At 64.2% G+C, this 227,745-nt stretch carries 213 protein-coding genes, 1 tRNA gene and 4 pseudogenes (1 of these 218 running past the window's edge); 80 read left to right on the top strand and 138 right to left on the bottom strand.

Translation table 11 applies throughout. The features are described 5' to 3' along the window. Positions 1-305: 305 nt before the first annotated feature. The 12 genes and pseudogenes from AB7M16_RS35825 to AB7M16_RS35770 form a co-directional block, all read right to left on the bottom strand. Positions 306-671 (bottom strand): Zn-ribbon domain-containing OB-fold protein, encoded by a 366-nt coding sequence (locus AB7M16_RS35825; RefSeq protein WP_453946851.1) that lies wholly within the window; start codon positions 669-671, stop codon positions 306-308. Continuing rightward, positions 668-1,806: pseudogene (locus AB7M16_RS35820) on the bottom strand (thiolase family protein). The gene AB7M16_RS35825 and the pseudogene AB7M16_RS35820 overlap by 4 nt, the downstream one beginning before the upstream one ends. 11 nt (positions 1,807-1,817) lie before the next feature. After that, positions 1,818-3,017, bottom strand: a complete 1,200-nt coding sequence (locus AB7M16_RS35815) for a CaiB/BaiF CoA transferase family protein (protein ID WP_453946850.1) — start codon at positions 3,015-3,017, stop codon at positions 1,818-1,820. Positions 3,018-3,140: 123 nt separating this feature from the next. Then, positions 3,141-3,347, bottom strand: coding sequence for a hypothetical protein (locus AB7M16_RS35810; RefSeq protein ID WP_018645722.1), 207 nt, complete (start codon positions 3,345-3,347; stop codon positions 3,141-3,143). 124 nt (positions 3,348-3,471) lie between these two features. Next, on the bottom strand, positions 3,472-4,641 hold the full coding sequence (locus AB7M16_RS35805) for an acetyl-CoA acetyltransferase (protein ID WP_172786327.1): 1,170 nt from the start codon (positions 4,639-4,641) through the stop codon (positions 3,472-3,474). A 60-nt stretch (positions 4,642-4,701) separates the two neighbouring features. Then, positions 4,702-5,352, bottom strand: coding sequence for a bifunctional 4-hydroxy-2-oxoglutarate aldolase/2-dehydro-3-deoxy-phosphogluconate aldolase (gene eda / locus AB7M16_RS35800; RefSeq protein WP_453946849.1), 651 nt, complete (start codon positions 5,350-5,352; stop codon positions 4,702-4,704). 25 nt (positions 5,353-5,377) lie between these two features. Beyond that, positions 5,378-6,346: a sugar kinase gene (locus AB7M16_RS35795; RefSeq protein ID WP_453947314.1), complete on the bottom strand. Its 969-nt coding sequence runs from the start codon at positions 6,344-6,346 to the stop codon at positions 5,378-5,380. Positions 6,347-6,370: 24 nt separating this feature from the next. Next, entirely contained in the window at positions 6,371-7,357 is a 987-nt protein-coding gene (gene denD, locus AB7M16_RS35790) for a D-erythronate dehydrogenase (protein ID WP_172786325.1), read from the bottom strand. Positions 7,358-7,432: 75 nt separating this feature from the next. Continuing rightward, a complete protein-coding gene (locus AB7M16_RS35785; RefSeq protein WP_453946848.1) occupies positions 7,433-8,359 on the bottom strand; it encodes a carbohydrate ABC transporter permease in 927 nt (308 codons plus the stop codon). Then, entirely contained in the window at positions 8,352-9,269 is a 918-nt protein-coding gene (locus tag AB7M16_RS35780; protein WP_453947313.1) for a carbohydrate ABC transporter permease, read from the bottom strand. Before AB7M16_RS35780 ends, AB7M16_RS35785 begins: the two co-directional genes overlap by 8 nt. A 100-nt stretch (positions 9,270-9,369) precedes the next feature. Continuing rightward, complete coding sequence (locus AB7M16_RS35775) at positions 9,370-10,689, bottom strand: ABC transporter substrate-binding protein (protein ID WP_453946847.1); 1,320 nt, start codon at positions 10,687-10,689, stop codon at positions 9,370-9,372. Between the two features lie 53 nt (positions 10,690-10,742). Continuing rightward, positions 10,743-11,810, bottom strand: coding sequence for an ABC transporter ATP-binding protein (locus AB7M16_RS35770; RefSeq protein ID WP_145658713.1), 1,068 nt, complete (start codon positions 11,808-11,810; stop codon positions 10,743-10,745). Positions 11,811-12,011: 201 nt separating this feature from the next. On the opposite strand from AB7M16_RS35770, the gene gntR reads away from it, so the two are divergent. From gntR to AB7M16_RS35730, 8 genes are all read left to right on the top strand, one after another. Then, positions 12,012-13,112 (top strand): HTH-type transcriptional regulator GntR, encoded by a 1,101-nt coding sequence (gene gntR, locus AB7M16_RS35765; RefSeq protein WP_453946846.1) that lies wholly within the window; start codon positions 12,012-12,014, stop codon positions 13,110-13,112. 123 nt (positions 13,113-13,235) lie between these two features. Further along, complete coding sequence (locus AB7M16_RS35760; RefSeq protein ID WP_453946845.1) at positions 13,236-15,065, top strand: IlvD/Edd family dehydratase; 1,830 nt, start codon at positions 13,236-13,238, stop codon at positions 15,063-15,065. A 136-nt stretch (positions 15,066-15,201) separates the two neighbouring features. After that, positions 15,202-15,933, top strand: a complete 732-nt coding sequence (locus AB7M16_RS35755; protein WP_453946844.1) for an SDR family oxidoreductase — start codon at positions 15,202-15,204, stop codon at positions 15,931-15,933. Between the two features lie 17 nt (positions 15,934-15,950). Then, on the top strand, positions 15,951-16,697 hold the full coding sequence (locus AB7M16_RS35750) for an SDR family NAD(P)-dependent oxidoreductase (protein ID WP_453946843.1): 747 nt from the start codon (positions 15,951-15,953) through the stop codon (positions 16,695-16,697). A 7-nt stretch (positions 16,698-16,704) separates the two neighbouring features. Beyond that, on the top strand, positions 16,705-17,097 hold the full coding sequence (locus AB7M16_RS35745; protein ID WP_212257441.1) for a GFA family protein: 393 nt from the start codon (positions 16,705-16,707) through the stop codon (positions 17,095-17,097). 213 nt (positions 17,098-17,310) lie between these two features. Then, positions 17,311-19,338, top strand: coding sequence for a hypothetical protein (locus AB7M16_RS35740; RefSeq protein WP_453946842.1), 2,028 nt, complete (start codon positions 17,311-17,313; stop codon positions 19,336-19,338). A 133-nt stretch (positions 19,339-19,471) separates the two neighbouring features. Beyond that, the gene (locus AB7M16_RS35735; protein ID WP_212257439.1) at positions 19,472-20,146 is read left to right on the top strand and encodes a site-2 protease family protein; all 675 of its coding nucleotides are present in this window, start codon (positions 19,472-19,474) and stop codon (positions 20,144-20,146) included. Positions 20,147-20,208: 62 nt separating this feature from the next. Further along, positions 20,209-20,631 (top strand): hypothetical protein, encoded by a 423-nt coding sequence (locus tag AB7M16_RS35730; RefSeq protein WP_172786508.1) that lies wholly within the window; start codon positions 20,209-20,211, stop codon positions 20,629-20,631. On the opposite strand, the gene AB7M16_RS35725 is transcribed toward AB7M16_RS35730, so the two are convergent. From AB7M16_RS35725 to AB7M16_RS35700, 6 genes are all read right to left on the bottom strand, one after another. Further along, positions 20,619-21,431 carry an energy transducer TonB family protein gene (locus tag AB7M16_RS35725; RefSeq protein ID WP_172786314.1) on the bottom strand — a complete coding sequence of 271 codons (813 nt, stop codon included), beginning with the start codon at positions 21,429-21,431 and terminating at the stop codon, positions 20,619-20,621. The two genes, AB7M16_RS35730 and AB7M16_RS35725, sit on opposite strands and share 13 nt — an antisense overlap. A 9-nt stretch (positions 21,432-21,440) precedes the next feature. Next, on the bottom strand, positions 21,441-21,896 hold the full coding sequence (gene exbD, locus AB7M16_RS35720) for a TonB system transport protein ExbD (protein ID WP_260383316.1): 456 nt from the start codon (positions 21,894-21,896) through the stop codon (positions 21,441-21,443). Between the two features lie 3 nt (positions 21,897-21,899). Then, complete coding sequence (exbB, locus tag AB7M16_RS35715) at positions 21,900-22,853, bottom strand: tonB-system energizer ExbB (protein ID WP_453946841.1); 954 nt, start codon at positions 22,851-22,853, stop codon at positions 21,900-21,902. After that, on the bottom strand, positions 22,850-23,539 hold the full coding sequence (locus AB7M16_RS35710; protein WP_453946840.1) for a Fe2+-dependent dioxygenase: 690 nt from the start codon (positions 23,537-23,539) through the stop codon (positions 22,850-22,852). Before AB7M16_RS35710 ends, exbB begins: the two co-directional genes overlap by 4 nt. Positions 23,540-23,541: 2 nt before the next feature. Next, positions 23,542-25,938: a TonB-dependent receptor gene (locus AB7M16_RS35705; protein ID WP_453947312.1), complete on the bottom strand. Its 2,397-nt coding sequence runs from the start codon at positions 25,936-25,938 to the stop codon at positions 23,542-23,544. A 204-nt stretch (positions 25,939-26,142) separates the two neighbouring features. Further along, complete coding sequence (locus AB7M16_RS35700) at positions 26,143-26,382, bottom strand: hypothetical protein (protein WP_128916226.1); 240 nt, start codon at positions 26,380-26,382, stop codon at positions 26,143-26,145. Between the two features lie 373 nt (positions 26,383-26,755). Here AB7M16_RS35700 and AB7M16_RS35695 point away from each other — a divergent pair, with 373 nt between their 5' ends. From AB7M16_RS35695 to AB7M16_RS35685, 3 genes are read left to right on the top strand one after another with little or no spacing between them, the layout of a single operon-like run. Further along, a complete protein-coding gene (locus AB7M16_RS35695) occupies positions 26,756-27,937 on the top strand; it encodes an efflux RND transporter periplasmic adaptor subunit (RefSeq protein ID WP_212257435.1) in 1,182 nt (393 codons plus the stop codon). After that, complete coding sequence (locus tag AB7M16_RS35690) at positions 27,934-31,077, top strand: multidrug efflux RND transporter permease subunit (protein WP_453946839.1); 3,144 nt, start codon at positions 27,934-27,936, stop codon at positions 31,075-31,077. The genes AB7M16_RS35695 and AB7M16_RS35690 overlap by 4 nt, the downstream gene beginning before the upstream one ends. Positions 31,078-31,137: 60 nt before the next feature. Continuing rightward, positions 31,138-31,704, top strand: coding sequence for an invasion associated locus B family protein (locus AB7M16_RS35685; protein ID WP_453946838.1), 567 nt, complete (start codon positions 31,138-31,140; stop codon positions 31,702-31,704). A 10-nt stretch (positions 31,705-31,714) separates the two neighbouring features. Here the strand turns inward: AB7M16_RS35685 and AB7M16_RS35680 are convergent, their stop codons facing one another. From AB7M16_RS35680 to AB7M16_RS35645, 8 genes are all read right to left on the bottom strand, one after another. Further along, positions 31,715-32,077, bottom strand: coding sequence for a DUF1428 domain-containing protein (locus AB7M16_RS35680; RefSeq protein WP_172786307.1), 363 nt, complete (start codon positions 32,075-32,077; stop codon positions 31,715-31,717). 149 nt (positions 32,078-32,226) lie between these two features. Then, a tRNA-Gln gene (locus AB7M16_RS35675) sits at positions 32,227-32,300 on the bottom strand. 151 nt (positions 32,301-32,451) lie between these two features. After that, positions 32,452-33,354 carry a ribonuclease Z gene (gene rnz / locus AB7M16_RS35670; RefSeq protein WP_453946837.1) on the bottom strand — a complete coding sequence of 301 codons (903 nt, stop codon included), beginning with the start codon at positions 33,352-33,354 and terminating at the stop codon, positions 32,452-32,454. A 52-nt stretch (positions 33,355-33,406) separates the two neighbouring features. Next, positions 33,407-34,390 carry an antibiotic biosynthesis monooxygenase gene (locus AB7M16_RS35665; RefSeq protein WP_453946836.1) on the bottom strand — a complete coding sequence of 328 codons (984 nt, stop codon included), beginning with the start codon at positions 34,388-34,390 and terminating at the stop codon, positions 33,407-33,409. Between the two features lie 11 nt (positions 34,391-34,401). Continuing rightward, positions 34,402-35,799 carry a guanine deaminase gene (guaD, locus tag AB7M16_RS35660; RefSeq protein ID WP_453946834.1) on the bottom strand — a complete coding sequence of 466 codons (1,398 nt, stop codon included), beginning with the start codon at positions 35,797-35,799 and terminating at the stop codon, positions 34,402-34,404. Positions 35,800-35,814: 15 nt separating this feature from the next. Continuing rightward, on the bottom strand, positions 35,815-37,032 hold the full coding sequence (locus tag AB7M16_RS35655) for a multidrug effflux MFS transporter (protein WP_453946833.1): 1,218 nt from the start codon (positions 37,030-37,032) through the stop codon (positions 35,815-35,817). A gap of 117 nt (positions 37,033-37,149) precedes the next feature. Beyond that, complete coding sequence (locus AB7M16_RS35650; protein WP_453946831.1) at positions 37,150-37,326, bottom strand: hypothetical protein; 177 nt, start codon at positions 37,324-37,326, stop codon at positions 37,150-37,152. A gap of 168 nt (positions 37,327-37,494) precedes the next feature. Next, positions 37,495-38,100 (bottom strand): TetR/AcrR family transcriptional regulator, encoded by a 606-nt coding sequence (locus AB7M16_RS35645; protein ID WP_453946830.1) that lies wholly within the window; start codon positions 38,098-38,100, stop codon positions 37,495-37,497. A gap of 199 nt (positions 38,101-38,299) precedes the next feature. Here AB7M16_RS35645 and AB7M16_RS35640 point away from each other — a divergent pair, with 199 nt between their 5' ends. Together AB7M16_RS35640 and AB7M16_RS35635 are read left to right on the top strand one after the other, a co-directional pair. Further along, a complete protein-coding gene (locus AB7M16_RS35640) occupies positions 38,300-39,544 on the top strand; it encodes an efflux RND transporter periplasmic adaptor subunit (RefSeq protein ID WP_453946829.1) in 1,245 nt (414 codons plus the stop codon). A gap of 120 nt (positions 39,545-39,664) precedes the next feature. Continuing rightward, positions 39,665-42,853 carry an efflux RND transporter permease subunit gene (locus AB7M16_RS35635; protein WP_453946828.1) on the top strand — a complete coding sequence of 1,063 codons (3,189 nt, stop codon included), beginning with the start codon at positions 39,665-39,667 and terminating at the stop codon, positions 42,851-42,853. 50 nt (positions 42,854-42,903) lie between these two features. On the opposite strand, the gene AB7M16_RS35630 is transcribed toward AB7M16_RS35635, so the two are convergent. The 7 genes from AB7M16_RS35630 to AB7M16_RS35600 all read right to left on the bottom strand — a co-directional run bounded on the left by AB7M16_RS35630 (position 42,904) and on the right by AB7M16_RS35600 (position 48,699). After that, on the bottom strand, positions 42,904-43,416 hold the full coding sequence (locus tag AB7M16_RS35630; RefSeq protein WP_453946827.1) for a hypothetical protein: 513 nt from the start codon (positions 43,414-43,416) through the stop codon (positions 42,904-42,906). Positions 43,417-43,502: 86 nt separating this feature from the next. Continuing rightward, positions 43,503-43,949: a MaoC family dehydratase gene (locus AB7M16_RS35625; RefSeq protein ID WP_212257407.1), complete on the bottom strand. Its 447-nt coding sequence runs from the start codon at positions 43,947-43,949 to the stop codon at positions 43,503-43,505. A 389-nt stretch (positions 43,950-44,338) separates the two neighbouring features. Continuing rightward, positions 44,339-44,761, bottom strand: a complete 423-nt coding sequence (locus tag AB7M16_RS35620; protein ID WP_172786283.1) for a hypothetical protein — start codon at positions 44,759-44,761, stop codon at positions 44,339-44,341. A 12-nt stretch (positions 44,762-44,773) separates the two neighbouring features. Next, on the bottom strand, positions 44,774-44,995 hold the full coding sequence (locus AB7M16_RS35615; protein WP_007592399.1) for a hypothetical protein: 222 nt from the start codon (positions 44,993-44,995) through the stop codon (positions 44,774-44,776). Positions 44,996-45,108: 113 nt separating this feature from the next. Beyond that, entirely contained in the window at positions 45,109-45,924 is an 816-nt protein-coding gene (locus AB7M16_RS35610) for a lytic murein transglycosylase (RefSeq protein ID WP_172786282.1), read from the bottom strand. 121 nt (positions 45,925-46,045) lie between these two features. Beyond that, positions 46,046-46,849 carry a shikimate dehydrogenase family protein gene (locus AB7M16_RS35605; protein WP_453946826.1) on the bottom strand — a complete coding sequence of 268 codons (804 nt, stop codon included), beginning with the start codon at positions 46,847-46,849 and terminating at the stop codon, positions 46,046-46,048. Positions 46,850-46,854: 5 nt separating this feature from the next. Then, the gene (locus AB7M16_RS35600; RefSeq protein WP_453946825.1) at positions 46,855-48,699 is read right to left on the bottom strand and encodes a flavin-containing monooxygenase; all 1,845 of its coding nucleotides are present in this window, start codon (positions 48,697-48,699) and stop codon (positions 46,855-46,857) included. 176 nt (positions 48,700-48,875) lie between these two features. On the opposite strand from AB7M16_RS35600, the gene AB7M16_RS35595 reads away from it, so the two are divergent. Beyond that, complete coding sequence (locus AB7M16_RS35595; RefSeq protein ID WP_453946824.1) at positions 48,876-50,501, top strand: long-chain fatty acid--CoA ligase; 1,626 nt, start codon at positions 48,876-48,878, stop codon at positions 50,499-50,501. A 23-nt stretch (positions 50,502-50,524) separates the two neighbouring features. Here the strand turns inward: AB7M16_RS35595 and AB7M16_RS35590 are convergent, their stop codons facing one another. From AB7M16_RS35590 to AB7M16_RS35570, 5 genes are all read right to left on the bottom strand, one after another. Next, positions 50,525-51,433: an amino acid ABC transporter substrate-binding protein gene (locus AB7M16_RS35590; protein WP_453946823.1), complete on the bottom strand. Its 909-nt coding sequence runs from the start codon at positions 51,431-51,433 to the stop codon at positions 50,525-50,527. 134 nt (positions 51,434-51,567) lie between these two features. After that, the gene (locus AB7M16_RS35585; RefSeq protein ID WP_453946822.1) at positions 51,568-53,001 is read right to left on the bottom strand and encodes an amidohydrolase family protein; all 1,434 of its coding nucleotides are present in this window, start codon (positions 52,999-53,001) and stop codon (positions 51,568-51,570) included. A 16-nt stretch (positions 53,002-53,017) separates the two neighbouring features. Beyond that, the gene (locus AB7M16_RS35580) at positions 53,018-54,043 is read right to left on the bottom strand and encodes an ABC transporter substrate-binding protein (RefSeq protein ID WP_212257400.1); all 1,026 of its coding nucleotides are present in this window, start codon (positions 54,041-54,043) and stop codon (positions 53,018-53,020) included. Positions 54,044-54,082: 39 nt separating this feature from the next. After that, positions 54,083-54,859: an ABC transporter permease gene (locus tag AB7M16_RS35575; protein ID WP_036001283.1), complete on the bottom strand. Its 777-nt coding sequence runs from the start codon at positions 54,857-54,859 to the stop codon at positions 54,083-54,085. Beyond that, a complete protein-coding gene (locus AB7M16_RS35570; protein WP_453946821.1) occupies positions 54,859-55,722 on the bottom strand; it encodes an ABC transporter ATP-binding protein in 864 nt (287 codons plus the stop codon). The genes AB7M16_RS35575 and AB7M16_RS35570 overlap by 1 nt, the downstream gene beginning before the upstream one ends. Positions 55,723-55,910: 188 nt before the next feature. Here AB7M16_RS35570 and AB7M16_RS35565 point away from each other — a divergent pair, with 188 nt between their 5' ends. After that, positions 55,911-56,669 carry a GntR family transcriptional regulator gene (locus AB7M16_RS35565; protein WP_172786273.1) on the top strand — a complete coding sequence of 253 codons (759 nt, stop codon included), beginning with the start codon at positions 55,911-55,913 and terminating at the stop codon, positions 56,667-56,669. Here the strand turns inward: AB7M16_RS35565 and AB7M16_RS35560 are convergent. Then, positions 56,666-57,082: a nuclear transport factor 2 family protein gene (locus AB7M16_RS35560; protein WP_453946820.1), complete on the bottom strand. Its 417-nt coding sequence runs from the start codon at positions 57,080-57,082 to the stop codon at positions 56,666-56,668. The genes AB7M16_RS35565 and AB7M16_RS35560 overlap by 4 nt on opposite strands. 148 nt (positions 57,083-57,230) lie before the next feature. Here AB7M16_RS35560 and AB7M16_RS35555 point away from each other — a divergent pair, with 148 nt between their 5' ends. Next, on the top strand, positions 57,231-58,472 hold the full coding sequence (locus AB7M16_RS35555; protein WP_453946819.1) for an amidohydrolase family protein: 1,242 nt from the start codon (positions 57,231-57,233) through the stop codon (positions 58,470-58,472). A gap of 380 nt (positions 58,473-58,852) precedes the next feature. Beyond that, positions 58,853-59,176, top strand: a complete 324-nt coding sequence (locus AB7M16_RS35550; protein ID WP_453946818.1) for a hypothetical protein — start codon at positions 58,853-58,855, stop codon at positions 59,174-59,176. Here AB7M16_RS35550 and AB7M16_RS35545 read toward each other — a convergent pair whose 3' ends face one another. The 6 genes from AB7M16_RS35545 to AB7M16_RS35520 form a co-directional block, all read right to left on the bottom strand. Continuing rightward, positions 59,177-60,100, bottom strand: coding sequence for a DUF1932 domain-containing protein (locus AB7M16_RS35545; protein WP_453946817.1), 924 nt, complete (start codon positions 60,098-60,100; stop codon positions 59,177-59,179). Then, positions 60,100-60,969: a hypothetical protein gene (locus AB7M16_RS35540; RefSeq protein WP_453946816.1), complete on the bottom strand. Its 870-nt coding sequence runs from the start codon at positions 60,967-60,969 to the stop codon at positions 60,100-60,102. Before AB7M16_RS35540 ends, AB7M16_RS35545 begins: the two co-directional genes overlap by 1 nt. A gap of 24 nt (positions 60,970-60,993) precedes the next feature. Further along, positions 60,994-61,677: a 4-carboxy-4-hydroxy-2-oxoadipate aldolase/oxaloacetate decarboxylase gene (locus AB7M16_RS35535; RefSeq protein ID WP_212257394.1), complete on the bottom strand. Its 684-nt coding sequence runs from the start codon at positions 61,675-61,677 to the stop codon at positions 60,994-60,996. Next, positions 61,674-62,387, bottom strand: coding sequence for a PIG-L deacetylase family protein (locus AB7M16_RS35530; RefSeq protein WP_025035640.1), 714 nt, complete (start codon positions 62,385-62,387; stop codon positions 61,674-61,676). Before AB7M16_RS35530 ends, AB7M16_RS35535 begins: the two co-directional genes overlap by 4 nt. A 73-nt stretch (positions 62,388-62,460) precedes the next feature. Beyond that, on the bottom strand, positions 62,461-63,345 hold the full coding sequence (locus tag AB7M16_RS35525; RefSeq protein ID WP_453946815.1) for an amidohydrolase family protein: 885 nt from the start codon (positions 63,343-63,345) through the stop codon (positions 62,461-62,463). A 31-nt stretch (positions 63,346-63,376) separates the two neighbouring features. Continuing rightward, entirely contained in the window at positions 63,377-64,087 is a 711-nt protein-coding gene (locus AB7M16_RS35520; protein WP_212257391.1) for a TetR/AcrR family transcriptional regulator, read from the bottom strand. Positions 64,088-64,200: 113 nt separating this feature from the next. Here AB7M16_RS35520 and AB7M16_RS35515 point away from each other — a divergent pair, with 113 nt between their 5' ends. Beyond that, on the top strand, positions 64,201-65,178 hold the full coding sequence (locus tag AB7M16_RS35515; protein WP_453946814.1) for a tripartite tricarboxylate transporter substrate binding protein: 978 nt from the start codon (positions 64,201-64,203) through the stop codon (positions 65,176-65,178). A 34-nt stretch (positions 65,179-65,212) separates the two neighbouring features. On the opposite strand, the gene AB7M16_RS35510 is transcribed toward AB7M16_RS35515, so the two are convergent. Continuing rightward, positions 65,213-66,355 carry a mechanosensitive ion channel family protein gene (locus AB7M16_RS35510; RefSeq protein ID WP_453946813.1) on the bottom strand — a complete coding sequence of 381 codons (1,143 nt, stop codon included), beginning with the start codon at positions 66,353-66,355 and terminating at the stop codon, positions 65,213-65,215. Between the two features lie 126 nt (positions 66,356-66,481). On the opposite strand from AB7M16_RS35510, the gene AB7M16_RS35505 reads away from it, so the two are divergent. Beyond that, positions 66,482-67,732: a DUF763 domain-containing protein gene (locus AB7M16_RS35505; protein ID WP_453946811.1), complete on the top strand. Its 1,251-nt coding sequence runs from the start codon at positions 66,482-66,484 to the stop codon at positions 67,730-67,732. Positions 67,733-67,768: 36 nt separating this feature from the next. Here the strand turns inward: AB7M16_RS35505 and AB7M16_RS35500 are convergent, their stop codons facing one another. From AB7M16_RS35500 to AB7M16_RS35470, 7 genes are all read right to left on the bottom strand, one after another. Next, positions 67,769-68,011: a hypothetical protein gene (locus AB7M16_RS35500; protein ID WP_172786261.1), complete on the bottom strand. Its 243-nt coding sequence runs from the start codon at positions 68,009-68,011 to the stop codon at positions 67,769-67,771. A 45-nt stretch (positions 68,012-68,056) separates the two neighbouring features. Further along, the gene (locus AB7M16_RS35495; protein WP_453946810.1) at positions 68,057-68,320 is read right to left on the bottom strand and encodes a hypothetical protein; all 264 of its coding nucleotides are present in this window, start codon (positions 68,318-68,320) and stop codon (positions 68,057-68,059) included. A 15-nt stretch (positions 68,321-68,335) separates the two neighbouring features. Next, positions 68,336-68,536, bottom strand: coding sequence for a hypothetical protein (locus AB7M16_RS35490; RefSeq protein ID WP_124158690.1), 201 nt, complete (start codon positions 68,534-68,536; stop codon positions 68,336-68,338). Positions 68,537-68,546: 10 nt separating this feature from the next. Further along, positions 68,547-68,732 (bottom strand): hypothetical protein, encoded by a 186-nt coding sequence (locus AB7M16_RS35485; RefSeq protein ID WP_453947311.1) that lies wholly within the window; start codon positions 68,730-68,732, stop codon positions 68,547-68,549. Positions 68,733-68,879: 147 nt separating this feature from the next. Further along, entirely contained in the window at positions 68,880-70,151 is a 1,272-nt protein-coding gene (locus AB7M16_RS35480) for a cytochrome P450 (protein WP_453946809.1), read from the bottom strand. A gap of 97 nt (positions 70,152-70,248) precedes the next feature. Then, the gene (locus AB7M16_RS35475; RefSeq protein ID WP_172786257.1) at positions 70,249-70,572 is read right to left on the bottom strand and encodes a hypothetical protein; all 324 of its coding nucleotides are present in this window, start codon (positions 70,570-70,572) and stop codon (positions 70,249-70,251) included. Positions 70,573-70,763: 191 nt separating this feature from the next. After that, positions 70,764-71,537, bottom strand: a complete 774-nt coding sequence (locus AB7M16_RS35470) for a ferredoxin--NADP reductase (protein ID WP_260383286.1) — start codon at positions 71,535-71,537, stop codon at positions 70,764-70,766. 157 nt (positions 71,538-71,694) lie between these two features. Between AB7M16_RS35470 and AB7M16_RS35465 the strand changes: the two genes are divergently transcribed. Together AB7M16_RS35465 and AB7M16_RS35460 are read left to right on the top strand one after the other, a co-directional pair. After that, the gene (locus AB7M16_RS35465) at positions 71,695-72,891 is read left to right on the top strand and encodes an amidohydrolase family protein (RefSeq protein WP_172786255.1); all 1,197 of its coding nucleotides are present in this window, start codon (positions 71,695-71,697) and stop codon (positions 72,889-72,891) included. A gap of 270 nt (positions 72,892-73,161) precedes the next feature. Continuing rightward, entirely contained in the window at positions 73,162-73,716 is a 555-nt protein-coding gene (locus AB7M16_RS35460; protein ID WP_453946808.1) for a hypothetical protein, read from the top strand. 4 nt (positions 73,717-73,720) lie between these two features. Here the strand turns inward: AB7M16_RS35460 and AB7M16_RS35455 are convergent, their stop codons facing one another. From AB7M16_RS35455 to AB7M16_RS35415, 9 genes are all read right to left on the bottom strand, one after another. After that, complete coding sequence (locus AB7M16_RS35455; protein ID WP_453947310.1) at positions 73,721-74,110, bottom strand: hypothetical protein; 390 nt, start codon at positions 74,108-74,110, stop codon at positions 73,721-73,723. A gap of 161 nt (positions 74,111-74,271) precedes the next feature. Beyond that, complete coding sequence (locus AB7M16_RS35450) at positions 74,272-74,727, bottom strand: MarR family winged helix-turn-helix transcriptional regulator (RefSeq protein ID WP_172786253.1); 456 nt, start codon at positions 74,725-74,727, stop codon at positions 74,272-74,274. A 14-nt stretch (positions 74,728-74,741) separates the two neighbouring features. Further along, entirely contained in the window at positions 74,742-75,446 is a 705-nt protein-coding gene (locus tag AB7M16_RS35445) for an ABC transporter ATP-binding protein (protein WP_212257383.1), read from the bottom strand. Then, positions 75,443-76,234 (bottom strand): ABC transporter ATP-binding protein, encoded by a 792-nt coding sequence (locus AB7M16_RS35440; RefSeq protein ID WP_453946806.1) that lies wholly within the window; start codon positions 76,232-76,234, stop codon positions 75,443-75,445. Before AB7M16_RS35440 ends, AB7M16_RS35445 begins: the two co-directional genes overlap by 4 nt. Next, the gene (locus AB7M16_RS35435) at positions 76,231-78,120 is read right to left on the bottom strand and encodes an ABC transporter permease (protein ID WP_453946805.1); all 1,890 of its coding nucleotides are present in this window, start codon (positions 78,118-78,120) and stop codon (positions 76,231-76,233) included. Before AB7M16_RS35435 ends, AB7M16_RS35440 begins: the two co-directional genes overlap by 4 nt. 175 nt (positions 78,121-78,295) lie before the next feature. Next, the gene (locus tag AB7M16_RS35430; protein WP_453946804.1) at positions 78,296-79,498 is read right to left on the bottom strand and encodes an ABC transporter substrate-binding protein; all 1,203 of its coding nucleotides are present in this window, start codon (positions 79,496-79,498) and stop codon (positions 78,296-78,298) included. Positions 79,499-79,530: 32 nt separating this feature from the next. After that, positions 79,531-80,115, bottom strand: a complete 585-nt coding sequence (locus tag AB7M16_RS35425; protein WP_025035619.1) for an amino acid synthesis family protein — start codon at positions 80,113-80,115, stop codon at positions 79,531-79,533. A gap of 27 nt (positions 80,116-80,142) precedes the next feature. Further along, positions 80,143-81,039: a UPF0280 family protein gene (locus AB7M16_RS35420; RefSeq protein WP_453946802.1), complete on the bottom strand. Its 897-nt coding sequence runs from the start codon at positions 81,037-81,039 to the stop codon at positions 80,143-80,145. Beyond that, positions 81,036-82,493: a 6-hydroxynicotinate reductase gene (locus tag AB7M16_RS35415; protein ID WP_453947309.1), complete on the bottom strand. Its 1,458-nt coding sequence runs from the start codon at positions 82,491-82,493 to the stop codon at positions 81,036-81,038. The genes AB7M16_RS35420 and AB7M16_RS35415 overlap by 4 nt, the downstream gene beginning before the upstream one ends. A gap of 277 nt (positions 82,494-82,770) precedes the next feature. On the opposite strand from AB7M16_RS35415, the gene AB7M16_RS35410 reads away from it, so the two are divergent. Next, entirely contained in the window at positions 82,771-83,253 is a 483-nt protein-coding gene (locus AB7M16_RS35410) for a (2Fe-2S)-binding protein (RefSeq protein ID WP_453946801.1), read from the top strand. Then, entirely contained in the window at positions 83,253-86,780 is a 3,528-nt protein-coding gene (locus tag AB7M16_RS35405) for a molybdopterin cofactor-binding domain-containing protein (protein WP_453946799.1), read from the top strand. The genes AB7M16_RS35410 and AB7M16_RS35405 overlap by 1 nt, the downstream gene beginning before the upstream one ends. Here the strand turns inward: AB7M16_RS35405 and AB7M16_RS35400 are convergent. Both AB7M16_RS35400 and AB7M16_RS35395 read right to left on the bottom strand, forming a co-directional pair. Further along, on the bottom strand, positions 86,777-87,745 hold the full coding sequence (locus tag AB7M16_RS35400) for a catechol 2,3-dioxygenase (RefSeq protein WP_439363369.1): 969 nt from the start codon (positions 87,743-87,745) through the stop codon (positions 86,777-86,779). The genes AB7M16_RS35405 and AB7M16_RS35400 overlap by 4 nt on opposite strands. Positions 87,746-88,111: 366 nt before the next feature. Beyond that, positions 88,112-88,336, bottom strand: coding sequence for a hypothetical protein (locus AB7M16_RS35395; RefSeq protein WP_246708868.1), 225 nt, complete (start codon positions 88,334-88,336; stop codon positions 88,112-88,114). On the opposite strand from AB7M16_RS35395, the gene AB7M16_RS35390 reads away from it, so the two are divergent. From AB7M16_RS35390 to AB7M16_RS35380, 3 genes are all read left to right on the top strand, one after another. Beyond that, positions 88,329-89,921 carry an ATP-binding protein gene (locus AB7M16_RS35390; protein ID WP_246708867.1) on the top strand — a complete coding sequence of 531 codons (1,593 nt, stop codon included), beginning with the start codon at positions 88,329-88,331 and terminating at the stop codon, positions 89,919-89,921. The two genes, AB7M16_RS35395 and AB7M16_RS35390, sit on opposite strands and share 8 nt — an antisense overlap. Before the next feature lie 215 nt (positions 89,922-90,136). Continuing rightward, entirely contained in the window at positions 90,137-90,718 is a 582-nt protein-coding gene (locus AB7M16_RS35385; RefSeq protein ID WP_212257377.1) for a peroxidase-related enzyme, read from the top strand. Positions 90,719-90,728: 10 nt separating this feature from the next. Then, on the top strand, positions 90,729-91,223 hold the full coding sequence (locus tag AB7M16_RS35380; protein WP_212257376.1) for an MgtC/SapB family protein: 495 nt from the start codon (positions 90,729-90,731) through the stop codon (positions 91,221-91,223). Positions 91,224-91,246: 23 nt separating this feature from the next. Here AB7M16_RS35380 and AB7M16_RS35375 read toward each other — a convergent pair whose 3' ends face one another. From AB7M16_RS35375 to AB7M16_RS35350, 6 genes are all read right to left on the bottom strand, one after another. Continuing rightward, positions 91,247-91,471, bottom strand: a complete 225-nt coding sequence (locus AB7M16_RS35375) for a hypothetical protein (protein ID WP_172786238.1) — start codon at positions 91,469-91,471, stop codon at positions 91,247-91,249. A 4-nt stretch (positions 91,472-91,475) separates the two neighbouring features. Next, the gene (locus AB7M16_RS35370) at positions 91,476-92,618 is read right to left on the bottom strand and encodes a PepSY-associated TM helix domain-containing protein (RefSeq protein WP_453946798.1); all 1,143 of its coding nucleotides are present in this window, start codon (positions 92,616-92,618) and stop codon (positions 91,476-91,478) included. Positions 92,619-92,626: 8 nt separating this feature from the next. Continuing rightward, positions 92,627-94,594: a TonB-dependent siderophore receptor gene (locus tag AB7M16_RS35365; RefSeq protein ID WP_453946796.1), complete on the bottom strand. Its 1,968-nt coding sequence runs from the start codon at positions 94,592-94,594 to the stop codon at positions 92,627-92,629. A gap of 548 nt (positions 94,595-95,142) precedes the next feature. Beyond that, on the bottom strand, positions 95,143-97,695 hold the full coding sequence (locus AB7M16_RS35360; RefSeq protein WP_453946795.1) for a cation-translocating P-type ATPase: 2,553 nt from the start codon (positions 97,693-97,695) through the stop codon (positions 95,143-95,145). After that, entirely contained in the window at positions 97,692-97,859 is a 168-nt protein-coding gene (locus tag AB7M16_RS35355) for a hypothetical protein (protein ID WP_167361653.1), read from the bottom strand. Before AB7M16_RS35355 ends, AB7M16_RS35360 begins: the two co-directional genes overlap by 4 nt. 217 nt (positions 97,860-98,076) lie before the next feature. Then, positions 98,077-98,220 (bottom strand): hypothetical protein, encoded by a 144-nt coding sequence (locus AB7M16_RS35350; protein ID WP_453946794.1) that lies wholly within the window; start codon positions 98,218-98,220, stop codon positions 98,077-98,079. A 263-nt stretch (positions 98,221-98,483) separates the two neighbouring features. Here AB7M16_RS35350 and AB7M16_RS35345 point away from each other — a divergent pair, with 263 nt between their 5' ends. Continuing rightward, on the top strand, positions 98,484-98,639 hold the full coding sequence (locus AB7M16_RS35345) for a hypothetical protein (RefSeq protein ID WP_439363375.1): 156 nt from the start codon (positions 98,484-98,486) through the stop codon (positions 98,637-98,639). 10 nt (positions 98,640-98,649) lie between these two features. On the opposite strand, the gene AB7M16_RS35340 is transcribed toward AB7M16_RS35345, so the two are convergent. Then, on the bottom strand, positions 98,650-99,279 hold the full coding sequence (locus AB7M16_RS35340; protein ID WP_172788112.1) for a ParB-like protein: 630 nt from the start codon (positions 99,277-99,279) through the stop codon (positions 98,650-98,652). Positions 99,280-99,597: 318 nt separating this feature from the next. Between AB7M16_RS35340 and AB7M16_RS35335 the strand changes: the two genes are divergently transcribed. From AB7M16_RS35335 to AB7M16_RS35310, 6 genes are all read left to right on the top strand, one after another. Beyond that, a complete protein-coding gene (locus AB7M16_RS35335) occupies positions 99,598-99,939 on the top strand; it encodes a hypothetical protein (RefSeq protein ID WP_172788111.1) in 342 nt (113 codons plus the stop codon). Between the two features lie 234 nt (positions 99,940-100,173). After that, a complete protein-coding gene (locus AB7M16_RS35330; protein WP_007592476.1) occupies positions 100,174-100,461 on the top strand; it encodes an acyl carrier protein in 288 nt (95 codons plus the stop codon). A 10-nt stretch (positions 100,462-100,471) separates the two neighbouring features. Continuing rightward, positions 100,472-100,942 (top strand): 3-hydroxyacyl-ACP dehydratase FabZ family protein, encoded by a 471-nt coding sequence (locus tag AB7M16_RS35325; RefSeq protein WP_172788110.1) that lies wholly within the window; start codon positions 100,472-100,474, stop codon positions 100,940-100,942. Further along, positions 100,939-102,141 (top strand): beta-ketoacyl-ACP synthase, encoded by a 1,203-nt coding sequence (locus AB7M16_RS35320; protein ID WP_453946793.1) that lies wholly within the window; start codon positions 100,939-100,941, stop codon positions 102,139-102,141. Before AB7M16_RS35325 ends, AB7M16_RS35320 begins: the two co-directional genes overlap by 4 nt. 21 nt (positions 102,142-102,162) lie before the next feature. Next, a complete protein-coding gene (locus AB7M16_RS35315) occupies positions 102,163-103,440 on the top strand; it encodes a beta-ketoacyl-ACP synthase (RefSeq protein ID WP_260383268.1) in 1,278 nt (425 codons plus the stop codon). 8 nt (positions 103,441-103,448) lie between these two features. Beyond that, positions 103,449-104,381, top strand: a complete 933-nt coding sequence (locus AB7M16_RS35310; protein ID WP_212257370.1) for a lipid A biosynthesis lauroyl acyltransferase — start codon at positions 103,449-103,451, stop codon at positions 104,379-104,381. A 9-nt stretch (positions 104,382-104,390) separates the two neighbouring features. Here the strand turns inward: AB7M16_RS35310 and AB7M16_RS35305 are convergent, their stop codons facing one another. The 9 genes from AB7M16_RS35305 to AB7M16_RS35265 all read right to left on the bottom strand — a co-directional run bounded on the left by AB7M16_RS35305 (position 104,391) and on the right by AB7M16_RS35265 (position 113,742). Next, a complete protein-coding gene (locus tag AB7M16_RS35305) occupies positions 104,391-104,747 on the bottom strand; it encodes a DUF5615 family PIN-like protein (RefSeq protein WP_453946792.1) in 357 nt (118 codons plus the stop codon). A gap of 1 nt (position 104,748) precedes the next feature. Then, a complete protein-coding gene (locus AB7M16_RS35300; protein WP_172788106.1) occupies positions 104,749-104,979 on the bottom strand; it encodes a DUF433 domain-containing protein in 231 nt (76 codons plus the stop codon). 80 nt (positions 104,980-105,059) lie between these two features. Continuing rightward, positions 105,060-106,166, bottom strand: a complete 1,107-nt coding sequence (locus AB7M16_RS35295) for a polyamine ABC transporter substrate-binding protein (RefSeq protein ID WP_453946791.1) — start codon at positions 106,164-106,166, stop codon at positions 105,060-105,062. A 6-nt stretch (positions 106,167-106,172) separates the two neighbouring features. Continuing rightward, positions 106,173-107,354 (bottom strand): aminotransferase, encoded by a 1,182-nt coding sequence (locus AB7M16_RS35290; protein ID WP_453946790.1) that lies wholly within the window; start codon positions 107,352-107,354, stop codon positions 106,173-106,175. Positions 107,355-107,361: 7 nt separating this feature from the next. Further along, a complete protein-coding gene (locus AB7M16_RS35285) occupies positions 107,362-107,688 on the bottom strand; it encodes a rhodanese-like domain-containing protein (RefSeq protein ID WP_197946948.1) in 327 nt (108 codons plus the stop codon). A 287-nt stretch (positions 107,689-107,975) separates the two neighbouring features. Continuing rightward, entirely contained in the window at positions 107,976-109,904 is a 1,929-nt protein-coding gene (locus tag AB7M16_RS35280) for a potassium transporter Kup (RefSeq protein WP_172788102.1), read from the bottom strand. 140 nt (positions 109,905-110,044) lie between these two features. Next, on the bottom strand, positions 110,045-111,943 hold the full coding sequence (locus AB7M16_RS35275; RefSeq protein WP_172788101.1) for a potassium transporter Kup: 1,899 nt from the start codon (positions 111,941-111,943) through the stop codon (positions 110,045-110,047). A gap of 172 nt (positions 111,944-112,115) precedes the next feature. Further along, positions 112,116-112,946, bottom strand: a complete 831-nt coding sequence (locus AB7M16_RS35270; RefSeq protein ID WP_212257364.1) for an OmpA/MotB family protein — start codon at positions 112,944-112,946, stop codon at positions 112,116-112,118. Between the two features lie 22 nt (positions 112,947-112,968). Then, positions 112,969-113,742, bottom strand: a complete 774-nt coding sequence (locus AB7M16_RS35265) for a motility protein A (protein WP_172788099.1) — start codon at positions 113,740-113,742, stop codon at positions 112,969-112,971. 292 nt (positions 113,743-114,034) lie between these two features. Here AB7M16_RS35265 and AB7M16_RS35260 point away from each other — a divergent pair, with 292 nt between their 5' ends. Further along, entirely contained in the window at positions 114,035-114,328 is a 294-nt protein-coding gene (locus tag AB7M16_RS35260; protein ID WP_172788098.1) for a hypothetical protein, read from the top strand. Positions 114,329-114,344: 16 nt separating this feature from the next. Here the strand turns inward: AB7M16_RS35260 and AB7M16_RS35255 are convergent, their stop codons facing one another. The 4 genes from AB7M16_RS35255 to AB7M16_RS35240 form a co-directional block, all read right to left on the bottom strand. Next, entirely contained in the window at positions 114,345-115,064 is a 720-nt protein-coding gene (locus AB7M16_RS35255) for an RraA family protein (RefSeq protein WP_212257363.1), read from the bottom strand. A 213-nt stretch (positions 115,065-115,277) separates the two neighbouring features. Beyond that, entirely contained in the window at positions 115,278-116,156 is an 879-nt protein-coding gene (locus tag AB7M16_RS35250; RefSeq protein WP_453946787.1) for a CDP-alcohol phosphatidyltransferase family protein, read from the bottom strand. An 86-nt stretch (positions 116,157-116,242) separates the two neighbouring features. Further along, positions 116,243-116,965: a phosphatidylserine decarboxylase gene (locus tag AB7M16_RS35245; protein ID WP_257187591.1), complete on the bottom strand. Its 723-nt coding sequence runs from the start codon at positions 116,963-116,965 to the stop codon at positions 116,243-116,245. Between the two features lie 54 nt (positions 116,966-117,019). After that, entirely contained in the window at positions 117,020-118,978 is a 1,959-nt protein-coding gene (locus AB7M16_RS35240; protein ID WP_453946786.1) for an ABCB family ABC transporter ATP-binding protein/permease, read from the bottom strand. 201 nt (positions 118,979-119,179) lie between these two features. On the opposite strand from AB7M16_RS35240, the gene AB7M16_RS35235 reads away from it, so the two are divergent. Beyond that, a complete protein-coding gene (locus AB7M16_RS35235; protein WP_172788093.1) occupies positions 119,180-119,785 on the top strand; it encodes an LOG family protein in 606 nt (201 codons plus the stop codon). 3 nt (positions 119,786-119,788) lie between these two features. Here AB7M16_RS35235 and AB7M16_RS35230 read toward each other — a convergent pair whose 3' ends face one another. The 4 genes from AB7M16_RS35230 to cysS form a co-directional block, all read right to left on the bottom strand. Beyond that, positions 119,789-120,166, bottom strand: coding sequence for a VOC family protein (locus AB7M16_RS35230; protein ID WP_172788092.1), 378 nt, complete (start codon positions 120,164-120,166; stop codon positions 119,789-119,791). Between the two features lie 161 nt (positions 120,167-120,327). Further along, positions 120,328-121,926, bottom strand: coding sequence for a citramalate synthase (gene cimA, locus AB7M16_RS35225; RefSeq protein WP_172788091.1), 1,599 nt, complete (start codon positions 121,924-121,926; stop codon positions 120,328-120,330). Further along, positions 121,923-122,414: a GNAT family N-acetyltransferase gene (locus tag AB7M16_RS35220; RefSeq protein ID WP_260383262.1), complete on the bottom strand. Its 492-nt coding sequence runs from the start codon at positions 122,412-122,414 to the stop codon at positions 121,923-121,925. Before AB7M16_RS35220 ends, cimA begins: the two co-directional genes overlap by 4 nt. A 115-nt stretch (positions 122,415-122,529) precedes the next feature. Continuing rightward, positions 122,530-123,912 (bottom strand): cysteine--tRNA ligase, encoded by a 1,383-nt coding sequence (gene cysS, locus AB7M16_RS35215; protein WP_453946784.1) that lies wholly within the window; start codon positions 123,910-123,912, stop codon positions 122,530-122,532. A gap of 290 nt (positions 123,913-124,202) precedes the next feature. Here cysS and AB7M16_RS35210 point away from each other — a divergent pair, with 290 nt between their 5' ends. Both AB7M16_RS35210 and AB7M16_RS35205 read left to right on the top strand, forming a co-directional pair. After that, positions 124,203-124,496 (top strand): hypothetical protein, encoded by a 294-nt coding sequence (locus AB7M16_RS35210; RefSeq protein ID WP_172788088.1) that lies wholly within the window; start codon positions 124,203-124,205, stop codon positions 124,494-124,496. 154 nt (positions 124,497-124,650) lie between these two features. Then, positions 124,651-125,826 carry a DUF2865 domain-containing protein gene (locus AB7M16_RS35205; RefSeq protein WP_453946783.1) on the top strand — a complete coding sequence of 392 codons (1,176 nt, stop codon included), beginning with the start codon at positions 124,651-124,653 and terminating at the stop codon, positions 125,824-125,826. Between the two features lie 52 nt (positions 125,827-125,878). On the opposite strand, the gene AB7M16_RS35200 is transcribed toward AB7M16_RS35205, so the two are convergent. Continuing rightward, a complete protein-coding gene (locus AB7M16_RS35200; protein ID WP_439363390.1) occupies positions 125,879-126,784 on the bottom strand; it encodes a DUF2189 domain-containing protein in 906 nt (301 codons plus the stop codon). Between the two features lie 527 nt (positions 126,785-127,311). Here AB7M16_RS35200 and AB7M16_RS35195 point away from each other — a divergent pair. The 5 genes from AB7M16_RS35195 to AB7M16_RS35175 all read left to right on the top strand — a co-directional run bounded on the left by AB7M16_RS35195 (position 127,312) and on the right by AB7M16_RS35175 (position 131,840). Continuing rightward, positions 127,312-128,145: a cytochrome c oxidase subunit II gene (locus AB7M16_RS35195; RefSeq protein ID WP_172788085.1), complete on the top strand. Its 834-nt coding sequence runs from the start codon at positions 127,312-127,314 to the stop codon at positions 128,143-128,145. A 76-nt stretch (positions 128,146-128,221) separates the two neighbouring features. Next, complete coding sequence (locus AB7M16_RS35190; protein WP_453946782.1) at positions 128,222-130,000, top strand: cbb3-type cytochrome c oxidase subunit I; 1,779 nt, start codon at positions 128,222-128,224, stop codon at positions 129,998-130,000. After that, positions 129,997-130,701, top strand: coding sequence for a cytochrome c oxidase subunit 3 (locus AB7M16_RS35185; protein WP_453946781.1), 705 nt, complete (start codon positions 129,997-129,999; stop codon positions 130,699-130,701). Before AB7M16_RS35190 ends, AB7M16_RS35185 begins: the two co-directional genes overlap by 4 nt. A gap of 14 nt (positions 130,702-130,715) precedes the next feature. Next, positions 130,716-131,438: a heme-copper oxidase subunit III family protein gene (locus tag AB7M16_RS35180; protein WP_172788082.1), complete on the top strand. Its 723-nt coding sequence runs from the start codon at positions 130,716-130,718 to the stop codon at positions 131,436-131,438. A gap of 9 nt (positions 131,439-131,447) precedes the next feature. After that, entirely contained in the window at positions 131,448-131,840 is a 393-nt protein-coding gene (locus AB7M16_RS35175) for a cytochrome C oxidase subunit IV family protein (RefSeq protein ID WP_453946779.1), read from the top strand. A gap of 25 nt (positions 131,841-131,865) precedes the next feature. Here AB7M16_RS35175 and AB7M16_RS35170 read toward each other — a convergent pair whose 3' ends face one another. Genes AB7M16_RS35170 through AB7M16_RS35160 form a run of 3 tightly spaced genes read right to left on the bottom strand, consistent with a single transcriptional unit; the run spans position 131,866 to position 135,392 of the window. Next, the gene (locus AB7M16_RS35170) at positions 131,866-133,623 is read right to left on the bottom strand and encodes an NAD+ synthase (protein ID WP_453946778.1); all 1,758 of its coding nucleotides are present in this window, start codon (positions 133,621-133,623) and stop codon (positions 131,866-131,868) included. 22 nt (positions 133,624-133,645) lie between these two features. Continuing rightward, complete coding sequence (locus tag AB7M16_RS35165) at positions 133,646-133,999, bottom strand: diacylglycerol kinase (RefSeq protein WP_027571653.1); 354 nt, start codon at positions 133,997-133,999, stop codon at positions 133,646-133,648. A 4-nt stretch (positions 134,000-134,003) separates the two neighbouring features. Further along, the gene (locus AB7M16_RS35160; RefSeq protein WP_453946776.1) at positions 134,004-135,392 is read right to left on the bottom strand and encodes a class II 3-deoxy-7-phosphoheptulonate synthase; all 1,389 of its coding nucleotides are present in this window, start codon (positions 135,390-135,392) and stop codon (positions 134,004-134,006) included. Positions 135,393-135,572: 180 nt separating this feature from the next. Here AB7M16_RS35160 and AB7M16_RS35155 point away from each other — a divergent pair, with 180 nt between their 5' ends. Then, positions 135,573-136,469: an alpha/beta hydrolase family protein gene (locus AB7M16_RS35155; protein ID WP_453946775.1), complete on the top strand. Its 897-nt coding sequence runs from the start codon at positions 135,573-135,575 to the stop codon at positions 136,467-136,469. 179 nt (positions 136,470-136,648) lie between these two features. Here AB7M16_RS35155 and AB7M16_RS35150 read toward each other — a convergent pair whose 3' ends face one another. The 5 genes from AB7M16_RS35150 to AB7M16_RS35130 form a co-directional block, all read right to left on the bottom strand. After that, complete coding sequence (locus AB7M16_RS35150) at positions 136,649-136,912, bottom strand: hypothetical protein (protein ID WP_453946774.1); 264 nt, start codon at positions 136,910-136,912, stop codon at positions 136,649-136,651. Positions 136,913-137,114: 202 nt separating this feature from the next. Then, the gene (locus tag AB7M16_RS35145) at positions 137,115-137,690 is read right to left on the bottom strand and encodes a TIGR00645 family protein (protein ID WP_172788076.1); all 576 of its coding nucleotides are present in this window, start codon (positions 137,688-137,690) and stop codon (positions 137,115-137,117) included. A gap of 32 nt (positions 137,691-137,722) precedes the next feature. Then, the gene (locus tag AB7M16_RS35140; RefSeq protein ID WP_212257351.1) at positions 137,723-138,361 is read right to left on the bottom strand and encodes a TerC family protein; all 639 of its coding nucleotides are present in this window, start codon (positions 138,359-138,361) and stop codon (positions 137,723-137,725) included. Beyond that, on the bottom strand, positions 138,358-138,720 hold the full coding sequence (locus AB7M16_RS35135) for a hypothetical protein (protein ID WP_172788074.1): 363 nt from the start codon (positions 138,718-138,720) through the stop codon (positions 138,358-138,360). The genes AB7M16_RS35140 and AB7M16_RS35135 overlap by 4 nt, the downstream gene beginning before the upstream one ends. 2 nt (positions 138,721-138,722) lie before the next feature. Next, a complete protein-coding gene (locus tag AB7M16_RS35130; RefSeq protein WP_453946773.1) occupies positions 138,723-139,190 on the bottom strand; it encodes a TerB family tellurite resistance protein in 468 nt (155 codons plus the stop codon). A gap of 363 nt (positions 139,191-139,553) precedes the next feature. Here AB7M16_RS35130 and AB7M16_RS35125 point away from each other — a divergent pair, with 363 nt between their 5' ends. The 4 genes from AB7M16_RS35125 (at position 139,554) to AB7M16_RS35110 (ending at position 143,355) form a co-directional block, all read left to right on the top strand. Beyond that, complete coding sequence (locus AB7M16_RS35125; RefSeq protein ID WP_453946772.1) at positions 139,554-140,381, top strand: class II glutamine amidotransferase; 828 nt, start codon at positions 139,554-139,556, stop codon at positions 140,379-140,381. 19 nt (positions 140,382-140,400) lie between these two features. Continuing rightward, a complete protein-coding gene (locus AB7M16_RS35120) occupies positions 140,401-141,630 on the top strand; it encodes a carboxylate-amine ligase (RefSeq protein WP_260383251.1) in 1,230 nt (409 codons plus the stop codon). A gap of 62 nt (positions 141,631-141,692) precedes the next feature. After that, complete coding sequence (locus AB7M16_RS35115) at positions 141,693-141,878, top strand: hypothetical protein (protein ID WP_453946771.1); 186 nt, start codon at positions 141,693-141,695, stop codon at positions 141,876-141,878. 337 nt (positions 141,879-142,215) lie between these two features. Then, a complete protein-coding gene (locus AB7M16_RS35110; protein WP_453946770.1) occupies positions 142,216-143,355 on the top strand; it encodes a hypothetical protein in 1,140 nt (379 codons plus the stop codon). 2 nt (positions 143,356-143,357) lie between these two features. On the opposite strand, the gene gor is transcribed toward AB7M16_RS35110, so the two are convergent. The 3 genes from gor to rpiA are packed head-to-tail and all read right to left on the bottom strand — an operon-like array spanning position 143,358 to position 146,051. Continuing rightward, positions 143,358-144,746, bottom strand: coding sequence for a glutathione-disulfide reductase (gor, locus tag AB7M16_RS35105; RefSeq protein WP_212257345.1), 1,389 nt, complete (start codon positions 144,744-144,746; stop codon positions 143,358-143,360). Between the two features lie 46 nt (positions 144,747-144,792). Then, positions 144,793-145,335 carry a DUF2059 domain-containing protein gene (locus tag AB7M16_RS35100; RefSeq protein WP_172788067.1) on the bottom strand — a complete coding sequence of 181 codons (543 nt, stop codon included), beginning with the start codon at positions 145,333-145,335 and terminating at the stop codon, positions 144,793-144,795. Beyond that, entirely contained in the window at positions 145,332-146,051 is a 720-nt protein-coding gene (gene rpiA, locus AB7M16_RS35095; RefSeq protein ID WP_172788066.1) for a ribose-5-phosphate isomerase RpiA, read from the bottom strand. The genes AB7M16_RS35100 and rpiA overlap by 4 nt, the downstream gene beginning before the upstream one ends. Before the next feature lie 169 nt (positions 146,052-146,220). Between rpiA and AB7M16_RS35090 the strand changes: the two genes are divergently transcribed. Beyond that, positions 146,221-146,910 (top strand): HAD family hydrolase, encoded by a 690-nt coding sequence (locus tag AB7M16_RS35090; RefSeq protein ID WP_453946769.1) that lies wholly within the window; start codon positions 146,221-146,223, stop codon positions 146,908-146,910. Between the two features lie 32 nt (positions 146,911-146,942). Here AB7M16_RS35090 and AB7M16_RS35085 read toward each other — a convergent pair whose 3' ends face one another. Continuing rightward, a complete protein-coding gene (locus AB7M16_RS35085; RefSeq protein WP_453946767.1) occupies positions 146,943-147,176 on the bottom strand; it encodes a hypothetical protein in 234 nt (77 codons plus the stop codon). Between the two features lie 162 nt (positions 147,177-147,338). Between AB7M16_RS35085 and moaA the strand changes: the two genes are divergently transcribed. From moaA to AB7M16_RS35065, 4 genes are all read left to right on the top strand, one after another. Further along, a complete protein-coding gene (gene moaA, locus AB7M16_RS35080) occupies positions 147,339-148,373 on the top strand; it encodes a GTP 3',8-cyclase MoaA (protein ID WP_172788063.1) in 1,035 nt (344 codons plus the stop codon). Between the two features lie 296 nt (positions 148,374-148,669). Next, complete coding sequence (locus tag AB7M16_RS35075) at positions 148,670-149,209, top strand: TRAP transporter small permease subunit (protein ID WP_453946766.1); 540 nt, start codon at positions 148,670-148,672, stop codon at positions 149,207-149,209. Further along, the gene (locus AB7M16_RS35070) at positions 149,206-150,807 is read left to right on the top strand and encodes a TRAP transporter large permease (protein ID WP_172788061.1); all 1,602 of its coding nucleotides are present in this window, start codon (positions 149,206-149,208) and stop codon (positions 150,805-150,807) included. Before AB7M16_RS35075 ends, AB7M16_RS35070 begins: the two co-directional genes overlap by 4 nt. A gap of 118 nt (positions 150,808-150,925) precedes the next feature. Beyond that, the gene (locus AB7M16_RS35065; RefSeq protein ID WP_453946765.1) at positions 150,926-152,215 is read left to right on the top strand and encodes a M20/M25/M40 family metallo-hydrolase; all 1,290 of its coding nucleotides are present in this window, start codon (positions 150,926-150,928) and stop codon (positions 152,213-152,215) included. Between the two features lie 134 nt (positions 152,216-152,349). Here AB7M16_RS35065 and AB7M16_RS35060 read toward each other — a convergent pair whose 3' ends face one another. The 3 genes from AB7M16_RS35060 to AB7M16_RS35050 form a co-directional block, all read right to left on the bottom strand. After that, positions 152,350-153,741 (bottom strand): ATP-binding protein, encoded by a 1,392-nt coding sequence (locus AB7M16_RS35060; RefSeq protein ID WP_453947308.1) that lies wholly within the window; start codon positions 153,739-153,741, stop codon positions 152,350-152,352. A gap of 31 nt (positions 153,742-153,772) precedes the next feature. After that, a complete protein-coding gene (locus AB7M16_RS35055) occupies positions 153,773-154,447 on the bottom strand; it encodes a response regulator (RefSeq protein ID WP_172788058.1) in 675 nt (224 codons plus the stop codon). 178 nt (positions 154,448-154,625) lie between these two features. Then, positions 154,626-155,189 (bottom strand): MarR family winged helix-turn-helix transcriptional regulator, encoded by a 564-nt coding sequence (locus AB7M16_RS35050; protein ID WP_453946763.1) that lies wholly within the window; start codon positions 155,187-155,189, stop codon positions 154,626-154,628. 438 nt (positions 155,190-155,627) lie between these two features. On the opposite strand from AB7M16_RS35050, the gene AB7M16_RS35045 reads away from it, so the two are divergent. Beyond that, positions 155,628-155,864, top strand: a complete 237-nt coding sequence (locus AB7M16_RS35045; RefSeq protein WP_172788056.1) for a hypothetical protein — start codon at positions 155,628-155,630, stop codon at positions 155,862-155,864. A 437-nt stretch (positions 155,865-156,301) separates the two neighbouring features. On the opposite strand, the gene AB7M16_RS35040 is transcribed toward AB7M16_RS35045, so the two are convergent. From AB7M16_RS35040 to AB7M16_RS35025, 4 genes are all read right to left on the bottom strand, one after another. Beyond that, positions 156,302-157,390, bottom strand: a complete 1,089-nt coding sequence (locus tag AB7M16_RS35040) for a TRAP transporter substrate-binding protein (protein ID WP_172788055.1) — start codon at positions 157,388-157,390, stop codon at positions 156,302-156,304. A 165-nt stretch (positions 157,391-157,555) separates the two neighbouring features. After that, positions 157,556-158,644, bottom strand: coding sequence for a TRAP transporter substrate-binding protein (locus AB7M16_RS35035; protein ID WP_172788054.1), 1,089 nt, complete (start codon positions 158,642-158,644; stop codon positions 157,556-157,558). 204 nt (positions 158,645-158,848) lie between these two features. Then, entirely contained in the window at positions 158,849-159,985 is a 1,137-nt protein-coding gene (locus tag AB7M16_RS35030) for an Mrp/NBP35 family ATP-binding protein (protein WP_172788053.1), read from the bottom strand. A 53-nt stretch (positions 159,986-160,038) separates the two neighbouring features. Further along, on the bottom strand, positions 160,039-160,476 hold the full coding sequence (locus tag AB7M16_RS35025) for a VOC family protein (RefSeq protein WP_260383242.1): 438 nt from the start codon (positions 160,474-160,476) through the stop codon (positions 160,039-160,041). Positions 160,477-160,658: 182 nt separating this feature from the next. Here AB7M16_RS35025 and AB7M16_RS35020 point away from each other — a divergent pair, with 182 nt between their 5' ends. The 5 genes from AB7M16_RS35020 to AB7M16_RS35000 all read left to right on the top strand — a co-directional run bounded on the left by AB7M16_RS35020 (position 160,659) and on the right by AB7M16_RS35000 (position 165,396). Beyond that, a complete protein-coding gene (locus tag AB7M16_RS35020; RefSeq protein WP_453946762.1) occupies positions 160,659-161,531 on the top strand; it encodes an NAD(P)-dependent oxidoreductase in 873 nt (290 codons plus the stop codon). Positions 161,532-161,553: 22 nt separating this feature from the next. Beyond that, positions 161,554-162,831 carry a sodium:proton antiporter NhaD gene (gene nhaD, locus AB7M16_RS35015; RefSeq protein ID WP_453946761.1) on the top strand — a complete coding sequence of 426 codons (1,278 nt, stop codon included), beginning with the start codon at positions 161,554-161,556 and terminating at the stop codon, positions 162,829-162,831. Positions 162,832-162,969: 138 nt separating this feature from the next. Beyond that, entirely contained in the window at positions 162,970-164,565 is a 1,596-nt protein-coding gene (locus tag AB7M16_RS35010) for a sensor histidine kinase (protein ID WP_453946760.1), read from the top strand. 44 nt (positions 164,566-164,609) lie between these two features. Beyond that, complete coding sequence (locus AB7M16_RS35005) at positions 164,610-164,813, top strand: DUF1289 domain-containing protein (protein ID WP_172788048.1); 204 nt, start codon at positions 164,610-164,612, stop codon at positions 164,811-164,813. A gap of 28 nt (positions 164,814-164,841) precedes the next feature. Continuing rightward, a complete protein-coding gene (locus tag AB7M16_RS35000; RefSeq protein ID WP_439363429.1) occupies positions 164,842-165,396 on the top strand; it encodes a TIGR02281 family clan AA aspartic protease in 555 nt (184 codons plus the stop codon). A 5-nt stretch (positions 165,397-165,401) separates the two neighbouring features. Here the strand turns inward: AB7M16_RS35000 and dusA are convergent, their stop codons facing one another. The 3 genes and pseudogenes from dusA to AB7M16_RS34985 form a co-directional block, all read right to left on the bottom strand. Beyond that, positions 165,402-166,394 (bottom strand): tRNA dihydrouridine(20/20a) synthase DusA, encoded by a 993-nt coding sequence (gene dusA / locus AB7M16_RS34995; RefSeq protein WP_453946759.1) that lies wholly within the window; start codon positions 166,392-166,394, stop codon positions 165,402-165,404. Positions 166,395-166,955: 561 nt separating this feature from the next. Continuing rightward, positions 166,956-168,006 (bottom strand): annotated as a pseudogene (locus tag AB7M16_RS34990) (branched-chain amino acid ABC transporter permease). Between the two features lie 57 nt (positions 168,007-168,063). Beyond that, positions 168,064-168,597, bottom strand: a pseudogene (locus AB7M16_RS34985) (branched-chain amino acid ABC transporter permease); the annotation flags it as partial. 450 nt (positions 168,598-169,047) lie between these two features. Between AB7M16_RS34985 and AB7M16_RS34980 the strand changes: the two are divergent. Further along, on the top strand, positions 169,048-169,227 hold the full coding sequence (locus AB7M16_RS34980) for a hypothetical protein (RefSeq protein ID WP_453946758.1): 180 nt from the start codon (positions 169,048-169,050) through the stop codon (positions 169,225-169,227). Further along, positions 169,227-169,361 carry an ANTAR domain-containing protein gene (locus AB7M16_RS34975; RefSeq protein ID WP_453947307.1) on the top strand — a complete coding sequence of 45 codons (135 nt, stop codon included), beginning with the start codon at positions 169,227-169,229 and terminating at the stop codon, positions 169,359-169,361. The genes AB7M16_RS34980 and AB7M16_RS34975 overlap by 1 nt, the downstream gene beginning before the upstream one ends. 543 nt (positions 169,362-169,904) lie before the next feature. Here AB7M16_RS34975 and AB7M16_RS34970 read toward each other — a convergent pair. From AB7M16_RS34970 to AB7M16_RS34950, 5 genes and pseudogenes are all read right to left on the bottom strand, one after another. Further along, complete coding sequence (locus tag AB7M16_RS34970; RefSeq protein WP_453946757.1) at positions 169,905-171,134, bottom strand: Gfo/Idh/MocA family protein; 1,230 nt, start codon at positions 171,132-171,134, stop codon at positions 169,905-169,907. 35 nt (positions 171,135-171,169) lie between these two features. Then, a complete protein-coding gene (locus AB7M16_RS34965) occupies positions 171,170-172,780 on the bottom strand; it encodes an ABC transporter ATP-binding protein (protein ID WP_453947306.1) in 1,611 nt (536 codons plus the stop codon). Positions 172,781-172,824: 44 nt separating this feature from the next. Further along, a pseudogene (gene ggt, locus AB7M16_RS34960) lies at positions 172,825-174,395 on the bottom strand (gamma-glutamyltransferase). A gap of 20 nt (positions 174,396-174,415) precedes the next feature. Then, on the bottom strand, positions 174,416-175,198 hold the full coding sequence (gene nagB, locus AB7M16_RS34955) for a glucosamine-6-phosphate deaminase (RefSeq protein WP_453946756.1): 783 nt from the start codon (positions 175,196-175,198) through the stop codon (positions 174,416-174,418). Further along, positions 175,195-176,403, bottom strand: a complete 1,209-nt coding sequence (locus AB7M16_RS34950; RefSeq protein ID WP_453946755.1) for an ROK family protein — start codon at positions 176,401-176,403, stop codon at positions 175,195-175,197. The genes nagB and AB7M16_RS34950 overlap by 4 nt, the downstream gene beginning before the upstream one ends. A 210-nt stretch (positions 176,404-176,613) precedes the next feature. Here AB7M16_RS34950 and AB7M16_RS34945 point away from each other — a divergent pair, with 210 nt between their 5' ends. The 10 genes from AB7M16_RS34945 (at position 176,614) to AB7M16_RS34900 (ending at position 193,085) form a co-directional block, all read left to right on the top strand. Next, positions 176,614-178,125, top strand: coding sequence for an ABC transporter substrate-binding protein (locus AB7M16_RS34945; protein ID WP_453946754.1), 1,512 nt, complete (start codon positions 176,614-176,616; stop codon positions 178,123-178,125). Between the two features lie 48 nt (positions 178,126-178,173). Continuing rightward, positions 178,174-179,115 (top strand): ABC transporter permease, encoded by a 942-nt coding sequence (locus AB7M16_RS34940; RefSeq protein ID WP_260383224.1) that lies wholly within the window; start codon positions 178,174-178,176, stop codon positions 179,113-179,115. After that, positions 179,112-179,981, top strand: a complete 870-nt coding sequence (locus tag AB7M16_RS34935) for an ABC transporter permease (RefSeq protein ID WP_453946753.1) — start codon at positions 179,112-179,114, stop codon at positions 179,979-179,981. The genes AB7M16_RS34940 and AB7M16_RS34935 overlap by 4 nt, the downstream gene beginning before the upstream one ends. A gap of 1,213 nt (positions 179,982-181,194) precedes the next feature. Beyond that, entirely contained in the window at positions 181,195-181,875 is a 681-nt protein-coding gene (locus AB7M16_RS34930; RefSeq protein WP_453946752.1) for an AfsR/SARP family transcriptional regulator, read from the top strand. A 230-nt stretch (positions 181,876-182,105) separates the two neighbouring features. Beyond that, positions 182,106-184,496 carry a hypothetical protein gene (locus tag AB7M16_RS34925; RefSeq protein WP_453946751.1) on the top strand — a complete coding sequence of 797 codons (2,391 nt, stop codon included), beginning with the start codon at positions 182,106-182,108 and terminating at the stop codon, positions 184,494-184,496. Beyond that, positions 184,493-185,752 (top strand): hypothetical protein, encoded by a 1,260-nt coding sequence (locus AB7M16_RS34920; protein WP_453946750.1) that lies wholly within the window; start codon positions 184,493-184,495, stop codon positions 185,750-185,752. The genes AB7M16_RS34925 and AB7M16_RS34920 overlap by 4 nt, the downstream gene beginning before the upstream one ends. A gap of 19 nt (positions 185,753-185,771) precedes the next feature. Continuing rightward, complete coding sequence (locus AB7M16_RS34915; protein ID WP_172788023.1) at positions 185,772-186,212, top strand: hypothetical protein; 441 nt, start codon at positions 185,772-185,774, stop codon at positions 186,210-186,212. 2 nt (positions 186,213-186,214) lie between these two features. Beyond that, entirely contained in the window at positions 186,215-187,381 is a 1,167-nt protein-coding gene (locus AB7M16_RS34910) for a hypothetical protein (RefSeq protein ID WP_453946749.1), read from the top strand. A gap of 21 nt (positions 187,382-187,402) precedes the next feature. Further along, complete coding sequence (locus AB7M16_RS34905) at positions 187,403-192,187, top strand: peptidoglycan-binding protein (protein WP_453946748.1); 4,785 nt, start codon at positions 187,403-187,405, stop codon at positions 192,185-192,187. 151 nt (positions 192,188-192,338) lie between these two features. After that, complete coding sequence (locus AB7M16_RS34900; RefSeq protein ID WP_212256408.1) at positions 192,339-193,085, top strand: poly-gamma-glutamate hydrolase family protein; 747 nt, start codon at positions 192,339-192,341, stop codon at positions 193,083-193,085. Positions 193,086-193,193: 108 nt separating this feature from the next. On the opposite strand, the gene AB7M16_RS34895 is transcribed toward AB7M16_RS34900, so the two are convergent. The 20 genes from AB7M16_RS34895 to AB7M16_RS34800 all read right to left on the bottom strand — a co-directional run bounded on the left by AB7M16_RS34895 (position 193,194) and on the right by AB7M16_RS34800 (position 214,678). After that, positions 193,194-193,505 (bottom strand): MBL fold metallo-hydrolase, encoded by a 312-nt coding sequence (locus tag AB7M16_RS34895; protein WP_246571007.1) that lies wholly within the window; start codon positions 193,503-193,505, stop codon positions 193,194-193,196. 68 nt (positions 193,506-193,573) lie between these two features. Then, positions 193,574-193,963 carry an NUDIX hydrolase gene (locus AB7M16_RS34890; RefSeq protein WP_172788020.1) on the bottom strand — a complete coding sequence of 130 codons (390 nt, stop codon included), beginning with the start codon at positions 193,961-193,963 and terminating at the stop codon, positions 193,574-193,576. A 65-nt stretch (positions 193,964-194,028) separates the two neighbouring features. Beyond that, a complete protein-coding gene (locus AB7M16_RS34885; protein ID WP_172788019.1) occupies positions 194,029-195,048 on the bottom strand; it encodes a zinc-dependent alcohol dehydrogenase in 1,020 nt (339 codons plus the stop codon). Between the two features lie 152 nt (positions 195,049-195,200). Next, positions 195,201-196,148: a sugar-binding transcriptional regulator gene (locus AB7M16_RS34880; protein WP_453946747.1), complete on the bottom strand. Its 948-nt coding sequence runs from the start codon at positions 196,146-196,148 to the stop codon at positions 195,201-195,203. 97 nt (positions 196,149-196,245) lie between these two features. Beyond that, the gene (locus AB7M16_RS34875) at positions 196,246-197,691 is read right to left on the bottom strand and encodes an alkaline phosphatase D family protein (protein WP_453946746.1); all 1,446 of its coding nucleotides are present in this window, start codon (positions 197,689-197,691) and stop codon (positions 196,246-196,248) included. 80 nt (positions 197,692-197,771) lie between these two features. Beyond that, entirely contained in the window at positions 197,772-198,533 is a 762-nt protein-coding gene (locus AB7M16_RS34870; protein WP_453946745.1) for a glycerophosphodiester phosphodiesterase family protein, read from the bottom strand. A 9-nt stretch (positions 198,534-198,542) separates the two neighbouring features. Then, entirely contained in the window at positions 198,543-199,463 is a 921-nt protein-coding gene (locus AB7M16_RS34865) for an ABC transporter permease subunit (protein WP_453946744.1), read from the bottom strand. Between the two features lie 4 nt (positions 199,464-199,467). Further along, positions 199,468-200,391, bottom strand: coding sequence for an ABC transporter permease subunit (locus tag AB7M16_RS34860; RefSeq protein WP_453946743.1), 924 nt, complete (start codon positions 200,389-200,391; stop codon positions 199,468-199,470). A gap of 111 nt (positions 200,392-200,502) precedes the next feature. After that, positions 200,503-201,834, bottom strand: a complete 1,332-nt coding sequence (locus tag AB7M16_RS34855; RefSeq protein ID WP_453946742.1) for an extracellular solute-binding protein — start codon at positions 201,832-201,834, stop codon at positions 200,503-200,505. A 195-nt stretch (positions 201,835-202,029) separates the two neighbouring features. Next, positions 202,030-203,655 (bottom strand): FGGY-family carbohydrate kinase, encoded by a 1,626-nt coding sequence (locus tag AB7M16_RS34850; RefSeq protein ID WP_212256418.1) that lies wholly within the window; start codon positions 203,653-203,655, stop codon positions 202,030-202,032. Between the two features lie 21 nt (positions 203,656-203,676). After that, a complete protein-coding gene (locus tag AB7M16_RS34845) occupies positions 203,677-204,405 on the bottom strand; it encodes an SDR family oxidoreductase (RefSeq protein ID WP_172789467.1) in 729 nt (242 codons plus the stop codon). Between the two features lie 25 nt (positions 204,406-204,430). Beyond that, entirely contained in the window at positions 204,431-205,687 is a 1,257-nt protein-coding gene (locus AB7M16_RS34840; RefSeq protein WP_212256423.1) for a sugar ABC transporter permease, read from the bottom strand. Then, a complete protein-coding gene (locus tag AB7M16_RS34835; RefSeq protein WP_172789465.1) occupies positions 205,684-206,508 on the bottom strand; it encodes an ATP-binding cassette domain-containing protein in 825 nt (274 codons plus the stop codon). Before AB7M16_RS34835 ends, AB7M16_RS34840 begins: the two co-directional genes overlap by 4 nt. Positions 206,509-206,568: 60 nt before the next feature. After that, the gene (locus tag AB7M16_RS34830; RefSeq protein ID WP_172789464.1) at positions 206,569-207,639 is read right to left on the bottom strand and encodes an ABC transporter substrate-binding protein; all 1,071 of its coding nucleotides are present in this window, start codon (positions 207,637-207,639) and stop codon (positions 206,569-206,571) included. Positions 207,640-207,853: 214 nt separating this feature from the next. Beyond that, complete coding sequence (locus tag AB7M16_RS34825) at positions 207,854-208,738, bottom strand: helix-turn-helix domain-containing protein (RefSeq protein WP_172789463.1); 885 nt, start codon at positions 208,736-208,738, stop codon at positions 207,854-207,856. A gap of 1,297 nt (positions 208,739-210,035) precedes the next feature. Further along, complete coding sequence (locus AB7M16_RS34820; RefSeq protein ID WP_453946741.1) at positions 210,036-210,707, bottom strand: ABC transporter ATP-binding protein; 672 nt, start codon at positions 210,705-210,707, stop codon at positions 210,036-210,038. After that, positions 210,704-211,447 (bottom strand): ABC transporter ATP-binding protein, encoded by a 744-nt coding sequence (locus AB7M16_RS34815; RefSeq protein ID WP_453946739.1) that lies wholly within the window; start codon positions 211,445-211,447, stop codon positions 210,704-210,706. The genes AB7M16_RS34820 and AB7M16_RS34815 overlap by 4 nt, the downstream gene beginning before the upstream one ends. Beyond that, positions 211,447-212,403 (bottom strand): branched-chain amino acid ABC transporter permease, encoded by a 957-nt coding sequence (locus tag AB7M16_RS34810; protein WP_453946737.1) that lies wholly within the window; start codon positions 212,401-212,403, stop codon positions 211,447-211,449. The genes AB7M16_RS34815 and AB7M16_RS34810 overlap by 1 nt, the downstream gene beginning before the upstream one ends. Then, positions 212,403-213,302 (bottom strand): branched-chain amino acid ABC transporter permease, encoded by a 900-nt coding sequence (locus AB7M16_RS34805; protein WP_453946735.1) that lies wholly within the window; start codon positions 213,300-213,302, stop codon positions 212,403-212,405. Before AB7M16_RS34805 ends, AB7M16_RS34810 begins: the two co-directional genes overlap by 1 nt. A gap of 71 nt (positions 213,303-213,373) precedes the next feature. Further along, positions 213,374-214,678, bottom strand: a complete 1,305-nt coding sequence (locus AB7M16_RS34800; protein ID WP_453946733.1) for an ABC transporter substrate-binding protein — start codon at positions 214,676-214,678, stop codon at positions 213,374-213,376. 753 nt (positions 214,679-215,431) lie between these two features. Between AB7M16_RS34800 and AB7M16_RS34795 the strand changes: the two genes are divergently transcribed. From AB7M16_RS34795 to AB7M16_RS34750, 10 genes are all read left to right on the top strand, one after another. Continuing rightward, on the top strand, positions 215,432-216,310 hold the full coding sequence (locus tag AB7M16_RS34795; protein WP_172789458.1) for an N-acyl homoserine lactonase family protein: 879 nt from the start codon (positions 215,432-215,434) through the stop codon (positions 216,308-216,310). Further along, a complete protein-coding gene (locus AB7M16_RS34790) occupies positions 216,307-217,347 on the top strand; it encodes an ABC transporter ATP-binding protein (RefSeq protein ID WP_172789457.1) in 1,041 nt (346 codons plus the stop codon). Before AB7M16_RS34795 ends, AB7M16_RS34790 begins: the two co-directional genes overlap by 4 nt. 29 nt (positions 217,348-217,376) lie before the next feature. Then, positions 217,377-218,045: an ABC transporter permease gene (locus tag AB7M16_RS34785; RefSeq protein ID WP_172789456.1), complete on the top strand. Its 669-nt coding sequence runs from the start codon at positions 217,377-217,379 to the stop codon at positions 218,043-218,045. A gap of 4 nt (positions 218,046-218,049) precedes the next feature. Continuing rightward, positions 218,050-219,585: a GldG family protein gene (locus AB7M16_RS34780; protein ID WP_453946731.1), complete on the top strand. Its 1,536-nt coding sequence runs from the start codon at positions 218,050-218,052 to the stop codon at positions 219,583-219,585. Continuing rightward, positions 219,582-220,124 (top strand): hypothetical protein, encoded by a 543-nt coding sequence (locus AB7M16_RS34775; protein WP_172789454.1) that lies wholly within the window; start codon positions 219,582-219,584, stop codon positions 220,122-220,124. Before AB7M16_RS34780 ends, AB7M16_RS34775 begins: the two co-directional genes overlap by 4 nt. After that, the gene (locus AB7M16_RS34770) at positions 220,121-221,227 is read left to right on the top strand and encodes a HupE/UreJ family protein (protein ID WP_453946729.1); all 1,107 of its coding nucleotides are present in this window, start codon (positions 220,121-220,123) and stop codon (positions 221,225-221,227) included. Before AB7M16_RS34775 ends, AB7M16_RS34770 begins: the two co-directional genes overlap by 4 nt. A gap of 198 nt (positions 221,228-221,425) precedes the next feature. Further along, a complete protein-coding gene (gene hisN / locus AB7M16_RS34765; RefSeq protein ID WP_172789452.1) occupies positions 221,426-222,226 on the top strand; it encodes a histidinol-phosphatase in 801 nt (266 codons plus the stop codon). Between the two features lie 45 nt (positions 222,227-222,271). Further along, a complete protein-coding gene (locus AB7M16_RS34760) occupies positions 222,272-222,721 on the top strand; it encodes an N-acetyltransferase family protein (RefSeq protein WP_453946728.1) in 450 nt (149 codons plus the stop codon). A gap of 551 nt (positions 222,722-223,272) precedes the next feature. After that, on the top strand, positions 223,273-223,581 hold the full coding sequence (locus tag AB7M16_RS34755) for a hypothetical protein (RefSeq protein ID WP_453946727.1): 309 nt from the start codon (positions 223,273-223,275) through the stop codon (positions 223,579-223,581). Positions 223,582-223,728: 147 nt separating this feature from the next. Continuing rightward, on the top strand, positions 223,729-224,421 hold the full coding sequence (locus AB7M16_RS34750) for an MgtC/SapB family protein (RefSeq protein WP_453946726.1): 693 nt from the start codon (positions 223,729-223,731) through the stop codon (positions 224,419-224,421). 1,474 nt (positions 224,422-225,895) lie between these two features. Here the strand turns inward: AB7M16_RS34750 and AB7M16_RS34745 are convergent. Together AB7M16_RS34745 and AB7M16_RS34740 are read right to left on the bottom strand one after the other, a co-directional pair. After that, the gene (locus tag AB7M16_RS34745; protein WP_453946725.1) at positions 225,896-226,759 is read right to left on the bottom strand and encodes an alpha/beta fold hydrolase; all 864 of its coding nucleotides are present in this window, start codon (positions 226,757-226,759) and stop codon (positions 225,896-225,898) included. Between the two features lie 9 nt (positions 226,760-226,768). Next, positions 226,769-227,745: the final stretch of an alpha/beta hydrolase gene (locus AB7M16_RS34740; RefSeq protein ID WP_453946724.1), read on the bottom strand. 1,531 nt of this gene lie beyond the right edge of the window; 977 of the gene's 2,508 nt are visible here — the last part of the coding sequence; the start codon falls outside the window, past its right edge — the gene reads right to left on this strand; its stop codon occupies positions 226,769-226,771.

Below are 227,745 nucleotides of genomic sequence, written 5' to 3'. Positions count from 1 at the left end.
ATACTCGCAAGGGGTGTTCCGAGTAAAAACAATTGGCCGTCGTGTGCGCTAACCGCGCCACGATGAGTCACGCCCAGGTCTAGGGAGAAAACGGCATGAAGGAAGCCACCAAGGGGGCGGCCTCGGGAGCGCTCGCGCATATGCTGGCGGTGACGGCGATGCTCGTCATCGCCAGCATCTTGTTCTACGGGCGTTAGTTCGAGTTTTAAGCGTTTTCGTCATTCCGGGGTGGCCCTCGCACAGGCCAAGCCCAGAATACCCGTTCCAGGCTCGGTCCTATGACCGCCCCCGAATGACGGATCCCACTATTTGGCCTTGTCCTTGGCAAAGTACGGCACGAGCTTTCCGGCGAACGGCTTAAAGCTCGCGACAACCGAATCGCCGATGGCGATTCCGTTGTCACCATGCGCCATCATGCGAAAACCCTCGGCGCAATCGACCAGCACAATGTTGTAGGGCACATGCGCGCGCGTCTCGGGCGTGGCGGCGCGGCAGACCAGCGAGGTCGCGTACACCCTGCCCTTGCCGCTGGCGCGCGCCTCGCGCGGGTCCGATTCGCCACAAGCCGCGCAGAAGGCGCGGTAGTAATACTGTACATGCCCGCATGAGCTACAGGTCTGGTAGGTGATGGCCTCTTCGCCCGTGGTCCAGTCCGCCACACGATCGCTCATCGCACCCGCTCCAGGAACATGCTCACGTGAGACGACAGCACGCCGCCGTCGCCATGCAGCAGCGCGATCGAGGCATCGCGCACCTGGCGGGTCGCCGCCCGCCCCGTCATCTGCAAATGCGCCTCGACCAGGTGCGCCATGGCGCCGCCGACGCCGCAATGGCCGTAACTGAGCAGGCCGCCATGGGTATTCAGCGGCATCGCGCCGTCGCGGCCGAAATGGCCGGCGCGCACACGCGCGCCGCCGCCTCGCCGCGGCCGGCGAGCCCGAGGTCTTCCAGTAGCATCGCGAGCGTAATCGTAAAGCTGTCGTAGATCGCGGCATAGCGCACGTCGGAAATCGCCAGACCCGTGGCCTGCTTCGCGCGGGCGATGGATATCTCGGCGCCGAGCTCGCTGAGGGCGGGCGCTGCCGTGACATGCTGATGCGTGTGGGCCTGGGCGCAGCCGCGGATGCGCACGCCCGCTTCCCCGGTCCGCTCTCGGCTGACGACGAAGGCCGCGCCGCCGTCGGAGACCGGGCAGCAATCGAGCAGCTTGAGCGGCAGCGCCACCGGTTTCGAGGCCATGACGTCGGCGACCGTGATGGGATCGTGGAATTGCGCGCCGGGATGGCTGCAGGCGTGCCCGCGCATCAGCACCGCGAACACCCCGAGGTCTTCTTCGGTCACGCCGTATTCGTGCATGTAGCGCGTGGCGACCAGGCCGTAATAGGCCGGGATGGTCGGTCCCAGCGGCACCTCGTAGTCGGCATGACCAACCTGCGCCAGCGCCTGGATCGAGGCATCGCGGCTCTGCCCGGTGAGCCGGTTCTCGCCGGCGACGACGAGCACGTGTTTTGCGACGCCTGCTTCCACGAGATGATGGGCGAGCATTGTCATGGCGAGGCCGGTGGCGCCACCGACCTGCACGGCGTGGGCGTAGGACGGGCGGATGCCAAAATGCTCGGCGAAGACGGTGGCGAGCATGATGTGCGGGGAGACGGTGGAATAGCCGCAGAGGATGCCGTCGATGTCGGTACGCTTGAGGCCGGCATCGTCGAGCGCGGCTTGCGCCGCTTGGCTCATCAGGTCGAGCGAGGACGAGCCTTCGTGCTTGCCGAAAGGCGTGAGGCCGACGCCGGTGATGAAGCTCATGATGCCCCTCCCTATTCGGGCGCCGTGCGCGTGACGCCATCGCGGACCATCGCCGCGATCTCGTCGGCGGAGTAGCCGATCTCACGAAGAATCTCCGCGCCGTGCTCGTTGAGCCGTGGCGCCAGCCGCACCGGCTCGGCCTCGGTCTCCGACCAGGTCGCCGTCACCTTCATGCTGCGGATCGGACCTTCGGTCGGATGGCTCACCACCGGGAAAAAGCCGGTCGCCTCCAGATGCGGATCGTGCAGGATCGACGCGAGATCGTGCATCGGCATCACAGGCACGTCGGCCTTCGTCAGCAGATCGATCCACTCCGCCGTGGTACGCGTCTCGAAGATGCGGGCGAGCTCGGCATAGACGATGTCGATATTGGCGGCGCGGCCGGCAAAGGTTGCAAATTTGGGATCGGCGCGCAGGTCGTCGCGTCCCGTGGCCTTGAAAAAATTCTCCCATTGCTTGTCGTTGTAGACGATGACGCTGAGATAGCCGTCAGAGGTCTTGTACGGCCTGCGGTCGCGCGAGAGATGGCGGGCATAGCCGCCCTTGTCGAGCGGCGGCTCATAGGTCAGCCCGCCCATGTGATCGCCCATGACGAAGCCGGCCATGGTCTCGAACATCGGAATGTCGACGCGCTGGCCGCGGCCGGTGCGGTCGCGGTGCACGAGGCTGGCGCAGATCGCGCCGACCGCGGTGATGCCAACGATGCGGTCCACGAGCGCGTTCGGCACATAGCGCGGCACGCCGTCCCCGGTCTGCGCCATCAGCGCCGGCAACGCGGTGGCGCCCTGGATCAGGTCGTCGTAAGCGGGTTTTGCAGCATAAGGGCCGTCCTGGCCGAAGCCGAACACGCCGGCATAGACCAGGCGCGGGTTGACGGCGGAGACGACGTCGTAGCCGAGCTGCAGCCGCGCCATGGCCTGGGGGCGGACGTTGTAGACCAAGACGTCGGCGTCCTTCAGAAGCCGCAGCACGGCTTCGCGCCCCGCAGGCTTCTTCAGATCGAGGCAGATCGAGCGCTTGCTGCGGTTGGTGTTGAGGAACACCGGACCCATGCCGGCGTGACGCATCGGTCCGATCAGACGGGTGACGTCGCCGTCCAGCGACTCCACCTTGATGACGTCGGCACCGTAGTCCCCGAGCATCTGGGTCGCATAGGGCCCCATCAGCACGGTGGTCATGTCGATGACCTTGATGCCCTTCAGCGGCCCCATCGTTCGCTCCCGATTACGCGGGGCTCACATGCCCGGCGATTTCGGTCCAGCTAAGGACAGTGGCGCCGCGCGCGCAAGGGCGGCCGGCGTATGGCGGCATGCACCGCGCGGCAATATCGGCTGCTATTTCTTCTGGCGGGATTCCCGGATCTTCAGGAGCCGCTCGAGCTCGTCGTTCTGCTGGTTGATGCGGTCGGCGATGCGCGACTCGTTCTGCTCGCCGGAAGCGGCAGCGGCCTGCTCGATGAGCTGGCGGATATTGTCCTCGAGGATCGCGATACGATCGTTGAGTGCTTCGAGGGAGAGAGAGTCTTCGTAGGCATTGCTCATGATGCGCGTCTCGTCTTTCAATCAGGAGCCGTAGGGTGGGCAAAGCGCAGCGTGCCCACCATGATCTAGCGCAAGGAAAAAGGTGGGCATGGCGCTTTCGCGCCCTTGCCCACCCTACGAGAGCCTACTTGAGCGGCTCGAGCACCGAAACATAGTTGGCGACGGCCGCCCCGCCCATGTTGAAGATGCCGCCGAGCTTGGCGTTCTTGAGCTGCATGCCCTCGGGCGCCTGCCCTGCGAGCTGCATCGCGGTCATCACATGCATGGAGACGCCGGTGGCACCGATCGGATGGCCCTTGGCCTTCAGGCCGCCGGACGGATTGACCGGCAGCTTGCCGTCCTTCAGCGTCCAGCCTTCCTTGATGGCACGGGCACCCTGCCCCTTCGGCGTCAGGCCCATGGCTTCGTACTCGATCAGCTCGGCAACCGTGAAGCAGTCATGGGTCTCGACGAAGGAGAGATCGGACAGCGTGACACCGGCCTTCTCCAGCGCGCGCTGCCAGGCGACCGTGCAGCCCTCGAACTGCAGGATGTCGCGCTTGGACATCGGCAGGAAGTCCTGGGCGTGCGCAGTGGCGCGGAAGCCGATCGACTTGGTCATGCCCTTGGCCGTCTCGGCATCGGCCAGCACCAGAGCGGCGGCACCGTCGGAGACCAGCGAGCAGTCGGTGCGCTTCAGGGGGCCGGCGACGTAAGGGTTCTTCTCGCTCTCGGCGCGGCAGAAGTCGAAGCCAAAGTCCTTGCGCATCTGGGCGAAGGGATTGGCGACGCCGTTCTTGTGGTTCTTGGCCGCGATCAGCGCCAGCGCATCGGACTGGTCGCCGTATTTCTGGAAATAGGAGCTGGCGATCTTGCCGAACACGCCGGCGAAGCCGCCGACCGTGTCGCCGTCTTCGGGCAGGTAGGACGCCTTGAGCAGGTTCTTGCCGATCTCCGGGCCCGGCGTGCGCGTCATCTGCTCGACGCCGACGACCAACACGATCTTGGCAGCCCCTGCGGCAATCGCGCGCAGGCCCTGGTGCACGGCGGCAGATCCCGTGGCGCAAGCGTTCTCGACGCGGGTCGCCGGCTTGAAGCGCAGCTTGGGGTCGGCCTGCAGCACCAGCGACGCCGTGAAATCCTGGGGCGAGAAGCCGGCGTTGAAGTGGCCGAGCACGATCTCGTCGACGTCGGAGGCCGAAATGCCGGCATCGGCGAGCGCCTCATTGGCGACGCGGGTGACGAGGCTTTCGACGGTTTCAGTGTCGAACTTGCCGAACGGCGTATGCGCCCATCCGACGATGCTGGCGGTCATGGTCGTCTCTCCCTGCAGGTCTTGTCCTGAGCTAAGTCTTAGCCCAGGGATGACAAGACTTCACGCGGCTTTCAGCGCCTTGAGGGTCCGCTCGCAGATGGCAGTTATGCCGGCCCAGTTCCCGGCCCGGATCTCCCCTGTCGGGCACAGCCAGGACCCGCCGACCGCAACGACATTGGGTTCGGCCAGCCAGGTCGCGGCATTGGCCTCGCCCACCCCGCCGGTCGGGCAGAACCGCACGTTCGGGAACGGGCCGGCCAGGGCGCGCAGGCCCTTGATGCCGCCGGCCTGCTCCGCCGGGAAGAACTTTGCGACGTCGAAACCGTACGACAGCGCCAGCATCAGCTCGGAAGCCGTGGCGATGCCCGGCGCGAACGGCAAGGAGCTGTCGGTCGCGGCCTTGAGCAGATCGGGGGTCAGGCCCGGACTGATGCCGAACGCGACGCCAAGCTTCTCGACCCGGCTGAAGTCGGCCGGATTGAGAATGGTGCCGATGCCGACGACCGCCTCAGGGACCTCGTTCATCACCGCGCGCGCCGCCTCGATCGCAACGGGCGTGCGCAGGGTCACCTCCAGCGTGCGGACACCGCCGGCAACCAGCGCGCGCGCCAGCGGCACGGCGTCCTGGATGCGCTCGATGGTGAGGACGGGAATGACTGTCGCAGCCTTGAACAGCGCGACGAGATGGTTCTGTTGGGCAGCCGTGGTCATAGCTCTCGACTCATTTGGTCGCTGTTTACTTGCTGGCCTGGCGGGAGGCCGCCGGCCGGTGCCGCTTCTTCGGCGGCATGGCATAGCCCGGAATGATGGCGCCGGGATAGCAGATCACGAGGCTGGCGAGGCGATGTCCGGCCTCGGCCGCCTCGACCGGCTCGGCGCCGGCGAGCCGGGCCGCGATATAGGCGGCGGCGAAGCTGTCGCCGGCGGCGGTGGTATCGACCACGGGCTTGGTCATCGGCTCGGCGCGGACCTCGCTGGCGCCGCCGGGGTAGCGCAACAGGCTCACCGGCTCGGGCAGACGGAACACCAGCTCCGGGGTCGGGATGCGCGCCATCAGCTGGTCCTGACTTTCTCCGGGGTGCAGCGCGAGCAGGTCCTCGGTCGAGGTCAGCACGATGTCGGCGGCCGCGAAGGCGGTCGCAAACACCTCCCGCGCGATATCGCGGTCCGGCCAGCCGCGCGCGCGGAAATTGGTGTCGAACACGAAGCGGGTGCCGAGCAGGCGCGCGCGCTTGATCGCGCCGAACAGCCGATCGCGCCCCGCCGCGTCGTAGATCGAGAGCGTGATGGCGGAGAGATAGACGATGTCGTAGCTCATCAGCGAGTTGAGCAACTCGTCCGTCTCCGGCAAGCCCATCAGCTGGCGCGCGGCCGCACTGTCGCGCCAGTGGAAGAACTGGCGCTCGCCCCTGCCATCCGTCTGGATCATATAGAGGCCGGGCAGCTTGCCCGCGAGCCGCACGACACGCCTCGTGCCGACGCCTTCCGCATTCCAGGCCGCGACCATCTCATCGCTCAGGGCATCGTCGCCAAGCGCGGTGAGATAGTCGACCTTGACGTCCAGCCGGGCCAGATACACGGCCGTGTTGAGGGTGTCGCCGCCGAAGCCGCGTGAGTAGAGACCACCGCCCTGCCCGGCAGACGCGCCGCCCTGGGCCTGCCGGAGCTCGACCATGCATTCACCGATGCAAGCAACGCTCGCCATCATCAGGACCCGCTCAGTCGGAGGTCAGGCGACGAAATTGCCGCCGAGCTCGTCTTCGATGTGAATGCGGATGATATCGTCGAACGTCTTCTCGGCGGTGGTGAAGCCGAGCTCGCGCGACCGCCTGGCGTCGAAATTGCGCGGCCAGCCGCCGACGATGCCGACGATGAAGGGATCGGGCTCGCGCTTGATGCGCGCGGCGACTTTCTCGCCCGCGACCCGCTTCAAGGCGGCGATCTGCTCGCCGACCGTCGCCGACAGGCCGGGCATGGTCAGGTTGCGGCGCGGGCCGACGGTGGCGAGATCCATTGTGCCGGCGTGAAGCAGGAAGCCAACGGCCGAGCGCGGCGTGGCGTGCCAGTGGCGGACGTCCTCGGATACGGGAAGGACCGCTTCCTTGCCGGCCAGCGGCTCACGCAGGATGTTGGAGAAGAAGCCCGAGGCCGCCTTGTTGGGCAGGCCCGGCCGGATGCAGATGGTCGGCAGGCGGATGCCGATGCCGTCGAGGAAGCCGCGGCGGGAATAGTCGGCGAGCAGCAACTCTCCGATCGCCTTCTGGGTGCCGTAGCTGAGCAGCGGGGTATGGAAGAACTCATCGCCGATCGCATCGGGAAACGGCGCGCCGAACACCGCGATCGAGGACGTGAACACCACGCGCGGCTTGTAGCCGCCGCCCGCTAGGCGGATCGCATCGAGCAGCATCCGCGTGCCGTCGAGATTGATGCGATAGCCCTTGTCGAAGTCGAGCTCGGCCTCGCCGGAGACGATCGCGGCAAGATGGAAGATCACGTCGGGGCGGCCTGCGATCAGCTTCTCGGCGGCGCCCGGGACGGCGAAATCGCCCGACACGGTCTCGACCGGGAAACCGGCCTTCTCCGGCTTCTTCGGCTCGACCACGTCGTGCATGGTCAATTTCGTGATGTCGCTCTTGCCGAGCCGACCGTCGCGCAGCAGCCGTTCACAGAGTTTGCGGCCGACCATGCCGGCGGCGCCGAGAACCAGAATGTGCAAGAGCTCAACTCCTTCTTATTGGCCGGAGCGCGCCGCTCTTGAAACCCATTGGCGCGCCCCCGGCAAGCCCCGCGATCATTCCTTCACGGCGCCGGTCATCGCCGACACATAATGCTCCACGAAGAAGGCGTAAAGGATCACGAGCGGCAGCGAGCCGGCCAGCGCGCCCGCCATCAGCGAGCCCCAGCGGTAGATGTCACCGTCCACGAACTCGTTGACGATCGCGACCGGCACGGTCTTGTTGCTGGTCGATTGCAGGAACGTCAGGGCGTAGATGAACTCGTTCCAGCACAGCGTGAAGCAGAAGATGAAGGCCGAGATCAGGCCGGGAATTGCGAGCGGCAGCACGATCTTGATCAGGATCTGCCAGCGGCTCGCGCCGTCGATCAGCGCGCATTCCTCGAGCTCGAACGGGATGGTCTTGAAATAGCCCATCAACAGCCAGGTCGAGAACGGGATCAGGATGGTCGGATAGGTCAGGATCAGCGCCAGCGGCGAGTCGAACAGGCCGTACTGGAAAACGACCGTGGCGAGCGGAATGAACAGGATCGACGGCGGCACCAGATAGGCGAGGAAGATCAGCCCGCCGACCAGATTGGCCCCCTTGTAACGCAAGCGCACGATGGCGTAGGCCGCGAGCACGGATGCGATGATCGACAGGATCGTGGCGCAAACCGCGACGTACATCGTGTTCCAGAGCCAGTGCGGATAATAGCTCTCGAACAGCAGCTTGTAGAAATGCTTGAACGTCGGGCTCCAGGTCCAGAACGGGTTGTACTTGTCGAGATCGAGCAGCTGCTCGTCGGGCTTCACCGAGGTCAACGCCATCCAGTAGAACGGGAACAGCAGGACGACGACGATGATCGTGAGCGGCAGATACAGCGTCACCAGCCTGCGCGGCACCGACTGCAGATAGCTCATGCCCTCGCTGTGATCGGCCGTGGGCCCCGAGCCCGACAGCACGCTCTTGAGATCGATGGATCTGGTGGGCAGGTCAGTCATTGCTCTCTCCCTGCTGCCACTTGCGACGCTGCAGGCCGAACCACGAGACCATGATCGCGGCAAGCAGGAACGGGATCATCGCGCTGGAGATCGCGGCGCCCTCGCCGAGCTGCCCGGCGATGATCGCGCGCTGATATGACAGGGTCGCCATCAGGTGGGTGGCGTTGACCGGCCCGCCCCGCGTCATCGCCCAGATCAGCTGGAAGTCGGTGAAGGTGAAGAGCACGGAGAAGGTCATCACGACGGCGATGATCGGCGTCAGCAGCGGATAGGTGATGTAGCGGAAATTCTGCCAGCGCGTGGCGCCGTCGAGCGTTGCGGCTTCATAGAGCGACGGCGACACCGTCTGCAGGCCCGCGAGCAGCGTGATCGCCACGAAGGGCACGCCGCGCCAGATATTAGCGAAGATCACGCAAATGCGTGCCCAGGTCGTGTCGCCGAGGAAGTTGATGTTCTGGTTGATCAGGCCGAGATGCTTCAGCGACCAGGAAATGATGGAGAATTGCGAGTCGAAGATCCACCAGAACGCCAGCGCCGAGAGCACCGTCGGCACGATGAACGGAATCAGCACCATCGCGCGCAGCATCGCCTTGAACGGCATGTTCTCGTTCAGCAGCAGCGCGAGGTAGAGGCCGATCGCGAATTTGAGGGCGCTGGCGACGAAGGTGTAGAGCAGCGTGTTGAACACCGACAGCCAGAAGATGGAATCGTCCCACAACCATTCATAGTTCTCGGTGGCGACGAAGTGCCCGACCCTGCCGATACGCGTGTCGGTGAAGGACAGCCAGATGCCGAGCCCGAGCGGATAGGCCAGGAAGAAGATCAGGAAGGCCATGGCCGGCACCATGAACCAGAAGCCGAGCCAGTTGCGATTGTGTTTGAGCTGGACCCAGGCGCTGTCCTCGCTCATCTGAGGCTTGGCCCGGGGAATTGCGACATCAGCCATGCCCGATATCCCTGATCGAAATGTTGATGAGCGGGCGGCCCAAGAGCCGCCCGCCCCGTGACCGTCAGCGATAGATGCGCTTCAGCTGGCGCTCGGCTTCCGCCATCGCGCCCTTCGTATCCTTGGCGCCGGTGCAGTAATTGGCGAACATGTCGACGACGATGAAATCGGCGATCGCGGTCGCCGCCTTCTCACCGACGGTGCCGATGCCCGACGCCGGCAGCGTGCGCTTGGAGGCCTGCGAGTACACGGCGTTCTTGGGATCGGCCGTCCAGACCGGCGCGTTCTCATAGGCGTTCAAGGTCTGCTGCAGATAGCCTTGCGCGCCATCCAGCCACTTCTCGTAGTTCTCCTTCTCCAGCATGAAGGCGACGAAGGCCTTCGCCGCGTTCGGATATTTGGTGAAGTTGAAGGCGAGGATCGGCAGCGTAAGCTGCAGCTCGGTCGGCTTGCCGACCGGTCCGACCGGGTGCAGCGCGTGATAGGTATCTTCCGCCAGTTCCTTCTTGGTAGGATCGGTCTTGGCGGCAACATAGATCGAAATGCCGTTGAGGGTGCAATAGAGTTCTCCGGCCAGGTACGCCTTATTATTGGATGAGTCGTTCCAGGAAGGCGTGCCTGGGATGAAAGTCTCGTAAAGCGCTTTGCAATACTCTAGCGCCTTTGCGGTCTCGGGCGAATTGATGCTGACCTGATCCTTCTCATTGACAGTCCACGCATTGTGGCCCCAGAGGATCCAGTGCAGCCAGCCGTTGGCATCGCCGCTCGCATGTCCGAGGGCAAAGCCGGCCGGCGTGTTGTTCGCCTTGAGCGCTTTGCACATCTCCAGGAAGCTTGGGAAATCTTTCGGGAACTCCTTGAAGCCCGCTTTGTCCGTCGCCGACTTCCGGTAGGTCATATAGCCGCCGTTGGTCGCGACAGGGATGCCCAGCCAGTCTTCGCCAAGCTTGCAGGTCTTTGCTGCAGCGTCCGTCCAGCCGCCATATTTCTTGCCGAGATAGTCGGCGACATCGTTCATTTTCAGGACTTTGGTCGGGAACAGCTGCGGCAATGTGTGCAGGCCCCAGGCGACGTCGAGGCCGGAGCCCGTGTTGGCTGCAACGGATGCCTTCGGCTGCACGTCCTCGAAGGACTCGCTGAATACGTTCATCTCGGTGCCGGTCGCGGCCTTGAATGCCGCCACCATCGCGTTGAACGCGTCGTCCTCCGCCGGCACGAAGCGCTTCCAGCGCATCACGGTCAGCTTGGCGCCGGGCTCGGCCTTCCAGGGCGCGCTCTGCGCCCAGGCCCTGGCGAAGTCGAACAGTGCCGGCCCCGTCAGCATGCCGGTTGCGGCCAGAGCGGTGCCGCCTTGGAGCAGAGACCGGCGGGTAAAGTCTTGCATGTTGTCCTCCCTGTGATGCTTTTTTGTTGTCTTATGCCTTGTCGTCTGATGCGCTAGGCGTTCATGCGCTTGCCCGTCGCATCGTCGAACAGATGGACCAGCGACGGATCGGGCTTCAGCCGCACCTTGTCGCCCGGATTGAACTGGTGACGCTCGCGGAAGACCGCGACGACCTGCTCGCCGCCGACCTTGGCGAACACCTGCGTTTCCGAGCCGGTTGGCTCGACGACGATGATCTCGGCTTCGGCACCGTCATCGGCGATGGTGAAGTGCTCCGGCCGCACGCCGTAGACCGCAGGACGGCCGTCGGAGCCGGCCGGCGCGCTCTTGAGCGGGAGCTTGACGCCGTTCGGCCCTTCGAAGGTCGCAACGCCGTTGACGCGCACATGGCCTTTCAGGAAGTTCATCGCGGGCGAGCCGATGAAGCCGGCGACGAACTGGTTGTCGGGCTTATCGTAGAGCTCGAGCGGGGTGCCCATCTGCTCGACGATGCCGTCGTGCATGACGACGATCTTGTCGGCCATGGTCATGGCCTCGATCTGGTCGTGGGTGACATAGACGGTCGTCGTCTTCAGGCGCTGATGCAGCTCCTTGATTTCGGTGCGCATGGCGACGCGCAGCTTGGCGTCCAGGTTCGACAACGGCTCGTCGAACAGGAAGACCTGCGGATCGCGCACGATGGCGCGGCCCATGGCGACGCGCTGGCGCTGGCCGCCGGAGAGCTGGCGCGGGTAGCGGTCGAGCAGCGGCGACAGTGCGAGGATCTCGGCGGCGCGCTTGACGCGCTTGTTGATCTCGTCCGAGCCGGCATTCCGCAGCTTGAGCGAGAAGCCCATGTTGTCGGCGACCGTCATGTGCGGATAGAGCGCGTAGTTCTGGAAGACCATCGCAATGTCCCGCTCCTTGGGCTGGACATTGTTGACGACGCGGTCGCCGATCGAGATCGTGCCGGAGGTGATGTTCTCGAGGCCTGCGAGCATGCGCAGAAGCGTCGACTTGCCGCAGCCGGAGGGGCCGACCAGGACGACGAACTGACCGTCCTCGATCGGGATCGTGACGCCGTGCAGGACTTCAAAATTGCCGAACGATTTCCGCACGTCGCGGATTTGCACAGACGACATCTAGCTCCCTCCTCGAAAGTCCACGGCGCCTCTCGCGCCGCGACCGTCTTGTTTTTCGGACTTCACCGAACGAAGCCCGAGCTTAGCGGGCGACATTGTCGGTAGTTTGTGCGGTTTTGGCAATTTGTCTTTGGTTAGTCGTTGCTGGTAGCGCTGTCAACGTTCCTTTGTTTGCGGGACTGACTGTGTTAAGAGCAGCAAATGGGTCGAAAACGCACCAAGTCAGGCAAAATCCGGCTGGCCGAAGTGGCCGAGCTCGCCGGCGTCAGCCCGATTACCGCGTCGCGCTTTTTCCGCAATCCGGAGGCCCTGTCGGTCGCCAAGCGGACACGGGTCGAGAGCGCCGCCAAGGAGCTCGGCTATGTGCCCAATCTTGCCGCACGCGCCCTCGCCTCGCAACGCACCGAGGTCATCGGTGTCTTGATCCCATCGCTCACCAATAACGTGTTCTCGGACGTGCTGCGCGGCATCTACGACTCCTCCGAAGGCAGCCGCTACTCGATCCAATTGTCCAACACGCGCTACAGCATTCTCCAGGAAGAGAAGTTGCTGCGTCTGTTCCTGGCGCAGAAGCCGGCCGGGCTGATCGTCACCGGCATCGATCAGACGACGGAGTCCCGCGCGATGCTTCAAGCCGCGGACTGCCCGATCGTGCAGATCATGGAGATCGGCCCGAACCCCGTCGACATGATGATCGGCTTTTCACACTATGATGCGGCCCGCGCGGCGATCGCCCACCTGTTCGAGCAAGGTCACCGCAAGGTCGGCTTCGTCGGCGCGCGGATGGATCCCAGGGTGCAGCGGCGGCTGGACGGATATGTCTCGGCCATGAAGGACGCCGGATTGTTCGACCAGCGCCTGGTGGTCACGACGGCGACACCGACCTCGGTGACGCTCGGCGGCGCCCTGTTCACCGATCTGCTGGCGCGCGAGCCCGACATCGACGCGGTGTTCTGCGCCAACGACGACCTCGCGCTCGGCGTGCTGTTCGAATGCCGGCGCCGGGAGATCGCAGTGCCGGGGCAGATCGCCATCGTCGGCTTCAACGACCTCGAATTCATGGCCTCCGCCGTCCCCACCCTCACCAGCGTCCGCACCAATCGCTACGAGATGGGGAAGACGGCCGCCACCATGCTGATCAACGCGATCGAGGGCCGGCGCCCGGAGCAGCCGGTGCTCGATCTCGGCTTCAAGGTGATCGAGCGGCAAAGCTCGTCGGCCCGGCGTTCGGACAGCAGGCCACCCGTACCAGGCGGGGCTGCGGCGAACATAATGGTAGCGTTACCAAGCAGCCACGACTAGTATCGGAATCGTGAGGAAACGACCCGCCAGCGGGAAGGCAGATTCATCGCGCGCGCCGTTGGGCACCGCACATGCGGCCACCATGAGACGGACGCCAGTGCGTTTGCAGTGCAGGAGAAACCAATGACAAAGAAGCCAACCAACGGGCACGCCGCCGGCAGTAACGGTACCCGCCGCCATCTTCGCTCGCAGGAATGGTTCAACAACCCGCACAATCCGGGCATGACCGCGCTCTATATGGAGCGCTATTTGAACTTCGGCCTCACCCGCGCCGAGCTGCAATCCGGCAAGCCGATCATCGGCATCGCCCAGACCGGCAACGACCTGTCTCCCTGCAACCGCCATCATCTCGAGCTCGCGCACCGCGTTCGCGAAGGCATCCGCGAGGCCGGCGGCATTGCGATGGAATTCCCCACCCATCCGATCCAGGAGACCGGCAAGCGCCCGACTGCGGCGCTCGACCGCAACCTCGCTTATCTCGGCCTGGTCGAGATCCTCTACGGCTATCCACTCGACGGCGTGGTGCTGACCACCGGCTGCGACAAGACCACGCCGGCCTGCATGATGGCGGCGGCGACGGTCAACCTGCCCGCGATCGTGCTGTCGGGCGGCCCGATGCTGAACGGCTGGCACAATGGCGAGCGGACCGGCTCCGGCACCATCGTCTGGAAATCGCGCGAGCGGCTCGCCGCCGGCGAGATCGACTATGAAGAATTCATGGAGATCGTGGCCTCCTCGGCGCCTTCGGTCGGCCATTGCAACACCATGGGCACGGCCTCGACCATGAACGGGCTTGCCGAAGCGCTCGGCTTCTCGCTGCCGGGCTGCGCGGCGATCCCGGCCCCCTATCGCGAGCGCGGCCAGATCGCCTACGAGACCGGAAAACGCATCGTCGAGATGGTCTGGGAGGACCTGAAGCCCTCGGACATCCTGACCCGCAAGGCGTTCGAGAATTGCATCGTGATCAATTCGGCGATCGGCGGCTCGACCAACGCGCCGATCCACATCAACGCCCTCGCCCGCCATATCGGCGTCGAGCTGTCGATCGACGACTGGCAGAAGTTCGGCCACGACGTGCCGCTCCTGGTCAACATGCAGCCGGCCGGCTTCTATCTCGGCGAGGAATTCCACCGCGCCGGCGGCGTGCCTGCCGTGGTGCGCGAACTGATGAAGCACAAGCGCATCCATGAGGACGCGATCACTGTCAACGGCCGCGGCATCGGCGAGAACTGCAAGAACGCGCCCTTACCCGACAACGACGTGATCTGGGCTTACGACAAGCCGCTGGTGAAGGACGCCGGCTTCCTGGTGCTGAAGGGCAATCTGTTCGATTCCGCGATCATGAAGACCAGCGTGATCTCCAAGGAATTCCGCGACCGCTACCTCAGCAATCCGAAGGACCTCAATGCTTTCGAGGGCCGCGCCATCGTGTTCGAGGGCCCGGAAGATTACCACGAGCGGATCGACGATCCCTCGCTCGACATCGACGAGCGCTGCGTGCTGTTCATCCGCGGCACCGGCCCGATCGGCTACCCCGGTGGCGCCGAGGTCGTGAACATGCAGCCGCCGGCGGCGCTGATCAAACGCGGCATCCTGTCCCTGCCCTGCATCGGCGATGGCCGCCAGTCCGGCACCTCGGGCTCGCCCTCGATCCTCAACGCCTCGCCGGAAGCCGCCGCCAATGGCGGGCTTGCCGTCCTCAAGACCGGCGACAAGGTGCGCATCGACCTCAACAAGGGCAGCGCCAACATCCTGATCTCGGATGAGGAGCTGAAGAAGCGCCACGCCGAGCTCAAGGCCAGCGGCGGCTTCAAGCATCCGCCGAACCAGACGCCGTGGCAGGAGATCTACCGCAACACCGTCGGCCAGCAATCGACCGGCGCCTGCATGGAGCTCGCCACGCGCTACCAGAATGTCGCCGGCACGTTCGGTGTGGCGCGGGACAATCACTGACCAAGATCGTCATTCCGGGATGCGCCGCTAGGCGCAGGCCCGGAATCCATACTCCCGATCGTGGTTATGGTTTCCGGGCTCGCGGCTGCGCCGCGCCCCGGAATGACGGCGGAAACATCAAAGGAGAACAAGAAAAATGGCAGACCGCCTCAAAGGAAAGCGCGCCGTCGTCACGGCTGCCGCGGCAGGTATCGGGCGCGCTTGCGCCATCGCATTCGCGCGTGAAGGCGCAACCGTCGTCGCCACCGACATCAACGAGGCCGGCATCGCTGGCTTGACCAAGGAAGGCATCGCCGAGGTCGCCAAGCTCGACGTCCGCAACACCGCCGACGTCAACGCCTTTGCCAAGCGCATCGGCAAGATCGACATCCTGCTCAACGCCGCCGGCTTCGTGCATCACGGCACCATCCTGGACTGCTCGGAGGAGGATTTCGATTTCTCGTTCGACCTCAACGTCAAGTCGATGCACCGGACCATCAAGGCCTTCCTGCCCGACATGATCGCGGGCGGCGGCGGCAGCATCGTCAACATCTCGTCCTGCGCGGCCTTGCGGCCGCCGGCGAACCGCTACGTCTACAGCTCGTCGAAGGCGGCAGTGTCGCTGCTGTCCCGCGCGGTCGCGCTCGACTTCATCACCAAGGGCATCCGTTGCAACTCGATCTGCCCCGGCACCGTCGAGACGCCCTCGATGCTCGACCGCGCCGCCGCGCAAGGACCCCAGGGCAAGGAGATGTTCATCTCCCGCCAGAAGATGGGCCGGCTCGGCACCGCCGAGGAGATCGCGGCGATGGCGGTCTATCTCGGCAGCGACGAGAGCGCCTTCACCACCGGCGTCGACCTCGTCGTCGACGGCGGCTACATGCTCTGACGCCAGAGGCCTCCGGCATGAACAAGATCGATCTCAACGGCCGCATCGCCATCGTCACCGGCGGTGCGCAGGGCTTTGGCCGCGCCATTGCCGAGCGCTTCGTCGCCTCCGGCGCCAAAGTCGCGATCTGGGACTTCGACGCCGCGCTGGCGGAGAAGACCGCAAAGGAGATCGGCGGCGAGACAAAAGTCTTCAAGGTCGACGTCACCGACACGGTCGCCGTCGAGCAGGCACGCGATGCGACGCTCAAGGCCTTCGGCAAGATCGACATCCTCGTCAACAATGCCGGCATCGCCGGGGTCAATAAGCCGGTCTGGGAGACCGACCTCGATGAATGGCGCAAGGTGCTGCGCATCAACCTCGACGGCCCCTTCATCGTCAGTAAGGCGATCGTGCCCGAAATGCTCAAGCAGAAATACGGGCGGATCGTGAACATCGCCTCGATCGCCGGCAAGGAAGGCAATCCGAACGCCGCGCATTATTCGGCCTCCAAGGCCGGCCTGATCGCGCTGACGAAGTCGCTCGGAAAGGAGCTCGCCGCCCACGACATCCTCGTCAACGCGGTGACACCGGCCGCGGCGAAGACCGCGATCTTCGACCAGATGACGCAGCAGCATATCGACTTCATGCTGTCGAAGATCCCGAAGGCACGCTTCGTCCTCGTTGAAGAACTCGCCGCGATGGTGGCCTGGCTCGCATCCGAGGATTGCGCCTTCTCGACCGGCGCTGTGTTCGACATCTCGGGCGGGCGCGCAACCTATTGAGGACATCATGATCCGGGAAGGTGGATGCCTGTGCGGCGCGGTGCGGTTCAAGGCGGAGGGCGAGCCGCTCAACGTCCGCATCTGCCATTGCCGCATCTGCCAGAAGGCGATGGGATCGCCCTACTTCGCGCGCGCGCAGTTCGACCAGCGTGCGCTCAGCGTCGAGGGCGAGACCGCACGCTACGCCTCGTCCGCAAACATCGACCGCGTGTTCTGCAAGCAGTGCGGCACGCGGCTGTTTGCCTGGCGCCGCAACGGCACGCTGGCGGGCGTGGCGCTGGCCACTTTCGACGATCGCAATGCCTTCGCCCCGACCGAGCACATCTGGGTCAGCGAGAAGCTCGCCTGGGTGAAGCTCGACGACGGCTTGACTCAATACGAGACGACGATTCCGGCGTGACGTCAGGCGCTCGGGGCCGAACCTGCAGACCCCCTCGTCATCGCAATCTCTATCCTGCCAATGCCTCAGCTACTCCGAGAAGCGCCGGCGGCTAGGACAGCTCTGTTGCGTCGTCGCGTGACGCCTCGATCCAGGGATGACCGGTTTTCCGTCTTGCGCGGCTAGCCAGCAGATTTCGTTTGCCTTACGTTCCTTCCGGATAGCCTGCGGGGAATGCTGTTGCGTCTCATTAAGCCGATAACAGAATCAGAACTTGGACTTTGGCGGTTTCAGAGTTTGGCGATGTGGGGGGCATGCATCGGCGCTGTTGCGGCCGGTATCGTTGCCTATCTCATCTTGAACGCCACCAAGTTGCGCCTGGGCGTAAATCTCGCGCAGGACTTTCCCGTCATCGAGGCACATGTCACGGGCGATGCGGCAATCAAGCGTGCCGAGAAGATCTTCTATCTGCTGTTCTACGTGTTCGGCGCTGTCTTGGCCTTCGCGGCGCTCAGGCTCCGGAGACCGTTCGAAGGGCGGTCGCTCGTTCTGTTTTACATTTCGATGCTGACGATGGTCCTGTCCCTGGAGACATTCCTCCGGGACGCGTTCCAGCAAGAACTTCACATTGTGGCGTTGACCGTCGCGGTCCTCGCGATCTTCGTACCCTTCGTGAAGCAAATCCGGCCCCACAGAAGCATCGAGGGTGCGCCAGAACTCAGGCCGATCACCTTTTTTGAATTTGGGCGGATCGACGCTGCGCTGATCGCGGCACTGCTGGCCCTGACACTGCCCTTGAGCGTACAACGTTTGGCCGGCCAGGCTGCAACCAATCCTCACGCGGTATCGTTCCTCGTCGGACCGGCCCTCTATCAATTTAGCGATGGCATGGTGCCGGGCCGGGACTTCCTGTCCTTCTATGGATACGGACCGTCCCATTTGTTCGGAATGCTCCTGCCCCCCGACCCGAACGTTCTATATTTGCGTTACGTCGGTTTCGTTGCCACCTGCATCGCAATCTATCACCTGTCGGCGTATTGGGTGCTGCGCGACTTCTTCCAGAGCAAGGCGCTGCCCTTCGTGCTGACGGCCGTATTTCTTGCAATCTGCCAGTTCGGCGAGGCCGAAGGATTCTCCGGACCATCCGCTCTCGCAATCAGGTACATGTTCGTGTTCATCGCCACGGGCATCCTCGCGCACCTCATGGTCCAGCCTTCGGGTTGGTCGTTGGCGGCGCTATCCGCCGTCTGCGCGATCTCGATATTCTGGAACACCGAGACCGGGATCTATACCTGGGTCGTGGGGTGCGCGGTGTTGTCGGCGCGGATCCTCGAAAGACGCTGGCCCTGGGAGGTCGCGGCATTCACCGGGCTGTCTGCCGTAATGTTGCTCGCGTTGTTCGGCGCGGCCTACGGTCCCGCCGTTCTCACGATGGACTTCCTGCGCGTCCTGCTTGCGCCGATCGCCCTGCACAGCGTCTCGAACTGGGTCGGCGTGCCGATGAACTGGGAGCCCGGCTTCGGGACATTCTATCAGTTGATCTTTCCGGCGATGGCTATCGGCACGGCTATCAGCGTTGCCGCAACGTGGGCAGGATCTCGCTCGATCGAACGGGCCTATCTTCTCGTCCTCTCGATCGTTGCGCTGGTCTTCATGGCCAAATGGATGAATCGGTCGCTTGACGCGGTGTGGCAGCAAAACGCCTTCGCCTTTCTTGCCATTGGCGCGTGGTGGTGCCGGGCGGCATTCCGCGCGGTCCTCGGCCGCCAGACGTCGCAAGCCATCCCTGCCGTTTCGCTGGCGGCAACGGCCCTGCTCTCGTTCGCCGTGCTCTTCAATGCGAGGGATCGTCAACAGAACGTGACGATCGGGCTGCCGTCCTATCTGCAGTATCCGAGCATCGCCAGCCTGAAGTTGGGACGCGGAGCGGGAAAGGTCAACTTGCACCTCGATCGCAGCGACATCGACTTGATCAACAAGGCCGTGCCGCCCCACGGTCGCCTGTTGTTGCTGTCGGACCGTGATTGGCTCGTTCTCGCAACCGCCGGCAGAGCGCCCAAGAGCTACTTTCTTCCGTTCCGGGATACGTTCAGCCCCGAACATGTCACTCGCAGCTTTGCCGGGTCCGATCACTTCATTTTGGAGCGCGGCGCAACATACGAGTATGACTGGCTCAAGACGATAACGGAGCAAATCCTATCGTCAGAGTTTGAACGCACCGAAGAATCAGCCAGCTTCATTCTCTACCGCAGGAAGACGTGAACGGGGCATCGAGGCATTGCCCGACCACCGTTTGCGCCTTTCTTCTGCTCCGCAACTCGCGTCCGGCGCTCTTGGCAGATCATCGCCGGCGCACTATTTCGGCTAAGAACAAGACTGACGGAGCGGACGCGCTTTGAACATTTATGACCTCTCCGTCTGGGTGCTGCCCCTGGTGTTCGCCATCACCTTCCACGAGGCTGCGCACGCCTTCGTCGCGGACCGGCTCGGGGACAACACGGCCTCGCAGCTCGGCCGCGTCAGCTTCAACCCGCTGAGGCATATCGACCCGTTCGGCACCCTGATCCTGCCTGCGATGCTGCTGTTCGCGCATTCGCCGTTCCTGTTCGGCTATGCCAAGCCGGTACCGGTGAACTTCCGCAAGCTGAACAACCCCAGGCTCGACATGGTCTGGGTGGCGTTGGCCGGGCCCGTCACAAACATCCTGCTGGCGCTCGCCGCGGCCGTCGCCTTCCATGCCCTGCCCCTGGTGCCCGCAAGCTCGGCAAAGTGGGTTGCCGACAATCTCAAGAATGCGCTCATCATCAACGCTATCCTGGCGGTCTTCAACATGATGCCGATCCCGCCGCTCGACGGCGGCCGCGTTGCAGTCGGCCTGCTGCCGCGGGCCCTCGCCTTGCCGTTGGCCCGGCTCGAGCCGTTCGGTATGCTGATCCTGATCGGGCTCTTGATCCTGCTGCCGCTCGCGGGCTCGCAGTTCGGTCTAAATCTTGATGTTATTTCAGCAATACTGGGAACGTTGACCGGTTATGTGATTAAGGCTGTTCTCTTCCTGACCGGCAACGCGTAGTTGAACCTGAGATCCGAACCCATGCCGAAGGGCCAGAGGCCGACTTGGTCAAAGCTGCCGATATGCTGATCGCGCGACGCGCCGACACCCGCGCCCGCGCCGATTTCGCCACCTGGAAGATGATGGCCAAGCTCAACGGGGCGTCCGCGCTGCCTCCGGAGGCCCAGGAGTTCCTGGCGAGCTATCAAAACCTGCTGGCGCAGATGAGCGAGGGCGAAGCGACCGAGGCCACCATCGGTGCGATCTACAAGGCCTATTACGTCGAGATGGGCGGCGCTGGAACGCCGCCCGACGTCCGTCCCCGCCAGGCCAAGCCGGCAGCGGACAATGTTACCGCCTTCCGGCGCCCGGCGCCGAAGCCGAAGAGCGCTGGCTTCTTCGCGGCAGGCGCGGCCAGCGGAGCCCAGAAACGCCCCCTCCCCGTGGCGCTGATCTTCGCATGCCTGGTCGTGGTCTATGTCGGGATCCGGCTCTACTGGCGCTGAGCCGTCTTTTTCTTCTTCGCATCCGGCGGCGTGAAAATGATGTCCACGGTCCGTTCGAACCGGTCGTCGGTCAGTCCGGCAGGCGGCTGCGGGATCGGATCGGACTTGCGGACAATTGACAGCGCCGCAGCATCGTAGGCTGCATCTCCCGACGATTCCGCGACTTCGACCGACAGCACGTTGCCTTTTCGGTTGATCGCAAAGCTCACCTTGACCTTCTGGTTATTGGGCTGCTTGCCCTCCGGATTGACCTTGTGAGCCGCGAGATGCGCGCTGATCTTGCGGTTCCAGTCGGCCGTGATCTTCAGGATGTCCTTGCCGAGCCCCAGGACCGGTGCCAGGGCCTTCTCGGCTTCGCGCGCGTCCTCGTCGAGCGTCTGCCGCGCACTTGCTACCGACTTCGGCGATGCCTCGGCCGCGGGCGTTTCGACCGCCTGAATCTTGGGATCGTCTTCCGTTGGCTTCTTCGTGTTGTTCTCGGTCACGACGCGATCAGGATCCTCGACCTCCTGCGACTGGTCCTTCGGAAGCTCCGTCTCCTTGGTCTCGGCCTTCTGCTCGGGAAGCGCCTGCTGTTCCTGCATCGCTTCGCTGTCAGGCCCAGGCGGCAGATCGGTATCGGGCACCTTGGGCGAAGCCATCTCGACCGCGAACTCCGCACCGGCCGCACCAAGGCCATCGCCGTCGTCGTCGGCGCGCAAATGCGCCAGCGCGAGCGCAGCACCACCGAGATGGAGCGCGAGCGCGGCGACCGCCGCCACGATCCAGAGCTTTCGGGATGGTCTCGGTTCGTCCGACATGGCTGGCCCTTAAGGCTGAGCGGCGCCTGCCGCAGGCGCCCCCGGCGCGCCTTCCAGCGCGACCAGCTTCACCCGCGTATAGCCGCCCGAGCGCAACAGCTCCATCACACCCATCAACTCGCCATATGGCACCGAGCGATCGGCGCGCAGGAAAACATACTTGTCCTTGCTCATGTCGGAAAGGCCGTCGAGGGTCCCGATCAACTCGGCACGGTGAACAGCGTTCTCTCCGATCGCGAGCGTCAGGTCGGGCTTGATGCTGAGATAGGTCGGCTTGTCCGGCTTCTTCTGCGGCGTCGCACTCGACGTCGGCAGATCGATCGGCAGGTCGACGGTGGACAGCGGCGCGGCGACCATGAAGATGATCAGCAGCACCAGGATGACGTCGATGAACGGCGTGACGTTGATGTCATGCGTTTCCGAGAAATCGTCGTCGTCGTCGTTGTCTGCGAGCGAAACGGCCATGGTCTACTCCGCCGCGCGCGAATGCACGCTGCCGTGGCTGCGGTCGAGATCGCGCGAGAGCAGCCGCCCTGCCGCGCCCGAGGCGCGGCTGACGAGCTCGAGATAGCCCTTCGTCACGCGCGAGAAGTGGTTGTAGATGATGACGGCGGGAATGGCGGCCACGAGGCCGATCGCGGTGGCGAGCAGCGCCTCGGCGATACCGGGCGCGACCACGGCAAGGTTCGTGGTCTGCGACTTCGAAATGCCGATGAAGCTGTTCATGATGCCCCAGACCGTGCCGAACAGGCCGACGAAGGGCGAGGTCGAGCCGATCGTGGCGAGCACGCCCATGCCGATCCGGATGCGCCGCTGCTCCGCCCGCACGATCTCGGCAAAGCTGGAGGCGGCGCGCTCCTTGATGCCGGTATCGCTGGACAGGCCGGCCGACATCCGCGCCTCGCGCAGCGCCGCCGCCAAGAACGACGGCAGGATGCCCTCCTTGGTGCCGAGCGCCATCTGCGCTTCAGCGAGCGAGCGCGCCTCCGCGATCTTCTTTAACGCCGAACGCAGCTTGCCGGAGGCGACCGACAGCTCGATCGACTTGGCGATGAAGACGGTCCAGGTCATCAGCGAGGCGAAGGCGAGCCCGATCATCACCGCCTTCACGATGACGTCCGCCGACATGAACATCACCCAGGGCGACAATTCCTTCATGGCCGGCGCGATGGCCGCCGCCTCGGGCTTCGCACTCGCGGGATTGGCGGCCACGGGGGCGGCGCCGGCAACGGTGGGAGCCGTCGAGGCCGCAGGCGCAGCCGGCGCGGCTGCCGGCGGAACGGTTCCGGCCGTGGACGGCGGAGCCGCCGATTGGGCCGTTGCCGGCGGGCTTTGTGTCTGGGCAGAAACGGGGGACGCGAACCAGGCGGCCGCCAGCATCAAGGCTGCGACAAGGCTTGCTTGGAAGGACATGGTCTTCATACTTCGGCCCAGTAGCGAATGAGGTTGTGATAGATACCCGTCAATTTGACCGTTTCGGGATCGTCACGCCCGAGCCGTTCCACCAGCGCCTGTATCGCGGTGTCGAGGTCAAAGATCATGCTCCGGGCTTGATCGTCCCGTATCATGCTCTGAAGCCAGAAGAAAGACGCAACCCGCGTTCCCCTGGTCACCGGCGTGACGAGGTGGAGGCTGGTCGAGGGATAGAGCACGCAGTCCCCGGCTGGCAACTTGACTTCATGGGAGCCGTAGGTGTCCTCGATCACAAGTTCGCCACCGTCGTAATCCTCCGGCTCGGCGAGGAACAGCGTGACCGACAGGTCCGTGCGGATGCGAAGGCCGGTCAGGCGGTCGCCGCGGATCGCATTGTCGACGTGCAGGCCGAAATGGTGGCCGCTGTCGGCCGCATAGCGGTTGAACAGCGGCGGGAAGATCTGCAGCGGGATCGCCGCCGCTATGAAGCGCGGGTTGGACGTCAGCGCCGAGATGATGCGGTTGCCGAGTTTTCGCGCGACCTCGCCGTCCGGTGGCAGCTGTTCGTTGCGCTTGACCATCGCCGATTGCGCGCCGGCGGTGGAGCGGCCGTCCTCCCATTCGCTGGCGTCCATGACGCGGCGGAAATCCGCCACATCATCCTTGCTGAGAACGCCAGGCAAGCACGTCAACATGATCAGAACTTCGCTGTGGTCACGACGTAGAACGCCCGTCCCGGCGCGACCGCAACGAACGGCACGTTGCTGCGATAGAACGAGTCGTAATAGAGCTTGTTCGTCAGGTTCTGCGCGTAGAACTTCATGCTCCAGTTCTGGTCGATCTTCTTCTCGACGAACGCGTCGAAACGCCAATAGCTCGGCAGCTCGTTGGTGTTGGCCGCGAACGTGCCGCCATAGACCTTGGAGCGATACACTGCCTGGCCGCCAAGCTCCCAACCGTCGTCGAACTTGTACTTGGTGAGCATGCTGAACGACTGGTGCGCGATGTTGGCGAGTTGCAGCCCGAGATTCGAAGCAACGCCGCTCTGGGTGACCTTCGACTGCATCAGCACCAGGCCGCCGAAGATGCTCCAGCGGTCGGTGATCTTGCCTTCCGCTTCGATGTCGATGCCTTGGATCCTGTAGGCTGCACCCGATGTGAGCAGGTTGTTGACGGTCTCGCGCGCGTTGTCCTTGGTGGTCTGGAACAGCGCACCGGTCACCAGCAGGTGGCGATCCGCAAGCTCCCATTTGGTGCCGACCTCGATCGCCTTGTTGCGCTCGGGCCCGAGCAACAAGGTCGAGTTGGGAGGAACACCGCCGTAGTCGGTGCCGGTCGCGTCCAGCTCCGACCCGAACGGATTGGCCGAAGTCGCATAGGCTGCATAGACGCTGCCGATCGACATCGGCTTGTAGACCACACCGACATTGTAGTTCACCAGATCGGCGTTCTGCTTCACATAGCTCGAATTGTTGGATGCGCTCTGGCTGTAGCCGTCGTAGCGCACACCGCCGTTGACGATGATCGTGTCCTGCCAGTTCGCGGTGTCCATAACATACACGCTGCTGGTGTTGACGCCGTAGCGGGTCGGATTGCCGACGAGTGACGGAATGCCGAAGGGAATGTTGGTGTATTGCGGGGAGTAGAGATTGACACCCGTCACCGCGCCCGTGCTGGTGAAGGGCGAACCGGCCAGTTCGGACGCGAGACCGGCATAACGATCGATCGAGATGTTCTCGTTCGAATATTCGACGCCGAACACCGCCGTGTGCTTGACCCCGCCGCTGTCGAGCTTGAACGTGGCCTCGTTCTGGTTGGCCCATACGTCGACGTTCTGGTAACGGCTCTGCGCGCTCGCCGTCGTGGTCCAGAGCAGCGGGTTGGGGCTGGTCGTGTTCGGGTTCTGCGGCAGCGTGCCGATGTAGTTGAGCAGCGAGTGCTCGCCGCGCACCTTGCTGGTCAGGGTGATCGCCTCGTTGACCTTGTACTCGATGGTGCCGGTGCCGAAATCCTGCCGCGCGGTCTGGAAGTCGCGGTTGAGGAAGCCGTACCAATTGCCGCGCGGAATGCCCGCCGACGTCACCGGCACGTTGCCCTGCTTGTAATAGGGCACGCCGAAATCGGGATAGCCGCTGAGGTCGGTATGGACGTAGTTCGTCGTGATCTTGATGTCGTTGGTCGGGGTGTACTTGGTCGAGATGAAGCTGCCCCAGCGATTGTCGGTCACGTAGTTGCGCCCGGCGACGTTGGCGTCCTGGAACAGGCCGCCGGCGCGCACCGAGAAGGTGGGATCAATGACCTGGTTGACGTCGAGCGTGACGCGCTTGGTCATGTCGGTGCCAAACTCGCTGTCGATGCGCTTGAAGTTGACGTCGCCGGCCTGCTTGGTGACGATGTTGATGGCGCCGCCGGCAGTGCCGCGGCCGGCATAGGAGGATGCCGGTCCGCGCAGAATCTCGATCTGCTCGGTGAAGAAGTTCTCGCGGATGGAAACGGCGGGATCGCGGATGCCGTCGATGAAGACGTCGTTGCGCGCGTCGAAGCCGCGGATGAAGAAACGATCGCCGAACGCGTTGCCGCCCTCGCCCGTGCCGAGCGTCACGCCTGCGGTCGAGCGCCCGATCTCCTTCAGCGTCGTGGCGTTCTTGTCCTCGAGCACCTCCTTGCTGAGCACGGTAATGGTCTTCGGCGTGTTCAGCATCTTCTCGGGAAACTTGCCCGAAGCCTGGACGTGATCGACCTTGTACGGCGCAGCCGGATCCGCGTACGGATTGCTGTCGGGAGCGCCGGACGGCGTGGCGGGCGCCGCCTGCTGCACCGGCTGGCGCTGCGCGGCACGGCGAAGCGCGTTGCGGGCACGGACCTGCTCGGGCGAAGGCTTCGAGGCCGTCGGACGCGGACGCTCGACCGGAGCATCGACCGTCACCGGCGGCAGGTTCGACTGCTGCGCCTGCGCGCCGCTCGACACCGACGCCACCGCGATCAAGCTCGCGACCGCTGAAACTTTCTTGCCGGAAACGCCCGCGGACCTCTCATCCATCGGATCGAACGCTACGACCGAACGCAACGACTTCGGTGCGACCACCTGCCCCATTACCAAACGCCCCATCTTCCTGTTCGCTCATTCACTTCGAACGAGCGATGGGCTGTTGGTATCGGCCGCAAAATAGCGGGTCAATGCGAGCCGTTCGCGAGAACCTTTGAATTGGTCCAGATCAAAACGATTCTAAACTGTAGTTTGAAATCGTTCTAAGACGAGACTGGACTCGTTCTAAACAGCGGCGATCGCGCATCGCTCTCAGTCGCTGCTCGGCGGCTTCATCAGCGAGAACAATTCATCGACAGTCTTCTGCGCAACGGCGCGCACGCGATCGGTGCTGTCCATGCCGGCGATGTTGACGCCGCTGACGACGGCTTTGATCTCGTCGCGAAAGTCGGTGAGGAAGCGCAAGGGATCGCGCTGTTCGTTGGCGACACGGGCGATCAATCCCGTGATCAGAATCTGGCACGCGATCAGCTTGCCGTTCAGCTCGTCCATGCTTCGCTCCGTTGATACGGCGCCGATATGGACGATGCCGAAATCCCTGACAACCGAAACGGCCACGACGCAACTTAGAACCGTTCTTGCGGTTGATCCGAACCACGGCCCGGCGCGAAGCCGATCGGCCCTGAGCACACCGCTGCGCGTGCTGCGCAAGAATGGCAGGCCGAGCGGTCGCGGCGGGAAAATGCAGCCCTGCACACCGGTGCGCCAGCGAGCTGCCTACACGGTGCAAAGCTTTCCAATTGTTTAGGATTCTCAACTGATAGTGCTGTTTACACTGGAAGTTGGCGTGTATTATACGTCATATGGAACCGTACGATTGCCCCGATATTCGTAGCCGAGGGCATGCGAGCCGATACGAGACGACATGAAAAAGTCCCGGCCGATCCTTTGGCTTCTGATCATCGCGGCCGTGGCCTCCGCGGGCTATTATAGTTGGCAGAAATTCGGCTCGTCCGAGGCTGGAAAAGTCCAGACCGCACAAACCGCTCAAAAAGGCCCGCCTCGCCCCTCCGCCGTCCCCGTCAGCGTTGCACCGGTCCAGAAGACCGACTTTCCGGTCTATTTGACCGGGCTCGGCACGGTTCAGGGCTTCAACACGGTCCAGGTCCGAACCCGCGTGGATGGCCAGATCGACAAGCTCGAATTCAGGGAAGGCCAGATCGTCAAGCAGGGCGATCTCCTGGTCTCGATCGATCCCCGCCCCTATCAGGCCACGCTTGACCAAGCCAAGGCCAAGAAGGCGCAGGACGAGGCCAGTCTCGCCAACGCCAATCTCGAGCTCCAGCGCGCCACGAAGCTCGGCGAATTTGCCACCGCCCAGCGCGTCGACACCCAGCGCACCACCGTGGCTCAGCTCACCGCGCAGATCGCCGCCGATGATGCCGCGATCTCCAACGCCCAGACCCAGCTCGATTACACCCAGATCAAGGCACCGATCACCGGCGTTGCGGGCCTGCGTCAGGTCGACATCGGCAACATCGTCAACGCCTCCTCGCAGACCGCCATCGTCACGATCTCGCAGGTCGAGCCGATCGCGGTGATCTTCACCGCGCCGGAAGACCAGCTCCCCTATATCAGCGAGGGCCAGAAGGCCGGCGCGCTCAAGGTGATCGCCCTCACCACCGACGGCAAGAAGACGCTGGCCGAGGGCAAGCTCGCTGTGATCAACAACCAGGTCGACACGAGCAGCGGCACGATCCGGCTCAAGGCGGTGTTCGACAACAAGGAAAACACGCTGTGGCCGGGCCAATCGGTCTCGACGCGGCTCCTGGTGCGAACGCTGAAGGATGCGACCGTCGTTCCGGATGACGCGGTCCAGCACTCCACCAACGGGCTCTACGCCTACACGGTCAATCAGGACAACAAGGCCGAGGTGCACAAGGTCAAGGTCAGCTATGGCATCGACGGGCGTTCGGTCATCGAGGAAGGCTTGAGCCCCGGCCAACAGGTGATCGTCGGCGGTCAGTTCAAGGTCCAGCCCGGAAGCCTGGTGTCGACTGCGGTGGCAAGCTCGGATCCGGCCCAGAACAAGGTACGACAGCAATGACCGAGGGCGGGATTTCGGCACCGTTCATCCGATATCCCATCGGCACCTCGCTGCTGATGGCCGGCATTCTCTTCGTCGGCCTGGTCGCCTATCCCCTGCTTCCGGTCGCGCCGCTGCCGCAGGTGGACTTTCCGACCATCCAGATCACCGCCAACCTGCCCGGCGGCAGCCCTGAGACGATGGCTTCGTCCGTGGCACAGCCGCTCGAGCGGCAATTCGCCCAGATCCCGGGCATCGCGCAGATGACCTCGACGAGCTATCTGGGCACGGCGTCGATCACCATCCAGTTCGACCTCAACCGCAACATCGACGGCGCAGCCAACGACGTACAGGGCGCCATCAACGCCGCCAGCGGCCAGTTGCCGAAAAACCTGCCATCGCCCCCGACCTACCGCAAGGTCAACCCCGCCGACGCGCCGATCCTGCTGCTGTCGGCGACATCGGAGACGCTGCCGCTGACGACCGTCAGCGACTCGGTCGACGCCCAGCTCGCCCAGCAGATCAGCCAGCTCTCAGGGGTCGCCCAGGTCTTCATCGGCGGCCAGCAGAAACCTTCCATCCGCATCCAGGTCGATCCCGCAAAGCTGGTCGCCAAGGGCCTGTCGATGGAGGACATCCGCAGCCAGATCGCGATCACCACGGTCGACAGCCCCAAGGGCAATATCGACGGCGAGAAGCGCGCCTATACGATCTACGCCAACGACCAGCTCACGCACGCGAAGGACTGGAACGACGTCATCATCGCCTATCGCAACGGCGCTCCGCTGCGGATTCGCGACATCGGCCAGGCGGTCAGCGCCGCCGAAGACGCCAAGCAGGCGGCCTGGGCGAACGGCAAGCGCGGCGTGTTCCTGGTGATCTTCAAGCAGCCGGGCGCCAACGTCATCGAGACCGTGGACCGGATCAAGGCGACCCTGCCCCGCCTCGTGGCGGCGATCCCGCCCGCGATCAAGATCGAGCTCATCAGCGACCGAACCACCACCATCCGCGCCGCGGTCGAGGACGTCCAGTTCACGCTGCTGCTGACCATCGCCCTCGTGGTCATGGTCATCTTCATCTTCCTGCGAAGCTTCTGGGCGACGGTCATACCGACGGTCACTGTGCCATTGGCGCTGCTGGGTGCCTGCGCCTTGATGTGGGTGGCCGGCTATTCGCTCGACAATCTGTCGCTGATGGCGCTCACCATCGCGGTCGGCTTCGTCGTCGACGACGCCATCGTGATGCTCGAGAACATCACGCGCTACATCGAGGAAGGCGACTCGCCGATGGAGGCCGCCTTCAAAGGCTCCAAGGAAATCGGCTTCACCATCGTCTCCATCAGCATCTCGCTGGTCGCGGTGCTGATCCCCCTGCTCTTGATGGGCGGCATCATCGGGCGCCTGTTCCGCGAATTCGCCGTTGTGCTGGCGATGACGATCTTCGTCTCGATGTTCGTGTCGCTGACGCTGACGCCGATGATGGCCTCGCGCTTCCTGCGCGCCCATGGCGAGGTCACCCACGGCAAGCTCTATCAGTGGAGCGAGCGCGCCTTCGACGGCATGCTGCGCGGCTACGAATACGTGCTCGACCACGCCCTGGCCTGGCGGCGCACCACGCTCGCGATTTTCTTCGTCACGCTCGGCCTGTCGGTCTACCTGTTCGTGCTGATCCCCAAGGGCTTCTTCCCGCAGCAGGACGTCGGCCTGATCACGGCCACGTCTGAAGCCTCGCAGGACATTTCGTTCAAGGAGATGCAGCGCCGCCAGGTCGAGCTCGGCAAGATCGTGATAGACGACCCCGACGTCGCAACGATCGCCATGAACATCGGCGGCAGCGGCCGTGCCGGCAACAACGGCAACATGTTCATCACGCTCAAGCCGCGCAACGAGCGGGAGGCGTCCGCTCAGCAGATCATCGCGCGGCTGCGTCCGAAGCTCGAGAAAGTGCCGGGCGCGCGCCTCTATATGCAGGCGGCCCAGGACGTCCGGCTCGGTGGCCGGCCGACGCGCACGCAGTTCGAGTTCACCCTGCAGGACGCAGATCTCGCCGAGCTCAACGAATGGGCGCCGAAGATCCTCGCCAAGATGCAGACGCTGCCGGAGTTGCGCGACGTCGCGACCGACCAGCAGACGCAGGGCACGACGGTCCAGCTCAAGATCAACCGCGACACCGCGGCCCGCTACGGCATCCAACCCCAGCTGATCGACGACACGCTGTATGATGCCTTCGGACAGCGGCAGGTCACGCAATATTTCACGCAGCTCAACACCTACAAGGTGATCCTGGAAGTCCTGCCGGAGATGCAAGGCGATCTCGAGACGCTGAACAAATTGTATCTGAGATCGCCGCTGACCGGCGACCAGGTGCCGCTGTCGACCTTCGCCAGCTGGACCACTGATCCGGTCCGCCCGCTCTCGATCAGCCATCAAGGCCAGTTCCCGTCGATCACGATCAGCTTCAATCTCGCGCAAGGCGTCGCGCTCGGCCAGGCCACCGAGGCCGTGCAGCGGGCGATGGCCGAGCTCGGCGCACCGGCGACGCTGAATTCGAGCTTCCAGGGCACCGCGCAGGCCTTCCAGCAGTCGCTCGGCACAGTGCCGCTTCTGATCCTCGCAGCCCTTGTCGTGGTCTATCTGATCCTCGGCATTCTCTACGAGAGCTACATCCATCCGATCACGATCCTGTCGACGCTGCCGTCGGCCGGCGTCGGCGCGCTCGCGATCCTGATGGCGGCCGGCTTCGACTTCAGCCTGATCGCGTTGATCGGCATCATCCTCCTGATCGGCATCGTGAAGAAGAACGGCATCATGATGGTCGACTTCGCGATTGCCGCCGAGCGCGACGAGCACAAGACGCCGGAGGAATCGATCCGCCAGGCCGCGCTGCTGCGCTTCCGCCCGATCATGATGACGACGATGGCGGCCCTGCTCGGCGGCGTGCCCCTCATGCTCGGCCACGGCACCGGCGCCGAAATCCGGCAGCCGCTCGGCTACGCCATGGTCGGCGGCCTGATCGTCAGCCAGGCACTGACGCTGTTCACCACGCCGGTCGTCTATCTCTATCTCGACAAGCTCAACAACTGGTTCTCGACCTGGGGCAGTTCGGGCGACGAAGGCCAGGAGACGCCCGAGCACGGTAGCGTCAAGGAAGCCGCCGAGTAAGCTTGCGCCACGCCTGCCGCGACGCTACAGCGAGACCCCACCTCGCAAATGCGGTTTTCCATGCCTACGCAATCCAGACTTGTCGCCCTCGCCGCTGCCGTCCTGTTGTCCGCAGGCGTCGCACATGCCCAGCAGGGCGCCAAGAAGAACGCCGCGCCCGCCCCGGCCGCGCAGCCCGCGCCCGCCCCGACGCAGGCGCAGGCTGACGGGTCTTCCGGACAGCCCGGTTGGATCGTCCGCTGCACCAGCGCAAGTCGTGACGCGGCGCTCGAATGCGCGATGGAGCAGAACGCGGTGCTGACCAAGACCGGCCAGACCGTCGTCCTGATCAACATCCGCATTGCGCCCGACACCCGCACGCCGATCGCGCTATTGCAATTGCCGCTCGGCCTCAACCTTCCCGTCGGGGCCAAGCTCCAGGTCGACGAAGGCAAGATGTTCGACCTCCAGATCCAGACCTGCGAGAACCGCGGCTGCTACGCCTCGACGCCGATGGCACCGGACCTGCTCGCCGCCTTTCGCTCGGGCAAGCAGCTGAAGGTCTCGTTCCAGAACATGGCCAAGGAGACGATCGCGATCCCGATGCCGCTCGGCGATTTCGCGGCCGCTTACGACAAGATCAAGTAGCGGGCTCTCCTCACGTCGCGATGTCGCCCGCCCGCAGCAGCGTCGTGAAGCCGCCATAGATCATGCGCTTGCCGTCAAAGGGCATGCCTTCCATTTTCAGCCGCGGATCCGCCATCACCTTCTTGTTGACGGCATCGCGGCTCTCCCGGTCCCGATAAACGATCCAGGCGAACACCACGATCTCGTCTTCCTTCGCCATCACCGCGCGCGGAAACGAGGTGAGCTCGCCATAGGGAACGTCGTCACCGATACATTCGACATAGTCGAGCGCGCCGTGCTCCATCCAGATCGCGCAGGCGGTCGTCGCCAGCGCCTTGTAGGCCTCGATGTTGTCCTTCGGCACGGCGAGAATGAAACCATCGACATAGGGCATTTTGCGGATCTCCTTGGGTTGTCCAGCCCAAGGACGATGGAGCGTGCCGCGATCCGACTTGGACATGCGAATGTCAGGTGAGGCAAACCGCCGCGTGAATGTCTACGCCGGAGCGCTTCGGAATCATGTCCTCGAAAACCGCCCGGAGCTGGCTGGGGAACCTGGATTCGAACCAAGACAAACAGAGTCAGAGTCTGTTGTGCTACCGTTACACCATTCCCCAACGGAATAGCCGAACAAATTCAAAGGCTTGCCTGACTTGCTCGACTGTGGCCGGAAGCGCAGCGCGCAAATCACGGCTCAGGCGTGGCAGCGTTCTACCCGCTCGCATCTGGGCTGGCAAGCGCTGCATGATCGAGCCAAGGCCAGCTTGATCAGACGACGATGCGATCGAAATCTGCGGCGATCCGGGTATTCGGGAAGATTCCTGCCGCCTCGGCGAGAATCGCCGCGTCCTCATAGCGTCCTGACATATGCGTCAGCACGAGCTGTCCGACCTTGTTCGTGGCGGCAAAGGAGGCCGCTTCTGCCGCGGTGAGATGGCCGTAATTCCGCGCGGTCGGCGCGTCGCGATCGAGGAACGTGGCCTCGATCACCAGCGTGTCGGCGCCGGCCACGTATTGCGACAGCCCCTCGGTGGTCTCGGTGTCGCCGATCACGACGAGCTTGCTGCCGCCGCTCGGCGGACCGAGGACCTCTTCCGGATCGATGGTTCGGTTGGCAAGCACGATTGGTCGGCCCGCGGCCAACTCGCCGCGCAAGGGACCGTCGGGGACACCGAGCGCGATGAGGCGATCAGGCCGAAGATGACGACGGGCGGGGCTTTGGAAGACGAAGCCAAAGCTGTCGGTGTCGCGGTGGCGGACCGGGAAGCAATCGATGGTGAATTCACCGGCGTCGATGACGTGTCCCTCGGTCAGCGCCGCGTAATCGACGGCGATCGGCGCCCTGCCCGCGCCCCACAGGCCGGCGAGCATGCGGGCGACGAGGTCGAGCGTGCCTTCGCCGCCGTGAATGGTCATTGCCTCGGACGTCTGCCGCAAGCCGAGCGTCGAGAACAGTCCGGGGATGCCGAGCACGTGGTCGAGATGCGCGTGGGTGAGCAGGATGCGGTCGAGCCGCCGGAAGCCGGCGCCGCTGCGCAGCAGCTGGCGCTGCGTGCCCTCGCCGCAATCGACCAGGACGCGCTTGCCTGCGGCTTCCACGAGAAGCGCCGGATGGTTGCGCTCCGCCGAGGGAACGCTGGCCGATGTCCCGAGAAACGTCAGGGCGAACATGGTCGTCGATATCCAGCGACCGTCCTTCTCCGCGATAAGACGGTTGACGGTCTCACCGTCCCCAATGCCACGCGAGCAGCAGCGCGTACAAGCCCATCGAGGCGGCATAGAGCACGGCGAGCAGCGCGTAGCCGGCGATCTGGCGACTGATCGCCGCCTTCGGCGTCACCCACCAGTCGAGCGCCCTGAAGGCGGCGGGCACCAGCCACCAGCCGAGCAGTTGCGTGCTGACGAGATTGCCGACGAAGAGCGACAGCCAGACCGGCACGCCGTGGCTGTCGATCAGCGGATGGCTGATGAAATAGCCCCAGAGATAGACCACGGGATAAAGCACCAGCAGGACGATGAGGTTGCTCTTCCAGATGAAGGTCGGACTTTGGTCGGGCGACTGGGTCTGGCCGGGTGGAAACCAGAAATTGAAGCCGTAGCTCGCCCGCTTCACGCTCATGCCGGCGCTGAAGCGCTCGCCCTCCTTGAGCAAGGCCTTCCGCACCGGTGAGTCGAGCCAGGCGTTGAGATTCGCATCGCTGTCGAACGACAGGATGATGATCCAATCGTCGTGCAAGCCCGCAATGGGCCGCTCGACCTTGTGGCGCAGAAAGCCCTTGAACTTCGCTTCCGCGGCCTCAACGCGCTGCTGCCATTCGAGGAACGCGTCTTCCGATCCGTCCGGTACCTTGAAGGAGATGACTCCTGACACCGCGGTGTCGCGCTGGACGCCGGTGTCGGGCAGGATATGGACATCCTCCGGGCCGACGAAGAAGCGGCGCACCTCCTCGATCAACCGCGCATGCACATCACTCTGCAGCCATGAACGCGCCGCGGCCGGGCTCGCGAAGCGCAGGATCGTCACCCAATCCGCATAGGCCGGGGGCTGCGGCGGCACCACCTCCTGGCCGAGGAAGCCGGGCCAATCCTTGAGCTGCTCGCCCACCTTGCCGTTCCACCGTGCGAACGCGGCAAAGCCGTCGTCGGCGATGCGGCGCTGGATGACGAGGGCGACCGGCTGGCCGGCTGTTTCAGGAGATGCGCTCATCGGCGGCCGTCTCAGCTCTTCTTGTAGAGACGCTTGCCCATCACCCAGGTCTCGTCGACGCAGCGATCGTCGCCGACCATCATGACGGCGAACAGCATGCTCGCGGCCTCATCCATCGAGCGCGGGCCGGCGCCGTCGGCGATCAGCGATTGATGCCACGCTTGCGCGACCTGCCCGCCGTTCGGATCGAGCGCGACGAAATCGGCCTCCTTGCCGGGCTCGAAATTGCCGAGCTTGTCGTCGATGTAGAGGCCTTCGGCGCCGCCGAGCGTGATCGACCAGAAGCCGCGATAGGGCGAGAGCTTGTTGCGCTCGGCTTCCGCGAGGTCCTTGCGTGCGGGATCGATGCTGCCGTCAAGCAGCGTGTTGTTGCACATGCCGACCTTGTAGGCGTCATCTAGCACGGAGATCATCGAGAAGCGGTTGCCGCCGCCGACGTCGGTGCCGAACGACATCTTGACGCGATGCTCGGGATCGGTGGCGCGGCCGAGGCGGAACAAGCCGCTGCCGAGGAACAGGTTCGAGCACGGGCAGAACACCACCGCCGCGCCCTTCTTCGACATGCGGCGGAACTCGTTATTGGAGAGATAGACGCCGTGGCCGCCGGAGAATTTCGGCCCCACCAGGTCGAACTTCTCGTAGACGCCGAGATAGTCCTGGCAATCGGGATGCTCGACCAGCACGCCGCTGCATTCGGCCGGGTTTTCGGAGATGTGGGTGTTAACCCAGCAATCCGGATGCTCGTGCTTGAGGCGCTGGCACGCCTTGAGCAACTCCGGCGAGGCGCCGAAGGCGAAGCGCGGCGTGATGGCGTAGAGGTTGCGGCCCTTGTTGTGATACTGCGCGATCAGCCGCTTGCTGTCGCGGTAGAAATTCTCGGGGGTATCGATGAAATCGGCCGGCGCGTTGCGATCGATGCCGGTGAGGCCCGCGATGACGCGCATGTTGCGCCGGCTCGCTTCCTCGAACAATTCCTCAGTCGACACTGGCGAGGAGCTCGTGAAGGCCTGGCAGGTGGTGGTGCCGGAGGCGAGCAGCGCATCGAGGAAACGCTTTACGCCCTCGCGCGCGTAGTCGCGATCCCGGTATTTGAGCTCTTCCGGGTAGACCCATTTCTGCAGCCACGGCAAGAGCTGCTCGCCATACGCCCCTAACACGCGCGTCTGCGGCAGATGAATGTGGCCGTCGATGAAGCCGGGGACGATGATGCGGTCCTTGATGTGGGTGATCTCGACGCCCGGATGGGCGGCGGCGATCTTGTCATAGGAGCCGAAGGCCTTGATCACGCCGTCCCCGACGACCATGAGGCCGTCCTGGTGAAAGCGTGCGGAGGCCTGCTCGTTGCCGACATGCTTCCAGGGATCGTCGACGAAGTCGAAGAACGTGCCGCGAATACCGACAGTGGTCATGATCGAGTTCCTTCCTTAAGGCTGTGTGGCCTGCCGCGCCGACGGCAGCGAGATCGCTAGCAGCGTACCGGCGACGGCGCAGAGGCCGAGATAGAGCCATCCGATCGGCGTCTGCGTCGCTTCGGGCAACACCGCCGTGATCGCCATGGCGCCGCTGACGGCGAGATAGCAGAGCGCGCTGATCAGGCCGCCGATCAGGCCGTGGTCGCGCTCGAACAGGCCGAGCGCCATGCCGTACATCATCGGGCACAGCACACCGCAGCCGCCGAGCACCAGCGCGCCGCCGATCGTGATCGACAGGAAATCGAGACCGAGGGTCATGCCTGTTGCGGTCAGGGCCGCGGCGCCGGCGAGGAACAGCGCGAAGGCGCCGAAGCCCAGCATGCGCGCCGGCATGAAGCGCGCGAAATGCGCGCAACCGAGTTCGCCGGCGAGATTGACCCCGCCAAGGCCGAGTGCGACGAGGCCGTAGATGGCCGCCGAATAGCCAAGACCAGTCTGGTAGAAGAACGGCGCTACCACGCCGAACGCCAGCTGCGCGCTGGCTGCGGCAGCAAAGACCAGCACGAAAGCGAGGAAGCCCGGCCGCACCAGCGCATCGCGCAAGATGCCGGCGGTGCGGCGCGGATCGAACGGCGCGCGCCGCTCGGCCGGCAATGTTTCAGGCAGAAGGAATACGACGATCGTGGCAACGATCGCCGCGGCGAGGGCAATGACGACGAAGACACCGCGCCACGAGGTCAGCTCGACGATGAAGCCACCGGCGGCCGGCGCCAGCACCGGCGCAAGGCCCCAGGCTGCGCCAAGCAGGCCGGAGATCGCGGTGAGCTCGCGGCCGCGGAAACAATCAGCGGCGACCGCATAGGCGACAACGAGACAAGTGCAGCCGCCGATGCCTTGCAGGAAGCGCAAGCCCAGCAGCAGCGAGGCGCTGGTGGCGAGCGCACAGGCGATGCTCATCGCAATCAGCACCGACAGGCCCGCGAGCAGCACGTTGCGGCGGCCGATTGTGTCCGAGGCAATACCGACCGGCACCAGCGCCAGAGACATACCGAGCATGTAAGCGGTAACGGTGTTCTGCATCGAGGCGGGATCGGCGGCGAGATCCACCACCATCTGCGGCAGGCCTGGCGTATAGGCATCGAGCGGAATCTGGCTGAACGGCACGACACACAACAGGATCGGCACGATCCCACTCCTGGCGCGACCGGCGTCCGAAGCAAGTGCAGTCATGGCTTACGCCCCCTCGATGCCCGCGGGTCCCATCTTTTCGTGCGCGCAATGAGAGGCGACGATGCAGGTTGCGGATATTGACGCGCGGGAAGCTGACACAACTGTGTGTAGAAACTCTTAGGAGCTTTCGTGTCGATCCGTTTCGGCGATGATGCCCTGGCCGTCACTCAAAACAAAAATGCGAAAACAACCCCATGCAAAGTAGAAATCGTTGAGGATTTCGCCTCGTGCGGTCGAGCCAAGCGGGCGCTTGATGCGTCGGGCAAAACAGCGGCACGATTGCATGACCGCCATCGCGTGTGGCTCACACCAAAGGCCGTTAACCGATCGGAAGGCATGACTGCTTGTGCGCGAGCCGTGCGCGCGCCTCGTCCTTCGAGACGGCGCTTGCGCGCCTCCTCTGGATGAGGCGAAGCGGCATCAGCCTTGTACCGCTGCAATCAGGCCTGGTCGCACCCTGGTCTAAGTTCGATCGACCGACTGCGCCTCGACGGCCTGCACGGCCACGCTCGCGACCTGCCGCAGCGCTTCGCGATCGGCACCCGAGGACGCCATCACGCCCATGCCGACCGACACCGCCGAGACATAGCGCGCGAGCGCAGCCGGATCGGCGCTTTCCTTGAGATCGCCCTCGGCCCTGGCGCGGACGAAACGGTCGCGAAGCTGGTCTTCGTTCTGGGCGCGGCGCGCGGCGAGCTCGAAGGGGACGTTCTCGGAGCCGGTACCGCAGGCAATGCCGCCTTGCACCAGCAGGCAGCCGGGCGGATTGGCGGGATCGGTCTGCCTGTCGGCAATGCCCATCAACATGCGCTCGGCCACGGCTCGGGCGGTGGGGGCTGCCACCACCTCGTCCATCCAGATGTTGCGCAGCCTGGTGTAGCGGTCGAGCGCGGCCTTCAGCAGCCCTTCCTTGTTGCCGAAGCAGGCGTAGAGACTGGGCGGATTGATGCCCATGGCCTCGGTGAGCTGGGCAATGGTCGTGCCCTCATAGCCATGGCGCCAAAACACTTCCATCGCCTGGTCCAACGCCATTTCGGCGTCGAATTCCCGGGGGCGTCCCATGCCCATGTGCCTGTCTCCTCGGATCAGCGTTTGTCCTCAGCCTAACGCGGGATCCTATCTATTTGTTCTAGCTTTTCTTTTTCTTGTGTCTTCCAATCGTCGCGGTATCGGCGTACAATTTTCTTAGTGAATGGTACATAAGTATCTTGCACTGCGGTATCCAGCTCCACATCTGTAGTGAACACTACATATTTGGAGCGCGCAAATGCCCCCCTCCCAAAATACCTCCCGCACCGGCCGTTTCCGCCGCCTTCTGGGCGGCGTCGCCATCGTGGGCGCCCTCGCCGCGGCCGGCTCGGTCGTGACCGGCCGCTATTTTCATGCGGCGCAAGCCACCGCACCGGCGGCCGCAGCTGAACAGGCTGTTTCCGTCACGGTGGCGATGATCGAGCCGCGACAGACCGTGCTGTGGGACGATTTCTCCGGCCGGCTCGAGGCGATCAACCGCGTCGAGCTCCGCCCGCGCGTCGCGGGCGCGATCCTGTCGGCGAACTTCACCGAAGGCGCGCTGGTGAAGGCCGGTGACGTGCTGTTCAAGATTGATCCAGCCCCCTATACGGCCGAGGTCGACAAGGCGGCCGCCCAGCTCGAGGCCACCAAAGCGCGCGTCGTCTTCACCCAGAGCGAGCTCGAGCGCGGCGCGCAGCTCGTCGGCAACGCCGTGGTCACCCGGCGCGACTACGACCAGCGCGACAACGCCAATCGCGAAGCGATCGCCAACGTCAAGGCGGCCGAGGCGACTCTGCAGACCGCAAAGCTCAATCTCGATTACACCGAAGTGCGCGCCCCCGTGGATGGCCGCGTCGGGAAGATCGAGGTCACCGTCGGCAATCTCGTCGCCGCCGGCACCGCCTCGCCGGTGCTGACCTCGCTGGTCTCGGTCAATCCGATCTACGCCTCGTTCGATGCGGACGAAGAGGTGGTGCTGCGCGCCCTGAACTCGATCGCAGATAGCACCGGCAGCCGCGGCAAGCTCGATCAGATCCCGGTCGAGATGACGACGTCGGGCGGCTTGTCCGCAAAGGGCCACATCCAGCTCATCGACAACCAGGTCAACGGCCAGAGCGGCACCATCCGTGTCCGCGCTGTATTCCGCAACGACGACGGACACCTCATTCCCGGCCAGTTCGCGCGCGTGCGCATGGGCCAGCCCAAGCAGCAGGCACTGGTGATGATCGACGAGCGCGCCATCGGCACCGACCAGGACAAGAAGTTCGTGATGGCGGTCGGCGACGACAGCCGCGCCGTCTACCGGCCGGTCACCCTCGGCGGTGCCGTCGATGGACTTCGCATCGTCACCTCGGGCCTGAAGTCCGGCGACCGCATCGTCGTCAACGGTTTGCAACGCGTGCGTCCGGGCGCCCTCCTCAAGACGGAGGTGGCAGCGATGGGCGCGCGGGGGCCGCAGCAGGCGTCAAACCACAGCAACCAGGACGTGGTGCAGCGCTAGTTAGTTCATCCCGGGGCGGGCGAAGCCCGAACTCGGGATCTCGCAGTTACGAAACTCCGATTACTTCACTTCTGGATTCCGGGTTCGCGCGCGCCCCGGAATGACGGAGGGGGCAAGGCCATGAATCTCTCAAAGTTCTTCATCGACCGTCCGATTTTCGCCGGCGTGCTGTCGGTCCTGATCTTCCTCGCGGGGCTGATCTCGCTGTTCGCGATGCCGATCTCGGAATATCCGGACGTGGTGCCGCCCTCCGTCGTGGTGCGCGCGACCTATCCCGGCGCCAACCCCAAGGTGATCGCGGAGACGGTGGCGACCCCGATCGAGGAGCAGATCAACGGCGTCGAAAACATGCTCTACATGTCGAGCCAGGCGACCACCGACGGCGCGATGACGCTGACGGTGACGTTCCGGCTCGGCACCGATCCCGACAAAGCGACGCAGCTGGTGCAGAACCGGGTGCAGCAGGCCGAGCCGCGCCTGCCCAACGTGGTGCGCCAGCTCGGCATCATCACCAAGAAGTCGTCGCCCGACCTCACCATGGTTGTGCATCTGTTGTCGCCGAACGGCCGCTACGACATGACGTACTTGCGCAATTACGCGGTGCTCAACGTCAAGGACCGGCTGGCGCGGATCGACGGCGTCGGCGACGTCCAGCTCTATGGCGCCGGCGACTATTCGATGCGGGTCTGGGTCGATCCGCAGAAGGCCGCCGAGCATGGGCTCACCGCGAGCGACATCGTGCGGGCGATCCAGGCGCAGAACGTCGAGGCCGCCGCCGGCGTGGTCGGCTCCTCCCCGAACGTCAAGGGCATCGATCTCCAGCTCTCGGTCAATGCGGAAGGCCGGCTCGCTAACGAGGAGCAGTTCGGCGACATCGTGGTCAAGACCGGTACGCGCGGCGAGGTCGTGCGGTTGCGCGACGTCGCGCGCATCGAGCTTGGCGCTTCCGAATACGGACTGCGCTCGCTGCTCGACAACAAGCAGGCGGTGGCGATCCCGATCTTCCAGGCGCCCGGCTCCAACGCGCTGCAGATTTCCGACAACGTCCGCGCCACCATGGCGGAGATCAAGAAGAACATGCCGGAGGGCGTGTCCTACCAGATCGTCTACGATCCCACCCAATTCGTCCGCTCCTCGATCGAGGCCGTGATCCACACGCTCTTGGAGGCGATCGCGCTGGTGGTGCTGGTGGTGATCCTGTTCCTGCAGACCTGGCGGGCCTCGATCATTCCGCTGCTGGCCGTGCCGGTGTCGATCGTGGGCACGTTCGCGGTGATGCACGTGTTCGGCTTCTCCATCAACGCGCTCAGCCTGTTCGGTCTCGTGCTCGCCATCGGTATCGTCGTCGACGACGCCATCGTCGTGGTCGAGAATGTCGAGCGCAACATCGAGGCGGGGCTGTCGCCGCGGGATGCCACCTATCAGGCGATGCGCGAGGTCTCGGGCCCGATCATCGCGATCGCGCTGGTGCTGATCGCGGTGTTCGTGCCGCTCGCCTTCATCTCCGGTCTCACCGGGCAGTTCTACAAGCAGTTCGCGCTGACGATCGCGATCTCGACCGTGATCTCCGCCATCAACTCGCTGACGCTGTCACCGGCCTTGTCGGCGCTGCTGCTCAAGGGCCACAACGAGCCGAAGGACCGGCTGACGCTGATCATGGAAAAGAGCCTCGGCTGGTTCTTCCGCGGCTTCAACAAGGCCTTCACGCGTTCCTCGGACAATTACAGCGGCACCGTCGGCAAGGTGATCTCGGGCAAGGCCGCGGTGATGGGCCTCTATGTGGTGCTGGTCGGGCTGACGGCGTTTCTGTTCCAGCAGGTGCCGAGCGGCTTCGTGCCGGGCCAGGACAAGCAGTACCTCGTCGGCTTCGCCCGCCTGCCCGATGGCGCCACGCTCGACCGCAGCGAGGAGGTGATCCGCAAGATGAGCGACATCGCACTGACCCAGCCCGGTGTCGAGAGCTCGGTGGCCTTCCCGGGCCTGTCGATCTCCGGCTTCACCAACTCCTCCAACGCCGGCATCGTGTTCTCGACGCTGAAGCCGTTCGACGAGCGCAAGGATGCGGCCCTGAGCGGGAATGCGATTGCGGCCGAGCTGAACAAGAAATATGCCGGGATCCAGGAAGCCTTCATCGCCATGTTCCCGCCGCCGCCCGTCAACGGCCTCGGCACCATCGGCGGCTTCAAGCTGCAGATCGAGGACCGCGCCGGTCTTGGCTATGACGCCCTGAACGAGGCGACCAACGCCTTCATGGCTGCGATGCAGAAGGCGCCGGAGATCGCCGGCGTGTTCTCAAGCTTCCAGGTCAACGTGCCCCAGCTGTTCGCCGACATCGACCGCACCAAGGCGCTTCAGCTGGGCGTACCCGTGACGGAGGTGTTCAACACGCTGCAGATCTACCTCGGCTCCTACTACGTCAACGACTTCAACAAGTTCGGCCGCACCTATTCCGTCCGCTTGCAGGCCGACGCGCCGTTCCGCGCCCGCGCCGACGACATCCGGCAATTGAAGGTGCGCTCGTCGTCCGGCGACATGGTGCCATTGTCGGCGCTGCTCAAGATCCGCCAGAGCGCGGGACCGGAGCGCGCGATCCGCTACAACGGCTTCCTGTCGTCCGACATCAACGCGGCGGCCGCGCCCGGCTTCTCGTCGGGACAGGCACAGGAGGCGGCGACGCGGATCGCCGCGGAAGTGCTGCCGCCGGGCTTTGCCTTCGAATGGACCGACCTGACCTATCAGGAGTTCATCGCCGGCAATTCGGGCATCTGGGTGTTTCCGCTGGCGATCCTGCTGGTGTTCCTGGTGCTGGCCGCGCTCTATGAGAGCCTGACCCTGCCGCTGTCGATCATCATGATCGTGCCGATGGGCTTGCTCGCCGCGATGTTCGGCGTCTGGATCTCAAAGGGCGACAACAACGTCTTCACCCAGATCGGCCTCATCGTGCTGGTCGGCCTCTCCGCCAAGAACGCGATCCTGATCGTCGAATTCGCGCGCGAACTCGAATTCGCCGGGCGCGCGCCGATCCGGGCCGCGATCGAAGCCAGTCGCTTGCGGCTGCGCCCGATCCTGATGACCTCGATGGCGTTCATCATGGGCGTGCTGCCGCTGGTGCTCTCGACCGGCGCCGGCTCGGAGATGCGGCGCGCGATGGGCGTTGCCGTGTTCTCCGGGATGATCGGCGTCACCGTGTTCGGCCTGTTCCTGACGCCGGTGTTCTATGTGCTGCTCCGAACCGTCACGGGCATGAAGCCGCTGATCCATCACGGCAGCGACATCGGCGCGGCGCCGGTCCACGGGCCTGCCGAGTGAACAGTGTCCCGCCGCGGCACGCCCCCGGCGGGACCAACAAGGTCGATCGATTATTTCCGGTTCTCCTCGCAGAATTTCAGCGCCGCCAGCGCCTCGCCAATTCGCGGGATCTGCATCTCGATGCTGTCATCGTCGTCGTCCTCGAAATCCAGCGTGAGGCGCTTGGCCTTCGCGAGGCGATCCATGATCGACTGATCGTATGCGAAGATGCCGCGCACCGTGGTCTTGTCCATGACCTCCCACTTGGCCTTCTTCATGATGTCGGCATCGTCAGTGCCGACATCGGCCCGGAGGATCTCGCCGACCTTGTCCCATTCCCAACCGTCGTAGATCATCACGATCACGATCGCCTGCTCGGAATAGGTGATCACGATGACGTAGTCGCGATTCTCGTCATCCTTGTCCTTGTAGCCGCGGCTGGCATTGCAGTGGGTGTCCTGCGTGCGCTTCTCGATGGTCCAGTCGCCGACCTTGGATTGTTGCGCAAGCGCAGCGCTTGGGCCCAACACGGCTGCGCTCAAGGCGCAAGCGAGAATTCCGGCGGCGAGAAGAGATCGTTTCATGTCGGCCTCCAGCGCGTTCCCCGCGCCGAGATGACCACCTCGGCCGGCGGCTCGCAAGAGGGCGAGGCGAATGGCCGGCGGCCGTCCTATCCCGGCCGCGGCACGATCGCGATCGGAGTGAAGGTGTAAACCTCCTCGCCGTTCTGGTTGAACATGGTCCATTTCACCAACGCGATCCCCTGCGGCTTCGATTTCGACGGCGTCAGGCTCATGACCTCGCCGACCAGATGCAGACGGTCGTTGGGCCGCACCGGCATGGTCCAGCGCAGGCCGTCCACACCGGCGCCGATCAGCGGATGCGGGCCGAACGGACGGGTCTGGATCGCAAGGTTCATGGCGATCGCGGCGGTGTGCCATCCCGAGGCTGCAAGCCCCTTGAACAGGGTCTGCTTCGCCGCCTCGTGGTCGAGATGCATTGGCTGCGGATCGAACTCGGCAGCGAAGCGCTTGATGTCGGCCTCGGTGACCACGACTTCCGGGGATTTGAACCGCATTCCGATGGTCAGATCGTCGAACCACTCGACCTGCGCCATGATTTTGCCTCGCAATATGATGCGCCGCTCCCGAAGAGACGGCTCAAAATCGCCTGAGCCATGAGGGATATAGCGGGCCCGCAGCGCACAAACCAGCGCAAGGTTCCTCGCGAAACCCCTTTCCCGATGCGACGAAACACGCCTGAAACAGATGGCCGGTTAAGTAGTTGTCAAAATAAATACAGGGAAGGCCACCATGCAGTTCATCCTCGACCTGATCTACGAATATTCGTGCTGTCAGAACCTCGTTGCCCAGCCGCTACGGGAGGACGAGCGATGATCGAGCTGATCTCGGCCCTGCTCGCACTGTGCAGCATCGGCGTCTTCGCGGCGCATGCGCTCGACGCCTACCGCACCACGCATTCCTGAAAGTTGCCCCCTTCCCGACGCTAGAAAGGCCGTCGGTAGAAGTGCTCGGAATGCGTCGCCGGCGGAAACCGGTTGGCGAGCGCAAGCGCCCCCTTCTCGTCCGTCTCGAGCGCGATCTTCTGCGCCAGCATCACGTCGCCCGGCACCAGGAAGCCTGACGGGACGAAGCACCACCCCATCGTCGCACGCCCGTCACTGTCGACCTCGTGGACGTTCGCGGCTGTGCCGTAGTGAATGCGATAGATCCTGCCGGTGTCGCAACCGACGACGTCGAAATACCGGTATTGCTCGAATTGCGCGCGCTGCGCCGGCGACAGCCATTCGGCCAGAAGCCGGCGGCCGCGGGCATCCGGCGTATTCTCGCCGAAGAAGCGGCGATAGAGTTCACGCAGCGCATGCAGACGCGCACGCGCTGGCGCGCGGAGCCAAACTGCCGCGATCATGAGCAGCTCAGATCAACCGCCGACCAGGCGGGGATAGAACAGCGTTTCCTGCGCGGTCGGATCGAATGATCGGATCCGGGTCACTTCGCCGGGTCCGGTTCGAAGCGCGGCGGTGAAGCCGGCTCCGGTGAGCTCCCGAAAGCGCCGTTCGGCTCGCGCCAGCGCTTCGGCATTGCCAGGATCAAACTCGTGGCGCGTATCGCCAGTCTGGTCCATCACGATCTGGGTAGCCATGTTGAGTCTCCTCATGCCCAGCCCTGAACTTGATCAAAGCAAACCTCGTGCCGTCGGTTCCAGAAGGCAACAACTTTCTCGCACCGTCGCATCACACGTCGCTGAGCCAGAGCTCAGCGCGAGGCCGCAGCACCCCCGCCCTCGTCGATCTGCCGGCCCATCAGCGCGATCGCCTTCTGATAGACGCCCGCAGCATTCCAGGCCTCGATCGCGGCGAAATTGGGCTCGCCCGGCTGGTATCCGGCTCCCGCGCGCCAACCATGGCCTTTGAGGAAATTCGCCGTCGAGTTCAGCGCATTGGCCGCAACTTCGAGATTGCCCGTGCCGTAGGCCAGAATGTTCTTGGGCATGAACTGGGTCTGGCCGACCTCGCCATGCATGGAGCCGCGGGTCGATCCCGACAGCGTACCACGGTCGATCAGCTTCAGGGCGGCATAGAGCTGGTCGGTGAAGAATTCGGGACGGCGGCAATCATATGCGAGGGTCGCGATCGACGACAGCATGTTCTGGTTGCCGCGCTGGCTGCCGAAGCCGGTCTCCATGCCCCAGATCGCGATCAGCGGCCCGGGCGGCACGCCATAGCGCTGCTGGATCGAGGCGAACAAGGCGGCCTGTGACTGCTTGAGCTGCCGGCCCTTGGCGACGATGGTGGTGGCACCCCGCTTGGCCAGGAACTGGTCGAGCGTCAGCGAGAAGCTGCGCTGGCCGCGGTCAGCCGCGATGGTGGCGCTGGCATAGTTCGTCTGCATCAGCGCCGACAGCGCGGTGGGACCGATGCCCTTGCCCTGCGCCTCCGCGCTGAACTCGCGCTTCCAGGCCTCGAAGCCGGCCGGCGAGCTGCCGCATTGCGCGGCCTCGGCCACAGGCAGCGAGAGAAGCAGCGCGGTCGCGCCAATCACCGCGGTTGCGACTGTCCTGCCCTTCATCATTACGTGTCCTCTCCGGATGGCGCGACCGGCTCGCGCGAGATCGCATGATCCTACGTCAGTTGCACTCGCTCAAGTCCCGGATGCTACAATCAATACAAGCAAAGCCCTTGACACCGGCGCCTTACGTCCCCTCCGCGCCCAGCAGAAAATCCACCATGATGCTCTGGTGCTGCTGGTACATATCGGTGCCGGTCCCGGTGACGCAGCCGATCCTGCGGGCCGCTGCGATAAAGGGCGATACTTCGGGCTTGGTGATGACGCAGCCGCAATAGGTCGACGGTACGAGCCGCGCCACATCGACCGGCAGCGGGTCGCCATCCTTCATACCGGCGGGCGTGGCATTGGCGACGAAGTCGAAGCCGGCCGGATCCTCCGAGCCGACCCGGACCGGTGCCTTGCCTAGTCCGTTGAGCTGGCCGACCAGTACGTCGCGCCGCTCAGGCAGACTGTCGTGGATCGCAAGCTCGCGAACGCCGGCCTCGAGCAGTTCGAGTGCGATCGCCGAGCCCGCCCCGCCCGCACCGACAAGCAGCGCCCGCATGCCCTTCGGATCGATGCCATTCGCCCGCGCCGCACCGACGAAGCCGAGGCCGTCCACCATGTCGCCGTGCCAACCCCCGTCGGGACGCCGCCGCATCAGATTCACGGTCCGCAGGAAATGCGCGCGTGCCGTCGCGCTCGCACAGGCCTGGTGGCAGGCAAATTTATGCGGGATGGTCACGACGATGCCGTCGAGGTTCTTCAGCCGCCCGGCCACCGAGAGAAAGTCAGGCAGATCCCCTGACGTCACCTGGACAGGCACGAGCAGACCGTCGTGCCCGCGCGCGGCAAAGGCGGCCGATACGCCCGCCGGCGAGCGCACCTGCGCGATGGGATCGCCGACGATGACGTAGAGTCGCGTGGCACCTGTGGGGGCCGGGATCATGCCGCTCAAGCCTGGGCCGGCGCGGCGGTCCCATAGCTCAATTCCAGACCTTCCAGATTGCCCTCCTTGCGCCATTTCTCGAGCAGCCGCAGGAATGCCACCGGCCCGCGCCAATATTGGCTGTTTCTCGCCGCGATCGGATCGAACACGCCTTCGTTGTTGTAGTAGCCCGGCGTACATTCGGCGAGATAGGTCTGGCGGCCGAGCGCGGCCTTGACGACCTCCTCGACCCAGGCGTTCTCGGCGGCATGCGTCGGCTCCAGGGCGCGTGCCTTGCGCTCGCGCGCCTCCTTGACGACATAGGCGATGTGCTGCGACTGCTCGTCGATGATGTGCGGAAAGTTGGCGCTCTGTCCCGCCTGAACGGTGACGATCAGGAAGCAGTTCGGAAAGCCGCGGCTGTAGAAGCCGTGCAGCGTCTTGACGCCGTCCTGCCAGCGCTCGGACAGGCTCATGCCGTCGCGGCCGTAGACCTCGAAGCCCATGCGGCGCGCGTAATCGGTGCCGACCTCGAAGCCGCTGGCATAGATCAGGCAGTCGAGCTCGTAGGCCTTGCCATTGGCGACGACGGCGTTCTCGGTGATGCGTTCGACGCCCTTCCCCCCGGTATCGACCAGATGCACGTTGGGACGGTTGAACGTATCGAGATATTCGTCGTGGAAGCAGGGGCGCTTGCAGAACGCCTTGTACCAGGGCTTGAGCGCTGCCGCGGTCGCCCCATCCTTGACCACCGTGTCGACGCGCGCGCGGATCTCCTCCATCTTGCGGTAGTCGGCCTGCTCGATCACCTTCAGCGCCTCCTCCAGCGAGGTCACCGGCTGGGGTTGCCGGCGTGGCGCCAGCAGGATCTCGCCGAGCAGGCCAGTCCAGCCGTCCTGCACCAGATCCTGCTCGAACGGCTCGCCTGAAATCACGGCCGTGAAATTGTCCATGCGCTCGCGCTGCCAGCCTGGCTTGAGGCTCTGCGCCCAGTCCGGCTCCGTCGGACGATCGTCGCGAACGCCGATCGCGGACGGCGTGCGCTGGAATACATAGAGCTCCTTGGCCGAACAACCGAGATGCGGCACGCATTGCACGGCGGTGGCGCCGGTGCCGATGATGCCGACGCGCTTGTCGGCAAGGCCGGTCAGGCCACCGTCCGCATTGCCGCCGGTGTAGCCGTAGTCCCAGCGACTGGTATGAAAGCTGTGACCTCTGAACGTTTCGATTCCAGGAATGCCCGGCAGCTTCGGACGGCTGAGCGGTCCGCCGGCGAGGATGACGAAGCGCGCGGCGATCCGGTCGCCGCGATCGGTTTCGACCAGCCAACGCGCTTCCTGCTCCTGCCATGTCATCCGCGAGATCACGGTCTGAAACAGCGCGCGCTCGTCCAGCCCGAAATGACGGCCGATGCGGCGCGAATGCTCGTAGATCTCCGGCGCCCGGGCATATTTGCGCACCGGCATGTAGCCGGTCTCTTCCAGCAGCGGCAGATAGATATAGCTCTCGGTATCGCAGGCGGCGCCGGGATAACGATTCCAGTACCAGGTGCCGCCGAAGTCGGCGGCCTTTTCCACGATACGAAAATCCGCGATGCCGGCCTCGCGCAATCGCGCGCCACACAGCAGGCCGCCGAACCCACCGCCGACGATGAGCACTTCGGTCGCTTCACTGATCGCTGCGCGCGCAAAGCCGGGATCGGCCCAGGGATGGTCGAGATAACGGCCGAACTCGCCTGTCGCCTCGACATATTGCGCCTTGCCCTCGGCGCGCAGACGGCGGTCGCGCTCGTCGCGATAACGGGCACGGAGGGCGGAAATATCAACCGTAGATGCGCCGGCTGCATCGGTCTTGTGTCTTTCCGCTGACATTCGATTCCTCCCGCGCATGCTGCTTCGCCGGCAGCTCACCGCACGTTAGCGCCGAAAAAGCGCGGCATGCAATCACGCTGATTGTTTTTTACGTGAACGCCGCGTGACGTTCCGCTAACCTCAAGCGCAAATCACAAGCCTACGCCATGCAACGACGTGGCAATCCGGAGGGAAACATGCAGGGATTGATGATGGACATGCCGCTGCTGATCAGCGGCCTGATCCAATATGCGGCCGACTATCATGGCGAAGCCGAGATCGTCGCACGCGAAATCGAGGGCGACATTCATCGCTACACCTATGCCGAGGCCCATCCGCGCATCAGGCGCATGGCGCTGGCGCTGAAGCGGCTCGGCATGAGGCAAGGCGACCGCGTCGGAACGCTGGCCTGGAACACGCACCGGCATTTCGAGATGTTCTATGCGGCGCCAGGCATGGGCTACGTGCTGCACACCGTTAATCCCAGGCTGTTTCCCGAGCAGCTCGTCTACATCATCAACCACGCCGAGGACCGCCTGCTCTTCATCGACCGCGCCACGCTGCCGTTCGTGGAGGCGATCGCGCCGCAGCTGAAGACGGTCGAGGCCTATGTCGTGATGTCCTCGCGCGAGCGAATGCCCGAGACGAAGCTTACGAATGTGCATTGCTACGAAGAGCTTCTTGAGAAGGAGACCGATGCCGGCTTCGCCTGGCCGGAGTTCGACGAGAAATCCGCCTCGACGATCTGCTACACTTCGGGCACGACGGGCAATCCAAAGGGCGTGATCTATTCGCACCGCGCCGCGATCCTGCAGACCATGACCTGCTGCAATTTCGACTTCCTGTCGGGACATGTCGAAGGCGTGCGCGAGGTGATGATGCCGATGGCGCCGCTGTTTCACGGCAATGGCTGGAACATGCCGTTCAGCGCGCCCTATACAGGATCGAAGCTCGTGCTGCCCGGTCGCAACTACGAGCCGGACAAGCTCTACGAATTGCTGGAAGGCGAGAAGGTGACGCTGTCGGCGGGCGTGCCGAGCTTCTGGCTGATCCTGCTCGATTGGCTCGGGCGGACCGGCAACAGATTCTCGACCTTACGGGCGACGTTGTCGTCGGGCTCGGCCCCGCCGCGCGCGATGGTCGAGAAGCTCAAGCGCGAGTACAATGTCGATTACATCCAGGCCTGGGGCATGACCGAGGCGCTGGGCTGCTCGATGCCGGGGCTGCGGCCAGGCTCGGAGCATCTCAGCGAGACGGAGAAATTCGACCGCCGTCAGGTCTCCGGCCGCGCCTGCTTCGGCACGCATTTGCGCATCGTCGACGACGCCGGCATCGAGCTGCCGCGCGACGGCAAGACCGTCGGGCATCTGCGCGCCCGCGGCCCCTGGGTCGCCTCCGGCTACATGAAGCTGGACGAGGGCCTCGACCGCGACGGCTGGCTGATCACCGGCGACATGGCCGTGATCGACCCACAAGGCCACGTCACGCTGACCGACCGTTCCAAGGACGTGATCAAGTCCGGCGGCGAGTGGATCTCCTCGATCCAGCTCGAGGACATCGCCCTGTCCCACCCCGATGTGCTGCAAGCGGCCGTCGTCGCGATCAGCCACGAGAAATGGCAGGAGCGCCCCCTGCTTCTCGTCGTCCGCAAGAAGGGAGCGACGGTCGACGGCAAGACGCTGCTCGAGCACATGCGTCCGAAGCTCGCGAGCTGGTGGCTGCCGGACGCCGTCGAATTCCTAGACGAATTCCCGATGACCGGCACCGGCAAGGTGCTGAAATCGGCGCTGCGCGAGCGCTTCAGGGAGTACCGCGTCGCCTAACGCCCGTCAGCGCCCAGCCCGCCTCAGTTCACAACGTAGACATCAGGGTCGGCGCTCGAGCTCGGCTTCTTGAAGGCGTTGCGCAAGGCTGATGACATCGGGACGTTGTAGTTGAGGCCGTTCGGCGGCGTCGGCGATTGCAGCCACTTCTTGTAGAGAACCTCGATATCGGGGCTGGCATAAAGCTCCGCGGTGGCGCGATCGGCAAGTGCCTTGAACGGCGCATCCTCCCGCCGCAGCATGATGCCGTAAGGCTCGGGCTTGGAGAACGCCTCCTCGCTGATCATGTAGGCTTGCGGCTCCTTCGACCGCGCGATCGCGACCGCGAGCTGGACGTCGTCGAGCGCATAGGCCTGGGCGCGGTCGGTCTCCAGCAGCAGGAAGGCCTCGGCCTGGTCCTTGGCAGGCATGATGTTGATGCCGAGATTGCGCTCGGTGTTGACCTTGGCGAGCTGCGTCAGGTTGACAGATCCCGCCACGGCCGTGACCGCCTTGCCCTTGAGATCGTCGATGGTCTTGACGTTCGCCGCCTTCCTGGCCGCGAACCGCGTCGCGCTGAGGAAATGCGTGTTGGTGAAGGCGACCTGCTTCTGGCGGTCGGCATTGTTGGTGGTCGCCGAGCAATGCAGGTCGAGCGTGCCGTTGACCATCAACGGAATCCGGTTCGAGGACGTCACCGCGATAGTTTCGACCGAAATGTCGGGCATGCCGAGTTGCTTCTTCACGGCATCAACGATCCCAAGGCAGATGTCCATGGCAAAGCCGACCGGCTTCTGGTTGCCGTCGAGATAGCTGAACGGGACCGAGGCCTCCTGATAGCCCAGCGTGATCTTCTTGGTCTCCTTCACCTTCTGAAGCGTGCCCGTGAGGTCTTCGGCTGAAGCTGCGCCCGCAAGACATGTCAGGGCCAGGAGAACGGTCGGTAAGCGCATCAGGGGCTCCTCGAAGGGAATTGGCGTCGAGCTATCGAGGAGCTGATAGCCTACAGATCAGTCGAGCGCCAGACGCGGCTGCGTCTACCAGCTATCGCTGTTTGATATACATTCCGTCGCGGCCCATCGGCGCGTCACTCGCAGGTCAGCTGCTGCTCGAACCAGCCGCTCAGCCGATCCGACAGGGACGGCCACATCCGCCGGAAGCTGTCGAGCTTGCCGACATTGGCGCGGTACATCGCCCGCAATTCCTGCTCGACGGCTGGCAGGTCGACGCCGGCGCAGATCCCGTCCCGCACGATCGTCTTGCCGGCGACGACGACCTCCTTCACCAGTGATGCATTTCCACGCGCAAACAGCAGCGCCATGGGATCGACCGGCATAATCTGGTCTCGATCGAGCCGATCGAGATCGATCACGACGTAGTCGGCCGGATTGCCGGCGGCGAGCTCCCCACTTCCAGGCGCGCCGGTTGCGCGGCGGCCGTTGCGGACGGCGAGCGAAAACATCTCGGCCGGTGTCCACGTCGCCTTGAAGCCGACGCCGCCATGAACCATCTGCACCAGCCGCATCTCGCGCAAGATGTCGTCATCCTCGTCCAGCGCCAGGCCGTCGACGCCGACGGTGATGGCGCAGCCGCATCTGTGCGCGGCGGCGATCGGAGCGAGGCCCGAGCGCAGATGCATGTTCGAGCTGAAATTGGTGACGATGCGCGCGCCGGAGGCCGCGATCATCTCGAGCTCTTCGGGACGGGCGTGAATGCAATGCGCCAGCGTCAGCCGCTCCGAGAGAAAGCCGACGTCGCGCAGCCAGCGCACCATGTCCGGAAAGTGCCGGTCGGCCCAGGCGCGCTGGTACATTGTTTCCAGCAGATGCATGTGAATGCGGCGGCCGGTCCGCGCGGAGTTCTCCGCCACCGCCTCCAGCAGCGGCTTCGAGCACCATTGCACGCCGGCGGGCCCAAGCTGCACGTCGACCATCGGCCCGGCGATGGCTGCGGCAATCGCATCGGTCAGCTCGATATAGGCCTTCGGCGACATCGGCGCGCGAACGAAGAGATCCTCGATGGTCTTGCGATCGTTCCCGGGAAGCCCTGAGAGCACCGGCTCGGCATCACCGTAGACAATGGGGTTCTGGTCGCGCACCGCCAATGCAAACGCGATGCGGATGCCGACGTCGGATGCGGCTTTCGCAACGGCCTTGGCTTCGTCCACCAGCGGCATCGTCCCGCTCGGGCGCGTGTAGTGGACCATCATCGCCGCGCAGCCTGCCTTGGCGGAGCGGGCCAGCGCAGAGACGGCGGTCAGATAGGGATCAACGGGCGCGCCCAGCGCGGTGCGCAGAATCCAGCTTTCCAGGGGCATGCCGACCGCGCCAAAGGACGAGGCGGTGGCGCGGGCATGATCATGGGCGTTGACGAAGGCGGGGATGACGAAGGAGCGCGGCCCCGGCCCCGCGCCTTCCGAGATATCGGTGATCACACCGCCATCGTGCCGCAGCACGACGTTGTCGCTGACGCCACGGTCAGGGCCACCGAACAGGCTGGTTGCCGAGATCTCCGTGGCCATCGCTGTCCCTCCAAGTTCAGTTGGCAGTATACACCAGCTCCCGCTCCGCGCGCGGCGGCAGGAACTCGCGCGAGAACACCTCCGCCGGCGTCGGGGCACGGGCGAGCTGATAGCCCTCGACCACGATGCCGATGGCGCGGGTCATGCGGTCGTCCTTGATGTCGCCGATGCCGATCTCCTTCATCTCCGCCGAGACGATCAGCTTCTCAAAGGAATACTGCAGCCGGCGCTTCTCCACCTCGGCGTTGATGAGGTTGTCGTAGTTCAGCGCCGCCTTCATGCCGGCATTCTGGTCCTTGGCAACCGCAATCGCACCCTTGTTGATGGCGCGCACCAGGCCCGCGACGGCCTTCGGGTTCGAGGCGATCAGCTTGCGGGAGACCATCACGCCGTTCGAATAGAGATCGAGACCATACTCGCCGAACGAGAACCATTTGAAGTCCTTGTCCGGATCCTGGCGATTGAGCACCAGGTTGAAATAGCTGGTGATGTTGAAGACCAGGGCCGCATCGATGTCGCCCTTGATCAGCATCGGCTCCTGCAGGTTCGGCGCCATGTTGGAGATCTTGATCTTCTCGCCGTCGAGCCCGTTCTTGCGGGTGAACACCGGCAACAGGCGCGTCGTCGGCGTGCCCTGCGCACCGCCGAGCGTATGGCCTTCAAAATCCTTGATTGTGTTGATGCCGCTGGTCTTCTTGGCGACGATCGCGAATGGCGGCTGATTCCACATCATGTAGACCATGACGGGCGCCTCCTGCGGCTTGGTCGAGGCGTTCTGGATGATGGCGTTGACGTCACCGAATCCGGCGTCGTACGCACCGGACATCACGCGCGTGACGGTGGCGCCGGAGCCCTCGCCCTGGTCGATGACGACGTTGAGGCCTTCCTCTTTGAAGAAGCCGTTGTCCTTGGCATAGAAGAAGGCGGCATCGCTACCCTGGGTTTTCCAGCCCAACGTGAACTTGATCGTGGTGTCCTGCGCCGTGGCGGCGCCGGCTGACAGCGCCAATCCCAGCAGCGCGGCGGTGACTTTCCTCAACATCGAGACCTCCTCAGCTTCGTTGCGTGACGGTTTAGGAAATCAGGTGGCGATCACGTCGTTCTTGCGGGTGGCCCAGCCGGTGACCTGCCCTTCGATCAGCGAGAACACGACGTAGAGTGCGACGCCGAGGCCGGCGAGCACGAACAGGCCGGCGAACACCAGCGGCACGTTGAAATTGGAGGACGCGGTCATCATGACGTTACCGATGCCGCGGTTGGAGGCGACGGTCTCCGACAGCACCGCGCCGACGAAGGCATAGGAGATCGCAACCTTCAGCGATGCAAAGAAGAATGGCATGGTGCGCGGCAAGCCGACGTTCCAGAGGATGTCGAGCTTGCTGGCGCCGAGCGCCTTCAACACGTCCTCGAGCTCGGGCTCGGTGGTGGCAAGGCCCGTCGCGATATTGACGACGATCGGGAAGAAGCAGATCGACAGCGCGGTCAGCACCGCCGGCACCGTGCCGGAGCCGAACCACAGCACGAAGATCGGCACCACCGCGACCTTCGGGATCGAGGAGAAGCCGATCAGCAGCGGATAGCAGGTGTCGTAGGCCGTCTTCGAGACGCCGATGATCGCGCCGAGGGCGACGCCGAGCGCCACGCCAAGCACGAAGCCGAGCATGGTGGTGGCGAGCGTCTGCACGATATGCGGCCACAGCACCGGGAAGCGCTGGACCAGCGTCACGAACACCTGCGAGGGCCGCGGCAGCACCAGGTCGGACATGCCGGTCATCAGGCAGAACAGCTCCCAGGCGACGAAGAACAGCACGATCAGCCCCGCCGACCACGCCTTCTGCCTGACATCGATCCCGAACATCAGCCTGCTCCCTGCTGGGCCGCGCTGCGCGCATCCTCGATGAAGGCGCGCAGCTTCTGGTTCAGCGCGACGAAATCCGGCTCGAACGTCATCGCCACGGTGCGCGGCCGCGCGAACTCCACGCGGCTGTCGTCGAGGATGCGGCCGGGACGCGCGCTCATTACGCAGATGCGGCTGGCAAGGAAGCCGGCCTCGCGCAAATCGTGCGTGACCAGCAGCACCGTCGGCTTGTGCGTCATCCAGAGATTCTGGAGGATCGCCCACAGCTCCTCGCGGGTGAACTGGTCGAGCGCGCCGAAGGGCTCGTCGAGCAGCAGCATGCGCGGCTCGTGGATCAGCGCGCGGCAGAGATTGGCGCGCTGGAGCATGCCGCCGGAGAGCTGCCAGGGATAGCGATTTCCAAAACCCTTGAGGCCGACCTGCTCCAGCAGGGCATTGGCTTTATCGCGAAACTCAGTCTTGCGCAGCTTGCGGAAATTCGAGCGGAACGGCTCGACGATCTTCAGCGGCAGCATGATGTTCCGCTCGATCGTCATCCACGGCAGCATGGTCGGGTTCTGAAAGGCCATGCCGACCCGCATCGCCCGCGCCGCGACCTCGCGGCCGCCGACGATGACGACGCCGCTGGTCGGCTGCACCAGGCCGCTGACCAGACGCAAAATGGTCGATTTGCCGCATCCGGACGGGCCGACCAGTGCGACAAACTCGCCGTCGGCGATCTTGAGCGTGGTCTTCGACAAAGCAGGCACGGCGCGGTCGCCGCGCCCGAAGGTCACCGAGGCCTCGGACAGCTCGATGGCGGTCGTCGCAGAGCCTTCGGGAACGGGCTGGCCGTCGAACTGGGCGTTGGGTTGCATGCGCATCACAGGCAAAGTGCATGCAAACCGGATGCCAGCGGCCGGGGCCTACGAAATCAACGACCTAGCCGAAACCCACGCCAGACCGCCGGATTCCATTTATGCAGTTCGGGAGCCGAACTGCATACAATTGAAGCGCTGAATCGGCGCGAGCCTGTGCTAAAGAGAGATCTCACCTCCTATGGGATTCGCCGATGGCGGCGCGCGCCAGCAGCAAGACTTCTGAATCGTCGGACAAGGTCAGCGTGATCTGCCGCGCGCTCCGGCGCGCGATCATCGAGCAGGCGCTGGAGCCCGGCGCCAAGCTGCCGGAGGATGCGCTCGGCGAACGCTTCGGCGTCAGCCGCACCATTGCCCGCCATGCCCTGGGCCAACTCGCCGCCGAAGGCCTCGTCGAGCTCCGCCGCAACCGGATCGCGGTGGTGGCGACGCCGAGCTGGCAGGAGGCGCGCGATGCCTTCGACATCCGCATCGAGCTCGAACGCCTCGTCGTGCGCCAGCTCGCGGGCAAGCTGACCAAGGCGCAGATCGCCGAGCTGAACGCCCATGTCGATGCCGAGGATCGCGCCCGCGGCGGGACGGATGCGGTGTCGATCCGGCTCGCGACCGAATTCCACATTCTGCTCGCCCACATGACGAACAGCCCGATCCTGGTGCGCTATGTCAGCGAGGTCGCCTATCGCTGCTGCCTGACGCTGTCGCTCTACAGCCGGCCGCATTCCACCGAATGCGCCATCAACGAGCACCGCGCCATCATCGCAGCGCTGGCGAAGGGCGACGCGGCGAAGGTGATGGAATTGATGCATCATCACCTGGATTCCGTGGCCAATCGCGCACTGGTCGCTCCCACTCCGCAGCGCGGCCGCGATCTGCTCGACATCCTCGCACCCTACGCGGACGAGGTGACGAGCAATCGGGTGATCAAGCTGCCGAAGGTGGCTCGAAGAAGTTAGGCCTCGATCCCGCGCTGGACGAGGATGCGCTCGGCGCTGTCATTCCAGACGTCCATCTTCACGATCTGCCCGCCCCTCACGACGAAGCGATCGACATAGCGGTTGCCCTCGAACGGCGTGCCGTCCATCCACTCGCCGTAGAGCGTGCCGACGCTGTAGACGACGGTCTCGTCCGCACCCGGGCAGACGTCGAACCGGTCCATCTTCTTCTTGACCCAGCGATAGCGTTTCGCATTGAAGCCGGTCGGCCCGCGCGGATGGTCGAACGTTCGACCGCCGGTGAACGTGATCACCGTGCCCGGCTTCATATAGGCCGCAGCGGCGTCGGGATCCGGTATCATCGAAGCGGTGAGATAGGCTTCGACAATCTCTGCGTCAGTCATCGGGCTTTCGGCTTTTGCGGGAGTGGACATCGCGGGGTTCTCCGGATGCCGCCATTCTACAATCAGGGCCTCAAAGTGCATGCACATTTTTTGGACAATCTGACCCGAGCCTTGCACACAATCTGGAGCTGCCCGCTCCAACGGCTTGCGCTAGGCTGCCCCGGCTGAATCCAACGCCATGACCACCCAAACCGCCTTCGACCTGATCTTCCGCAACGCGCTGTTGCGCTCTTCCGCCGCACCCGTCGATATCGGCATGAAGGACGGCCGTTTCGCCGCGGTCGCGCCAAAGCTGGCCTGCGAGGCCGCCGAGGTCGATCTCGGCGGCCTCCTCGCCCTGCCCGGCTTCGTCGACACCCACATCCATCTCGACAAGGCCTGCCTGCTCGGCCGCTGCGGCCACGATCACGGCAGCGTCTCGGACGCGATCCGCGCCGTCGCCGGGATGAAGAAGAACTTCACAATCGAGGACGTCTACGCGCGCGGCGCCAGAGTGCTCGAACGCGCCATCGTCAACGGCACGACGCGCATGCGCACGCATGTCGAGATCGACCCGCGCATCGGCCTCCGCGGCTTTGAGGCGGTCAAGGCGCTGAAGCGCGATTACGCCTGGGCGATTGATCTCGAGCTCTGCGTCTTCCCCCAGGAAGGCCTGACCAACGATCCCGGAGCCGAGGAGCTGCTGGCCCAGGCGCTGCGCGACGGCGGCGAGGTCATCGGCGGCTGTCCCTACATGGACACCGACCCGACCGCGCACCTTGCGCGCATCTTCGATCTCGCCGAGGAATTCGACGTCGACGTCGACCTCCATCTCGACTTCGATCTCGATCCCTCCTGGTGGCATCTCGACGAGGTCTGCCGCCAGACCGAGCAGCGCAACTACGGCGGACGCGTCGCGATCGGCCATGCGACAAAACTGTCGGCATTGCCGCCGGACCGGATGAAGGCCGCCGCCGCGCAGCTGGCGAAATCCGGCGTTGCGGTCACGGTGCTGCCCGCGACCGATCTCTATCTGATGGGGCGCGAGGCAACGCACAACGCGCCGCGCGGGCTGACCCTCGCCCACAAGCTTGCCGACCATGGCGTGCTCTGCTCGGTCGCCACCAACAACGTGCTCAACCCCTTCACGCCGTTCGGTGATGCCTCGCTGCTGCGGATGGCGAACTTCTACGCCAATGTCGCGCACGCCTCGGTCAGCGACTTCGACACGTGCCTGGACCTCGTGACCGAGCTGCCGGCCCGGCTGATGAACCTCGCCGACTACGGCATCAAGGTCGGCAATCCCGCCGATCTGATCGTGCTGGATACGAAGGACAGCCGATTCGCCATCGCCGAGCTGCCTGACGTCCTGATGGGCTTCAAAGACGGCCGGCAGACATTTGCGCGGGCGCGGCCGACCCTGTTCAGTCCGAAGAGCTGAGAGCGACCCCGCTCGATCTCCCGGCCCTGCCTTTTCCTTTTTCAGACATAGGTCGCGTGCCCCGGACGCAGCGCAGCACTCCTTCAGTGATGCGCTGCAGAGCCGGGGCCCATGTCTCGAAACGCAATTCACGAAGAGCTGGGTCCCGGCTCGGCGGCGCGTCACTTCGTGCCGCACCTTGTCCGGGACACGTGTGCGCGCGGAACATTCCGAATCGGTGATCACGATGCCGTTGGAGCGTTCCCACAGTTCTATTTTACCGCCGGTTCGAGCCCACCCGAGTTCGGTAGAATCCCGGACCGTAGCCCAACGCATTGCGAGGCAGGCCACGCCCGCCATAACTAGGACGTGCACTGACCATCTGCGTTCAGTGGGGAAGTATGGGTCTGTTCAGCGCATTCAGCAGCATCGATCATTCCGTCCAGGCCCGAACGCCGACCGATACGGCGGTGAAGCGGCTCGACGGCATCGGCCACGTTCTCTCGGGTCTCGATATCTCGGCTATCCAGACCCAGGCCGACGTGAACCGTACGCTCTGGACGCTCGATGCCGCCAGCAAGTGCGTTCGCGCCGTGCTGGCGGAGTTCCGCACTCAGCCGGCCACGGAGCAGCTCGTCCGTAAATCCCGCAATCTGATCGACCTGATCGAACGCGCGCGTGACCAGGTCGGGAGCTTCGAAGCCAGCGACCCGGTCCTGAGCTGACTATTTCGTCCGATTGATCCTGGTAAGTATCCGGTCGGCCTCGGTGCGCCAATCCGCACTGCGGGCGAACTCGCTGCTGCCCCTCAACCCGAACAGCCCCTCATCGGCGAGATCGGCCATCCAGGCCTGCCGCTCGGCCGTGCCTTGCGCCGACCACGGCGTCAGCCCCGCCTCGCGCACGGTCTCGGCAACCTCCCGCACCTCCTCGGCCCGGCGGCGGCCGTGCTCGATCACCCGCTGGAAGCAGTAGGCACCCTGCTTCTCCCAGTCGATGCTGGGAAACGTTTCCGCAAGCGAAGCCAGCACCGCATCCTCGACACCATAGGCGCGCGCGGTCGTAAAACTCTCGATGACCATGGCCTCGAGGCCCTTGATCATGATGCTGCGGCACATTTTGACGGCCGAGGACACGCCGAGCTTGTCACTGGCCACCTTGGCCGCGAAGCCGATCACGTTCAGAAGCGGCTCGAGCTCTCTGGCGCCGGGCCCGCCGAGCAAGAGCGGCACCTTGATGCGATAAGGCGGCACCGAGGTCATCACCGCGCCCTCGACATAACGCCCAGCTGCACCATCGATCAGCGCCGCCGCGCGCCGCTTGGCGCCGGGAGAGGCCGAGTTGAAATCGAGAAACCAGGTGCCCTGGTTGATCGCCGCGGCGCAGGCCTTTGCCACCGGAACGGCCTGGCTCGCCGTGACCGCCGAGATGATGAAATCGGATTTTGCGGTCAGCTCCGCGTGAGAGGTTGCGAGAACGACACCGAATTTCGCCGCATGCTCCTTCAGCGGCACACCCTGCTCGCCTCCGAGCTTGATGTCGTAGGCCGAGACCTTGATCTCCTGCTGGCGCAAATCCTCGGCCAGAATCCGGCCGACCTCGCCATAGCCGATCAGCCCGATCTGCCAGCGCCTGGGATCACCTGCCATCAGTTTAGTCCTCGTGCGGTCTCATCGAAGAGCTCATCGACTGCATAGCGGCGCGGGATCAGCGCCTGCTGGAATGCATAGTCGACGATCAGCTCGAGCGGTTTCCTGTTGGCCTCGATCCCGAACGGAACGAGGTCGGGCGTTGCCGCGGGCCCTGCCTGCGCCTTGCTCCGCTTCAACAGATCATAAACGCCCGCGATCACGTCGGGGCGCGATGTCGCTAGGCTCTCGGTCACGACCACGAGATGGTTGACCGGGACCACGCCGCGCCGCGCATACCATCTGGCGGCCTCTGCGGCCGGGTCGGGAAACAGCGGCTTCAGCTTGGGATCATCGGAGGTCTCGCCGAGGACGGCATCGAGCTCGCCGTCGAGCAGCATCTGCAGGATCTTCTTGTCCTTCGGCGCGCGCTCGGTGGTGTCGACATATTCGGCGACGTGCGGATCCTCGAAGGTGATCCAGCGAATCCTGTCGAGATTGACGCCGTAATCGTTGGCGAGGATGCCCCTGATCCAGGCGCCCGTCGTGGTCGTAAAGGAGCGGATGCCGACCCGCTTGCCTTCGAGATCGGACGGCCCGAGCGTCCCATGCGCCGGATCATAGAGAGCATAAGAATGCTGGAAGCGGCCGAGCATGGTTGCTGGCAACAGCACCAGCGGCTTGCCGTGCGCTTTCGCCATCAGATAGGTGACGATCGCCATCTCGCAGACGTCGAAGGCCTGCTCGCGCACCATCGGCTTGAATGCCGTGTTGGTCGGCGTGTACGCGATGAAGTCGAGGTCGAACAGGTCGGAGCGGAGCTCGCCGCTCTTCACCGCCTTGACGTGAGGGTGGCTGCCGAGCACGGCTTTCAGCTTGAGACGATCCATCCGCCCGCTCCGCTTCTTGTACCTTTAGGCTTCCTCGGGATTGTCGACATAGACGAGGCCCGCTTTCGCCAGGGCCTCGCGCATGTTGTACATGTCGAGGCCGAGCTCGCCCGCGGCGAGGCGCTTGCGCTTGCCGCCCTCATCCGCGTTGCGCTTCTTCGCCTTCTCCGCGACTTCGGCCGCATAGCGCTTCGGCACCACCACAACGCCGTCATCATCGGCCACAACGATGTCGCCGGGATCGACATTGACGCCGGCGCAGACCACGGGGACATTGACCGAGCCGAGCGTCGCCTTGACCGTGCCCTTGGCCGAAACCGCGCGCGACCACACCGGGAATTTCATCTCGTGCAGCGCTTTGACGTCGCGGCAGCCGGCATCGATGATCAGCCCCTGCACGCCGCGCGCCTGAAGCGAGGTCGCGAGCAATTCGCCGAACATGCCGTCGGTATTGTCAGTGGTGCAGCCGACGACGAGGATATCGCCCTTCCGGCACTGCTCGACGGCGACATGGATCATCCAGTTGTCGCCGGGCTGCGCCAGCACCGTGACCGCGGGACCGGCGATCGACGCGCCCGCCCAGACCGGACGCAAGTAAGGCTTCATCAGGCCGATGCGGCCGTAAGCCTCGTGCACGGTGGAGACGCCGTACTCCGCCATTCCGGCGGGATCGGCACGCTTGATGTTACGAACGACGACCGGCTTCACGCGAGCTCCTCCGCCACGGTCGGAAACAGACGCTGATAGGCCTCACCATAGGTCATGGGAACGCCGGTGTTACGGCTGCCCTGGATGCCGCGGTTGAGCGCGACACGCTCGTAATAGCCCCAGAGATGTTTCTGCGCGGCGAGGATCTGGAACGCCTCGTATTTCTCTTTCCAAACCTCGTCGATCTTGAGAATGGTGTCCGGCTTGTAGTTGCACTGCTCGGGCTGGTGCGGCTCGAACAGGAACACCGGGGGGGCCGAATATTTGTATTGCGCGCCGGGCTTGTGGCCCATGGCCTGCGCGACCACGCGGGTCTCCTGCGCAAAATGCGCCGCGTTCGGATGGTCGAAATTGTAGGGGTCTTCCAGCGCATGCGTCAGCACGAAGCTCGGATTGAGCTCGCGGTAGATGTCGACCATGCGGTCGAAATGCGCTTCCGTCAGCTTCAGCGGATAGTCGCCGCAGTCGAAGAACTCGATCTCGGCGCCAAGCAGCCTGGCCGCCCGCTCCGCCTCGTCCTTGCGGCCGGCCTTCACCGATTCCAGCGTCGCGCCCTTCTCTTTCCAAGCGAACTGGCTCTCGCCGCGCTCGCCGAAGGACAGGCACACGATCTTCATCCGATAGCCCTTCTTCGCATGCAGCGCGATGGCGCCGCCGGCGCGCCAGACGAAATCACCGGGATGAGCGGTGACGACGAGGCCTGTTTTCATGGGCTACTCCTTTTCGTTCGTATGCATGCGGCCACAGCGCATGTCCGCGCAGCGTGCCGGTCGCGAAGGCGCGTCACGCCTCGAACTCGAACAGACGCGCGGGATTGTCGACCAGAATCTTGGTCTGGAGCTCCGGCTCCGGCGCGAACAGCGGGATCAAATCGACGAGATGGCCGTCATTTGGCATCACCTTGACGTTGGGGTGCGGCCAGTCCGTGCCCCAGATGACGCGATCCGGCGCGGTCTCGACGATCTTTCGCGCGAACGGCACCGCATCGGTGAACGGCGGACCGGCCGAGGAGACCCGCTCCGAACCGCAGATCTTCACCCAGCACTTCTCGTCGCGCTGCATCAGCTCGATTAGGATCCTGAACGGCAGCTGGTCGAGCCCGTCCGCCGCCTTGACCCGGCCCATATGGTCGATGGTGTAGTTCAGCGGCAGCCTCGTCAGCATGTCGGCATATTCGGGCAGATCGATCGCATCGAAATGCAGATCGATGTGCCAGCCGAACGGCGTGACCATCGCGACGATGCGGTCGAATACGCGCTTGTCGGGGACGCCGCCGAGATGGCGGACGAAATTGAAGCGGCAGCCGCGAAAACCGCCCTCGTGCAGCACGCGCAGGTCGCGCTCGGTGATGGTATCGTCGATGTTGGCGACCGCACGGTAGGCGCCATTGCTCTCAGCGATGGCATCGAGCGCCACCCTGTTGTCGGTGCCGTGCACGCTGGCATTGACGATGACGGCGCGCTCCACGCCGAGCTTGGCGTGCAGCGCGCGAAAATCCTCCAGCGGCGCATCCGGCGGCGTGTAGGAACGCTCCGGCGCGTAAGGATATTTCGCGCCGGGTCCGAAGATGTGGCAATGCGCATCACATGACAGCTTCGGCAGCCTGAACTTCGGCGTGCGCGTGTTCGGATCGGGCGGTGGAATGGTCGGCGTATACATCATCGTCATCACGTAAACCGCCGAAGCGAGCCCGCTCGCTTCACGTCTTGCTGGCGACGATCGGCCGCCGCCGCGCCGGCGCGGCCTGGTCCAGCGCCGGCGCCTGGAACGCGGCGACGGTGGCCTGCACCAATTGCTCGATGGCGGCCGCGGCATCGCTGCCGTCCGCCTCGCCGCGCGAAAGGCGCGACACGCGCTCCGGCGTCACCAGCGAATAATAGAGAGCGCCGAGCAGGAAATGGCTGCGCCAGACGATGTCCGTGCGCGGAATGTGCGGCAGGCTCTCGTGGACCGCGTCGATGAAGGCGTGGCTGGTGTCATCGAAGGTCTGCGCGATGATCTTTCGCGCGACCTCGTTGCCTTCCGCCGACATCACCGCGCGCAGCCGTGTGAAGCGCGCCCCGCCGCCGGCGAGATCGCTGCCCGAGGTGAAGGCCGGCACCACATAGGCGCGCACGATCGCCTCCAGCCGGTCCTGGAGATCGCGCACGCGCTTTGCGGCCGCGAGCAGCTCGGAGCGGCGCAGATTCATCGGCCCGCAATGGCGCCGGTAGATCTCCAGCAGCAAACCGTCCTTGGTCTTGAAATGATAGGTCACGCTGCCCGGATTCGCTCCGGCCGCTTGCGCGATGTCGCGCACCGACACGGCATTGAAGCCGTTGGTGGCAAACAGCTCCTCCGCGGCGGCGAGGATCGCCTCGCGCATGTTCGGCTTGCGGGCCGCTTCTTTGCTGGTGGGCTTGCGTACCATGTGATTTGTACTATCGTACAAAAGATCAGGTCTCGTCAACAAGAACGTGGTGATGGCAGGACCGCGTGGAGACCATCGATGGACGCGAATGCCCTCAGGGAGTGCTGGGACATATGCTGGGTTTGAACGAGAAGATCGGCGGCTTGATGCTGGGTGCCGGCTTGCTGCTGGTCGGGAGCGCCGCGCAGGCCGAAAATTATCCGAGCAAGCCGGTCCACATTCTGGTCCCCTACGCCGCCGGCGGCGCGGTCGACGTGCTCGCGCGCACGCTGGGCCAGGCGCTGGCCAAGACCTGGGGGCAGCAGCCGGTGATCGACAACCGTCCCGGCGCGGGCGGCATCGTCGCCTCGCAGGCCCTGACGCAAGCCGCGCCTGACGGTTACACGCTGATCCTGGTCGCCAGCGGTCATCCGCTCAACCAGTTCATCTATCCGAGCGTGCCCTACGACACGTTCAAGGATTTCACCGCCATCACCGAGGTCGCCTCCTCGCCACTGGCGATCGTGGTGGCGAAGGACAGCCCTTACAAGACACTTGGCGATCTCCTTGCCGCGGCCAAGAAGGAGCCGGACAAGCTCTCCTATGGCATGTCCGGCAACGGCACCTCGGCGCATCTCGCCGGCGAGCTATTGAAGCACATCTCCGGCACCAAGATCGTCGCGATCCCCTACAAGGGCGGCGCACCGGCGCTGACGGCCGTCATCGCCGGCGAGATCCCGCTCAGCATCAATCCGCTCGCGGAAGCAATCGGCCAGCTCGAAGGCGGCCCGGTCCGCGCGCTCGCCGTGACCTCGGCCGAACGCTCCAAGGCGCTGCCAAACGTGCCGACGATCGCCGAGGCCGGCGTGCCCGGCTACGACGTCTCGGTCTGGTGGGGCGTGCTTGGTCCTGCAAAGATGCCGCCGGAGATCGTTGCGAAGCTCGAGACCGATCTCAAGGCGGCGCTGCAAGATCCGAGCGTGCTGTCGACGCTCGGCAAGATCGGCGCCACCCCGGTCGGCTCATCGCCCAAGGAGTTTGATGCTTATATGCGTGCGGAGGCGGCCAAATGGGAGCCCGTGCTGAAGGCCGCCAACATCCGCGCGCAATGAGGCAAGGCGCGTCCTGGCAAGAGATCGGCGCTGTTCAGCTGGTGGCGCTCGCCCGCATCTTCTCCGGCAGTGCGAAGCGCCGCGCGAAATCGCCGTCTTCGTCTCCCGACGGGATCAGGATGGCGCGGTCGCGCGGCAGCGCCTCTGGCATCTCGTCGCGGATGAAGGCGATGAGCTTTTCCCTGATCTCGCAGCGCAGGTCCCACGATTGCGGTGCATTCCTGGCGCTGACCAGCGCCCGAAGCTCGATGGTGCGCGAATCGGCATCGATCACCTGCAGATTCACGACCTCCCCGTCCCACAGCTTTGACGCCTTCACCGCCTCCTCCAGCCAGCGCCGGATGCGCGGGACGTCGGCGCGATAGTCGACATGCAGCGCGACGACGCCGATGAGGGATGCGGTGTCGCGCGTCCAGTTCTGGAACGGCTTTTCGATGAAATAGGACAGCGGCACCACCATGCGGCGCCAGTCCCACAACCGGATCACGACATAGGTCGAGGCGATGTCCTCGACCCAGCCCCATTCGTTCTCGATGATCACGGCATCCTCGATGCGGATCGGCTGGGTAATCGCGATCTGCAGGCCCGCGATCAGATTGCTCAGCAGCGGGCGCGCGGCAAGGCCGACGATGATACCGGCCGCTCCTGCGGAGGCGAACAGGCTGACGCCGTATTGCTTCACGGAGTCGAACGTCATCAGCGCGGCGGAGACCGTGATGATGACGATAATGGTGTCGGTGACGCGCTTGAACACGCGCACCTGCGTCACATGCTTGCGCGCGACGAAATTCTCGGTGACATCGCGAAAGTTCTGCAAGTAGCGCGCCGCACTCATGTCGACGATCCGGATCGAAATCCAGCCGATCAACGCGATGAAGGCCACCACGAACAGCCGCGTCAGGGGGTTGCGGATCGTGTCGTCCAGCGGCGCCAGCGGCAGCACCATTGCGACCGCGGCAAGGCAGAGCGCCATTTGCGCCGGGCCAGCGGTCCGCTCGATGAACACGCTCAGCAGCGGAAGGCGCGTTCCGAAAGCGCGCGTGAGCACCCACGTGGCGATCCGGTAGGCCACCAAGGCCAGAAGGATCGCACCGCCAACCAGGCTGAGCCCGATGAACCATGACGGTATCCAGCCGAACATCGCGTCGATTTCGGCCGTAAGGGCCTGCCAATCCATGGATTGTCCCCATCATTGCATTCACGCAACCCGCACAACGCCTCCTGGCCGGCTTCGCTCCCCCGCTCCGTGCAATGCAGCATCCCGCAGGTGCAACCGTCGCTGAGCTGCGCTAGGCTTGTCGGCATGACTCGACGTACCGGCAGCGCCGATCTTCCTCTTCACACCGGGCGGGTTCCGCCCTGGCTGGCAAGCCGCATGTCCTCCCTGGGGGCGATCGTCACCCAGGCGATCGTGCATCATTACGGCCGCGACGCGTTTCTGCAGCGGCTGTCGCATCCATTCTGGTTCCAGTCGTTTGGCGCCGTGATGGGGATGGACTGGCACTCCTCCGGCATCACCACCTCGGTGATCGGCGCGCTGAAGCGCGGGCTCGGACCGCTCCAGGACGAGCTCGGGATTTACGTCTGCGGCGGCCGCGGTCAGCATTCGCGCAAGACGCCGGACGAGCTGTTGCAACTCGGCGAGCGCGTCGGATTCGACGGCATCGAGCTGACGCGTGCCAGCCGTCTGGTCGCCAAGGTCGACAGTGCCGCGGTCCAGGACGGCTTTGACCTTTACCTGCACGGCTTCTTCGTCACCACTGAGGGCAAATGGACGGTGGTGCAGCAGGGCATGAACGGCGACAAGCGGCAGGCGCGGCGCTATCACTGGCATTCCGAGGCACTGAAGAGCTTTGTCGATACGCCGCATAGCGCAATCGACGGGCCACAGCAGGGAGAGATCGTCAATCTCACCGATCATCGCGCCGATATGTCTCGGACGGCGCAGCTCGAGCTGCTCTCCGATCTCGGTCCGGATCGCATCGTCTCCGAATTCGAACGGCTCGCGGGGACCGCGTCCACACCGGCGCAAGGCATGCTGCCGCATCTGATCATGCCGGCACATCATGATGTGCGGCCGAAGGACGTGTTCGCGCGCCGTCTGCACGGCACGCTGGCCGCGGCGGCCGAGCGCGGCCCGGCGGATTTTCCGGAACTGCTGCTGACGCCGGGCGTCGGCGCGCGCACCGTGCGCTCGCTGGCGATGGTCGCAGAGGTCGTGCACGGCGCGCCCTATCGTTTCACCGACCCCGCGCGTTTCTCGCTCGCCCATGGCGGCAAGGACCGGCATCCCTACCCCGTTCCGATCAAGGTCTATGACGAGACCATCCGGGTGCTGAAAGGCGCGATCCAGAACGCGAAGCTCGGACGCGAGGAGGAGATGCAGGCGATCAAGCGCCTCGACGACCAGGCGCGGCAGCTGGAGCGGACCGCGCGCGGCCCGTCGGTTGCGGCTTTCATCGCCGGTGAGCGTGCGGCCTCACCGGATCTCGATGGCCGCTCGGTGTTCGGCTGGGAGCGCGATCTTGCGTCCACAAGAAAGCGGACCGGCTGAACGCCGGTCCGCAAGTTGGCGGGGGGAACGCCCCTCTCAGGTCTCGTCGGCGTCTGGCTCCCGTTCGAGCCGGTTGGCCGCGTGATCCTGATACTGCTCGGTCTGAATGGCCTTGCTGTCCATGCCGCGGATGTCCGAATGCTGTTTCTTGTCTCGGTTGGACAGGACCATGTTGTCGCCGATCATCTCCTTCGGCACGTCGGTCAACGCGCCGGTGCCGTCGCCCTTGCCATGCATGCCCGATCTGAAATGCGTCTTGCTGCCGTGGCCACCTGGCATCAGTCTCTCCTCTTGCAGTGATCTCTTGCAGTCGTCTTGCGAAGATTAGTGCTTCTGTTGTGCCGTCGTCGGCTTGGGCGGCTTGTGGCCGCTCTGGCCGGGATCGTTGTGCTTGTTGTGATCGCTTTCCTGGTTGAGGCCGCCGCGGCTCACCGGAAACTCGCTGTGACGCACCTCCGGGTTGGCACGATGGACGCGCGTGTCTTGCGGGCTATGGCCGGCGGCCTGCTCGAGCTCTCGCGCATCCGGAACATCGGGCTTCCGCTCGAGGATTCGCACCTGCTGTTCGTGTGTCTTCTTGCCCTGCATATTGATCTCCAATCGTCACCTGCCTCCGCCCTTTCCGGCCTCGTCGTGCCTGTGATGGGAATCGTGCTCGCCGCCGCCGCCGGAAACCCGGCTGTGGCTGCGCTGCGGATCATCCGCCGGCGGTTTCTTCACCTCAAGCGGCGCCTTCGCGTTCTCGTGCGAGGCGCCGGGTCCGCCCTGACGAATGCTGTTCGGTGTCTTGGTGGATGTCGACAATGTCCCCTCCTCAGCGATCTTGCTGATAGCCTTGATTGGTCGTGTTCTGCTTGATGTTGCCTTGCTGTCCCTGCTGATCCGGATTCTGCGCACGTTGCTGACCGTGCGGGATCTCATCGGCGGGCGTTTGCTTGCGATCTCCAGTTCCCTTGTGGCTCTGATTGTCCGGTGGAACAGGTGGCATCTTGCTGGCCATGATCTTGTCTCCTGTTAAGACGTCGATCTGCGACATGCGATCAAGGAACTCTCCTCCGTGTCATGTCGGGATAACAACAGCACGATCGGCACACCGTTCCTGATCGTTCACATCCGGCAAAGATTTTCCAAAAGGGCGTTGCCGACGTCAGTTCGCCGCGGTGAGGGAACGATCGTCTCTCGTTCCCGTGCGTGACGTCGTCTCTGTTCCGCGGCCCTCTGCCGTGACAGGAAGCTTCGCGATCGCGCGCAGGCCCGGCCGCTTGCGCCAGCGGACCTCGGCGGAATCGACGGCCAGACTCAATTTCGGCCAGCGCACGAACAGCGCCTGCAGCGCGCGGGCCGCCTCGATGCGCGCAAGCTGATGGCCCAGGCAGAAGTGGATTCCTGTGCCGAAGGAGATGTGGCGGTTCGGCTTGCGTTCGAGATCGAGGGTCTCGGGACGATCATGAACCATGGGATCCATGTTCGCAGCGGCAAGCATCACCATGACGCGATCGCCCTTCTTCAGGCGCACGCCTTCGACCTCGACATCGCGCCGCACATAGCGCGGCTTGGAGAATTGCACCGGCGAGACGAAGCGCAGGAACTCCTCGACCGCGAGCCCGACACGGCTCCAGTCCTGTTCCAGCCAGTCGCGCAGCTCGGGATTCCTGAGCAGCTCGTAGACGGAACCGCTGATGAGATGGGTGGTGGTTTCCGATCCCGCGGCGAGCAGCAGAAACACCATCGAAACCATTTCATCCGGCGTGATCTGACCGCCTTCGCGCTCGACCTGAATCAGCTCGGCAATCAGGCCCTCGCCGCCCTGCACGCGCGCGGTCTGCAACTGCTGCTCGAGGTAGGCGCGCATCTTGCGGAACGCGAACAGCAGGGACAAGAAGCTGACGGCGTTCGTCAGCGAGGACATCGCATTGGCCCAGGCGATGAACTTTGGACGATCTGCCAGCGGCAGGCCGAGCAGCTCCGAGATCACCGCGAGCGGCAGGATGCGCGCATAGCGCTGGACCAGATCGGCCGGGCATTCCTCCGCGAACAGCTCATCGGCCAGACCGTCGGCGATGGCCCGGATGCGCGGCTCCATCGCGACGATCGCGCGGCGGCGAAACGCTTCGTCCACGATGCTGCGCAGCCGCGTGTGATCCGGCTCGTCCATCGTCAGCATGCTGTTGGCGATAGTCCTGACGAACCTCGGCATCCACCAGCGCAAGCCCGCGACGTCGCCATCGTCCTTGCGCAACGTGAAGGTCGCGCCGTCCTTCAGCACCTGCGCGGTGGCGTCATGGGTCGTGGTGATCCAGACATTGCCGACGAGAGGAAACCGCGTCGCGACCACAGGGCCTGACATGCGCAAGTTCGCGATCGCCTTGGGCGGATCGCGAAAGAAGGCCTCGCTGGTGAAATCGAGGCGCGCTGTCATGGGATCACCGGAGCGATTGGTGGCGTATCACCGAGATGGTGCACGGCGCGGCCGGCGCAAGGGCGCGTCTGCGCGTCGGCCGCAGGCGTGGAGAGCTCTATCCGCGCCCGGAGGAGCGCTGGCCGCTCTTGCGCTGCTGTTGGGTGTAGGCGTCCCAATGGCTCCAACTGCCATTGCTGAGGCTCTGCAGGTCCGTTGCGAGGGGACGGCGCGTGCGCTTGTCGTGATCGGCGATCACCCGCTCCGACTGCGCGATCTTGCGCTTGAGTTCCGTGATCGTCTTCTGCGTCTGGCCATTGCGCTTCGAGGTGGCGATCTCGCCCATCGTGAAGCGCGCGGTCTCCAGCGCCTTCAACTCGGCGCGGTTCTTCTTCAACTGAACCCGGTGCCAGGCGATGTTGCTGTCGCTGTCCGCAACCATGTGGGAACTCCGCTGATTCGGTCCCACATAGTATCGTGCGCCGAATCGGCGCCGCAACGCCCCGGCGGTGGCGAAAATGCGATCTTCTCGCGCAGAAATTCCGGGCCTAGCGCCCCGGGAACGGGGCTCTAGGTTCTTATTTGGACGCGTTTTCTTGACGCGAACCGGTATCCACTTCGCTCGAAAACGCTTTAACGCTCGGCGAACGCCTTCTCGACCACGAACTGGGCCGGCTCGCCGTGATTGCCCTCGACGAAGCCGCGCTCGCCCAAGAGGACACGGGTGTCCGCCACCAGCGCCGGGCTGCCGCAGATCATGACGCGATCATGGGCGGCTTCCAGCGCCGGCAGGCCGATGTCGGCGAACAGCTTGCCCGAGGTGATGAGGTCGGTGATGCGGCCGCGGTTGCGGAAGGGATCGCGGGTCACGGTCGGGTAGTAGATCAGCTGGTTCTGGATGTACTCGCCGAGCACCTCGTCCTTCGGCAGATGCTCGGTGATCATCTCGCCATAGGCGAGCTCCTTGACGTGCCGGCAGCCGTGCAGCAGCACCACCTTCTCGAACCGCTCGTAGGTCTCGGGATCCTTGATCACGCTCAGGAAGGGCGCAAGGCCGGTGCCGGTACCGATCAGGTAGAGGTTGCGGCCCTCTTCCAGGTTGTCGATCACCAGCGTGCCCGTGGCCTTGCGGCTGACGATGATCTCGTCGCCTTCCTTCAAATGCTGAAGGCGCGAGGTCAGCGGTCCATCAGGCACCTTGATCGAGAAGAACTCCAGCGTGTCCTCGTAATTGGCGCTGGCGACGCTGTAGGCCCGCAGCAGCGGCTTCTCGCCGACCTTGAGCCCGATCATGGTGAATTCGCCGTTGCGGAAGCGGAAGGTCGGGCTGCGGGTGGTCTTGAAGGAGAACAGCGTGTCGGTCCAGTGGTGGACGCTCAAAACGCTTTCCTGATTGAAATTGCTCATCTCACCTTCCCTGTCGCGTCAATTGCGGTTCCGAGGCCGGCAGCTATGCGTCGTTTGTACACGATCATTCGTATACTAATGAATAATCCGGCTTGATCCTGCGGTCAAGGCTGACCAAGATCGGAAGCGTTGCAGTTACGAATAAGGAGCCCCTTCCATGGCGCATGACGCACCCCAGGCCACCGGACCCTCGAAGCTGGTGATCCGGAATATCGGCCTGATCCTGTCCGGCGCTTTGGAAAAGCCGATCCTGGACGGCGACACCATCGTCGCCGAGAACGGCAAGATCACCGCGATCGGCCGCTTCAAGGACGTCGACATCGAAGGCGCCACCACCATCGTCGACGCCAACGGCACCACGGTGGCGCCGGGTCTGATCGACAGCCACGTCCACCCTGTCGCCGGTGACTGGACGCCGCGCCAGAACCAGATCAACTGGATCGACAGCTACCTCCACGGCGGCGTCACCACCATGATCTCCGCCGGCGAAGTCCACATGCCCGGCCGGCCCCGCGACGTCGTCGGACTCAAGGCGATGGCCGTGTTCGCCCAGCGCGCGTTCTGGACCCTGCGGCCCGGCGGCGTGAAGGTTCACGCCGGCGCGCCGGTGATCGAATGCGAGATGGTGGAAGAAGACTTCAAGGAGATGGCCGCCAACGGCGTCAAGCTGCTCGGCGAGGTCGGCCTCGGCGGCGTCAAGGACGGCCCGACCGCGCGCAAGATGGTCGGCTGGGCGCGCAAATACGGCATCCAGAGCACCATCCACACCGGCGGCCCGTCGATCCCCGGCTCCGGCCTGATCGACAAGGACGTGGTGCTGGAGGCCGATACCGACGTGGTCGGCCACATCAACGGCGGCCACACCGCCCTGCCCGACGACCAGATCCGCTGCATCTGCGAGGGCTGCAAGCGCGGCCTCGAGCTCGTGCACAACGGCAACGAGCGCTCGGCCCTGTTCACGCTGCGCACCGCGCGCGAGATGGGCGACCTGCACCGCGTCATCCTCGGCACCGACGCGCCCGCCGGCTCCGGCGTGCAGCCGCTCGGCATCCTGCGCATGGTCTCGATGCTGTCCTCGCTCGGCGACCTCCCGGCCGAGATCGCGTTCTGCCTTGCCACCGGCAACACCGCCCGGATGCGGCAGCTCGACTGCGGCCTGATCGAGGTCGGCCGCTCCGCCGACTTCGTCATCATGGACAAGGCGCAGCACTCGCCGGGCAAGAACATCCTGGAGAGCGTGCAGCTCGGCGACCTCCCCGGCATCGGCATGACCATCATCGACGGCATCGTGCGCACCCAGCGCAGCCGCAACACGCCGCCGGCCGGCAAGGTGCCGGAGGTGGTGGCGAAGTGACGCAGCCGGAGCGGCCCGCCGCTCCGCATCGTCCCTCGAAGGCATTGAACAAGTCGCAAGCCTGTTGCGTCTAACGCAGGCAGCCCTCGGCGGCGGCAGCGCATTGTTCCACCATCGAGGAGACATGAAGAACTCATCACGGATAGCCGCCGGCGTTGCTGGCGCGGTGGCGGGCTATATCGCGATCTTCGTGCTGTTCTCCCGCTCGGTGTCGGCAACCGGGCGGACCCGATCGCATCGGGTCTGCTGGGGCTGTTCGTCTACTCACCCATGGGTGCAATCGCCGGCGCGGTCCTCGCCAATTGGCTCGTGACGCGTTCGGGCAAAGATACAGGGCAGGACGCAGGCATCGGCGGCGTCGCGCGGAACAGCTTGAAGTCGCTCGGCATCGTCGCCCTGCTCTGCACCGCCGGGATCGGCGCCTACATCGCCTACGCTTACGCGACCGCCACGCCCTGGCTCAACCGCAACGGCGCCAATCCCCTGCTCGTGTTCGAGGTCCGCTTTCCGGCGGGGGTCACGGTGCCGACATCAGCGCAGGGCATCACCATCGAACTGCAGACCGACCTCAACACCATGCCGGGCGAAGTCAGGGTGGCCGCGTTCTATCGCGACGGCGATCAGGCCGTTATCGCCGGCGAAGTCGAGCTGGCGTTTCGAACCTCGTACCGGCAGCTCGCCGTCAACATCCAGGGCCAGCCGAGCCGGATCTATCCGATCGATTTGACGGCCCGGGCGCCGCATACGCCGGAATTCGGAACGTGGCGGCGGCTTGGTGACGGCAGCGAGATCCGCTACCGCGCCAAATGGCCGGGAAAGACGTAAGAGATCAGCGCTTCTTTGCGATCTCACAGCGCACATAGGTCTGGCGCTTGACCTGCCCAACTGGACCATTGTCCATCACCAATCTGCCATCCGCAGCGATGGAGACGCGAGGGTTGGAGCGAAATTTTTCGCCCTCGCCTTCGCAGGCGAGCTTCATTTTCCAACCGAGGCTTCCGTCGGCCGTGATCTCGCTGGCGCGGCACCGCGTCTCGTACCAGTAGAGGCGATTGCCGCCCTCGATGCTCATGCGGTTGGGGCTATCCTCGTTGCGACAGTCCTTTTTGGTCGAGGCCCAGAAGCCTTCGTAAGGCTGCGCGGCACGGGCAGGAGCGCATTGGCCGGCTAGCACGGCACCAAGACTCAAGACAACCGCAAATCGCCTCGCAACTCTCATGACCAAAACCTCGATAAATCCTTCATCGAGGTTAGTCGCCAGTTCCGGCACCTTGTTCAACTGCCGTAGGGTGGGCAAAGGCGCGAAGCGCCGTGCCCACGACTTTTGCGATTCGAGAAAGGATGGTGGGCACGCTTCGCTTTGCCCAGCCTACGGCACTTTCATCTGAGCTTGTTCAGCAGCGCCATCAGCGTGTCGCGCTCTTTCGCATCGAGCGGCGCCAGCGTCTCGCGGGTGATCGCCAGCGCATTCGGCGCGAGCTTTTCGGCAAGCTGCTGACCGGCGCGGGTCAGGCTCACCAGCAGGCGCCGGCCGTCCTCCGGATCCTGGCTCGTTTCGGTCAGGCCGCGCGCGGTGAGACGATCGATCACGCCCTTGATGGTCGCGACGTCCATCGCCGTCAGGCGCCCGAGCTGATTCTGCGAGCACGGCCCGGTCTCGGCCAGTTTCGACAGCGCCGCCCATTGCGTCGGCGTCAGGTTGGTGCCGATATCGCGGGTGAAGATCGAGCTGTGGCGCTGCCAGACCTGGCGCAGGATGAAGCCGACCTGTTCGTCGAGCACGTAAGGCGGTTTCGCCGGTTTGACGCTCTTCTTTGCCGTAACACTTCTCGCCATCCGCTGCGCGCCCCTCACAACGACAGATGCGCGTCCCGGATATCCGGGCGCGCGTCGAGCTCGGCCATGGTGCCGCCGAAGCAGATCCGACCGCGCTCGATGATGTAGGCGCGATCCGAAATCAGCCGCGCGAAATGCAGATTCTGCTCGGAGACGACGATGCTGACGCCTTCCTTCTTCATGGTCAGGATGGCATCGACCATCTGCTCCACGATCTTCGGCGACAGGCCTTCCGACGGCTCGTCCAGCAGCACCAGCGAGGGATTGCCCATCAGCGTACGCGCGATGGTGAGCATCTGCTGCTCGCCGCCGCTCATGCGTCCGCCCGGGCGGTTCTTCATCTCGCCCAGGTTCGGAAACAGCGCGAACAGCTTTTCGCGCGTCCAGTGCGGCGCGTTCGGACGCTTCGGCTGGCGGCCGACTTCGAGGTTTTCCTCGACGGTCAGGTCCGTGAAGATTCGCCGCTCCTCCGGCACGTAGCCGAGGCCCTCGCGCACGATCTCGTGGGTCGGCTTCGACGAGACGTCCTTGCCCCCGAACGTGATGCGGCCGGAGCGCTGCGCGACGAGGCCGACGATCGAGCGGAACGTCGTCGACTTGCCGGCGCCGTTGCGCCCCAGCAGCGCCACCACCTCGCCCTCGCCGACCTCGAAGCCGATGTCGAACAGGATATGCGCCGGGCCGTAATGGCTGTTGAGGTCTTGCACCGTGAGCTTCATGTTGATGCCCCCTCGCGGTGACGGGCATCGTAGACCAGGCCCTCTCCGAGATAGACCGCCTGCACCTGGGGATTGCCGCGCACTTCCGCCGGCGAGCCCTCCGCAATCAACGTCCCGCGATTGAGCACGAGGATGCGGTCGGCATGCTCGAACACCACGTCCATGTCGTGCTCGGTGAAGAGCACGCCGATGGATTTTTCCCGGGCAATGCCCGCGGTCAGCCGCATCAATTCGACGCGCTCGCGCGGTGCCATGCCGGCCGTCGGCTCGTCCATCAGCAGCAGTTTGGGCTGGTTGGCCAGCGCGACCGCAAGCTCGAGCCGCTTGAGATCGCCATAGGCAAGCTCGCCGCAGGGCCGGTCCGCATAGCCGCCCATGCCGACCAGCTCGAGCAGGCGGCCGGCCTCGTCGCGATCGAACTTCGGTGCCGAGCCGAACAGATTGAACAGCTGCTTGCCGTGCGAGATCAGCGCGACCTGCACGTTCTCGCGCACGGTCATGGTGGCGAAGGTCGCGGTGATCTGGAACGTGCGGCCGACGCCGAGCCGCCAGACCTCACGCGGCTTCCGGCCCGTGATCTCTTCGCCAAGCAGGCGGACATGCCCGCTATCAGGCTTGTTCTGGCCGTTGAGCATGTCGAAGCAGGTGCTTTTTCCCGCACCGTTCGGCCCGATCAGCGCCAGGATCTCGCCGGCCCGCAACGAGAACGAGACGCCGCGCACGGCATGGATGCCGCCGTAGGATTTGGTCAGGCCTTCGACCGCAAGAAGTGGAGGTGCAACGCTCATTCGGCAGACTCGATCGGCTTGGCGAGCAAGGGGGATCCCGGTGGCGATGCTTTCTTGCGGCGCTGCGCCAGCATCTCCAGCACACCGACGATGCCCTTGGGGAAGACGACGACGATCAGCATGATGAAGCCGCCGAGCACGAGCTTCGACAGATCGGTCTGGCTCACCAGCCAGATGTTCAACGCCTTGTAGACGATGGCGCCGATCACCGCGCCCGATACCGTCTCGACGCCGCCGAGCAACACCATGACCAGCGCGTCGACCGACAGCGAGATGCCGAGATTGTCGGGGAACACGCTGCCCTTGAGATAGGCGAACAATGCGCCGCCGATGCCGGCGGTCGTGCCTGCGATCACGAAGGCGGTCCACTGGATGCGCTTGGCATCGATGCCGATGGCTTCGCTGCGCAGGAGCGAGTCGCGCGTGGCACGAAGCGCGTAACCGAACGGCGAGAACACCATGGCTCGCAGCGCGACGGTCACCAGCGCCGCAACGCCGAGCGCAAGCCAGTAGAAGCGCGACGGACTTGCCGCCCAGCTCGAGGGCCAGAGGCCGAGAATGCCGTTGTCACCGCCGGTCACGTTCACCCACTGGAACGCAATCGACCACACGATCTGCGCAAAGGCGAGCGTCAGCATCGCGAAATAAACGCCGGAGAGCTGCACCGCGAAGAAGCCGAACACCGCCGCGCCCATGCAGCCGAGCAGCGGGCCGAGCAGCAGGCAGACGATCATCGGCAGTCCCGCCATCTTGGCGAGAAAGGCGATGCCATAGGCGCCCAGGCCGAAATAGGCGGCGTGACCGAACGAGGCGAGGCCGCCGACCGACATCAGGAAGTGCAGGCTGACGGCGAAAATCACGAAGATCGCGATCTCCGAGCCCACGGTCAGCAGATAATTGCCGGCGAACAGCGGCAGCATCGCTGCGATCACGAGCGCCGCAAGCGCCATCAGCCGCTCGCTCGAGGTCAGCGGCCGCCAGGGATTGACGGTGAGGCCCGGCGTCTTGCGCGCGGCGGCTTCCGGCTTGCCGAACAGGCCCCAGGGACGCACGATCAGCACCACCGCCATCACCAGGAAGACCAGGATGATGGAGATCTTCGGGAAGATCAGGATGCCGAAGGCATTCAACTCGGAGACCAGCACCGCCGCGACGAAAGCGCCAACGATGCTGCCGAGGCCGCCGATCACGACCACGACGAACACCTCGACGATGATGCGCAGATCCATGGCGTGATGCACGGCATCGCGCGGGATCTGGAGCGCGCCGCCGAGCGCTGCGAGGAAGACGCCGACGGCGAACACGCTCGTGAACAGCCATTTCTGATTGACGCCGAGGGCTGCCACCATGTCGCGGTCCTGCGTCGCCGCACGCACCAGCACGCCCCACCGCGTGCGCTGGAACAGCAACCAGAGAATGCCGAGCACGACGGGTCCGAGCACGATCAGAAACAGATCGTAGCTCGGAATGTTCTGGCCGAAGAAATCGATCGCGCCCTTGAACCCCGGCGCGCGGCGGCCGACGAGGTCGTCAGGCCCCCAGATCAGCACGACCAGATCCTCGACCATCAAGGTCAGGCCGAAGGTCGCGAGCAGCTGGAACAGCTCGGGCGCATGATAGATGCGCCGGAGCAGCACCATCTCGACGATGACGCCGATCAGCGCCACCGCGAACGCGGCCAGCACGATGCCGCCCCAGAAGCCGAATGCGCCGGACAGGCGCTCGGTCAGCGTGAAGGCGATGTAGGCGCCGATCATGTAGAAGGCGCCATGCGCGAAATTCACGATCCGCGTCACGCCGAAGATGATCGACAGGCCCGACGCCACCAGGAATAGCGACGCCGCGCTGGCGAGACCGGTCAGAAACTGTACGACGTAAAAGGCCATCGGCGGTCCGGGTTCGTTGAAATCGTAGGGTGGGTTAGCCCTGCAGATGCGCAGAGCGCATCTGCTCGGCGTAACCCACCGCCTTTTCTCGTGTGGCACCGAAAGTGGTGGGTTACGCCAAGCGGTCTGCGCTACGCGCAGTCCGCAAGGCTAACCCACCCTACGGCAGCAGAACTCAATCCTTCGGACGCAGCTTCTCGACTTCGGCATCGCCAGGCAGATAGTCCGCGCCCTTCTTGTAGGACGACTCCACCATCACGCCCTTGCCGTCCTTCAGCGCGGTCTTGCCGACGTAAGCGCCGAGTGTCGACTGGTGGTCGATCTTGCGGAAGGTGATCTCGCCGAACGGCGACGGCGTCGTCAGCCCCTCCGCCGCGGCAATCAGCTTCTCCGGATCGGTCGAGCCGGCCTTCGCCAGAATCGCGGCCGCCGACTTGATGGTCTGGTAACCGACGATCGAGCCGAGGCGCGGATAGTCGTTGTACTTGGCCTGATACGCCTTCAGGAACGCATCATGCTCGGGAGTCTTGATCGAGTACCAGGGATAGCCGGTGACGATCCAGCCCTCCGGCGTCTCGTCCTTGAGCGGGTCGAGATATTCGGGCTCGCCGGTCAGGAAGGAGACCACCTCGCGCCCCTTGAACAGGCCACGCGTGTTGCCTTCACGCACGAGCTTGACGAGGTCCGCGCCGAACGTGACGTTGAGGATCGCTTCCGGATTTGCCGCGGCAACCGCCTGCACCACCGGGCCGGCGTCGATCTTGCCCTGCGGCGGCCATTGCTCGTCGACCCACTGGATGTCGGGGCGCTTCTCCGACATCAGCTTCTTGAACACCGCGACCGCCGACTGGCCGTACTCATAGTTCGGCGCAATCGTCGCCCAGCGTTTTGCGGGCAGCTTGCTGGCGGCTTCCACCAGCATCGCCGCCTGCATGTAGTTGGAGGGGCGCAGGCGGAAGGTGTACTTGTTGCCTTTGGACCAGGTGATGGCGTCCGTGAGCGGCTCGGCCGCGAGGAAGAACACCTTCTTCTGGTTGGCGAAGTCAGAGACCGCAAGACCGATGTTCGACAGGAACGTGCCGGCGAGCATCGCGACGCCCTCGCTCGAGACGAGCTCGTTGGCCGCGGTCTGCGCGTCCGCCGGCTTGCCGCCGTCGTCCTTGGAGATGACGACGAGCTTCTTGCCGTTGATGCCGCCGGCCGCGTTGACTTCCTCGACCGCAAGCTGCCAGCCCTTGCGATAGGGCTCGGTGAATGCCGGCAGCAACGAATAGCTGTTGATCTCGCCGATCTTGATGTCCTGCGCCAGGGCCGAATGAGCCATGCCGCTCGCCAGAAGCGCGAAGGCCGCGCCGACGAAGTAATTTCTTGCTCGCATCCCAACCTCCAGTTTGAACTCGCTTATGACTTCTATCTCAGACCGTCTTCGCCTTTGATCTCCGCAACCGTCAGCCCGCCGACCCGCGGCAGCGGACGGCCGCTGTCGGTGACGGCGACCGCGACCATGATCTCGTTGGCACGCGGCGCGTCGTTGATCTGCACTTCCATACCGTCGAAATGACTGCGCACGAAGGCCGCGTCCTTGTGCCCGAGCGGGATGTCCAGCGTCGTGCCCGGACCGCTGCGCTTCTTCGACGAGGGGATCAGCGCCGCGCCCTTGCCCAGAACCTTGCGCACCGGCGCGCCCATCTTGGGGTGGAGGATCGCGGCGGCATGCTCCAGCTCGCCGTTCTCGCCGACCGCCGCCGCCTTGCCGTAGCTGTGCGCCTTGGCGCCATCGATGCCGAGCGCCGCCACCGCGCGTTTCGACAACAGCTCGCCGAGCTCCTCGCCGATCGCGATCAGCGGCGAAAGATCCTCGACGTATTTTCCGGCAAACGGATTCTCGATGACGGCAATCGCCGCAGCACGCCGGGTCGGCGGTGATACCTGTCGGCCCATCTCCATCTGCGTCTCTTCGACGACAGTGACGATCTTGCGGATGATCGCGCTCATGGCTGCTTCCTCCGGACACTTCCCTGCTCAGGCATGAACCGCGTTCTCCAGCTGACGCGGGCGCGATTCCAGCCGCTCAATATCTTTCGGTCCGATGACAAGCATATCACCACAAAGCTGCAGCACGGCACCCTCGATCAGCCGACGATCGAATAAATGCCGTGCACATTCTGCGCCAGATTCGAGCGCGGCGGCGATCTCATGGTGAGACAGCTCGCCGACATCACACGTCACGAGGCGCCCGCCCAGATCGCTGTCGGGCTGAAGCTCGTTCGCAGGCTTGCGGATGATGGCGGGATGTCCGGGAAGATCGACGGCATTGGCGATCACGGTCGCGGCCGCATCGGCTTGCGAAGCGGTCGCCGCCAGCACTGTCACGGCATCGGCTATCCCGAGCGAAAAGCTGCGGCCGTGCCGGCCGCTGGTCGCAACGCCCCGCACCGGATCGTCCGCATCGATCCGCATCGTCCGCATCACGCCGTCGCGGCCGGGGCGATCCATCAGCCCGACCGAAAATTGCTCGCCCTTGCCGAGATGCAGCGCGATGTCGCCGCCATTGTTGACGTAAGCCCGATCGAGCGTCGCAGCGCGCAGCATCGCAGCGAGAATTTCCTCCGCGACGCTTCCGGCAACGGCCGCCATCGGCGTGATGAAGCAATCGGCGGCATAGGGCGCCACCGCGGCATGCATGCGGCGCGCGACGACGCCCCTTAGCGACGTCCGCATCCCGGCGCCGGACCGCAATTCGGGCAGCTCTGCGCAAAGCTCGTCGAGCAATCCGGTGAACCGCAGCGCCGCAGCCTCATAGGCGGCCCGCACCGCATCCGCACGTCCCCTCGCCCCCACGATCAGATCGATCGGTCCATCCTGCAAATGCAGCCGCCGGCCATCAGACAGCAATGCGATTTGCGGGCGCCTGGTCATGTGCGGGGCCCCGGAATCGGGTTCTGCCAGGGCAACTGGCGGACATCGTCGCCGTTCTGCACCTCCGCGAGCGGCTTCACATAATCCATGTGTCCGCCAAGCGCGGCATAGTCGGACAGCTTCATCGTGAACTCGATCGGCGCGACCAGGGCCGGTGTCGGCACATAGCCGAACGCGCCTGACGGCATCTGCGTCACGTCGACCATGTAGGTGATGCCGCCGCCCGGCCAGACATAGACCGGCGCACCGCCGCTGGTGACACGCGTCAGCGCGTCCTTGACCGATCGCGTCAGCCGCACCGGGTTGTCGGTGACGCCGGCGCGCAGCGAGCCGCCCGCGCCTGCCATGAACAGCACCGTGCACAGCGCGGGCTCGCAGTTTTCCTGGATCCGCTCGACCGAGAACTTCAAGTCGGCCGGCATCTCGGTCTCGACCGGCTGCAGGGCCTCGTCGAGCACGTAATAGGACGAATGCTCGCCGGTGGTGGAGACCATCAGCATGGTCAAACCGGGCTTTGCTTCCTTGGCATCGAACGGGCCCAGGATCGACAAGGGATCGGAGATGTTGGTGCCGCCCCAGCCCGTGCCGGGATCGGCCACCTGGAAATAGCGGCCGGGCGTCGAGCGGCGGCCCTTCATCTTGATGCCGGTGTCGGCGATGTCGAGCAGCTTGCCGGCCTGGTGCTCCGAGAGCACGCCGGTGATGTGGTCGTCGACCACGACGACCTCGTCCACCTTGCCGTGCCATTGCTTGGCGAACATGCCGATCGTCGCCGAGCCGCAGCCGACGCGCATGCGCTCTTCCTTCACGCCGTTGACGATCGGCGGCTGTCCGGCCTGCACCACCACGCTGGCGCCGCCATCGATGGTGAGCTCCACCGCCTTGCAATTGGCGAGGTCCATCAGCGCGTCGCAGGTGACCCGGCCCTCCTTCTTGGAGCCGCCGGTGAGATGATGCACGCCGCCGAGCGACAGCATCTGCGAGCCGTATTCGCTGGTGGTGACATGGCCGACCGCCTCGCCCTGCGCGCGCACGGTCGCGGTCTCCGGGCCGAGATAGCGGTCGGTGTCGATCTTCACCTTGATCCCGCAATAGGAGAAGATGCCCTCGGTGACGACGGTCACCATGTCGACGCCGTCGACCTCTGCCGAAACGATGAACGGCGCCGGCTTGTAGTCGGGATAGGTCGTGCCTGCGCCGATCGCCGTCACGAAGGTCGAGGGCTCATGGACGATCTTGCCGTCCCAGTCCTCGGTGCGGCTGAACGGGACGAGCTTGCCGCCGTGCGAGACGGTGCGCTCCAGGATAACGTGCGGATCGACGCGGACGAGCTTGCCGTCGTGATTGGCATAGCGATCGCAGGCGCCCGCCGCGCCGGGCTTGATGTAGCACATCACCGGACAAGCATCGCAGCGGATCTTGTCGATGACGGCGCTCGTCGTTTCTGTCACCATGTCGGAGCCGGCGGACATCGCAGTTATCATTCGTATACGAACGATGTTGCGCGCGGTGCCCCGGGGCTGTCAAGCGGCGGTGCAGCGCAAAACATGCCGCTGCCGCATAAAACCTCATTTGCCTATCCGCTCTGTCCACAAAGAAGGCAGTCGCGCTGCAGTGCGGCATGCACGGCTTGCACGTTTGTGTACAAACGGTATCGTCGCGACGTCGAATTTTCGCGATCGCATGATTTTGGGTTTGTCTCTTGGCTTGGTCTTGGGCTTGGGAACGAGGATGACGCAGACACCGATCCGCCTCACCGTGAACGGCAGGATCCACGAGGTCACGGCAGCGCGGGACACGCCGCTGCTCTATGTGCTGCGCAATGACCTCGCGCTGAACGGCCCGAAATACGGCTGCGGCTTGGGGGAATGCGGCACCTGTACTGTCCTGATCGACGGACTGGCGGCACGCTCCTGCGTGATTCCGGTGAGCGGCTGCGCCGGCCGCGACATCGTGACGCTCGAAGGCCTCGGCACAAGCGACAAGCCCGACGTCGTGCAGCAGGCCTTCATCGACGAGCAGGCCGCACAATGCGGCTATTGTCTCAACGGCATGATCATGACCACCAAGGCGCTGCTCGCGATCAATCCGCGGCCGACCGAGCAGGAGGCGCTGGCGGCGCTGCGCTACAATCTTTGCCGCTGCGGCACGCATGTCGAGATCCTCCGCGCGGTGATGCGCGCCTCTAGCCAGCTCACCGAGGCCGCAGATTGATGGCCTCCTATGTTTCGAACGGAGCTGAGCGCTCAGGTTCGCTCATCGTCGCCCGCAGCGTGGACGAGGTCACATCCGAGACCTTCGTCCGCATCACCGCGGACGGTTCGGTCACGGCCTATAACGGCCATGTCGATCTCGGCACCGGCATCCGCACTGCGCTGGGCCAGATCGTCGCCGAAGAGCTCGATGTCTCTTTCGCCCGCGTCGTCGTCGTGCTCGGCGACACGGCCGTGGTGCCGAACCAGGGCGCGACGATCGCGAGCGAAACCATCCAGATCACGGCCGTGCCGCTGCGGAAGGCCGCGGCGCAAGCCCGGCACTTTCTGATCGCGCGCGCGGCGGAACACCTGGACTTGCCCGAAGCCGAGCTCAAGATCGAGGATGGACTCGTTCGCGGCCACGACAACCGCAGCATCAGCTATGGCGAGCTCATCGGCGAGGAGGCGATCCGCCTCGAGTTGGCCGATGACGTGCAGCTCAAGCCGATCGGCGATTACGCCATCGTCGGCCAGTCGGTGCCGCGCGTCGATCTACCTGCCAAAGCCACCGGCGAGCTGACCTTCGTGCACGACATCCGCATCTCAGGCATGGTGCACGGACGCGTGGTGCGGCCGCCCTATGCCGGCGTCGATGCCGGGCCGTTCGTCGGCACCAGCCTGATCGCCGTGGACGAATCCTCCGTGCACGACATTCCTGGCCTTTTGGCCGTGGTGCGGATCGGCGATTTCGTCGGCGTGGTCGCCGAGCGCGAGGAGAATGCAATCCGTGCAGCAGAGCAGCTCAAGCTGAGCTGGAAGCCGATGCCGACGCTGACCGACCTCGCCGATGTCGAGACCGCGCTGCGCGCCAATCCGTCGACGCCGCGCACGCTGATCGATAAGGGCGAGGTCGACAAGGCGATATCGGGCGCGGCCAAGCCGATGCAGCGCACTTACGTCTGGCCGTATCAGATGCACGCCTCGATCGGCCCCTCCTGCGCGGTTGCCGACTTCCAGGACGGCAATATCCGCGTCTGGTCGGGCACGCAGAACCCCCACGTGCTGCGCGGCGATCTCGCGCTGCTGATCGAGCGCCCCGAGAGCGAGATCGAGGTGATCCGGCTGGAGGCCGCCGGCTGCTACGGCCGCAACTGCGCTGACGATGTCACCGCCGATGCGCTGCTGCTGTCGCGCGCCGTCGGCCGTCCTGTCCGCGTGCAGCTGACGCGCGAACAGGAGCACGCCTGGGAGCCCAAGGGGACTGCCCAGCTTATCGACGTCAATGGCGGCCTCGATGCCGACGGCGGCATCGCTGCTTACGACCTCGCCACGCGCTATCCCTCGAATGCCGCGCCGACGCTGGCGCTGCTGCTGACCGGCCGCCTTTCGCCCGAACCTGCGGTGCTCCAGATGGGCGACCGCACCGCGATCCCGCCCTACGATTACGAGCACATGCGCGTCGTCGCCCACGACACGCCGCCGATCGTGCGTGCCTCCTGGTTTCGCGGCGTCTCGGCATTGCCGAACACGTTTGCGCATGAATCCTATATCGACGAGGCCGCAACCGAAGCCGGCGTCGATCCCATCGAATATCGCCTGCGCTATCTGAAGGACCCGCGCGCGGTCGATCTGGTCAATGCGGTCGCCGAGCGCGCGGGCTGGATGCCGCGGCCGGTCCGCGAGGACAAGGACGGTGAGGTCGTGCACGGCCGCGGCTTTGCCTATGCGCTCTACGTCCACAGCAAGTTTCCGGGCTATGGCGCGGCGTGGTCGGCGTGGGTTGCCGACGTCGCGGTGAACAAGACGACCGGCGACGTCAGCGTGACGCGCGTCGTCGCGGGGCAGGACTCCGGGTTGATGATCAACCCGGACGGCGTGCGCCACCAGATCCAGGGCAACGTCATCCAGTCCACCAGCCGCGCGCTGATGGAAGAGGTGTCGTTCGAGCGCGGCGCGGTGGCCGCGCGTGAATGGGGCGCTTATCCCATCATCCCCTTCCCCGACGTTCCCAAGATCGACGTGCTGATGTTGCCGCGGCAGGATCAGCCGCCGCTCGGCGTCGGCGAGTCCGCCTCGGTGCCGAGCGCAGCCGCGATCGCGAACGCCATCTTCGATGCCACCGGCGTGCGCTTTCGCGAGCCGCCGTTCACGCCTGAGCGAATCCTCAAGGGATTGCACGGCGAAGCACCGGCGACGCCGCAGTCCCTGCCCCCGCCCGCAGCCTCGCCTCCGTCCCGTATCTGGGAAAATCCGTTCGCCAAGCGCGCCGGCATCTTCGCAACGATTGCAACCGTCTGCACCGCCGCGATCGGCATCGGCGCGGCGCTTCTTCCCGGCCGCGCGATTGCACCCATCGCGCGCCCGGATCCGTCGGTCTATTCAGCGGCAACGATCGCGCGCGGAGAGCAGCTCGCCGCGCTCGGCAATTGCGCCGAGTGCCACACCATCGTCAGCGGCGCACCAAATGCCGGCGGTCGCGCCTTGGAAACACCGTTCGGCACGATCTACGCGACCAACATCACGCCCGACGTCGAGACCGGGATCGGTGCCTGGTCCTACCCCGCCTTCGAGCGCGCCATGCGCGATGGCCTGCATCGCGACGGACGCCAGCTCTATCCCGCCTTCCCCTACACGCATTTTGCAAAGACCAGCGATTCCGATCTGCAGGCGCTCTACGCTTACCTGATGGCGCAACCTGCGGTGCGCGCGACAACGCCGGCCAACACGCTCGCCTTCCCGTTCAATCTGCGCCCGCTGCTGGCCGGCTGGAATGCGCTGTTCCACCGAACGCCCGACTTCAAGCCCGACCCCTCAAAGTCCGAGGTTTGGAATCGCGGTGCTTATCTGGTCGAGGGCCTCGGCCATTGCAGCGCCTGCCATTCGCCGCGCAACGCGCTCGGCGCCGAGCAACGCAACGCCTATCTCGCCGGCGGCTTCGCCGAGGGCTGGGAAGCGCCGTCGCTGACCTCGCTCTCGCACGCGCCGATCCCGTGGAGCGAGAATGAGCTGTACGCCTATTTGCGCACCGGCCATTCGCGTTACCACGGCGTCGCCGCCGGCCCGATGGCGCCGATCGTCCGGGACCTCAAGGCGCTGCCCGACCAGGACATCCGTGCGATGGCGGTCTATCTCAACTCGTTCAATGACACTGCGGTCGACCAACAGGCGCAGGATGCGCTGGCCGCCAAGCTCGAAAATGCAACGCAAGTGACCGTCGCCTCCTCCGCCGGCGCGCGCCTCTATCAAGGCGCCTGCGCCGTCTGCCACGAGGTCGGCGGCCTGCCGCTGTTCGGCACCCAGCCTTCGCTCGCGCTCAACAGCAACCTGCACAGCGCCACGTCGGACAATCTCGTACAGGTCATCCTGCACGGCATCGCGGAGCCCGTCTCGAGCGATCTCGGCTACATGCCCGCGTTCAGGAACAGCATGAGCGACACCCAGATCGAGGAGCTCGTCAGCTTCCTGCGCCGGCAGTTCGCGCCGGACAAGCCGGCCTGGACCGGCGTGCGCGAGACGATCGCAAAGGTGCGCGCCTCCGCCAATTAGGCGTGTTTCGTCACCTCCACCGGCGGCGTGCCGTGGGTGTGGAAGGACTCGATCGTCTTCAATCCCCAGGCCTGACCCTTCTTGCGCTCCTCCTCGGTCCACACGATCGGCTTCCAGTCGGGCGCCAGGATAAGGCGTGCGCCGGCATTGGCGACTTCGACGCGGTTGCCGCCGGGCTCGTAGACGTAGAGGAAGAAGGTCTGCTGGATCGCGTGCTTGTGCGGCCCGGTCTCGATGTGAATGCCATTCTCGAGAAAAATGTCCGCGGCCCGCAGAATCTCCTCGCGGCTGTCGAGGGCGTAGGTGACGTGGTGGAAGCGGCCCCGCACGCCCGAATGATCGAGCGAATAGGCGAAATCGTAGCTCTTGTTCGACATCGTCAGCCACATCGCGGCCTCACGGCCGTCGTTGAGCACGATCTGCTCGGTGAGACGGCAGCCGAGATAGGTCTCGAAGAACTGGCGGTTGGCCTTGATGTCGACGGCAAGGCAGTTGAGATGGTCGAGGCGGCGGACATTGACGCCGCGGGCGGGAAAGCGCTGTGCCTGGTTCTTCAGCGCAGGTTTGAGTTCGGGCGGCGCCTGATACCATTCGGTCTCGTAATAGAGCTCGACGATATGGCCATCGGGATCGCGGCAGCGGAACGTCGGCCCCTGCCCCATGTCGCCGTCGATCCAGCCGATGTCGAAGCCGGATCCCTTCAGCGCGGCGACGCGCCGCTCCAGCGCCTGCTGGCTGCGCGCACGCAGCGCCATGTGGCCCATGCCCGAGGTCTTCGCCGCCGTGAGCTTGAGCGAATAGCGCTCGTAATCGTCCCAGCCGCGCAGATAGACCGACTCACCCTTCTGTCCGCTGACCGTCATGCCCATGACATCGACGAAGAATTTCAGGCTCTCGTCCGGCTTCGGCGTCAGCAGCTCCATGTGGCCGAGATGGGCGAGATCGAGGATCGGTTCGGGCTGCATGGTTCCCTCCTGGAGCATGGCTGCGATCCGCCTGTCCGGGCGGCGCGATCGAGACGCGCACGGCACAACGGGGGCGGGCCTTGTGTGCGGTGCCGACAGTAACGCCTCATTTGTACTAATGTACAAATCATTAGGTCCCGTCAACAAAGCAACCGGCGTCCCTGCTGCGCACGGCGCCTAGCCGACCGATGTCGGTTGGCCGAACGAAAGGGCCTGCTCGAATGGTAAATTCTTCCTTAAGGACCATCTCGGCCCCAAGGTCCGGAAATGCAGTATTTTCCCGGCGATTCCGCCCATGAGCAGGCATCGGCGACAAGTCTCCGGACCGAATTACCACGGATTTAACGGAGCGGGCGCGCCCGCCGTTTAACCGTTTGTGCAGCGACGGCCGGGCATAGTCCGGGCAAATCCCTTGCTCTTGCCAGGTTCATTCATCGTGACATCCTTTGGACGCGTGATTTCGGTTCGCGGATCGCTCGCCCGGGTCGGGCTTCTGGCGGAAAGCCGGATGCCGATCTCGGAGGTGCGGGCCACCGTCGGACGCTTCGTCAGCATCCGTTGCAGCAGTTCGGTCATCGTTGCGATGATCACGGAGGTCTCCTGCGAGAACCTGTCGGGCTCGGACAATTACATCGCGATCGCCTCGGTCGACCTGCTCGGCGAGATCCTCAATGCCGCGGACAAGGCCAAATTCCAGCGCGGCGTCACCAACTATCCGACCATCGGCGATGCCGTCGATCTGATCACCAGCCAGGAGCTGCGCACGATCTACGCGCCAACCGGCTCGGACCAGATCAATGTCGGCTTCCTCCAGCAGGACCGCTCGGTCATCGCCTATGTCGACGTTGAGGAAATGCTGTCCAAGCATTTTGCCGTGCTGGGATCGACCGGCGTCGGCAAATCGACCGGCGTCTCGCTGCTGCTGAACGAGATCCTGAAGGCGCGGCCGAACCTGCGCATCTTCCTGCTCGACGTGCACAACGAATATGGCCGCTGCTTCGGCGACCGCGCGCTGGTGCTCAACCCGCGGAATCTGAAGCTGCCGTTCTGGCTGTTCAACTTCGAGGAAATCGTCGACGTGCTGTTCGGCGGCCGCGCCGGCGTGCCCGAGGAGCTCGACATCCTGGCCGAGGTCATCCCGCTCGCCAAGGGCGTCTATACCCAGTACCAGAACGCCGACCGCATCGGCCTCAAGCGCATCGATCCCAAGCAGATCGGCTACACCGTCGATACGCCGGTGCCCTATCGCCTGGTCGACCTGCTGTCGCTGATCGACGAGCGCATGGGCAAGCTCGAGAACCGCTCCTCGCGCATCATCTATCACAAGCTGATCTCGCGCATCGAGGCGGTACGCAACGACCCGCGCTACGCCTTCATGTTCGACAACGCCAATGTCGGCGGCGACACCATGGCCGAGGTGATCAGCCATCTGTTCCGCCTGCCCGCCAACGGCAAGCCGATGACCGTGATGCAGCTCGCCGGCTTCCCGGCCGAGGTGATCGATTCGGTTGTGTCCGTGCTCTGCCGCATGGCCTTCGACTTCGGCCTGTGGAGCGACGGCGTCTCGCCGCTGCTGTTCGTCTGCGAGGAGGCGCACCGCTATGCCTCCGCCGACCGCAACATCGGCTTCGGCCCGACCCGCAAGGCGGTGTCGCGCATCGCCAAGGAAGGCCGCAAATACGGCGTCTATCTCGGCCTCATCACCCAGCGCCCCGCCGAGCTCGACGCCACCATCATCTCCCAGTGCAACACGCTGTTCACGATGCGCCTCGCCAACGACCGCGACCAGGCGCTGCTGCGCGCCGCGGTGTCGGATGCCGCCGCGAACCTGCTCTCCTTCGTTCCGTCGCTCGGCACCCGCGAGGTGCTGGCGTTCGGCGAAGGCGTGGCGCTGCCGACCCGCCTGCGCTTCAAGGAAGTGCCGCCGCACCAATTGCCGCGCGGCGAGGCCACCATCTCCAGCGTGCCGTCGGTCACCTCCGGTCACGACATGCATTTCGTCAGCGCCGTGCTCGAACGCTGGCGCGGCGCCACATCGCAGCGCGACGTACCGAACGACCCCGTGTTCTCGGCGCCGCCGGCGAAGACCATGTCCAGCGTCGAAGCACCGATGCTGCAGCCGTCGATGGGCCTCGACCCGGACCGCTTCTCGCTGCTGAAGAAGCCGCTGCGGTAAGGCAAAAGCTCTCTCCACCCCGTCATTGCGAGCGCAGCGAAGCAAGCCAGAGTCTTTCCGCGGAGGGATTTCTGGATTGCTTCGCTGCGCTCGCAATGACGGCGGATGGAGCGTCGCTCATAACTCGCACGTTCGTCGCGGCCAGAACGGCTGGCACGTTGAGCCCGCCTTCCGCATCGACTATGGTTCCTGCCTAAAAGCCGGAATCCATGCCCATGACAAAGACCGCCGCGCAACGCTTTCCCGCCCCCGCCCTCGACACGCTGCCCGACGACATCCGCACGCGCCTCCTCGCCGTGCAGGAGAAGAGCGGGTTCGTGCCGAACGTGTTCCTGACGCTGGCCTACCGCCCCGACGAGTTCCGCGCCTTCTTCGCCTATCACGATGCGCTGATGGAGAAGGACGGCGGCCTCACCAAGGCCGAGCGCGAGATGATCGTGGTGGCGACGTCGGCGGCGAACCAGTGCCAATATTGCGTGATCGCCCATGGCGCGATCCTGCGCATCCGCGCCAAGAACCCGCTGATCGCCGACCAGGTCGCGATCAACTACCGCAAGGCCGACATCACGCCGCGGCAGAAGGCGATGCTCGATTTTGCCATGAAGGTCTCGGCTGACGCGCAGCGGATTTCGGAGGACGATTTCGCCGCGCTCGCGCCGCACGGCTTCAGCGACGACGACATCTGGGACATCGCCGCGATCTCCGCCTTCTTCGCGCTGTCGAACCGGCTGGCGAATTTCACGGGCATGCGGCCGAACGAGGAGTTCTATCTGATGGGCCGCCTGCCGAAGACATGATCGAGGCGCCATGACCGAGCTCGATTGGCCCGAAATCCTGCTGCGCCTCGGCACGGCGACGCTCGCCGGCGGCGCAATCGGCCTCAACCGCGACCTGCACGGCAAGCCGATCGGGCTGAAGACGCTCGGCATCGTCGGGCTCTCCACCGCGAGCGTGGTTCTGCTCGCGCTGCAGCTCGCCGAACCGGCCAGAGTCGTCGACGCCGCCAGCCGTGTCATCCAGGGCATCCTCACCGGCATCGGCTTTCTCGGCGCTGGCGTCATCGTGCACCAAAGCACGGGGTTTCGCGTTCGGGGCCTCACCAGCGCCGCCTGCACTTTCCTTGCCGCCTGTCTCGGCATCGTCTGCGGCGCCGGACAGTGGAGGATCGTCATCGTCGCCCTTGCGCTGGCCTTCGTCCTGCTGACGATCGGCCGCCGCCTCGAGCGCCGGCTGCATCGCATGCTTGGCGGCAAGGACGAGGCGCATGAGGTCGAAGGCGCCCCGGAAGAGCAGCACCGATAGCCGTCGGTTCGGCGGATTCTCCGTCAGCGCCGGCGGCCTGCGCGGTGCCAGTAGAACGCCGCAAGCCCAACCGGCAGCGAAAGAGCCAGCCACGAAAGGCCGTCCCAGATCCCATCTCCGACGAGCGCCAGACCGAGCCCCACGGCGCAGACCAAGCCGACCAGGAGAGGCGCCCGGAACACGTCCCACACGCTTCTGTAGTGCCGGGCCAGGTTCGGAACGTCCGCCTTGGACACGGAACGACGCATGGGATCAGACACCGACTGCCGCGGTCCGCTCTGTGCGCAGCGGCTTGCGGACCGACGGCTTTCGCCTTGCCGCCCAGAGATAGATTCCGCTGACGAGAACGATGATCGTCATGATGTCGAGAACCGCCCAGACGATCTTCAACGGAAGCCCGCCGTAATCGCCGAAATGCAGCGGACGCGAGACCTGAAGCGTCTTCAGATACCACGGCACCTCGGGCGCCACGATCGTCTTGCCGTCATTGGCATCGACCAGCATCGGCTGAAGCATGCGCGCCGTGAAGGGCGTCGCTCCCTTGGTCCAGACCACGAGGTGCTGCGGGCTGCCGAAACGCGCCGCGGTCGGCATCGTCACCGAGGTGACGAGGCGATCCGGAAATCTGGTGCGGACAAGCTCGACGGCGGCTTGAACCGAAGGGATCGGAGCCACGGGCTTGCCCAGATGAGGCGCCAGCAAGACGGGGATGAGCTGCGCCCGCCACAGGTCGAACAACGGCGTCGCCAGCGTGTTGATCATGCCGGTGAGACCGACCACCAACGTCCACGTCAACGTGACGATGCCGAGGAGATTATGGGTGTCGAGCCATTTGAGCCGGGGCGACGACCGCCGACGGATCGTCCCGAAATCCAGCCGCCGCATGAACGGCCAATAGACAACGATGCCGGAGATGATCGACACGGCGAACACGAGTCCCATCGCCCCGAGAAACAGCTCGCCGGGGAGCCCTGCGAACATGTCCTTGTGTATCCGCAGCACGATATCCATGACGTCCTGATGCGGGGCTTCTTCGCCGAGCATTTCGGCCGTTCGCGCATCGAACGTCAGGCGATGGAAGTTGCCCGGCGCCGGGACAGCGGTCGGAGAAACGGCCACAGTCACGAGTGGCTCGGTCTGCTTGAGATTGAGCAGCAGGACATACTGACCGGGAAAACGCGCTTGCGCCGCCACGATCATCCGGTCGAGCGACAGACGCGGCGTTCCTTCCGGCATGGCGGGCGCCGAGATCTCGTCCTCGAGCAGATCGTCGATCTCGTCGTGAAAGACCAACGGAAGTCCCGTCACGCACAGCATCAGCAGGAACAGCATGCACACGAGCGAGGTCCAGGTGTGAATGCGGGACCAGAGCCGGATCGTGCGGGCCTGAACCATGGCGATCCTTACCAGCGATAGCTGACCGTGCCCGTGATGGTGCGCGGGCTGGTGTATTGGCAACCGCCATTCGTGGTGCACGCAACGGTGACGCGATCGGCGATGTTCTTTACGTTCAGCGCGAGGTTGACACCCTTGGGCTGGCGATAATGCAGGCCCGCATCGAACACGACGTAGCCCTCGTTGACGATGGTGTTGGTGGTGTCGGCGAAGGTCGGCCCGTTGTAGCGGACGCCGCCGCCCAACCCCCAGCCGTCCCATGTCCCGCCCTGGACCGTGTAGTCGAGATAGGCCGATGCCATCTGGCGGGCCACCAGCGTCGGCACCTTGCCGAGATCGGCGGCGGTGGTGGTTTGCGTCACCTTCACATCCTGGTTGGTGTAGGTGGCCACGAGGTTCAGTCCGGGCATGATCTGCGCCAGCGTCTCGAACTCGATGCCGCGCGAATTCACCTCGCCGAGCTGGACCGAGAAGCCGAGATGCGATGGATCGCTCGTGAGCGAGTTTTGCCGCGTCAAATCATAGAGCGCCAACGTCATCAGCAGGGTCCGCGACGGCTGGTACTTCACGCCGAGCTCGTGCTGCTGCGCCGTCGTCGGCTTGAACGGATTTCCCGCAAAATCCGTGCCCGGCGTCGGCAGGAAAGATTCCGAATAGCTGTAATACGGCGCAACTCCGGAATCGAACACGTACGAGACCGCTCCGCGCTTGATGAAGGCCGTGTCCTTGGTGTCGGTCGTCTTGTTGGTCGCCAAGGCGTAGGTGTTCTGTTCGGAGACATCGTAGCGGCCGCCCAATGTAAAGATCCAGTTCTGGATCTTCATCTGGTCCTGCACATAGACGCCGACCTGATCGATTGTCTGGTTCGCCGAGGGGGTGACGAGCGCAGTCGGAGCCGCGATGGCTTGGTCGTAGACCGGATTGATCTTGCTGAGCGGCGGCGCATTTCCGGAATAGGTCCGGTCCGTCATGTTGAACGTCAGATAGTCGACGCCGGAGACCACCGTGTGCTGAAGCGGCCCCGTGCCGAACTTGCTGATCAGGTGGTTGTCGGTCGACAGGGTATCGACTTGCTCCTGGATGCGCATCGCGCGACGCGGAAAGACCGTGGTCGTATCGAGCGGGGTTCCGATGAAAGTCAGATAGCGATAATCGAGCTCGGTGTGGCCGTAGCGAGCCTTCGATTCGAAGATCAGATCGTTGTTGAAGCGGTGCTCGAACTGGTAGCCGACACGCTCCTGCTCCTGGTCGAACCTATTGTAGCTGGGGTCACCGAGGAACAGCGGCAGTGCGGTGATGCCGGTGACCTTACCGCCGCTCAGATGCGCCATCGACAGCGGAAAGGCGTTGCCGGTCACATCGTGCGTGTAGTCGGCGAGGATGGTCAGCGTGGTATCGTTGGTCGGCTTCCAGGTCACGGCGGGCGCGATATAGGTCCGGTTGTCCTTCACGAAATTCGAGAAATTGGCGATCTGCGCATCGGAATCCCGGAACACACCGGTCAACCGATAGAGCAGCGTCCCATCCTTGGTCGCGGGCCCGCCGAAATCGAAGGCCCCCTGAAACCGATCGTAGTTGCCGAACTGGCCGACGATCGCGCCAAAGGCCTTGTCGGGCGGGCGCTTGCTGATGACGTCGACAAGACCGCCCGGCGCCCCCTGCCCGTACATGACGGAGCTCGGACCCTTGATGACGTCGATGCGCTCGAAGCCGTAGGGCTCGTTGCGGAACAGCGACAAGAAGGCGGGGTCGCCGACCTCGCGAAGCCCGTCGCGATAGGCGCCGTAGCCGTTGTTGTCGAAGCCGCGGATGTAAACGTTGTCGAAGCGCGGATCCTTGCCGCCGGGCTGGATGGCGAGACCTGCGACATACTGCAATCCTTCGACCAGTGTCGTGACCGAGCGCGCATCAAGCTGGTCGCGGCTGACGACGGAAACGGATTGCGGTGTCTCCAGGATCGGTACGTCGGACTTCATCGCAGCCGAGCTGACGACGGGTACAAACCCCCTCACCGGATCGGTACCGCGTTCCGCTGCAGCGGCAGCCGGCTGGGAAGCTGCCTGGACTGCCTGTCCTGCCGCACGCGATCGCGTCTGGCGCGCGCTCGCAGATCGCGAGTTGCGCGGTGTGGTGACCTGGCGCTTGCTCGGGCGGCTTTGCTCGACCACGACGGGAGGAAGAACCGATGCCCCGCTCGCGCTCTGAGCCTGCGCGTCTTGGCCGAAGGCGATGGCGGAAGGAAGCGCGACAAGACCGCACAACATCGACACGCGCCCGCGCTTCGTTGCGCGTGCGTCAAACACCAATTCCAGCATTCCCAGTCCCCGAACTTTCGGGAACGACCATGCAGAGACTCCGAGCGCACAATCAAAGTGTTTCGGACGTTCGCGTCGTAGAATCTATGTAGACTGGATCCGTTCTAATGAAATGACGTCGGCATCTCGCACGCGTCTTCCGCGGCCTGCATGATTTCCGGACGTCGACTCGTCGCGCTCGGCGCATGGCCGGGCTGCCGCGTCACGATCTAGAATCGTAACCGCCGGCCCCAAAACGGCTTCAGCAGTTCGAGCGCCGTGAGCACCAATAGTCCCGCGCCGAGCGTGATCATCAAATCGTCAAGATGCAGCGGACCGAAGCGAAAGAGACCGGAGGCCGGCGGCCAGAACAGGGCTGCGGCGAGGACAAGCGCAATCGCGAGGAATATCCAGAGCAATACCGCGTTTGGACGGAAGAAGGCAGACAAGAAGGATGCGCTGAAGGATCGGTTGACCAGCACCAGCGCGAGGACGCAGACGACGAGCGCAATGAATGCGAGGGTGCGAGCCTCATCGGGCGGAAGCCCGGAACGAAGCGCTGCGACAAAGATCACCGCGATCAAGGCGAAGGCCATCGCGCCCTGCAGGACGCTCCAGGCGATCAGGGGCCACGAGAACAGCTCCGCATCGGCACGCCGCGGCGGACGCTTCATGACGTCGCGCTCCTCGCGCTCGGCTTCGAACACCAGCGAGCAGACGGGATCGATGATCAGCTCCAGAAAGGCGATGTGAACCGGGCCGAGCACCAGCGGCAGCCCAAACACCAGGGGAAGCAGCGCAAGGCCCGCGATCGGCACGTGAACCGCGAAGATGAAGGCCATGGCCTTGCGCAGATTGTCGTAGATCCGGCGTCCGAGGCGGATGGATGCGACGATGGAGCTGAAATCGTCGTCGAGCAGGACGATCGAGGATGCCTCGCGGGCGACGTCTGTGCCGCGGCCACCCATCGCGATCCCGATATGGGCGGCCTTCAGCGACGGCGCGTCGTTGACGCCGTCGCCCGTCATCGCAACGATCTCGCCGCCGCGCTTCAGCGCCTGCACGATCCGCAGCTTCTGCTCCGGCAGAACCCGCGCGAAGACGTTCACCTTCCTGACGAGTGCCTCGAGCCCGGTGTCGTCAGCGAGCATGATCTGCTCCCCGGTCACGACCTCATTGACGTCGAGCCCGGCTTGCCCGGCAATCGCCAGAGCGGTCGCCGGATAGTCGCCCGTGATCATGACGACGCGGATGCCGGCCGAACGGCATTCGCGAACCGCCTCCGGAACGTGAGGCCGCAACGGATCGGCGAGTCCGACCAGGCCAACGAGGCGAAATACGAAAGCCTCCTGGGATGCCGGCAGGGAAGTGTCATCACACGCGGCAACCGCCATCCCCAGCACGCGAAGCCCGTCCTTCGCCATGGCCCCGACGGCAGCTTGCACGGCCTCCCGATCGGCCTCGTTCAGCCTGCACAGCCGCGCAATCGCTTCCGGCGCGCCCTTGGCGCATGCGATGAGATCCGCCGCAGCGGATGTCCGCCAAACCTGGGTCATGGCGAGCAACTCGGGGCGCAGACCATAGGTACGCACCAGCGTCCGCCCGCCATCCATCGCGTCTCCGTCCCGCAGGACATCACGCGCAAACGCGTGCAGCGCCTTCTCCATCGGATCGAACGGCTCCGGAGAGCTTGCCAGCGCCCCGCAGCGCGCCAGCTCGGCGAATTCGGGCCCGACCTGATCCGGTCCGGACGCCTCCGCACGCAGGCGCGCGCCGTCGCGCAGCCGCAGCTCGGCGACCGACATCTGGTTCTGCGTCAGCGTCCCGGTCTTGTCGGTGCACAGGACTGTCGCCGAGCCGAGGACCTCGATGGCGGCGGCTCGCCGCGTCAGGACACGAGCCTGCGAAATCCGCCACGCGCCCATGGCCATGAACACCGTGAGCACGACGCCAAATTCTTCCGGAAGCATCGACATGCCGATGGCGACGCCTGCGAGCAGCGCCTGCAGCCAGTCGCCGCGCGAGACGCCGTAGAGCACAATCGCGGCCAGGCTGATGATGGCGCCGCCGAGAAAGCAGAGCCGCACCAGCCTTGCGGTCTGTTGCTGAAGCCGCGGCGGCTCGGCCTGCAGGCCGCGAAGCGACAGCCCGATCTTCCCGATCTCGCTGCGCGGCCCGGTGGCCTCGACCAGTGCCAGTCCCTCGCCGCGCACGACGAGCGAACCGGAATACACGAATGGCTGATCCTCGCCGCCGGGCCGGTGACCGGCCGCGATGGTCTTGTCGGCGGTCTTCTTGCGGACGGGCATCGACTCGCCGGTCAGCAGGGACTCGTCGACCTGCAGGTCCCGCGCCTCGACGAGCGCGGCGTCGGCGGGGACGCGATCGCCTTCACCGAGGACGAGAAGGTCGCCCTGCACGACCTCGCGGCCGGCAATTCGCCGGCGCACCCCGTCGCGCACCACCAGCGCCCGCGGGCTGGTCAGGTCACGCAAGGCTTCCAGCACGCGCTCGGTCCGGGTCTCCTGCACCACCGTGATCACGATGGACATCGCCCCGAAAGCCAGCAGGATCAGCGCCTCCTTGAGATCGCCGAGCACGAGATAGATCAGCCCGCCGCAAAGCAGCAGCAGGAGCATCGGCTCGCGCAGCACTTCCACCACGATGCGCAGGGGACTGCGTCGTTCCGGCCGAGGCAGTTCGTTGGGGCCGTCTGCCGCGAGCCTCGCCCGGGCCTCGGTCTCGCTCAGGCCGGCCGAACTGCGGCGTTCCGTCTCGCTCACGGTTTCCGCCGCAGGCTCCAGAAGCTGCCGGCACCGACGATCGCGGTGGCGAGCAGGACTGCGACGAAGGTCTGGATGATGGTGAAATTCAGCGCGTCACGCGCGACGAACAGCGCCGTGATCGCGCCGGCAAGGACAAAAAGAATGCGGAAGATGACGCTCATGGCCGTGCCTCCAAAATCTGCATGACTTGGAGCCCGGCCCTCGGCATCGGGGCACAACGCTGTCTCTGCAACCATGCAGGCAGACCTTAGCCGGTCAGGGCGAGCCACCTTTGCGACAGGTCAAGCCTGGCCCGGCCATCATCTGCCGGCAGGTGCGACGTGATGTCCACCTGGCAGCGCGCAGCCGTTGCATCTCACGGCTGCGAGGCGTATGCCGCTAGCGCTTTGCCATCAAGTCGAGCGCCGGAGCAAAGCGCTCCGCGAACGTCAACGTCTTGGCGTGGTGGACCGCGGCAAAGGATGCAGAGATTCCCGCCGAAGCGACCGCGAGCACGGCAACTACGAAAGCCAGACGGCGCATGTTCGCCTCCTGTGTGAGCTCGACTACCCCATAGAAATGGGACGGCTCTGTTTCAGGACGGTGTCGTGGGCGCGGAAATTGATTTCGCTCAAGCGGCTGTGATGAGATCCGGCTTATCTGGGGGCATTCCGTAACCAACTAACAAGGGTCGACGTGTTTTGGAGCGCCGGCCGTGTTGGGAATTTCGTATCCGCGACCGCGATTCCAGGCACTGCGGCGACAAGCAACATTCGCTGGAATGGGAGTCATCGAGGACTACGCAAATGAAGATTGTGATCAAGAAGCTCAATGGCCTGTGGCACCTCATCGTCGGATCGTCCCAGATCCGAACGCCGTTCCTGGACACCCAGGACCGCGCGCTGGTGGTCACTTACGCCCGCCGCGCCTACCCCGGCGCCAGGATCTTCCAGCGCGACTGACGAGACACCGTTAATCGTCGTCCAGCGGGCCGCACCAGCCGGGCAGATAGATCGCATTCTTGCTTCTGGCGGCGGCCATCGCCTTCTCGAGCGCCTTGTCGAAATCGGCCTCCACCGCCTTGCGTGAGACCTGCCGGCGCAGGAAATCGGCCCACAGGAATTCGGAGAATGGCGTCGTGTCCTTGGCGAAGCCGCCCATGCGGCGCAATTCGCCGGCAAGGCTGCGGAATGGATCGTCCTTCAAGTCGGCGACCGATTTCGGCAGGTCGCGGAACGACCGCCGCTCGCCCTTGGCGTCGTAAGGATAGACCCAGCGCTTGTTGTCCATGACGCCCCAGAAGGCCTCGCGCTCCACCATCCTGAGGTCGCCCACGATGGTCACCAGCACCTCCTTGACGCCTTCATCGTGCAGCGCGCGGCCGAGGTGATGATGGTCGATCACGTAGTAACGTGCATCGGGGCCGTAAACGACGGGGATCATGTGCTTGCCGAGCAGATCCGCCTGCTTCTTCTTGTCATGCTCGCGCCAGCGCTTCCGCTTCTCCTTGACCTCGCGCATGCCGACCGTCATCTGCGTCGGCCGAAGCGACAGGATCGGAACTGGATGCACTCTCGGCTCGCGCGCGTTGGTCGTGGTCATGATCGAAGCCCCTCAGATGGATGCAACTAGCGGTTCGGGTTCCCGCGACTATGCCATGGGCCCCAGGGCGGCAAAATCCGTTCAAAGCACGCGCAGATCACAAGTCGATACCGATCGGACGAAGGACAGTGTCGCTGTGCCCGCATTGCAGCGCAACGCGCGGATCACGGGCGCGACGGCCGGTTTCCAGATCGCTGCACACCGGCCCGTGCACAAATGGTACGAACGCACGAATACACGCGGGCATTGAGAAGTTTTTCTGCAACGCGTGCCTCACCTATGCTATCTAAATTGCTGCTTCGGAGTGATCCCCGCCCCATGAACAACCAGCGGCCCATAAGCTCTGATGAGGAGCACCGGGTGCTCCAGTTCAGGCCGCGCACCCCGCCTTCCCCAAGGGTCCAGCGCGGCGATGCCAGCGTGCAGCCGCTGCGCGCCACGCCCGAACGGCTGGACCTGTCGCGCTACGAGCAGCCGCGCGCCGAGCCCGATAATTTCCGCCAGCGCATGCTTGCCAATATCGCGGCGCTCGCCTTCACCATCGCGCTGACCGCGATCGGGATCTGGCTCGCGGTCAGCATCGCCGACCTGCGCCGGACTCAGGATTGCGTGCTGATGGGCCGCCGCGACTGCGTCAAGATCACGACACCGCACATTTAGGACCGGCGCGGCGCGGACCTCGCGGCGGAAGGGTCCCAGCCGGCATCCCCAGCCCCGTCCGTTGCTGTCCCCCGGGGCCTGCCCGGCTCCATTGAACTCAGGGCGGCGCTCCGATATACGGGCTTTCGACCCGGCCAGAGGGGGATTTGAGGGCGTCATCAGGGGCGCGATGCCCAGCCACCGTGCCACTCTGGACAATCTGACAAATACCTGCAATATATCAAAGGCTTAGTGATGTCCTCCACATTCGATCAGGTCGCCACGATCATCGCTGAAACCTGCGACATCCCGCGCGACACGATCACGCCGGATAGTCATGCCATCGATGACCTCGGCATCGACAGCCTCGATTTCCTCGATATCGCTTTTGCGATCGACAAGCAGTTCGGCATCAAGCTGCCGCTGGAGAAGTGGACTCAGGAGGTCAACGACGGCAAGGCGACCACCGAGCAATATTTCGTGCTGAAGAACCTGTGCGCCCGCATCGACGAACTGGTTGCGGCCAAGGGCGCGAGCGCCTAAGGGCGCAGTCATGCAACTCGAATACTTCCACATGATCGATCGCATCGTCGACCTCAAGGTCGACGAGAAGACGATCGTCGTCGAAGCGCAGGTCCCGCAGGAAAGCACCATTTTCGAGGGGCACTTCCCCGGTTATCCCTTGATGCCCGGCGTGCTCCTGATCGAATCGATGGCGCAGGCCTCGGGCTGGCTTCAACTCGGCGTTTTCAGGTTCGAACGCATGCCGATCCTGGCCGCCGTGAAGGAGGCCAAGGTCCGCGGCTCGGTCTTCCCGGGCGACCTCATGAGCATCGAGGCGAGCCTCACCCACGAAGGCTCCGGCTATGCCATGACCGAGGCCAAGATCCGGGTCGGCGGCAAGCTGCGCGCCAATTCCGCGCTCACCTTCACGTTGATCCCCTTCCCCAATGCGGATATGCGCGGATACATGGCGAAGGTCGCCGAGCGCGTCGGGTTTCCGCAACAGGTCCTATCGCAATGACTAACACCGCTTCGAGGCCCGGCCAGACCGAGGTCTGGATCACCGGCATTGGGCTCGCCACCTCGCTCGGCGAGGGCCTCGACGCCAACTGGGCCGCGCTTTCTGAGAAGCGCATCAATGTCGACGAGAAGGCCTTTGCGCCCTACATCGTGCATCCCTTGATGCCCGTATCCTTCGACAGCCAGATTCCGAAGAAGGGCGACCAGCGCCAGATGGAAGCCTGGCAGCGCATCGGCACCTATGCCGCCGGTCTTGCGCTGGATTCCGCCGGCATCAAAGGCAACAAGGACATCCTGTCGAAGATCGACATGGTCGTCGCCGCCGGCGGCGGCGAGCGCGACATCAACGTCGACAGCGGCATTCTCACTGCCGAGGCCAAGGGCGCTAACGCGCCAGGCTTTCTCAACGAGCGGCTGATGAGCGATCTCAGGCCGACGCTGTTCCTGGCCCAGCTCTCCAACCTGCTCGCCGGCAACATCGCCATCGTGCACGGCTTAGGAGGCACCTCGCGCACCTTCATGGGCGAAGAGGTCGCCGGCGCCGATGCCGCCCGCATCGCGCTCGCGCGCATCGCCTCGGGCGAAAGCGACATCGCGCTGGTCGGCGGCTCGCACAATGGCGAGCGCAAGGACTTGCTCGTCCTCTACGAATTCGGCGATTTCAACCTGAAGGACAAGTTCGCGCCCGTCTGGGCGCGCAAGGACCATCCCGGCTTCGCGCTCGGCTCGGCCGGCGCCTTCCTGGTGCTGGAATCGAAGGCGCATGCAGAAGCGCGCGGCGCAAAACCGTTCGCAAAGCTGTCGAGCGTCGTCGCGGACCTCGCCAAACGCAAGCAGCCCGGAGACATGACCGCGACACTCGAGAAGCTGTGGGCCAAGCTGCCCAGGCGCGAGGGCAAGGGCGCGATCATCACCGGGGCGACCGGCGCGGAGCCCGCGACCTCGGACGAGCGCGACTTCCTGAAGAGCCATGCCGACTTTCCGGTGCGCTCGACCGGCACGGTGTTCGGCCACGCCATGGAAACGCAATTTCCGCTCGGCATCGCCCTCGCCGCATTGTCGATCTCGCGCGGCGCGCTGTTCCCACCGAATGATTCCACGGGGACCGAGATTGAAATGCAGGGCGCGCCCACCCAGATCGTGGTGGTGGGAGCCGGACACTGGCGCGGCGAAGGCATGGCGCTGGTCGAGGCAGTTTAACCAGCTCAAGCGGGGATCGACATGACTGCACCACGCGACAAACTCGGGCGTCCCGTCGTCGTCGTCACCGGCATGGGCATCATGACCTCGCTCGGTGCCGGCAAATCCGACAATTGGGCGAAGCTCGTCGCCGGCGAATCCGGCATCCGCACCATCACGCGTTTTCCGGTCGACGGCCTCAAGACCACGATGGCCGGCACCGTCGATTTCGTCAGCGCCGATCCGTTCTCCTCCACCGCCCTGTCCGAGCGGATGGCCGAGCTGGTGACGCAGGAAGCGCTGGAGCAGGCCGGCATCGGCGCCAAGGCCGATTTCCCGGGTCCGCTTTTCCTCGCGGTTGCACCGGTCGAGGTCGAATGGCCGCAGCGTCGCGAGCTCGGTCGCGCCGTCGGCCAGCAAGACATCAGCTACGACGATCTGCTCCGCATCTCCGGCGGCGGCAAGTTCAGCGCCTATCATCATCGCTTCATGTTCGGCTCGGTTGCCGCCTCTCTCGCCGAGACCTTCGGCACCAAGGGCTCGCCGATCTCGCTGTCGACGGCCTGCGCGTCCGGAGCCACCTCGATCCAGCTCGGCGTCGAGGCGATCCGCCGCGGCGAGACCGATGCGGCGCTGTGCGTCGCGACCGACGGCACCGTCAACCCGGAAGCGCTGGTGCGCTTCTCGCTGCTGTCGGCGCTGTCGACCCAGAACGACCCGCCGCAGGCGGCCTCCCGTCCCTTCTCCAAGAACCGCGACGGTTTTGTCATGGCCGAAGGCGCCGGCGCGCTCGTGCTTGAAAGCTATGAAGCCGCCACCGCGCGCGGCGCAAAGATTCTCGGCGTGATTGCCGGCTGCGGCGAGCTCACGGATTCGTTCCATCGCACCCGCTCCTCGCCCGACGGCAAGCCGATCATCGGCTGCATGAACAAGACGCTGGCCGACGCCGGCATGACGCCGGACCAGATCGACCACATCAACGCGCACGGCACCGCGACGCCCGAGAACGACAAGATGGAGTTCAACACGACGTCGGCGGTGTTCGGCGAGCTCGCGCAGAAGATTCCGGTCACCTCCAACAAGTCGATGGTCGGCCACACCATCTCGGCCGCCGGCGCGGTCGAGGCGATCTTCTCGCTGCTCACGCTCGAGCATCAGCGCATTCCGCCGACGATCAACTACGACAATCCGGATCCCACGATCCTGTTCAACGTCGTCGGCAACAAGGCGCGGGATGCCCGCGTCACTGCGGTGATGTCGAACTCGTTCGGCTTCGGCGGCCAGAACGCTTCGCTGATCCTGACCCGCGAACCGGCCTGACCGGACGCATGAGGCTGCTTCCTGCGAGCACGAAGGCCCGCGCGCGGGAGGCTGCCAAGTCGCTCGGCGGCAGCCTGATCGGCGCCGCGACCGTCGCGATGCTGCGCACCACGCGCTATTTCGATCCCGCTAAGACCTCGGACTTTTTCGCGCGTGCCGTGAAGCTGATCGGACCGCGCCTGCGCGAGCACCGCATCGGCCGCGCCAACCTCGCCGCCGCCTTCCCCGAGAAGTCACCGGAGGAGATCGAACGGATCCTGATGGGCGTCTGGGACAATCTCGGCCGCGTCGGCGCCGAGTTCGCCCATATCGACCAGGTCTGGAATTACGAGCGCGATGCCCCGGAGAAGAGTCGAATCGAGATTTCCCCGCGCAGCATCGAGCTGTTCGACCAGATCCGCGACGACGGCAAGCCGGCGCTGATCTTCGCGGCGCATCTTGCGAACTGGGAATTGCCGGCGCTCGCCGCGGTCGCGCATGGACTGGACACCGCGATTCTCTATCGCCGCCCGAACATCGCCTCGGCCGATCGCATCATCCAGGAGATGCGCCAGGTCAACATGGGCACGCTGATCCCGGCCGGCCGCGAGGCGCCGCTGCGGCTCGCGCAGGCGCTGAAGGACGGCAAGCACGTCGCCATGCTGATCGACCAGTATCTCACCGCTGGCGTCGAGGTCACGTTCTTCGGCCGCAAGACCCGCGCCAATCCGATGCTGGCGCGCCTCTTGCGCCAGGTCGAATGCCCGATCCACGGCGTGCGCATCATCCGCCTGCCCGACGGCCGCTTCCGCGGCGAGCTCACCGAAGAGATCCAGCCGGTGCGCGATGCCGACGGCAGGATCGACATCCAGGGCACGACGCAGGCGATCACCAGCGTGGTGGAAAGCTGGGTGCGCGAGCATCCCGAGCAGTGGCTGTGGCTGCATAGAAGGTGGCGGTAGACGCTGGCGCTATTTGCTCAGCGGCCGCATTCGGACTCGGCCAGGCTCGATCACAGAAAAATGGCCCGCCCAATCGTCACGGGCCAAGATCAGGTCGGCGAGCACCTTGCCAATCCGCCCGGGTGCCGGCGGTGGGATGCGCAACAATACGATACCGCATGCGGTCGGGAGCGACGACGCTTTAGCCAACTCCCCAAAGTCCTTATCAAAGGTGATTAGGATCCGTTGTTCGTGCGACGCCTGCGCCAATACTTCGCGATCGCTGCTACCAGGCGCCGAAGCTCTGATCCAGATGACGTCGTGACCTGATGCACGAAGTGCATCGACGGCGGAGCCAGGAAAATTCTCGTCCGCGAGAAAACGCATCTCAAGCTGCGGTCGGGTGAACCCGTTCGCCGCTAAGGGAATCGCGTGCGTAAGCCAGACACGCGAGAATGTCCTCGCGCGAAAGGCCTGGATAGTTGGCCAAAATGTCGGCTTCGCTCCAACCGTCTGCCATCAATCCGATGATGAACTCGACCGCAATGCGGGTCCCACTAATCACGGGCTTGCCAGCAAGGACATCAGGTGCGAGCGAGATGCGAGAATGATCGGTCATTGCTCAAGGCCTAGTTCGTTCAATCTGAAGCAGATAGTACACCAATTCCCGCCGCACGGCGAATTTGGAACCCATCTGCCCTACCTCCCCGTCTTCACCTTGGTCCAGAGCCGATTGATGATCCGCTGGGTCGCCGGCTCGCGCGCCGTGATGACGAACAGTTTTGCGAGCGTCGCCTCGTCCGGATAGATGTTCTTGTCGTTCAGGATCTTCGGGTCGACCAGCTTCTGGCTGGCGAGGTTGCCGTTGGCGTAGGACAAAAAGTCCGAGTTCTTGGCGGCGACGTCGGGGCGGTAGAGATAGTTGATCAGCTCGTAGGCCTCTTTGACGTTCTTCGCATCCGCAGGGATCGCGAGATTGTCGAAGAACATCTGCGCGCCCTCCTTCGGAATGGTGTAGCCGATCTCGACGCCGCTCTTGGCCTCCGCCGCGCGGGCACGGGCCTGCATGATGTCGCCGGACCAGCCGACCACGAAACAGATCTCGCCGGTGGCGAGCGCGCTCAAATATTCGGACGAGTGAAACTTCCGCACCGACGGGCGGACTTTTGCCACGGCGTCGGCAGCTTTCTCGAGGTCGGCCTGCTTGGTCGAGTTCGGATCGAGCCCGAGCCAGCTCAGCGCCGCCGGGAAGATGTCGTCGGCGGAGTCTAGCATGTGCACGCCGCAGTCTTTGAGCTTTGCCAGGTTCTCCGGCTTGAAGACGATGTCCCAGCTGTCGATCTTCGCGTCCGCCCCGAGGATCTGCTTCACCTTGGCGACGTTGTAGCCGATGCCCGTCGTGCCCCACATGTAGTTGGCGGCGTAGACGTTGCCGGGATCGTAGGTGGCGAGGCGCTGCGTCACCACGGGCCAGGCATTGGCCAGATTCGGGAGCTTCGACTTGTCGAGCTTCTGGAAGATGTTGGCCTTGATCTGGCGCTGCAGGAAATAGGCAGTGGGCACCACGACGTCATAGCCGGACTTGCCGGCCATCAGGCGCGTCTCCAGCGTCTCGTTGGCGTCGAAGGTGTCGTAGACCACCTTGATGCCGGTCTCCTTGGTGAAGGCCTCCAGGACGTCAGGCGCCATGTAGTTGGACCAGTTGTAGAAGTTGACGACCCGCTCCTCGGCCCCCGCGGGAGCGGAGAGCAACGTCAGTGCCGCGGCGATCGCGAAACCAATCCCGGAGCGGCCGACGTTCGTCATCTCGATCTACCTCTTGCGTCCACGCACCGCGTCCGACAGCCGCTCCAGCGCAGTGTCCAGCGTCTCGTCCTTCTTGGCAAAGCAGAAGCGTACCACCGAGGTCACCGGGTCCTGCTCGTAGAACGCCGAGACCGGAATGGCGGCCACCTTGTAGTCCTTCACGATGCGCCAGCAGAACTCGGTGTCGCTTTCGTTGAGCCCGAGCGGCGACAGGTCGACGGTGAGGAAGTAGGTACCTTGCGACTTCAGCACGGGGAAGCCGAGGCTCTCCAGGCCCTTGGTCAGGCGATCCCTGCTCCGCATCAAATCCTTGCGCATCGACAGGAAGTAGTCGTCGGACTTGCCGAGGCCGTAGGCCACCGCGGCCTGCAGGTTCGGCGCGGTGGTGAAGGTCAGGAACTGGTGCACCTTGGCGGCAACGCGCAGCAGCGGTGGCGCTGCGCAGACGAAGCCGATCTTCCAGCCCGTCAGCGAGAAGATCTTGCCGGCCGAGCCGACCTTGATGGTGCGCTCGCGCATGCCGGGGATGGTGATCAGCGGGATGTGCTTGTGCTCGTCGAAGGTGACGTGCTCCCAGACCTCGTCGCAGATCGCGATGACGTCGAACTCCTGGCAGTAGCGCGCCAAGAGCTCGAGGTCCTCGCGCGGATAGACCACCGCCGAAGGATTCAAGGGGTTGTTGAACAGCACCGCCTTGGTCTTTGAATTGAACACGCTTTTCAGCATGTCCTCATTCAGCCGCCAGTGCGGCGGCTCCAGCCGAACCAGGCGCGGAATGCCGCCGGCCTGGCGGATGATCGGCAGATAGGAATCATAGACCGGCTGGAAGCAGACCACCTCGTCGCCGGGCCTGACCACCGCGAGGATCGCCGAGGTCAGCGCCTCGGTGCCGCCTGATGTGACCATCACCTCGCTCATCGGGTCGAGCTTGAGGCCGTGCCAGTGGCCGTAATGGGTCGCGATCGCCTGGCGCAGCTCCGGCAGGCCCATCATCGACGGGTACTGGTTGTAGCCGTTCAGCGAGGCGTCGGCCGCGGCGCGGCGGATATCCTCGGGGCCGGGATCGTCAGGAAATCCCTGGCCGAGATTGATGGCATTGTTGTCGCGCGCGGCCTGCGACATCGCCTCGAAGATGGTGACGGGAAGGTCGGCGAAGACCTTGTTCAGCGAAGAGCTCTTGGTCGTCATTGCGCGGTTAGCCACCGACCTTGCTGGGAAGCCCCGCCGCCTTCCAGCCCAGCATGCCGCCGGCCAGATGCTTGTCGTAAGGCAGGCCCGCCGCCTGTGCCGCCAGCGAGGCCGTCACCGAACGCTTGCCTGAGCGGCAGGCGAACACGACCTCCTTGCCTTGGGGATCGGGGATCGCCTTGGGATCAAAGGTCGAGAGCGGAACCACGACGCCGTAAGGATAGGCCTCGGCCTCGACCTCGTTCGGCTCACGGACGTCGACCAGGAGATAGCGCCCTTCCGCGACACCCTTGGCGACCTCGTCCGGGGTCAGATCCTGCACTTGATTTGCCACATCATCCTCCAACGTCGCGGGCCGCGTGCCGGGGCGATCCCGGCCGGCGGCAACCTCGCCTCTCGGGAGACGAAAATCAAGCGCCACAAAGGCTTGAGCCGCGCGGCGCAAGTTAAAGCTAAATCGCAGCGACTTGAAGTCCGGCTTTCGGGGCTCACACTCGATGTCATCCCCCGCGAAGGCGGGGGATCCAATACGCCGCGGCGGATGCGGCGAGAGCGAGCTCTTCAACGCCGGCCTCCGGAATACTGGATTGCCCGGTCAAGCCGGGCAACGACAGTGTTGAGCTAGATCGTCACCTGGGTTCCGACCTCGACCACGCGGCCGGAAGGGATCTGGAAATAGTCGGTGGCATCGTTGGCGGAGCGGCTGAGCGAGATGAACAGCCGGTCCTGCCAGCGCGGCATGCCGGAATGGGCGGCCGGCTTGAGCGCCCTGCGCGACAGGAAGAACGAGGTCGACATGATGTCGAACTGCCAGCCCAGCTTGCGGGCGATCGCGAGGGCCTTCGGCACGTTGGGGGATTCCATGAAGCCGAACTTCAGCGTCACCTTGGAGAATGTCGGTGAGATCTGCTCCAGCTTCACCCGCTCCGCCGGATCGATCCGCGGGGTCTGCGCGGTCTCGATGGTGAGAATGACGTTCTTCTCGTGCAGCACCTTGTAGTGTTTCAGACTATGCATCAGCGCGGTCGGCGCGCTGAGCGGATCCGAGGTCAGGAACACCGCGGTGCCAGGCACGCGCTGCGGCGGCCGCTTCTCCAGCATGGCCACGAGATCGGCGAGCGGGAACTCGAGCTTGCGCGACTTCTCGAACAAAAGCCGGCTGCCGCGCCGCCATGTGTACATCAGGATGATCATGACGGCACCGAGGGCCAGCGGCACCCAGCCGCCCTCGAACACCTTCAACAGGTTCGCGGTCAGGAAGGTCAGGTCGAGAAACAGGAACGGCGCAATCAGCGCGCCGGCGGCGAGCCCTGACCAGCGCCAGCCCTTCCAGACCACGACGAAGCCCATCATGGCCGTGACCACCATGGTCCCGGTGACGGAGATGCCGTAGGCGGACGCCAGCGCGCTGGACGAGCGGAACAGCAGCACCAGCAGCACCACAGCGACCAGCAGCAGCTGGTTGATGCGCGGAATGAAGATCTGGCCGGAATGGGCTTCCGACGTATGGCGAATTTCGAATCGCGGCAGCAGCCCGAGCTGGATCGCCTGGCGCGTCAGCGAATAGGCCCCGGTGATGACGGCCTGGCTCGCGATGACGGTCGCCATGGTCGCCAGCACGACCATGCAGCCGCGGAAGAAGCCTTGCGGGAACAGCTGGAAGAACGGGCTCACGATCGCGCCGGGATCCCCGAGCACCAGCGCACCCTGCCCCAGATAATTCAGCGCCAGCGAGGGCAGCACGATGAACAGCCAGGCGGTCTGGATCGGCCGCTTGCCGAAATGGCCGAGATCGGCATAGAGCGCCTCGGCGCCGGTCACGGCCAGGAACACCGCGCCCAGCGTCACGAAGCCGATGATGCCATGGTGCAGCATGAAGTTCACCGCGTAGAGCGGGTTCAGCGCGTACAGCACCTGCGGCTGCTGGATGATCGGATGGATCGCTGCGGCCGCAAGGACCGCGAACCAGACGCACATGATCGGGCCGAAAAAGGCCGCAACGCGCGCCGTGCCGCGGGACTGCACGGCGAATAGGCAGACCAGGATCACCACCGTCAGCGGAACGATGTAGGGCTCGAACCTCAGCGTGACGTCCTTCATGCCCTCGATCGCCGACAGCACCGAGAGCGCCGGCGTGATCACGGCATCGCCGTAGAACAAAGCTCCGGAAATGACGCCGAGCAGCACGATGGTCGCCCCACCGGTGCCAACCGCCCGCTGGGCCAGCGCCATCAGCGCCAGCGTGCCGCCCTCGCCATTATTGTCGGCGCGCAGCAGGATCACGACGTATTTGAGCGTCACCACCACGATGAGGGCCCACAGGATCAGGGACACCACGCCGAGCACGGCTGCCGGCGTCGGCAACCCCTCCGCGCCCGAGGCGGCCATCACGGCCTCGCGGAACGCGTAGAGCGGGCTGGTGCCGATATCGCCGTAGACAACGCCGATACTGCCGAGCGTCAGCGCGCCGAAACGGGCGGTGGTGTGGGCATCGCCATGCCCATTAGCCGCCACCGTTTCCGGGGCGGGAACTGCTATGTCGCTTGTCATGGGAGAGCCCAGTGGCCTCTAGAATGCTTCACTGCACAATGGCGGAAGAGCGCGCGGCTTATAGTCCTGCGCCACCGGCATAGCCTAGCCCGATTCTGGGCCATAGCCATGCAGATATGCATGGCTGCACCAGTTGCATTCTAGATGGTGACCTGAGTTCCGACTTCTACCACCCGGCCGGTGGGAATCTGGAAGTAGTCGGTGGCATCGTTGGCCGACCGACTCAGCGCGATGAACAGATGATCCTGCCAGAGCGGCATGCCCGACTGCGCCGAGGCCTTCAGCGATCGTCGCGACACGAAGAACGACGTCGACATGATGTCGAACTGCCAGCCCTGCTTGCGCGCGATCGCGAGCGCCTTGGGCACGTTCGGCTGCTCCATGAAGCCGAAGCGCAGGCGGACCTTGGAGAACTTGTCGCTGATCTTCTCCATCCTGAACCGCTCCGACAGATCGACCCGGGGCGTCTGCGCGGTCTCGATGGTCAGGATCACGTTGTGTTCGTGCAGCACCTTGTTGTGCTTGAGATTGTGCAGGAGCGCGGTCGGCACGAACGAGGGATCGCTGGTCAGGAACACCGCGGTGCCCTTGACGATGTGCGGCGGCCGCTTCTCCAGGCTGCGGATCAGATCGTCCAGCGGCACCTCGATCCGCCGCGTCTTCTGGACCAGGATTCCGGAGCCCTTGCGCCAGGTCCAGATCGTCCCCGCCATGACGATGCCGAACAGCAGCGGCACCCAGGCGCCTTCGAGCAGCTTGAGCAGATTGGCGCTGAAGAAGCTCAAATCGACGACGACGAAGGGGATGATCACCGCCGCAGCCGCCGCCGCACGCCAGTTCCACAGCTTCCAGATCACGACGAAGCCCATGATGCCGTCGGCCACCATGGTGGTTGAAACCGCAATGCCGTAGGCCGAGGCCAGATTGCTGGGGGTGTGGAACAGCAGCACCAGCAGCATCACGCCGATCAGCAGCAGCCGGTTCACGCGCGGCAGATAGATCTGGCCGGCATGGGATTCGGAGGTGTAGCGCACCTCGAAACGCGGCAGGAGGCCGAGCTGCACGGCCTGATAGACCAGCGAATAGGCGCCCGTGATCACCGCCTGGCTCGCGATCACGGTGGCGGCCGTCGCGAGCCCGACCAGCGGCAGCACCAGCTTATCGGGCACCATGCGATAGAAGGAATGCTGGATCGCGCTGGGATCAGACAGCACCAGCGCACCCTGCCCGAAATAGTTGATCAGGAGCGCGGGCAGCACGAAGAACATCCAGGCCGACTGGATCGGCTTGCGGCCGAAATGGCCGAGATCGGCGTAAAGCGCCTCGCCCCCCGTCACCGCCAGGAACACGGCACCGAGGGTCACGAGGCCGATCGTGCCGTGCGACAGCACGAACTGCACCGCGTAATAGGGATTGATGGCCGCCAGCACCGAGGGGTCGTCGGCGATATGGACCGCCCCCATGACCGCGATGACGGTGAACCAGATCACCATCACCGGCCCGAAGGCCGAGGCGACCAGCGCGGTCCCCTTGCTCTGGACCGCAAACAGCAGCACCAGAATGAGGACGGTGACCGGCACGACATAGTGCTCGAGCGCGGGGGTTGCGAGCTTCAGACCTTCCACCGCCGAGAGCACCGAGATCGCCGGCGTGATCATGGAATCGCCGATGAACATCGAGGCGCCGATCACGCCGAGCGCAAGCAGAACCCAGCTTCGCCGCCCGAGCGCGCGCTGGCCGAGTGCCATCAGCGACAGCGTGCCGCCCTCCCCGTTATTGTCGGCGCGCAGCAGCAAGAGGACGTATTTGGCGGTGACGACGATCAGAAGCGCCCACAAAATCAACGATAGGACGCCCAGTACGATGATGCGCGAGACCGGCTCGCCATGGGCCGCGGCCTTGACCGCCTCGTGGAATGCGTAGAGCGGCGAAGTGCCGATATCGCCGAAGACGACGCCGATGCTCCCGAGCGTAAGGGACCAAAAGCCCGACTTGACCGGCCCTTCATGGGTCTCAGTCGATGTGATGCTCGCCGTCATGAGGATGGAAAACGCTTCGTCCCTGATTTTGATCCGGCGCCTTTTGACGCTTCCGCCGCGCCTGTCAATCGCCCATCACCTTAGCAGGCGCAGGGACAGAAGCTGTGACGCGGCTGCAACGTTCATCGCCAGCGCGACGACATGCCTCAGGTAAGATGGTAGCGCAAGGGGGTTACGGCTTCAGATTCGGCGGCAGCGGCGGATCTTCGCGCATCAGGGTGATGGTCACCCGCCGGTTCGCGGCGAGCGAGGGATCGTCCGGAAACAGCGGCTGGGTATCGGCCTTGCCGGAGACGGCGAAGATGTGCGACGGCGGCAGGCCCTGGCGTTCGAGGATCTGACGCACCGCATTGGCACGGTCGGCCGACAGATCGAAGGCGCCGTAGTCGCTGCGGGTCGGCACGAACCCCGCCGCGGTGTGGCCGGCGATGGAAACGCGCAGCGGCGTCGCCTTGAGCGGGACCGCGAGCTTCTCGATCAGGCGGCGGGTGCGGTCGTAGGGCACCTTGGAGCCGTCGGCGAACATCGAGCGGCCGTCCTGGTCGACGATCTCCAGGTTGAGGCCCTGCTTGGTCTCCTCGAACATGATGTGCTTGGACATCTCGGTCAGCTCCGGCATGTCCTGCAGCGCCTGGCGCAGCGAGGCTGCCGCGAGCGCGAAATTGCGATCAACCTTGATCTTCGCGCCGGACGTCTTGTCGCGGTCTTCCTGGTCCGGCGTCGGCGTATTGGAGGCGTCCTCGGGCTGGATGTGATCGACGTTCTTCAGCCGCGGACGGGTCGGCAGGCCGTCGGACTCGACGATACCGGCGTAGCGCGCCTCGCTCTGCACGCCGAAGGCGTCGCGCATCGAGCCGGCGACGATCTTCAGCTTGTTGGCGTCCTGCGTCGAGAACGCGACGAGCATCACGAAGAAGCTCATCATCAGGCCCATCAGATCGGCGAAGGTCACGAACCAGCCGTGACCGCCTCCATGCGCATCGCCGCGTTTCTTCTTGGCCATGTCTCAAATCCCGGCGGGCGGCTTACGCCGGCACCGGCTCGCCATCGGCGTGACGATGCTTCTCCGGCAGATAGGCCAGCAGCATTTCGCGCACGAGCGTCGGGCTCTTGGAGTCGCGGATCATCAGGATGCCGTCGATGATCAGAGTGCGGTTGGTCTCCTCGTCCAGCAGCTTGCCGTGCAGCTTGTCGGCGATCGGCAGGCAGAACAGGTTCGCGACCAGCGCGCCGTAAAGGGTGGCGAGCAGCGCGGTCGCCATGAACGGGCCGAGCTTGGAAGGATCGGTCATGTTGGCGAACATCTGCACCATGCCGATCAAGGTGCCGATCATGCCGAACGCCGGAGCGCAATCGCCGATGGCGCGGTAGATCTTGCTGCCCTCGTCGAGGTGCATGAGGAAGTTGTCGCGGTCGCGCTCGAGATTGTCGCGGATGAAGTCGAGGTCGTAGCCGTCGGCGACGTAGCGGATGCCCTTGGCGAGGAAGGGCTCGTCGGTCTCGACCTTTTCCAGTCCGACCGGGCCCTGCTTGCGGGCGATCTCGGCGATGCGGGCGAGCTCGTCGACGAGGTCGTGCGCCGACAGCCGGCTCATGGTGAAGGCGAACTTGGCGCCGAGCGGAAGGCCGTGCAGGAGCGCCGAAAGCGGAAACCGGATCATGGTGGCGGAGATCGAGCCGCCGAAGATGATGATCATCGCATGTTCGGAGATGAACATGTGAAGATCGCCGCCCATGAAGATCATCGCCACGATGACGATGGTGCCCGCAATGAGCCCGACGCTCGTCATGATATCCATGGGAAACTCCGACGCGTACGCAACAACGGCCGTCCTGGCCGCTGGCGCGGCCCAACCCCGAACCGCATCGGAAACCCTAGAGCGCCGCCCTTAAAGCCGCGTAAAGGTTAAGTCTGGACCGCGTGCCGCCCGCCGCCGCAATTGCGGTCCAGCGATAGGAATTTCAACACTTCGCTAACCATAAGGAGCCGCGCCACGACGTCACATCGGCTGCGGCCCTCCGCCACATCGTGGTCGGGGATCAGCTGGTGTTTGCTGGCGTTGCGACATGGCCGATCGTGGAGCCATCGCAATGTTGACGCTGTTCAGTCTTCTCACGGCGCTGCCCGCGGCGCTGGCGTTCCACCTGCTCGAGCCGGAGCTCGTGCTTCCGGCGTTCAGCGTGCTGCTCTTCGTCGAGGCCGCCTTCGCCGTGATCGCAGCACGGTTGATGCACAGCCCCGACAGCGCAGATGACCTAACAATGTGGGATTTTGCCGGCGGCTTCACCCTGATCGGATGCGCCGCCGCCGTGCTCGGCGAGCCCGATCAGGCCGCCTTGTTTCTGACCGAGCAAGGCGATCTACGGCCGGATTCGCGGCCGTAGATCGCCCCATCAGCCGTCAGTGGATCTCCGCCGAGCGCTTCAGCGCCGCCTTCAGCTTCTCGAGCGAGAAATCCGGACTGCGGGCGATCTCCAGGATCGGCGTCTCGCGGCGGCCGCAGAGCTCGGCGGCCTCCGGCAGCTTTGCGGCAACGTCGAGCGGGATCACGATGGCGCCATGGCGGTCGGCGTGGATGAGATCGTCCGACTTCACGGTCATGCCGGCAACGCGCACCTCGCCGCCGAAGCTTTCCGCGTGCACCCAGGCGTGCGACGGGCCGATCGAGCCGGCCAGCGCCTGGAAGCCGGGCGCCCATTGCGGGATGTCGCGGATCGAGCCGTCGGTGATCACGCCGAGGCAGCCGAGCGCCTTGTGGACGTTGCTCTGCACCTCGCCCCAGAACGCGCCATAGCCGACGTCGGGTCCGTCGATGTCCTGGATCACCGAGATGCGCGGGCCATGGCCGGTGCCGACATATTCGTAATATTCGATGCGGCGCCTGGACTGCTCCTCGGCCGGAAGCGATGATTTCAGCACCGAGCGGATCGCCACCGTGCGGGCATAGCCGACGATCGGCGGCAGGTCGGGGAACGGGCAGACCAGTTGCTTGGTGGTGTAGCCGATCAGCCGCCGCTCGGGCGCCACGATCTCCATGGCATTGCAGATCGTCGGCGTGTCGTAGCGGCCCAGCGCTTCGAGGACGGAAGCGGGCAGCGGCCCGGTCGCGGAATTGGTCACGGCGTTCTCTCCCAGATTGGCGGCGGTTGATTGCGCGATGCCGCCGGCACAAGGGGCGATATAGCCGAGATCGGGCCTCGACCCAACTCAGGCAGGCCTCATGGCAGATATCCGCGTGCGGCCGTTAGAGCATGATCCGGAAAAGTGTGTAGCGGTTTTCCGAAAAGATCATGCTCAAACAACAACCTAAAGCGCGAGGAATCCCATCGCGCTTTAGTGCAGCCGCCCGGGCCGGTCGTCCTGGGGGGGCTCCGACAAATTCGCCAGCGTCGGTGCCGACGGCGGTGACGGGACCTCGCCTCCCGCCGGCGCGGTGGCTTCCACCGCGCGCGCCTGGTCGCGATAGGATTTGTAGCCGAGCGGCAGCGCGAGAAGGTAAAGCACCGTGCCGATCGACAGCACGTGCCAGGGATAGGCGATCAGGAGCGCGATGAAGACGATTACGGCGACGAAGGCCGGCAGCACCAGCTCCGGCGGCACGCGCATGCGCTTGGTCTTGCCGGAGAACACCGGCAGGCGCGACACCATCAGGAACGCGATCAGAAGCGTGTAGGCCGCGGTCACCGCCGCAGGCGTGCGGCCGAGATCGAGGAATGCGACATAGATCGGCAGCAGCACGGTGATCGCGCCGGCGGGCGCCGGCACGCCGGTGAAGAAATTGGCGGCGAAGGCCGGCTTGTTCGGATCGTCCATGGTGGCGTTGAAGCGGGCGAGCCGCAGGCCGCCGGAGATCGCGAACACCATGGCGGCGATCCAGCCGGCATTGCCGAGCTCGTGCAGCTGCCAGAAATACAGCATCAGGCCGGGCGCCACGCCGAAATTGACGAAGTCGGCGAGGCTGTCGAGCTCGGCGCCGAACTTGGACTGCCCCTTGATCATGCGCGCGATGCGGCCGTCGATGCCGTCGAGCGCGGCCGCGAACACGATGGCATAGACGGCGAGCGACATCCGCCCTTCGATCGACAGGCGGATCGAGGTCAGGCCGGCGCAGATCGCCAGCAGCGTGATGACGTTGGGCACCAGCATCCGCACCGGAATGGGGCGGAACCGCCGGCGGCGGACGTCGGGATCCTTGAAGTCGTAAGGCGTCATGGCTCGTCCTTATCTCGAGGCGAGATATAGCAAGCCAAGCCGCCCTCCGCCATTGCGGCGGAAGGCCTGCAAGCACCGACTATTGGTTAATTGGCGCGGAACGCGCGGCCCGGGTCGTCGCCGGCAAGGTCGGCCAGGATCGTCTCTCCGGCGATCGCGGTCTGCCCTTCCGAGACCAGCGCCTTGGTGCCCACGGGCAGGTAGACATCGAGGCGGGAGCCGAAGCGGATCAGGCCGAAGCGCTCGCCGGCGCCGATCGCCTGCCCCTCCCTGACGAAGCAGACGATGCGCTTGGCGACGAGGCCAGCGATCTGGACCACCCCGATCCGGGACGTCGGCGTCGTGATCACCAGCGAGTTGCGCTCATTGTCCTCGCTCGCCTTGTCGAGCTCGGCGTTGATGAAGAGGCCGGGCCGATAGGCGATGCGGTCCACCCTGCCCGCCACTGGCGCCCGGTTCACATGGCAATTGAACACGCTCATGAAGATCGAGACGCGCGGCAGCGGCCGGTCGCCGAGCCCGAGCTCGGCCGGGGGCAGTGCCATGGTGATCATCGAGACGCGCCCGTCGGCCGGCGACACCACGAGACCCTCGCGCACCGGCGTCACACGGACGGGATCGCGGAAGAACAGCGCGCACCACACGGTCAGGACCGTGCCGATCCACCCCAGCGGCGACCACAGCCAGAACAGGATCAGGCTCGCCACCGCGAAGCCGCCGATGAAGGGATAGCCCTCCTTGTGGATCGGCGGGATCTGACGCTGGATCGAATCGAGAATGGACATCGCTATCTGCCGTTCGGGGTTGATGGCACGGGTCGTCGCGCGGGCTTGTTTAGGCCAGACTTGGGACCGGAGACAAGGTCACTCCGCCGCCGCGGGCGTCGTCAGGATGTCGTCGACCGGCGGCGGCTCCCGGTTGGGCGCGGCATTGGTGTCGGCCATCTTGGCCAGTTTCTCGCGGGCCGCCTCGGCCTCGCGCTGCCTGTTCCACATGCTGGCATAGAGCCCGCCCTGCGCGAGCAGGCTCGCGTGAGTGCCGCGCTCGGCGATGCGGCCCTGGTCCAGCACGATGATTTCGTCGGCGCCGACGATGGTGGAAAGCCGATGCGCGATCACCAGCGAGGTGCGGTTCTTGGCCACGCGGTCGAGCGCCCCCTGGATCTCGTGCTCCGTGTGGGTGTCGAGCGCCGAGGTCGCCTCGTCCAGCACCAGGATCGGCGGCGCCTTGAGCACCGTGCGCGCGATCGCCACGCGCTGCTTCTCGCCGCCCGACAATTTCAGGCCGCGCTCGCCGACCTGGGTCTCGTAGCCCTTCGGCGCCATGCGGATGAAGTGGTCGATCTGCGCCAGCCGGGCGGCCTCCTCGACTTCGGCATCGCCGGCGTCCCAGCGGCCATAGCGGATGTTGTAGCGGATGGTGTCGTTGAACAGCACCGTGTCCTGCGGCACCATGCCGATCGATGCGCGCAAGCTGGCCTGCGTGACCTCGCGGATGTCCTGGCCGTCGATCAGGATCCTCCCGCCGGAAATGTCATAGAGGCGAAACAGCAGCCGCGAGATGGTCGACTTGCCGGCGCCGGAGGGGCCGACGATGGCAACGGTCTTGCCGGCCGGCACCTCGAAGCTGATGCCCCTCAGGATCGGGCGGGTCGGCTCATAGGCAAAGTGCACGTCCTCGAAGCGCACCGTGCCGGCGGAGACGACCAGCGGCTTCGCGCCATCTGCATCCTTGATCTCGGCCTCGCGGCCCAGCACGCCGAACATCTTCTCGATGTCGATGATCGCCTGCTTGATCTCGCGATAGACCATGCCCATGAAGTTCAGCGGCTGGTAGAGCTGGATCATCATGGCATTGACCAGCACGAAATCGCCGACCGTGTTGGTGCCGTTGCGCACGCCGATCGCGCACATCAGCATGGTTGCGGTCAGGCCCAGCGTGAAGATCACGGCTTGTCCGGTATTGAGCACGGCGAGAGACGTATAGGTGCGGACGCTCGCCTCCTCGTAGCGCTCGACCGATTTGTCGTAGCGCTGCGCCTCGCGCGCTTCGGCGCCGAAATACTTCACCGTCTCGTAGTTGAGCAGCGAGTCGATCGCCTTGGTGTTCGCCTCGGTGTCGGAATCGTTCATCTTGCGGCGGATGCCGATCCGCCACTCGGTCGCGATATAGGTGTAGTACATGTAGAGCGTGACCGTGATCAGGGTCGCGACCACGTAACGCCAGTCGAATTGCCAGAGCAGCACCGCCAGCAGCAGCGAGACCTCGACGATGGTCGGGATCAGCTGCAGGATCACCATGCGCACGATGACCTCGATGCCCTCCCGGCCGCGCTCGAGCACGCGCGTCAAACCGCCGGTCTTGCGCTCGAGGTGGAAGCGCAGCGACAGCTCGTGCATGTGGATGAAGGTGAGGGTCGCGAGCTTGCGCACCGCATGCATGGCGACGCGGGCGAAGATGCCGTCGCGCCATTGCGTCAGCACCGCCATCAGGATGCGCATCACGCCGTAGCTCGCGGTCAGCAGCAAAGGCGAGGCGATCACCCAGAGATGCCAATTGTCGGCCGCGACCGGCGCGGTGTTGGCGCCCGTCAGCGCATCCGTCGCCCATTTGAAGCTGAACGGCACCGCGAGCGTGATCAGCTTGGCGGCGAGCAGCAGCACCAGCGACCAGACCACCCGCATCTTCAGGTCGAAGCGGTCGCCCGGCCAGATATAGGGCCACAGATGCGCGAGCGTACCCATCAGCGTGGCCCCGGCCTGCGGTCCTGCCGCAGCAGGATCAGGAACGTCGGCGCCGTCGAACGATTGAGGTTGGTCCATCAAGAAACCTGAAAGCCCGCCGGGTGCGGGCGCAACTGCGATTAACGATTTTCGCCCGTCATATAGAGCCTTCCCGATGCCCGCGCACCCCGCCAGATGGCGAATCCTGGATCGTTTGTCGCGATTTACCGGTAGATTCCCGGAAGTACCGAATCACCGTTTGGGCTTGACGCCACTTCGCTGCAATGCATCATGGCACCAATGAGCACGATCAAAACCGTCTGTGTCTATTGCGGCTCCGGCCCTGGAACAAACCCCAACTTCATCGCAGCGGCGAAGGCGCTAGGCAGAGCGCTGGCGGAAAGCAAGATCCGCCTCGTTTATGGCGGCGGCTCGCTCGGCCTGATGGGGGCGGTCGCAACCTCCGTGCTCGATCACGGCGGCATGGTCACCGGCATCATCCCTGACTTCCTGCGGATGCGCGAGAACGCCTTGACGCGGGTGCAGGAGATGGTCGTCACGCCCGACATGCACGAGCGCAAGCGGCTGATGTTCGAGCGCTCCGACGCCTTCGTGGCCCTGCCCGGCGGGCTCGGCACGCTCGAGGAGCTGGTGGAGCAGCTGACCTGGCAGCAACTCGGCCGTCACGCCAAGCCCGTGCTGCTCGCCAACATCGATAATTTCTGGGAGCCGCTGCTCTCGCTGGTGTACCACATGCGCCAGACCGAGTTCATCCGCGCCGGCCTTTCGGTCGACATCCTCAAGGCGGACAAGGTCGAGGAGATCATCCCGCGGCTGCGCTCTGCAGCTGCGCAGATTCCCGACAGCCAGCGCGATCTCGCGCCGGAAGTGGCGCGTAAGTTGTAACGCCTACTCTGCCGGGAACGTCACCGCCTCGATCCGGTTGCCATCGGGATCGGTGACGAAGGCGGCGTAATAGCGCACGCGATCGTGCGGGCGGATGCCCGGTGCGCCGTCGGAGGCGCCGCCAGCGGACAGCGCCGCTGCGTGAAACGCATCGACCTCGGCCGTGGTTTTCGCCCGCAGGCAGATATGCACGCCGCTCTCCGGCGCGACCGGCGGCATGCCCTCGCGCAGATTGATCCAGAACTCCGGATAGGCCTTGCCGAACCCGACCGTCCGCGGCCGCGTGACGAGGCGCGTGAGGCCGAGTGCGGCGAGCGTCGCCTCGTAGAATTTCGCGGCGCGATCGAGATCGCTGACGCCGACGGAGATGTGATCGATCATTGGTCGCGCTCCCCTCTCTCCTCGTCATTGCGAGCGACTTGTCCGCCATAGCTCGACGAGCGACGGCGGAAGCGAAGCAATCCAGAAACTTTCCGCGGAGCCAGTCTGGATTGCTTCGTCGCTTCGCTCCTCGCAATGACGGTGTTTGTGGTCGCGCCCGTCTAAGCCGGCGCCCCCGACTTCACCAGCTTGTAGATCACCGAATCCATCAACGCCTGGAACGAGGCGTCGATGATGTTCGGGGACACGCCGACCGTGGTCCAGCGATCGCCGTTCTCGTCCTCGCTCTCGATCAGCACGCGCGTGACCGCGCCGGTGCCGCCATTGAGGATACGGACGCGATAGTCGATCAGCGTCAGGCCCTCGATGAATTTCTGGTACTTGCCGAGGTCCTTGCGCAGCGCGACGTCGAGCGCGTTGACGGGACCGTTGCCTTCGGCGGCCGAGATCAGATGCTCGCCGGCGACGTCGACCTTGACCACCGCGAGCGCCACCGTGACGCGCTCGCCGAGCGCATTGTAGCGCTGCTCGACGTTGACGTCGAACTGCTCGACCTCGAAATAATGCGGCACCTTGCCGAGCGTGCGGCGCGCCAGGAGCTCGAACGAGGCGTTGGCGGATTCGTAGGCATAGCCGGCCGCCTCGCGCTCTTTCAGTTCTTCGACGAGACGCGTCAGCTTCGGATCGCTCTTTTCATAAGAGATACCGGCGCGGTCGAGCTCGGCGATGACATTGGAGCGCCCGGCCTGGTCGGACACCAGCACCTTGCGGTGGTTGCCGACCAGCTCCGGCAAGACATGCTCGTAGGTCTGCGGATCCTTCAGCACGGCGGAGGCATGGATGCCGGTCTTGGTGACGAAGGCGCTCTCGCCGACATAGGCCGCATGCCGGTTCGGCACGCGGTTGAGCATGTCGTCGAGCGTGCGCGACACCTTGACGAGAGTCGCCAGCTTCTCCGTGGTGACGCCGATCTCGAAAGCCTCGGCAAACCCCGCTTTCAGCTTCAGCGTCGGGATCAGCGAGCAGAGATTGGCGTTGCCGCAGCGCTCGCCGAGGCCGTTCAGCGTGCCCTGGATCTGCCGCGCGCCGGCACGCACCGCCGCGAGCGAATTGGCCACCGCCTGCTCGGTGTCGTTATGGGCGTGGATGCCGACGTGATCGCCGGGGATGTGCCTCGTCACGTCTCTGACGATGGCCTCGACCTCATCGGGCATGGTGCCGCCATTGGTGTCGCACAGCACCACCCAGCGTGCCCCGGCCTCATAGGCGGCCTTGGCGCAGGCAAGCGCGAAGGCGGCGTCTTCCTTGTAGCCGTCGAAGAAATGCTCGCAATCGAGCATCACCTCGCGGCCGGCCGCCTTCGCCGCCGCGACGCTGTCGCGGATCGAGGCGAGGTTCTCTTCCTTCGTGGTCTCCAGCGCGACGCGCACCTGATAGGCCGACGACTTCGCCACGAAGCAGATTGCGTCCGCCTTGGCTTCCAAAAGGCCCGCGACGCCCGGATCGTTCGAGACCGAGCGGCCTGCCCGGCGCGTCATGCCGAAGGCGGTGAAGCGCGCATGATTGAGCTTGGGCTTGGTCGCGAAGAATTCGCTGTCGAGCGGGTTGGCGCCGGGATAGCCGCCCTCGACATAATCGATGCCGAGATCGTCGAGCATCGCCGCGATGACCTGCTTGTCGGCCAGCGTGAAGTCGACGCCGTTGGTCTGCGCCCCATCGCGCAGCGTGGTGTCGAACAGATAGAGACGCTCCTTGCTCATTGCCCCGCTCCGAGCGTCTTTTTCATGGTGGTGTTGGCGAGCCATTCGTCGTTCATCGTGACGCTGTTGCGCTGCTGGGCGGTGTAGCCGCGCTTGGCGAAGAAGCCCTCCGCGGTATCGCTGGCATCGACCGAGAGACTCTTGGCGCCGCGGCCGCCGGCGAGCTTCTCCAGCGCGTCGACCAGCATGGTCGCGATGCCCTGCCCGGCCACGGCCGGATGCACATAGAGCATGCGGATATGATCGTTGCCGCGCAGTGAGGCGAAGCCGACGGGCGAGCCTTCCAGCGTCGCGATCAGCGTCAGGTCGGACGCGAGCCGCTTGCCGAACTCCTCGTCCTCGGCCGCCGCCATCCAGGCTTCCTGCTGCGCCTCGCTATAGTCGTCGCCGGTCAATTCCTCGATGCTGGCGGCGAAGATCGCGGCGAGGATCGGCACATCCGCTGGGAGGAAAGGCCTCAATGCGGGCTTTGGCAAAGTCTGTCCCATCGTCCTCACCACATCCCATAGAGCTTGAGCGCGATCGCCACCGCGCCGGCGAGCAGCGCGATCTTCAGCGCGATGTAATAGAGCCAGTGCCGCGGAAACGGCGTGTCGGGCCGCTTCATCGCGCGATCTCCCAAGTCGTGCCATCCCTGGAATCCTTGATCGCAACGCCCATCGCGGCGAGCAGATCGCGGATGCGGTCGGACTCCTTGAAATCTTTCCGGCTACGGGCGGCTGTCCGCTCCGCGAGCAGACGCTCGACCTCCTTGGCATCGACCCCGCTCGCCTGCTGCTTGCGTCCTTCCCACTGCGCCGCACTCTCGGACAGGAATCCGAGCAGCCGCAACGAGCCCGCAAGACCGGCGATGTCGTTGCCGCGCAGGCCGTGCAGCGCCGCGATCGCCTGCGGCGTGTTGAGGTCGTCGAGTAGCGGTTCGACGACGGGCGCAGCCGGCTCGCCGGGCGCGACGTCGGCCGCGACACGATACCAGTCGTCGAGCGTCCTGGCGCTCTCCTCCAGCGACTTCATGGTCCAGTCGATCGGCGAGTGATAGTGCGTCTTGAGCATGTTGAGGCGCAGCACCTCACCCGGCCAATCCCTAAGCAGCTCGTGGATGGTGATGAAATTGCCGAGGCTCTTCGACATCTTCTCACTCTCGACCTGCAGGAAGCCGTTGTGCATCCAATAGTTCGCCATGCGCTCGCGGTGGAACGCGCAGCAGGTCTGCGCGACCTCGTTCTCGTGATGGGGAAACACGAGATCAATGCCGCCGCCGTGGATGTCGAAGTGCTCGCCGAGATGCTTCCAGGCCATCGCCGAGCACTCGATGTGCCAGCCCGGACGCCCCTCCGCCTTGATGCCGGATGGCGACGGCCAGGACGGCTCGCCCGGCTTGGACGGCTTCCACAGCACGAAGTCGGTCGCATCCCGCTTGTAGGGCGCAACATCGACCCGCGCGCCCGCGATCATCTCGTCGAGCGAGCGCTTCGACAACGCGCCATAGCGCGGCAGCGCGGAATTGGCCGCATTCATCGCCTGCGGCGAGAACAGCACGTGGTCCTCGGCGACATAGGCAAAGCCTCCGGCGACCAGCCGCTCGATGATCTCGCGCATCTCGCCGATATGCTCGGTCGCGCGCGGCTCGACGCTCGGCCGCAGCGCCCCCAGCGCGTCGACGTCGGCGTGAAACTGCTTGCCGGTCTGCTCGGTGACCTTGCGAATCGCCTCGTTCAGCGGCAGGCCGGGAAAATCGCGCGCGGCGCGGTCGTTGATCTTGTCGTCGACGTCGGTGATGTTGCGGACATATTTGACATGCGCCTCGCCATAGAGGTGGCGCAGCAGGCGAAACAGCACGTCGAACACGATCACCGGCCGGGCATTGCCGATGTGGGCGAAGTCGTAGACCGTCGGTCCGCAGACATACATGCGGACGTTGTTCGGATCGAGCGGCACGAAGGTGCGCTTTTCCCGGCTCAGCGTATCGTAAAGACGCAATTCCATGACAACCCATCCCTCTCGGCCGGGCGTCCAAGGCTCTCAATGTGTTTGAGAAAAGACGGCTCCAGCCAGCGAATCGCTAGCTCGTAATCTCGCGGCAAATGGCGCAAATGGCGAGGAGACCGTTCATGCGGCCACATATGGGCCACCACGGGCCCCGGCGTCAAGGGCCGCGAAAATGCCGTTTTTGCCTCCGCAAAGGGCGCGGCCGGCCTTCAGGGTTCATGATCCCCTAACCATTTGAGCCCATTCTGGAACCTGCGGTTCCCTGATTTTTTGCCCCCGGTATTTTCATGCGATCCCTGCTCGCGCTCATTTTTGGCGCCTCGCTCCTTGCAGCACCTCAGGCGTGGGCCGAGAGCCGCGTCTTCATCATCGCCGACCAGTGCCTGGCCAAGAGCGACACCAAGGGCGACACATGCGGCGCCTCCGCCGCGCGGACCTATTGCCAGTCACGAGATTTTGCAAAGGCATCAAGCTATCGCCGGGTCGACCCCGACGAAATTACCGGCTCCGTCCCCAAAACCGGCACAAACTGCTCCCATGGCCATTGCGACGAATATGTCGCAATCACCTGCCAGCGCTGAATTCGCTCGGAGCTGGCGGACCTTAGGACCAGTCTTCGGCCCCTGAAACGACGTGACGATGCCGCAGGAAGCGGCTATTGGGAGGGCGCGCTTCGGCCCCCAACTCACTTGGGAAGTCACTTGGACGATCACGCTGGGCCGTGACCTCGCTAGAATGGCGGATATGCCTGAATTCCTCTCTCTCTTCCGTGCCCGTTCCCTCCTTGCCTGCACCGTGCTCCTCGGCACCGTCGTGCTCGCCAATGGCGCACTCGCGCAGGCCGGCCCGCCGCCCCAGCCGGGCCAGAACGGGCTCGGACCCAATCCGATGTGCGTGCGCCTGGAGGCCCAGCTCGCCGCGCTCGATCGCGGCGGCGGGGGTGATGCCGCGCGCGAGGAGCAGATCCGCCGCTATCAGGATTCCCAGGCCAAGCAGCAGGCCGAGCTCGACCGCGTCACCGTGCAAGCCAAGCGCATGGGCTGCGATTCCTCCGGCTTCTTCTCGCTGTTCGGTGGCCAGCAGGCGCAATGCGGTCCGGTCAACACCCAGATCCAGCAGATGCGCGCCAATCTGGACCAGATCACCGGCAATCTCGAGCGGCTGCGCGGCGGTAGCGGCGCCAGCCCGGAGCGCGATAACCAGCGCCGCTCGGTGCTGATGGCGCTGGCGCAGAACAATTGCGGGCCGCAATATGCCAACGCCGCGCAATCGCAAGGCGGCGGCAATTTCCTGAGCAATCTGTTCGGCGGCAACAACCCGAACAATCCGCAAGCCATGCCGCCCTCCGATCTCGGCCCGCAATCCGGCACCTTCCGCACCGTCTGCGTGCGCACCTGCGACGGCGCCTATTTCCCGATCTCCTTTGCCACCGTGCCGGCGCGCTTCGGCGACGACGAGAAGACCTGCAAGGCGCTGTGTCCGGCCGCGGAAGCCGTGCTCTACACCCATCGCAATCCCGGCGAGGACATGAACGCGGCGGTCTCGATCGGCGGCCAGCCCTACACGGCGCTGCCGACCGCATTCAAATTCCGCAGCGAGTTCAACCCGTCCTGCTCCTGCAAGGCGGCAGGCCAGACCTGGGCGGATGCGCTGAAATCCGCCGACGACAAGACCAGCGTCGAGCAGCAGGGCGACATCATCGTCACCGAGGAAAGTGCCAGGAAGATGCAGCAGCAGCGGCTCAACAAGGGCGCGCCGCAGCCTGCCAATGCCAAGAAGGGCGCGCCCCCTCCGACGACGGCCACGGCACCGGCGGCACCGCCGGCGGACGCCGGCACGCCCGCGGCGGGTTCAGAGAACAAGCCGATCCGCTCGGTCGGCCCGACCTTCCTGCCGCAGCAGCAGAAGTAGGCCGTCACTCTGTCATGCTCCGCGCAGGCGTCCCAGCGCAGCCGTTCCGCGATTAAGGCTCGCCCTCGCGGCTCCACGGGAAGAGATTGGCCGGAAAGTCTGCTGCGTAGCGCCTGCCCTTCGGCGGCGGCAGCGGTGCGTCCGGTGGGTTCGGATTGGGCTCGACCACCCGCCGATAGAGGTGCCAGGTGGCATGACCGAGCACCGGCAGAACGACGGCGAGACCGACGAAGAGCGGCAGCGAGCCGATCACGAGCAGCGCCGCCACGATGAGACCCCATCCGGCCATTGCAACCGGATTCGCCGCGACCGCTCGGAGCGACGTGCGGATCGCGTCGATCGCAGTCGCATGGCGGTCGAGCATCAACGGAAATGATACGACGCTGACGCACAATGCCACAACCGCAAACAGGAAGCCGACACCGCAACCGACGATGATGAGCGACCAGCCTTCCGGTGTCGTCAGCACGCGCGTTGCGAAGTCGGGAATGCTTGCGGCCGCAGCGTGGCCGAAGATCGCGACATAGATTGCGTTTGCGACACCGATCCAGGCCCCGAACAGCACCAGCAGGAGCACGCCGAGTTCTATCATGGCGCCGAACGACGGTGCGCGCAGCACCTTGATCGCATCCCATGCTTCGACCTCCTCGCCGCGCTCGCGACGACGGCTGAGTTCGTAGAGACCGATCGCGGCAAAAGGACCGATCAAGGCAAAGCCGGCGGCCAGCGGAAACAGCAGCGGCAGCACCGAATAGCCGAGCACCATCCTGAACAGGACGAGACCGAGAACGGGATAAATCAGGCACACGACGATCGCGTGACTCGGCATCGCCTGGAAATCGTCCCAGCCCAGGCGCAGGGCCTCGGTCAAGTCGGACAAGCTGATCTTGCGAATGGGATAGGAGGCCGCTTCGCCGAATGCGTGCCGCCTGATGTCGTGGGAGTACAGAGTGGCCATGTACGGAGCCTCCCGTGCTGAAAATCGCGGTTTTCGACAACACGCGCTCTTCAGCCACGCGTGTCCGCCTGTCGAGCAGGAAACGCGATGGGTCGGGTACGGCAACCCAGGTTCAGCAACCGAGCCTGGCCGGACGGAACCCGTCGCGACCTGCCTGGCAAGCTTAGCGCGCGCGGAGCACGGCTGCACTCACGGTTGGGTGAATTGCGCACCAGCACGGATTTGTGCGTTGCATCACCCAAACCCAAACATGCGCACCTGATGCTCTTGGTGGTTTGCCAGCACGGCGATCACACCAATTCGGACACCCACATTGCTCTATTGACGCCGGATTGGGCTGGTATCATTTTAGACGCAGACGCCCTTAGAGTTGATGGTCGCGAGCGTTCTCTTGATTTCGCGATCAGTGGAATGGGCGAGGCAAGAGGCCGGCGATGGCATATGCCAAGAAAGGCCAGCCATCGCGACAGACATGAGCTCCGCCCTGGATTCGTATCCGTAGCCTTCGATGGCAAGGATGGATCAGGATGGCTGTCGCACTGATACTGCTTCTGGTCGCGATCGGCTCGGTGCTGTTTCACATCTACAGCCCGTGGTGGTGGACGCCGATCGCCACGAACTGGGCCTATATCGACCACACCATCAACATCACATTCTGGATCACGGGCTTTGTTTTCGTCGCCGTGATCGCCTTCATGGCTTACTGCGTCTTCCGCTTTCACCACAGAGAGGGAAGACGGGCCGACTACAATCCGGAAAACAAACGGCTCGAATGGTGGCTGAGCGTCGGGACTGGCGTCGGCGTCGCGGCCATGCTGGCGCCTGGCCTCGTGGTCTGGCACCAGTTCGTGACGGTGCCTGCGGATGCCACCGAGATCGAGGTCATGGGCCAGCAATGGCAGTGGAGCTTCCGCCTTCCGGGCAAGGATGGGAAGTTGGGCACATCGGATGTCCGCAACATCGCTTCCGACAATCCGATGGGCCTCAATCGTGACGACCGGCACGCGCAGGACGATGTCGTGATCGAGAACGGCGACCTGCACCTTCAAGTCGGAAAGCCGGTCAAGGTCCTCCTCCGCTCGGTTGATGTCCTGCACGATTTCTACGTGCCCGAATTCCGGGCCAAGATGGACATGGTTCCAGGCATGGTGACCTATTTCTGGATAACGCCGATCCGAACCGGAACGTTCGATGTTCTCTGTGCGGAGCTTTGTGGCGCTGCTCATTATCAGATGCGGGCCAAGGTCATCGTCGACGAAGAGGGTGAATATCACGCTTGGCTGGAGCAACAAAAAACGTTCGCAGAGTTATCGCCGGCGCAAGCCGTTGTGAAGGCGACGTACCAATCCGGCGGCAAGTAGCAAGCTGCCGCCGCAGTTAGATCGGGCGCAAGAGGCCAACGCCTCACCCCCGATGGAAACGACCGAGGAGGTTTCTATGGTCGATATTCCATATGAAGGAATCCGCGGCATCCCGCCTGCCGAAGTACCTGAGGTCGAGCTCTATCATCCGCGGAGCTGGTGGACACGATACGTCTTCTCGCAGGACGCCAAGGTGATCGCCATTCAGTATTCGCTGACGGCCACGGCCATCGGGCTGGTGGCACTGGTGCTGTCGTGGCTGATGCGGCTGCAACTGGGATTCCCCGGCACCTTCTCCTTCATCGATGCCAATCAGTACCTGCAATTCATCACCATGCACGGCATGATCATGGTGATTTACCTGCTCACCGCATTGTTCCTGGGCGGCTTCGGCAACTACCTGATCCCGCTGATGGTCGGCGCCCGGGACATGGTCTTCCCTTATGTGAACATGCTGAGCTACTGGGTCTACCTGCTCGCGGTCCTGGTGCTTGCCTCGACATTCTTCGTGCCCGGCGGCCCCACCGGTGCCGGTTGGACGCTGTACCCGCCGCAAGCAATCCTCTCCGGAACGCCCGGGCAGGATTGGGGCATCATTCTCATGATGGCGTCCCTGATCCTGTTCATCATCGGCTTCACCATGGGCGGGCTGAATTATGTGGTCACGGTGTTGCAGGCGCGCACGCGCGGCATGACTTTGATGCGCCTGCCCCTGACGGTGTGGGGCATTTTCACCGCGACCGTCATGGCGCTCTTGGCATTCCCTGCACTGTTCGTTGCCTCGGTCATGCTGCTGCTCGACCGTCTCCTGGGAACCAGCTTCTTCATGCCCTCCCTCGTCGAGATGGGCACGCTTTCGAAATATGGCGGCGGCAGCCCGCTGCTCTTCCAGCACCTGTTCTGGTTCTTCGGCCATCCCGAAGTCTATATCGTCGCCCTGCCCGCCTTCGGCATCGTCTCGGATCTGATCAGCACGCATGCGCGCAAGAACATCTTTGGTTATCGCATGATGGTCTGGGCGATCGTAGCCATCGGCGCGCTCAGCTTCATCGTCTGGGCACACCACATGTATGTGAGCGGCATGTTCCCGCAATTCGGGTACTTCTTCGCCACCACGACGCTGATCATCGCAATCCCCACCGCGATCAAGGTCTACAACTGGGTGCTGACCCTGTGGCGCGGCGACATTCATCTCACGGTGCCGATGCTGTTCGCCCTCGGCTTCATTATCACCTTCGTGAACGGCGGGCTGACCGGCCTCTTCCTCGGCAACGTCGTCGTGGACGTGCCCCTCTCGGATACCATGTTCGTGGTCGCCCATTTCCACATGGTGATGGGCGTGGCGCCGATCATGGTCGTGCTCGGCGCGATCTATCATTGGTACCCGAAGGTCACGGGGCGGATGCTGAACGAGGCCATGGGCAAGTTTCACTTCTGGGTCACCTTCCTCGGCGCCTACCTGATCTTCTTCCCCATGCACTATCTTGGACTGCTCGGGGTCCCGCGCCGGTATTTCGAACTCGGAGATACGACCTTCATCCCGTCCTCGGCCCATTCACTCAACGCCTTCATCTCGGTGGTGGCCTTGACCGTCGGCTTCAGCCAGATGGTGTTCCTGTTCAACCTCGTCTGGAGCTTGTTCAAAGGTGAGGTCTCAGGCGGCAACCCGTGGCGGGCGACGACGCTGGAGTGGCAGACGCCGGAGACGCCCCCAGGGCACGGCAACTGGGGCAAGGAGCTCCCGGTCGTGTACCGCTGGGCCTATGACTACAGTGTGCCCGGCGCCGCGGAGGATTTCATTCCGCAGAACCAGCCGCCGCGCGCGACGCAGCTCGCTCAAGGAGCTGCTTCGTGAGCGCCGTCATCCTGTTCCTGGCTGTGCTTGCGGTAATCGCCGGATGGTGGCTGTCGCAGCAGCGACTGACGGCCAAGCCCTGGCTGGAGGAAGGCGCGGCAGGCGACTTCCCCGGCGGCGATGCCATGACCTGGCCGGCAGCGAAGGTCGGTCTTGGCGTGTTTCTCGCGGTCGCGAGCGCATTGTTCGTCCTCTTCATCAGCGCCTACTCGATGCGCATGAGCGTGGTGGACTGGCGGCCGCTGCCTGTACCGCGGCTGCTGTGGGTCAACACGGGCGTCCTGGTCCTGAGCAGTGTCGCGCTGCAATGGTCGTACGCGGCCGCGCGCCGCCACGATACTGAGACCGTCATGATCGGTCTGCTCGCCGGCGGAGCATCTGCCGTGATCTTCCTCGCCGGGCAGTTCCTGGCCTGGCAACGGCTCGGGGCTGCGGGATATTTCGTGGCGTCCAACCCGGCGAATTCCTTCTTCTACGTGTTGACCGCAGTGCATGGGCTGCATCTGACGGGCGGTCTGGTGGCCCTGGGCCGTACCTCAGCCAAGGTGTGGCGCGGCGCCGAGATCGCCGACATGCGTTTGAGCGTCGAGCTGTGCGCCATTTACTGGCACTTCCTGCTGTTGGTCTGGCTTGTCCTGCTCGGTCTTCTCACCGGCTGGACCGACGATTTCGTCAACATCTGCCGCCAATTGCTGAGCTAGGGAGGCGAGACCAGATGGCTGAGACCGTGCTGACAAATCCGGGGCAATCGCCTGCGCGGCTTGAAGGCTGGCGCGGCATCGCCGCCGACTGGGCGTCCGATCAGCGCGCCTTCAAGAATGTGTCCTGGGGCAAGGCCATGATGTGGATCTTCCTCCTCAGCGACACCTTCATCTTCAGTTGCTTCCTGCTCTCCTACATGACGGCGCGGATGTCGACGACCGTACCCTGGCCCAATCCCAGCGAGGTCTTCGCTCTCAACATCGCCGGACAGCACATTCCGCTGATCCTGATCGCCATCATGACGTTTGTCCTGATCAGCAGCAGCGGCACGATGGCGATGGCCGTCAATTTCGGCTACCGCCGCGACCGCGTGAGAACCGCAATCCTGATGCTGATCACTGCAGCCTTCGGTGCAACCTTCGTCGGAATGCAGGCCTTCGAATGGACCAAGCTGATCATGGAGGGCGTCCGGCCCTGGGGTAATCCATGGGGTGCGCCGCAGTTTGGTGCGAGCTTCTTCATGATCACCGGCTTCCACGGCACCCACGTGACGATCGGTGTGATCTTCCTGATCGCCATTGCGCGAAAGGTTTTTCGCGGCGACTTCGACGTCGAGAGGCGCGGCTTCTTCACGAGCCGCAAGGGGTATTACGAGATCGTCGAGATCACGGGCCTGTACTGGCACTTCGTCGATCTCGTGTGGGTGTTCATCTTCGCATTCTTCTATCTTTGGTGAGGTCGGCGCATGACAAACGCGGCGGTACACATGGAAGGACAGCTCCACGCTCCGGCGCATGGCGCAATCGCAACGGGAGCCGTTCACGCCAAGGGGCAACAGCACCCGATCAAGCTCTACCTCGTGGTCTGGGGCTGGTTGTTCGTCCTCAGCACGTGCTCCTACCTCGTCGACTACTTTGGCCTGCATGGCTATCTCAGGTGGTCGCTGATCCTGCTGTTCATGATGTTGAAGGCCGGCCTGATCGTCGCCGTCTTCATGCACATGGCCTGGGAGCGGCTGGCCTTGACCTATGCCATCCTGCTGCCGCCGGTCGCGGTATTGGTTTTTGTGTCGATCATGGTGCTCGAATCCGAATACACGCACTTCCTGAGGGTGCTGTTTTTCGCAACCCCGTCGTAGCGCCTGCCGGTGCTCAAGCTGGAGTTCAGCCCTCGAACGCGTCGATTGACGCCGTGCTGCCACGTGACACCAGCGCCTCATCCGCGGCGGGCAACGGCTCGCCTTTGTCACGAAAGCGGTTGGTGACGGGATAGCGGCGGTCGCGGCCGAAATTCCGTCGCGTCACCTTCACGCCGGGCGCGGCCTGGCGGCGCTTGTATTCGGCGACGTTGAGCAGATGGTCGATGCGGGTGACGATCTCGCGGTCGAAGCCGGCGGCGATGATATGATCCAGCGGCTCTTCGCGCTCGACCAGGCGCTCCAGGATGGCATCGAGCACGTCATAGGGCGGCAGCGAGTCCTGATCGGTCTGGTTCTCGCGCAACTCCGCCGTCGGCGGGCGCGTGATGATGTCGGGCGGGATCATTTCGCCCGCGGGGCCGAGCGCGCCATCGGGCTTCCAGCTGTTACGCAAGTTCGCCAGCCGAAACACCTGCGTCTTGTAGATGTCCTTGAGCGGGTTGAAGCCGCCGTTCATGTCGCCATAGAGCGTGGCGTAGCCGACCGACATCTCCGACTTGTTGCCGGTCGTCACCACCATCAGCCCGGTCTTGTTGGAGATCGCCATCAGAAGCGTGCCGCGGGTGCGGGCCTGGAGATTCTCTTCGGTGATATCGGGCGGCAGGTTCTTGAAGATGCCGGACAAGATCGTCTCGAACCCGGTCACGGCCTCCGCGATCGGCAGCACCTCGTAGCGGACGCCGAGATGGCCGGCGAGCTCGCCGGCATCCGCGATGGAGTGTGCGGCCGTGTAGCGGTAAGGCAGCATCACGCCATGCACCTGGTCGGCGCCGAGCGCGTCGACCGCGATCGCCGCGCAAAGCGCGGAATCGATGCCGCCGGAAATGCCGAGCAGCACGCCGGGAAAGCCGTTCTTGGCGACGTAATCGCGCAGGCCCAGTACGCAGGCCGCGTAGTCGGCCTTGTCGCCCTCGGGCTGTTCGGCGATCGGCCCGGTGCAGCGCCAGTCGTCGCCGTTTCTGCTGAAGCGCAGCGTGACGATGCTCTCTTCGAAGGCCGGCAGCTGCGCCGCGAGCGAGAGATCGCCATTGAGCGCGAAGGAAGCGCCGTCGAAGACGAGCTCGTCCTGGCCGCCGACCTGGTTGAGATAGACCAGCGGCAGCCCGCTCTCGGTCACGCGCGCCACCGCGACCGACAGGCGCACGTCGTTCTTGTCGCGGGCATAAGGCGAGCCGTTCGGCACCAGGATGATCTCGGCGCCGGTCTCGGCCAGCGTCTCGACCACGTTCTCGTAGTCCTCGGACTCCTCCAGCCAGATGTCCTCGCAGATCGGCACGCCGATGCGCACGCCGCGCACGGTGACGGGGCCGGCGGCAGGGCCGCGCGAAAACAGCCGCTTCTCGTCGAACACACCATAATTCGGCAGGTTGCACTTGAAGCGCAGGCTCGCGATGCGCCCGCCATCGAGCAGCGCGCAGGCATTGTACAGCCTGCCCTCCTCGACCCAGGGCGTGCCGACCAGCATCGCAGGCCCGCCATCGGCGGTCTCGCGCGCGAGGCTTTCGATCGCGGCGCGGCAGGCGGCCTGGAAGGCGGGCTTCTGCACCAGGTCTTCCGGCGGATAGCCGGCGATGAACAGTTCCGGAAACAGCAAGAGATCGGCGCCGTCGGACTTGGCCTGCGCCCGCGCCGCGCGCGCCTTGGCCGCATTGCCGTCCACGTCGCCCATGGTCGGATTGAGCTGGGCGAGCGTGACCGCGAATGTGTCGAAACGTTCGGTCATGGCCGCCCCATCCGATCCCGAGTTACAGGAACCCCAATCGCTCGATGACGGCAATGATCCAGAACGCACCGGTCATCAAGAGCGCAACGCCGACTGCGGCCGAGCCCATGTCCTTGACGCGGCCGATCTGCTTGTCGTGATCCATGGTCAGCCGGTCGGCGAGCTTCTCGATCGCGGTATTGAGCAGCTCGACCGTCAGCACGAACGCGACAGAGCACACCAATTCGACCGCGCGCATCGCGGTCGCGCCGATGAACCAGGCCAGCGGCACCGACAACAGCAACGCAAAGATCTCCTCGCGGACGGCCTGCTCCGACCGGAACGCAAAGGCCAGACCGTTGCGGGAATTGATCGTGGCCTTCCAGATCCGCAGCAAGGTCTTACAGCCCCGCTGCGGCTGGAATCGGCTGGGTCTTGCCGGCGCGCTCCTGCTTGAGCAGCTCCGCCACCAGGAAAGCCATATCGATGGATTGCTCGGCGTTGAGGCGGGGATCGCAGACCGTGTGGTAGCGGTCGTTGAGATCCTCGTCCGTGATCGCGCGGGCGCCGCCGAGACATTCGGTCACGTCCTGGCCGGTCATCTCCAGATGGACGCCGCCGGCATGGGTGCCCTCGGCGGCATGGATCGCGAAGAACGACTTCACTTCGGACAGGATGCGGTCGAACGGCCGTGTCTTGTAGCCGGACGTCGAGCTGATGGTGTTGCCGTGCATGGGATCGCACGACCAGACCACCACCCGGCCCTCGCGCTTCACGGCGCGGATCATGTTCGGCAGATGCTCGCCGATCTTGTCGGAGCCGAAGCGGCCGATCAGCGTCAGCCGGCCCGGCTCGTTGTCGGGATTGAGCACGTCGATCAGCTTCAACAGCTCGTCCGTCTTGAGCGAGGGGCCGCACTTCAGCCCGATCGGGTTCTTGATGCCGCGGAAATATTCGACATGGCCGTGATCGAGCTGGCGGGTGCGGTCGCCGATCCAGATCATGTGGCCCGAGGTGGCGTACCAGTCACCGGTGGTGGAATCGACGCGGGTCATGGCCTGCTCGTAGCCGAGCAGCAGCGCCTCGTGGCTGGTGTAGAAATCGGTGGCGCGCAGCTCCGGATGGCTCTCGAGATCGAGGCCGCAGGCACGCATGAAGTTGAGCGCGTCCGAAATGCGGTCGGCCAGCTCCTTGTAGCGGCGGGACTGCGGTGAATCCTTGAGGAAACCGAGCATCCATTGATGCACGCTGCCGAGATTGGCGAAGCCGCCGGTGGCGAAGGCGCGGAGCAGGTTCAGCGTCGCCGCCGACTGGCGATAGGCCATCAGCTGGCGCTGCGGATCGGGAATGCGCGCTTCCTTGGTGAAGGCGATGTCGTTGACGATGTCGCCGCGATAGCTCGGCAGCTCGACGCCATTCACCTTCTCGGTCGGCGACGACCGCGGCTTTGCGAACTGGCCGGCGATGCGGCCGACCTTCACCACCGGGACGGCGCCGGCATAGGTCAGCACCACCGCCATCTGCAGCAGCACGCGGAAGAAGTCGCGGATGTTGTTGGCGCCATGCTCGGCGAAGCTCTCGGCGCAGTCGCCGCCCTGGAGCAGGAAGGCCTCCCCGGCCGCGACGCGGCCCAAGGCCTTCTTCAGGTTGCGCGCCTCGCCTGCGAAGACCAGCGGCGGAAAGGTCGCCAGCTGCGCCTCGACGTCGGCCAAAGCCTTGGCGTCGGGATAGTCGGGCACCTGTAGCACCGGCTTGCTGCGCCAGGACTCGGGCGTCCACCGCTCGGACATCGCAATCTCTCCGTGAAGCAAAAACCACAACCTGATCTAGGGGTTGCGAGGGCCGCCTTATACACAGGCCGGCCACGCCCCGCCAGTTGTAAATCCATTTCGCAGCGCAAACCCTTGCTGCCAAAGCCGAATTCGCATTTGCTTGGGCCGGCTAAGGAATCCGACGGGACACCGACCGCCATGGACGCGGCACTGGACGACGTTTTCATCGACGAGATCAGCTTCCCGGCAACCGACGGCTATGCCCTGGCAGGCACCCTGTTCCTGCCGCGCGGCGCCAAGCGCCATGCCGTCCTGATCAATTCGGCGACCGCCGTTCCGCGCAAGATCTATCGAGGCTTTGCCTCCTACCTCGCCCATCGCGGCTGCGCGGTGCTGACCTACGATTATCGCGGCATCGGCGATTCCCGCCTGCCGGCGATGGTCGGCTACAACCAGCCGAAATCGCTGGTCGGCTTCAAGGCCTCGATGTCCGACTGGGCCGCGCTCGACGTCACCGCCGCGGTCAGCTGGATGCGCGAGCGCTATCATGCCCTGCCGCTCGCTTACATCGGCCATTCCTTCGGCGGCCAGGCGCTCGGGCTGATCGCCAACAACACCGAGATCTCGCGCGCCGCCTTCGTGGCCTCGCAGGCTGCGACGTGGCGGCTGATGACCTCGCCGGAAAAGTACCGCGTCTACGCCTTCATGAATTTTGTCGGCGTGCCGCTGGTCCATGCACTCGGTTACGCACCGGGCTGGGCCGGTGTCGGCGAGGACCTGCCCAAGGGTGTCTTCCTGCAATGGACCGAATGGGTCTCGAGCCCCCGCTATCTCTTCGATTCAAAGCTGCCGGCGCTGGCGAATTTCGCGAATTTCAAGGGCGAGCTGCGGGCGCTGTGCTTCGCCGACGATCCCTGGGCGACGCGCCCCGCGGTCGAGCTGCTCACGGGCGGGTTCACTGCGATCAAGCCGGAGGTGCTGACGGTCAGACCGTCCGACGTCGGCGCCAAGGGAATAGGCCATTTCGGCTTCTTCCGCCCCGAGCACCGCGACACGCTCTGGCGCGGCGTCGCGGAATGGATTCAGGGGGAATGAGATTTGTTCACCTCTCCCGAAGGGAGAGGTCGGATCGCATCAAAGATGCGATCCGGGTGAGGGGTTACGGTCTCACCGAATTACCGCGGCCCCTCACCCGGATTGCTGCGCAATCCGACCTCTCCCCGCTGGGGAGAGGTGTAGCGGAGCAAGCCGACCCAGCCCGATATTATCAACCACTAGCGGATGATCGTCGTCAGCGACGAGTAGCGCCGGTTCGGCTTGGCCTCGCTAGGTGCGAACTGTGCGAAGGCGTCGCTGACGCGGACCGCCGGCGGCGTATCGCTCGCGAACCGAAACTCCTTCGGCCGCGGTGCGTAGAAGCTGGCGCGGAAATAAGCGTCGTCGAAGCGCGCCTCGCCGACGCCGAACAATGCGTCACAGACCAGCAGGAGCGCGTAGACTCCCGCGACCGCTGCGACGATCTCCCTGAGAATTGTCATGCCGATAGCCCTGCCCTTTTGCGGGCAGGATGCAGATCGGTTCCAAAGGCCTGGTTTAAGGCGCCACGCTTCTTGTCCGCAGCGTTTGCCGGCGCTGAACCGATTGCAGACGATTTTATCGATCTCGAAAGAAGAACCCGCCCGACCGGATGATCAGGCGGGCTCCAGGATTGGCCGCTTGGGAGGTCTTTGGGCGGCCAGATCAGCCGTGCTCGGCCTCCTTGCGATGGCCGCTCTCGCTGAGGCGGTCGACCCAGGCGATGCCGATCGCCGAGATGATGAAGGTCATGTGGATCAGCACCTGCCACATCACCCCGGTCTCAGTGAAATTGCTTCGCGTCGTGCCGAGGTTGCCGGCCTCGATGAAGGTCCTGAGCAGCGAGATCGAGGAGATGCCGATGATCGCCATCGCGAGCTTGATCTTGAGCACGCTGGCATTGACGTGACCGAGCCATTCCGGCTCGTCGGGATGGCCGCTCAGGTTCAGCCGGGAAACGAAAGTCTCGTATCCGCCCACGATCACCATGATCAGGAGGTTCGAGATCATGACCACGTCGATCAACCCGAGCACGACCAGCATGATCTGCTGCTCGCTCGCGTCGAACGAGTGCAGGACGAGGTGCCAGAGCTCCTTGAGGAACAACAGGACATAGACGGCCTGAGCCACGATGAGGCCGACATAGAGCGGCAATTGCAGCCAGCGCGAGCCAAAGATCAGCTTTGGAAGCAGGCCGACCGGCGGCAGCGGCGCCGAAGGTGCTTTGGGTTCAGACGTCATTGATCACTCCGGATGGCAGACAGGCATGCGTCTCAGAGACTCGCGATAACGGGCGCGAGCTCGAGGGAGCCCCGATAGATCATCTCGAAGGCGACGTAAATGATGATGGCAAGGCCGACATAGCCAACCCAGCGATGCTTCTGGAGCACGCGGCCGAGCAGATCGGCGGCGACGCCCATCATCGCGACCGACAGCAACAGGCCGAACACCAGAATGTAGGGATGCTCGCGCGCGGCACCCGCGACTGCGAGCACGTTGTCGAGCGACATCGAGACGTCGGCAGCGACGATCTGCACCGCTGCCTGGCCGAAGGTCTTTCGCTGCACGGGTGCAGCATCCGGGCCGCCGCCATGGCTGAACGCGAGTTGCCGCGAATGCGCGGATTGCTCGCGCAGCTCGCGCCACATCTTCCAGCATACCCAGAGCAGCAGCACGCCGCCGGCGAGCAGCAGGCCGATGACCTGCAGGAGCTGGGTTGCGACGCCGGCGAAGACGATGCGCAGCGCAGTGGCGGCGGCAATGCCGACGATGATGGCCCGGCGGCGCTGCCCGGCCGGCAGGCCCGCCGCGGCGAGACCGATGACGACAGCGTTGTCGCCGGCGAGCACGAGGTCGATCAGGATGACTTGGAACAGCGCGGTCAGCGCTTCGGGGGTGATAAATTCTGTCATGTTTGATCATTCTTCGATGCCGACGGATCGAGCCAATGCGGCTTGCGGCGCTCGATCCAGTCGAAGACCCTTGAACGGGAGGAGCGCAGCGCAGGCACATCCTCGGCGAGCAGCGCGAGGCCGAGCGGCAGCATCCAGACGCCGAGTACCGGCAGGAAGGCGAGCACACCGCCGACGACCAGCAGCGCGCCCGAGGGAATCCTGACCCAGCGGCTCGACGGCTTGAGCAGATATGTCACCGTGTCGGCCATGCGCGGCGGCAGGCGGTCGACGAGCTTGGCCAGGCGCGGGTCCCCACCGGCGATCTGGCCGGTGGTGCCCTCGGTTTGCCTGGCGCGCTCGTTCGAAACCGTGCTCATGCTTACTCCTTGGCGGCGGCCTGCAGCTTGGGACCCGCTGCACTTTCCAAGACAGGCTTGGCGCGCGGCAGCACCAGCGTCAGCAAGCGCAGCAATTTGATCGCCTGGACTTCGTGCGGATGCACGTCCTCGTCTGCGGCGGCAACGCGCTCCGACAGCTCCACCAGATGCGACGAGAGCGGCAGGTTCGAAACCGGCCGCAGCGTGTCGATCACGACATTGGCAAAATCCGGCTCATCGAGCCGCTCGGCCAGCTCGTCGAACATCGCACAGAGCCGTTCGTCGGCGATGTGCGGCGCCAGCTTGCGATCCCTGATGAAACGGATCACCTCGTCTCGTTCGACCGGCGAGACGCGCCGGTCGGCAACCGCAACCAGGGCGCCCACGATCACCAACGCGGCCGCGGCCTGCTCGTTCAGGCTGGACGGCTCCGTGATCTCGATCGGATTTGAGGTTATGGTGTCAGACATCATAGCTCCCTTTGCTTGCGAAATGGCCGCACGGAGCTGCGATGGAGACGAATGGTCGGAGAGAAGGAACAGGGGCCCGACAATCGGCCGATCCATCGCATTCGCGCGGGACAGGTCATCCGACATCACGAGGTTTGCCGACGTCTGTCGGCGTCCTCGCCAGAGGGGCCCGGATTCTTGTTCGCCTCAGAGATAAAGGTGGACCTGTCGGAATCAAGGCGATCCCGCTGCGACCAGCGGCCGCATCGAATTGGCGTTGCTGGTTTTGGTTAAGCAGTCCCTTGCATCGGGAACCATGCAGCCGTGACGCGTGTTGGTGCACCTCGCGACACGTCAATCGACGATCGACTGGCAGGAACCCGCATGTGCCGCTGGATCGCATACCGGGGCGAAACCACCTCGTTCGAGCCTTATGTCACCGAACCCGAGCATTCGCTGATTGCGCAGAGCATCCGCTCGCTTCAGTCCACGGCGGGCTCGAATGGCGACGGCTTTGGTCTCGGCTGGTATGGCGAGCACCCTGAGCCGGGCCTTTATCGCGAGACGCGCCCGGCGTGGTCGGATGAAAACCTGCGCTATCTCTGCCGGCATCTGCGCTCTCATCTGTTCTTCGCCCATGTGCGTGCCGCCACCGGCACAGCCGTGACGCGGCAGAATTGTCATCCCTTTGCCTGCGGACACCGGATGTTCATGCACAACGGATTCGTCGGCAGCTGGAATCGGCTGCGACGCAAGGTCGAGGCGCTGATTCCCGATGCCCATTACCCGTCCCGGCTGGGCACGACCGACTCCGAAGCCGTGTTCCTGGCGATGATGGGGGCCGGTCTCGAGCATGATCCACTCGGCGCGACGCAATCCGTGCTGCAATCCCTCGTCGGCTTGGTCAACGAAGGTGGGCTTCGCGAACGGCTGCGCTTTACCAGCGCGATCGCCAACGGCCGCGACCTCTATGCCTTTCGCGTCTCGGTCAACGATGCCGCCAACACGCTCTACTTCCGCGAGGACGGCGGGCAGGTCATCGTCGTCTCCGAGCCGTTCGACAAGGAATCGAGCTGGGCGGAAGTCCCGCCGAATCACGCCCTGATCGCGCGAGCGTCCGAAGCCGTCAAAATTGTTCCGTTCGATCCTGCAATTTCCAGTACATCGGGTGCGGAACCGGCCACAGTCAGACGGATTATCGCCCGCAGGTAAGTGACTGCGCCGGTGGCCAATGACATTTGCTTCAGACGTTTCAAAGCTGCTGCGCCTCACCCCCTCCGAGGACAGGCAGCACGTCGTCATCCGTTCTGCCGGCGGCGGCGGCAATCCGGCGGAATATTCCTTCGGCATCGAGGAGGAATACTTCCTCGCCGATCGCCGCAGCTTCGAGGTCGCGATCCACACGCCCAACGAGCTGTTCGAATCGGCAAACTGGTCGACCGGCGGCCAGGCCATGCGCGAGATGCTGCAATCGCAGCTCGAGGTCGCAACCAATGTTCATGTCGACGTGAACGACGCCCGCGAAGAGCTGCGCTTTCTGCGACGCGAGGTCGCAAACGTCGCTGCGCAATACGGCTTCGTGATCATGGCCTCCGGCACGCACCCGAGCGCGGTCTGGCGCATGTCCCAGCCCAGTCCGAAACCGCGCTACGAGGAGATGATCGAGGATCTGCGCAGCATCGGTCACCGCAACATGATGTGCGGCATGCATGTGCACGTGCAGTTGCCGGATCCCGAGAAGCGCATGGCGGTGATGCGGGCGATGCTGCCGCACCTGCCGTTGTTCATCGCGTTGTCGGCGTCCTCACCGTTCTGGAATTCGCACAAGACCGGATTGAAGGGCTACCGCCTCGCGGCCTATTCCGAGCTGCCGCGCACCGGCTTGCCCGAATTGTTCGAGGGCAAGCAGGATTTCGACGCCTATGTCGGCGCGTTGCAGCGCTCCGGCGTGATCCCGGACGAAAGCCACATCTGGTGGGCGATGCGTCCTTCCATGAAGCATCCGACCCTGGAGCTTCGCGCGCCCGACACCTGCACCTTCGTCGACGACGCGATTGCGATTGCCTCGCTCTACCGCTGCCTGACGCGGCATCTCTATCTGCGCCCTCAGCTGTCCCGGGAGGTCACCGCAGTCGAACGCGCGATTGCGGTCGAGAACAAATGGCGCGCCCAGCGCTATGGCACCGACTGCATCTTCGCCTCCAAGGACGGACCGGTGACGATCTCGGAGCTGCTCACTCGCCTGATCGACGATATTGCGGAGGATGCAGCCGCACTGAACTGCTCCGCCGAGATCGAGCATTGCCGAACCATCGTGGAGCGCGGCAGCTCGGCGGAATTCCAGCTTCGCGCCTATCGCGAAAGCGGCGACGACATCGCAGCCGTGTCACAATGGATTGCTACCTCGACGCTGTCCGGAACGAGCGCGCCTGTTCAACGCAGCGCTCCTGCGTCGTCATAGCGCCCGCGCAAGCTTCGGCGACGAAGTTGCCATTCCTGAATTTGCCGATCGTGGAGAAGCACATGAATCGCATCATATCCTGCACCGGCTGCGGCCATGCGCTTGTCCCGATGCTGACGGCCAAAGGCCGCGCCGAGCCGAGCTGCCTCTGGTGCGAAGGCTTCGATGCGCGCGCGTTGGACATGGCGAAATGGGCTGACAGCCCATCCGGCAAGCCCGCACCGACGCTCCGTCGATCATTCGACTGAGCCGCACCAGACGCTGAGCCGCCGGCGTTTGCCCGTCGCGGCTGCATGCACTTTTGCGGGACATGCCGACAAATTAGACAAGGCAAGCCGCCCCACCCGCCTTGCGGCACGCGCGGACGGGTAAGCCTGGCCAGCGGCACCTATCGTCTAACCCCAGGTGCAATCTCGATTATTTGCGCGCCGCATGCAGCCGGCGGGCCGACGCGCCGCATTGCGTTCTGACTGGCCTGAAATTCGCAAGACATCATCAAGCCAAGTCCCTGCCCCGCCACGGTTGAGGAGCGGCAAGTTACGTGCGCTCGGCTCCGGGATGAATGGCCTCAGATCGGAGAATGCCATGAACGTGCATGCTGCCGGAGATATGAAATTCACCGGTCTCACTCATCCGAACGGCGCCCGGCTGCGCCTCAACGATCAGGACTTCGTGGCGATCGATCGCGACAAGAATGCAAAATTCGAGGCGACCTACCGGCCGCAGGCCCTCTACAACCGCGCCAACGAAGGCTTCCACGCCAACAACGAAACCTTCCTCCTGCACGAGGTCGCGACCAATCTGCCGATCTATCGGCCCGACACCGGCCCCACCGATTTCCATCTGCATCTGCCGCCGGGCGGCTTTCAGCTCGTGCTGGTCACCTCGGGCGCGTTCACCTTCGACTATGACGGCCGCTGGTATAATGTCGGCCCGGGCGCGGTGATGCTGCAAAGCGCGATCGTGCATCGCCAGCTGTTCTACACCTGGTCGGGCCTGTCGACCGAAGAGAATTTGAAGACGCCGCAGACGGTGGTGCCCGATCCGATCTCGATGGGCTATTCCGGCAAATTCCTCGAAGCCTTCATCACCGATCCCACCACCTTTCCGAATCCGACCATTGTCGGTCCGGATCAGATCAACGAGGACGAAACGCCGCGCGTGGCCTGGAGCCATCCGCTGCATGACCGCCCGGCCGATGCCGGCTTCTGGCTTCAGGATCCCCTGGCGCTCGACGCGCTGTTCAAGCCGCTCACCGATGGTTCTGTCGGATCGGCGATGCCGGTCTACGTGCGCGATATCGGCATCGAGAGTCCGAGCGGGCATCTCGTCACCGGCCACATCATCGCGACCGACCCGCGTGGCCACGCACTGTTGCCGAAGAGCACGTCGGCCGCGGCGGACGCGACCTGTTTTGCGAAGGGCGAGGTCGTGATCTATCGCGTCATTCGCGGCACGGCCGAGTTCAAGAAAAAGTCCGGCGAGAGCTTTGAACTCTCCGCCGGCGACGTGGTGACGGCGGGCAAGGATTCCATCAGCCTCATCGGCGTCGGCGAAAACACCCAGGTCCTCCGCCTAGGCCTGCTCAAGGGCATGAACGAGCTGCGCAGCTGGACTCCGACCCAGCGCGACGAGATCGACGGCCTCGCCGGTCAGATCATCACGCAAAAGGACGTGCGTCCCCTGCGCACCGAAGGCAAGCCGGTCGGGTATTTGTATAGCTGAGGCTACTCCGCCGCCTGCCGCACGTGCCGTGCGGTCGGGGTGCGCATGGTGACGAGCTCTTCGGCGGCGGTCGGATGCAGCGCGATGGTCGCATCGAAATCGGCCTTGGTCGCCTTCATCTTCACCGCGATCGCGACGGCTTGCGTGATCTCGGCGGCGGCATCGCCGACGATGTGACAGCCGAGCACGCGGTCGGTCGCGCCGTCGACCACGAGCTTCATCAGCACGCGGGTGTCGCGGCCCGACATCGTCGCCTTGATGGGCCGGAACGTCGTCTTGTAGATGTCGACGTGGCTGAATTGCGCGCGCGCCTCGGTTTCCGTCAGGCCGACCGTGCCGACCTCCGGCTGCGAGAACACGGCCGTCGGAATGTTGGCGTGATCGACCTGCACCTCGCGCTTGCCGAATACGGTGTCGGCGAAAGCATGGCCCTCGCGGATCGCGACCGGCGTCAGGTTGAAGCGGTGGGTGACGTCGCCGATGGCATAGATGCTGTTGACCGAGCTCTTGGAAAAATGGTCGACCGCGATGCCGCCGTTCGCCGGATTGATGGCGACGCCGGCATTCTCCAGGCCGAGATTGGCGAGGTTCGGATGGCGGCCGATCGCGAACATCACCTGATCGGAGGCGAGGCTCGAGCCGTTCGACAGGTGCGTGGTGAAGTCCTCGCCGTGACGGTCGACCTTGGTCACGGTGCAGCCGGTGAGGATGGTGATGCCCTGCTTCTCCATCTCGGCGCGGACATGGGTCCGGACATCCTCGTCGAAGCCGCGCAGAATGTTGTCGCCGCGATAGATCACCGTGACGTCGGAGCCGAAGCCGGCGAAGATGCCGGCGAATTCCAGCGCGATATAGCCGCCGCCCTGGATCACGATCCGCTTCGGCAGCTTCTTCAGATGAAACGCCTCGTTGGAGGAGATCACGTGCTCGATGCCGGGGATCGCCGCGCCATGGTTGGGCGCGCCGCCGGTCGCGATCAGGATGTACTTCGCCGTGACCTTCTTGTCGTTCTCGAGCAGGCGGACGGTGTGCTTGTCCTCGATCACCGCGCGGCTCTTGACGATCTGCGCGCCTGATTTCTCGACATTGGCGGTGTAGGCCGCCTCCAGTCGCGCGATCTCCTTGTCCTTGTTGGCGATCAGCGTCGGCCAGTCGAAGCTCGCGGGCGGAACGGTCCAGCCGAAGCCGGCGGCGTCCTCGAGCTCCTGACGGACATGCGAGCCGATCACGAACAGCTTCTTCGGCACGCAGCCGCGGATCACGCAGGTGCCGCCCATGCGGTACTCTTCCGCGATCGTGACGCGGGCGCCGTAGCCGGCCGCGATGCGGGCGGCACGGACGCCGCCCGAGCCGCCACCGATGACGAAGAGGTCGACGTCGAATTCAGCCATTGTCCACTCCGACCCCTTTCAAGAAGCGCCTTTCAGATAGGTGCGCTCAGATCTCCTTGCCACGCTTGCGCATCTCGGCACGGAAGGCACCCATCACGGTTTCCGAGAAGCTCTGGGCCCAGCTGTTCATGAACGCCATGCTCTGCCCGATCGCGCGCGGCTCGGCATCGATCAGCTTCTTGCCCAACGGCGACTTGTAGAAAGTGACGAGGTCCTTCAGCTCCTGCTCGGTGAACTCGCTGGCATAGATCTGCGCCATGCCTTCGCCGATCTCGTTCTGGCGGCCGTTGAGCTGCTGGGCTACGATCGGGGCCACCTCGTTGAGGTCTTTCTGGTAATTCAGGTTCTGCTGGATCAGCGCGCCCTTGGTCTTCTCGACCATGCCCGGCACGGCGCCCGCATACATTCCGGCGGCGTTCTTGATCTGCAAGATCTCCTTGGCCGCCGCAATCGCCGCGGGCGAGGCCTTTGGCTGGGCCGGCGCCGCGGGAGCCTTCTGGCCCGCCTGCTGGGCCACGGCCGGGGCGGCCGAAACGGCCAATCCCGCAGCGAGAGCCGCAGCCGGCAAGAATTTCAACACGCTCTTCATTCCTGGTCTCCTTTCGGCTTGCGCCGTTCAATCACGCGAATTCCGTCGCCGCCCGCCAGGACGGCCGAGCTGGCCAAGCCGATGAACAGCCCGTGCTCGACCACGCCGGGAATGGCGCTCAACGCCTTGGCGAGACCGGGGGGATCCGCAATACGTCCGAGCTGGGCATCGACGATCCAGTGGCCGCCATCGGTGACGAAAACGTGGCCGTCCTTGGCCTTGCGGACCGCCATTTGCCCGGAAACGCCGCATTCGGCAAATGCCTTTTCGATCGCGCGGCGCGTCGCACCGAGCCCGAACGGGATGACCTCGACCGGCAGCGGAAACTTGCCGAGCGTCGGCACCCATTTGCTGTCGTCGGCAATCACGATCATGCGATCCGAGGCGGCCGCCACGATCTTCTCGCGCAAGAGCGCGCCGCCGCCGCCCTTGATCAGATTGAGCTCGGCATCGATCTCGTCGGCGCCGTCGATCGTGAGGTCGAGATGGTCGATCTCATCCAGCGTCGTCAGCTTCACGCCGCAGCGTTCCGCATCGGCGCGCGTCGCCTCGGAGGTCGGCACGCCGATCACCTTGAGCCCGGCGGCGACGCGCTCGCCGAGCAGCTCGACGAAATGCTTGGCGGTCGAGCCGGTGCCGAGCCCGAGCTGCATGCCGTCGCGCACCTCCTCCAGCGCACGCGCCGCAGCCTGCCGCTTCAACTGGTCCATGTTCACGTGCGCCTGCCTTGTGAAGTCTCGAAGGTGCGGCCGATTCCGGCCGCTTTCGGCGGCCTATGTAGCCTCGTTTTTCCCCGGAGAACAGGGTCTGGGAACTGGACTATAAGGTGATCTTATGGGTCCGCCCCTTGCGCGGATATGACCGGGCCGGTAGCGCTTGGGAATCATGACCTCCTTCAAGACGACTGCCCCGCACACCATCGTCTTCGATCTCGACGGCACGCTGGTGGATACGGCGCCCGACCTGATCACCGCCCTGAACTACGTGCTCGACCGCGAAGGCCTGCCGCCGGTGCCGATGGCCTCGGCCCGCAACATGATCGGCGCCGGCGCCCGCAAGCTGATCGAGCGAGGGCTGGAAGCGGAGGGCCGTACCGTCACGCCCGCGGACATGGACCGGATGACCGCCGGTTTCATCGCCTATTACGCCGACCATATCGCGGTGGAATCCCGCCCCTTCGAGGGGCTCGAGGCCGCGCTCGACCAGTTTTCGGCAGAAGGCCATCGCCTCGCAGTCTGCACCAACAAGCTGGAATGGCTGTCGAAGCGCCTGCTGGACCAGCTCGACCTCAGCCGCCGCTTCGCGGCGATCTGCGGCGCGGACACGTTTGGCGTCCAGAAGCCCGATCCGACCATCTTCCGCGAGACCGTGGCCCGCGCCGGCGGCGAGGTGAAGGCCAGCATCATGGTCGGCGACGCCGGAACCGATGTCGGCGTCGCCCGGCGCGCCGGCGTGCCCGTGATCGGGGTCAGCTTCGGCTACACCGACGTGCCGATCGCCGAGCTGAAGCCCGACCGGCTGATCCATCACATGCGCGACCTGCCCGCGGCCGCAATCAGCCTGATGAGCGCTTAACCCACGGCAAGCCGCTGATGTATTTGATATATTCACAGGATCACCGTCGCTTTCGCGCTTCCCAAGTACCAGCCGACCAGCGTGCCGGTGAACGTGATCAAGAATCCCGGCGATTTCACCACGCCCGCCTCGATCACCACCGTTCCGAACCCGGTGTTTGCGGAACTCCAGCCGGCCGTGCCGCCGAAGCCGGTTCGCAGGCCGCACCGGCCCAAGAATCCGAAGCCGAAACCGCAGCCGGCCGCGCCCGCCGCGGCGCCGGCCAATGCTGCACCCGCACCGAGCTCCCCTTCCCCGATCTGAATGGAGGCAAGTGCTGAGTTACGTATACCAACCGATTGTCCTAGCCGCGTCCGATGCTTAGATTGCTTCGACCGCACCTTTGAAGCAAAGGTGCGCCCGTCGCCGTAAGGGACAAGGCATTTGCTATGAACGGACTTCCTGCGAGCCCCCGCGCCGCGCTGTCGAGCGCGATGACCGATCCGTTCGGGCGGACCATCACCTACTTGCGCGTCTCCGTCACCGACCGCTGCGACCTGCGCTGCTTTTACTGCATGTCGGAAGACATGACGTTCCTGCCCAAGGCCGATCTCCTGACGCTCGAGGAACTCGATCGGCTTTGCACGGCCTTCATCGCCAAGGGCGTGAAGAAGCTGCGCCTCACCGGCGGCGAGCCCTTGGTCCGCCGCAACGTCATGACGCTGGTCCGCTCGCTGTCGCGGCACCTGTCGAGCGGCGCGTTGAACGAGCTGACGCTGACCACCAACGGCACCCAGCTTGCGAAGCACGCGCAGGAACTCGCCGATTGCGGCGTCCGCCGCATCAACGTCTCGCTCGACACGCTCGATCCGCAGAAGTTTCGCGAGATCACCCGCTGGGGCGAGATCGACAAGGTGCTGGAAGGCATCGAGGCCGCGCGCGCCGCGGGGCTTGCCGTCAAGATCAACGCCGTCGCGCTGAAGAACCTCAACGAGGACGAACTGCCCGAACTGATGCGCTGGGCCCACGGCAAGGGCATGGGCCTGACGCTGATCGAGGTGATGCCCATGGGCGAGATCGGCTCGGGCCGGATCGACCAATACCTGCCGCTGTCGCTGGTACGCGCCCGCCTCGCCCAGCAATTCACGCTGACGGATCTGGCCGAGAGCACCGGCGGACCGGCGCGCTATGTCAGCGTCGCCGAGACCGGCGGCAAGCTCGGCTTCATCACGCCGATGACCCACAATTTTTGCGAATCCTGCAACCGGGTGCGCATCACCTGCACGGGAACGCTGCACACCTGCCTCGGCCACGAGGATGCCTCGGACTTGCGCAAACCTCTGCGTGCATCCGGCGACGACCTGTTGCTTGCGGATGCGATCGACCGCGCCATCGGGCTGAAGCCCAAGGGTCATGATTTCATCATCGACCGCCGCCACGACCGCCCCAGCGTCTCCAGGCACATGAGCGTGACGGGCGGCTGAAAGCGTGCCCCGCGCCTCGCTAACCTAAGCTTTTGACGGCGCGTCAATTTGTCCATTTTCCGATTGACGGCACGCCAAGCCGCTGGTTTGGTGCGACCGCCTTTGCTTGCCCGGCAACATAAGCCGGCCCGCCCGTCGGCGGTCGCGGTCAAGACGGCAAGGCGCGAGGGGAGGACTGACGCTGCAATCGCTTCGGAATATGATCCGTGCGGTCGTGTGCTTTTTCTGCATGCGAGCCGAGCGATGCATGTTGAAGCCTGCCGTGAAGTATTAGGCCGCGACGGAGAGAGAGTAAGATGCGTCCATTGCTGGCGCTGAGTAACGCCATCGACACCCTCAACGAGAAAATTGGGTACGTCTGTAACCTGCTCGTGCTCCTGGCATGCCTGGTCAGCGCGGCCAACGCCATGATCCGCTACGCCTTCAACGACTCCTCGAACGGCTGGCTGGAGCTGCAATGGTACATGTTCGCCATTCTCGTGATGTTCGGCTCGGCCTACACCTTCAAGCGCAATGAGCATGTGCGGGTCGAGATCTTCTATCTGACCCTGTCCGAGCGCGGCCAGCTCTGGCTCGACATGATCGGCACCCTGTTCTTTCTCATTCCCTCCTGTCTGCTGCTTGCCTATCTGTCCTGGCCGTTCTTCATGCAGGCCTATAGCGTCGGCGAGATGTCGGCCAATGCCGGCGGCCTCATCCGCTGGCCGATCAAGTTCGTGATCCCCGCCGGCTTCGTGATGCTGGCGATCCAGGGTATTTCCGAGGTCATCAAGCGTATCGCGGCTCTCCAGGGCTATGTGACGATCGACGCCAAGTACGAGAGGCCGACCCAATGATTACGCTGGAGATGATGCCGCCGCTGATGTTCGGCGGCCTGGTTCTGGCGATGCTGATCGGCTTCCCCGTGGCATTCACGCTCGCCGCGGTCGGTCTCTCCTTCGGCTTCCTCGCCATCCATCTGGGCTTCTTCGACCTCAACTTCCTCCAGGCCATTCCCGGCCGCGTGTTCGGCAGCGTGCTCTCCAACGAGCTCCTGCTCGCGATCCCGTTCTTCACGTTCATGGGCGCCATATTGGAGAGATGCGGCCTCGCCGAAGATATGCTGGATTCGATGGGCCAGTTGTTCGGCCCGGTCCGCGGCGGCCTCGGCTATTCCGTGATCATCGTCGGCTTCATCCTCGGCGCCATCACCGGCACGGTGGCGGCGCAGGTGATCGCCATGGCGCTGATCTCGATGCCGGTGATGATCCGCTACGGCTATAACATGCGCTACATCACCGGCGTGTTGGCGGCGTCCGGCACCATCACGCAGCTGGTGCCGCCCTCTCTGGTGTTGATCGTGCTCGCCGACCAGCTCGGCAAGTCGGTCGGCGACATGTATCTCGGCGCCTGGGGCCCCTCGGTGTTTCAGATCGTTCTGTTCGCCGGCTACACCTTCGTCCTCGGCCTGATCAAGCCGAGCCATGTGCCGGCGGTGCCGCTGGAGGCGCGCACGCTGACCGGCTGGGCGCTGTGGAAGAAGTGCCTGATGGGCATCATCCCCTCGGCCGTGCTGATCTTCGTCGTGCTCGGCACCATGATGATGGGTCTGGCGACGCCGACGGAAGCCGGCGCGATGGGCGCCGTCGGCGCCATCGTGCTCGCCGCGATCCACCACAAGGACTTCTCCTCGACCGACAACAAGATCTTGATCATCGGCGTGATCGCGGCCGGCATCGGCACCATCGTCGCGATCCTGTTCAGCGAGAATCTGATCTTCAAGATCGCCTTCGCGCTGACCTATCTGGCAATCGTGTGGATCTGCATTCGGGCCGCGCGCATCCCCGACCTGCGCGACCTGATCACGCAGGGCTACCAGTCCACCATGCGCCTCACCTGCATGGTCACCTTCATCCTGATCGGGTCGACCTGCTTCTCGGTGGTATTTCTCGGCGTCTCCGGCGGCGTCTGGCTCGAGCATCTCCTGACCTCGCTGCCCGGCGGCGTCTGGGGCTTCCTGATCTTCATCAATCTCTTCATCTTCTTCCTGGCGTTCTTCCTCGACTTCTTCGAGATCGCCTTCATCATCCTGCCGATGATCGCGCCGATCGCGCAGAAGATCCTCGCGCCGGTGGTGGGACCGGACGCCGCGCTGATCTGGTTCGGCGTGATGATCTGCGTCAACATGCAGACTTCGTTCCTGCATCCGCCGTTCGGCTTCGCGCTTTTCTACCTGCGCGGGGTCGCGCCGAAGGAAGTGAAGAGCTCCGACATCTACTGGGGCGCCGTGCCCTGGATCGGCTTGCAGATGATCATGGTGCTGCTGGTGATCATCTTCCCGTCCGTGGTGACGGGCCTGCTCGACAAGCCGCTCAACGTCGATCTCGACAAGGTCAAGATCGAGGTGCCGCAGATCGAGCTGCCGCCGCTGGATCTCGGCCCGCCGCAGAAGTAGCGGGAACGAGGCTCGTCGTCATGCTCCGCTGAAGCGGCGCATGACACGCCTCGGCGCGTGACAAGCACCGGAATCGGAGGCATACCGGGCCGTCCCCAACCTCCATGGATGGCCGCGCATGCCCCGATCGCACCCTGTTCCCTCGCTCGTCGCTCCGTTGCTTGCTTCACTCTGGCTGGCAGGTGCCGCAACGATGGTGCATGCCGAGCCGATCGCCGACGTCCAGATGCTGGCGCAAAAGGAGCAGCAGCCGCTGCTCGACACGCTGCGCGATCTCGTCAATATCGAATCCGGCAGCAAGGACCTCGAAGGCCTGAACCAGATCGCCGAGCGCATTGCCGGTCAGCTCAAGCAGCTCGGCGGCACGGTGGAGATCCTGCAATCCACCGACATCTATCGCCTCGACGACACCCCTGAGAAGATCGGACCGGCCGTCCACGCCGTGTTCAAGGGCACGGGGACCAGGAAGATCATGCTGATTGCCCACATGGACACGGTGTACCTGAAGGGCATGCTGAAGGACCAGCCGTTCCGCCTTGACGGCGACAAGGCTTACGGCCTCGGCATCGCCGACGACAAGCAGGGCGTCGCGCTCATTCTCCATACCGTGGCATTGCTGCAGAAGCTGAACTTCAGGGATTACGGCACGCTCACGGTGCTCACGAACGGCGACGAGGAGATCTCCTCGCCCGGCTGGCGCAGCACCATCACCAAGCTCGCATCGGACCAGGACGTGGTGTTCTCGTTCGAGGGCGGCGGCACCGACGGCACGCTGCGCCTCGCCACCAGCGGCATCGGCTCGGCCTATCTCAGCGTGCAGGGCAAGTCGTCACATGCCGGCGCACGGCCGGAGGGCGGCGTGAATGCGCTGTACGAGCTCTCGCACCAGGTGTTGCAGATGAAGGACTTGTCCAAGCCCGAGCAGGGCCTGAAGCTGAACTGGACGGTGTCCAAGTCCGGCACCAACCGCAACGTGATCCCTGCCGAGGCCACCGCCCAGGCCGACGCACGCGCGCTCAAGGTGTCCGACTTCGACGAGCTGCAAAAGGCGCTGCAGGACAAGATCAAGAATCGCCTGCTGCCCGATTCCAGGGTCGACCTGAAATTCGAGGTGCGCCGCCCGCCGCTCGAAGCCAGCGAGGCCTCTCGCCGCGTGGCGGCCCATGGCAAGACGATCTATGGGGAGATCGGACTATCCCTCAAGGTCGACGAGAAGGCGACCGGCGGCGGCACCGACGCGGCTTTTGCCGCGCTGCAGTCCAAAGGAGCCGTGGTGGAAGGCATGGGCCTGTCGGGCTTCGGCGCGCACTCCAACGATGCCGAATATGTGCAGGTCAACAGCATCGTGCCGCGGCTCTATCTGGCGACGCGCATGATCATGGACCTGTCCACGGGCAAGCTGAAATAGCGGCTGCGCTTCTTTCCTTCTCCCCCTTGTGGGAGAAGGTGGCGCGAACGCAGTTCGCGCCGGATGAGGGGTCTCTCTCCGCGCATTCAATCGAGAGTGAGACTCGCGGAGAGAACCCCTCACCCGTCTCGCCGCTAACGCGGCGCGCCACCCTCTCCCACAAGGGGAGAGGGTGCAGCGTCACTGCCGCGCCAGTTCTTCTCAACAGGCTTTGGCGCATCCGCCAGCCGAAACCGCAGCGTGAACTCTGCACCGCCGCCGGGGAGGTTCTCCACCGCGACCGTGGCGGCGTGATCATCGGCCACGGCGCGCACGATCGAGAGGCCCAGTCCCGCGCCGTCGCTGCGCCGGCGATCGGCGCGCCAGAAGCGCTGGAAGATCAGATCGCGCTCAGCCTCCGCGACCCCGGGACCGCAATCGCGCACGTGCACCGAGCCGTCCTCGCCCACCTCGACGTCGACCGCGGTGTCCGTTGCGGTGAACTTGATGGCGTTTTCGGCGAGGTTGAAAACCGCGCGCTGCAGCATCTCCGAATTGCCGTGGATCAGCACCGGCGCATGAGTGCCCTTCAGCGCGATGTCCTTGCGTTGCGCGATCGCGAACGGGGCGATCGAGCCGACCACCTCGGCACAGACGGCGCGCAAATCCGCGGTCTCCCCGGGATCGAGCACCAGGGTGTCGAGCTCGGCGATCTCCAGCAGCTGGGCGACGATCCGGCTCATGGCCTCGATGTCGGCATGCAGCGCCTGCCGTTCGGCGCCGTCGCCGAGCGTCTCGATCCGCGTGCGCAGGATCGCGAGCGGCGTGCGCAATTGATGCGCGGCATCCGCCGTGAATTGCCGCTGCACGCGAAAGCCGCCCTCGAGGCGGTCGAGCGCCTGGTTCACGGCGGTGACGAGCGGCACGATCTCGCGCGGAATCCGCGCGGTCGGCAGCCGGATGTCGGTGCGCGCCGGGCCGATATTGCTGGCCTCCTGCGATGCCTTCCACAGCGGCGCGATGGCGCGGCGGAAGATGATGATGTCGGTGGCAAGCAGGACCAGGAGGATGGGAATGGTGATCCACCCGACCCGCCGGAAGAAGTTCGAGACGATGTCGTCGATGATGACGTCGCGGTGCGCGAGGTCCTCGGCAACCTGGATGCGCACCGTCTTGCCGGCAATATCCCGGCTGACGCCCGCGCCCGAGATGGTCTCGGAAAAACGTGGCGCCGCCGCCGCGGCGGTGCGCCGGTGCGAGGAGAACAGCAACCGGCCGTCGGAATCGCGAATGTCGAACTGATAGCGGCCGTAAGCGTCCGAATAGAGCCCCTTGAGGCTGTCGGGCAGGTTGAAGGTCAACGTGCCATCCGGCTGCGCGACGATGCGCTCCGCCAGCACCTCGGCTTGCGCGCGCATGGCATCGCGATGCAGCTGGTCGATCTCGGAGTTGAGCAGCCAGAACAACACCAGCGGCAGGAAGATCGCGACCACCGCGACCGCGACGATGTGCAGGAACACGATGCGCGAGATCAGCGATTTGAACATCAGCGATCCGGCACGGCCCGCGGCGGGCACGCTATTTCTCCTCGGTCATGAGATAGCCGACGCCACGGATGGTGTGGATCACGACCTTGGCGCCGTGCTCGGCCAGCTGCTTGCGCAGCCGCGACACATAGACCTCGATCGCGTTGGAGGCGACTTCGCCTTCGAGACCGAAGATGTGGTCCTCGACGTTCTTCTTCGGTACCACCCGCCCCTGCCGGCGCAGCAGGATCTCGAGCACCGAGGTCTCGCGCGCGGAGATGATCCGCGGCTGGTCGTCGACGAAGATCTGACGGCTCTCGGTGTCGTAGACGAGGTTGGCGAGACTGAGCGAACGGCCGAGCAACTGGCCGGGACGGCGCAGGATGGCCTCCAGTCGCGCCACCAGCTCCTCCATCGCGAACGGCTTTACGAGATAGTCGTCGGCACCGCTACGCAGGCCGCTGACACGGTCCTGCACCCCGCCGCGCGCGGTCAGCACCAGCACCGGCAGCGGCTCCATCTTGAGGCGCAGCTCGCGCAGCACCGACAGGCCGTCACCGTCGGGCAGGCCGAGGTCGAGGATCATCGCAGCGTAGCTCACGCTGCTCACCGCCTCGCGCGCCTCGGCTGCGCTGCCCACGATGTCGCTCTCATAGCCGGCCGTTGCCAGCCCGCCGGCAACGAGCCGCGACAGCTCGGCATTGTCCTCGACGATCAGAAGGCGCATCCTAGTCCCGACGAATACCCAAGGTCACCGCACAGCATCTTCGCTCTCTTCCACCATTCCGGCCACCTCGGCCAGCGAAAAGTGCCCGACCAGGCTGGCCGCCTGTCAGGTTCGTGTAAGACAATCAACGCCGGGGCAATCCATCCTGCCTGACAGGCACCGTGAGCACCTGAGCTTTCTAGCTCCGCCCCTCGAAATAGGTGCACAGCAAGGTCGTCTCCTTCTCCCTGATGGGTTTTCGAAAGAGCCGGCACTTGAAGCTACGCTCCTTCCCCGCTTCGCTCTCGATCAGGAACACGCATTGGCTGCAAACGTCGGCACGGTGACGGCGCTTGCCAGCATCGAGCCCATCCAGAACGTGGCGAAGCGTATCGCGCAACCGCGATCGATCGGGGAGTTCGAGGGACACGAGTTGATCCCGCAGGGCGTTGATGGGGTCACGCTCCAGGAACCTCTCCCCTTCACCTGTGATGCACAGCGCAATCGAGCGCTTGTCCTCTGCTGATGGTTTGCGGACCATCAATCCCTTGCTCTGCAGCACGGCGGCGATCTGCGATGCGACGCTGCGGGTCGTGCCAAGGAAGCTCGCAAGAGCAGTCGGCGTCCGCGAAAACCTGTTTGCGCGGGCGAGAAACCGCAACGCCATCCATTCCCGATCGCTCAGACCCGATAAAGTCTCTTCAAAGAGCCAGGTGTCGGCCGATTGTATCAGCAGTTGTACGATTTCAATTGCCAGTCTCATTGAGAGATCCCACGGGAAACGGCCGCCCTGGCACCTCGATCAACGATCGAACGCCGCCGTGTTCGGTGAAAGGTGCATTCCCGTCGGGACTGGTTGAATCCGGTATACCGTACCGTGAAGCCGGAGGTTCGAAACACACCGCAAGCGACTTCAGCCCGATTGCCAGATTCCGATAGCCTGATCGTTCCGTAAAAGGAACACCGAAAAACTACCTACCACGCTTACCTAGAGATGCTGGGCGCAAAGTCTCCAGCGTTCGAGAACATGAGTAGCCGTGTCGGGGCTGAAGACCCGAGGCTGAAGAGGCTTTCCGCGACGATTTCATGGGCAATTGTGACGCGCCCGCCTCTTGTCAGCTTCGTGTAAGTCGATCAGATGTGTTCTGGTGATTTGGGCGAAACCAGCAGAATTCAGCCTCAGGGCGAAAGGATGAGCTTCATGAGCAAACCGTTGAAAACGGAGAGCGAGCTGATTGCAATGGCCAAAGCCGAGTTGAAAGTTCACGCCGACTGTCCGGACGCAATGACGATTTCCATCATTCGCGATGGCAGCTCCTGGGAGTTTCGAGCCAGCGCAGATCAGGCCACGGCGGATCGGCCGGGTTATCCGGAATGTGTGGCCATGCTGGTTCAGATCGGCGATCATCTCAGCAAGCAGTACGACGTCAAGGGTTAGATCCCCGTCACGCTTCGCGCATGCGCGTGTCGGCTTCACAACGTGCGTTCAAGCACCATCGTCGGACCGGCCGCGAACGCACCCGATGGAGAGGATGACGAGGATTGCGCCGAACATGAAAGGATTCCTGGAGCGGCCTAAGATGTGATGGGTCGGCAGCTCATCGGGATCGAATCTCATTTGATCCCGTGGGCTCGCACCGCCGCAATTCGGATTTTTCGATCATAAGTTTCTACCATTGTTTTGCCCGACGTATCAAGCCCTTTCGGCAATTCAGCAAAATCTCGCGCTGAGCCGCCAAGCCATTGATAAACCTGTCCCCGTCTACTGTGCATGGGGTTGTTTTGCAGGTTTTTGTTTGGACGCCCTTCGGAGGCTTGTAACGGCAGCGCCCCGGAGCCATCGCTCCGGGGCGCTGCATGCGACGGACAGCGTGATCAGCTCTGCGACCGCCGCGCCATGAAGATGTCGTAGCCGACCTCGGCCACCTGGAACCAGGCGTAGCCGTCGCTCGTGAACTTGGCGAGCGAGTCGTGCACCTTCTTGAAGTTGGCGTTGGTCGCGCCGACTTCGGCGTGCAGCTCCTTGGCGGCCTTGTAGCAGGCATCCATGATCGCCGGCGAGAAGGCGTGCAGCTTGGTGCCGCCCGCCAGCAGCTTTCTCAGCGCCAGCGGATTGGCGTTGTCGTAGCGCGCCATCATGTAGTTGTTGGCGTAGTGGCCGGCCTGCTCCAGCACGCTCTGATAATATTTCGGCAGCGCGTTCCATTTTTCGAGGTTGACGAAGGCCATCAGCATCGGTCCGCCTTCCCACCAGCCGGGATAGTAATAGTGCGGCGCGATCTTGTAGAAGCCGAGCTTCTCGTCGTCATAGGGGCCGACCCATTCGGCGGCGTCGATCGTGCCCTTCTCCAGCGCCGGATAGATGTCGCCGCCGGCGAGCTGCTGCGGCACCACGCCGAGCTTCTGGAGCACGCGGCCGGTGAAGCCGCCGATGCGGAATTTCATGCCCTTGAGATCCTCGGGCGTGTTGACCTCCTTCCTGAACCACCCGCCCATCTGGCAGCCGGTATTGCCCGCGAGCAGCGAGATGACGTTGTAGCTCTTGTAGAACTCGTTGAGCACATCGCGGCCGCCGCCCTGCATGTACCAGGCCTGGTTGATGCGCATGTTGGGACCGAACGGCACGGCCGAGCCGAAGGTGAAGGTCGGGTCCTTGCCGAAGTAATAGTACGACGCGGTGTGGCCGATCTCGCATGTGCCGTTCTGCACGGCATCGAGCACCTGGAGGCCGGGCACGATTTCGCCGGCCGCGAAGATCTGGATCTGGAATTTGTTGTCGGTCGCCTCCGCGACCATTTTGCACATCATGTCGGCGCCGCCAAACAAGGTGTCGAGCGATTTCGGCCAGCTCGTCGGCATGCGCCATTTGATTTCCGGCATCGACTGCGCGATCGCGGGAGCCGCGAGCGTGGCGGCGCCGGCCGCACCAAGTCCTGTGACCTTGATGAAGTCTCTTCTCTTCATGATTTCCTGCCCTGATGGATCTGATTGTGGAGCCTTCTTTCCGAGGCTTGCCGACAGAATGGAACATCACGGGACCGAATGCCATCCCGATCGCACTGCGGCAAAGAAAAAGCCCGGCCTCGCGAGCGAGGCCGGGCCATCCGGTCTTGGGACCTAAGCCGTAGATCAGCCGCGGGTGCGCGAGCGGATCATGAAGCTGTCGTAAGTGTATTCGGCAACCTGCCACCACAGATATTCGTCGGAGCGGTAGGCCTGCATGGCGTCGATCGACTTCTTGAAGTCGGCGTTCTTGCCGGAGACCTCGGCCCACAATTCGTTGGTGGCCTTAAGGCAGGCTTCCAGCACCTCGTTGGTGAACGGACGAAGCTGGGTACCGCCGGCGACCAGGCGCTTCAGCGCCGCCGGGTTCTGCATGTCGTAGCGCGCGGCCATCCAGCTGTTGGCGTTGGCCGTCGCGTTGGTGAGGATCGCCTGGTAGTTCTTCGGCAGCGCATTGAACTTTTCCAGGTTGGCGAAGGCGTGGACGGTCGGACCGCCTTCCCAGAAGCCCGGATAGTAATAGTACTTGGCGACCTTGGCGAAGCCGAGCTTCTCGTCATCGTAGGGGCCGACCCACTCGGCCGCGTCAATGGTGCCCTTTTCCAGCGCAGGATAAATGTCGCCGCCCGCGAGCTGCTGCGGCACGACGCCGACCTTCTGCAGCACCTGGCCGGCGATGCCGCCGATGCGCATCTTGAGGCCGGAGAGGTCGGCAACGGTCTTGATCTCCTTGCGGAACCAACCGCCCATCTGGGTGCCGGTGTTGCCGCAGGGGAAGCCGATCACGTTCGACTTCTTGAAGAACTCGTTGGCGAGCTCGTTGCCGCCGCCCTGGTAGAGCCACGAATTCTGCTGGCGCGCATTGAGGCCGAACGGCACCGAGGCGAAGATCGCGAAGGTCGGGTCCTTGCCGACGTAATAGTACGAGACGGTGTGGCACATCTCGACCGTGCCGTTCGAGGTCGCATCGAGGGCCTGGAGGCCCGGGACGATTTCGCCGGCCGCGAACACCTGGATCTGGAATTTGTTGTCGGTCATCTCGGCGACGTACTTCGCCACCTGCTCGGCGCCGCCATAGATGGTGTCGAGCGATTTCGGGAAGCTCGACGTCAGGCGCCACTTCACCTCGGGTGAGGACTGTGCGATCGCCGGCGAGGCCACCGCGGTCGCCGCCGCGCCTGCTGCCGATACTTTGAGAAAATCACGACGCTTCATCTTCAGGTCTCTCCTTGCTGGGGCGTTTCCCCTTGGCTTCTCTTATGCCGCCGCGCATTCTGGCGACGCGTTGAGGTCGCGCCGAACCGAAGGGGCTTGACTGCCGTGGGCCTTTAACACGGCCAGCCCGGTTTCGGAACGCGACAATGGCATGACGGGGCTCTACAAAAGTCGCATGCCCCTGGAGCGTGCCGCGGCGACCGGTCAGGCCGCGGCAATGACGCCCTTGAGCTGGTCCCGGACTTGGCCCGCGATGGCGCGGTAGATCGCCGCATGAGGGCCGTCCGGCTCGCTGTCGACGACCGGATTGCCGGCGTCCGAAGTGGCGCGAATCGCCATGTGCAGGGGGATCTCGCCCAGGAATGGCACGGCGAGCTTCTCGGCCTCATGTCGGGCGCCGCCATGACCGAAAATGTCTGATCGCGTGCCGCAATGCGGACATTGGAAGTAGCTCATGTTCTCCACAATCCCGAGCACGGGCACGTTGACCTTCTTGAACATGGCCAGTCCCCGCCGCGCGTCGATCAGGGACAGATCCTGCGGGGTCGAGACGATCACGGCGCCCTTGAGCGGCACGTTCTGCGCCAGCGTGAGCTGGGCATCGCCGGTGCCCGGCGGCATGTCGACGACCAGCACGTCGAGCTTGCCCCATTCGACGTCGCGCAGCATCTGCGTCACCGCCGACATCACCATCGGGCCGCGCCAGATCATCGCGGTTTCCTCCTCGACCAGGAAGCCGATCGACATGATGGCAAGGCCGAAACGCCGCAGCGGAATCATCTTGCGCGCCTCGTTCAGCTCCGGCTTGTCGCGCAGGCCCGTCAGGCGCGGCACCGAGGGGCCGTAGATGTCGGCATCGAGCAGCCCGACCTTGAGGCCGAGGTCGCGCAGGCCGAGCGCCAGATTGAGCGCGGTGGTCGACTTGCCCACCCCGCCCTTGCCGGAGGCGACCGCGATCACGGCGGCAACGCCGGGAATTTCCGATTGCCGCGCCATCGGCGACCCACCGCCCTGCGGCGGCTTGTGGGCATGGGCCGGCTGCACGCCGGGCGTGCCGCGGCTCGGCTGCGGGGGTGGCGGTGGCGCGGAGCCCGGCTTGCGCTCCGCGGTCAGTGCCACCATGACGGTGGTGACGCCGGGAATGCTGCGCACGGCGGCTTCCGCTTCGGCCCGGACGGATTCCCAGGCCCTTGCCTCGGCGGCGTCGACATTGATCGAGAAGAACACCTTGCCGTCGGAGGCGCTGATCGCGCTCAGCACATTGGCATGGGGAAGCGCGACCCCGCGGGGCGACTGGACCCTGGCGAGGCTGTCGAGAACCTGTTGCTGCGTCACGCTCAAAGCGCATCTCCTGGAGTTGAGGATGCCCCATTAGAGCGGAAACGCCCAAAAGGCTACTGCCTGCCGATATCGTCAGCCTTTTCGGCAGGCGCCGCCCCCTGCTCCCGGGCGGCCTCGTAGTTCAACTCGATCATGACCCCGTTGGGGTCGTGGACGAAGATCTGCCAGAGATCGCCGCCGGGCACCTGGCGGGACTCGAACTTCATCCCCTTTGACGCCAGCCGCTGTTTCATGCCGTCAAAGCCGCGGCTGGCGAAGGCGACATGGTGGACAACGCCGGAATCCGGTTTTTGTGGCTCGGCGGTCGGAGAAATGTCGACGAGGTGCACCACCGGCCTGCCCTCGCTGTACATCCAGGCGCCCGGGAAGGCGAAATTCGGCCGTGCGCCTTTTTCGAGGCCCAGCACGTCTTCGTAGAAGCGGACGGTCTCGGCCAGATTCCGGGTCCGGATGTTGAAATGATCGAGGACGCCCACGCTCACGCCGCCCATGCTCTCGCTCCCTTGTTTTGAAGTCCTTGGGGCCGCCAGCCTAGCACAGCAGGCCGCCAAACGAAGCCGTTGCCCTCTGGCCTCAAGGGTTTATGGTGCGCCTCCAATCCGCCCCACCGCGGAACCCAGGCGTCCCTCGCTTGGCAAGAACCGTAAACCCAAACTACGGACAAGGTACCACAATGGCTAAAGTCGCTTTCCTCGGTCTTGGCGTGATGGGCTTCCCCATGGCCGGACACCTCGTGAAAAAAGGGGGCCATGAGGTCACCGTCTACAACCGGACCGCGGCCAAGGCGAAGGAATGGGCGGACAAGTTCGGCGGCAAGACCGCACCGACGCCGAAAGCCGCCGCCGAAGGCCAGGATTTCGTGATGTGCTGCGTCGGCAACGACAACGATCTGCGCGCGGTCACGATCGGCCCCGACGGCGCCTTCGCGGGCATGAAGAAGGGTGCGACCTTCGTCGACCACACCACCGCCTCTGCCGAGGTCGCCCGTGAGCTCGACGCAGCCGCCACCAAGTCCGGCTTCAAATTCGTCGACGCCCCCGTCTCCGGCGGCCAGGCCGGTGCCGAGAACGGCGTGCTGACGGTGATGTGCGGCGGCGCTCAGGATGCCTATGCCGGCGCCGAGCCGATCATCACGGGCGCCTATGCGCGGATGTGCAAGCTGCTCGGGCCTGCCGGAAGCGGCCAGCTGACCAAGATGGTCAACCAGATCTGCATCGCCGGTCTGGTGCAGGGCCTCTCCGAGGGCATCCATTTCGCCAAGAAGAGCGGCCTCGACGTCGCCGCCGTGATCGAGACCATCTCGAAAGGGGCTGCCCAGTCCTGGCAGATGGAAAATCGCTACAAGACGATGAACGAGGGCAAGTACGATTTCGGCTTCGCGGTCGAATGGATGCGCAAGGACCTCTCGATCTCGCTGGCTGAAGCCCGCCGCAACGGCGCCAGCCTGCCCGTCACCGCGCTGGTCGACCAGTTCTATTCCGAGGTCGAGAAGATGGGCGGCAAGCGCTGGGATACGTCGAGCCTGCTCGCACGCCTCAATCGCTGACAGCTGACGACCTGAAACGACCTTGCTGATCGCGATCGCCGCAATCTTCATCCTCGCCTATGCGGCGATCGCGCTCGAGCACCCGCTTCGCGTCAACAAGAGCGCTACGGCGCTGCTCGGCGCCGGGCTGTTGTGGACCATCTACGCTGTCGCAACCGGCGACCACGCGCTGGTCGGCCGCCAGCTCGACGAGTCCGTCGGCTCCACCGCGCAGATCGTCTTCTTCTTGATCTGCGCCATGACGATCGTCGAGGTGATCGACGCCCATGACGGCTTCGAGGTCATCACCTCGCTGATCCGCACCACGAGCCAGGTCACGCTGATCTGGCTGATCGGCTTCGTCACGTTCTTCCTCAGCGCGATTCTGGATAATCTGACGACCACCATCGTCATGATCTCACTGATTCAGAAGCTGATCGCCCGCCGCGACGACCGCCTGTTGTTCGCCTCCCTCATCGTCATTGCTGCAAATGCCGGCGGCGCCTGGACCGTGATTGGCGACGTCACCACGACCATGTTGTGGATCGGCGGACAGATCTCGCCGCTCAAGATCATGAGCGCGGTGTTCCTGCCCTCGCTGCTCAATCTGCTGGTGCCGCTCGTCTTCATCAGCTTCTCGCTCAGGGGCAAGACCATCGCACCGCCGCCGAAAGATAACGGATTGCTGGCCGTCGACCGGTTCGAGCGCAACCTCATGTTCTATCTCGGCCTCGGCACACTGATCGCGGTGCCGGCGTTCAAGGCGGTCACGCATCTGGCGCCCTTCATGGGCATCCTGTTCGGCCTCGGCGTGCTCTGGCTGGTCGGCGAGATCGTGCATCGTCACAAGGAGGAACACGTGCGCCAACCTCTGACGCTGGTGCACGCGCTGACCCGGATCGATATGAGCTCGGTCGTGTTCTTCGTCGGCATCCTGCTCGCGGTCGCCTGCCTCGAGCATGCCGGGCTGCTGTCGATGCTTGCCCGCTGGCTGGACACCACGATCGGCCGCCAGGACGTCATCGTCGTCGTGCTCGGCCTGCTGAGCGCCGTCATCGACAACGTACCGCTGGTCGCCGCGACCATGGGTATGTACGACCTCGCGCACTATCCGCCGGACAGCTTCATCTGGGAGTTCATCGCCTATTGCGCCGGCACCGGCGGTTCGATCCTGATCATCGGCTCCGCCGCAGGGGTGGCCGCCATGGGGCTCGAGAAGATCGAGTTCCTCTGGTACGCCCGCCGCATCGCCGGCCCCGCGCTCGCGGGCTATCTGGCGGGAGCGATGGTCTACATCGCGCAGCACGCTGCGCTGCACTGAAGAGCATCGGCGGGATCCAAATTAACGCCGGGTTAACGTAATTCTTTAGCTCGTTAAGTCAGCTCTTAAGGATTTCTTGCCAGAGATAGACAATGCAGAACGCCCGCGTCCGGCGCGGGCAGGAATCCGTGTTGCTTGATGAGTAACCCCGCTGAAAAGCCTGAGGTCGTGCAGCTTCCGGCCGAGCCGGTGAGCGCGCCATCAGCGAGCAGCCGAAGGGCTGCGGCGCAGCGGGTGCGCGAGGCGCGCGATAAGTTAACGTCGACCAGCGGAACCCGGCCGGCGTTCGACGCCGAGATGCTGCGCCAATACGCCCAGACGCGGCTGTCAGCTTCCTATGTCGTGATGCTGCTGGTGGTGGCGACCGGCGTGCTGTTCGGGCTGTGGATGCAGCCGATCCCGGCCGCGGCCTGGACCGCCGGGATGCTTTGCATTCACAGCGCCATGATCCGCAGTTGCCGGCGCTTCCTGACCGAGCCGGCCTCTCCGGCTGCGATGCGCGCATGGCGGACGCGCTTCGTCGTGCTCGACCTGCTCTATGGCCTGTGCTGGATGGCGATCCTGATCCATCCCGTGCTCGACATGGTCACGGAAACGCTGATGATGTTCTTGATGCTGCTGGTGATCGCAGTATCGAGCATGCTCGCGGCCAATCTGCCGATCGCAGCCCTTGCCGCCACGGCGCCGGTCGCGGTGGCGATGGCGCTGAGCTTCGTCACGACCGGCTCGCTGGACAATTACATCCTGGCAGCGCTGGCCCTCGCCGCCGAAGGCTATTTCGTCCTGCTGGCGCATCGCCTGCACTCCTCCACCTTCGCCACGCTGGAAGCGCGCGCGGAGAAGGACGCGCTGATCGGCGAGCTGGAGCAGGCCAAGGCAATCTCGGACGAAGCGCGCCATCGCGCCGAAGCCGCCAACGTCGCCAAGTCGCGCTTCCTTGCGCAGATGAGCCACGAGCTACGTACACCCCTGAATGCCATTCTCGGCTTCTCCGAGGTGATGAAGAGCGAGATTTTCGGCGCGCATGGCGTGGCGGTCTACAAGGAATATTCCGCCGACATCCATAATTCCGGGGTGCACCTGCTCAACCTCATCAACGAGATCCTCGATCTGTCGCGGATCGAAGCCGGCCGCTACGAGCTCAACGAGGAAGCGGTGTCCCTGGTCGGCATCGTCGCCGACTGCCATCATCTGATGAAGCTGCGCGCCTCGAGCCGCGGCATCACCATCCACGAAGTGTTCGAGCAGGCCATGCCGCGGCTGTGGGCCGACGAGCGCGCGATCCGCCAGGTCGTGCTCAACCTGCTCTCCAACTCGATCAAGTTCACCCCGCAAGGCGGCGAGATCTGGCTCAAGGCCGGCTGGACCGCCTCCGGCGGACAATATCTCTCAGTGAGGGATTCCGGTTCCGGCATCCCTGAGGACGAGATCCCGGTCGTGCTCGCCTCGTTCGGCCAGGGTTCCAATTCGATCAAGTCGGCCGAACAGGGCGCCGGCCTCGGCCTGCCGATCGCCAAGAACCTGATTGACCTGCACGGCGGCACGTTCACGCTGAAATCGAAGCTGCGCATCGGCACCGAGGTGATCGTCACGTTCCCGCCGGAGCGCGTGATGAGTGCGCTGGCGCCGCTCTCGGACGATTCTCCGCCGCTCCAGCCGGAGAGCTCCGTTGTGCCGGACGAGAAGCGCCGGCCGCGCCACAAGCCGATCATGAGTGCTGGCACAGGCTCTTAACGAGATGCTTGCAGACATGCCCGACCATCCCTCACTATGTCCGTATGAGCAAAGAAACGCCGTGCGTCGCCGTCTGCATGATGGATCCCAAGACCAAGCTGTGCTTCGGCTGCGGCCGCACCTTGCCCGAGATCGCGCGCTGGCACGCCATGGAAAGCGCAGACCGGCTCGCGATCATGGCCCTCTTGCCGGAGCGCATGACGGAAGCTGGACTGGTGCCGGTCGCGGGATCTCCAAAACACATCTGATCCGCCTGCGTGCCCTTGGAGGCGCGCGATGATCCGCTTCCTGCTCGTCCTGATCATGCTCGCCGGCACTGCGGGTGCCGTCGTCGCCTATGGTGATCCCGACCAGATCGCGCGCGCCAGCCACAAGGTCTCGCACATTTTTCGCGCACAAGCCGCCTCCCCGGCCCCAGCCGTACAGATCCCGCGCGGCCAGGGCGGCGAATTCACGCTGCGTGCGAAGATCAACGGCGTAACTGCACCGATGGTGATCGATACCGGAGCGACGTCGGTGGTGCTGACATGGGAAACCGCAAAGGCGATCGGGCTGCCGCTCGAGATGCTTGAATATGACGTCGACCTCGAGACCGCGGGCGGCCACACCAAGGCGGCCCGGCTCACGCTCGACCGTCTCTCCGTCGGCAAGCTGGTCGAGAAGTCGGTGCCGGCCCTCGTCGTGCAGCGCGGCCAGATGAAGACCAATCTGCTCGGCATGAGCTTCCTCGACCGCCTGGAAAGCTGGGGCGTGCGCGCCGACACGTTGATGCTGACCGGCTATCCGGAGCTGCAGGGCAACCACCGTCGCGCGCGTGCGGCGGTCGACTAGCTGACTTACGCCGCCTCGGCCGGCGCGCGGACACCAACACGCATGATCGCTTCGCGCAGCACGTCGAGACCTGCCCCCGGCTTCACACCCTGCTCGGCCAGATGTCGGCGGAAGGCGCGCGCCCCGGGCACCGCGTGGAAGGCGCCGACGAAATGTCGCGTGATGGCGTGCAGCCGGGTGCCGTGCGCGAGTTGCTCCTCGATGTAGGGCATCATCGCCTCGAGCGCGTCCTGCATGGTCGCGTGCGGCGCCGGCCTGCCGAAGATCTCGGCATCGACCGCGAGCAGCCGCCACGGCTCCTGATAGGCGGCGCGGCCGAGCATCACGCCGTCGACATGGGCAAGATGCGCCTTTGCCTCGTCGATGCTCCGGACGCCGCCATTGATGATGACGGGCACATCGGGCATCGCGCGCTTGAGCCGGTAGACGCGATCATAGTCGAGCGGCGGGATATCGCGGTTCTCCTTCGGCGACAGGCCGTTGAGCCAGGCCTTGCGGGCGTGCACGATCAACGCATCGCAGCCTACGGCGACCACCGCACGCGCCAGCGCATCGAGCGCGACCTCCGGATCCTGATCGTCGATGCCGATGCGACACTTCACCGTGACGGGAACGGCGACCACGCGCTTCATGGCGTCAACGCACCTCGCCACCAGCTCCGGCTCAGCCATGAGGCAGGCGCCGAAACGGCCATCCTTCACACGATCCGACGGGCAGCCGACATTGAGATTGATCTCGTCATAACCGAAGTCCTCGCCGATACGTGCCGCCAGCGCGAGCTCGCGCGGATCCGACCCGCCAAGCTGAAGCGCCACGAGGTGCTCGACCGCGTCGAACCCAAGCAACCGTTCCCGGTCGCCATGAATGATCGCGCCGGTCGTCAGCATCTCCGTGTAGAGCAATCCCCGCCGCGTCAGGTGACGGTGGAACACCCGGCAGTGCCGGTCGGTCCAATCCATCATGGGGGCCGTAGAAAATCTGCGATCTAAGCGGTTCATTTTACTGATCTATTTCGCACCAGGTCGGCCCCATGTGCAATTGGACCGATTGAGAAATCCAATTTGACGAGACTTCTGCCACCGGACTCTTCTAGGGCCATATATGCCTGAATTGGAAGCGGAAATCACATATTCGGATTTTCAGTGCACACGTCGCGGAGCAAGGCGTGCACAGGTTCGAGCCCAGAATTTCTCGAGGACTCGGATTCTGGGGCCGCTCGCTTATACTCACTTTGCGATGTGAGTATAAGTTCCGCCCTTGCTACGGCCATTTCAAGCCGGCGACACGCAAAGAAAGTTGACGAGTTCGAGGGGATCGCTTCGACGTCGGACTCGAATTGACATGCGACCAGGAGCGGCAATTGATGCGTATTTGGTCGCAAGACACCCTTGGTCGAGTGCGTTCGCGCCGATGGCAAAATAGCTGTCACTCACATCGCCTCGATCTCGAAGCATTTGTTGCCGATCTTCAGCGAAATTTGGAATGGCCAGGTCCGTTCGTTTCGCCTCTCCTGGGCAGAAATCAATGCTTTCAGTCTTGGATACCCGGCACAAGGTTGGTCATAATGGCATTGGACCGGACTCGCTGCGGCCGAGCCGGCGCTGGGTCGGGAACAGCTGCAATTGCCAACGTCGAACTGCTGCGCCCCACACGCCGTTGGGCATGAACAGCATGATCAGGATGGCGAGCGTGCCGAGCACGACCAGATAGAGACTGCCATACTGGGCGAGATAGGTGACGAGGCCCCACAGCAGGAGCACGCCGACGATCGGACCTTCGATGGTGCGCACCCCGCCGATCACGACGATGAAGATGACGTAGGCGGTCCAGTCGGTTACGCTGAAGGCCGCATCAGGCGAAATACGCGCCTTCTGCAAATAGACCACGGCGCCGACCATGCCGGTGGCGAACGCGACCGCGATCCACAGCACGTGGCGAGTCCGCGCGGTGCGGACGCCGACGCTGCGCGCCGACGCTGCGTTGTCACGGCTTGCGGCCAGCGCAAGGCCGTGGTGCGAGCGCATGAAGGCGTAGATGCCGAGCGTGACCAGCACGGCGAGCAGCAGTGCCAGCCAGTAAACCAGCACGTCACGCGCGGCCGCCGGGCGCAGGCCAAGCAGCGCCTGCACCGCCTTCAGTCCGACCATCTGCGACAGTTCGCCCGGCGAGATCGACATCCCGGTGCCGCCGCCGAGCGACTTGACTGGGCGCAGATCAGCCGCAGCGCTTCGGCGGCGACCCAGCTTCCGATCGCGAAATATGGCCCTTCAAGCCGGAACAGCAGCGGCCCGAGCACCGCCGCGACCAGCGCCGCGAACAGTCCGGCCAGCGGGATCGCCGCAACCGGATCGAGCCCGGCCATCACGATGCCCGCAAACAGCGCATAGGCGCCGAGCCCGACAAATGCCTGCTGCCCGACCGATACCAGCCCGCCCCACCCGGCCAGCACGTTCCAGAGCTGTGCCAAGGTCACATGGTGAAGACGAAGATCAGATCCTGGATCAGGTTGCGCGAGGCGATCGCGGGCAGCGCGGCCAGCGCTACGATCAGCGCGATGCCGACCACGGCCGCGACGCGCGACAGCCGTGTGCCGACCCAAACCTGCCACACCGGCGCTGTCGCCGGGGCGCAGCTCGCGGCTTGCCGGGATATGGATGCTTTCGACACTCATGTCCGCCTCGCCGGGAACAGCCCGCGCGGCCGCACCATCAGCACGACAAAGAAGGCGAGATGGCCGGCCAGGATCTGCCATTCCGGATTGATCCGCCCTCCGATCGCCTGCGCCAGCCCGAGCACGATGCCGCCCGCCAGCGTCCCCCACAGGCTACCGAGCCCGCCGATGATCACCGCCTCGAAAGCGTAGAGCAGCCGCGCCGGTCCGATCGACGGATCGAAACTGGCGCGGATACCGAGCACAACAGCGGCGATCACCGACACGGCGAGCGATAGTCCGACCGCGATGGCGTAGACATTGCGCTCGTTGACGCCCATCAACTGCGCGATCGCGGGATTATCCGCAGTAGCGCGGAAGGCGCGACCGAGCGACGTGCGATAGAAGATGAGCTGGAGCAGCGCGAGGGCGGCAACCGCCGTCACCAGCGCGGTCAGCGGCGCCAGTCCGACGCTCAGGCCGGGCGCGAGCGCCACCGACGAGGATTCGAAGGCGCCTGCCTGCAGCCGGCGGCTGTCGGCGCCGCACCCGGCATGCCCTTTGGGTTTCCGCAAGCCCGCACTGACATTCGTCAACTCGCAAGGCGGTTTTCGTTGCCGACGCCAAGTGTACTGCGACAGTGGGCGCTCATATCGCCGCGCTTGAGCGGTGGCCCGGTCGTCCGCGCCAGTAACCGCTCGGGCCGCGCGCCTCAGCGGAGGTACTTCGCCTTCTGCACGGACAACCCATTTCCCAACTGGTCGATCTCGACCTCCGAATGTCGCAAGATTGCTCTTGATCTCCCGGTTCACACGCCGCGCACAGGCTGCCCTCTAACCCGTTGAGACTTCTGAACTCTCGCTCCAATCCATCACGGGCCAATTTGAGCTAGCTCCAGCAATCGAGCTCCGATTGGAGCTAGTCCGGCGCAACGCGCATTCCTCGCGCGATCGCCTGTCATCGCCCTGCTCGGCACCGAGACACCAAGCCGGCTCAAGCTGGTGTTCGAACTCGATCCAGCTTCGTTCCTCATCAAGCCCTTGCGATCGGCCGGCATCTACGCAGCGCTCGTCATGGCTTTCGAGCGGAACGAACGCACAAGCGAATTGAAACAACAAATTGTAAGCTCGAGCAGCGTCTGCGGGCACGTCGCCTCGTGTTTGCCGCCGTTCTTCAGGTAATGCATTCGCATACGCTCGCCGAGCCTGCCGCCTTTGCGTTGATCCGCAGAACCGCGATGGAGCAGCGCCAGACGATCGAAGAACTCTCGGTGGAGATAGCGGCAAGGGGTATGCTGCCACGCGCGACGGGTTAGATTGCTTCCTGTTGGGAACGAGGAACGGGCCGCAATTTCCTATGCCCCCTTTTTATGTTTTGAATCCGAGTCTCTATTCAGACAGTCGCGCAGAACCAAGGCACTGAGGGCATATGTTTGTGTCGGACACACCAACTGCGCGGCGCACTCCACTTTCTCGATCCCGGTCTATCGTTTGCCGCCGCACCAAACACGTGTTGAGCACCGCAGCGACACCCTTCGCTTCTGCACGCGCCACTGCGCTGCCGCGCTCTTTGTTCAGAGCGGCGTTGATAGCCGAGTCCAACCAAGCTAAGCCAATTTCAAGGTACTTGGTCAGGGGGATTTTTAATGAGAGCGACATTTCGAAAGCTACGCAAGGTAAGAAATAAGAGCTAGCAGCACTACTCCCACTCTATGTCGTCGCAGACCGGCAGCCGTAGAACTCCACGCTGAGACTCATTCAGACAACGCCGAGGCGCCCGAGCGCATTTGGCAAGCCGCGATGGCCTCCTTGGACCGGATCACCGATCATGCTTCAAGTCCCGCACACTGCGCGCGCTGTTAGCGCGCGACCTGGGGAACGTAGTGCTCTAGCTCCTGGTCCGGGAAATGCACGGTGCGTCCGAGCTCGGCGGACCGATAGAGCGCCATCAACATTTCCATGACGCCGACGCCATCATCGAACGTTTCGGCAGGACTGAGCCCGCGCCTAAACGCTTCGACCATGTGCCGATTTTCATCAGTATAGCCGTAGATGCCTGTTTCGTCTTCGACGACCGGCATCAAACCCTGCTCGGCATTCTGCTTCTCGATGAGGTCCTCGCCTTCGGAACCGCTGAGCGTCCGGGCCAGGAACACCTTGAGGCCCGTTGAGAGTGAGGAGAACTCCATCGAATATTCGGGCCCGAGCAATTCGAGCTGGATGCGCAGGCCGGCCCCGACATAGGCCCAGGAGGTCGTTGCCTCGATCAGGACCTGATGCCCATCCATGTCTTCCAGCGTCAGGATGCCACGCGCGAAATCCTCGACCGGGCGTTTCGCAAAATCGATCCCCATCCGCGTCTTCAGATCGGCCGCATAGCGCGGGCGCGTCCATTTGAGATTGGCCGTCGTGGCGCTGGCACTGACCAGCCGCAGGCTGTCGCGGCTCGCGCCGGGCGCCGTCAGCATGAAGCGCGCGACTTCGACCGAATGGCACATCATGTCGGAGAGCACGCCACCGCCCTGCTTGTCGCCCTGCCAGAACCAGGGCTCATGCGGTCCGGAATGTTCCTCCGCGGCACGGGCGAGATAGGGACGCCCGCTTCCAGGTACGGCACGCCGCCAGATGATGTCCTTGCCACGCGTCACCGCGGTCGAGAACAACTGGTTCTCCAGATAGCCGTGAAGCAGGCCGGCATCCTCGACGAGGCTACGCATTTCGCGCGCCTCGGCAAGCGTGCGGGCCAGTGGCTTCTCGCAGGCAACGGCGCGCAGAGGAGCCCCCGCCTTGGTTACCCTGTGAATCTCGCGCATGATGTCGAGACGCGTATCGTTCGGCGTCAGCAGCCAGAGCGCATCGACCTCCCCCGAGGTTGCCATCGCCTCGATGCTGTCGAACACATGCGCCGGCCCAAGTCCGAGACTGCGCGCCTTCTCCGCGATGCGTGTTCGCCGCTCGGCGGACCGACTGTAGATACCGGCGATACTGACGTTGCGCACGCCTAGCATGGACTGCAGGTGAAATGCGGCAATGAAGCCGCTTCCGACGAGACCGACGCGCAACACCGGAAGTTCCGCGAGTTTCTGCATGTCAGAGACCTCCTCCAATACATCGCCGTCTTAGATCAATGCGACGTTCTCCGCTGCTGCCCAGGAATGGCAGCCAGCAATGTCTGGGTATAGGGATGTTCGGGCCGGCTCAAGAGGTCCGCGGCCGGCTTGACTTCGACGATCTCGCCATACCGCATCACCGCGATCCGGTCGCAGACCTGGGCGGCGACGTTGAGATCGTGCGTGATAAAGAGTACGGCGAGCCGCAACTCCTTCTTCAACCTCTCGAGCAGCGCGAGCACCTGCGCCTGGACCGAGACATCGAGCGCCGACACGGGCTCGTCGGCCACGAGCACCTCGGGATCCAGCGCAAGCGCGCGCGCAATGCCGATCCGCTGGCGTTGTCCGCCGGAGAACTCATGCGGGTAACGTTGCACCGCGCCGGAATCGAGCCCGACCAACGTCAGCAATTCCCTGGCACGCGCAAACGCTTGCGCGGCGGGCACCCCATGCGCAATCGGTCCATCGGCGATGATCTGCCCGACTCGACGACGCGGATTGAGCGAGGCGAAAGGATCCTGGAACACCATTTGGATGTGTTTGCGCGCGGCGCGCAGCTCCGATCCGCGGGCGTCCGAGAAATTCAATTCTCCGATGTGGACGACCCCTGCATCCGCGTCCGTCAGCCGCATGACAAGCCGGCCGATCGTGCTCTTGCCCGAACCGGACTCCCCGACCAGGCCGAGCGTCTCGCCGCGACGAATCTCGAAGCTGACGCTCTTCACGGCGGGAACTTCCGCGGGCGGGCTGAACCAGTCGCTGCTCTTATAAGTCTTCACGAGTCCTGATGCCGCGCAGGCGGTGGGCGCGTCTGCGTCCTCGACTTTTGCCCGCGGAATGCCGCGCGGCACGGCTGCCAGCAACCTCTGCGTATAGGGATGCTGTGCGCGCTCAAGCACCTCGTCGACCGTACCTTCTTCGACGACGCGCCCCTTCTCCATAACAGCGACACGATCGGCGATGTCGGCCACGACCCCGAAATCGTGGGTGATGAACAGCACCGCCATGCCACGCCGCTGCTGGATGTCTCGGATGAGCTTGAGGATCTGCGCCTGCGTGGTGACGTCGAGCGCCGTGGTCGGCTCGTCCGCCACCAGAATCGAGGGTTCGAGCGCCAGAGCCATCGCAATCATGGCGCGCTGACGCTGCCCGCCGGACAGTTGATGCGGATAGCTACGGATGATGCGCTCGGGATCGCGGAGGCCGACTTCCTCGAGCAGCGCGCGCACGCGCACCTCGCGTTCGGCCGGCGTGAGCTGGTGATGCGCTTCGAACGCCTCGATGATCTGGTCACCGATCCGGATCACGGGATTGAGCGCGGTCATCGGCTCCTGGAAGATCATCGCGATCTTCCGGCCGCGCAGGTTCCGCCACTTTGCCGGAGAGAGAGCACGTAAGTCCAGTCCCTCGAACCGGATACTGCCCGCGGTCCAGCGAATGTCTTTCGACAATAGCCCCATCACCGCGGAAGCGCAGACCGATTTGCCCGAGCCGGATTCACCGACGACGCAAAGGATCTGTCGCGGGTGGAGGGCGAGCGAAATGTCCTCGACGGCAAAAGCGCGATCCGCGCCCGGCGGCAACGCCAGGGTCAGGTGCTCGATGGATAGGATCGCCTCTGCCATCCCGTTCATGTCATCCGATCCACCATCGTCGCCCGCCCCTTCGCTCAAACTGCCCGCGCGATGCCGTCCTTGCGATGATCCGACGCGCCGAACATGACGCCCCTGGATCTGTCGAGGTGCACGACCTGGCAACCTCCGAGCGGCTCGTCCGCCCAGACCACGCGATGACCGCGCCCGGTCAAATCGTCGGCGACAGCCGCGGGAATCGTTGGCTCGAGCGTCAACACACCATCGAAGGCAAAGCTTCGTGGCACATCAGAGGACTGCTGCACATCAAGGCCGCGATCGAGCACTCCGCTCAGGATCTGGATATGTCCGGTGGCCTGATATTGTCCGCCCATGACGCCAAAAACCATGGTCGGCTTGCCATCCTTCGAGAGCAGGCCCGGGATGATGGTGTGGAAGGGGCGCTTGCGCGGCGCGATCGCATTGGGATGTCCCTCGACAAGGGAAACCCCGCGCCGCGATTCTGGAGGAGCACGCCCGATCGCGGGGCGTAGATACCGCTCCCGAAGGCGAAGAACAGGGAGTTGATCAGGGAGACCATATTGCCGTCGCGATCGGCGACGGCAACGTAGGCCGTATCGCGATGGACCGGCATGTCGAACACCGTCGGCTCGCTCGCGCGCTCCCTGCTGATGCGGCCGCGCAAGGCCGCGACTGTTCGCTCCGAGAGCAGCGCATCGACGTCGAGCGGATGGAATGCGGGGTCGGCGACCAGCGCGTCGCGCTGCCGATAAGCCGCCTTGGTCGCTTCGGCAAGGAGATGGATGCGATCCGCTTCGCTCAGCGACGGGTCGGCCATGTCGAAGCCGGCAAGAATGCGGGCGATCAATAGCGCGGCGACGCCCTGCCCGTTGGGCGGACATTGCCAGATCTCGTGGCCGCGATAGTCGGTGGAAATCGGCGTGACGTAGTCGGGTCGCGCGCTCGCGAGGTCTTCGAGTTGCATCAACCCGCCCATCGCCTTCAGCGTTGCGACGATTTCCTCTGCGACCGCGCCTTCGTAGAACGCGCTGCGCCCTTCGCGCGCAATCCGCCGCAGCGTCGCGCCGAGTGCGGGATGGCTGAGCCTGGCGCCGACGGCAGGCGCAGCGCCACCGGGCAGGTAGACGGGAATGCCGGCCTGATGTCGTTCGAGACGATTGGCGTAGCGCGCCCAATCCAGCGCGGCGCGCGGGGTGACAACGAAGCCGGTCTCGGCCGCGCGGATCGCCGGCGCCAAGACCTCATCCAAGCTTTTGGATCCATGGTCGGCAGAGAGCCGGCACCACGCATCGACGGCCCCCGGCACCGTGACGGCATGGGGTGAGTCATCAGGAATCGATGTCAGTCCCTGCTGCTGAAACCAACCGAGCTCGGCCTTTTGCGGCGCCCTGCCGGAGCCGTTGACGGCAACGGGCTTTCCGGACGCGGGCGCATAGATTGCAAAACAATCGCCGCCCACGCCGGTCATGTGCGGATCGATGACGCCCTGGAGTGCAATCGCAGCGATCGCGGCATCGACGGCATTGCCGCCGCTGCGCAACATCTCCACCGCCGCGAGCGCAACGGCAGGATGCGAGGCCGCGGCCATGCCGCGATCACCGACCGCGAGCGACCGTCCCGGCACCATGAAATCGCGCTGTCGCCAATTCAAGCGGTTCTCCGAGTCTCGTTCCGGGGCCGTTTGGCCAGTGCAGCGGTAGCCTTCTCGTCGCAGATGATCTCGACGTTGCGGTGCAGTCGAAGCGCCGAGGCCGGGGACGCGGGTCCAATCGGACCTTCGATTGCGGCTGCGACTGCGGCCGCCTTCTCCGACCCTGTTGCGACCAGAAGAATGCTCCTGGCCTGCAGTATTGTCGCGATCCCCATCGTGATCGCGCGCCGCGGAACATGAGCGAGGTCCGGAAAGCCGCCTGCGTTCGCAACACGCGTCGCTTCATCGAGCTCGACCTCGCGGGTCCGCGAGGCGAAATCGGAGCCCGGCTCATTGAAGCCGATATGGCCGTTGGCGCCGATGCCGAGGAGCAGCAGATCGATGCCTCCGCTTGCGGCGATCTGCGCTTCATAGGCGGCTGCCTCCGCCGCGACATCTTCGGCCATGCCGTTGGGGAGCCTTGCGCGCCCGGCCTCGATATCCACGTGCCCGAACAAATGTTCATGCATGTAGCGATGAAAGCTTCCCGCCGAGCTCGGCGCAAGACCGACATATTCATCGAGGTTGAAGCACGTCACCTCGCGAAACGAGATCAGGCCCGCACGGCTTGCCGCGACGAGACGGGCATAGAGCGGCGTCATCGTCGCGCCCGTCGCAAGGCCGAGGGTCAGCTGCGTCCGATTGCGCATGCAGGCAACGATGCGTTCAGCCCCCCGTTCCGCGGCAGCTGCGGCAGCGGCGCTCCGTACGATCTCGATCCTCGGTGCGTACTCTTTCATGCCGCGACTTCTGCTGCCGCAAATGGCAGCGCGAGGGGGCCCGACCCGCGGCCGATGCCGAACAGCGACCGATGCATGAGGTCGATCGCGCTACCGATCGCGCCGATCAGCGTGGCGCGATTGCCGAGCGTGCTGAGCTCAATGCGAACCGGTTGAAGCATGCAGCGCTCCAGATAGTCGTCGATACGATGCTTTAGCTCGGGCCGCGCTCCGATGCTCCCGCCCAGAATGATAATTTCCGGGTCTAGCACGCTGTGCACGGCAAGAATGGCGGTCGAGAGGATCCGGCCGATCTCATCGACGGTGATCCGAGCTGCCTCCTCGCCTTGCAGCCGTTCGAAGACGTCGCGCACCGTGCTGCCGGGCGCGCCGCCAAGGGCGACATAGCGCTCGACGATCCCGGCGCTGCCGACGGCGGTCTCCAGCGTGCCGTATTTCAGACCACGTGCGTCATAGGGATCGCCGCCAAGCGGCAGATAGGCGATCTCGCCGGCGCCCCCCCGTGCGCCACGCACAAGGCTGCCATCCGAAAAGATGCCCATACCGATGCCAGTGCCGAGTGCGATAAAAGCGAAACTACGGATTGCGCGGCTGCTGCCGCGCCAATGCTCCCCGATCGCAGCAAGATTGACGTCATTCTCGATGGCGACCTCGATGCCGAGTTGCTCGCGCAAGGCAGCCTTTACATCCAGGCTATCAAGTCCGGGAATGTTGGGCGCAATGACGATGCTGCCGGATCCCGGATCAACCATGCCGGGACTTCCCATGACGCCACCCCGCAGGCGCTGCGCAGGGACATTGGCCCGCACCAACAACGCATCCTTCATGCGGCCTATCTGGGCGACGACGGCACGGCCACCGTCGTTAGAGGTGGGTTCGATGCTCTCGGCAACGATCTCGCCGTGCAGATCAGCGAGCGCGACATGCAGTTTCGTACCGCCGAGGTCGATGCCCAAGACGAAGGCGGCGTCCGGCCGAAGCGCGTACGTCACCGCACTTCTTCCGACGTTGCCTTGGATCTGCCCGTCCTCGCGCACCCAGCCGTCGCGCTCGAGCTCGCGCATCACTTCGGAGATGGTTTGCTTGGACAGGCCTGTGCTGCGCGCGATTTCGGCGCGCGAGACTGATCGATCGCGCAGCAAACGCTCGACCACAAGACGCACGGATTGCTGTCGGGCAACGGGCGAAGACGGGGCGTCCTGCATGAGTCTGTCCAATTAGTCCACTCTCAGAACTAAATCGCTCGATCAGCCCTCCGTCAAGGGTCTTTTTTTTCGATTTTCCGTCATATACCCCAGCGGGCTGGCACCTCATTTCGTATCAGGACGCCCATTTGTTCGTCATATTTACAAATGGACCCGGCCGTGCTTGTCTTCCGCCGCGGAAGCAGAGCCTAGGGACGAAAGGACCTCCGGATGAAACGGATCGGAATCGCGCTGGCGGCATTTTTCACGATTGCATCGAGCCTGGCCTCAGCCAATGCAGCGACGCTGCGGGTCGGCATTCAGGACGATCCCGATGCGCTCGATCCGGCACTTGGCGGCACCTACACGGGACGTTTTGTCTTCGCGGCGCTCTGCGACAAGCTCGTTGATATCTCGCCCGACCTGAAAATCGTGCCGCAGCTCGCGGAATCATGGGAATGGGCTGCAGACGGCAAGTCGATCACGTTCGCGCTGCGCAAGAACGTCACCTTTCATGACGGCACCGCGTTCGATGCGGCCGCGGTCAAATTCAACATCGAGCGCATGAAGACGATGCCGGACTCCAAGCGAAAGTCAGAGCTTGCGCCGGTCCAGAGCGTCGAGGCGCTCGCCGCCGACAAGGTGAAGTTCAATCTGTCGGAGCCGTTCGTCCCGCTGCTTGCCAACCTCAGCGACCGCGCTGGCATGATGGTGTCGCCGAAGGCCGCCATGGAAAAAGCCGGTGAATTTGCCGCCGCGCCGGTTTGTGCCGGTCCGTATCAATTCGTCGAGCGCAAGTCGCGCGACCTCATTCGCGTCAAGAAATATCCGGGCTACTGGAACGTCGGGCAGATCGGCTATGACGAGGTCGTCTACTTCTATGTCCCCGACTCGACGGTTCGGCTGTCACGGGTGAGGGCCGGCGATCTCGACCTCGCCGAGCGCGTCGCGCCGACCGACCTCAAGACCATCCGCGACGATTCCAATCTTGCGCTGCATTCCGGCAAGGGGCTTGCCGTTTCGCATCTGATGTTCAACGTCGGAGCCGGCGCAAAGGCCGACACGCCGCTGGGCAAGAACGCGGCGCTGCGCCAGGCCTTTGAGCTCTCGATCGACCGCAACGTCATCAACAAGGTCGCCTTCAACGGCGAGTTCTTGGCCGACAACCAGATGATTCCGCCCTCCTCGCCCTACTACGACGCCGCACACAAGGCGCCTGCGCGGGACGTCGCCAAGGCGAAGGCGATGATTGCCGCCGCCGGAATGACCCGCGTGCCGATGGAGCTGCAGTTCGAGAACACGGCCGGAGATTCCCGCGTCGCGCAGATCATCCAGTCGATGGCGGGTGAGGCCGGCTTCGACGTCAAGCTGTTGCCGATGGAAACGGCCACGGCGATCGAGCGCTACATGAACGGCAATTTCGAAGCCTATATCGGCAACTGGAGCGGCCGCGCGGATCCGGATCCGACCTTGGTTGCCTTCTTCAGCTGCGCGGGCTCGCAGAACGTCAACAAGTACTGCAACAAGGATCTCGATGTGATCCTGAATCAGGCCCGGGCCGAGGCCGACGAGACCAAGCGCAAGGCGCTTTACGCCAAGGTCACTGATGTATATCTCGGTGACCTTTCATCGATCCCGCTCTATCACCCGAACTGGTTCTTCGCGGCGCGCAAGTCGGTCGGTGGCATCGTAATGGTTCCGGATGGCCTTCTCCGTCTGGTTGGTGTCAAGCCGACGAACTGAGGCGCACCGCATGCAGCACCCCGACCGCGTGAGCAACAGTTTGCGTCGATGAAGGCCCTGCTTTTTCGGCGGCTCGCCATCTCGTTGCCGACCCTCTTGCTGGTGTCGATGATGGTCTTCGGGCTGCAGAAGCTGCTGCCCGGCGACCCGGCACTGGCGCTGGCCGGTGAAGAGCACAATCCGGAAGTCGTGGAATACCTGCGGCAGAAGTATCGCTTCAACGATCCGGTTCCGGTGCAGTACGCCATCTGGCTCAAAGCCGTGATTCAGGGTGATTTCGGAACGTCGGTGCGAACCCGCTTGCCGATCGGCAAGATGCTGGTTGAGAAGCTACCCGTGACGATCGAACTCGCGACCCTCTCGATGCTGGTCGCCCTGGTCATCGGCCTTCCGATCGGCATTTTTGCCGCGTTGTGGCGCGGGACGCCACTCGACTACGGCGCCAGCATGTTTGGACTGGCCGGACTTTCCATTCCCCACTTCTGGCTGGGCATCATGCTCATCCTGCTGTTCTCCGTGAATCTCGGCTGGCTGCCTGCAGGCGGCTTCGTTCCACCTTCCGAAAGCATCGGGCAAAACCTGCTGACGATGCTGATGCCAGCGCTTGTGCTGGGCACAGGCACCGCTGCAATCATGATGCGCCATGTCCGCAGCGCGATGATCCAGGCCATGAAGCAGGACTATGTGCGCACGGCCCGCGCCAAGGGTGTCCGCGAAGGCACGATCGTGCTGCGTCACGCCCTGCCGAACGCAATGATCCCGGTCGTCACCCTCGGCACGCTTCAATTCGGCGAACTGCTGGCGGGAGCGGTCCTGACGGAGCAGGTGTTTTCAATCCCGGGTTTTGGCAAGATGGTCGTCGATGGCGTGTTCAGCCGCGATTACGCTGTCGTGCAAGCAGTCGTGCTCTGTACCGCAGCCATCTTTCTGTTGATGAGCCTCATTGCCGATCTCGCCTACGCCGCGCTCAATCCAAGGCTTCGATCATGAGCACAATCGAGACGCAGCCGATTGCAGCCCAGGCGCATGGGCGCGGCTCCGAACTTCGCCGGCTGCTCCACGAGCCTTCCGCATTGATCGGTGGCGCGATCATCCTGTTCTTCATCGTGCTGGCCGTGTTTGCATCCTGGCTCGCGCCCTACGATCCAAACACACCCGATTGGATGGCCGTGCGTGCTGCGCCCAGTGCGGCACATTGGTTTGGGACGGACGATCTCGGTCGAGATGTACTCTCGCGTGTCGTCTTCGGCACGCAAGCCTCGCTGGCTGCCGGCATGATCTCGGTAACCGTCGCGGTCTTTGTCGGACTTCCCTTGGGGCTCATCGCCGGCTATTTCGGCGGCCTCGCCGACATGGTGATCTCGCGCCTTGCAGACGCCCTGCTCGCCTGCCCCTTTCTCGTGCTCGCGATTGCGCTGGCCGCATTTCTTGGCCCCAGCCTGGAGAATGCGATGGTCGCAATCGGCATTTCTGCCGTTCCGGTCTTCGTCCGCGTTGCACGCGCCGAGACCCTGGTTGTGCGCACAGAGGACTATATCTTGGCTGCCCGTTCCCAAGGGCTCGGTCATTTCGCCATTTTGGCCGGGCAAGTGCTGCCAAATGTTCTGGCGCCCACCATCGTACAGGCGACGCTCACCATGGCGATCGCAGTTCTGGCAGAAGCAAGCCTTGCATTTCTCGGGCTAGGTCAGTTGCCGCCCGCGCCCTCTTGGGGCGCCATGCTCGATGTCGCGCGCCAGTTTCTCGGCGAGGCACCATGGATGGCGCTTTGGCCCGGCCTTGCGATCATCACGCTCGTGATCGGCTTCAACCTCGTCGGCGACGGCCTGAACAGTGCTCTAAATCCCAGACACTAGCGCGCGGCGTCCAAGTGCACCGCTGCAATGCGAGAACTCGGCAGCATAAGCTTTGCTGGTAAGGGGAAGGGACTTGCTACCAGGATCCATAGTTCTCAAGCAGCAATACAAAATTGACGCAAGAAGTGCGTTTGCGTGGAAATTCTTCTCAGACGTGCCGCGGTTGCTCTCTCATGGACGCAACGCGCACCAATCTATGACCGAGCCAGTCACTTGCCCCGACTTGAGCCCAATCGACTTTATCACCGGACCCAGGCTCGCGGGCGTCGCTTCAACAAAACGCTAAATTGTCTGCACTCGAGTCACTGTCCGGCTCCAGGCCTTGCGAACGATAGGCTGCCTGCAGAGCTTGGTCCGCCTTCGCGCGCGTGTCGCTTACGTGATCCCGTCGACGATCGCATTCGGGTCTTACCGGGCTCATTCTTTGCCGCGAAGCGGTAGTCGACCGCCGCCTTCGCGTCAAACGTCGGCACTACTTAACTAAATTGGATACTGCGGCTAGCTGGCGTGAACAGCCGCGTCCTCCTCAAACGGTCAAGGCAGTACTCTTGTCAGATGCGTGCGCCGCTTCATTTCTGCAACCGATCCTTGCATCGAACCGGCCATGCTCGACGTGAAGCTTCTGGTTGCGGCTCAAGAATGAACTAGTTCATACTATCGGGATAGAAAACACCGCTACGTTACGAACTGATCTGCATCGGGCGAGGTCCGGGTCGGAATTTTCTCTGGGTTCCGCCTCGCGCATCCCACGCGAGCACAGGTTGCTCTGGCGGCAAATCCGTCGAGCCTGATTTCGGTCAACGCGTGTCGGAGTTGTGGTGAGGTTCACATGTGCACAGGACTGGGCACGCCCATGTGCAATATCTGCGGCAAATTCTGCGCGCGCGGCGAACTGCCACCAAGCCTCGTGTTAGCCATAGTGTTCGGACAAGGTTGTCGGCATACGCACGCACCCGCGCCATTGAACAGTAAAACGCGACTAAATCTATCGCTAAGTCCCGGCCTCGGGCTCCAACCCGATTTGTTGCCCACGACGGGCGGCGGGCGTACCATTCCACGCCGGTTGTCAGCCTAGTGTCGAGAATTTAAGGACCGGCCGGAATACGAACGGCCCAACAGAAGATTTTACTCGGCCGGCCAGAGCTCGGTCGAACTTTTCATAATCTCGCGACCAGGAAGGCTCTTCATGACGGGGGGCATCAGTGAGAGGATAGTGAAGCGCAAGGTCGCCATTCTCGGGCGGCTTGGCGTCCACCCGATGGTTCGCCTCTCGCTCCCGGCGCGCCGGCTTCTCGCCTTTCTCGCGCTTCAAGGCCGGCCGGTCTCGCGCACCGCAGCCGCTAGCAATCTCTGGCTGGATCTCGCCGAAGACGCGGGCCGAGCCAACCTCCGCCGCGCGCTGTGGCACGTTCCGCCCGGCTGGATCGAGACCATGGGCGACGAGCTGGTGCTGTCGGCGGACGTTGATTTCTCGCGCGCACAGGCCACCGCGGCCCGTGCCCTCAAGGGCGAAGCGCTTACCTTCGAGGACATCGTATTGCTATCGAACGACGTTCTGCCCGGCTGGCATGAGGAGTGGCTGATCGCCGGGCAGGAGGCGTTTCGCCTGCTGCGGGTGGAGGCGCTCGAGGCGGCCTGCCGGATCATGACGACGTGTGGCGATCTCGCGCTGGCAGCACAGGCGGGGGTCGCCGCGCTCGCCGCCGAGCCGCTGCGCGAATCGGCGGCCGAAGCGCTGATCGATGCATATCTCGCCCAGCGCAATCGCTACCAGGCGGTCCAGTGCTACCGTTCGCTGGCAAAGCGCCTTGCCTGCGAGCTGGGCGTGGCCCCGGATGAGGCGCTGGCGAAGCGCGTGGCCGGCATTTGTCCCGCCTCACGCACCGCGCACTAGCTTCCCCTTCCCTTTTTGTCTCTTCCTTTTCCGGAGTCTGCAGGGACGGCCGTCGTCTGCCCGTGGACGATCCTGCGACGCTGCGTGGACGCCTCGGAAAGCGCCGCGGCCACGGCAGCAATACGCACTGAGCGCGCGAACAAGACGGCAAGGCGACGGCGGCACACACAGCGGCGGACGGCGGTCATGCTCAACTGCACCGCAGATGTTCAGGAGGCCGGAGTCGCGCGATGCTGAATCAACAAGAGTCATCCCATCTCTTCGCCGCGCAGGAAAACCCGTTCGCTGAAGCCTTCGCCGAAACCGGCAACGGCGCGGCGATCGGCTTCGCTCCGTGGAGCGAGAATCTCACACCATTCACAGCGACGCTCGATGGCGGCGCAAGCCAGTCCGAGACCGACCGCCTGGTGGCCGAAGTCTATGCCGAGCTTCGCGACGAAGCATTCGATGAAGCGCTTGCGTTTCTGGCAGAGGAGACCGAGCAGGCACTCGACGAGCGGTTCGTCGGCGAGACGCCGGCGTCCGCACAGGAGCGCGAACGCTATGCCGACGCGCACCTCGCCCCGGTGCGCTTCGAGGCGCAACAGTATCTGCAGACGCTGGAAGCAGGGATGGCCGGCCTGGACGTCGGCTCCCTTTCAGAGCAACAGCTCGATGAGGTGCTGGAGAGATTCGACCCATCGATCGGAGAGCTGACGCCGGCCGGCGAGGAGTTCATCGGCAAGCTCATCAAGAAAGCCAAGGGCGTCGTCAAGACCGTCGCCAATGTGGCAAAGAGCGTCGGCAAGGTCGCGGGGTCGCTGCTCGGGCCGGTTCTGAACAAGCTGCGCGGCCTGATCAATCCCCTGCTCCGGCGCGTCCTGTCCTTCGCCATCGGCCGGCTGCCGGCACCTCTGCAGCCGCACGCACGCGCGCTCGCCGCCCGATTCACGTCCGAGGCTGCGGAGGAGAGCATCGACGAAGCTCAGGTGTCACCGGCGAACCTGACCGACATGGAGTCGCTCGCCGAATCCTTCGACGCGGCCATCGCGGAGGCACTGGCGGGCGATGCGGCAGCCGAGTTCGAAGGCGAGGCGTTCGGTGCGACGGACGAGAGCGAGATCGAGACGCGGGAACTCGAGGTGCTCGCCGAAGCCCGCGGCGCACTGATCGAACGGCTGCGCGACGCCGACGAGGACGAAGATCTCGCGCCGGCGATCGAGCAATTCGTTCCCGCCCTGCTCGGCGCGCTGCGGCTCGGAATCAACCTCGTCGGTCGACCGAAGGTGGTGGGCTTCCTCGCCAATTATCTCGGCCAGTTGATCGGCAAATGGGTAGGACCGCAGCTCAAAGGGCCTCTGTCGAACGCCATCGTAGATACCGGTCTGAGGCTCATCTCGCTCGAGGTCGAGGACCGGGCGCAGCTCGAGCGCAGCGACGAGGTGGCGCCGGTCGCGCTCGCCAGCGTCGTCGAGGATACGGTCCGCCAGTTCGCCGAGAACGAGGACTACGTGTTCGAGGACGAAGAGCTGACCCAGCTCGCGACCGCAGAAGCGTTTAGCCAAGCCGTTGCAACGCATTTCCCGCCTCGCTTCGTTCGTGCGTCGCTGCAGCAGGCCCCGTCGCTCGGCGGAACCTTCGTGAGCCGCCGCCCGCGTAGCCTCCGGCCCTATCGCAAGTACAACCGCACGCCCGATATCCAGGTGACGTCGCAGATTGCGGACACGCTGCCCACCTTCGGCGGATCGACGGTCGGCGCGGCGATGCGGGCGGCGGGCGCGCAGTTTCCGATCCGCGCGCGCATGCACATCTATCAGTCTGCGCCCGGCACCACGCTCCAGCGCATGGTGCGCACCGACCGGTCGGGTGCAGGCGCAGGCCGCGGCTACATCAACACCGCCAACGTCCATCCGCTGACGCCGGCGGCGGCCGGCGTTCTACTGCGTGAACCGAAGCTCGGTGTCGCGGTGCCCGCCGCATATCTTCGCTCGCGACAGCGGATCGCCGCGGGCCAGCGCTTCTACATTCTGGAGCCGGTCGGCGCCGGCGCGCCGCCAACTTTGTCCGCGGGCCCGGCGGGACAGGCCGCGGCCAGGCGTCTGCGCGCAAGCCGTGCCTGGGCTTCGGTGAATATGCGCCAGGCGCGCATCACCGTCGGCATCTACTTGTCGGAGGCGGAGACGCAGAAGATCGTCGCGGCGATCCGCAAGGGCCAGGGAAGCCTCCCGCTGCTGCAGGCGCTCACCAGGACCTACCAGGACATGGAGCGACTCTCCGCCGGCGGCCAGGCTCCTCTCCGGATGTTGCGCGAGGATGGCGAGGACGGCGAGACTTTCGAGGACTTCGCTGCCCACAGGGGCAAGCTGCTGCCGCCCGGCCTGACCGCTCAGCTGCGCCAGCGCCTGCGCGCCTGGGTGATGCCGGCGTTGACGAAATGGGCGCGAGCCAATGCGGAAGCGTTCGTGCGCGCAGCCGGACATCCCGATCCCGGTGTAACGGTTCGCATCCGCCTCACCGCGGTCCCCGGGCTCGACGCGATCCGCAGGATGCTGCGCGGCGGTGCGTCCGCGCCGTCCGGCGCCGCGCTGCGCGGCACACCGAGCATCGCCATCTCCGTCACACCTGGGCGAGGCGGCAAGTGACGCGTGACATCGACCAGCATCTCGTCACCTCGGACCTCCAGCGGCAGGTCGCCCACTGGCTGGCGGCGGCTCGCACGTTTCGCGATGCCGAGGAGTTTGCTTCGATCGAGGCCTGGAAGTCGGTGGAACGCGACACCGGTGCGCCGCTGCGCCAGCAGATCAACGCGGTCGTCGAGGAACTCATCGAGCTCGGTGAGGCGACGCAGCGGGTCGTTGCCGAGGCGCGGAAGAATCCGGCCCGCATTCCAGCCGCCTCGACCGGTGTCCAGCGCTTCCGTCGCCGCTACGTCCAGGTCGACACCACGCTCGATTTCCTCGGAGATGCCGTGAACTCGCGAACGAGTGCGCCTCTGCGCGAGGCGCTCACGACGCTCGACCGGCTTGCGGTCACGAGCATGCAGGGCGTGCTCGAGCGGGCGAGGAAGCCGGTGCCAAGAGTGCTGGTGTACCAGGACAAGGGAACCGGCGCATCGATCCTGCGCGCGGGCGTCCGCCTCTGGGCGCCCGGGGTCATCATGCCGGTCGCCGCCATCAAGATCGTGCGCCACAATCTCTATCGCCCCACCTCGCTCTTTCACGAGACTGGCCATCAGGTCGCTCACCTCACCGGCTGGACGCCCTCCGTGCGAGCGGCCATAGCGCGCGCGCTGAAGGACGATGAAAAGCTTCAGGCGATGTGGACACCCTGGGCCTCCGAGATCGGTGCCGACGTCTTTGCCTTTCTTCACACCGGCTATGCCTCGACGGCGGCGCTCTACGACGTCGTCGGCAATGCCGACACCATCCTGCAATGGCCGGTCGGCGACCCGCACCCGATCGGGTGGCTTCGCACAGTCCTCGGTTGCGCAATGTCACGCCTCTGCTTCGGCGACAAGGGCCCATGGAATGCCCTGCAACGGGCCATGGAAGCGCATTATCCGATCGCCCTCGCCGAAGAGACGCTGCAGCCCCTGCTCGCCCGCTCGAAGGCCGCGATGCCAAGGATCGCAGAAGCGTGTCTCTCAGCGCCCGTACCGGGGCTCGGCGGCCGGCCGATGACCGACGCGCTCGATCCAAAACGCGTCTCCCCCCAAGCGCTTGCCGAGCTCGAACACACCGCTGGCGCAGCGCTCTGGACGTCGCCGGCGTGGCGGCAGCGTGAGGGAATACGGATCGTCGCACTCGCCGGTCTGCGCGAGGCCGAATGTCCGGAGACTGCACCGATGTGGATTGAACGCGCACGCCGCTGGTTCATCAACCAAGCCGAAGCGGCGTGAATTGAGAAAGGAATACGACATGGCCAAGAAGCCTTCATCTTCGGCGGGATCCGAGTCCGTGCTGGAGCTTGCCAAACGCCAATCGGACGGGCACCCGCGCAACGAGGAGATCGACCTCCTCAAGCAGACCATCAACGAACTGCACGAGCGCGATGCGAAGCGCGAGCAGGAGCTGTGCCACTTGAATCAGGCGCTGAGCCGCTTGTCGCAGATGAGCGCGATCGAATGCATCCTGACCAACGGATTCGAGGAACTGTCCACCAAGCTCGCACCGCTGGCGGAGATCGGACCTCATCGCGTTCCGATCGCGGATGGCGCTGTGAACGCGCGTCTTGCAAGCATGATCGAAGCCACAGCGCGGCCGAGCTGGTCGGGAGCATCGACCGTGCCGATACCAACGCGTCCCGTTCCATTCATCGGCGAGGTCGTTCCGCGCCCACGCGACAACGAAAGGTACTAGTCATGATCCAGCAGCTGATTGACCGCATGATGGCGCCGCCGTCCAACATGTCGCGCGACGCGGCGGCCGCAATAGTGCTCATGTGCGATCCGTTCGATCTGTTGCTCCACATGGAACAGGTCTGGAACGCCTTTCGCGTATGGGGACCGCCGCCGAATCCGCAGCCGGCCAGCCCGGCCCGGCTGGCCTTCCTCCGCTACGACATCGGCGCATTCGCGCCATTCATCCCGGATCCGTCGTTGGCCGGTGTCCCGCAATGGGACCACCTCGGCTACAGCTACGTTCTGGAGAACACACGCGCCATCCAGATCCTGCGCCGCGTCCTCCGGGAGTATCGCTCCGGCGAGGGATTGGGCATCCCGTCAATCGCGACCCAGCGTTGGCTCGAGATCACCGAGGTGCTGCTGTTTGGTGCCGCCAATCCGCTTGCCCCGTGGCTGTCCACCAGTGTCGTCCGTCCCGATCCCGAGGCGGTACGGCGCAACGCATACTGGCGGCTCTTCGGCCTCGACCTGGCATTCGGCACCGACGACAACCGGCCGCCCACCTACGACAAGGCCACGCACGCGAACGCGTCATTCATCCAGGTGTTCGAGGAACTCCTTTTTGAATTGTGGCAGGCGATCACCAACGTTCGCAACACATCCGGCGTGAACGCCTCAGACGACGATCGGATTTTCAGGATCGCCGAAGCACTGCGATTTGCACTGCGCGCCCGGCGGCAAAATCAGTTGCTCAGTCGGGAGGAGCTGGTCGCGGCAACGGCCCTCGGCTGGGCCGAATTGACGCTAAGCGCCAACACGCCGGTGGTCGAGGATCTGGTTGCCAACGCCACGAGCCCCTACGAGCGCCTGCGGATGATCGGCGAGCGCGTTGGGCTCGCACCGCACAGCAGGTCGTCGGCTCTGTTCTCGATGGCTGGCGATCTTTCCCGGTTCCTGCGCATCGTCGAGTCCGGCGTCGTGTCCGGACCTGAACTGGCGTGGGTTCTCTACCTCGAGCAGCCGCCGGTCGGTTCGCCGCCGGGCGCAGCTTCGCCGATCGGAGCTTCGAGCAGGCGGGTCATCACTGAGTGGGCATCCGCAACTGGCAAGGATCTGAAGACACGCGCAAAGCCGATCGAGATGCGGCCGCCGACCCGACCGCCACTGCTCGTCGGCGCACGTTGAGGTCAACGCAGGAGGCAGACGATGCACGGGTCCACGCAGGATTTCCAATCGCTCGACCCGCTCGGCCTCGACGCTCCGTTCGCGGAGACGTCCGAGCCTGAGAACCACAGCGGAATTGAAGCGTTCGCCACGCTCGAGGACAACCCGTTCGTGGCCTTTTCGGGCGAAGCGGAGTGGACTGGTGCGGGCGAATCCCAGTCCCTCGAGGAGGGAGAACTGGGCTCACCCCACTCCTTCGCGAACTGTACGTCGACGCAAAAGCAGCTGCTGCTTGACGTCACCGAACGGTGTCTGCGCGCAGTGCAGCATGCGGCCTCGTTCGTCGGCAGCGCGTACGGACGGCCGGATCGGATGGGCGCAGCCACGCGGCAGCTGCTGCTGCGGCATTTTCACACCACGAAGCACGACGATCTCCGTCACATCGTCACACGGCTGATGCGGATCGAAAAGGCGCTGAAGGATGGAATCAATTTCCGCGGCGAGACCGACTGCGCCACGGACGGCAAGGGAGCCGTCTGCGGTTATGCCCTGACGACGCAGTTGTTCGGCGGTTTCGGCAAAGTCCACATCTGCTTCGACACGCGGCCGAGGCACTGCAACTTCAGCGCGCTGGCGCCCGACACGCAGGAGGTGACCCTCATCCACGAGGTCGCGCATCGCTATGTCGGCATCAAGGACCAGGCCTACGAGCACGAACCGAAATACTCGACCCTGTCCCCGAAGCAGGCTCTGAACAACGCGGATAGCTACGCCTTCTTCGCCGTCGAGGGCATGACCCTGCTGAGCGAGAGCTTCGAGCCGGAGCTGGAAGGCTCGCTGTCGGAAGATTACGATGAAACCTCGTTCACAGGGCTTGAAGCCCAGCCGTGGAATTCGGATGGCATTTCCGCGGACAACGATGCCGCGCGAGACGAAAGCTCGGAGCCTTGGGCGCGCGAGCTCGAGGAGGCTCGCGAGCTGGAATCCGGAGCCAGCCGCTGCGCCGAAGACGAACACGAAGGTGAGGACGAATATCTCGAGTCCGAGGCGTGGACCGCAACAGCGGAGCAGATCGCCTTTCGCAACAATGTGCTCGCCGAGCATATCGCCCGCAGCCGCAAGGCCAGGGGTGCTCCCCTGCCCGACCTGAGCAGCACTCAGGTCGAGACGATCCCGGGCACCAGCGTCAAGACGCGGCCGGAGACTGCGCGGGCCGCAGGCCGCCTGCTCGCCGCTGCAAATGCAGATCTGCAGAAGGCTCAGATTGCGGGTGATGCAGATGCGCTGCGAACGAAACGATTGACGGCAGCAAGCGGCTATCGCGGCAGTGAGCACCAGCGCTCGCTGTGGCTCGGGTATTTCAAGGGCTACTACAACCGGACACGCGCGCACCGCGAAGCTCTTGCCGAAGGTCCACATTCGAAGGCAGCAGCCGCCTACATGCTGAAGTCGAAGGCCTTCGGCGGCTTTGGCCTGGGTGGCCGGATTGCGGCGCCAGGCTACAGCAATCACCAGAACGGAATTGCCGTCGACTTCTATCAGAACAGAAAAGCGGGATTCGAGGTTGCCAACAGTAGCAGTGACGCAGCGCGAGCGGCCTGGCGCAGGAGCTGGTTCTATGGATGGCTGAAGCAGAACGCGGCGGCCTACGGCTTCGAGCAGTTGCCGACCGAGGAATGGCACTGGGAGTTTCGCCGCAAGCCGACGATCACGAGCGAGTTCGAAAGCGAAGCCGTCGTTCCGTCCACGAAGCCGTATCTTGACGGCGCGTTATGGGTCTACCGCTCCCGCGTCACCGGCACAAAGATCGCCGTATTCGCGTCGGCTGCGGCCGTTCGAGGCAGCGGGCCGGTCGACATGTTGCTCTACATCCACGGGCTGCTCAGTCCTTGCGGCGTGCCGCGAGCCATGCCTGCGGGCATCGTGACGGAGGCGACCTTCCGGCTCGGCAAGATCGTGACCGACAGCGGCCGGCCGATGCTGCTGATCGTGCCGCAGCTCCAGATTGGGAGCGACGCAGGCTGGAGTGCACACGGCCTCGACCGGCCTGCGCAGCTCAATGCGCTGTTTGCCGAAGTGCTGGGCGAGGCGGACCGCCGCCTCGAGCGGAGCGGCACGCAAATCGGCCGGCTCGTCATTTCCGGGCACTCGCGCGCCTACGGCGTGCTCTATCCGCTCGCCAACGCGAACAAATCCACGGCGCTCGGCACCGGCGCGCTTGCGAAGCTCGTCAAGGTGTGGGTTCTTGACGCCACCTACGGAAGCCCGCCCATCGCGGCGTTCAAGGCGCTCTCCGCAGCCCGGCCGGGTTTGGGCGTGGACATCGTTTACCGCGCCAAATCTCCGACCGACAAATTCGACGGCCGCGCCAATGCGGGCGCGGTGGCGCTGCGCCCCGTGCCAAATTCGATCACCCATTGCGCGCTGCCCGGTAAACTGCTCCCGACCTTGTTGAGCGAGCTCGGCACAGCCTCGGATGGCGAGGCCTTTGAGAATTTCGATGCGATGTCGAGCGCGGAAACACATTTCGAGAGAGCCGACGGGGAATCGTTAGCTTGGCTGGACGTGGAAGCAGGCCTTCCTGGCGACAAGCTCGACGAAGACTTCTCCGACACGCGCTGGCCTGAATCGTCCGAGGACGAAATCGAGCACGAAAGGTGCGGATGCGGGTGCGGCGCCCACTCGGCGCCCCGAAAATTCGAGGCCGAGTGGTTCGAACCGGAATCGGATGACGCAGGATGGCCTGCAGGCGTCGGCGTGCGCGCATTCGACACCGAGGCCGGTGGAGCCGCCGACCTCTTGCAGGGCGCCTCGGCTCTTGTGGTCGGACCGACGCTTCGCCGCGGCAACGGCGGCGCCGGTGTCGAAGCGCTGCAGCGCGCGCTGGCGCAACTCGGCCATTCGCCGGGCGAAATCGACGGACGATTTGGCGATGCAACCGAAAAAGCGGTCCGCGCCTTTCAGTCCCGCGCAGGCCTCTCCGCCGACGGCGTGGTCGGCCCGCGCACCAAGGCGGCTATCGCCGCAGCGCTCGGCGGCAAGATCGCGCCGCTACCTACTCCACCTGCTCCCATCCCGCCGGCACCGACCCCGCCTGCGCCGCTTCCTGTCGACGAGGATCTCGATGCCTTCATTGCCAGATTGGCTGCGGAGTGGTCGCGGCGGACGGGCGGAAAGCCTTCGGCCGACGAACGAAGCGCGGCGCTGCGCGGCGACTACGAGGATACGCTGAAGGGCGCCCGCATGCGCTTCGGGACGAAGTACGCCGACGACGTTCTCCGCCGCGCCTGGATGATCAGCCGCGAGGAAGAGATGCGCTTCCGCACCGAGCCATCGGGCGGCTCGCTCGGCGATTTCGGGCCGCCGGCGCAGCGGGTGGAGCTGGTCAGTCACGCGTCGATTGACGGAAGCGACAAGGCGCCTGTCGCGCCGATCATGGTCCGCTTCTTTGCCGAGCTGCGCCGCCGCTACGGCGCAGGCCTCGGAGCGGGTACCTATCGCGGACATGGCGGCGGGAGCTTCAACGACCGCGGCTATTCGCTCGATCTGTTCCTGAACAGGCGCGACGCTCGCGGCTTCTATCTCCGCGACGATGCCTTGAGGTTGCTGCGCGCGGTGAACGAGACTGCGAAGGCGATGCCGGCCAAATGGCGGATCATCTACAACGATTTCGCGGTCGCCGACGAGATCAACCGGGAGACCGGCAAGCGCAACGTGATCTTCGTCGGCACGACGCGCAAAGACAAGAACAAGCGCGTGACGGGGCTCAACTGGCATGGACCGCATCCCCTTATCATCCACTTCCACCTCGACCTCGCGCCGCTGCCGGGCGCGCAGAGCGAAGCCGAGGACGAGGGATGGCAGGAGACTTGGCAAGAGAACTGGCAGGAGAATTTCAGCGACGGTGAGGACGTGCGCGCCGCCTGCGAGGGCGAATCTCCAGCCGACGAGACCCTCACCCTGGAAGCCCTGCTCGCGAGCGAAGCGGGAGGCGATCCGGGGCTGGTGGACCGCCTCAAAGGCGTTGCCGAATTCATGCTCGGACCGACGCTGCGCCGGGGCAGCAAAGGCGACGGCGTGAGCAGCCTGCAGCGCGCCCTTGTCGGGCTCGGCTACGGTTTGGCAGTGGACGGTGATTTTGGTTCGAACACCGAACGAGCGGTGCGTGGGTTTCAGTCGCGCGGCGGGCTGGAGGCCGACGGCGTCGTCGGCGCGGCGACCAAGGCCGCGATTGGCGCCGCGCTGGCTGGCCGGTCGCTGCCGCCCGCCCCCGCTCCTACGCCTCCTGCGCCGACGCCCTTGCCCTACGCGCCGGGCAAGAAGCTCGCGCCGAAAGCGTTCGTCGCCACGTTCGGCGAGTCAGCCAGGGCTTCGCAGGCGGCGAGCCGCGTACCCGCCCTGGTAACGCTCGGCCAGGCAGCGCTGGAATCCGGCTGGGGTGCGCATGCGCCCGGCTTCAATTTTTTCGGTATCAAGGCAAAAGCCAGCATGCCCGAAAACATGCGGCAGTTGCTGAAGACCAAGGAGGTCATGTCGCGGCCCGACGCCAAATTCCCCGAAGTGATCTCGGTGACGCCGCGGCCCGACGGCAAGTACGACTATGTCGTGCGCGACTGGTTCCGCGTCTATCCCGACGCTGCCACCGCGTTCAGCGAGCACGGCTCATTTCTGGCGCGCAACAAGCGGTACGCCAAGGCGTTCGCGGTCACCCACGACCCATACGCCTTCGCAACCGAAGTCGCTCGCGCGGGCTACGCCACCAGACCGACTTACGAGAGGGAGCTCCATGCCGTCATGCGCATGATCGAGAAGGCGGGTGGCGGGTAAGAATGTCGAACTGAAACCTGCAACCTAAATGGTCCGATCCGGATCGCCAGTCGGGTCCGGGCGACGCGTTCTCGAAGAAGTCAGGGCCGCAGCCTTATCGTGTCCGGAGGTCCACCATTCGCCAGCAAGAGCCGCACGCCGCGACTGGCTCTTGATCATTCAAGCCGACTGCACGGAGATCGGTGATATGCCGCGAGGACCCGACAAGTATGATTCCATGACTGCTCTGTACGATGATCCGAACAATGTCGAAGGGATGGCATATGGAAAAAGATGGCTACGTCATGAGTGGCGCCAACTGGTGGAAGAACAGGTTACGGACAACACGGAAACACAAAAGATCATCATGGCCCTCCACGGAGGTGGCATTGAGACCGGCACAAGCGAGATCGCTCTAGCTACGGCCGGCTATCATCCGGCTACGCTGGCGACCGCAGTTGATGGTCTTGGATTGCTTGACCTCTGGCTGTTTGAAGGGTTGTTGCCCTCCAGCAACGGCGACCTGCATGTGACGGCTTCCCACTACGATGAGCCAATAGCCACGAAGTTGGTCGAAAACGCTCAACGTTGTATCAGCTTGCACGGCTGTACGGACACCCAGGCGAATGGAAGAATTCAGCTGGGCGGACTGGACGACGAGTTGCGCGATATCGTTCTGGAAGAATTGGATGCTGCAGGAATCCCGGCCGAGGTTACCAGCAACCCTATGCTTGACGGCAGTCTCCCAGACAACATCGCAAACAAGACAAGAATTGGCGGCTGCGCCCAACTCGAGATGGGAACGAGCTATCGTAGAAGCTTGTTCGGGATCAACACAAGGCGGCAGCGGAAAAACACGACGAACGCTCAATTTTGGCTACTGGTCGACGCTTTGCGTAAATCCATGAGCCGCGTATGAGCCGTTCCCTACCCGGACGGAATAGCCAGCAGGCTTGTTCGAACCGGGCACGACGGCTTAGAAAATCGATTTTCCAAGCCCAGGTTACGCCGGCGCCCACCGGCCGTCTCAGGAATGAGCACCCACAGACGGCGCGACGTCGAGGCGGACCGCGACACCGCTGAGGTCCGGGCTCGGCGCCGGATAGAGCTTCATGACGAGCGGATCGTGACCGGGCACGATGTGGTCCGCGTCGGGTGCGACAGCGCGGAGCTTGTCGAAACCCGCCAGCATGTCGCCGACATGAAAGGCGGTCGTGAACGGGCGCTCGCTGGCCATGTTCTCGTAGAAATGACTGACGTCGGAGGAGAGCACAACGAAGCCCAGCGGGTTCTCACGCGGACGAACTGAAGACCGGCCGAATGCCTGCAGGCGCTGCAATGACGAGCATTTTTAGCCGCGCATGACGGGCAGACCTTAATCCGAAGGAATCGCCTGGCGCCGGCGACCTAGCGGCGGCCTCGCCTGGGAAACAGCTTGTCGCGGATGTAGCGCGAAGTCGGCGTCAATCTGGCGCCACGCGGCTTGCGCCAGACCGCACGATCGATCTCCTTCTTGTCCCCGACCTTCAGCCGTCCCGTTACCTTCTTGGCCAGGAAAATGGCATCACTCATCCGCCGGCCGGTTCGGCTCTTCTTCGCTCTCACTTCCGTCCACAGTTTCAACGACCCGAGCTTGAGCTTGGGAAGCTCCTCCTTGATCTCGCGACGCAGGCAGCTCCTGTCGCTCTCGCCTGCCCGCCTCCGTCCGCCTGGAAACATCCAAAGGCCGTCGCGCCTGCGTCTCACCATCAGCACGCGCCCCTTCCGGGCGACGACCAGCTTCGAGGATTTCGCCATCACGACCCGCCCCGCATCTATCCCTGCTTCCGTTACCCCAGGCTCTTTGGCGAGATGCCGCTCGATTAGGGGCAAATGATCGCCTTGATAATCCCATCGCGCCGCGCGACCTGCTGCTCGAACGCGGCGGGCGTCTGGTCGAGCGAGAAGCGATGCGTGGCGAGCGGCGCCAGCTTGACCTGGCCGCCTTGCACAAGCGCGATGGCCCGCGGATAGACTTCCGGCATACGACGTGAAAACTTGATGGACAGGCCCTTACGACGCGACTCCGCGCCGCTGAGGATGTACTGGTTGTTCTCCGGGATGCCAACGAGAACGATCCGGCCGCCGATACGGGCGCAGCGCGCAGCATGCTCAAAGCCGTGCGAGGAGTCGGTTGCCTCGATCACCAGGTCGACGCCGCGGCCTTCGGTGGCGTCCCCGACCTCGGCGTAGCTGCGGCATGCCACGTCCGCCCCGAGGTCGCAGGCGAGCGCCGTGCGCTGCTCGACGGGGTCGATCGCGATGACCTTCCCGGTACCCGCGAGTCGCGCCAGCTGCACGAGCAGCAATCCCACCGGCCCGCAGCCCAGCACCGCCACGCTTTCCAGAAGCCGCGGGCGCGCCAGATCCATCGCATGGATCGCTACGCCAAGCGTTTCCAGGATCGCAGCGCCGGCCGGGTCGATGCTGTCAGGCACCAGATGCACGGCGGATCGGGGCACGCAGACGAATTCGGCCATCGCGCCGTTGTGAGGCGCATAGCCGAGGAATTTCACATTGGGGCAGAGATTGGTGTGACCGCGATGACACCATTCGCAATGGCCGCAGGGAATGGACGGATCGACCGCCACCAGCGCGTCAGCCGAAAGCCCCGCTTTGCGCGCCGAGTCCGGCGTGAGAACACCCGAGAACTCATGGCCTAGCACGAATGGCCTGACTTGCGTCGGGCCGGTTGTTCCGCCTTCAAGATAGGAATGCAAGTCGCTGCCGCAGACGCCGACAGCCTTGACGCGGAGGATGAGCTCGTCCTCCGCAAGCGGCCTCGGCTCTGGGATATCGAGGACGCGGATATCACGAATGTCCTGGAGCACCGCAGCGCGCATGTCGACGCCATCCTTCTGAGCAATTGTCTCCGGTATGTTACATATGTAATGACGAGGTGACAAATGCTTTTGCACGCCTTTCAGCGCACACGCCGGCTATCGCGCGCTCGGTTTCGAAGGCGCGGATCCCCTTCTCTGCAGAGGAAATCGGGCTATTTCTGCTTGTCGATCAGTTTCAGGGCGGCGACGGCGGTGTTCTCGTCCGTCATCAGCACCTTGCCGATCCGGCCGCGCAGCACCGCGGCGATGATCGGCGCCTTGTTGAGTCCCCCGGCGATCAGCATGGACGTCGGTACGCGCGCCAGCTTCTCGAGCGGCAGCGCAATGGCTCGGCTGTTGATGTTGTGATCGATGGGCCGGCCGGCTTTGTCGAGAAACTGCGCCAGGACGTCGCCAACGGCGCCTGCCGCCCGTAGGTGCTCGGCGCGGACGTCCGGCGGCAACCCATGCCGCATCAGCAGCGAGCGCGGGGTCAGATCTCCCATGCTCAACAGCGCTAGATCGATCTTCTCGACGCTGTCCAGCACCTCCTGATAGACCTCCTGAGTCAGAAAGGTGTCGCGCGAGCGCCGGCTGCTGACAAAGATCGGCGCGGCCAGATAGCTGCACTGGGCGTGCAGCCGGTGCGCGAGCTCACCGGCAATCTCGAAGGTGTTGAGCTCAAGGCCGCGCGACAGGCCGCCCATCATGGAGACGATGGACAATTCCGGATAGTCCGCCGGTGTGACGTAACGGATGGTCTCGCGCAAGGTCGCGCCCCAGCCGATTCCGATGATGCGCGGCCGCTTCTGTTCGAGGAATTTCGATAAATAGGCTCCCGCCGCCATCCCGATCAGGCTGCCGACCTGCTCGGGATTTTCCGGGCTCGGAATGACGACGGCGTCCGCAAGCCCGCATTCCCGGCGCAATCGATGCTCCAGCTCTGTGCAGCTCGCAAAGGTGGAGTTGAGGCGGATGTTGACGATGCCGGTCTGGCGGGCATCCGACAGCATGCGGTTGACGCGGGCGCGGGTCAGCCCCAGCCGCTCGCCGATCTCGGCCTGAGTCAGGTTCTCCATGTAGTAGAGCCAGGCGACCCGCAGAATGGTCTGGTCAGTCACGGCGCAGCCCCCCGCAGCGGTCTCAAGGCACAGTCAGACATCGGAGCATTTGAGGCGATCTTTCGTTGGTCGTCAAATCTGTGCCGTGCGGATCTCGTCATGCGGCTTTCGCGCCCGGCACGCCTGCCTCGACCACGAAGCTCGTCAGCCGGCGCACCGCGCTTCCGGCATCCTTGACGTCGTTGAGCGCCTCGAATCCCACGGTGCAATGCCGAACGTCGAGTTCGATGGTCGCATAGCCGCGCTTGTCGCCACGCGCATAGAGCAGATGCGGATTCTCCGCCAATGCCTTGCGCACGCTGGCTTCGCTCGGTCCGTCCGAGGTGATCGACGTGCCGACGAACTCGGTCGCAATGGTCGGGCGATCCGGGCGGGCGAAGTCATGTTTCAGATCGGCGGTAAAGAAGGCGTGACGGTCGCCGCCGATCACGATCGGATTGCGCCGGCGGTGTGCCACGAGCGAATCAAGGAGCCGGCGGCGGGCGTTGGGATAGCCGTCCCAGCCGTCCATCCAGAAATGCGCGCCGTCATCCCCTTCCCGCTTGTTTTGCGCCATCAACGTCTGCTGCGCGATGATCGTCCAGAGCCCGCGACAGTCGCGCAGACGCGCATCGAGCCATTGCTCCTGTTGTTCGCCAAGCATGGTCCGGACTTCGTCCGACCGGCCTGCACATCCAGCGACCCAGGTCGGACGCCCGCTTCCGACGCAGGCCGATGCCGAGCGATATTGCCGGTCGTCGAGCAGCAGGACGTCGAGCATGTCGCCGAAGCGGTAGTGCGCGTAGATCGTGGCATCCGCGCCGCGTGGGCGCGCCGAGGGCGGCAGCGGCATGTGCTCGTAATAGGCCTGATAGGCTGCCGCGCGGATCTTCAAGAACTGGGCGGAATCGCGAATGGTGTAGGAGCGATCATTGGCATAATCATCCATCACCTCATGGTCGTCCCAGACCGAAAGCCAGGGAAAAGCGGCGTGCGCCGCCTGCAGATCGGGATCGGTCTTGTAGAGCGCGTAGCGGTTGCGGAATTCCTCGAGCGTGGTCGGAATTCCGACGCCGTGCTGGCGGACGTGGCGCGATCCCCAGGATTTCTCATAGATGTAGTCACCGAGATGCACGACGAGGTCGAGATCACGCGCGGCCATGTCGCGGTAGGCGGTGAAATAGCCCTGCTCGTATTGCTGGCAGGATGCGAAAGCAAAACGGAAAGGCCGTGCCGACCCGGCCGGTGCGGTGCGCGTGCGTCCGACGGGGCTGAGCGCCGGACCGGCGCGGAAGCGGTACCAATAGACGCGGTCCGGCAGCAACCCAGTCGCCTCGGCATGCACGGAATGCGCAAGCTCCGTGGTCGTCCGCACGACGCCGTGGGAGGCGATTCGTGAGAAGGCCTCATCCTCCGCAGCCTGCCATTCAACCTCGACCGGTGCATCCTTCATGCCACCGCCGTCGAGTGGTTGCGGCGCAAGGCGGGTCCACAGGATGACGCGATCCTCGCGCGGGCATCCTGAGGCAATGCCGAGCGTGAAAGGATCTGCTCTGAACGACACCGGCGCTCCTCGCACGAACCCGGAGGGCGCGGCGAGCGCAGCGCTCGCCAGCGATCCCACGAGAAACCGACGGCGGGGAATCATGGGCGCTCCGGCATCGTTTCGAGCTGGCGGCGAATGCTCACGGCGAGGTCCGGCCGATCGGTCGTGATCTGCCGCACCGGTTGGGCAAGCCAGTAAGCGATATCCTCCGGCTCGTTGGTCACCCATGCACCGAGACGCTCGGAGCCGAGCAGTTTGAGGGCAAGCGGCAACGCGAGCCCCAGAAGCGATTTTTCGACCGCGACGATGCAGCGCGGAATGACGGCCAACTGAGCCAACGCGGGCTCGATTCCGCCCATCATCTCTGCCGAACGACGGTCGAGCGAAACGAGCACCCGCGCCTCCGGCCACAGCCGCCGCACGGTTTCGATCACGCTGGGCACGAAGCAGGTGATGACCGCACGCCGCTCTAGGCCCCGCCGCTTGATCTGCTCGATCAGCCGCGCCTCGAGGCCCGAATAGGCCTTGCCAAGCGCATCCGTTTTGATCTCGATGTGGAGCTCGAGTGTGGTTTCGCTGAATACATCGAGCACCTCACCCAAGGTCGGAATGCACTCATCGCCCGCATCGCGAAGACGCATTGCCGTCAGTTGTCGCAGACTGCGCTCGCCCACCGGCCCCCTCTCGAATGTGGTGCGGTCGAGCAGCGGATCATGGATCACAACGACACCGCCGTCCGTGCTCTGATGGACATCGAACTCGACCGCATCGACGCTCTCCTTGCACAGGTTGCGGAAGCCCGTCAGGCTGTTCTCCCGCCAAAGATTGCGTCCGCCCCGATGCCCGGCGATGAAAACCATGATCAGCCCCTATTTGCTGCTGTCGACAAGACCCTTGATGAACCAGCGCTGCAACAGCAGGACGACCAACACCGGCGGCAGCATCGTGAGCAGCGCACCGCTCATGGCGACGTTCCAGGCGGGCTCGCTGTCGGAGCGGGGGATCAGACCCTTCAACGCAATGACCGCCGTTGCCATGTCCTTGTCGGTCGTGAACAGCAATGGCCAAAGATACTGATTCCAGCCGAACAGGAACAGGATAATGGCGAGCGCCACCATGTTCGGAACGGACAGCGGCAGCAGGATGCTCCAGAAGAAGTGCAACGGCGAGGCGCAGTCCAGCCTCGCCGCCTCGCACAGCTCCTCCGGGATCGTCAGGAAGAACTGGCGAAAAAGGAACGTGGCAGTGGCCGAGGCGATCAGCGGCAGGATCAGCCCAGGATAGGTGTTGACCATGTTCCACTCCAGCGCGATCAGGACCTCGTGCCCGCTGATCCAGAGCCAGAGATCGGTGACATGCAGCGTGTCCAAGATCCATTGCAGCGGCAGCGCAGCATTTGCCACAGCTTCGAAGGTCGGCACGATCCGGACCTCGATCGGCAGCATCAGCGACATGAAGATGAGCCAGAATGCGAGCATCCTGTAGCGAAACCGGAAGTAGGTGATGGCAAAGGCGGAGAGCAGCGATACTGCAATCTTGCCGGCCGTGATGCCGAGCGCCACGATAATCGAATTGGCGAAGGTGCGGCTGAAATTGCCCTTGTTCCAGGCCAGCTGCAGATTGTCGAAGAACCGCCCCCCCGGCAGCCATGGCAGCGGCACCTTCTGCACCTCGGCCACCGTGAGCGAGCCGGCCACGAATGCGAAATACAGCGGCACGCAAACTATCAGCGCGCCGGCGATCAGGATCGCATGGCAGATCATGTTGAGGACCGGTGAGCGTTCCACCATGCGGCTAGACTCCGTAATTGACCTTGCGGTCGAAGTAGCGGAATTGTAGCAGCGTGCAGATCAGGGCAAAGCTCATCAAGAGAACCGACTGCGCCGCGGAAGAGCCGAGGTCGAGATTGACGAAGCCGTCGACGAAGACTTTGTAGACCAGAATGTTGGTCGCACCGGCGGGGCCGCCTTTTGTCACGGCATCGATGATGGCAAAAGTTTCGAAGAAGCCATAGATGAAGTTCATCACCGTGAGGAAGAAGATGGTGGGCCCGAGCATCGGCAGCGCGATCGAGACGAAGCGACGGATCGGTCCCGCGCCATCCACGGCGGCAGCCTCCATCAGCGACACCGGCACTGCGAGCAAGCCCACGACCAGGAAGATATAGTCGTAGCAGATGTGCTTCCATGACGCGGCCAGCGTCACCAGGAGCAGCGCATCGGTTGGATTGAGGTTGGGGTCCCATGCAATGCCGAAACTGTGCAGCACCTGCGCCAGCGGGCCGACCGCAGGATTGAACAGGAAGGCCCACAGGATGCCTGCGATCGCGGGCGCGATGGCATAAGGCAGCAGGATGATCGTGCGATAGGCCGAACGGCCGCGCACGATCCTGTCGGTGGCAAATGCCAGCACGAGCGCGCTGCCCAATGTGAGCACGTTCTGCGCCGCCGTGAACCAGAACGTCACCGCGATCGACTGACGGTAGTCGCTGCTCGCGAGCAGCATCTTGAAATTGTCGAACCAGACGAACTGGACATTGGTCCCGAAGGGATCGCTGAGCAGGACGGATTGCATCAGCGCCCGCAGCGACGGAATGAAGAAGAAGAACAGCAGGATCAGCAATTGCGGCAGCAACAGCAGCGTCGGCAAGCCGGGACCGTCGCCGAAATTGGCTCGCTTCAGTCCGGCCTCCTCACGCCGCCGCGTCTTTGCCGACACGCGCGAGCCACCGCGCGGCTGCCGCTGGCACTGCCTTGGACCCGCCGCCCCCGTGCCTTCGCAAAAGCACGGGTGTGCGCGCATCACGCCACGGGATCGACAGGCGCAACGTCATGGACGCTCGGTTTCCGGAGTCTTTCCGGCATTGAGCTTTTCGAACTGCCGCAGGATCTCGTTACCCCGCTTGACTGCATCATCCATGGCCTGCTGCGGCTGCTTCTGGCCGGCGAACACGGCCTCTACCTCCTGGCGCTGGGCCAGCATCGTCTGCACGAAGTTGCCAAAGCGGAATCCACGCGAGTTCTCGTTCGGCGTGCCGCGAGAGAGCTGCAGCACCGCGATTTCCCTCGTCGGATGATCCTTGTAGTAACCTCTCTCCCGCGCGAGCGCATAGGCACGGTTGGTGGCGGGAACATAGCCGGTCGCGCCATGCCACCACATCTGGGTTTCCGGCTGCGCGACGAAGTCCAGAAAGGCTGCGACGGCGTCGTATCGTTCCGGCGTGTGTCCCTTCATGACCCAGATCGCCCCACCCCCGATGGTGCTGTTGAGAGGCGGATCGATGTCGCTCTCGTGCGGCAGGAAGGTGGCGCTCCAGTTGATGGTTGCATTGCGCTCGATGTTGCCGTGCGATGCGGTCGAGTTGACGAAGGTCGAACACCGGCCCGACGTGAACAATTGCTCGGGACTGAAGCCCTGGCCTGCGATCTGCATCACGCCGTCGTCGAGCCATTTCTTGAGCCGCGCGACTTGCGACACCACCTTCGTCTTGTTGTAGACGAACTCGGTGCCGAGCCCGTCGAAGCCGTTCGCGAGCGTGCCGTAGGGCTGATTGTTGATGGCGCTGTAGTTCTCGAGGAGACTCCAGTAGAAATCGCCGGGCAGCACCGTGCCGCACTCGCTGATCCCCTTGGATTTGATGGCGTAGAGCTGCTTCTCCAACTCCTGCCAGGTGTCGGCCGGATTGTCGAAGCCGGCCTTCTGGAAGTGATCCTTGTTGTACCAGAAAATCGGCGTCGACGAGTTGAAGGGCATCGCCGACATCCGGCCCTTGTAGCTCCAGAAGCTTGCCACGGGTTTGATGAAGTCCGAGAAGTCGATCTTGTAGCCCTTCTGCTCCACCAGGTCTTGCACGGGGACAATGGCTCCTGAAAGCAACATCGTCATGTAACCGCGCTCTGCGATCTGCACCATCTCCGGCGGCCGCTTGGCGCGATAGGCGGCAATCACCCCGTTGGTCACCTCGTCATAATTCCCCTTTGCGACCGCAACAACCGTGTACTTGTCTTGCGACGTGTTGAACTTCTCGACCAGCTCATTGAGCCGGTCGCCAAGGACGCCGCTCATGGCGTGCCACCACTGGACCTCGACCCGCGCCTGCGCCGGACCAACCAATGCCAACGCGCCGAACAAGGCCGCAATGAATGCGACTTTTCTACCCATAGGCAGCCCTCCCTAGCCGGACAAAATACTCGGCCTATACATTTGTATTTATATCATGACATATGTGTCGAGATGATGAAAGAGGGTCGAACGTCTCTCTCTCTCTCTCTCTCTCTCTCTCTCTCTCTCTCTCGGGTCGTGCCGGCGTCGGAGGCAGGCCGCGCCTAGGGGCGCCCGGATCGGTCGACAAAGGGGCTACGAAGCGCTTCGAATTGCCCGGCCCACCTTCTGCAGGGCTTCGAAGGCTCCAAAGCGCCGCTCGGCCCAGCCTGCGAGAGGGGCTAGGGGCCGAGAGATGTCTCCCAAGACCGACATTGCCTGCATCGCTTCGCCGAGATTAGCATGGTCGCCGGAGGCGACCGATCCAAGCATCGCGGATCCGAGCAGGACGGCCTCGGGGGATGCCGACGCAGCGACCGTCAGGCCCGTCATATCGGCGAGGACTTGCCGCACGAGGGGACTCTTAGCGGCACCACCGCTGACCACGATCGTGTCGACAGCAATGCCCCTGTCCTGCTGGGCGCGAACGATCTGCCTCGCCCCGCAGCCGAGACCGCACAGCCCGGCAAGATAGAGCGCCAGCAGGCTCTCCACATCCGAGCGCATATCGAGCCCGGCAATCAGCGCACGCGCGTCAGGATCGGCGAAGGGCGCGCGATTGCCGAGGAATTCGGGGACGACATGAACCTCGCCGACCAATTGCGGGATCACTCCGGCACCGCCGCGAGATTCGGTTTCCGAGGCAAGCCAATCGGCGAGCGTCTGCTGCTTCTGGCGTGCAGCCTCTGTCGCTTGCGTGGAGTGCGGATGCATCTGCAACAGATGCTCGACGGCAGCGCCGGCGGCCGACTGCCCGCCTTCATTGAGCCAAAGGCCGGGTACCATAGCGGAGAAATAGGGTCCCCACACGCCGGGGACGAAGGATGGATTCGGTGTGGTCGTCATGGTACATGCAGACGTTCCGAACACATAGGCCATGCGCGTCAGCACCGTGCCCGCGGTGCCGCGCGCGCCCACGGTACCGACGCCGCCGGCATGCGCGTCGATGAGGCCGGCAGCGACCGCCGTACCCGGGGTGAGGCCGAGATCGGCCGCGGCCTCCCCCGTCAGACCCGCCGCCAGCCTCGTTCCGCCGGGGACGATCTCGGTGCCGATCCTGCGGAATTGCTCGTCCGCGAGCACGCCGAGGCCGACCTTGCGGAAGAATTGATCGTCCCAACGGTTCTCGTGGCCCAGATAGGTCCATTTGCACGTCACGGTACAGATGGAGCGGGACAGACTGCCTGTCGCACGCCAGGTGAGAAAGTCGGTCAAGTCCATGAACTGCCACGCCCGGGAAAACGTGTCAGGCATGTTTTCGGCGAGCCACAACAGTTTCGGCGTCTCCATCTCGGGTGAGATCGTCCCGCCGACATAGTCGAGAACCTTCTCGCCGGTCTGGTTGATCCGGCGCGCCTGATCGGCGGCGCGGTGATCCATCCATACGATGACGTTGCGGGAGGGATCGCCGGACGGCCCGACGGGCAGCGGCGCGCCTCCCTCGCCCAGCACCACCAGCGAGCAGGTCGCATCGAAGCCAATGCCGGCAATGCTGTTCGGCGCGATGCCGGACTGCGCCACCGTGCTGCGCACGCTGCGGCACACGGCACGCCAGACGTCCTCGCTCGAGTGCTCGACGACGTCGCCGGCCTCCCGCCAAAGTGCGATGGGGGCGCTGTCACTCGCGAGGAGCACGCCGAAGCGATCGAACACGCCGGCCCGTGCGCTGCCGGTGCCGACATCGATGCCGAGAAAATGGCGGTTAGCAGATGGCTTGCTCATTTGGACGTCGATCAGAGAAGGCTACAGATCGTTGCTCTGCGGGAGAATGACGAGGTCGCGGATGGTGACGTTTCTCGGACGGGTCAACATGAAAAGCACCGCTTGCGCGACTTCCACCGGCTGCATCAAGCCGCCGGCCGCCATCTCCTCCTCGATCTTCGCCTTAGGCCAGTCCTTAATCAGCGCGGTCACGACCGGACCGGGCGCAACGGCGCCGACGCGCAAGCCGTGTTTGGCGACTTGGCGGCGCAGCGTATGCACGAAAGCCTGCACGGCGTGCTTAGAGGCGGTATAGATCGGCTCCCAGACCACGGGGACGAGACCTGCGATCGAACTGGTGACGATGATGTCGCCGCTCTTGCACTCGACCATATGCGGCAGCACCGCATGGACAGACCGGAACAGCGCATTGACGTTCAGATTGAGCATGCGGTCCCAGGCGTCGGGGTCGCCGTTCAGCACCTCGCCGCCGACATAGGCGCCTGCGTTGGCATGGAAGATGTCCAGCTGGCCCACCTGCTCCAGCACCTGCGGCATCATGGCCTTCATGCTCTGCGGATCGGTCAGGTCGACACGCAACGGGATCGCCTGGCCGCCCAGCTCGGCGCAGGCGCTGCTCAGCGCCTCTTCCGCACGATCGATCAGCACCACCCGTGCACCCGCCGCGACGAATGTTCTGGCGCATTCGAGACCGATGCCCGATGCGGCACCGGTGATCGCGGCGACTTTTCCTGCGAGTTCCTGGGCCACGGCTTGTCCTTCTTGTGAGAGTTATTCAAGCCCGGCCATGGGACAGGCGCGAGCGACGTGCCAGCGAATCGACAATGACCGCAACGGCAAGGACCCCGCCCGTGATCATGTACCGGAGCGACGAGGAGAGATCGAGCAGCGTCAGGCCACTCGCGATGGACTGGATGACGATGATGCCGAGGAGCGCAGAATAGGCACTGCCCCGGCCGCCAAAAAGGCTCGTACCGCCGATGACTGCGGCGGCGATCGCGTTGAGGTTGACGTCTCCGGTGCCAGCCTGTTGGCTGGAAGATGCCAGTCGCGCCGCGGCAAGAATGCCGCCAGCGGCTGCCAACGTCGAGCACAGCATGAAGGCGCTCAAATAGACCCGGCGAACGTTGATGCCGGCCCGTCGGGCTGCCTCGCGATTGCCGCCGACCGCAGACATCGAGCGACCCCATTTAGTCCGCGTCAACGCATAGTTCATGACCACGCACAAGCCGACGAACAGACCGAACATCCACGGTACGCCCCGCCCGAGATTGAGATAGTAGACGACGAATTCGAGCACGACGGTAACCAGCAGCGCCTTCAGCATCATGCGGCCGGGCGAAGTGGCTGACAGTCCCGCCCGGCGGCGGCGCACGGCCGTGCGATAGCCGGTCACGAACATGATCAGACTCGCGACCGCCGCCAGCGCGTAGGACACGATCGGCGGCATGACGAGCATCTGCCCGAAGTCGACCAGCGGCGATCCGTAAGGAAGATTGATCGAGCCCGAAGAACCGAGCAGATACAGCTGCAGCCCGAGCCAGGCCAGCAAGCCGGCCAGCGTCGAGACGAAGCTCGGCATCCCCAGGCGATTGAACAGAAATGCGTAGAGCACACCGATGGCTGCGCCCAGGACCAGCGCCGTGCCGATGGCGAGGGCGACCGGCCAATCCTGACCCACCCAAAGCACGCCAATCAGCGCCGAAGCGAACCCGCTGACCGAGCCGACCGAAAGGTCGATCTCGCCGACCATCAGGATGCAGACGATGCCGAGCGAGATGACGCCCACCGTCGAGCAATCGAACAGCAAATTGACCAGATTGTTCGGCGCCAGAAAAACCGGGTTGAGGCTCTCGAAGACCGTGCAGATGACGATGAGCCCGACGACCACGGGTAGCGAACCTAGGTCGCCCGATCGCACCCGATCCACGAAAGCGCTAACGACGCTCCCGAGCGTGTCCGCGTGCTTGAGCCGCTCGTCGCTCCGGTCGAGCGGGCGCGCCGCCGAAACCCGTTGCGTGTCACTGGTCATCGCTGCTGCTCCGCCGCCTGATGGGCGCGACGCCGGCCGGCGCGCCGCGAGACCGAGTTCTCATCCGCACCGGTAATGGCAGTGACGAGATCCTGATTGGAGGCGTCCGGTCCGAATTCGCCGTTGTTGCGGCCGAGACGCAACACCACGATCCGGTCGGCCACCGCGCGTACGTCCTCCATGTTATGACTGATCATGATGACGCCGAGGCCGCGGGCGCGGACGCGCTCGACGAGGTCGAGCACCTCGGCGGTCTGGGCGACGCCAAGTGCTGCGGTTGGCTCGTCGAGCAGGATGAGCTTCGGCTCGGTCAGCAGCGAACGTGCGATAGCGACGGTCTGGCGCTGCCCGCCGGAAAGCGAAGCCACGGGCTCGCGCACGCTCGGGATCCGCGCCGACAATTCGCTAAGTAAGGTCCAGGCGCGCAGCTCCATGGAGACCTCGTCGAGTCGAAATGGATTTAGCTCGCGGCCGAGGAAGATGTTTGCGACCACATCGAGGTTCTCGCAGAGCGCCAAGTCCTGGAAGACGGTAGCTATGCCGAGGCTGAGCGCCGCGGCCGGGTCGGCCAGGACGACAGGTTCGCCATCGAAGGCGATCGTTCCGGCGCTAGGCTGGTGCACGCCGGCGAGGATCTTCACGAGCGTGGACTTTCCGGCGCCGTTATCGCCCACGAGCGCGACGACCTCGCCGGCATGCACGTCGAGGTCGACATTGGTGAGGGCGGACACGGCGCCGAAATGCTTGGAAATTCCGCGAAGGCTCAGAACTGGCTTGCGCGGTTCGCCCTGCGGGTGATCCACATCCGAGATCGCGGTCATTTCCAAGGTCCCTGCTCGTCGTTCGTCCCGGCCGCCGTCAAGCGGCCGGGATGAACGTAGTTACGGCGTAATGCCTAGCTTCTTGCAGCCGGCGGCATATCGGCCCGTGCAGAGCTGATCGGCCGTCTGGATTTTCTTGTCGATGATCTCCGCCTTCAGGTTTTCCTGCGTAACGACCGCCGGCACGAAGAGCTTCGACGGCGCATTAAAGAGCGTGGTTTCCGCGTTGGGCGTGTCGCCGGAGAGGAATTTCACCGCCGATTGGGCCGCAGCAGCGGCCACGATCTCGCTGGGTTTGGAAATCGTGTTGTACTGATCGCCGGCGATGATGAGCTGAAGCGCGGCGATAGTCGCGTCGTTGCCTGTCACCGGCGGCACCGGATCGATGCCGGCGGCCTTGAAAGCGGCAATTGCACCACCGCCCGTCCCGTCATTGGCGGCCACTACGCCGAGGATCTTCTTGCCAAAGCGGGTGATCTGGCCGCTCGCCCATTGCTGCGCCTTGGGCGGCGCCCAGTCCGGCGTGTCGTATTCCGCGAGAATGGGATAGCCGCTCTTATCGAGGCCCTCATGGATGCCCTTCTTGATAAGTCCCGCAGCGGCATCCGTCGGCGACCCATTGATTTCAAGCACGCCTTCGCCTTCCTTGGCTGTGACGTTGGCAGCCTTGAGATGCTTGACGAGGGATTCGGAGATAGCCTTGCCAATGGCTTCATTGTCGAAGGACACGTAGAAATCGACTTTCGCATCGGGGACCGGCCGGTCATACGCGATGACCTTGATGCCTTGCGATTGTGCCATCTTGACCAGGGAGGCTGCGGCTGTCGAGTCAACGGGGTCCAGCACGATCACCTTGGCGCCCTGCGAGATTGCCGAGTTGAACTGCTGCTGCTGCCGCGCCGCATCCGCGCCGGCGTTCTGGTAGATCACCTTGCAACTGGCGCAGAGTTTCTTCATCTCGGCCGCAAAGCCCGGATAATCGTGCTGCTCGTAGCGGGTGGAGGCCTGATCGGGCATAAGGAAGGCCACCGTCGCGTCCTTCACCTCCGCGGCCTGAGAGAAGGTGGCTGTCGTGCCCAGAAGCGACACGGCCAAGGCGATCGTGCAATATTTAGGCGACAACTTTTTCATTCGGACTTTCCTTTCCGGAACTGAATGTTAGAGTGCTCTCGTTCATTCATCAAAGACACACGCCTTCGCTGCTTCCGTGACCAGCGATGGACGCCGATGCAGTGAAGCCACCAAAAATCTGGACAAACATTTCCAGTCGCAGGCCGCTATCAGCGGGCCCGCGTCCTTCCTTTCCTTGCCGTAGTGACCTCGTCCCCTTTTTCTCCTTTACCGACTATGCAGCACGTGCCGCGTTGATGTTTTGCGCCAACAATCGTCTAAATCGCGAAGGCGGCATGCCCTTCTCGGCCAGGAACTGACGGTTGAAATTCGAGACGTTGTTGAAACCGACCTCGAAGCAGATGTCGGTGATCGAAGCTTGCTCGTCGCTCATCAATATCTGGCAGGCGAGATTGATGCGGAGACGTTTGACGTATTGGACCAATGACATGCCAGTGTGCTGGCGGAAGGAGCGCGAAAACGCGCTTTGCGACTGGCCCGCGATTGCTGCCAGCTCAGCTTCGCTGAATGACTGCGTTAGGTTGGTACGGATGAAGGCGAGCGCCTTGTTCATGCCCGCCGACATGTAACCGGACGGGTCGGGGAGATAGTTGGGACTGGAGAGCGGGCGCGCTTTTCGGGCGCGGCACAGCATCCCCAAGATCATCAGGAACAGCTCGATCCGACGCACTCCATTCGCGCCCACGATCTCCTCCATCAGTGGCGCGACTTGGTCGCTTGTACTGCGGGTGAAGAGCGCGCCGCGCCGGGAAAATTCCAGCAGCGAGGAAAGACCCGAAAGCTCGGGCACGACCTTCGTCAAGTCGCCAATAAATTCTTCACTGAACTGAAGGATGCGGCCGCGGAGCGGGATAGTTTCCCCTGCCGGAAGATCGCTCACCCAATTGTGCGGCAGGTTAGGGCCGGTGAGGACTAGATTGCCGGGCTCGAACTCGCCGATAAAGTCGCCGACGAAATAGCGACCGCTGGTCGCCACAACCTGGTGGAGTTCGTACTCAGGATGGAAATGCCAGCGAACGGTGTGAAATGGGTAGCCATGCGACCACGCCTTGAACGACTCGCCGCGCCGTATCTGGACAACTTCCAGGTCCGGTTCCATGTCCGCTCCTCCCGGCCGGCGCGGCTTGCAATGACCGCCCCTGTTCCGGCTAAATTTGCTCAGCGTTTCCTCTTCCCAGGATCGTAGCGAGCAGTGTCGGGGCATGCCACCACGATTTCAGTGTGCAATTGATACTTTTTTGACGTGCGTGACGCGTCGCCCGCGTGCACGCCGCAGAGTCGTGTCACCACGAACTGACGGCGCGCGAGCATCGTGGCGCTCCGCAGGGAGATCGAACCCATCTTCTTGGACTCGAGAGGCCACATCTTTTTTCTATACGCTCTCTCAGCCTACCATCCCTTACCAAAATCGTCCCGAGGCTCCCAACCGTGTGAGCGGTCCGAAAACACCCCAGCCCTACCATACCAAAGGGACATGTCTGGCCGGATAGAGGCCGCCAGCCGGCTGCAGCCGGCCCTGCCGTTCGATGCCTTCTTTGCGCCACCGGAGAGGGGAGTTGGCCTCCGCCTGTGTGTGCTGGAGCCGCCCTCCGGGCCGATGATGCGGACCTACAGTCCCGCTCTTTCCGCCACAGTGCGCTTTAAGAGCATGGTGCGCCCTTGAGAATGACCGAAGGTGATTTCGTCGGCCGCTCAGAAACCGCTGACGGGGCGAGGCTAATCGATGCCGGCCGTCATCGCCTCCGGTAGACCTTGCCATCCCCCGCATTCATCAGGATGATCGGCGCGTCGTAGCATCGCTCGCGAGGGCTTCATGCGAAAATGCGAAGTCGCCGTGCTGGGTCTGGGGCTCATGGGCGGAGCAGCGCTGGGCGCATTGCTGGATGCCGGCGTCGATGCGCTCGGCTTCGATCCCGTCGGCCCCGGTTCGGATCGAGGCTCGTCCCATGGTTCATGTCGCATTTTCCGTCGCTTGGTGCGAAGTTCGCGCCCGCCATCGGGCAAAGGCTTGCTCGCCTTGCCACCGATCCGTCCTACCAGGCAGAACCCTTCTTTCAACTTTCCCGATATTCTCAATTCGCCTGAGCGGATATCGCGGCGTGGCCGGATCGGCTACGTGACCCTTGGAGGGGGCATGCTTCGATGTCGATTCACATTCCGGCCTTCCGCCGACCTGCACGCTCGTCGGCCGGACGTGCCGCGGTGGTCTCGGGTCTCGCCGAGCATGCTTCGCCGCTGGGCCGTCAGGCGGCCGTTGTGCGACCACCGCAAATCCCCTGCCGCTTCGCCGGCGCGGGCCGTCTCGTGTTGCATTGAGCGCCAGTAGATTCGTCTGTTCGGCAAGCCTCGATGGAGCTTGGCTTGACCGTCTGTTTTGCGCGCCGAACCGGCGAGCGCTACACCCGGACCCGGCTTTCGATTTCGCCGCGCTCGATCGTCAGCGTCACGTCGGCGAAGGTCTCGAGCAGCTTCGGGTTCGACTCCGTGATCAGAAGGGTAATGTCCCGGTCCTGCGAACGAAGCCGACGCAGCGCCTCGGCGTACCTCTGCGCCAGCACAGGGGCGAGGCCCTGGAACGGCTCGTCCAGAATGACGAGGCGGGTGCCTAGCATCAGGGCGCGCCCGAGGGCGACCATCTTGCCTTGGCCGCCCGAGACGGAGCCTGCTGGGCGACTCGCCAGTTCCTTGAGCTCCGGCAGGACGGAGTAGGCTCGCTCCAGCCGCCGGCGCGCCTCGACCGCGCTAAGTTTCGCGACGCGACTGGGCAAAAGAATGTTTTCTTCCACCGTAAAGGCCGAGAAGAGACGACGGTCCTCGGGGGCGTAGCCGATGCCTAAGAAGGGCCGGCGGTGCGGAGGAACATGTCCCAGGTCCTGACCGCCCAGGCGCACGGTGCCGCTCGCCTTCGTGAAGCCCATGATGGTCCGTACCGTCGTGGTCTTGCCGGCGCCATTTCGCCCGATGAGCGCGGCGGTTGCACCCGGCGGCAGCGAGAAGCTGACGCTGCGCAGCACCGGCGCATCGGCGATCGCGACGTTGACGTCCTCGAAGTCCAGCATCGCCGTCATATGCCGATCACCTGTTCGCGGACCTTGGGATCAGCCAGAACCTCCGCCGGCGTGCCGACCTTTTGGATCTTCCCGACGTTCCACACCGCGACTCGGTGGGCATAGCGCTCTACCATGTCCATGTCGTGCTCGACGAAGACCGAAGTCACATTCTCCTTGGCCAGCGCGGACGTCAGGATGTCCATGATCTCCAGCTTTTCGGCGGAGGCGACGCCCGAGGTGGGCTCGTCCATCAGCAGCAGTCTGGGCTTCAGCGCGAGCGCCAGAGCGATGTCGACCAGCTTGCGTTGCCCCTCGGGAAGCTCCCTCGCCTTTCGAGACGCGTACAACTTGACGCCGACGAGATCCAGAAGGCGCTCCATCTCAGGCAGGTCAGGCAGGGCAGAAAGAGCCGTGTAGCCGGAAGGGCCTCCCCGCCGCGATGCCGCGGCGATCAACATGTTCTCCATCACAGTGTGATCGAGAAAAAGCTGCGGAATCTGAAAGGCCCGCGCGATGCCGAGCTTGGTGATCGTGCGCGGGAGCTGCGCTGTGATTTCCTGGCCTAGGAAGGTGATGCTTCCGGCCTGCGGCCGCAGATAACCCGTCGAAATGTTGAGAAAGGTGGTCTTTCCGGCGCCGTTCGGTCCGATGATCGCGAGGTTCTCGCCTTGGAGCACGTCCAGATCGATACCGTCGGCAGCGACGACGCCACCGAAACGGATCTTTATGCCCTTCGCGGAAAGGAGGACGTTGGCCATCAATGTCCTCCCTGCTTCGCCTGGCCGTAGCGCTGCCTGAGACCTATCAGTCCGTTAGGGGCATAGAGAATGATGACAATCAAGACGACGCCGAGGATCAGCTGCCAGGTGTCGGCCAAGTGGGCCGCCGCATAGAAGCGCACGCACTCGAACATCGCCGCGCCGGCGAACGCTCCGAAGGCGTGGGCGCTGCCACCAAGGATCGCGATAAAGACGAACTCGCCCGACTTCGTCCAGAACCCGAACTCGGGCGTTGCGATCTGCTGGATGATCGCCACCAGCGTGCCGCCGATGCCGCCGAGAAAAGCCGAGATGACGTAGCCTATCAGAAGCACGCGCCGTGCGGACGTCCCAAGGTACTCGAGCCGGGTCTCGTTCGATTTGATGGCACGCAGCATGTGTCCGAGCGGGCTATCGAGATAGCGTTGCACGCCGTAGAACGCGACCACCGCGATCACCAGGCTCACGTAAAGAATGACGTACTGGAAGGTTTCGGGCGTAAACGACAGCCCCAACAGGGCCGGACGAGGGACCCGGATGCCGTCGGCGCCGTTTGTGTAATGAAACATCTTCTCCAGCAGCGACCACAGCACCATCGAAAACGCCAGATTCAGCATTCCGAAAAAGATTTCCCGGTAGCGCACGACGAACAGCCCGACGATGAGGCCGAAGACGGCGGAGGTTATGCCGCCCAGCGCGATGAAGAGCACGATGTCGCCGCCACCGACGTACTTGCCCCAGAACGCCGCGGTATACGCCCCGGTAGCGAAGAACATTGCATGTCCGAACGACACCTGCCCCGCCTGCAGCAGAAGAATGATACCGAGAACGACGACGCCCTTCGCGAGGATCAACGCGAACAAGGTCGCCCAGCTCGATACCAAAAGGGGCCCGACGGCGCTGACCAGAAAGAAGATGACCGCGATCCTGGTGACGGGCTTGATGCGACCGCTCATCATATTTTCCTTACCTGCACTGCGCCGAACAGGCCGAACGGACGCACCAGAAGCACCAGCACCATCAGCAGATAGGGAACGAGAACTTCGAATTCCGGCTGGAGATAGATCACGAAGGCACGGGTCAGGCCGATCATCAGCGCGGTGAGCGCGGTGCCCTCGATCTGGCCGAGACCCGCGGTCGCAGCGACGGCAAAGGAAAGCACGATCATATCGGCGCCCATACCGGGCACCAGCGAGGTGGTCGGCGATGCCAGTGCTCCTCCCAACGCGGCGAGACTCGCACCGATGACGAAGGTGACGAAATAAACGCGTTTTGCGTCAATCCCAATGGTCGTCGAAGCTTCGCGGTCCTCCGTGACCGCAAGGATCACCGCTCCCGACAGTGTCCTGCGCAGGAAGTAGCGGAGCCCGAACAGCGTCGCTAATGCGACTCCGGGCAGCAGAATGACCTGGTACGACGTGTAGCTGACGCCGAACACGGTGACGTTGGGAAGTAGTCTCAATGGCTCCGCGGCGAAGATGGGCTGCACGCCCCAGATCAGACGCTGCAGGTTGTCCATGATCATGAAGGCGGCGAAAGTGATCAGAAGCTGGAGGACGTCCTCCTGTCCGGAGAGCGGTCGCAGCAAAAACCGTTCGATGAAACCGCCGCACACGATGCCGATCACGATGGAAGCGGCCAGCAGCGCTGGGTAGGTGAGCCAAGGCGAGACCGGCGCGATTGCAAGGCTGAAGGTCGCAGCGAGGTAGGCGCCGAACGCGTACAGTGAACCGTGTGCGACGTTGACCACGCGCAGCACGCCGAAGATCAGGCTGAGCCCGAGCGAGACCAAGAACACCAAAGCGGCGTAGCTGATCCCATCGAGGATAGCCAAGACAGAGAGTGTCGAGTTCATGATGGCCTTCGGAAAAGGTCCGTCCTCCGGGACGAGGCTCGGAGGACGGGGATCAAAAGTCGAGCGTGTCGTTACTGAGCTTTGAAGGTCGGCACGTCCATCTTGACGAAGTCCGGCTTGAGCGTCTTGAGCCACTCGACCGAACGTACGCCAGCCGGGTTGGTGATCATCTTCGGATCGAAGATCATAATGTTATCGAGCAGCTTGAAGTCGTACCCCGGAACGGACTTGGTGACGCCGACCAGCTGAGCTTCGAGACCCTGGTTGTCCTCGGGCCGCAGCGTAATCGGACGGCCGAAGCCGGTGGCGAACTCGGTGCCCGCCGTCGCGTCGACGACCTGTTCGCGCGTGGGCCAGTTGCCGCCGTTGGACTTGATCGCCTTGTCGTAGGCCGTCTGCAGGGCCTTGAATGCCTGCGCCATGTGATAGACCGGATAGATCGGCCATGCACCGGTCTTCGCCTTGAAAGCTTCATTGAACGCCTTGAAGGCCGCGTCGTTCTTCTTCTCGGGATGGAGGAACCAGTGGTCTCCGCGCGCGCCGACGATCAGGCCTTCAGGTAAGTCCTTGCCCAACCGCTGGATCGATGATTCGCCGATCCCAAGCACGAAGGTTGACTGCTGCAGCAGGCCCCGCTGACCGGCCTGGCGGACCAGCGTGTCGAGATCTCCGCCCCAAGACGTGGTCAGAACCACATCCGGCCGCAGCGCCAACAGACGGGATACCTCCGTGGAGTAGTCCGGTGCGCCGAACTTCGGGAAGAGCTCCGCGACGACTTGCACGTCCGGCTTCATCGCCTTGAGCGCGGTCGAAAAGATCTCCCAGCTCTCCCGACCCCATGCATAATCCTGATTGACCACCGCGATGGTCTTAAAGTCGGGCTTGGTTTTAAGCAGGTAGAGGAGCACGGCCAGCATTTCCGGCGTGCCGTTCGCCTGAGTCCGGAAATTGTAACGGTACTTTTTGGTTTCGAGGATGGAGGCCGCACCGCAGTCCCACATGAAATTCATGACTTTGAGGTCTTCGGCGATCGGCACCAACTGGGTGCAGCTGCCCGAGGAGATCGAAGCAAACGTGGCATCAACCTTTTCGTCCTGCACCACGCGTCGGTAGTTCGAGACGAGCGCTTCGCCTCCCGCGCCTTCGTCGATGAAGGAGAGCTTGACCGGCACGCCGCCAATGCCACCCTTCTTGTTGAGATCCTCCGCGATCATCTCCGCCGCGGCTTTCGCCGGCACACCGAAGACTGACGCAGGGCCCGACAGGAACGTCGTGATGCCAATTTTGAGCTCCGACGGCTTGCTCTGCGCAAGCGAGGTGCCTGGAAAGGCCGCAACTACAAGCCCGGCCACAACCGCAGCCTTGAGAAATTGCATCGAAAGTCCTCCCTGTTCTATTTGTTGCGGACGGCTTCAGCCACCGTTCGCTTCTTCTTGCAACAACGCTACTATAATTGTCGCGTGTTGCCAGCCCTCTTGGCCGCCATTCGAAAGGCCATGGCTTGTCCTTCGTACCGGCCAGCCGTTCACGCTTTCTTGTCGATGGAGCATGTCGCGAGGTCGCGCCCGTAGCGATCTTTTCCGGAGGTATCGCAGCGCCGACTGAGTCCTCAAGCTCGCGTTCCCTGCGCATAATCTCCGCCTGGACCTTCTGCGCTTCGGCAAGCTTCGCATTGTTGGGGCGAGCATCTGCTGCAGGTCCGCAAGCTGGCGGTCGCGCTCGCCGAGGTCGTCCGCGAGCGCAAGACGCGCCTCCTGCCCTTGGTTTCGGCGACGGCGGTGCGCTGGGTCCGCAACTTGGGCGCTGGTCGAAATGAGCACTGGTTTTGCGCGTGCGAAGTGACGTTCCCTGTGGATTGACCTAGGGAGGGGACGCTTCGTTGAAGGCGAGGATAGAGCTGCGGTTACTGGATTCAGCAGGAATGCCCCTACCCCCCAGCCATCCACTCACGCAACGAGCTCGGCCAGTCCTGACCACCGGCCCCGAAGTACGTCGGGTGAACCGAGCCTCCGTCCAGAATTATTGACAGGTCTACTGCGGCGTGATGAACTTAAGTGCATCCTGCCGGCGCCTCTGCGGCTTTGCACAGAAGCGAAACATAACAAAATTCGCGACGAGGGAGGCAAAGAATGACCCGCAAATATTTGACGGCAATGGTCGCTCTTCTCGGGAGCGTATTGTCGAGTACGGCACTAAGCGCGCAAGACCTTAAGCTCTACGCGTTCAGCTCCGGCGCGTTGACTCTCGGCAAAGGGTTTTTGGTGAACGGCGCACCCATGGAGCCGGCGATCCAGGTTCCCGTCGGTTTTTACGTGATCAAACATCCGAAAGGGAATGTTCTCTTCGATACGGGCAACAACGATAAGATTATCACCGACCCAGGCTACTGGGGTGCCGCGTTCACCGGGTTGAAGCCGGTCAACACGCCAGATGTCGCGATCGATACGCAGCTGAAGAAAATCGATCTTACGCCCGACGATATCACCTACGTCGTGGTGAGCCACCTCCACCTCGACCACGGCGGCAACGTGGCCAAGTTCCCGAAGTCGACGCTCGTCGTGCAAAAGAGCGAGCTTCAGAACTTCTTTTGGCCGGAGCCCGGCACCGGCTCCAATTACGTTCTCGGCGACGTCCTGCCGCTGCGCGGAAACATGACACCTAGCGCAAACGCGGTGAAGATGTTGCAGCTCGAAGGCGATCAGGACCTGTTTGGAGATGGCACGCTCGTCGTGAAGCGGTGGGTTGCCCACACGCCCGGCAGCCAAATGATGACGGTGCGGCTGAAGAACACCGGCCTCACCATCCTCACCGGGGACAACGTCTATTTCCGGGAGAACGTCGAGCAGAACATACCGCCGAGCACCCCGTTGGTCTATTCGACAGCGGGATTCTACTCGGCCTTCGAGTGGATCAGGCGGGAGATGGCGACGCAGAAGGCGAATTTCTTCACTGCCCACGACCCAGACGCGTTCAAGGCGATGAAGAAGGCGCCGGAATTCTACGATTGACCGGCTCGACGCCGCCACTGGACCTGCGCCTGACCGATCAACCGGGCCGAGCCCCGGCGGGGCGCGGCATCGCGCCGGCTGAAAGCTCGCGGCACGGCATCGCCGTCGCCTCTGTCGAACGGCTGGGCAAACGTTATGGCCGCCGCCAGGCAGTGGACGGCGTCTCGTTCGAGGTGAACGAGCGAGAAGTAGTGGGCCTGCTTGGTCCCAACGGCTCGGGTAAGACCACCATCTTGCGCGTCATCACCGGTTATCTGCGGCCGAGCGAAGGGACCGTCCGCATCGACGGCTTCGACGTGGTCCGCGACGGACACCAGGCGCGCGCGCGGATCGGCTACGTGCCGGAGAACGCCCCGCTCTACGGCCATATGCGGGTGGACGAATTTCTCCACTTCATGGGCCGGTTGCGGGGCTTGCAGGGAGGTGCGTTGCGCCGACGCATCGAGACCGCCCGTGCGCGGCTCGCGCTCGAGCCGGTCGGCGACGCCGTGATTGGCCGGCTGTCGCGCGGCTATCGGCAGCGCGTCTCAATCGCCCAGGCCGTGCTGAACGAACCCAAGTTGTTGGTGCTCGACGAGCCGACCAACGGCCTTGACCCGCGTCAGGTCATCGAGCTGCGCGGTCTGCTGCGGACGCTGGCTCGCGACAGCGCGGTCCTTGTAACCTCGCACGTCCTAGCCGAGATGGAACGCGTCGCCGATCGGGTTGCTATTCTGCTCGATGGGCGGCTGCTCACCGTTCACCATCTGGCCGGCGCCAGGCGCGGCGCCTCGCTCCGGGTCCGCGCCCGGGCGGATCGGGCGGACGAGGTCGCGGCGGCCTTGTCGGGCCTGGCGGGGATCGACAGCGTGACCCGCGAGCAGCAGTCTGATGGGGGCTTGGCCGGCTGGCGGGTGGAGGTGTCGGAGCCCGGCGCCGCGCCGCACGTGGCCGCGACCCTTTGCCTCGCCGGCATCGCCAGCGTCGAGACGGTCGAGACGGCTTCAGACCTGGAGGAGCTATTCCTCCGGCTAACGGCGAGCCGAGCGCTCCAATGACGGCGTTTGTCGCCCTGGTTGCCAAGGAGTTGCGCGCGCTGTTCGTCTCGCCGATTGCTTACGCCGTCATCGCCGTTTTCCTTGTGCTCAACGGCTACGGCTTCGCCGTCACGCTCATCGCCACAAAGCAGGCGACGCTGGTGAACGTCTTCTTTCAGGCGGCAGTGCAGCTCGTCCTGTTCGTGCCGCTCGTGACCATGCGGCAGTTCGCGGAGGAACGCCGGGGTGGCACCCTCGAGCTGCTGCTGACGGCACCGGTGCGCGAAGGCGACATCGTGCTCGCCAAGTTCGCAGCCTCGATGGGCATGCTGCTCGCGATGGTCGCGCTCACTTTGGTGTATTCATTGATATTGGCGCGGTTCAGCACTCCCGATTGGGGCCCGATCTACAGCGGCTACCTTGGCCTCACCTTGCTCGCCGGCGCCCTAGTCTCGATCGGTCTTGCCGTTTCCGCGCTCACCGCCAACCAGGTCGTGGCCGCGGTCGTTTCGCTCGGCGTGTTCGGGATGCTGTGGGCGATTGACGCCTGGGCCGCGTTGCTGCCGTCGCCGATCGACAATTGGGTGCTCGGGCTGTCGCTGCTGGCGCGCTTCCAGCCTTTCGCCCTCGGCGCCATGTACGCTTCGGATTTCGGCTTCTTCCTCGCGGTGACCCTGCTCGGGCTGTTCCTCGCCGTGCGCGGGCTGGCCCGGCGCTGACGCCATGGAGCACCCGGAGCTCGACTGGAACGCGTTGCTCTGGGCTGGTGGCTGGCTCGCCGCCGTCCTGGTGCTGTTCGCGACCGGGCTGAGGCTGCCGCTGCAGACCGGGCTCGCGGGCTGGCGGGGGCGGGCCTATTCGGCCGGAGTCATCCTCATCGCGTTCGGCGCCGCGGTGCTGGCCAATGTCGCGCTGCATCTGCATGACGTGCATTTCGACCTGACTCGCGAGAAGGTCTATACGCCCTCAGGGGCGGCGATGCGGGCGATTGACGAGGTCTCCCGCGAGGTAACCGTCACCTACTTTTATCGCTCGCAGGATCCCGCCGGGCGGCGCGCGCGCGACCTCCTTGCGATCATGGCCCGGCGCAACCCGCTGCTCAAAGTCGTCGCGGTCGATCCAGACCGGGACCCGAGACTGGCGCGCGAGAAGGCAATCCAGATCTACAATGCCGCGGTCGTGGAGGCGGAGGGACGTCGGGTGCTGGTGCAAGGCACGGACGAGACGGAGATCGCCATCGGTATCCAGCGCGCATTGCGCGGGCGCGCAATTACGGCCTGCTTCCTCGAGGGCCACGGCGAGCTGCCGATGGACAATTTCGAGTATCACACGCACCTGGAAAGTGGCGCTGGCCACAGCCACGACGACGCCAGCTCGCAGGTGGTGGAGATGCCGGGCCACGGCGCGGGGCGCCTGCGCCGCGCGCTCGAAGCGCAGGGTTATGAAGCGCGGAAGCTCATCCTCGCCACCGAGGGCGACGTGCCTGCCGCCTGCACGCTCCTCATCGCAGCCAATCCGCGGACCACGTTCCTGCCGGCTGAGAGCGCGGCCTTGCGCGCCTATCTGCGGCGCGGTGGGTCGGCCCTTCTCCTGCTGGACCTGGGTTTCGTGCTCGAACCCGGGCTCGCCCGGCTTGTGGCCAAGCTCGGCGTCCGCCCGGAGCAGGATGTCGTCGTCGATCCGTTGAGCCACTACTCGACCAACCCCGAGATCGTGGCGGTCACGGGCTACGACCCCCATCCGGTTACGCGCTCGGTCTCGCTCACCTTCTATCCCGGCGTCCGTTCGATCACGCTGTTGCCACCGGCGAGCGACCTCCGCGTCACCCCGCTGCTGCTCAGCAGCCGCGACAGCTACACGCGCCCGGTGAAGCCGGTGGCGTCGCACAAAGTGGAGCCTGACTCGACCGGTGAGAAGGACGCGGCCTCCCCTCCGGTCTCCGGCGCGCGCGTGTTGGGCGTCGCCGTAGAAGGGCGCCTAGACCGCGACGCCGAACCCATGCGCGCCATCGTCGTCGGCGACAGCGATTTCGCCAGCAACTCGTTCTTTCCCTATATGGCGAATAGCGACCTTCTGCTCTCGGTAGCCCGGTGGCTGGCACGTGAGGAGCGCACGACTGCCGTCGCCGCGCGCGTCCCCGTGCCTCCGCTGATCGCGTTGACCGGGCGGCAGTCGAACGCGGTGTTCTTCATGGTCGTGGTTGCAATGCCGCTGCTGGTGATCGCGCTCGGCTTCGTTGTTTGGTGGCGGCGGCGATGAGGCGGCACGTCCTGCATCCCGTCCTCGCGGCGCTCGCGCTGCTCTACCTCGCGGCGATGGTGGTGAGCGGCGCTATGCCGGTGCAGCGCCAGCTCGTTCGGTTCGAGGCTAAGGGCTTGCTCAAGCGCGTGCCCGAAGAGGTCAAGCGGGTGGAGTTGAGCCGCGGCACGCGGCGCGTTACCCTGCTCCGTGCGGGCGAGACTGAGTGGGTGACGCCTGATGGCGTCAACATCGGCGCCGCAGGGCTTCAGGTCAGCAAGGCCGTTCAAATCATGCACAATTCCGGGCCGGTCCGCGAGATCGAGGCGGCAGGGCTCGTGGGGAGCGATCCGGCGCCATTCGGCCTCGACCCGCCGCGGCTCTCCGTGAAGCTCTACGGAAGGGACGGCGATCTGGTGCTTGCCGCCAGCTTCGGTGAGTTCAACCCCGAGGGGTACCTCCAGTACATGCGCATCGATGGCAATCCGCGGCTCTACCTGATGTCCCGCTTCGTCGGCGGCGAATGGGCCGAGGTCATGACTGGAGCGGAAGCGCGATGACGCCGCCCGCCTCTCCCCATCGGGCGACGCCGTGGGCCGCTCTTGCCCTGCTGCTGTTGCTCGGAACAGCGCACGGACACGTCGCCGGATCGATGGGCTATGCCACGGTGAGCCTGTCCGGCGGAACTGTCCGATACAGCCTCACGCTCGGTCCCGACGCGCTCGCGGCGGCCGTCGCCGAGACGGCCACCGGCGTATGGCCGCAGCGCCGTGAAAGCTACGCCACGCTGGCCGATTTGGTCGCGCGCAAAGTCTCGATTTCCGCAAACGGGATGAAGTGCGAGCCGGTGCCCGGGACGGTCACGCCGCCCACGCCAGACCGCGCCAACGCCGTGGTAATCGTCGATTACGCCTGCCCCGGTCCGCCGCACGAACTTTTGCTGCGCGACGACCTGTCCGACGCGCTCGGCAACGACTACCACACGCTTGTCCGTGTCGAAGCCTTGGGGAGCGTGCAGCAATACACCCTCGAACGCGACCGGCGCGAGGCTCGCCTCGCTGTCGCAGCATCGAGCGGGAGCCCGGCGCCCGAGGTTACTGCCGGGAGCGGCGTCTTCGCCTTCTTTCGGCTCGGCATCGAGCACATCCTGACGGGAGTTGATCACCTCCTGTTCGTGCTGGCCCTCGTCCTGGGCGGCGGAGGAATCGGATCCTTGTTCGCCGTCATCACCGCCTTCACGGCGGCGCACAGCATCACCTTGGCCGTGGCGGTACTCGGCGCGGCGTCGCCGCCTAGTTGGATCGTCGAGCCGGTGATCGCGCTGTCGATCGTTTACGTCGCGGCCGAAAACATTTTCCTCAGACGCACGGCGTCGTGGCGCTGGGCCGTGGGTTTCGCGTTTGGCCTCGTGCATGGCTTCGGCTTTGCCGGCGCGTTGCTCGATCTCGATCTGCCCCCGGGCGCCCTGGCCGGCGCGCTCGTGTCGTTCAACCTCGGCGTTGAAGCGGGCCAAGTAGCGGTGATCGCCGCTTTCCTGCCGGTCCTACTCTGGTTTCGGCGCGCCGCGTGGGAGCGGCGGGCGGTGACGGCGCTCTCCGCGCTCGTGCTGGTCGCTGGGCTCGCCTTCCTCCTCGATCGCGTTCTGGTCGTCGCGAACTGGTGAGATTCCGCCAAGTCGGGCGACCGCCTCGTTATGTTGACCTCGCAACCAGCCCTGACGCGGTCCATTCTTTGGTCTCGCTCTAGCGGCGTGTCGGCGGCGACCTTCATGATCACAGCGGGATCATTATGCAAGTTTAGGATGTAATTCGACAGTTGTCCGTATACAACGGCAGCGAGTGTGCACGATTGGAGATACTTTATGCCGAAACTGCCGGGCGCCGATTTTCTTCATCGGTTAGCAGATATCGCCGATCGCGAAACCTTGCCACGCTTTCGAACCGACCTTGCCGTCGATTCCAAAACGGGGGCGGGTTACTTCGACCCGGTGACCGACGCCGACCGGCAAGCCGAGATTGCGATTCGAGCAGCGATCGAAGCCGAATATCCTGACCATGCTATTCTGGGCGAAGAGCTTGGTCTAACCGGAAGCGGATCTTGCCGCTGGGTCTTGGATCCTGTAGATGGGACGCGTCCCTTCATCTGCGGCCTTCCTGTCTGGGGCACGCTGATCGGGCTCACCGTACATGGCCGAGCCGAACTGGGAATGATGAGCCAGCCCTTCACGCGTGAGCGTTTCTGGGCCTCGTCCGATGGAGCCTGGTGCGAATATGCAGGTAAGCGCCAGCGACTGTCCACCCGAGACGTCGGCACGCTTTCGCGGGCCATCCTGCATACGAATTCGCCTGAGCGTTATCAAGGTGAGCTCAAGCAGGGCTTCGAGCGCCTTGCCGCCTCGGTTCGGATGACTCGCTACGGTGGCGAATGCTATGCCTTTGCGATGGTCGCTGCTGGCCGTATTGACCTCGCAGTCGAACCTTCGCTCCAATCTTACGATATCGTCGCGTTGATCCCGATCATCGAAAAGGCGGGCGGAGTGGTGACGCGGATTGACGGGGAAAGGGCCGAGGAGGGTGGCCCAGTCTTAGCTTCAGCAACTGCCGGACTTCATGAAGAGGCCCTTCACCTCCTCAATAGCGGGGTTAACGCGCGGACTCAGTGAGCGCCTCGTTCTGCGGCGGCAAACTCCTGCCTGTGTGGTCATTGAATGAACGAAATCATTATCCGTGCCGCCACGCAATGCGATCTACCTGCGGTATTGAAACTTTATCAGCACCTTCATCCGCATGAGGCTCAACCGGAGGCGGCAACAGCCGAGCGCGTTTGGACGACCCTGATTGCTTCCAGCTTCATGACCGTGATTGTCGCGCAAACAGCAGATCTGCTCGCCTCTTCGTGCACTCTCGCCATTGTGCCGAACCTGTCTCGCGGCGGTAGACCGTATGGGGTGATTGAAAATGTGGTCACCCACGCAGCATACCGAAAGCTTGGGCTGGGTCGACAGGTTCTTGCGCACGCTCTTGATCTCGCCGCGCGTGCTGATTGCTATAAGGTTCATTTGGCGACAGGTTCGAAGCGTGAAACAACCTTGCGCTTCTATGAAGGGGCAGGCTTCGAGCGCGGCTGCAAAACATACTTCGAAGTGCGCCGCCCCTGACGGGCTATGGCAATGGACAAGACGAATGAAGGGCGCGGCCTTTGTGTGCGCATCCCGAGCAGTGGGCACTGACAGGCTTTCGCTGTCAAACTGGCAGTTGATGCATACCCTATGGTAGCGTTGGCGCGGGGGTACGCGCTGGCCAAGCAAGTACCTTCCTCTAACTTAAACCCCGCTTCCTCTTGGAGGCGGGGTTTTTCCGCATGCAGATCGAAGGACCACGAAGGTCGCGGCGCCAACCGACACGTCGTGACCACGTGTTCAGGCGCAGCTATGCTTACGCATGCTCGAGATCTTCTACATCGTCCAAGAACCCATGTTCTGGGTGGCCTTGGCTTTTGGGCTGGCTCCGATCGTCATCGGCGTCATCATCCTGTGGCCAAGCGGCCGAGGTCGCCGGTGACAACTTTCCCGTTCTGGCGAACGCTGAAGGTGGCCCGAACAGAATCATGCCGGCTGGCAAAGGCAGCCTCTGCCTGGAAGCAGGCTCTGGGTCGAGAATTAGCACTTCGTTTTGCGAGTGCGAAATGATGTTCCCTGCGGATTGGCTCATGGCGTTGGCCGTCAATAGCGCTTTGGCGTGCACGATCAGTGTGTTAGCGTTACTTTGGCCGCCGGAGCCGCACCTCTCTGTGGCTTTGATTGCTTCTCGCCTTTTGAATTCCCGCCACAAGGCGGGTTTCTCTTTTCCAGTCGGATATTCTCCATGGGCTATTGGTGAAAACGCGCAGGCCGGATTGGGACGCTACGAAGTCAGCTGCGCTTTACATGCTCAGGAACGGCCTCGCGAGTTACAAAGAGATCGCGGAGCTTTCTGGCTGTTCAAAGCAAGTGGTGAGGGTTTGGGGCGTCAAAGTTGATGCCCCTAATGCCCGAAAGCGATATCTACGGCAGGCCTGGGTACGCGCAAAACGATTGCGTGGCTGATCGACGGCCCGCCGAGAGCTCGCATCTGAATCGAGATGAACATGAGGTTGTGTAAGCCTGCCGGCCAAGGTGCTAAAGCCATGGGTCACGACGAACTGGTGATTATTGCCAGAGTGGCCGGAGCCCTCGCGATTGGCGCGATGATCGGCTTCGAGCGCACGTTTCACGGACGTCCAGCAGGCTTTAGAACGCATTCCCTTGTCTGCATTGCCTCTTCTATTCTGATGATCGTCACGGTTTACCAGCATCAGTGGATGACGTTGCTCGAGCATGACGCGATCCGCACCGATCCCACCCGCATGGCCCAAGGCATCATGACTGGCAGCGGCTTTTTGGGCGCGGGCGTCATCTTCAAAGAGGGATTGACTGTCAGGGGACTAACGACGGCCGCGTCCATTTGGGTCACGGCCGCTATCGGCATTTTGGTTGGAATTGGGTTCTGGTTTGCTGCCTTCGTAGGCGCTTTGGCGACTCTCATGGTGCTCGCGCTATTCAGGCTCATCGAGGCGCGACTGCCGAGCGAGTTCTATGCTCACCACATGCTGCGTTTTGCGCGGGATCGGGTGATGGGAGAAAGCGAGGTCCACAAGATGATCGGCGATCACGGTTTTACGATTGCCAACTTATCATCGCGATTAAGCGAAGGTGGGCAGCAGTTTGAGTACCGGATGACCATCAAAAGCCGCGACAGGCTCAACGCCGAACGACTCGCAAAACATTTGCGCGACCTACCCGAAGTAGTTGAGTTTCGCATCACCCCAACGGGCGACTAAGAAGGCAAGTTCTTTGACTTCCTCTGCGGTGCGGATGTCTCCTATTGGGCCCATCTGCGAAGTCGCGCCTCGCCTGACGGAGGTCCGCTCATGACGGCAGAGCGGACCAAATTTGCTCGACCTGAATTCTTCAGGTTGACCCTAAAGCAGACATCGCGCGGCAGCATCCGTCGGGGGCTCGGCCGCTGGCATTCTAAAGGGATTGACCGCCAAGCCACTAAAGAACAATCTGTTTTACGTCATTCGCCTTGGGTCTAGGCTTCGATGTTAACGCGAGAAGAATATCTTGAACAGAGCAAGGAAAACGCTCTCGCGCTTCTGAGCGCCGGCCGGATACGCGAGGCTGTTTCTTCGATGATGATGGATATCCTCAAAAGCCCGAGCTGCTCAATGCCTCGTGAGATCCATGCATTCGGCATCTGTGCCGCCGCGGTTGGGGACACTTGGGCGGTCAGAGCATACATCGCGGGTTGTATCTGACAGCTGTTTGGCGTCGCCCTATGGCCGCTCGAAGGTAACGAGCCTTGTCTCGATCTTTCCGACTTCATCCACTCGCCCTCTGCAACTCAGTCATTGAAATGGGCTAGCGGAGCTGCGCCAGCAGACGTATTGCGTCGGCGACCATGCTACTGCCAACACGGGACGGCTGGCGTCGCGCTATGGCGGAGAGGAGTTTGCGGTAGGTCTTGCCGGGGGTGACGGAAGACGGGGCAGTCACTCCCGATGACTTCGGCAATGCGCTGCAAGCAGCCATCGTCTGCTTGGTTGATATCGAAACGCTATCGAAAGCGTTCGGCCGAATTCTGCGATTTGAGCAATACGTAGTGCCCTGCCCTTCGGGTCCGCTCGTAGCGGCGAGCAAATCTGTAGCTTGTAACCGTAGTTACTAACGTCAGCCGCGCCTCACCCCGCCGAAAATTTAGAGTCCGCAACGCCTTGGTCATTCCCGTTTGGAGGAGCGGTGATCCGTCGATTGTCCACCACGCATTGCCGCGGCACGATCTTCAAATTGAGGCAGATCTCTGAGGCGGGCTAATACACACTGCCGCTACAGATCGGGTCTGTCCCAATAGCTTCAGCTAGACGGCGCCATTTCGCGCCGTCGCGAACGTCCGCTTTGCGCCCCTAAACTACCTAATTTAACGGAACGGGCGCCCTCAGTGGCGCGAGCGCCCATGCCCACTGCTGATCAGACGCGCCCCGCCAGCTTCGGAGCCCCGCTCACATTGGCTCTCACAAGATTTTTCTTGATCTCCCGGTGCACACGTCGTGCACACGCCGCCTTCTAACCGATTGAAAGACTTGAGGTCTCGCTCCAATCCATCATGGGGGCGACGGAGAAGCGATTATATCGAAATCTCAACGATTTACCTGCGACGAAGAAGGTGCGACTTGAGCATGTTACCTGCACCTCCTAGCGCTTTCTAACATCATCCTCAAGTTCCTCGATCCCACTGCCTCTCTGGCGCGGCTGCTACGCGGCAAGTCCGCCGAACCACGCCCCGAAATAGCCGGCATAAAGCGCCGGGCGTTCGAGATTCATCGAATGCCCGATGCCGGGCACGATCACCAGCCGGCAAACCGGCATCGCTTCGGCCATGGTGCGGAGGTCAGCAGGTGCAATCCAACCATCGCACTCGCCCCACAGCACGAGATGCGGGTGCCGGATCTCGGGCATACGGCGCTCCAACTCACGGCTCTCCTTCTCCCGCGTCAGGTTCACCGGCGTGCCTATCCAGATCCCCTCCGATACGCCGAAGGTCTGTTCGATGATCCGGTCGAACAGCGCCTGGATCTCCCCTAGCCCCTCGCGAAAGCGGGGGATCACGTTCGGCCCCATGCTCTCCGGGACAAACAGCGAAGACGCGGCTGTCGCCATCACGGACCGCGTCAGCTCCTTGCTCGACATCATGGCCCTGAACAATCCGATCTGGTCGGCATTGAAGGCCATGCCGAGCGGCGTCACCGGATCGAGCGCGAACACACGGCCGAAGCGCTGCGGCTGCTTGAGCAGCATCCTGGCCGCGATGATGCCGCCGGTGGAATGTGTCGCGAGATGGCAATAGCCGATCTCGAGCGCATCGAGCGCCGCCAGCATGTCCTCGGCGTGCTGCAGCATGGAGTAGTTGGAATAGTCGGCCGCCGGCTTCGGCCGGTCGCTATCGCCGCAGCCGCGCCAATCGATTGCAACCACACGCAGCCCGGTCGGGAACAACGGCGCGGCGAGCTCGATCCAGTCCTTGCTGGCGAGATTTCCGTGGATGAAGACGACGGTGACGTCGCCTCCTCCCCACTCCCGCCAGCCGAGCTGGACTTCGCCCGCCTGCACCCTCGGCATCGCCGGGCCCTACTTGTTGAGGCCAGCCGTCGGCGCCGCTCCGGGCGGAGTCGGCGCCACTGGCAGGGCAGAGACGACGGCGCCCTTGATCATGCGATCGGTACCGAGCGGCGATGATGTGTCGATCGCCCCCTTGGTCACGAAATCCACGACATCGGCCGCGTATTCCACCGGATTATCGGTGTGAATGAAGTGGCCGGTCTCCGGATAGACCTTGAGCATCGGCCGGTTGCCGGCATTGGTCATACGAGTCATGAACGGCGTGATGACGTCGCGGCCGAGGTCCGTCAGCCCGTTGAACGCTGGCGTCGGAATGAACGGCTCCTTGTCGCCGAACGCCAGGAAGATCGGCGCTTTGATCTGGGTGACCCGCTCATAGAGGTTCTTCGGGTCATCCTGCTGCAGCTCGGCACCGATCGTGTAGATGTCGAAGATGAAGACGTTGCACCACTGATCGAGCTCCTTCGGGTTGCCCTTGGTCAGCCCGACACGCTGCTCGGTATGGAAGCGGGCATATTCGCTGTCGCTGAAGAAGTAACCGCTCTTCGCAGCGGACACCACGCCGGTGTCGGGATCACGCTTCTTGAAATAGAAGAAGTCGCGGATGTTCTGCTCGCTCCGCGCTTTTTCCGCGGCGAGAATACCGGTCTGGTCCCAGACCTGCTTCCACTTGTCGAAATCGCGGCCGAGGCCGTCGGCGAAGAGAGGCGCCTTCTTGTCCTTGGCGATGGTGATCTCGCGCGGATATTCCTCGAGGCCGGACGGCGCTTCCAAGGCAAGGCCCTGCACCGCATCCGGCCAGGTCAGGGCGTAGCCCACGACGAACTGGCCGCCGAGCGAGTGGCCGAGATAGTACGCCTTCTTGACGCCGAGTTGGTTGACCACGAGGTCGTAGATCACCTCGCGCATGTCCTGCATGGTGCGAGCGGGGTTCTTGTCGAGATTGCCGGGGCCCGACATGCCGTAATGCGGCAGGTCGGGCACGA

The organism is Bradyrhizobium sp. USDA 372 (assembly GCF_053629095.1).
The sequence above is the reverse complement of the archived record's forward strand: the minus strand, read 5'-3'. Positions and strand labels throughout refer to the sequence as shown.

Excerpts from the sequence above, each read along its gene's own strand:
- AB7M16_RS34805 (WP_453946735.1), bottom strand. The coding sequence starts at position 213,302 with ATGAACTCGACACTCTCTGTCTTGGCTATCCTCGATGGGATCAGCTAC.
- AB7M16_RS34840 (WP_212256423.1), bottom strand. The coding sequence starts at position 205,687 with ATGACCAGTGACACGCAACGGGTTTCGGCGGCGCGCCCGCTCGACCGG.
- AB7M16_RS35455 (WP_453947310.1), bottom strand. The coding sequence starts at position 74,110 with ATGAGAGTTGCGAGGCGATTTGCGGTTGTCTTGAGTCTTGGTGCCGTG.
- AB7M16_RS34820 (WP_453946741.1), bottom strand. The coding sequence starts at position 210,707 with ATGACGGCGATGCTGGACTTCGAGGACGTCAACGTCGCGATCGCCGAT.
- AB7M16_RS35170 (WP_453946778.1), bottom strand. The coding sequence starts at position 133,623 with ATGACCGAACGTTTCGACACATTCGCGGTCACGCTCGCCCAGCTCAAT.
- AB7M16_RS34855 (WP_453946742.1), bottom strand. The coding sequence starts at position 201,834 with ATGGGTAGAAAAGTCGCATTCATTGCGGCCTTGTTCGGCGCGTTGGCA.
- AB7M16_RS35540 (WP_453946816.1), bottom strand. The coding sequence starts at position 60,969 with ATGGATCGTCTCAAGCTGAAAGCCGTGCTCGGCAGCCACCCTCACGTC.
- AB7M16_RS35375 (WP_172786238.1), bottom strand. The coding sequence starts at position 91,471 with ATGCGTCGTTCCGTGTCCAAGGCGGACGTTCCGAACCTGGCCCGGCAC.
- AB7M16_RS35785 (WP_453946848.1), bottom strand. The coding sequence starts at position 8,359 with ATGACTGACCTGCCCACCAGATCCATCGATCTCAAGAGCGTGCTGTCG.
- AB7M16_RS34745 (WP_453946725.1), bottom strand. The coding sequence starts at position 226,759 with ATGCCGAGGGTGCAGGCGGGCGAAGTCCAGCTCGGCTGGCGGGAGTGG.
- AB7M16_RS34905 (WP_453946748.1), top strand. The coding sequence starts at position 187,403 with ATGCACGGGTCCACGCAGGATTTCCAATCGCTCGACCCGCTCGGCCTC.
- AB7M16_RS35560 (WP_453946820.1), bottom strand. The coding sequence starts at position 57,082 with ATGTCCACTCCCGCAAAAGCCGAAAGCCCGATGACTGACGCAGAGATT.
- AB7M16_RS35180 (WP_172788082.1), top strand. The coding sequence starts at position 130,716 with ATGGCTGAGACCGTGCTGACAAATCCGGGGCAATCGCCTGCGCGGCTT.
- AB7M16_RS35295 (WP_453946791.1), bottom strand. The coding sequence starts at position 106,166 with ATGACGAACGTCGGCCGCTCCGGGATTGGTTTCGCGATCGCCGCGGCA.
- AB7M16_RS35420 (WP_453946802.1), bottom strand. The coding sequence starts at position 81,039 with ATGACCAGGCGCCCGCAAATCGCATTGCTGTCTGATGGCCGGCGGCTG.
- AB7M16_RS35175 (WP_453946779.1), top strand. The coding sequence starts at position 131,448 with ATGACAAACGCGGCGGTACACATGGAAGGACAGCTCCACGCTCCGGCG.
- AB7M16_RS34965 (WP_453947306.1), bottom strand. The coding sequence starts at position 172,780 with ATGGCAGAGGCGATCCTATCCATCGAGCACCTGACCCTGGCGTTGCCG.
- AB7M16_RS34830 (WP_172789464.1), bottom strand. The coding sequence starts at position 207,639 with ATGAAAAAGTTGTCGCCTAAATATTGCACGATCGCCTTGGCCGTGTCG.
- AB7M16_RS35230 (WP_172788092.1), bottom strand. The coding sequence starts at position 120,166 with ATGATCGATCACATCTCCGTCGGCGTCAGCGATCTCGATCGCGCCGCG.
- AB7M16_RS35545 (WP_453946817.1), bottom strand. The coding sequence starts at position 60,100 with ATGGCAGGTGATCCCAGGCGCTGGCAGATCGGGCTGATCGGCTATGGC.
- AB7M16_RS34815 (WP_453946739.1), bottom strand. The coding sequence starts at position 211,447 with ATGGCCAACGTCCTCCTTTCCGCGAAGGGCATAAAGATCCGTTTCGGT.
- AB7M16_RS35120 (WP_260383251.1), top strand. The coding sequence starts at position 140,401 with ATGACATTTGCTTCAGACGTTTCAAAGCTGCTGCGCCTCACCCCCTCC.
- AB7M16_RS34780 (WP_453946731.1), top strand. The coding sequence starts at position 218,050 with ATGGAGCACCCGGAGCTCGACTGGAACGCGTTGCTCTGGGCTGGTGGC.
- AB7M16_RS35470 (WP_260383286.1), bottom strand. The coding sequence starts at position 71,537 with ATGAGCAATTTCAATCAGGAAAGCGTTTTGAGCGTCCACCACTGGACC.
- cimA (WP_172788091.1), bottom strand. The coding sequence starts at position 121,926 with ATGAGCAAGGAGCGTCTCTATCTGTTCGACACCACGCTGCGCGATGGG.
- AB7M16_RS35160 (WP_453946776.1), bottom strand. The coding sequence starts at position 135,392 with ATGTCCGAGCGGTGGACGCCCGAGTCCTGGCGCAGCAAGCCGGTGCTA.
- AB7M16_RS35710 (WP_453946840.1), bottom strand. The coding sequence starts at position 23,539 with ATGTTGACGTGCTTGCCTGGCGTTCTCAGCAAGGATGATGTGGCGGAT.
- AB7M16_RS35750 (WP_453946843.1), top strand. The coding sequence starts at position 15,951 with ATGAACAAGATCGATCTCAACGGCCGCATCGCCATCGTCACCGGCGGT.
- nagB (WP_453946756.1), bottom strand. The coding sequence starts at position 175,198 with ATGAAAGAGTACGCACCGAGGATCGAGATCGTACGGAGCGCCGCTGCC.
- AB7M16_RS35515 (WP_453946814.1), top strand. The coding sequence starts at position 64,201 with ATGCTGGGTTTGAACGAGAAGATCGGCGGCTTGATGCTGGGTGCCGGC.
- AB7M16_RS35200 (WP_439363390.1), bottom strand. The coding sequence starts at position 126,784 with ATGGCCACTCTGTACTCCCACGACATCAGGCGGCACGCATTCGGCGAA.
- AB7M16_RS35595 (WP_453946824.1), top strand. The coding sequence starts at position 48,876 with ATGCAGGGATTGATGATGGACATGCCGCTGCTGATCAGCGGCCTGATC.
- AB7M16_RS35760 (WP_453946845.1), top strand. The coding sequence starts at position 13,236 with ATGACAAAGAAGCCAACCAACGGGCACGCCGCCGGCAGTAACGGTACC.
- AB7M16_RS34800 (WP_453946733.1), bottom strand. The coding sequence starts at position 214,678 with ATGCAATTTCTCAAGGCTGCGGTTGTGGCCGGGCTTGTAGTTGCGGCC.
- AB7M16_RS35190 (WP_453946782.1), top strand. The coding sequence starts at position 128,222 with ATGGTCGATATTCCATATGAAGGAATCCGCGGCATCCCGCCTGCCGAA.
- AB7M16_RS35025 (WP_260383242.1), bottom strand. The coding sequence starts at position 160,476 with ATGGGCGGCGTGAGCGTGGGCGTCCTCGATCATTTCAACATCCGGACC.
- AB7M16_RS35195 (WP_172788085.1), top strand. The coding sequence starts at position 127,312 with ATGGCTGTCGCACTGATACTGCTTCTGGTCGCGATCGGCTCGGTGCTG.
- AB7M16_RS34975 (WP_453947307.1), top strand. The coding sequence starts at position 169,227 with ATGCATTCGCATACGCTCGCCGAGCCTGCCGCCTTTGCGTTGATCCGC.
- AB7M16_RS35410 (WP_453946801.1), top strand. The coding sequence starts at position 82,771 with ATGACGCAGACACCGATCCGCCTCACCGTGAACGGCAGGATCCACGAG.
- AB7M16_RS35320 (WP_453946793.1), top strand. The coding sequence starts at position 100,939 with ATGACTAACACCGCTTCGAGGCCCGGCCAGACCGAGGTCTGGATCACC.
- AB7M16_RS35350 (WP_453946794.1), bottom strand. The coding sequence starts at position 98,220 with ATGCGCCGTCTGGCTTTCGTAGTTGCCGTGCTCGCGGTCGCTTCGGCG.
- AB7M16_RS35460 (WP_453946808.1), top strand. The coding sequence starts at position 73,162 with ATGGGTGCAATCGCCGGCGCGGTCCTCGCCAATTGGCTCGTGACGCGT.
- AB7M16_RS35500 (WP_172786261.1), bottom strand. The coding sequence starts at position 68,011 with ATGCCAGGTGGCCACGGCAGCAAGACGCATTTCAGATCGGGCATGCAT.
- AB7M16_RS35655 (WP_453946833.1), bottom strand. The coding sequence starts at position 37,032 with ATGACTGCACTTGCTTCGGACGCCGGTCGCGCCAGGAGTGGGATCGTG.
- AB7M16_RS34770 (WP_453946729.1), top strand. The coding sequence starts at position 220,121 with ATGACGCCGCCCGCCTCTCCCCATCGGGCGACGCCGTGGGCCGCTCTT.
- AB7M16_RS34945 (WP_453946754.1), top strand. The coding sequence starts at position 176,614 with ATGAAACGGATCGGAATCGCGCTGGCGGCATTTTTCACGATTGCATCG.
- AB7M16_RS35550 (WP_453946818.1), top strand. The coding sequence starts at position 58,853 with ATGGGTCTGTTCAGCGCATTCAGCAGCATCGATCATTCCGTCCAGGCC.
- AB7M16_RS35770 (WP_145658713.1), bottom strand. The coding sequence starts at position 11,810 with ATGTCGTCTGTGCAAATCCGCGACGTGCGGAAATCGTTCGGCAATTTT.
- AB7M16_RS35145 (WP_172788076.1), bottom strand. The coding sequence starts at position 137,690 with ATGACGTCTGAACCCAAAGCACCTTCGGCGCCGCTGCCGCCGGTCGGC.
- AB7M16_RS35305 (WP_453946792.1), bottom strand. The coding sequence starts at position 104,747 with ATGCGTTTTCTCGCGGACGAGAATTTTCCTGGCTCCGCCGTCGATGCA.
- AB7M16_RS35705 (WP_453947312.1), bottom strand. The coding sequence starts at position 25,938 with ATGGGGCAGGTGGTCGCACCGAAGTCGTTGCGTTCGGTCGTAGCGTTC.
- guaD (WP_453946834.1), bottom strand. The coding sequence starts at position 35,799 with ATGACCACTGTCGGTATTCGCGGCACGTTCTTCGACTTCGTCGACGAT.
- gor (WP_212257345.1), bottom strand. The coding sequence starts at position 144,746 with ATGGCTGAATTCGACGTCGACCTCTTCGTCATCGGTGGCGGCTCGGGC.
- AB7M16_RS35510 (WP_453946813.1), bottom strand. The coding sequence starts at position 66,355 with ATGGATTGGCAGGCCCTTACGGCCGAAATCGACGCGATGTTCGGCTGG.
- AB7M16_RS35140 (WP_212257351.1), bottom strand. The coding sequence starts at position 138,361 with ATGACAGAATTTATCACCCCCGAAGCGCTGACCGCGCTGTTCCAAGTC.
- AB7M16_RS34915 (WP_172788023.1), top strand. The coding sequence starts at position 185,772 with ATGGCCAAGAAGCCTTCATCTTCGGCGGGATCCGAGTCCGTGCTGGAG.
- AB7M16_RS35110 (WP_453946770.1), top strand. The coding sequence starts at position 142,216 with ATGAACGTGCATGCTGCCGGAGATATGAAATTCACCGGTCTCACTCAT.
- AB7M16_RS35795 (WP_453947314.1), bottom strand. The coding sequence starts at position 6,346 with ATGGCGAGCGTTGCTTGCATCGGTGAATGCATGGTCGAGCTCCGGCAG.
- AB7M16_RS35615 (WP_007592399.1), bottom strand. The coding sequence starts at position 44,995 with ATGGCTACCCAGATCGTGATGGACCAGACTGGCGATACGCGCCACGAG.
- AB7M16_RS34835 (WP_172789465.1), bottom strand. The coding sequence starts at position 206,508 with ATGACCGCGATCTCGGATGTGGATCACCCGCAGGGCGAACCGCGCAAG.
- AB7M16_RS35620 (WP_172786283.1), bottom strand. The coding sequence starts at position 44,761 with ATGATCGCGGCAGTTTGGCTCCGCGCGCCAGCGCGTGCGCGTCTGCAT.
- AB7M16_RS35700 (WP_128916226.1), bottom strand. The coding sequence starts at position 26,382 with ATGGACGAGCTGAACGGCAAGCTGATCGCGTGCCAGATTCTGATCACG.
- AB7M16_RS35155 (WP_453946775.1), top strand. The coding sequence starts at position 135,573 with ATGGACGCGGCACTGGACGACGTTTTCATCGACGAGATCAGCTTCCCG.
- exbD (WP_260383316.1), bottom strand. The coding sequence starts at position 21,896 with ATGGCCGTTTCGCTCGCAGACAACGACGACGACGACGATTTCTCGGAA.
- AB7M16_RS35010 (WP_453946760.1), top strand. The coding sequence starts at position 162,970 with ATGAGTAACCCCGCTGAAAAGCCTGAGGTCGTGCAGCTTCCGGCCGAG.
- AB7M16_RS35695 (WP_212257435.1), top strand. The coding sequence starts at position 26,756 with ATGAAAAAGTCCCGGCCGATCCTTTGGCTTCTGATCATCGCGGCCGTG.
- AB7M16_RS35065 (WP_453946765.1), top strand. The coding sequence starts at position 150,926 with ATGCCCCGATCGCACCCTGTTCCCTCGCTCGTCGCTCCGTTGCTTGCT.
- AB7M16_RS35680 (WP_172786307.1), bottom strand. The coding sequence starts at position 32,077 with ATGCCCTATGTCGATGGTTTCATTCTCGCCGTGCCGAAGGACAACATC.
- AB7M16_RS35275 (WP_172788101.1), bottom strand. The coding sequence starts at position 111,943 with ATGACGGCGAGCATCACATCGACTGAGACCCATGAAGGGCCGGTCAAG.
- AB7M16_RS35555 (WP_453946819.1), top strand. The coding sequence starts at position 57,231 with ATGACCACCCAAACCGCCTTCGACCTGATCTTCCGCAACGCGCTGTTG.
- AB7M16_RS35020 (WP_453946762.1), top strand. The coding sequence starts at position 160,659 with ATGGCTAAAGTCGCTTTCCTCGGTCTTGGCGTGATGGGCTTCCCCATG.
- AB7M16_RS35005 (WP_172788048.1), top strand. The coding sequence starts at position 164,610 with ATGAGCAAAGAAACGCCGTGCGTCGCCGTCTGCATGATGGATCCCAAG.
- AB7M16_RS35325 (WP_172788110.1), top strand. The coding sequence starts at position 100,472 with ATGCAACTCGAATACTTCCACATGATCGATCGCATCGTCGACCTCAAG.
- AB7M16_RS35645 (WP_453946830.1), bottom strand. The coding sequence starts at position 38,100 with ATGGGCATGGGACGCCCCCGGGAATTCGACGCCGAAATGGCGTTGGAC.
- AB7M16_RS35310 (WP_212257370.1), top strand. The coding sequence starts at position 103,449 with ATGAGGCTGCTTCCTGCGAGCACGAAGGCCCGCGCGCGGGAGGCTGCC.
- AB7M16_RS35150 (WP_453946774.1), bottom strand. The coding sequence starts at position 136,912 with ATGACAATTCTCAGGGAGATCGTCGCAGCGGTCGCGGGAGTCTACGCG.
- cysS (WP_453946784.1), bottom strand. The coding sequence starts at position 123,912 with ATGGAATTGCGTCTTTACGATACGCTGAGCCGGGAAAAGCGCACCTTC.
- AB7M16_RS35745 (WP_212257441.1), top strand. The coding sequence starts at position 16,705 with ATGATCCGGGAAGGTGGATGCCTGTGCGGCGCGGTGCGGTTCAAGGCG.
- AB7M16_RS34935 (WP_453946753.1), top strand. The coding sequence starts at position 179,112 with ATGAGCACAATCGAGACGCAGCCGATTGCAGCCCAGGCGCATGGGCGC.
- AB7M16_RS35300 (WP_172788106.1), bottom strand. The coding sequence starts at position 104,979 with ATGACCGATCATTCTCGCATCTCGCTCGCACCTGATGTCCTTGCTGGC.
- AB7M16_RS35525 (WP_453946815.1), bottom strand. The coding sequence starts at position 63,345 with ATGACGATGATGTATACGCCGACCATTCCACCGCCCGATCCGAACACG.
- AB7M16_RS35475 (WP_172786257.1), bottom strand. The coding sequence starts at position 70,572 with ATGGTTGCGGACAGCGACAGCAACATCGCCTGGCACCGGGTTCAGTTG.
- AB7M16_RS35605 (WP_453946826.1), bottom strand. The coding sequence starts at position 46,849 with ATGATCCCGGCCCCCACAGGTGCCACGCGACTCTACGTCATCGTCGGC.
- moaA (WP_172788063.1), top strand. The coding sequence starts at position 147,339 with ATGAACGGACTTCCTGCGAGCCCCCGCGCCGCGCTGTCGAGCGCGATG.
- AB7M16_RS35640 (WP_453946829.1), top strand. The coding sequence starts at position 38,300 with ATGCCCCCCTCCCAAAATACCTCCCGCACCGGCCGTTTCCGCCGCCTT.
- AB7M16_RS35780 (WP_453947313.1), bottom strand. The coding sequence starts at position 9,269 with ATGAGCGAGGACAGCGCCTGGGTCCAGCTCAAACACAATCGCAACTGG.
- AB7M16_RS35435 (WP_453946805.1), bottom strand. The coding sequence starts at position 78,120 with ATGGCCTTTTACGTCGTACAGTTTCTGACCGGTCTCGCCAGCGCGGCG.
- AB7M16_RS35725 (WP_172786314.1), bottom strand. The coding sequence starts at position 21,431 with ATGTCGGACGAACCGAGACCATCCCGAAAGCTCTGGATCGTGGCGGCG.
- AB7M16_RS35125 (WP_453946772.1), top strand. The coding sequence starts at position 139,554 with ATGTGCCGCTGGATCGCATACCGGGGCGAAACCACCTCGTTCGAGCCT.
- AB7M16_RS35465 (WP_172786255.1), top strand. The coding sequence starts at position 71,695 with ATGGCGCATGACGCACCCCAGGCCACCGGACCCTCGAAGCTGGTGATC.
- AB7M16_RS35425 (WP_025035619.1), bottom strand. The coding sequence starts at position 80,115 with ATGAGCGCGATCATCCGCAAGATCGTCACTGTCGTCGAAGAGACGCAG.
- AB7M16_RS35635 (WP_453946828.1), top strand. The coding sequence starts at position 39,665 with ATGAATCTCTCAAAGTTCTTCATCGACCGTCCGATTTTCGCCGGCGTG.
- AB7M16_RS35755 (WP_453946844.1), top strand. The coding sequence starts at position 15,202 with ATGGCAGACCGCCTCAAAGGAAAGCGCGCCGTCGTCACGGCTGCCGCG.
- AB7M16_RS35365 (WP_453946796.1), bottom strand. The coding sequence starts at position 94,594 with ATGAAGTCCGACGTACCGATCCTGGAGACACCGCAATCCGTTTCCGTC.
- AB7M16_RS35265 (WP_172788099.1), bottom strand. The coding sequence starts at position 113,742 with ATGGATATCATGACGAGCGTCGGGCTCATTGCGGGCACCATCGTCATC.
- AB7M16_RS35665 (WP_453946836.1), bottom strand. The coding sequence starts at position 34,390 with ATGAGCGCATCTCCTGAAACAGCCGGCCAGCCGGTCGCCCTCGTCATC.
- AB7M16_RS35260 (WP_172788098.1), top strand. The coding sequence starts at position 114,035 with ATGTTGACGCTGTTCAGTCTTCTCACGGCGCTGCCCGCGGCGCTGGCG.
- AB7M16_RS35205 (WP_453946783.1), top strand. The coding sequence starts at position 124,651 with ATGGCGGATATGCCTGAATTCCTCTCTCTCTTCCGTGCCCGTTCCCTC.
- AB7M16_RS35685 (WP_453946838.1), top strand. The coding sequence starts at position 31,138 with ATGCCTACGCAATCCAGACTTGTCGCCCTCGCCGCTGCCGTCCTGTTG.
- gntR (WP_453946846.1), top strand. The coding sequence starts at position 12,012 with ATGGGTCGAAAACGCACCAAGTCAGGCAAAATCCGGCTGGCCGAAGTG.
- dusA (WP_453946759.1), bottom strand. The coding sequence starts at position 166,394 with ATGAACCGCTTAGATCGCAGATTTTCTACGGCCCCCATGATGGATTGG.
- hisN (WP_172789452.1), top strand. The coding sequence starts at position 221,426 with ATGCCGAAACTGCCGGGCGCCGATTTTCTTCATCGGTTAGCAGATATC.
- AB7M16_RS35730 (WP_172786508.1), top strand. The coding sequence starts at position 20,209 with ATGCTGATCGCGCGACGCGCCGACACCCGCGCCCGCGCCGATTTCGCC.
- AB7M16_RS35345 (WP_439363375.1), top strand. The coding sequence starts at position 98,484 with ATGAAGATTGTGATCAAGAAGCTCAATGGCCTGTGGCACCTCATCGTC.
- AB7M16_RS35570 (WP_453946821.1), bottom strand. The coding sequence starts at position 55,722 with ATGCGCATGCAACCCAACGCCCAGTTCGACGGCCAGCCCGTTCCCGAA.
- AB7M16_RS35070 (WP_172788061.1), top strand. The coding sequence starts at position 149,206 with ATGATTACGCTGGAGATGATGCCGCCGCTGATGTTCGGCGGCCTGGTT.
- AB7M16_RS35045 (WP_172788056.1), top strand. The coding sequence starts at position 155,628 with ATGAGCAAACCGTTGAAAACGGAGAGCGAGCTGATTGCAATGGCCAAA.
- AB7M16_RS35240 (WP_453946786.1), bottom strand. The coding sequence starts at position 118,978 with ATGGACCAACCTCAATCGTTCGACGGCGCCGACGTTCCTGATCCTGCT.
- AB7M16_RS34810 (WP_453946737.1), bottom strand. The coding sequence starts at position 212,403 with ATGAGCGGTCGCATCAAGCCCGTCACCAGGATCGCGGTCATCTTCTTT.
- AB7M16_RS35250 (WP_453946787.1), bottom strand. The coding sequence starts at position 116,156 with ATGACGCCTTACGACTTCAAGGATCCCGACGTCCGCCGCCGGCGGTTC.
- AB7M16_RS35480 (WP_453946809.1), bottom strand. The coding sequence starts at position 70,151 with ATGACAGCGCGCCTCGATTTCACCAGCGAGGCCTTCTTTCGCGATCCG.
- AB7M16_RS34775 (WP_172789454.1), top strand. The coding sequence starts at position 219,582 with ATGAGGCGGCACGTCCTGCATCCCGTCCTCGCGGCGCTCGCGCTGCTC.
- AB7M16_RS35210 (WP_172788088.1), top strand. The coding sequence starts at position 124,203 with ATGCGATCCCTGCTCGCGCTCATTTTTGGCGCCTCGCTCCTTGCAGCA.
- AB7M16_RS35335 (WP_172788111.1), top strand. The coding sequence starts at position 99,598 with ATGAACAACCAGCGGCCCATAAGCTCTGATGAGGAGCACCGGGTGCTC.
- AB7M16_RS34865 (WP_453946744.1), bottom strand. The coding sequence starts at position 199,463 with ATGGTGGAACGCTCACCGGTCCTCAACATGATCTGCCATGCGATCCTG.
- AB7M16_RS35485 (WP_453947311.1), bottom strand. The coding sequence starts at position 68,732 with ATGGCCAGCAAGATGCCACCTGTTCCACCGGACAATCAGAGCCACAAG.
- AB7M16_RS35355 (WP_167361653.1), bottom strand. The coding sequence starts at position 97,859 with ATGAGCGTCATCTTCCGCATTCTTTTTGTCCTTGCCGGCGCGATCACG.
- AB7M16_RS35810 (WP_018645722.1), bottom strand. The coding sequence starts at position 3,347 with ATGAGCAATGCCTACGAAGACTCTCTCTCCCTCGAAGCACTCAACGAT.
- AB7M16_RS35505 (WP_453946811.1), top strand. The coding sequence starts at position 66,482 with ATGACTCGACGTACCGGCAGCGCCGATCTTCCTCTTCACACCGGGCGG.
- AB7M16_RS35610 (WP_172786282.1), bottom strand. The coding sequence starts at position 45,924 with ATGATGAAGGGCAGGACAGTCGCAACCGCGGTGATTGGCGCGACCGCG.
- AB7M16_RS35445 (WP_212257383.1), bottom strand. The coding sequence starts at position 75,446 with ATGAAGCTCACGGTGCAAGACCTCAACAGCCATTACGGCCCGGCGCAT.
- AB7M16_RS35530 (WP_025035640.1), bottom strand. The coding sequence starts at position 62,387 with ATGAAAACAGGCCTCGTCGTCACCGCTCATCCCGGTGATTTCGTCTGG.
- AB7M16_RS34970 (WP_453946757.1), bottom strand. The coding sequence starts at position 171,134 with ATGCAGAAACTCGCGGAACTTCCGGTGTTGCGCGTCGGTCTCGTCGGA.
- AB7M16_RS35340 (WP_172788112.1), bottom strand. The coding sequence starts at position 99,279 with ATGACCACGACCAACGCGCGCGAGCCGAGAGTGCATCCAGTTCCGATC.
- AB7M16_RS35380 (WP_212257376.1), top strand. The coding sequence starts at position 90,729 with ATGACCGAGCTCGATTGGCCCGAAATCCTGCTGCGCCTCGGCACGGCG.
- AB7M16_RS35580 (WP_212257400.1), bottom strand. The coding sequence starts at position 54,043 with ATGTTGAGGAAAGTCACCGCCGCGCTGCTGGGATTGGCGCTGTCAGCC.
- AB7M16_RS35690 (WP_453946839.1), top strand. The coding sequence starts at position 27,934 with ATGACCGAGGGCGGGATTTCGGCACCGTTCATCCGATATCCCATCGGC.
- AB7M16_RS34795 (WP_172789458.1), top strand. The coding sequence starts at position 215,432 with ATGACCCGCAAATATTTGACGGCAATGGTCGCTCTTCTCGGGAGCGTA.
- AB7M16_RS34760 (WP_453946728.1), top strand. The coding sequence starts at position 222,272 with ATGAACGAAATCATTATCCGTGCCGCCACGCAATGCGATCTACCTGCG.
- AB7M16_RS35055 (WP_172788058.1), bottom strand. The coding sequence starts at position 154,447 with ATGCGCCTTCTGATCGTCGAGGACAATGCCGAGCTGTCGCGGCTCGTT.
- rnz (WP_453946837.1), bottom strand. The coding sequence starts at position 33,354 with ATGTTCGCCCTGACGTTTCTCGGGACATCGGCCAGCGTTCCCTCGGCG.
- AB7M16_RS35270 (WP_212257364.1), bottom strand. The coding sequence starts at position 112,946 with ATGGCCAAGAAGAAACGCGGCGATGCGCATGGAGGCGGTCACGGCTGG.
- AB7M16_RS35600 (WP_453946825.1), bottom strand. The coding sequence starts at position 48,699 with ATGTCAGCGGAAAGACACAAGACCGATGCAGCCGGCGCATCTACGGTT.
- AB7M16_RS35370 (WP_453946798.1), bottom strand. The coding sequence starts at position 92,618 with ATGGTTCAGGCCCGCACGATCCGGCTCTGGTCCCGCATTCACACCTGG.
- AB7M16_RS35805 (WP_172786327.1), bottom strand. The coding sequence starts at position 4,641 with ATGACCGCCAGCATCGTCGGATGGGCGCATACGCCGTTCGGCAAGTTC.
- AB7M16_RS35115 (WP_453946771.1), top strand. The coding sequence starts at position 141,693 with ATGAATCGCATCATATCCTGCACCGGCTGCGGCCATGCGCTTGTCCCG.
- AB7M16_RS34825 (WP_172789463.1), bottom strand. The coding sequence starts at position 208,738 with ATGGAACCGGACCTGGAAGTTGTCCAGATACGGCGCGGCGAGTCGTTC.
- AB7M16_RS35220 (WP_260383262.1), bottom strand. The coding sequence starts at position 122,414 with ATGGGACAGACTTTGCCAAAGCCCGCATTGAGGCCTTTCCTCCCAGCG.
- AB7M16_RS35585 (WP_453946822.1), bottom strand. The coding sequence starts at position 53,001 with ATGGCCACGGAGATCTCGGCAACCAGCCTGTTCGGTGGCCCTGACCGT.
- AB7M16_RS34910 (WP_453946749.1), top strand. The coding sequence starts at position 186,215 with ATGATCCAGCAGCTGATTGACCGCATGATGGCGCCGCCGTCCAACATG.
- AB7M16_RS35035 (WP_172788054.1), bottom strand. The coding sequence starts at position 158,644 with ATGAAGCGTCGTGATTTTCTCAAAGTATCGGCAGCAGGCGCGGCGGCG.
- AB7M16_RS35290 (WP_453946790.1), bottom strand. The coding sequence starts at position 107,354 with ATGACGACCAAGAGCTCTTCGCTGAACAAGGTCTTCGCCGACCTTCCC.
- AB7M16_RS35060 (WP_453947308.1), bottom strand. The coding sequence starts at position 153,741 with ATGTTCAAATCGCTGATCTCGCGCATCGTGTTCCTGCACATCGTCGCG.
- AB7M16_RS35405 (WP_453946799.1), top strand. The coding sequence starts at position 83,253 with ATGGCCTCCTATGTTTCGAACGGAGCTGAGCGCTCAGGTTCGCTCATC.
- AB7M16_RS34925 (WP_453946751.1), top strand. The coding sequence starts at position 182,106 with ATGCTGAATCAACAAGAGTCATCCCATCTCTTCGCCGCGCAGGAAAAC.
- AB7M16_RS34750 (WP_453946726.1), top strand. The coding sequence starts at position 223,729 with ATGGGTCACGACGAACTGGTGATTATTGCCAGAGTGGCCGGAGCCCTC.
- AB7M16_RS35130 (WP_453946773.1), bottom strand. The coding sequence starts at position 139,190 with ATGTCTGACACCATAACCTCAAATCCGATCGAGATCACGGAGCCGTCC.
- AB7M16_RS35590 (WP_453946823.1), bottom strand. The coding sequence starts at position 51,433 with ATGCGCTTACCGACCGTTCTCCTGGCCCTGACATGTCTTGCGGGCGCA.
- AB7M16_RS35415 (WP_453947309.1), bottom strand. The coding sequence starts at position 82,493 with ATGGTGACAGAAACGACGAGCGCCGTCATCGACAAGATCCGCTGCGAT.
- AB7M16_RS35565 (WP_172786273.1), top strand. The coding sequence starts at position 55,911 with ATGGCGGCGCGCGCCAGCAGCAAGACTTCTGAATCGTCGGACAAGGTC.
- AB7M16_RS35330 (WP_007592476.1), top strand. The coding sequence starts at position 100,174 with ATGTCCTCCACATTCGATCAGGTCGCCACGATCATCGCTGAAACCTGC.
- AB7M16_RS35100 (WP_172788067.1), bottom strand. The coding sequence starts at position 145,335 with ATGAAGAGCGTGTTGAAATTCTTGCCGGCTGCGGCTCTCGCTGCGGGA.
- AB7M16_RS34940 (WP_260383224.1), top strand. The coding sequence starts at position 178,174 with ATGAAGGCCCTGCTTTTTCGGCGGCTCGCCATCTCGTTGCCGACCCTC.
- AB7M16_RS34850 (WP_212256418.1), bottom strand. The coding sequence starts at position 203,655 with ATGAGCAAGCCATCTGCTAACCGCCATTTTCTCGGCATCGATGTCGGC.
- AB7M16_RS35090 (WP_453946769.1), top strand. The coding sequence starts at position 146,221 with ATGACCTCCTTCAAGACGACTGCCCCGCACACCATCGTCTTCGATCTC.
- AB7M16_RS34870 (WP_453946745.1), bottom strand. The coding sequence starts at position 198,533 with ATGGTTTTCATCGCCGGGCATCGGGGCGGACGCAATCTTTGGCGGGAG.
- AB7M16_RS35440 (WP_453946806.1), bottom strand. The coding sequence starts at position 76,234 with ATGAGCGTTGCACCTCCACTTCTTGCGGTCGAAGGCCTGACCAAATCC.
- AB7M16_RS35040 (WP_172788055.1), bottom strand. The coding sequence starts at position 157,390 with ATGAAGAGAAGAGACTTCATCAAGGTCACAGGACTTGGTGCGGCCGGC.
- AB7M16_RS35450 (WP_172786253.1), bottom strand. The coding sequence starts at position 74,727 with ATGGCGAGAAGTGTTACGGCAAAGAAGAGCGTCAAACCGGCGAAACCG.
- AB7M16_RS35495 (WP_453946810.1), bottom strand. The coding sequence starts at position 68,320 with ATGCAGGGCAAGAAGACACACGAACAGCAGGTGCGAATCCTCGAGCGG.
- AB7M16_RS34890 (WP_172788020.1), bottom strand. The coding sequence starts at position 193,963 with ATGGCGAAATCCTCGAAGCTGGTCGTCGCCCGGAAGGGGCGCGTGCTG.
- AB7M16_RS35050 (WP_453946763.1), bottom strand. The coding sequence starts at position 155,189 with ATGAGACTGGCAATTGAAATCGTACAACTGCTGATACAATCGGCCGAC.
- AB7M16_RS35775 (WP_453946847.1), bottom strand. The coding sequence starts at position 10,689 with ATGCAAGACTTTACCCGCCGGTCTCTGCTCCAAGGCGGCACCGCTCTG.
- AB7M16_RS35390 (WP_246708867.1), top strand. The coding sequence starts at position 88,329 with ATGATCACGGAGGTCTCCTGCGAGAACCTGTCGGGCTCGGACAATTAC.
- AB7M16_RS35740 (WP_453946842.1), top strand. The coding sequence starts at position 17,311 with ATGCTGTTGCGTCTCATTAAGCCGATAACAGAATCAGAACTTGGACTT.
- exbB (WP_453946841.1), bottom strand. The coding sequence starts at position 22,853 with ATGAAGACCATGTCCTTCCAAGCAAGCCTTGTCGCAGCCTTGATGCTG.
- AB7M16_RS35315 (WP_260383268.1), top strand. The coding sequence starts at position 102,163 with ATGACTGCACCACGCGACAAACTCGGGCGTCCCGTCGTCGTCGTCACC.
- AB7M16_RS35135 (WP_172788074.1), bottom strand. The coding sequence starts at position 138,720 with ATGAGCACGGTTTCGAACGAGCGCGCCAGGCAAACCGAGGGCACCACC.
- AB7M16_RS34885 (WP_172788019.1), bottom strand. The coding sequence starts at position 195,048 with ATGCGCGCTGCGGTGCTCCAGGACATTCGTGATATCCGCGTCCTCGAT.
- AB7M16_RS35400 (WP_439363369.1), bottom strand. The coding sequence starts at position 87,745 with ATGCAGCCCGAACCGATCCTCGATCTCGCCCATCTCGGCCACATGGAG.
- AB7M16_RS35430 (WP_453946804.1), bottom strand. The coding sequence starts at position 79,498 with ATGCGAGCAAGAAATTACTTCGTCGGCGCGGCCTTCGCGCTTCTGGCG.
- AB7M16_RS35235 (WP_172788093.1), top strand. The coding sequence starts at position 119,180 with ATGAGCACGATCAAAACCGTCTGTGTCTATTGCGGCTCCGGCCCTGGA.
- AB7M16_RS35000 (WP_439363429.1), top strand. The coding sequence starts at position 164,842 with ATGATCCGCTTCCTGCTCGTCCTGATCATGCTCGCCGGCACTGCGGGT.
- AB7M16_RS35280 (WP_172788102.1), bottom strand. The coding sequence starts at position 109,904 with ATGACAAGCGACATAGCAGTTCCCGCCCCGGAAACGGTGGCGGCTAAT.
- AB7M16_RS35625 (WP_212257407.1), bottom strand. The coding sequence starts at position 43,949 with ATGGCGCAGGTCGAGTGGTTCGACGATCTGACCATCGGAATGCGGTTC.
- AB7M16_RS35075 (WP_453946766.1), top strand. The coding sequence starts at position 148,670 with ATGCGTCCATTGCTGGCGCTGAGTAACGCCATCGACACCCTCAACGAG.
- AB7M16_RS35520 (WP_212257391.1), bottom strand. The coding sequence starts at position 64,087 with ATGGTACGCAAGCCCACCAGCAAAGAAGCGGCCCGCAAGCCGAACATG.
- AB7M16_RS35650 (WP_453946831.1), bottom strand. The coding sequence starts at position 37,326 with ATGGCGGTCATGCAATCGTGCCGCTGTTTTGCCCGACGCATCAAGCGC.
- eda (WP_453946849.1), bottom strand. The coding sequence starts at position 5,352 with ATGACCACGGCTGCCCAACAGAACCATCTCGTCGCGCTGTTCAAGGCT.
- AB7M16_RS34755 (WP_453946727.1), top strand. The coding sequence starts at position 223,273 with ATGGCGTTGGCCGTCAATAGCGCTTTGGCGTGCACGATCAGTGTGTTA.
- AB7M16_RS35630 (WP_453946827.1), bottom strand. The coding sequence starts at position 43,416 with ATGAAACGATCTCTTCTCGCCGCCGGAATTCTCGCTTGCGCCTTGAGC.
- AB7M16_RS34950 (WP_453946755.1), bottom strand. The coding sequence starts at position 176,403 with ATGCAGGACGCCCCGTCTTCGCCCGTTGCCCGACAGCAATCCGTGCGT.
- AB7M16_RS35575 (WP_036001283.1), bottom strand. The coding sequence starts at position 54,859 with ATGTTCGGGATCGATGTCAGGCAGAAGGCGTGGTCGGCGGGGCTGATC.
- AB7M16_RS35825 (WP_453946851.1), bottom strand. The coding sequence starts at position 671 with ATGAGCGATCGTGTGGCGGACTGGACCACGGGCGAAGAGGCCATCACC.
- AB7M16_RS35385 (WP_212257377.1), top strand. The coding sequence starts at position 90,137 with ATGACAAAGACCGCCGCGCAACGCTTTCCCGCCCCCGCCCTCGACACG.
- AB7M16_RS35815 (WP_453946850.1), bottom strand. The coding sequence starts at position 3,017 with ATGGGGCCGCTGAAGGGCATCAAGGTCATCGACATGACCACCGTGCTG.